This is a genomic window from Streptomyces sp. ATexAB-D23 (assembly GCF_000373645.1).
Taxonomy (GTDB): Bacteria; Actinomycetota; Actinomycetes; order Streptomycetales; family Streptomycetaceae; genus Streptomyces; species Streptomyces castrisilvae.
Map to the genome: position 1 here is coordinate 170,813 of NZ_KB892013.1, position 228,092 is coordinate 398,904.

The window sequence follows — 228,092 nt, forward strand, 5'->3', positions numbered from 1 at the left end:
GGGCGGTCGACCCCGCGCTGACCGAGCGGTACGCCGCCGGTCTCGCGGCCGGCACGGACCCGGCGAGCGGGGAGGCGTGGCCGCGCCTGACGGACTGCTCGCAGCAGATGGTGGAGGCCGCGTCGGTCGCGGTCGCCCTGCACGAGACCCGGCCGTGGATCTGGGACCGGCTCGACGCCCGGGTGCAGGAGCGCGTCGTCGACTGGCTCTCGGGCTTCGTCGGCGGCCGCACCTGGGACAACAACTGGCGCCTGTTCCAGGTGGTCTCGGAACAGTTCCTGGCGTCGGTCGGGGCCCCGTACAGCCGGTCCGACATCGAGAACGGACTCGACAGGATCGAGGACTGGTACGTCGGCGACGGCTGGTACACCGACGGCAGCGGCCGCAACTTCGACTACTACATCGGCTGGGCCATGCACCTGTACCCGCTGCTGTGGGCACGGATCGCGGGCCCCGGCGGCGACGGCGGCCGGTCCGCCGCCTACCGGCAGCGGCTCGGCCGGTTCCTGGAGGACTACCCGCACTTCTTCGGTGCCGACGGCTCCCCCGTCCATCAGGGCCGGTCCCTGTGCTACCGCTTCGCCGCGCTGGCCCCGGTCTGGATGGGTGCGCTCGCGGACTGCACCCCGCTCGCGCCGGGGCTGACCCGTCGCCTCGCCTCCGGGGCGCTGCGCCACTTCGTCGAGCGCGGGGTCCCCGACGAGCGGGGGCTGCTCACGCTCGGCTGGTACGACACCTTCCTCCCGGCCACCCAGCCCTACTCCGGTCCCGCGTCACCGTACTGGGCGAGCAAGGGGTTCCTCGGGCTGCTGCTCCCGGCCGACCACGAGGTGTGGACGGCGCGTGAACTCCCGCTGCCCGTCGAGGAGTCCGACACCTACACCGCACTGCCCGCCCCCGGCTGGCTGCTGCACGGAACCCGCCACGACGGGCTCGTCCGGCTGGTCAACCACGGCAGCGACCACAACCCGCCCGCCCCCGACGCCGAGGGGCCCGACGCCGACCCGGACCGGGGCGTCGGCGAGGACGACCCGCACTACGCGAAGCTGGCGTACTCGACGGCGACCGCCCCCGAGTCCGCCCCGCACGCCCACGCCCGCGACATCGACAACCACCTGGCGCTGCTCGCCCCCGACGGCACCCCTTCCCGGCGCCGCCGCATCCACCCGCTGCGCTGCGAGGACCGCGTCGCCGCCTCCTGGTCGGCGGCCCGGCTGCCGGGCGACGAGCACGCGTACCGGATCGAGACGACCAGTGTGCTGCACGGCCCGTGGGAGATCCGGGTCCACCGGGCCGAAGCCCCCGAGGGCGCGGTCGTCCGGGAGGGCGGTCACGCCGTGGCGCATCCGCGGAGCCCGTACGCCTCTTCGGGGCCCGACTGGGCGCTGGCCCGTACCGCGGAGGGGCTGACCAGTGCGGTGGTCGGGCTGTACGGCTGGGACGGCGGCGCTGACGGGGCCGCGGTGGCGCGCGACGTGGAGTCCAACGCGTACGGTCCCCACTCGGCGGTCCCGTATCTGCGCAGCGCCCCCCGCCCGGCCGGACGGAGCGTCCATGTCACGCTCGTGGTGCTCTCCCGCGACCACGTCCACCCGGAGGCGCTGCGCACGGCCGTACGGGTGCGGGTCGACGGGGACACGGTGTCGCTGGCCTTCCTGGACGGGCGCACGGTCGAGGTGTGAGCGGGAAGGGCGCGGGCGTCAGAGTCCGAAGGCGTTGTCCTCCCTCCGGTGGAGGTGGCAGACCAACTCCTGCGCCAGGGACTTGATGGTGTCGAGCCCGGCCCTTCCCCACGGGCGGGGCACGGTGTCCACCGCGCAGACGGCTCCCAGCGCGATCCCGGTGCGGTCGATCAGCGGCGCCCCCAGGTAGGAGCGGATGCCTATGTCGTCCACGACCGGGTTGCCGGCGAACCTGGGGTAGTCGCAGACGTCCTCCAGGACCAGCGCCTTGCGCCGGACGACCACGTGCGGGCAGTAGCCGTGATCGAGGGCCACATACCGGCCGTTGCGGCCGCTGCCCGCCGCCGTGGCGCCCAGGTCCGAGCCCTTGCGGGTGCCCGCCGGGGTGTGCAGCCCCGCGTAGAACTGGCGGTTTCCGTCGATGAAGTTGACCATCGAGAACGGCACGTCCGTCACTTCGGCCACCCGGTCGGCGAAGGCGTCGAAGTTGTCGAACGAGGCGTCGGCCCGTTCCCCGAGGCCGAGGCTGCGCAGCCGCTGGGTGCGGACGGGCGCCTCGCCGTCCACGGGGGTGAGCAGCAGCCGTCCGGCGGCGTGCGGGATCACGGACGGACCCCCAGGCCGGCGTGGCCGGGGAGCGGCGCGGCCTCGTCGGTGGCGTTGATGAGGTGCTGGACGAGGGTGACGAGCGTGCCGGTGCCGGAGCTGGCGACGCGGGCGTCGCACAGGACGACCGGCACCTGGGGCGCCAGGTCGAGCGCGGCCCGCACCTCGTCGGGGCCGTAGCGGTAGGCGCCGTCGAACTCGTTGACGGCGATGATGAATCCGATGCCGCGCCGTTCGAAGAAGTCGACGGCCGCGAAGCACTCCTCCAGCCTGCGGGTGTCCGCGATCACCACCGCTCCCAGCGCGCCCTGGGAGAGTTCGTCCCACATGAACCAGAAGCGTTCCTGGCCCGGTGTGCCGAACAGGTAGAGCACATGCTGTTCGTCCAGTGTGATGCGGCCGAAGTCCATCGCCACGGTGGTGGAGGTCTTGGACTCGACGCCTTCCAGGCTGTCGGTGGCCGCACTGGCCTGTGTCAGCAGCTCTTCGGTGCTCAGGGGCGCGATTTCGCTGACCGCTCCGACGAACGTCGTCTTGCCGACCCCGAATCCGCCCGCCACCAGGATCTTGAGCGCGACGGGGAAGCCCTCGGGGGCGGCGGGGGCTTCGGCGTACCCGGACGTCGCGGTGGAGTGCGCGTACCCGTTGCCGGACGCGTCGTCCGCGTAGCCGTAGCCGTAACCGGAGTGGTCCGGGTAGCCGTAGCCGTCAGAGCTGTCGTCGTAAGCCATCGAGCACTGCCTCCAGCAGATGTCGGTCGGTGGGGGTGTCATGGAAGGCGGGCGCGTGGGCGGTGACGGCGCCGCAGTCGACCAGGTCCGAGAGGAGCACCTTGGTCACGACGGCGGGCAGCCTCAGGTGTGCGGCGATCTCGGCCACCGATGTGGGTCCCTCGCACAGCCCGAGTGCCACCGAGTGCTCGGGGCCGAGGTGGGTCTGCGGAACGGTCCCGGTGGCCATCACCAGGGACAGCAGGTCGAGCACGGCTGTGGGACGGGTACGGCCGTTGCTCACCGTGTAGGGGCGGATGAGGCGGCCCGCCGCGTCGTCGAGCAGCGGCCCGTCCTGGGTGACCGCCATGCTCACAGCCCCGCGGCGCCCGGCATCCCGGCCGCCTGTCTGGCCGGTGTCGTGAGATAGGGCCGGACGCTCTTGACCAGCATGGCCATCTCGTAGCCGAGCACGGCGGCGTCGGCGTTGCGTCCGGCGAGCACGGCCAGACACGTCCCGGAGCCGGCGGTGGCCACGAACAGGAGCGTCGAGTCGAGCTCCACGACCACCTGGCGGACCTCTCCGTTGTCCCCGAACCTGGCTCCGGCGCTGCGGCCCAGCGAGTACAGGCCGGCCGCCAGCGCCGCCATGTGGTCGGCGCTGTCGGCGTCCATGCCGTGGAGGGATTTCACCAGCCCGTCGGCGGAGAGCAGGACCGCGCTGCTGGTGTACGGCACACGCTGTACCAGGCCGCTCAGCAACCAGTCGAGGTCCGAGACCTGACCGGACGGCATATCGGTCGCCATGGTGCATCTACTCCTTGGTGGGGTTCGCTGCGAGGGGGTCGTGGTCGCCTGGGTAGGCCCCGGCACCATGCGGGTGCGCGGACGCGGGCGCGCCCCGGACGGGGAGCGGCTGGAGCGGTGCCCCGACCTGCGCGGCCGTCGTGGTGCGGGTGGCACCGGCCGGCGTCTCCGGTGCGGGCTCCGGCTCGGCCTCGGACTCGGCGCGGGCCTCGGCGAGGTCGATGCCGCGCCGGAAGGCGGCCACGAGCCCGGGGTCGTGCAGGACGGGCTCGTCATCGGGCCGCGGGGCGGGGGCCTCCCTGAGCTGCGGGACCAGGTGCTCCTGGTTGGCGCGTTTGGGGAGCTGGGGCCGGTCCATGGTGTCGCGGACCGCCGCCGCCCCGGTCGGGGCCCGGTCGGCGGGGGCGGGCGTCGCCGCCCGTTCGGCGCGCAGGGGAAGCGGTGGGGCCTCGTCCTGGCGGCGCGTCTGCTGCGGGGGGCGGTCGAGCCGCAGCTGCCGGCTGGGGACGTACGGCCGGCGCTCCGGCTCGGGGGCGGGCGCCGGGGCCGGGTCGCGGGGCGCGACGGTGTCCTCCTGGGGCGGCGGGCGGTGTACCGGCCCGGGGGCCGGGACCGGCGCGTCGGCGGTGGGACCGGAGAAGTCGTCGTCGGCGCCGAGCAGGGTCTGCGGCAGCACGAGTACGGCCTGGGTGCCGCCGTAGATGTTGCTCTGGAGCCGTACGGCGATGCCGTGCCGCCGAGCCAGCGAGGCCACCACGAACAGCCCGATCCGGCCGTCCTGGAGCAGGCGGGCGACGTTGACCTGGTCGGGGTCGGTGAGCAGGGCGTTCATCCGCTTCTGCTCGTCCTCCGGCATGCCCAGTCCGCGGTCCTCCACCTCCAGGGCGAGCCCGGCGGTGACGTGCTGGGCCCGCAGCAGCACCTGGGTGTGCGGGGCGGAGAACACGGTGGCGTTCTCCACGAGTTCGGCCAGCAGGTGGATGACGTCGGCCACGGCGTGGCCCCGGAGGGTGCCGTAGATCGGGGGCACGAGCTTGACCCGCGGGTAGTGCTCGACCTCGGCGATGGCCGAGCGCAGCACCTCGGTCATGGTGACCGGGTTGCTCCACTGGCGGCGGGAGACGGCGCCGCCGAGCACGGCGAGGTTCTCGGCGTGCCGGCGGATGCGGGTGGCCAGGTGGTCGACGTGGAAGAGGCCCTTGAGCAGGTCCGGGTCCTCGACCTCGTGCTCCAGCTCGTCGAGCAGCTGGATCTCGCGGTGCACGAGCGACTGGAGGCGGCGGGCGAGGTTGACGAAGACCTCGACCTTCTGGTCCTCGCCGCTGTTCTCGGAGAGCTGTGCGGCGTGGACGACGGCGTCCACGGCGGCCTCCTGCTGGCGGCCGAGCTCCTGGGCGAGCAGTTCGAAGGGGTCGCTGCCGGGTACGGGGGGCTGCGGGGAGCGTCTGGCGGGGACGGGCTCGCCGTTGCGCAGCCGCTCCACCACACTTTGCAGCTCCGCCTGGCCCTGGGCGCTGGTCCGGCGCAGCGCGAGGCAGCGGCCGAGGACCGTGGTGGCGGCCCGGTTGGCGGCGAGGAAGGCGGCGAGGATCGAGGCGAGGGCGAGCGCGCCGGCGGAGCCCAGCGCGGTCCAGAGTTCGGTGGACGGCCGGGCGTGGCCCGCGCGGGCGGTGAAGATGACGGCCGCGGCGCCGGCGAGGGCGACGGCGAGGGCCGGCAGCACGGCGGTGCGCAGGAGTTGAGGGCGTATGCGCGCCTCGGGGGACGGCCGGGCGGCGCGCGGTCTGGCCGCGGCCGAGTGGGAACGGGCGCCCGGTCGGCCGTGCCGCCCGCCCTCTCGTCGATCCGGTCGCGCGTCGGGTGCGCGAAGTTGAGACATCAGCGTCCTCGGTACGTGGGGCCCCAGGAATCTGCATTCATGTGGTGGCACCTACGGTGGTCGGTCGTTCTCGGGGTCATCGGCCGGGCAGGCCCGGAGAATATGAGCCCACCGTTGATCACCGGGCACTCACGGTAGTCGTCAGGTGCGCGGGCGTGAGGGGCAGTTGGGGAACTTGCCCGCCATCCGTCCCGCTCTGGTATGAGCACTCGCACGAACGACCGATTCCTCCGGGGCCGATTCCGGGTCAACTGCCCGCGAAGGGGGGTGCCATGACGCGAGCGAGCCCCCTCGACGGCGGTCGAGGGGGCTTGCCTGCCGGGGTACGTACGCGCTACGCCTTGCGGAGCCTGCCGATGATTCCGTCGAGGTCGTGGGTGAACAGGGCGGGACGGACGAAGTGCCCGCCGGGTTCCTCGTGCCACTCGTGAGGGATCCCGGCCTGCCCGAGCAGTCCCCGGAACTCGCGCTGTCCGGCGAGCACCTGGTTCTCGTTGACCTGGTCGAACCAGTTGACCGGGTCGGGGCTGGTGCCGGCGACCAGGAAGACCCGCTTGTTGCGGTAGCTCTCGACGCGCTGGACCGGGTTGTCGGCGCTGACCCGGGCCTCGTCCCACAGCGGCATGCCGTAGACCGAGCCGCCGCCCAGCTCCACCGCGGCCGACGAGACGTTGGCCCAGTGCGTGACCAGACCGGCGTCGCGGCGCAGGCTGGCCGGACCGGAGTGCGCGCTCACGGAGGCGAAGTGCCCGTAGTACTTGGCCGCGTACTTCAGCGCGCCGAACCCGCCCATGGAGAAGCCGGAGACGGCCCGGCCGTCGTATTCGGCGTACGTACGGAAGTTGGCGTCGATCCACGGGAGCAGCTGGGCGATGTGGAAGGTCTCCCAGTTGCGCGGGCCGGTGTTGGAGCTGACCGGGTTGGAGTACCAGCCCGCGTGTCCGCCGTCGGGCATCACCACGATGAGCGGCTTGCCGGCCGTCCAGGCACGGATGCCCATGCGGTCGAAGGTGATGAAGTCCTGGTCGGTGCCGCCGCCGTGGAACAGGTAGAGCACCGGGTAGGTGCGGCCGCTCGTGTGGTAGCCGTCGGGGAGCAGGACGTTGACGCCCGGGTTCCAGCCGATCGCGTCCGTCGCGAAGCGGTAGTACCACATGCGCGGGTCGCTCTCGTTGCGGTCCACGATGCGCAGTCCGAATCCGTCGCCTGCCGCGCTGGCGGGCGAGGCCGACGCGAGCAGGCCGGCGGTCCCGAGGGCCATCGCCGCGGAGAGTCCTCCGGCGGCCCTGATGACGTTCCTGCGGCTGGGGCGGTGATCGCTCACCATGACCTCCTGGTGGCAAGGGTGCGCGGACGTGGCCGGGACGGGGCGGGGGCGGTCATGCCGAGTAGCCCTTCGGCGGGATCAGCGTGGCGAGCTGGTCGAAGGAGATCCAGTAGATCTGGTTGCCGCTGAAGGAGGCGGGGTCGGCGATGAGGACGGTGCGGTCGGCCTCGTCATAGCCGAAGACCGTGAAGTAGTGGTAGATCGTCTGGTTCGAGGGGTAGCCGGGCGGCTGGTTGCCGGGCGGCGCCACGATGTTGGTGACCAGCGGGTAGTTGCGGTCGATGTCGAAGACGATGTCGTACCAGAGCAGGTCCCGCTGGGCCTGGGTCGGCGGATCGTTCGGCATCTCCTTGGTCTCGTACCAGCCGCCGCCGAGGTTGGCGTTGAGCACCCCGGTGACCTGGGATATGTGGTCGGTGCCGTTCTCGGTGGTGCCGAGCTGCCAGGCGAGGTCGGCCTGGCTGGGCGGGGCGGTGCGGGCGGAGAGAGCGATGCGGGTGGCGGCCGGTCCGCACCAGTATCCGGTCTGCTGGACCTGGTAGTCGATCTCCAGCCAGTGCGCGCTCGCCGTGCTTCCGGCGTCGACGGTCAACCGGGTGCCCGGCTGGTTGTGTCCGCTGAGGACGGCGGTCCCGGCCGATGAGCCGTGGGCGAGCACGGCCGCGGGGGCGAGGTGCGGGGTGGGTGCGGACGCGAATGCGGTGCCGGGCTGGAGGAGGGCTCCGAGGGCGACCGCGGCAACGGCGGAGGACACGAGTCTCTTGCGCATGAAGGCTCCTGAGGGTGGGGGGCGGGCCTCGCGTGCAGCAACGGCCGGGGTACGCGCGGCCGTGTGCGACGGCCCTCAGGGTCGTCCCGGCCCGGCCACGGGCGCAAGCGCCGAAAGCTGGGGCTTACGCGTGCGGCTGACGCGCCGTCACTCTGGGCCGTACTCCTCGGCGGCCAGCAGGGCGCGTCCTTCGGCGGTGGCGACGTGGAAGGACCGTCCGGCGCGGCGCACGGTGGTGACCAGGCCCGCCGCCCGCAGCACGTTGATGTGCTGGCTGACGGCGGGGTGGGTCACATCGAGGAGCCGGGCCGCCTCCACGGTCGAACAGCCGGCGCGGGTGGCGCGCAGGATGCCCGCGCGGGTGTGCCCGAGGAGCGGTCCCAGCGGCCCGGAGCCGGCCGCCGGGCGGGCACCGGGGGCGGGCCCGGCCCAGTCGGCGCTGTGGTGGATGGGGTAGACCAGCACGGGCGGCAGGTCCCCGTCGGCCAGCGTGATGGGCGTGGGCCAGCAGAAGAACGACGGCTGGAGCACGAGGCCCCGCCCGCGCAGCCACAGATCCTGCTCAACGGGATACGCCGCTTCGAGCACCGGCGCGCGCCAGCGGAACTGCGGGCCGAGCCCGGCCAGCAGCCCTTCCGTGCCGCCGTCGAGGAGACCGCGCAGCCGCAGGGCACGGTCGGCGTCGATGTCCGCGTGCACGCGCCGCCAGTAGGGGGCCAGCGCCTCCCGCTGGTACGTGCGCAGGGCGACGCCCAGCTGGCGCAGGGCCTCCGCGTCGCCCCCGGCCAGCGCGCCGAGCCACCCGGGCAGTTGTACGGGGGTGGCGAGGCGTGCCAGTTCGGCCCTGAGCCGCCCGCGCGGGGTGCTCAGCAGGACGTCGACGGACGCCTGGAGGGTGCCCCGGTCACCGGAGGTGGGCGTGAGGAAGTCCGGTGAGTAGCCGCGCGGGGGCAGCAGCCGCGAGAGAAGGCGCGGGCTGCCGGAGAGCCGGGGCCGCACCCAGCGCCGCCAGTCGCCGAACTCCCTTTCCCCGTCGCGCCGTTGGAGGGTCTGGACGCTGTTGCTTATCTCCCAGAGGAAGTCCGGCCCGGGAGCCACACGGACCCGCGCGAGGTCGTCGGATGTGAAGTGCACCCGCAGCATCGCCGCTCCCTGAGGACGTGACCGTCTCGTCGGCGGAGCCCGTGCTCTCTCTTCCGTGCCCGGCGTACGCCCCGCCCGCCCGTCCGGGGCGTACGCCCGGCCCTCAGGTCTGGGGTGCCCGGTCGCGGTCCCGGTCGAAACCGAGGGCGGTGGTGTCCGGTGCGCCGGTGCCCTGTACGTGGACCGGGGGCCAGTTGCCCCAGCCGGGCGCGGGCTCGGCGGCCACCGCACGCCACCACGGCTCGACGGGCGGCGGATCGGCGGGCTCGAACGGCTGGCCGGGCCGCGGGGACGCCATCGTCACGCCGACGGACCGGGTGGCGCGCATGGACCATTCGGCGGGCTCGGCCCAGGGGTGCAGCGCGAGGTTGAACGTGCCCCAGTGGATCGGCAGCATGACCCCCGCCGCGGGATCGTCGCCCTGGAGGTCGAGGTGGGCGCGGACGCCCTCGTCGGGGCTCATGTGGATGTCCGGCCACGCGCCGGGCTCCGGAATGCCGTCCGTGCGGTCCTTGGACCAGAACTGGCTGTACGCGCCGATCTGGATCATGGTGGCGTCGAACGGCCCGTGCTCGGCCCCGATGGTCCTGAAGCCGGGGAAGTATCCGGTGTCACCGCTGTGGTAGATCCGGTGCTCGGGTCCCGCGACCACCCAGGACGCCCAGAGGGTGTGCTGCTGGTTGCGCAGTCCGCGCCCGCAGAAGTGGCGGGCGGGGGTGGCGGTGAGGTTGATCCCGGCGACTGTCGCGGTCTCGTTCCAGTCGAGCTCACGGAGCCGGTCGGGCGCGACGCCCCAGCTCTCCAGGTGGGCGCCGACCCCGAGCGGGACCGCGAAGACCGTGTCCGTGCGGGCCAGGGCGCGGATCGTCGGGAGGTCGAGGTGGTCGTAGTGGTCGTGCGAGATCACCACCACGTCGACCGGGCCGAGGGCCGCGAGCGGCAGCGGCGCCGGGTGCAGGCGCTTGGGCCCGGCGAACGCGAAGGGGGAACAACGCTCCCCCCAGACCGGGTCGAACAGGACGCGCCGCCCGTCGATCTCGGCGAGCACACTGGAATGCCCCATCCAGGTGATCCGGAGGCCTGAGACGGGGGGCTCGGCCAGGTCGGCCAGGGTCGTGGCATGGACGGGCACGGTCCCGGCGGGCGACCTGAGCACCCGCTCCTCCTTGCGGAAGTAGACCCTGGCGAAATCCAGCGCCGAGCCGGAGGGTCTGATACTCGCCCCGACCGGGTTCTTGAAGACGCCGTCGGCGAAGTTGGGGGAACGGCGGATGCGCTCCATGCGTGCGCCGTCCGGGTCTGCCCCGAAGGCAGCGGGGCGCATCGCACGCAGCCGGGTGCGGAGCGGAAGCCTGTTGTCAGCGCCGGTCACAAGATCTCCTGAGGGAGTCGGTGTCGTCTCATTATGGACAGGGGGCACGACAGTGCGAGAGCAGAACACCCAAGGGGATGGTGTTCCGCGCTTGCCGCCTTACCCACGTTGCTGTCCGTACACGTGCTCGACACGCAGTCGCAGGACGACGCGCCGGTCCCGGACCATGGCCGCGCGGTAGTCGTCCCAGTCGGGGTGCTCGCCCCGTACGTCCCGGTAGAGCCGGATCAGCTCCTCCACGACGGCGTCCCCGGGCTCGGCGGCCGGCCCGGACAGCTCGGCGGTGCCGTCCGCGACGGTCCAAGCCCAGCGGTCCTCCGTCGTGACGTGGTAGCTCGCCCGGGGGTCCCGGCGCAGGTTCCGGGTCTTCGCGCGGCCCTCGGTGACCGAGACCCGGACGATGTGCTCGTCGGGGTAGTAGAAGTGGTTGACATTGGACAGCTGGGGCCTGCCGTCCTTCTTGAGTGTGACCAGGACGCCGCTGTCGCTCTCGCCGAAGAGCCGGAGCAGCGCCTCCTGTCGTGCGTCGAATCCAGTCATGCCGGATCCAACGAGCGGGCCTCCCGCAGGATTCCGCATCCGGCACGCCGTCCCGCCCCTTCCCCTCCCCCGTCGCGGACACCGGCGCGTTCCGGCCGGCGGGCGGTGCGGCGGGCGGTGCGGCGGCGGACGCCGCGTTGACAGGGGTGACCCGGCATCCTGATACTGACCGACTGTTCAGTAATAGGGTCGGCCCGCCGACAGTGCCCGCCGACAGTGACCGAGGAGCACTCCCGATGATCACGCCCACGGTGTCCCCACCCGCCCCGCTCATCTCGCTGACCTGGACCGACCACGCCACCGGCCATCAGGGGCACCTCGTCGTCGACCGGCTGGTGCGCGGGGTCTCCAGCGGCGGGCTGCGGATGCGGCCGGGCTGCACGCTGGAAGAGGTGGCGGGGCTGGCCCGGGGCATGACGATGAAGGAAGCCCTGCACTTCGACGCGGACCAAACCGGGGCCCGCTACATCCCGCTGGGCGGTGCCAAGGGCGGCATCGACTGCGACCCCAGGGACCCGGCCGCCTACGGCGTCCTGGTCCGCTATCTGCGGGCGATGCGCCCGTACATCGAGAGCATCTGGACCACCGGCGAGGACCTGGGCCTCAGCCAGGACCTGGTGGACCGCGCGGCGGCGGAGGCGGGCCTCGTCTCCACCGTCCAGGCCGTCTATCCGCTGCTGGAGGACGAGGCCGGGGCCCGCCGCCGCCTGGCCGACGCCTTCGCCGTCGAGGTGGACGGCATCGGACTGGACGAACTGGCCGGCGGCTGCGGGGTCGCCGAGGCGGCGCTCGCCGCGCTGGACCGCGACGGTGTCGCGCACGGCGACGCCAGGGTGGCGCTCCAGGGCCTGGGGACGATGGGCGGGGCGAGCGCCCGGTTCCTGTCCCGGGCCGGGCTCAGGGTGGTCGCGGTCGCCGACATCAAGGGCACGATCGCGAACCCGGCCGGGCTCGACGTCGAGGCGCTGCTCGCCGCCCGGGACGCGCACGGCACGGTGGACCGGGGGGTACTGCGCCCCGGCGACCGCGAGCTGCCCGCCGATGCCTGGCTCGTCCAGGACGCGGAGGTGCTGGTGCCCGCCGCCGTCTCCTACGCCGTGGACGCCGCGAACCAGGCCGGGATCACGGCCCGCTGGGTGGTCGAGGCCGCCAATATGCCGGTGCTGCCCGAGGCCGAGGCGCTGCTCACCCGGCGCGGGATCACCGTGCTGCCCGACGTGGTCGCCAACTCCGGTACCAACGCCTGGTGGTGGTGGACCCTGTTCGGCGACATCGGCGCCGACGCGGACGAGGCGTTCGCCCACATCCGGCGCTCGATGCGGGCCCTGGTCGGCCTGGTCCTGGCCCGTGCGGAGGCGGACGGCTGCACGCCCAGGGCGGCGGCGCACGCGGTGGCCGCCGACCGGCTGCCGGTGATGGCCGAGCGCTTCGGCTGGTACCGCTGACCGCTCGGGCAGGCCCACGACCCGCCCCGTGTATCCGGCGCCCGGACGGGCATTGGTTAGGGTGACGCCGTGGCAAGAGTGCGGTTGGGTGTGGCGGAGCGGCGCGAGGAACTGCTGCGCGCTGCCGTCGAGCAGATCGAGGTGCGGGGCGTCGCCGCCGTGCGCATCGCCGATGTGGCGTCCGTGCTCGGCGTGAGCAACGCGCTTGTGCTCTATCACTTCTCCACCAAGGAGAAGCTGGTCGCGGCCGCCTTCGCGCATGCCGCCGAGATCGACCTCGCCCATCTGCGCAAGCTGTTGAGCCGCCGCACGACCGCCGTACGCAGGCTGCGCGCCGCCGTCCGCTGGTACGCGCCGACGGGCCAGGCCAAGGGCTGGCGGCTGTGGATCGAGGGCTGGGCGGCCTCCCTCCGCGATCCGGCGCTGCGCAATGTGGCCGGCGATCTCGACCAGCAGTGGAAGGCGGAGCTGGCCGAGGTCATCGAGGAGGGCGCGGCGGCGGGCGAGTTCCTCTGCGACGACCCGATGTCCGTGGCCTGGCGGCTCACCGCCCTGCTGGACGGGCTCGCGGTGCAGATGGCGTCGTACGCGGGTCCGCTGTCCCGGGCCACGATGCTGGAGTGGACCGAGCAGGCGCTCGCCCGTGAACTGGGCATCGATCACGATGCCCTGACCGCCTGACGGCCCACGCCCCTCGGTGGGGCACGGCCGGGCTCTCCCCTTTCCGGCGCGGTCAGGTCTGCCGCAGCGGAGCGTAGGTCTCACCGCTCAGTCCGAAGGTCCAGGCGACGCCCGCCCTGGCGGTCCTGGTCGTGGGCGGCACCCGCAGCCAGTACGTGCGGTGGGTGCCGTCCGGTTCGGGTGTCGAGTTGACCACCTCCACCATGACGACGTCCTCGTCACCGGCGAGCGCGATCCGCCAGAGGATGCCCGTCTCGTCCCGGTGGACCGGTTCGGCGCCCGACTCGGTGAGGTAGCGGTCGTAGCCGTAGTACTCCAGCATCACGCGGCGCAGCTCCGCGTTCTCCTCGGTGCGGATGCGCCGGGGCGTCAGCGCGGCCAGTTCGTCGAGGAAGGCCGGCGGGACCGGCATGCCGCGCCAGGCGTACAGGGCGAAGCCGTCGGGGTAGGAGAGCGCCGGTCCGTCGCCCCGGTCCAGCCGGCCCGCCTCGTCGCGTCGCAGCACCTGGGGGCGCTCGCTGATCACGGCGACACGCTCGTAGGGCCACCACCAGCCGGCGTTGCGGGCCACCGCCGCCAGCCCGTCGAGCCGGTCCCCCCGGCCGTCGAACGCGGCGAGCCAGGCCGCGTCATGCTGCCCGAGCACCGCGTCGAGCAGGAGGAGCCGCACCCGGGACTCCGCGTCCGGGTCCCCGCCGAGGTCGGCCACCACCCCCGCCCGTATCCGCTCGGCGAGCCCGGCCGTGGTCTCCCAGAGCTGGGCGCCGGTGGCGGACCAGAGGGCGGACCAGCCGGCCGGGCCCAGCGCGTCGTACACCCGGCGCCGCTCCTCCGCCCAGGGACGGGTCCTTACCTCGTCGCGGACGGAGCGGCCCGCGTCCGCCAGCCCCGCCACGGCCTCGACGGCCGCCCTGGGCGAATCGGCCCAGACGATTTCCTCCGGCCCGGCGAGGCCCGCCGCCCGGTAGGCGAGCCGCACCCCGTCCTCGGCCGCCGCCCGGTCCGCCGCACCGGTCGCCGCCGCCACGGCCCGCCAAGAGTCCACGTACTGCATCGGTTTCCCCGTCCCCTGTTCCGCTCTGTTCCCGGCCCGGTCCTCCCGGGGCCGGCCTTCGGGTCCTGCTGCCGTGCCCGTCCCGCCGTCGCTCAGTCCGCGACGATGCGGACCGCCCCCGGCGCGTACTCCCGCTGGCGCACCACGCGGAACCAGCCCTGGGGCAACGGGATCGTGGCGTGCTCCTCGTGCACCACGCGTCCGCCTTCGGGGAGGTGGAGCAGCATCGGGCCGAAGACCCCGCCCTCCCGGATCAGCCGTCCGGGGCCGGGCACGGCGTGCGCGTGTCCGGTCACCTCGCCGAGCGCGAGCACCAGACGGCCCCACGCGTCGCGCAGTTCGCCCGGCGCCTCCAGGAGGTGCGCGGGCACCGCCGACTCCTCCAGAGCCATGATCAGTACGTCGCCCTGCCGGTACACAGACCTCTCCCCTCCGCGGCGGCACCCGCTGTGCCGGCCACATCGAAAACGCTACGGCGGGGGTCTGACAATCGGCCGCCGAGCCGTCACGGGCGGGGCCGGTCGCCCTGCTGTCAGTGGGGCTTGATAGACCTTGCGGACATCACATCCGTCGCCGTCATCAGGAGCTCAGGGCCATGTCCGTGGACCACCTGCACGCGTTGCTGGGCCTTCCGGCCGTCGATTTCCAGTCCGGCTCGGACGGCGGCCCCCGGCCCGCGGCCGACGCCGCCGCCTGGCGGGTCTCGATCGACGCGTACGAGGACGAGGGGACGTGGGAGGAGGAGTTCGACGCCTTCCTGGCGGAGGTCGATCCGGCCGGCGTCCGCGCCCTGATCATCGGGCAGTGGGGCGAGTCGTACGAGGAGACGTCGTCGTACCCCATCGGTCTCGTCATCGCCGCGGCCGACCGGCTGACCTCTCTGGAGGCGGTGTTCGTCGGGGATCTGACGATGGAGGAGGCCGAGATCTCCTGGATCGAGCAGAGCGACGTCACGGAGCTGCTCGGCGCCTTCCCCGCGCTGGTGGAGCTGGGCGTGCGCGGCGGGTCCGAGCTGGTCTTCCCGGCCACGCGGCACGAGCGTCTGAAGGCGCTCACCATCGAGACGGGCGGACTGCCGCGCGAGGTGGTGCGCGGTGTCGTGGACAGCGAACTGCCGTCGCTGGAGCGGCTGGACCTGTGGCTCGGTGTCTCGGCCTACGGCGGCGACGCCCATGTGGCGGACCTGGCGCCGCTGCTGTCCGGTACGCGTTTCCCCGCCCTGCACCACCTCGGCCTGCGCAACAGCGAGATCCAGAACGAGATCGCCGCGGCCCTCGCCCCGGCCCCGCTCGTCGCCCGGCTGCGCACCCTGGACCTGTCCTGCGGCACGCTCGGCGACGAGGGCGCGGCCGCCCTTCTGGAGGGGCAGCCGCTGACCCACCTCGACGTCCTCGATCTGCACCACCACTTCCTCACCGAGCCGATGGAGCGGCGGGTCGCCCAGGCGCTGGAGCCGCACGGGGTGCGGGTGGACCTCTCGGAGCGCTGCGAGCCGTGGGACGGCCGGGGCGCCGCGGGCCGCTACGTCACGGTCGCGGAGTGATGACGCGATGACCGGGATCGATCACCCCTGCTCCTTCCACGGCCTGCCCGTGTTCACCCTTCCGGTACCGGGTGACGACGGCGGGCTGCCGGACACGCTGCCCGGGGCGGACTCCATGGCCTGGCGGCTGGACTGTGCCTGGGACGGGCCGGAGTTCCCCGTGCTCTGGCAGCACTTCCTGGACACGGTCGACCCGGCGGCGGTCCGGGCCCTGCTCATCGGGCCCTGGTGGTCGGAGGAATACAGCCCCCTGAGTCCCGTGGTGGAGCTGATCGCCGCGGACGCCGGCCGTTTCCCGGCGCTGCGCGGCCTGTTCCTCGCCGATGTCGTGGGCGAGGAGTGCGAGGTGTCCTGGCTCCAGATGTGTGACATCACCCCGGTGATCGAGGCGTTCCCCCGCCTGGAGGAGCTGGTGGTGCGCGGCGGTGGCAGTGGGCTGAACGAAGAGACCCTGGAGCTTCAGCCGGTGCGGCACGAGGCGCTGCGGTCCCTGCGCTTCGAGTCCGGCGGCCTGCCCGGCCAGGTCGTGCGCGCGGTCGGCTCCTGCGAACTGCCCGCGCTGGAACGGCTGGAGCTGTGGTTCGGCTCCCAGTGGTACGCGGGGGACGCCACGGTGGCGGATCTGGCCCCGCTGCTTACCGGCGGTGCCTTTCCGCGGCTTCGCCATCTCGGGTTGCAGAACAGCGAGATCCAGGACGAGATCGCCGCGGCGGTCGCCTCCGCTCCGGTCGTCGCGCAACTGGAGTTCCTGGCGCTCTCGATGGGCACCCTCAGCGACACGGGCGCCCTGGCCCTGCTCGACGGCCAGCCGCTCACCCATCTGTCCGGCCTCGACCTGCACCACCACTACCTCACCGACCCGGTGAGGGCGCGCTTCCAGGAGCTGTGCGACCGCGAGGGCGTCCACGTCGACCTCGCGGAGGCGGACTACTGGGACCCCGATGACGACGAGCCCCGCTATGTCGCGGTCAGCGAGTAGCGGGCCGCCGCGTCTCGCGGTCGTCGGCAATCCGGGCAGCCGTCGGGTGTCCCTCTTCCAGGACGCGGTGGCGGCCGCCGGCCTGCCCGCGGCGCGCACGGTCTCCTGGCTCGACGTGCTGGACGGCGGTGCGCGCTTCCTGCCCGGGGAGACCGTGCGGATCGAGTCGCCCGGCGAGGACGCGGAGGTGGACCGGCTGCTGCGGGACGCCGACGACCCGACGAGGGTGGAGGGTTCGGCGCTCTGGTACGCCAGGTTCACCGCCGCGGTACGTGAGGTGGCGCGGGCCGCTGCCGAGGCCGGGGCCGGGCTGCTGGACGGCCCGGCCGACATCGCGGTGCTGTTCGACAAGCGGCTGTGCCACGGCGTGCTGGACTCGGCGGGGGTGCCCGTCCCCGCGTCGCCGACGTCCGGCCGGGCCGCGCCCCCGGTGCGGGACTGGGACGACGTGCGTGCGCTGATGGCCGGGCACCGCATGCCGCGGGTGTTCGTGAAGCCGGCGCACGGGTCGTCCGCGTCCGGCGTGCTCGCGGTGGAGACGGCTGGCGGCGGCCGGGTCCGGGCGGCCACCTCCGTCGAGCGGGACCCCGCCGGCCGCCTCTACAACTCGCTGCGGGTGCGCCGGTGCACGACGGAGCGCGAGGTGGCGGCGATCGTCGACGCGCTGGCCCCGGACGGGCTGCACATCGAGCGCTGGCTGCCCAAGGCCGCGCAGGGCGGCCGGGTCGCGGATCTGCGGGTCGTCGTGGTCGACGGCCGGGCCACCCACGCCGTGGTGCGCACCAGCCACTCCCCCATGACCAATCTGCATCTCGGCGGCGCGCGCGGCGACCTGGACCAGGTGCGCGCGGCCGTCGGGGCGGCGGGGGCCGACTGGGGCAGGGCCCTGGCCGTCTGCGAACAGGCGGCCGGGCTCTTCCCGGACACGCTGTGCGTCGGCGTCGACCTGCTGCCCCTGACCGGCTGGCGGCGCTTCGCCGTCGGCGAGGTCAACGCCTTCGGCGACCTGCTGCCGCGGCTGACCGGCCTGCCCGGCAGCGGAGCCGAGGGCCTGGACACCTACGCGGCGCAGGTCGCCGCCGTACTGAACCGAGCAAGGAACACCCGTGCCACCCCTGCCCCCTGAGCCCTCCCCCGGCGTCGCGGACGCCCCGGACCCCGACATGAGCGAGGTCGTGGGCAGCCACGATCTGCTGCTCGTCACCCTGGACACCCTGCGGTACGACGTGGCGGCGGAGCTCGCCGCCGCCGGGCGCATCCCGCATCTGGCCCGCCACCTGCCGGGTGGTGCCTGGGAGGAGCGGCACGCCCCGGGCAGCTTCACCTACGCCTCCCATCAGGCGATCTTCGCCGGGTTCCTGCCCACCCCCGCCGCGCCGGGGCCGCATCCCAGGCTGTTCGCCGCCCGGTTCGCCGGCAGCGAGACGACGGCGGAGCGCACCTTCGTGTTCGACACCCCGGACCTGGTCTCGGGGCTGGCGAAGGAGGGGTACCGCACGGTGTGCGTCGGCGGTGTCGGATTCTTCAACCAGCGGGGGCCGCTCGGCTCGGTGCTGCCGGGGATGTTCCAGGAGGCGCACTGGGAGCCGGAGTTCGGCGTCGCCTCGCCCACCTCGTTCGAGGCGCAGGTGCGCAGGGCCGAGCAGGTGGTCGCCGCGCTGCCGCCCGGTCAGCGGCTCTTCCTGTTCGTCAACGTCTCCGCGCTGCACCAGCCGAACTGGTTCCACCGCGCCGGGGCGACCCCTGATGCCGGGGACAGCCGTGCCACGCACGCCGCGGCCCTGGAGTACGTCGACGCGCACATCGGCCGGCTCTTCGCCGCCGCGAGCAGCCGCCGCCGCGCCTTCGCCATCGTCTGCTCCGACCACGGCACGGCGTACGGCGACGACGGCTACACGGGTCACCGGCTCGGCCACGAGTCCGTCTGGACCGTTCCGTACGCCCATTTCTTCCTGGAACCGGGGACCGCACGATGACCACGCCACAGACCGTCCGCCCGTACCAGAGCTATGTGTACGCCTATCCGCACAAGACGGCGTACCGCCCACTCGCCCCGCTGCCCGGCGGCCGGCCGGCGCTGAGCGAGCTGTGGGCGGGGGAACGCAAGGACGCGCTCTCCCTCTATCTGCACATCCCGTTCTGCGAGGTCCGCTGCGGGTTCTGCAACCTCTTCACCCGGATCGGCGCGCCCGGCGAGCTGGCCTCGCGGTATCTCGACGCGCTGGACCGGCAGGCGGGCGCGGTGCGGGACGCGCTGGGCGGCGGGGAGCCGGTCCGGTTCGCCGCGGCGGCGTTCGGCGGCGGCACGCCCACCTTCCTGGAGGCCGGCGAGCTGGAGCGGCTGTGCGACATCGCCGAGAAGCGCATGGGCGCCGATCTGCGGTCCGTGCCGCTGTCCGTGGAGACGTCCCCGTCGACCGCCACCGCCGACCGGCTGGCCGTCCTCGCCGAGCGGGGCACGACCAGGATCAGCATCGGCGTGCAGAGCTTCGTGGAGGCCGAGGCCCGTGCGGCGGTGCGCCCGCAGCGCGCCGCCGATGTCGAGCGCGCCCTCGGCCTGATCCGGGACACCTCCATACCCCTCCTCAACATCGACCTGATCTACGGCATCGACGGCCAGACCGAGCGGAGCTGGCGCACCTCCCTGGACGCGGCGCTGCGCTGGCGGCCCGAGGAGCTGTATCTCTACCCGCTGTACGTGCGTCCGCTGACCCCACTGGACCGGCTCTCCGCCGGTGCGGCCGACCCTGCCTGGGACGAGCAGCGCCTGCGCCTCTACCGGGCCGGCCGGGACCATCTTCTCGCCCGGGGCTACGAGCAGGTGTCGATGCGGATGTTCCGTCGCGCCGACGCCCCGCGCACGGACGGCCCCGCCGACCACGCCTGCCAGACCGACGGCATGATCGGCCTGGGCTGCGGCGCCCGCTCGTACACCTCGCGGCTGCACTACTCCTTCGACTACGCGGTGCGAATGGGCGAGGTGCGCGGGATCATCGACGCCTACACGGCCACCGCAGACTTCTCGCGCGCCGAGGTCGGGCGGTACACCGACGGGGACGAGGCGCGCCGCCGCCATCTCCTCCAGTCGGTGCTCCAGGCCGATGGCATGCCCCTGTCCGGTTACCGCGAGCGGTTCGGCACCTCCCCGTACGAGGACTTCCCCGCGGAGCTGGCCCGGTTCGAGGCCCGGGGCTGGCTGGACGCGGCGGCGCCGGCCGAGGGGCTGCTGCGGTTGTCGTCCGAGGGGCTCGCGTACTCCGATGCGCTGGGCCCCGAGCTCTTCTCCCCCGCCGTGCGGGCCGCGATGGCCGCGTACGAGCTGAAGTGAGTCATCCGTGGACCTGACGATTCTCTACCGGGGCCCGCTCGCCTCGTGCGACTACGACTGCCCGTACTGCCCGTTCGCCAAGCGGCGCGACAGCCGGGAGCAGCTGCGGGCCGACCGGGCGGCGCTGGAACGGTTCACGGCGTGGGTGGCGGAGCAGACCGGTGACCGGATCTCGGTGCTGTTCACGCCGTGGGGCGAGGGGCTGGTGCGCTCCTGGTACCGCCGGGCGATCGTGGAGCTGGCCGGACTGCCGCAGGTGCGCCGGGTCGCGATCCAGACGAACCTCGGCGGGCGGACGCGGTGGCTGGCCGAGGCGCCGGCGGCGGCCCGCGAGCGGATCGCGCTGTGGTGCACGTACCACCCGGGGCAGACACCGTACGAGCGTTTCCTCGCGCGGTGCGCGGAGCTGCGGGTCCTCGGGGTGCGTCACAGCGTCGGGGTCGTGGGGCTGGAGGCCCATCTCGGTGAGGCGCGGCGGCTGCGCGCGGCCCTGGCGGACGAGGTCTATCTCTGGGTGAACGCCGCCGAGGGACACACGTACACGGATGAGGAGGCCGGCCGGTGGACGGCGATCGACCCGCTGTTCCCGTACAGCCGTCATCCGCACCGCTCGGCGGGGCTGCCCTGCCGGACCGGTGAGTCGGTGATCTCGGTGGACGGGGACGGGACGGTGCGCCGCTGCCACTTCGTCCGGGCCGAGCTGGGCAATCTGTACGACGGCAGCTACCGCCGGGCGCTGGGGCCGAGGGCCTGCCCGCTCGCCGTCTGCGACTGCCACATCGGCTATGTGCATCTGGAGACGCTGCCGCTGTACGACGTCTTCGCGGGCGGGGTGCTGGAGCGCGTGCCGGCCGCGCTGCCGCTGTCCCCGGCCGCCGCGGCGGGCGGCTGAGGACAGCGGACGGTGCGGTCAGAGCGGCAGCAGGTCCGGCCGCTTCGGCTCGACGTGGTCCCCGGAGGACTCGCCGCGCAGCCGTCGTCCTATCCACGGGACGAGGTATTCGCGCGCCCAGTGGATGTCGTCGCGCCGGACCTCCAGGGTGCCGCGCGGGGCCTGCGGCGGCCATTCCTGGTCCGGGTCGGCCGGCACGTCGAGTCCGAGGACCTGGGCGGCGCGCAGCGCGACCCGGGTGTGTCCCTCGGGCGACAGATGCAGCCGGTCGCCGTCCCAGGCCCGCCGGTCCTGCACGGAGCGCAGCGACCACAGGTCGAGCACCGGGCAGTCGTAGCGGTCGGCGATGGCCCGTACATGGGCGGTGTAGGTGGCGATCTTGCCGCGCAGATGGCGCAGCACGGGCACGCCACGGGTGTCGAAGCCGGTGGTGATCATGACGGTGCCGACCGAGCCGGTCAGGTCGGCGACCGCGCGCTCGAAGCGTTCGGCCACGTCGTCGGGGTCGGTGCCGGGCCGGATGATGTCGTTGCCGCCGGCGCAGAAGCTCACCAGATCGGGGGCGAGTTCCTTGGCGCGGGGCACCTGCTCCTCGACTATCTGGTCGAGGAGGCGTCCTCGTACGGCGAGATTGGCGTACCGGAAGTCCCCGTGCGCGGGAACGGGTGAGACCTCGGCGTCCGCCGTCGTGCCGGGTTCCGGGAGCCGGTCCGCGAGAAGGACCGCGAGCCGGTCGGCCCAGCCGACGAACGTTCCGTCCGGGCCGGGGTCGCCGACTCCCTCGGTGAAACTGTCGCCAATCGCCGCGTACGACCCGATGGCGCCCTGTCGGTTGATGACGCCCTGTTGGATGTTTCTCGAATCGTCTGCCACAAGCGCATATTTTGCACCCCTTAATGTGACCTACGCGACCGTAATAAGGGGTTGACGGGTGGTGAGATAAACCACCCGGTCAGGTTTCGGTAAAGGGGGAATAAGCAGAGGGGCGGTGCGCCGCCGCGCACCGCCCCTCTCTGCCTTGCCGCGGCCCGGTTCAGCGGGCCGGTACCGGCTGGATCAGACGTTGATCCCGTGCGACGCCAGGTAGGCGATCGGGTCGATGTCCGAGCCGTACGCCGGGCCGGTGCGGACCTCGAAGTGGAGGTGCGGGCCGGTGGCGTTGCCGGTGGAGCCGGAGAGGCCGATCTGCTGGCCCGCGGTCACGGTCTGGCCCGCCGAGACGGAGAGCGAGGACATGTGGCCGTACTGCGAGTAGTGGCCGTCGGCGTGCTTGATGACGACCTCGTTGCCGTAGGCGCCGCCCCAGCCGGCGGTGACGACGGTGCCGGAGGTGATGGCCTTCACACTGGTGCCGGTGGCGACGGGGAAGTCGATGCCGGTGTGGCTGCCGCTGGACCAGCTGGCGCCGGAGGCGCGGTAGGCGGTGGTGTGGTTGCCGGGGACCGGGTGGACGTAGCCGGAGGCGTTGTCCTGGGTGGCCGGGGCCTGGGTCTCCTGGGACGCGGAGGAGTCGGAGGTCGTGGCGGCCTTCGTCCCGGTCGTCTTGGCCTCGGCCTTCGGGGCGGTCTTCGTCTCCGTCTTGGCGGTGGCCTTCGACGGGGTGGCGGTCGCGGCCGACTTGGCGCCGAGCGTCAGCTTCATGCCCGGGAAGATCAGGCTCGGGTTCTCGCCGACGACCTCGCGGTTGTCCTGGTACAGCTTGTGCCAGCCGCCCTTGAGCTTGTGCTCGGCCGCGATCTTCGACAGGTAGTCGCCGGAGACGACGGAGTAGGTGGTGGTGCCGGCGCTCTTCGCGGACTTGGCCGGGGTGGTGTGCGCGGCGGCCGACTTCGAGGTGGCCGGGGCGGCCTGCTCCGCGGCGTTGGCACCGGTGGCGCCGAGCAGCGGAAGAGCGATGACGGCTCCGCCGGCGCTCGCGGCGACGACGCCACGGGCGATGGTGCTGGACTTGGGACGACGGTGCTTACCCGAAATGGGCATGAAGGGTTTCCTCTCCGGCGCCTGCGAGGTGAGCTGTCGGGTTCGGGCTGGAGATGCCCGGCCGCGGCTGGCGCGGCTTCACCCCTAGCCGGCCGGTTCTCCCGGTCGGCGGCTTACCTGGTTCCCCCGCTCCTGCCACACGGTGAGTGGGTGCGAATTCCGGACGGCGGCAGGATTGGGCGTTCCATCCGGATTGACATGGAACGTAAGCGAGCCGGGACGGCGGAAACAAGCCACGGGTTCCGCCCGGGATTCGGCACCGGAAATTCGGCGCGGAATTCCGGTCACACTCCGTGGATTACGGATCTTGGCTTTCCGCGCGGGATACGGACTACCCCACCGCACCGCCACCACACACCGTCACGGATATGATCCCGCTCACGAGCGGGTGATCATCTCCCGTGCAACCAGGGCATGTTCGGCAAAATGCCGCATTACGGACATGTCGCGGCCGTCACCCACGCCTCAGTCGCAGCACCCGCGCGTCCAGGTCCCCGCTCAGCCCGGTGCGCAAGCCGTGGTGCAGCAGCACCGAACCGTGGTGCGCGGCCCCCGTGTCCAGGCAGGTGTACGTGGCCTCCGGATCGAGACCGCGCAGCCGCAGGGCCGGCGGCTCCTCCCCGTACCGCTGGGCATGGAGCCACATCAGTACGACGGTGTCCGCGCCCCGCACGTACTGCACGGCGCCGAGTCCGCTGCCCGGCGCGCGCAGCCGGTACAGCTCCCCCAGCTGCACGACCGGGCGGATCTCCTTGTACAGCTCCACCCACCCGCGCGCCTCGTCCAGTTCGGCCCCGCTCCACTCGGTGAGGTCGCCGCCGATCCCCAGCACCCCTGCCATGGCGCTCACGAACCGGAAGCGCAGCGAGGAGAAGCGGCCGTTCAGCTGGAGGTTCGGGCTGTCCGTGACCCAGGCCGCCATCACCCGGGCGGGATGGATCTGCCCGAAGCCCTCCTGGATGGCGAGGCGGTCCAGCGGGTCGGTGTTGTCCGATGTCCAGACCTGGTCCGTACGGGAGAGGATGCCCAGGTCGACGCGGCCGCCCCCGCCCGAGCAGGACTCGAAGGCGACTGTGGGGTGGGCGGCGCGCAGCCGGTCGATCAGCGCGTACAGGCCGTCCACGTGCTCGGTCCAGAGCCGCTGCGGGTAGTCCGCGCCCGGCCAGCCCGCGTCCGAGAAGCAGCGGTTGAAGTCCCACTTCACGTAGTCGACCGGCGTCGTGGACAGCAGCGCGTCCAGCCGCTCCCACAGATACGCCCGCACATCCGGGCGGGCCAGGTTCAGGACCAGCTGATTGCGGAACTCCGTCCGCTCCCGCCCGGGGAAGTGCTGCACCCAGTCGGGGTGGGCACGGTAGAGGTCGCTGTCGGGATTGACCATCTCGGGCTCGACCCAGATCCCGAACCGCATGCCGAGCCCGTGCACATACCCGGCGAGCGGGCCGAGCCCGTCCGGGAAGCGCTCCGGGTTCGGCGTCCAGTCGCCGAGCCCGGCCCGGTCGCTCACCCGCTGCCCGAACCAGGCGTCGTCCACGACGAACAGCTCGACGCCCATCGCCGCGGCGCGCTCGGCGAGGGCCCGCTGCTGGTCCTCCGCGATGTCGAACCGGGTGGCCTCCCAGGAGTTGTAGAGGACCGGGCGCGGCTCGGCCGCGTCGGGGATCACATGGGCGAGCTGCCAGGCGTGCCAGGCGCGGCTGGCCCCGCCGAAGCCCGCCGCGCTCCACAGCCCGGCGAAGACGGGGCTGGTGTACGACTGACCCGGCGCGAGGCGCAACAGCCCGGAGTCGTCGTAGCCGGCGCCGCCGGTGATCTGTACGAGCCCGTCGGGCAGCCGCTGTACGGCGATGCGCCAGGACCCGGACCAGCCGAGGGCGCAGCCGTAGACCTCGCCGTCCTCCTCGGTGGCCGCGCCGTCCGCGTCCAGGGCGAGCCAGGGCAGGCCCTGGTGGCCGGTGTGGCCGCGCCGGCTGGACAGGAGGTGTTCCCCGTACGCCAGCTCCGTGCGCTCCAGCTGGGTCTCCGCCGCCCAGCGGCCGTGCAGCCGGCTGAGCCGCCAGCCGTCGCGGGCGGGTGGGGACCAGGCCGCCGCGTCGGCGCGGAGCAGTTCGACGGGCGGGCCGTCCGGTCCGGTGTGGGTGAGCGTGGTCCAGCGCTCGATGACGTCGGAGTCGTCGCGCATCCGGTAGTGCAGGGTGATCGCGAGGCGGTGCACCGGGTCGTCGAAGGAGATCCGCAGCTCGTCGCCGTCCACGGTGTCGCCCGTGAACGCCCACGCGGTCCCGCGCACCTCGTCGGTGCGCACCGAGAGTGCGGGGCGCACGAACCGCGGGCCGCCCTCCACCGGGTACTCCTCGCGGCCGTCCAGCGGGGACTCGAAGCCCCGGCCGGGCGGTGCGGGTGCGGCGGCCAGGGCTTCGGCGGCGGCCAGGGAGATCCGCGGGCCCCAGTGCAGGTGCAGCAGCTCGTGCCGGCCGGTGAGATGCAGGGCGTAGCTGCCGCTCGCCCCGGTCAGCAGCCAGGTCCGGCCCCGGTCGCCCGTCTCGATCATCGCGCCCCCGTCCACGTGCCACAGATTCACACAGTTCCGCACATCATCGACCGTGCGACGAGGGAGGGCAACGCCCCGCACACGGAAAATCGCGCCCCGTCCACCACCTGAGGGAGACACCGACCGAGATGATTGCCCCCGGAACCGATGTCGTATCGTCACGGGCGTGGGCCCGTCGGCGACAGGCGCCGGGGCAGAGCCTCCAGGAGTGACCGTGACGCAGCAGCTGCCGCAGACCCCGCCGACGGAGCCCGTGCTGGCCGGTGTCCGCAACTTCCGGGACGTGGGCGGGCTGCCCGCCTGTGACGGCCGCCGGGTGCGGTACGGAAGCCTCTACCGCAGCGGCCACCTGGCCCACGCCACGGCCGAGGACACGGCCTTCCTCACCGGACTCGGCCTGCACACCGTCTTCGACTTCCGCAACGCGGCGGACCACAAGCTGGACGGTCTCGACGTGGAGCTGCCGGGCGTGCGCAATGTGAGCATCCCGCTCAGCGACCCGGCGGACGGGGCCGAGTTCTGGCGGATGGTGCGCGACGGCGACATGGACGAGCTGCGCTCGATCCTGGCCGACGGGAAGGGGACCGGCCGCATGGTCGCCTCCTACCGCGCGATCATCCTGGACCGCACGGCCGAGCACAGCCGGGTCCTGCACGCGCTGGCCGAGGACAGCGTGCCGGCGCTGATGCACTGCGCGGCCGGCAAGGACCGGGCCGGGCTCTCCATCGCGGTGACGCTGCTGGCGGTGGGTGTCGGACGCGAGGCCATCGAGGCCGACTACCTGAAGTCGAACGACGCGCACCGCCGCTACCGGGTCCGGCGCAGCGACACCTCGCCCGCCGGGATGTCGCCGGAGGTGATGGAGCTGCTGAACCCGCTGTTCGGCGCGCACCCCGACTACCTCGCCTCGGCGTTCGCGACCATCGACGAGACGTGGGGCGGCACCGACCGCTACCTCTCCGACGGGCTGGGGCTCGCGCCCGCCACCCTTGAGCGGCTGCGCGAACGGCTCCTCGACGAGGGCTGAGCGCGCCGGGCGGGCCTACTGGTTGTGCATCCCGACCGCGAACAGCAGGTAGAGGAACCCGGCGATGACGTGCCCTGCCACCAGGTAGGCGAACAGCCGGATGACGAGCCCGCGGGGCATCTTCCTCTCGTGCGTGTCGGCACCCGCGCGTTTGGCCGGGGTGAGCGGGTCGTAGTTCTCGGAATCGGACATGGCCGGCCTCTCTGGCGGCCGGGGGTGCCGGCCGCGGGACGTCTAGCGACGGTGGACCGCACTGCCGAGACACAGCTCGGCGGCGGAGCTCTGGAGCAGGGTGTGGACGAAGAGCAGCTCCGAGCCGTCCGGCTCCGGGGCCACGATCCGGTGCGGGGTGAGCGAGTCGAAGTGCGCGCCGTCCCCGGGGGCCAGGTCGTGCACCGTGTCACCGAGGGTCACCCGCAGACGGCCCGCCAGGACGTACAGCCATTCCTCGCCGGGGTGGACGCGGACCAGGTCGCCCTGGGCGCCGTACGGGACGCGGACGCGGAGCGCCTGCATGGCCCGGCCGGAGCCGCCGGCCTGCTGGTACATCCAGCCGTCGGCCGCAGCGCCTTCGAAGGGGCGGCCGCGGACGATCGCGTCACGTTCCGGGGGCATCTCGCCGAGCAGCTCGGAGACCGTCGTACCGTAGATCCTGGCCAGTTGCAGCAGCATCGGCAGCGAGGGCTGGCGCCGGCCCGTTTCGAGCCGGGACAGGTGCGCGGGCGAGAGCCCCGCGCGCTGGGCCGCGGTCTCCAGGGTGAGGCCACGGCCGCGGCGCAGGTCGCGCAGGCGTGGGGCGACGCCGGGGAGCTCCTCGGCCACCTGGTCGTCCGGAGGGTTCATGCCTCCATTGGGCCAAAGTCTTTCCTCGGAGGCAAATTTCTTGCCTCCGAGGCAAGAACTCTCAGCGGTTGGCGACGGCCTGCTTGACCAGGGTCCGCCCGAAGTCCCACATCAGCCCGCCCCCGCTGTGCGCGTCGTCCATGACGGCTGTGAAGGCGCTCACGAACCGGTCCACGTCGGCGTCGTCGATCACCAGCGGCGGGATCAGCTTGATCACTTCGAGGTGGTCGCCGGACACCTGGGTGAGGATGCGGTGCTTCTGGAGCAGCGGCACGACCACCATCTGCGCGAAGAGGCCCTTGCGGGCTGCCTGGAGCATGGTCCAGCGGCTGCGCAGCTTCAGCGAGGTGGGTCGGCCGAACTCGATGCCGATCATCAGCCCACGCCCCCGCACCTCGTGCAGCAGCTCGTAGCGGCCGACGAGGGCGGACAGCCGCTCGCGCAGCAGGTCCCCGGTGCGGCGCGCGTGCGCCACGGTCTCCTCGTCCTCCATCACCGAGAGCACGGCGAGTCCCGCCGCCATGGCCTGGGCGTTGGAGCCGAAGCTCGCCGAGTGGACGAGGACCCGGTCCATGGAGGAGTAGACCCGCTTGAAGATCCAGTCCTTGCCGACCGTCGCCCCGACCGGGACGTAGCCGCCCGAGAGCGCCTTGGCGACGCAGACCAGATCGGGTTCGACGCCTTCCTCGTGCTGGTACGCGTAGAAGTCGCCGGTCCTGCCCAGACCCGTCTGCACCTCGTCGGCGATGAGGAGGGCCTTGTGCTTGTGCAGCAGCTCCTGCGCCTCGCGCAGGAACCCGGGCGGCGCCGCGTGCACGCCCTTGCCCTGGATCGGCTCGACCACGAGCGCGGCCACGTCACCCCGTTTGAGCTCGCGCCGCAGCGCGTCGAGGTCACCGAGCCCGATGGCGGTGTCGGGCAGCAGCGGGGCGAAGCCGTCGCGGAAGCCGCCCTCGCCGTTGACCGAGAGGGAGCCGGTCGTCAGCCCGTGGAAGGCGTGGTCGCAGTAGAGGATCCTCGGCCTGCCGGTGGCGTACCGGGCGAACTTGAGCGCCGTCTCGACGGCCTCCGTACCGCTGTTACCGAAGAACACCCGGTCCAGGTGCGGGCTGTGGCTCAGCAGCTTCTCGGCCAGCAGCCCCGGCAGCGGCTGGCAGTCGAAGCGGGTGAGGTCGGCGAGCGAGGCGTCCAGGACGTCGTGCACCGCCTTGCGCACGACGGGGTGGTGCCGGCCGAGGCCCATCACCCCGAAACCGGCGAGCATGTCCAGGTAGTCGTTGCCGTCCGCGTCCCAGAAGTGCGCGCCCTCGGCCCGTTCGTAGACCTTGTCGAAGCCGATGGTGTGCAGCATGCGCGGGAGCTGGTGGTTGAGGTGCTTGGTGTGCAGCTCGTAGCGTTCGGCGCCGCGCTCGGCGAGGAGCCGCGCCAGATCGAAGCCCTTGGGCTCGTCGTCCTTCATGCCCCGCTCTCCTTGTGCCCGTTGGCCGGGGCTCCGTGCCCCGTGCCGTCGGCCGCCTTGCGGGCGGCCGTCGCGGCGCTGATCCGGCCCGCAATCTCGACCGGTGTGAGTCCGATGTCGGCCAGTACCTCGGCCCGTTTGCCGTGCGCGAGGAACTGCTCGGGAATGCCGAAGGTCCGCAGCGGTACGTCGACGCCGGCGTCCCGCAGCGCCTGGCCGACCGCCCAGCCAACGCCCCCGGCCCGGCTGTTGTCCTCGACGACGGCGACGAGCCGGTGCTCGGAGGCGAGCGGCGCCAGCCGCTCGTCGACCGGTTTGACCCAGCGGGGGTCCACCACGGTGCAGCGGATGCCGGCGCCTTCGAGCAGTTCGGCGGTACGCAGGCAGACGGGCGCCATCACGCCGACGGCGACGAGCAGCACATCGGCGTCCTCGGCGCGCCGCAGCACATCCATGCCGCCGATCCGCCCGATCGCCGGGACCGGCTCGCCCACCGACTCCTTCGGGAAGCGGACCAGGGTCGGCGCGTCGTCCACCGCGACCGCCTCGCGCAGCTCCTCCCGCAGCCGCTCCGCGTCGCGCGGGGCCGCGATGCGCAACCCGGGCACGACCTGGAGCACGGACAGGTCCCACATGCCGTTGTGCGAGGCCCCGTCGGGTCCGGTGACCCCGGCCCGGTCCAGGACGAAGGTCACGCCGCACCTGTGCAGGGCGACGTCCATCAGCAGCTGGTCGAACGCCCGGTTGAGGAAGGTGGCGTAGACGGCGACGACCGGGTGGAGCCCGCCGGTGGCGAGCCCGGCGGCGCTGACCGCGGCGTGCTGCTCAGCGATACCCACGTCCCAGACCCGGTCGGGGAACGCCTCGGCGAACTTCGTCAGGCCGACGGGGTCCAGCATCGCGGCGGTGAGCGCCACGACGTCCGGCCGCTCCGCCCCGATCGCCGCGATCTCGTCACCGAACACGGAGGTCCAGGACGGACCGGCGGCGGGGGCCAGCGGAACGCAGGTCAGCGGGTCCATGGCGCCGACGGTGTGGAAGCGGTCGGCCTCGTCGCTCAGCGCGGGGGCGTAGCCGCGGCCCTTCTCGGTGATGCAGTGCACGAGCACCGGGCCGCGAAAGCGCCTTGCGTGCCGCAGTGCCGCCTCGACGGCCGCGGTGTCGTGCCCGTCGACCGGGCCGATGTACTTCAGCCCCAGGTCCTCGAACATGCCCTGCGGCGCGATGAAGTCCTTGAACCCCTTCTTCGCCCCGTGCAGCGACCCGTACAGCGGCTGTCCGATGACGGGGGTGCGTTCCAGCAGGTCCTTGCTCCAGGCGAGGAAGCGCTCGTAGCCGTCGGTGGTGCGCAGGGTCGCCAGGTGGCGGGCGAGGCCGCCGATGGTGGGCGCGTAGGAGCGCTCGTTGTCGTTGACGACGACGATCAGCGGGCGGTCCTTGGCGGCGGCGATGTTGTTCAGCGCCTCCCAGGCCATGCCTCCGGTGAGGGCTCCGTCACCGATGACCGCGACGACGTGGTCGTCCTTGCCGCGTACCTCGTTGGCCTTGGCGAGGCCGTCGGCCCAGCCGAGGACGGTGGAGGCGTGCGAGTTCTCGATGACGTCGTGCTCGGACTCCTCGCGGGACGGGTAGCCGGACAGGCCGCCCTTGCGGCGCAGCTTGGAGAAGTCCTGGCGCCCGGTGAGGAGTTTGTGCACGTAGCTCTGGTGGCCGGTGTCCCACAGGATGCGGTCCACGGGCGAGTCGAAGACCCGGTGCAGGGCGATGGTCAGCTCCACCACCCCGAGGTTGGGGCCCAGATGGCCCCCGGTCCTGGCGACGGCCTGCACCAGGAACGTACGGATGTCGTCGGCGAGTTCGCCGAGTTGTGACGCGTTCAGTGCCTTGAGATCCTGCGGCCCCCGGATGCTCTGCAGCAGCGTCATGCGGGCCCCCTCTCTGGTCCTGTTCCAGCTCAGATGACGGCCGGGACCCCCTGGAGGGGGCCCCGGCGCCGTCCATGCCGGCGGGCGCGGCACCGGCCGCGCCCGCCGGCCCGGTGACCGGCTCTCAGCTCACCGGGTCCCGACGACAGTCTCCCGCGCGGCGCGCAGGGACTCCTTCAGCGACCCCATGGTGGCGAGCACGGCTGTGGGCTCGTAGCCGCAGTGCGCCATGCAGTTGGCGCAGCGCGGGTCCTTGCCCCGGCCGTACTTCTCCCAGTCGGTCTCCTCGATGAGCTGGCGGTACGTCGGCACGTAGCCGTCGCTCATCAGGTAGCAGGGCCGCTGCCAGCCGAACAGCGAGTAGTTCGGGATGGCCCACGCCGTGCACGGGAAGTCCGCCTTGCCTTCCAGGAAGTCCAGGAAGAGCGGCGAGTGGTTCAGGCGCCACCGGCCGCGGTTGCCCCCGGCGAAGGACTTCTTGAACAGCTCACGAGTCTGCTCGACGCCCAGGAAGTGCTCCTGGTCGGGCGCCTTCTCGTACGCGTAGGCGGGCGAGATCATCATCTCGTCGACCTTGAGGTCGTCGTTGAGGTAGTTGAGGACCTCGATGATGGTCTGCGGGGTGTCGGTGTTGAAGAACGTGGAGTTGGTGGTGACCCGGAAGCCGCGCCGCTTGGCCTCCTTGATCGCCGCCACGGCCTCGTCGAACACCCCTTCCTTGGCGACCGACTCGTCGTGCCGCTCGCGCAGCCCGTCGATGTGCACGGCGAACGCGAAGTACGGCGACGGGGTGAACTTCTCGATCTTCTTGCGCAGCAGCATGGCGTTGGTGCAGAGGAAGACGTACTTCTTCTTCGCCACGAGCTGGCGGACGATTTCATCGATCTGCGGGTGCATCAGCGGTTCGCCGCCCGCGATGGAAACCATCGGGGCGCCGGATTCGAGCACCGCGCCGACGGCCTGGGCCACCGGCATGCGCTGCTTGAGGACTCCGGCCGGATGCTGAATCTTCCCGCAGCCCTCGCAGGCAAGGTTGCAGGCGAACAGTGGCTCGAGCTCGACAATCAGCGGGAACTTCTCCCGCCTGCGGAGCTTCTGTTCGGCAAGGTACGTCGCAACCTTGATGGTCTGACGAAGCGGCATGGCCATCTAGCTCACCTCCTGGGGAGCAGCAAAGATCGGTGCCATTCATAAAAAGCCGGTAGTACGGCACGGAGGACGCGGAAAGCCGATATTCCACCGCGGACCGTGCCGATGCGGACGAGCTCATGCTCCGGAGCGTCCACGACCACCCGTACGGCCGCAACCGGGCGGGGCCCGGACCGCAGGGCGGTGCGCAGAGTGGCGGCGGACTCCATGTCCACCGCGATCGCCCCGGTGGCCCGCAGTTCGGCCCGCTCATGTCCCCGGACGACATGATCGGAGCCGGTCAGCGGACCGGTGTGGACGGTGCGTCCCGGTACGGCCCTGGCCAGCGCTTCGGCCAGCAGGTCCGTGCCCGTGCAGCGGACGGGGTCCCCCGCCGCCCGGGTCTCCTCGGCCACCACCAGATCGCCCGGGTGCATCCCGGGCGCGAGGCCGGCGCAGAACCCCGAGGCGATGACCGCGGTGTCCGGCGCGCCGGCCCCGCTCCGGCCGAGCACGCGCGCCACGGCGGCTTCGGCCGCCTTGGGGCCCATGCCGGTACGGAGCACGGTGACCCGTTCCGGGGCCTTGCCCGCCCTCCCCCTGCCGGTGCGCAGGGCGAGCTGTTCGATGCCGAGCGCACAGGCGATCAGCAGCGGGGCGGCGGGGCCGGCCGGCCCCGGTCCATCGCCCATCAGGCCTCCTCGCGCGTCGCCGTGCGGTCGGCGAACGGTTCGCCGTGCACGTACCGCCCGAGGGCGGTGAGCGGGAAGACCTGCCGGTAGAGGTGGTAGTTGATGGAGAAGTCCCAGGGGAAGCCGGTGCCGGTGAAGTACGGCTCGTCCCACGAGCCGTCGGCCTGCTGGGTCTCGGTCAGCCAGGCGATGCCGCGTGTCACGGCGACGGTGTCCCGCCGGCCGGCGGAGAGCAGCGCGAGCAGCGCCCAGGCGGTCTGGGAGGCGGTGGAGGCTCCCTGGCCGATCCACTTCTCCTCGACGTAGGAGCGCAGGTCCTCGCCCCAGCCGCCGTCGTCGTTCTGGACGGATTCCAGCCAGTCGACCGCGCGCCGGATCGCGGGGTGCGTGGCCGGCAGTCCGGCGGCGATCAGGGCGGGGACCACCGACCCCGTTCCGTATACGTAGTTGACGCCCCAACGCCCGAACCAGCCGCCGCCCGCGTCCTGTTCGGCGAGCAGCCAGTCGATGCCGCGCCGGGTGACGGGGTGGCCGGCGTGGCCTTCGATGGCGAGCATCTCCACCACGTGCCCGGTGACGTCGGCGGACGGCGGGTCGATGACCTCGCCGAAGTCGCAGAAGGGCAACCGGTTGGGGAACGCGCTGGTGTTGTCCGCGTCGAATGCCCCCCAGGCCCCGTTGCGGGACTGCATGCCGACGTTCCAGCGCACGCCGCGCGCGATGGCGGCGTCCACCCGGGCCTGTTCGGGGTGGCGGACCCGGCGCAGGGCGAGGACCACCTCCGCGGTGTCGTCGATATCGGGGTAGTTGTCATTGTGGAATTCGAAGGCCCAGCCGCCCGGCTCCAGCCGGGGCCTGCGCACCGCCCAGTCGCCCGGCCGGTCGATCTCCTCGCCGAGCATCCAGTCCGCCGCCTTCACGAGCGCCGGGTGGTCGGGGGCGACCCCGGCGTCGGCGAGCGCGATGGTGGCCAGGCAGGTGTCCCAGACCGGCGACTGACAGGCCTCGATCATGCGGGCGCCGTCCTCGCGCCACACGGCGAAGCGGTCGAGCGATTCGAGCCCGGCCCGCATCACCGGGTGTTCGAGGTCGTAGCCGAGGAGGTGCAGGGCGATGACCGAGTAGACGGCGGGCGGCTGGATGCCGCCCCAGCAGCCGTCGTTCTCCTGGCGTTCGATGATCCAGCGGGCTGCGGCATTCATGGCGACGCGGCGCAGCCGGCGCGGCGCGAAGCGGTGGTAGACATGCAGCGCCTTGTCGAGACGCTGGAAAATTCCGTCCCAACTCGCCGCCGGGGCCGGGCGTTTGGGCGGGTTCGGATGCTCGGGGTCGGTGTGCAGCTCGTCCAGGGCGAACGGGGCCGGGCGTACCGGCCGCTTCGCCGAGACGACGGTCAGCGGCACAATGGTCTGGCGGGCCCAGCAGCCGAAGTCGTAGATATTGAGCGGGGCCCACTTGGGAAAGAACATCAGCTCGGGCGGCAGCTCCGGCAGGTCGTCCCACTTCCACCAGCCGAAGAGGGCCAGCCAGATCCGGGTGAAGACCCGGCTCGCCGCGATCCCGCCCTGCTCCCGGACCCAGCCGGCGGCCCGGAGCATATGGGGGTCCTCCGGCCGGTCGCCGGCCAGCCGCAGCGCCACGTACGCCTCGATGGTGGCGGAGAGGTCCCCGGGGCCGCCGTGGAAGGTGGCCCAGGTGCCGTCGCCGAGCTGCTCGCCCCGGATGTAGTGGCCGGCCGCCCGGACCGTGTCCGGGTCCTGGATGCCGAGGAACTGGCGGAGCAGAAGGTCCTCGGCGTCCATCGTGACGTTGGTGGCCAGGTCGCCCTTCCACCAGCCCTGCTCGTCCTGCCTGCCGAGGAGGTGCTCCACCGAGCGCTCCGCGGCCCGCCGCGCGGCGGCCAGTACGGCGTCCGCGGCGATGGTTGATTCGGTTGTCGGTCTACTGGCCGAGGCCGCTCGGGGATCCACAGCCCCGGTGCTTCCGTCGGTCGTCGCTGTCATGGCTTCCCCTCCGTGCAGTTTGTCCTCTGCTGTGCTGGGGTCTCCGTCGGCCGGCGTCCCGTGCGGGGCGCCGGCCGGCGACTGCGAGTCATATGGACCAGATGGTGATCATCTCTTTCGTACAACGACGAAGTCCGCGAGCGCGGTGAGCTGCGCCCGCACGGTTTCCGGCATGTCGACACCGTGCAGCACCTCGATGGCGACCGCATGCTGACGACGCGCCTCCTGGGCGGTCCACTCACGGCCGCCCGCCTCCTCGATGAGCGCCGCACGGGCGGCGAACTCCTCTTCGGAGAAGCTGTCGAAGTCACTGCTCTTGGCGTCCGCCGACAGCAGCTCGCCCAGTCGCTCGGAGGCCGGCCCGCCGGCGGCGAGCGCGGCGACGACCGGCAGCGACTTCTTGCGCTGGCGCAGATCGCTCCAGGTCTGCTTGCCCGTGGACTCGGGGTCGCCCCAGATACCGAGGAGGTCGTCGACGGCCTGGAAGGCGAGCCCGAGGTGGTGGCCGTACGCCTCCAGGACGTCGGCGGTACGGTCGTCGGCTCCGCCGAGCACCGCACCGATGGAGCAGGCGCAGGCGAGGAGGGCGCCGGTCTTGTTGCCCTCCATCTCCAGGCACTCCTCGACGGTGACGCGCTCGCGGTGCTCGTAGGAGATGTCCTGGGCCTGCCCGTCGATGAGCTTGCGGGTGGCCGAGGTCAGCCGCCGGGCCGCGCGGCCCGCCTCGGGCGTGCCGAGCTCCAGCAGGACCTCGTTGGCCAGGGCGAACAAGGCGTCACCGACCAGGATCGCCTGGGCGGGGCCGTGCACCTTCCACACGGTGTCGCGGTGGCGGCGCTGCTCGTCACCGTCCATCAGGTCGTCGTGCAGCAGCGAGAAGTTGTGCACGAGTTCGACGGCTACGGCGCCGGGGACTCCGGCCTCGGCCGCGGCACCGGCCGCCTCCGCGGACAGCAGGGCCAGCGCCGGGCGGACGGCCTTGCCGCCGTCACCGTCGGAGGGCCTGCCCTGGGCATCGATCCAGCCGAAGTGATAGGCGGCCACGGTGTCCATGGGCGGTGCGAGCCGGTCGACGGCGGCCCGGAGCACCGGCGTGGAAAGGGCCCGTCCGCGCTCCAGAAGCGCGGTGACGTCCGTGGTGTGGTCCGCCACGGTGTCGGAAGCCGGATTCGCCGGGGTCACTGACTCTCCTCTTGTTCCGGTGGTACTGCTCATGCCGCCTCCTGCAGCGGATGTTCATGGGAGCGGCCGAGTGCCAGGAGCGCGGCGTCCGCGGCGCTCGCGCCGCTGCGCACCGCGCCCTCCATCGTGGCGGGCCAGCCGGTGGCGGTCCAGGCGCCTGCCAGGAAGAGGCCGGGAGCGCGGGTGCGCGTCCCGGGCCGCAGCCGGCCGGTGCCGGGCGCGGGCGCGAAGGTCGCGGTGCGCTCGCGGGTGACGAAGAAGTCCCGGATTCCCGCGCCGCGGGCGGCCGGCAGGAGCCGTTCGAGCTCGGGCAGGTAGCGGGCGCGCAGTTCGGCGACGGGCAGGTCGATCTCGTCGTCGGCCGCGGACTGGGAGACCGCGAGGTACTGGCCGGGCCCGGTGAGGCCGGACGTGGCGGTGCGGTCGAAGACCCACTGGACCGGCGAGCCGAGCGCGGCGAAGAACGGCCGCTTGAGCACCTTGCGGTCGTAGACGACGTGGACGTTGAGGATCGGCGATGTGCCGATGTCCAGGAGCCGGTCCGGTGCGTCGAGCGCGCCCTCGGGGAGCAGACCGTGGGTCTCGCGCTGCGGTACGGCCAGCACGACGGTCTCGGCCTCGATCCGTTCGGCTCCGGTGTCGACCAGCCACCGTCCCTCGTCGGTACGGGTCAGGGCGCCGGCCTTGGTGCGCAGTTCGGTTCGTACGCCCGCGGAGTCCAGGGCCTTGCGGCTCATGGTGTCGTGGATGTCGCCGAGCGGTACGGCGGCCCAGCCGATGTCGGCGGCGCCCGGCTCGGAGAGCAGCCCGGTCTTGAAGACCTTCGCGGCCAGGGCGAGCGAGGAGTTGGGGGCGGTGGCGTTGAGGGTGGCGACGCCGACCAGGTCCCAGAGGGCCTCGATGGTGCGGGGCGACTGGCCGTGGCGGGCGAGCCAGCTGCCGAAGTCGACCTCGTCGAGCGCGGGGTCGTCCGGGTCGAGCCGGCCGAGCGCCAGCGCGGCCCGTGCGACGCCGGCCCGTTCGGCGAGCGACAGGTGCGGATACCCGGCGAGCCCGGCGGCGAGGTGCAGCGGGACGGGCAGCGCGTTGCGGCGCAGCCGTCCAAGGCGGGGCCCCGAGGCCCGGCCGACATCGAGAACCGGCACGTCCAAACGGTTTTGCAGGGGCGCCAGCTGTGCGCTGTCGATCCGGTCGAGGAACCAGCGATAGGCGGTGCAGCAGCGCAGGTAGACGTGCTGTCCGTTGTCGACCGTCAGTCCGCCGCGGCGGAAGGAGAAGGCGAGCCCGCCGAGCCGGGGGCGTCCTTCGAGCAGGGTCACGTCAAGCCCGGCGTCGGCCAGGCGGAGAGCCGCCGTGACACCGGCGATCCCGCCGCCGATCACGACCGCCCGGGACGAGCGCGGCGCGTCGTCACTCATGCGTCCCCCTCTCGCCAGATCTTTTTCCATGCGGTCCGTCCAGTCAGGGACGCAGTCGCCGGGCCGGGGGTTGCCCGCCGTCCGAACCGTTCATCCTTGATGCACATGGTGCGTGAGATGTACGTGAGGCGCATTCAGACACGCCCTCGGGCCGTGCGCCGGGAGATGTGGCGGGCGTCGAGTCCGGACAGGCCACGCACCGCCACGTACGCCTTCTCGTGGCCCGGCAGCGAGACCCGACCGCGCAGCACCGCCTCGGGGTCGCGCTCGATGCGGTCCAGGAGCCTGCGGTAGATGCCGGCCATCGCCGCCACGCACGCCCCGCTGCGCCGGTCGAGCATCGGCAGCAGCCGGTATCCCTCGGCGAACAGGGCGCGGGCGCGCCGGACCTCGAAGTGGATCAGGCCCGCGAAGTCGGAGCCGGGCGGCGGGGTGGCCCCGCGGAAGCCCTCGGAGCAGCCGAACTTGGCGAGGTCGTCGGCGGGCAGGTAGGTGCGTCCGTTGCCGGCGTCCTCGCGGACGTCGCGCAGGATGTTCGTCAGCTGGAGCGCGAGGCCCAGCGTGTCGGCGTACTCCGCGGCGCGCTCGGTGCCGGGTGCGCCCGGTTCCGTACCGAAGACGCCGAGGCTGAGGCGGCCGATGGCGCCCGCGACGCACCGGCAGTAGACCTTGAGGTCGTCCCAGGTCTCGTAGGTCGCGCCGCGCACGTCCATCAGCACGCCGTCGATGAGCTCGTCGAGCCCTTCGAGCGGCAGCGGGAACCTGCGGGCGGCGTCCGCGAGCGCGACGGCCACCGGGTCAGTGTCGTCCTCCTCGACCGCGCCGGAGCGGACGCGGTCCAGCAGGGTGCGGGTGCTCTCCAGGCGGACGCGCTTGGTCTCCGGCTCCAGTTCGCCGTCGCCGATGTCGTCGACACGGCGGGAGAAGGCGTACAGGGCCGACATGGCCTGCCGCTTCCCGGTGGGCAGCAGCCTGATGCCGTAGGCGAAGTTACGCGCCTGCTGTCCGGTGACCGCCTCGCAGTAACTGTATGCGGCCTGTACCGGTGCCGACATGTACGTCGTCTGTCCCTCCACGGTCCGGCTCACCCCTCTCTACGCGCTCTTCGCAAGACAACTCCCACTTCGCGCAGCAGGCTGGGCTTGGTGGGTCCGGGTGGTCCGGGCAGTACGTCGAATCCGGCGGCCGCGATCGCGGTGAGGGCGGCGCGTCCTCCTCCCACGAATCCGGCGAGAAGCAGCCTGAGCCTGCCGTGGACGCTACCCACGAGGGGGGTGCCTTCATTCAGCAGATCCCGGGCGCGTTCGGCTTCGTACGCGATCAGTGCGCGCACCGAGGCGTTCGCGGTGGGCGCCGCCAGGTCGGCCTCGCCGACGTGGAACCGGGCCATGTCCTCGGCGGGCAGGTAGACGCGGTCGCGGCCGAGGTCCTCGGCGACGTCCTGGAGGTGCTCGACGATCTGCAGTGCGGTGCACACGGCGTCGGAGCGGCGCAGCCGTTCGGGGCTCGCGGTCCCGGTGAGCTGGAGGACCAGGCGGCCCACGGGGTTGGCGGAGAGCTCGCAGTAGGCGAGCAGTTCCTCGTACGTCCCGTAGCGGCGGACCTTCTGGTCCTGCCGGTTGGCCTCGATGAGACCGAGGAAGGGTTCGGGGGTGAGGGCGCGGTCGCGGACGGTGGGGCGCAGCGCGCGCATCAGCGGGTGGTGCGGTGTCTCGCCGGTGGTGGCGAAGACGCGGCGCAGGTCGCTCTCCAGCGCGTCGAGCATCGCGAGCCGGTCGTCGGCCCGGACGGGGTCGAGCCCGAGGTGGGCCGCGTCGGCGCCGCCGGGGGCGAGGTCGCCGTCGCCGATGTCGTCCACGAGCCGGGCGAAGCCGTAGACGGCCATCAGGTCGTCGCGCCAGGCGCGCGGCAGGAAGAAGGGGGCGACCGGAAAGTTCTCGGCGGCGGCCTTGTCGAGAGTTCCGGATGCGGCGGTATCGAGCCGCGCCTGCCGGGTACGGGTCACTGCGGACCGCCCTGCGCGGGGACGGCGTGAGCACCTCGGAGCTGGAGATCTTCCGTCATAGCCGTCACATCTCCCGTTCTACACTGCTGACCCAAAACATCCCATTCCGGACACGCCGCCCGCCGTCCCGAGTGCGGAGGACGACTACGGGCCGTCCGCCCAGGCGGTATCGCCCCACTTGCGGCGAATCAGCACCGGTACAGCTTACGTTGTACAACGCTCATCCAAACGTCGGGGTACGGGCCGCACGCTGCGGGGTCCGTGGCCCGCGTCAACTCTGCTACCGCCGGAGGGCATTCACGTCATCCGGCGGTAGGAGATCACGCCGGGCCCCGTACGACGAGGCGTGGACGTCCGGGCTCCGGTCCACCATCCGGACACGGCGCGGCCCCCGCCGGAAGAGTCCGGCGGAGGCCGCCCGGTGCGTGACAAGGGGTGATACGTCCTACTTGCCGGTCTCCCGCTCGTAGGCCTTGAGGACCTCTTCGGTCGGGCCGTCCATGAGCAGCTCGCCCTTCTCCAGCCACAGCACCCGGTCGCAGGTGTCCCTGATCGACTTGTTGCTGTGACTCACCAGGAAGACGGTCCCGGCCTCCTTGCGCAGCTCCCTGATCCGCGCCTCGGAGCGGATCTGGAACTTGCGGTCGCCGGTCGCCAGGGCCTCGTCGATCATGAGGACGTCGTGGTTCTTGGCGGCCGCGATGGAGAAGCGGAGGCGGGCGGCCATGCCGGAGGAATAGGTGCGCATGGGCAGGGTGATGAAGTCGCCCTTCTCGTTGATGCCGGAGAAGTCGACGATCGACTGGTAGCGCTCGCGGATCTCCTCGCGGCTCATCCCCATCGCCAGGCCGCCCAGGACCACGTTGCGCTCGCCGGTCAGGTCGCTCATCAGCGCCGCGTTGACGCCGAGCAGCGAGGGCTGTCCGTCCGTGTAGACGCTGCCGCTCTCGGTCGGCAGGAGGCCGGCGATGGCCCGCAGCAGGGTCGACTTGCCGGAGCCGTTCGTCCCGATGAGGCCGATCGCCTCGCCCCGGTAGGCGGTGAAGGTGACGCCGCGCACGGCGTGGACCTTGCGCACCCCGCGCTGCTCCACGCCCTTGTCGCGGCGCAGAATCCGGCTCAGGGCCGCGGTGGCTCCGCCCTTGCCACCGCCGCCGCCGTTGACCCGGTACACGATGTGCACGTCGTCGGCGATCACGGTGGGGACGCGCCCCGCGGTGTTGTCGTCAGCCACGGCCGTACCGTTCCTCTGCCTTCCAGAAGTACACGAAGCCCACCAGGCCCACCACGATCGACCAGGCCAGGGCGACCGCCCAGACGTGCTCGGGCAGGTTCTCGGAGCCGTAACCGTCGATCAGCGCGAACCGGACCAGGTCCATGTAGATCGCCGCCGGGTTGTACTGGAGCACGTCGGTGATCCAGGCCGGCTTGTCCGCGAGCATCACCGGGATGGAGAACATGACCCCGGACGCGTACATCCAGGTACGCATGACGAACGGCATGAGCTGGGCCAGGTCGGGGGTCTTGGCTCCCATCCTCGCCATGGCGAGCGCCAGTCCGGTGTTGAAGAAGAACTGCATCACCAGGGCCGGAATCACCAGCAGCCACGACAGGCGCGGGTAGCTGCCGAATCCGACCGTGACCGCGAGCAGCACGATCATCGAGTACAGCAGTTGCTGGAGCTGCTGGAGCGAGAAGGAGATCGGCAGCGAGGCCCGCGGGAAGTGCAGTGCCCGGACCAGGCCGAGGTTCCCGGAGATGGAGCGGACGCCGGCCATCACGGAACTCTGGGTGAAGGTGAAGACGAACACCCCGGTCACCAGGAACGGGATGAAGACGTCCTGCGTGAAGCCCTTCTTCGTGCCCAGGATCAGCCCGAAGATGAGGAAGTAGACCGCGGCGTTCAGGAGCGGGGTCGCCACTTGCCACAGCTGCCCCAGCTTCGCCTGGCTGTACTGGGCGGTCAGCTTCGCCCGGGAGAACGCCAGGATGAAATGGCGCCTCCCGCGCAGCTGGCTCACGTACTCACGGAGTCCGGGCCGGGCACCGCTGACCGCCAGACCGTACTTCGCGGCCAGCTCGGCCGCGCTCAGGCCGTCGTCGGCCGATGGCGGGCTGCCCAGCGCAACCGCACCACCATGGGTTGTGTCACTCACCAGAAGAAACTCTCGTATTCAAAATGCGCAGCCAGTCGCGGGCGCGGCTCAGGGCGGACAGGTCCCGACAAGAAAAATACGCCTCATGCTCCCAGAGGCGAGCCTCTCAGATCACCGGAGGGCGGCCTAGCCTGGTCAGTCGCCACACCGTACGCCACTTCATCGGGCGGCGGGGTCCGCACGGGGTCGTCCAGCCCTCCCGGAAGCCGCCGAACCAGGCCTTCAGCGCCTCGCCGGACGGCCTGCGCAGCAGCGTCAGCAGCATCCACACGCCCAGGTACACCGGGACGAGGGGCGCGGGCAGATTGCGCCGGGCCAGCCAGACCCGGTTGCGGGCCACCATGCGGTGGTAGACGGCGTGCCGGGACGGGGCCGTGGCGGGGTGGTGCAGGACCATGTCCGCGCGGTAGTCGATGAGCCAGCCGGCGTCCAGCGCCCGCCAGGCGAGGTCGGTCTCCTCGTGCGCGTAGAAGAAGTCGCCGGGCAGCGGGCCGACCTCGGCGAGGACCCGGGTGCGCACCGCGTTGGCGCCGCCCAGGAACGTCGTCACCCGCGACGAGCGCATCGGATCGGCGGCGCGCAGCCGGGGCACGTGCCGGCGCTGGGTGACACCGGTCTCCGGGTCGGCGATCCGGAAGCTGATGATGCCGAGCCGGGGATCGTCCGCGAAGGCCTGCCGGCACAGCTCGGCGGTGTCGATGAGGGGCAGCAGCCCGTCGTCGTCCAGGAAGAGCAGGGCGTCCACGTCGGCGCCGGAGGGCCCGAAGGCCTCGATGCCGACGTTCCGGCCGCCCGGGATGCCGAGGTTCTCGGGCAGCTCGACGGTGCGCACGCCCGCGGGGACGTCGGGGACGGGTGAGCCGTTGCCGACGACGACCACCTCGATCCGGTCGCCCTTCTGGGCGGCGACCGAGTCGAGCAGGGCGCGCAGCTCGGCCGGGCGGTTGCCCATCGTGATGATGACCGCGCCGAGTTTCATGGGTGTGCTCACTTCAGCCTGCTCGATGCCATGACCGACACGAGGTGCAGCAGGGTCTGCAGCAGGGCGATGCCGGCCAGGACCGCGACCGCGAGACGGCTGAAGAAGAAGTCGTCCCGCACCTCGTCCAGAACGGCCGCGACCAGGATGACCAGCGATGCCTCGACGCACAGGATCAGCCGGTGGAACTTGAGCGCGCCGGCGGCCCGGCGGGCGAGCGCCATGCCGGAGGAGCGCGGCTCGGACGCGGACTCCTTGACGGGCGGCAGCCCGCCCTGGTGGCGGGCGACGCCGACCAGGTCCGTCTCGGCCTTGATCAGGATCGCGCCGAGCGCGGCGAGCGTACCGAGGAACGCCCAGAGCCAGTCGATGCGCCCGGTGCCCCACAGGTCGGCGGCGCGCAGCCCGAAGCCGACGAGCACGGCCGCGTCGCACAGGTAGGCGCCGACGCGGTCCAGGTAGACGCCGCCGAGCGAGAACTGCTTCTTCCAGCGCGCTATCTCGCCGTCGACGCAGTCGAGCAGCAGGTAGAGCTGGACCATGACGACACCGAGCACCGCGCCGGTGATGCCGGGCACGAGCAGGGCCGGCGCCGCGAGTACTCCGGCCACGGTCATCAGGTAGGTGAGCTGGTTGGGCGTCACCTTGGTGTTCACCAGGTACCGGTCCACGCGCAGCGAGATCTCGCGCATGTATATCCGGCCCGCCCAGTGTTCACCGCTGCGCCGGTCCTTGACGCCCGGGGGGTGAACGACCGGGCGGAGTTCAGCTACTGATGGTCTTGGCATAGTCGGCGTACGCGTCCCTGATCTGGTCGGTGGACAGGCTGAGGTGTTCCAGGACCGTGAAACGTCCCGGACGGGTCTGGGGGGCGTACTCGACGGCCTGGACGAACTCCTCGACGGTGAAGCCGATCTCCTCGGGCCGCACCGGCAGGCCGTGCCTGCGCAGCACCTCGGCGAAGAGGCCGGACTCCTGGTGGGCCCCGCGCAGGTGCATGGCGAAGGCGGCGCCGAGGCCCACCTGCTCGCCGTGGCTTGCGGCCCGCTTGGGGAAGAGCAGGTCGAAGGCGTGGCTGATCTCGTGGCAGGCGCCGGACGAGGGCCGGGTGTCGCCGCTGATCGAGATGGCGATGCCGGAGAGCACCAGCGACTCGGCGAGAACGGTGAGGAACTCGTCGTCCGCGACGGTGCCGGGGTGGCGCAGGACCGCCTCGCCGGCGGTACGGGCCATGGCGGCGGCGAGGCCGTCGATCTGCTCGCTGTTGACCTGGTGCGAGAGTTCCCAGTCGGCGATGGCGGAGATGTTGGAGATCGCGTCGCCGATGCCGGAGCGCACGAAGCGGTCCGGGGCGTCACGGATCACCGACAGGTCGATCACCATCGCGATGGGCATGGGCACGCCGTAGGAGCCCCGGCCGTTGTCGTTGTCCAGGGTGGCGACGGGTGAGCACAGGCCGTCGTGGGCGAGGTTGGTGGCGACCGAGACCAGCGGCAGGCCGACCCGGGCCGCGGCGTACTTCGCCACGTCGATGATCTTGCCGCCGCCGAGGCCGACCACGGCGTCGTAGCGCTTGCCCTTGATGTCGTCGGCCAGCTGGACCGCCGCGTCGATGCTGCCGCCCGCGACGCAGTACCAGTCGGCGCCCGGCAGGGCCGGTGCCAGCTTCTCGCGCAGGGCCTGGCCCGAGCCGCCGCTGATCGCGATGGCGAGCTTGCCGGACGCGGAGATCCGCTGGTCGGCGAGGAGGCCGGCCAGGTCGTGCATGGCGCCCCGGCTGATGTCGACGAAGACCGGGGAGGGGATGAGTCGTGTCAGTACCGGCACGCGATCTCCCGCCCCTTCGCGAGGTCGTCGTGGTTGTCGATCTCGACCCAGCTCACGTCACCGATGGGGGCGACGTCGACGGTGAAGCCGCGGTTGACGAGCTCCTGGTAGCCGTCCTCGTAGTAGAGGTCCGGGTCGCGCTCGAAGGTGGCCTTCAGCGCGTCGGCCAGTTCCTCGGCGGCCTCGGGCTCGATGAGGGTGAGGCCGATGTACTCGCCGGTCGCCTCGGCCGGGTCCATCAGCTTGGTGATCCGGCGGACGCCCTTGCCGTCCTCGACGACGACCTTCATCTCCTCGTCGGCGAGGTTCTTCACCGTGTCGAGGGCGAGGATGATCTTCTGGCCCTGGCCGCGCGCGTCCAGCAGGGTCCGCTCGACGGAGACCGGGTGCACGGTGTCGCCGTTGGCCAGGAGCACTCCGCGCTTCAGCACCTCACGGGCGCACCACAGGGAGTAGGCGTTGTTCCACTCCTCGGCCTTGTCGTTGTCGATGAGGATGAGCTTCAGGCCGTACGTCGCCTCCAGCTCCTCCTTGCGCGCGTAGACGGCCTCCTTGCGGTAGCCGACGACGACGGCGACCTCGGTGAGCCCGATCTCGGCGAAGTTGGCCAGCGTGAGGTCGAGGATCGTCTTGTCGCCGTCCACCGGCACGAGCGCCTTGGGCAGTGTGTCGGTGTAGGGGCGCAGGCGCCGTCCTGCGCCGGCTGCCAGTACGAGGCCGATCATGCGGGTTCTCCTTCGTCGTGAACGGCGGGGGCCCCGGAGGACACCCAGAAGCGGATGGACTCCACCAGCACGACCAGTGCCACGGCCACGGCGAGCACGGTGAGCGCCGTGGTGAAGCCGGATGCTCCGGTGAGTACGGCGGCGAACACGGCCACGACCAGGGTCCGGCCCTCGTGTCCGCCGATGGTGCGCACCAGCCACCGGGGCGGGGCACCGGTGCCGCCTCGGATGCGGTACACCGTGTCGTAGTGATGGTAGGCGACGGCCGAGACCAGCCCGAAGGCCGCGGGGAGCGCCCCGTCGATGTCGCTGCGCGCGGCCAGGGCGAGGATCGTGCAGTATTCGGCGGCACGGAAGACCGGCGGCACGAGCCAGTCGAGCGGGCCCTTGAGGGGCCGCGCCACGGCTATGCCGGAGCAGAGCGCGTAGAAGACGGCGGCGATGATCATCTGCCGGCTGCCGAAGGGCTGCAGGAGCGCGGCGGCGATCAGGGCGCAGGCTCCGACGACGGCCACCACCGGGGCGCCCCAGGAGCCCGGGATGCGGGGTCCGCGGGCGGCGACGAGTTCGGCGAGCGGGCCGGAGTCGGCGAGGTCCGCGAGGGCCTGGGCGGCGCGGTCGGTGCGGCGGGCCTTGCGGGTCAGGGAGCGCAGGAGGCGGCCGGCGGTGGTGTAGCAGGCCGCGAAGGCGCATCCGATCAGCAGGGCGTAGAAGACGATGCGCGGGGTGGTGAGCGCGGTGAGCACGGCGATCATCGCCCAGCGCTCACCGATCGGGAGCACGATCATCCGGCGCACCCAGACCGTCCAGCCGACGCTGTCCAGCTTGTCGGAGAGGGCGGCCGTGGGGCTGGAGTTCGCCACCGCGTCGTGGTTGGCCTCGTTGAACGAGAAATCGATGACATGGCGGCACGACTGGAGGACCATCGCGCCCAGTGCCAGCGCCCAGACGTCGTCGCCGCCGCGCGCCGCGCCGAGGGCGAGGCCCGCGTAGTAGGCGTACTCCTTGGCACGGTCGAAGGTGGCGTCCAGCCAGGCGCCCATCGTGGAGTACTGGAGCGAGTAGCGGGCGAGCTGCCCGTCGGTGCAGTCCAGGACGAACGAGAACAGGAGCAGGAGGCCCGCCGCGACATAGCCGCCGCGGGTGCCGGTGGCCGCGCAGCCGGCCGCGACGAGCGCCGTGAGCAGCGAGGCGGTGGTGACCTGGTTCGGGGTGAGGCCCCGGCGGGCGCACCAGCGGGCGATGTAGCGCGAGTACGGGCTGATGCAGTGGGTCGTGAAGAAGCCGTCGCGGGCCTTCACGGCGCTGCGCAGCCGGACCGCCTCGTCGTCCACGGCCTCGACGCCCGAGCGGGCGGCGGCGCGGGCGGCCTCGTCGGTGGGCACGGTGGCGACGAGGGAGCCCAGCTCGGGGCGCTGCACCTCGGTGCCCTCGGCCTCCATGGTGGCCGCGAGCCGGCCGGGGACGGTGCGGTCGGTGACCGTGGCGGTGCCGCCCGCGGGCACGCCGGCGCCGACCGCCTCGGTGGTGGTGCGCAGGGCGCTGACGAGGGCGGGGCGCGCTTCGGCCTGTGCGGTCAGGGCGCCGGGGACGGCCGCCGCGGGGAAGCGGGGGTCGGTGAGGGCGAGCCGCAGGGCGTGGCGGTGGCCGACGAAGCGGGGGTCGACGAGGGCGACCCGGTGTGCGGGCGGCACGGTGGACAGCAGCCCGGCGGCTTCGGTGACGTCGGTGGCTGCCCGGACGTCGAAGCCCAGCGACCGAAGATCGTCCTCCAGTGACGATCCGGGCAGCGGAGCACCTGTGAGAATGGCGGTCGACAGACGAACTCACTCCTTGGGTGCTGACACGGATCGGCACGCGACAGTGCGGCCTGATGCGGCCGGCGGCATGTCGGCAGAGGCTATCGGATGAACGGAAGCGGGAGTTCACTGCCCGTTTGTGCTCCGTTCCGGGTGGAGCCGGATCATGCGCGCCGCCCGGCGATCATCATCGTCGATGGCCGCCTCACCTGACAAAACACCGGCTGCGGCCGTCTGCGGGACCAGCCGTCGGGCGGGCTGCTCCACCCGGCTGACCTGCGGGCATTTGCGCAGGTCAGAGCCAATGACAACGGTGTTCAGTGCCGTGTTGCCCGATACCCCCCGCCCGTAGTTGACTGGGCAGCGCCCGGGGCGACCGCACCGGGTCCGCGAGACGACCGGGAGGCGTCCCCATGGGGGCTGGGCACGACCACGGGCATGTACACGGCGGTCCCGCGCCCACCGGCACCGCGGCCGCCGCGCACAAGGGGCGGCTGCGCATCGCGCTGTGCATCACCCTGGCCGTGACGGTCATGGAGGTCGTCGGTGGACTGCTGTCCGGCTCCCTCGCGCTGATCGCCGACGCGGCGCACATGGCGACCGACTCCCTGGGGCTCGGCCTGGCACTGCTGGCGATCCACTTCGCCAACCGGCCGGCCGGCCCGAACCGCACCTTCGGCTACGCACGGGCGGAGATCCTGGCCGCGCTCGCCAACTGCTGCCTGCTGCTCGGGGTGGGCGGCTATCTGCTCTTCGAGGCGGTGGAGCGCTTCGTCAGCCCGACCGAGACCCGGGGCGGACTGACCATCGCCTTCGCGCTGGTGGGCCTGGTCGCCAACGTGGTGTCGCTTTCGCTGCTGACGCGCGGGCAGAAGGACAGCCTCAATGTGCGCGGTGCCTACCTGGAGGTGCTGGCGGACACGCTCGGCTCGGTCACGGTGCTGGCGTCGGCGGGCATCGTGATGGCGACCGGCTGGCAGGCCGCGGACCCCATCGCCTCGCTGGTCATCGGCCTCATGATCGTCCCGCGTACGGTACGGCTCCTGCGCGAGACGCTGAACGTGCTCCTGGAGGCGGCCCCCCGGGGCGTCGACATGGGTGAGGTACGCGACCACATCACTGCGCTGCCCGGTGTCCTGGACGTCCACGACCTGCACGCATGGACGATCACCTCGGGGATGCCGGTGCTCTCCGCCCATGTGGTGGTGCACCAGGATCTGCTGGACTCGATGGGCCACGAGAAGCTGCTGCACGAGTTGCAGGGCTGCCTCGGGGACCACTTCGACGTCGAGCACTGCACCTTCCAACTGGAGCCGAGCGGCCACGCCGAGCACGAGGCGAAGCTCTGCCACTGACCCCTCGGCCGGGAAAACCCGGGGTGTAGGGTTTCGCAGAGGTGTACGAACCGGCGCACCGGCCGGTGCCCGCCCACCCCGAGGGTTTCTCACGTTGACCGACTTCTCCTGGCCCGCCCGTCCCGAGACGGCCGCCGACGCGGCCGCCGTGCGCGCGGTGAACGCGGCCGCCTTCCCGACCGAGGCGGAAGCCGCCCTGGTGGACGCTCTGCGCGTCGACACCTCGGCCTGGCTGCCCGGCCTCTCCTACGTCGCCGAGGCCCCCGACGGTTCCGTCGCCGCCTTCGCCCTGCTGACCCGCTGCCGGGTCGGGGGCGCGCCGGCCCTGGCCCTGGCCCCGGTCGCCACGGCTCCGGAGCACCAGCGCCGGGGCGCGGGCCTGGCCGTGGTGCGGGCCGTGCTCGACGCGGCCCGGCTGCGCGGGGAGCCGCTGGTCCTGGTGCTCGGCCACCCCGAGTACTATCCGCGGTTCGGTTTCGTCCCCGCCTCGCGCTACGGAATCCGGCCGTCCTTCGAGGTTCCGGACGAGGCGATGATGGCGCTGGTGCTCGATGATTCCGTGCCAGTCGCGCGGGGCACGATTGAGTATCCGGCAGCTTTCGGGGTCTGACGCCCCGCTGGGGGCGGGGCGGACATGCCAGGACCCGAAGTACGGACAAGCCGCTTTTGTACGGCAGACTTGAGCAGACTCGACGGGACCGGCGCTCGGGGCCGGGACCACAGCGAAGGATGGGTATGCCGACCACACCAGCGACCGCGGCGAACACCTCGTCGAACGGCACAGCAGAAGCGATCATGCTCGAACTGGTCGACGAGAACGGCACCACCATCGGCACGGCGGAGAAGCTCGCCGCCCACCAGGCGCCCGGACAGCTGCACCGCGCGTTCTCCGTGTTCCTCTTCGACGAGCAGGGCCGGCTGCTGCTCCAGCAGCGCGCCCTGGGCAAGTACCACTCCCCCGGCGTCTGGTCCAACACCTGCTGCGGCCACCCGTATCCGGGCGAGGCACCCTTCGCGGCCGCCGCCCGGCGCACGTACGAGGAGCTGGGCATCTCGCCGTCGCTGATGGCCGAGGCGGGCACCGTTCGTTACAACCACCCCGACCCCGCGTCGGGTCTGGTGGAGCAGGAGTTCAACCACCTCTTCGTGGGCCTGGCGCAGGAGCGGCTGCGGCCGGATCCGGAAGAGGTCGGCGAGACGGCCTTCGTGACGGCCGGAGAGCTGGCCGAACGGCATGCCCGGCAGCCGTTCTCCGCGTGGTTCATGACCGTGCTGGACGCCGCCCGTCCCGCGGTCCGTGAACTGACCGGGCCGGCCGCGGGCTGGTAGGGGCGTTCACCGGCGGGAGGGTCAGGGCACCGTGCCGAGCGGGAGGGCCGCCCAGATGACCTTTCCGCCGCCCGCGGTGTGCTCGACGTCGCAGCTCCCGCCGGCTTCCCTGGTGATCTCCCGGACCAGCAGCAGGCCGCGCCCACCGGTCTGCGCGTAGTCGGTCTCCAGCGCCGTGGGCCGGTAGGGGTGGTTGTCCTCGACGGACACTCTGACCCACTCCGCGCCCACGGCCACCTCCACGGCGAGTTCGGGCGAGAGCAGCGCGGCGTGCTTCACCGCGTTGGTGACCAGCTCGGAGACGATGAGCAGGAGCCCCTGGGTGATGTCGTCGTGGATGGGCACGTTCTGACGCTTCAGCAGGTCGCGCACGGCATGCCGGGCCCGGGGTACGGAGACGTCCGTGGCCGGGGCGGTGAACCGCCAGACCCCTTCGTACGGCACGGGCCGGGCGGGGATACTCCCGCGGCTCTCCATAGTCCGGTACCCGCTCTCCACTCGAAGTGACTGCACGTGGAGTACAGAGTGCGGGGCGTAGTTGCCTCGGTCCGTACTACTGAACAGAAGTCGACTTCTATCGACCGGACTTGACCGATCTCACGCGTGAACATCTGCTTTCCGCCCACTTCTGGCCGGATAGGCTCCGGCTCATGGACCGTACGGAACCCCGGCTGGAGCATGGCCTCGCGGACGGCGTGGCCACCGTCGTCATCAGCAACCCCGCCAAGCGCAACGCGATGACGGCCGACATGTGGCAGGAGCTGCCGGTGCTGCTGGACCGGCTGGCCGCCGACCCCTCGGTGGGCGCCCTGGTCCTGACGGGCGCCGGCGACACCTTCTGCGCGGGTGCGGACATCTCCTCGCTCCGGGACCCCTCGCGCGACCCGCAGGCACTGGCCGTCGCGGCCGAGGAGGCACTGGCGGCCTTCCCGCTGCCGACACTGGCGGCGGTGCGCGGCTACTGCGTCGGCGGCGGAAGCCAGCTCGCCGCCGCCTGCGATCTGCGCTTCGCGGCGGAAGGGGCCCTGTTCGGTGTCACGCCCGCGAAGCTCGGGATCGTCTACCCCGCGTCGTCCACCCGGCGTCTCGCCGCGCTGACGGGCCCCTCGACGGCCAAGCACCTGCTCTTCTCCGGGGAGCTGATCGATACGGAGCGGGCGCTGCGGACCGGGCTGGTGGACGAGGTGCTGCCGGCCGGCGAACTGGACGAGCGGGTCGGCGCCTACGTACGGACCCTGGTGTCCCGTTCCCGGCTGACGCAGGCGGCCGCCAAGGAGTTCGCGGCGGGGCGCGAGGACCGGGACGGCCACTGGGCGGGGCAGGCACGGCGCAGCGGCGACACCGCGGAGGGTGTCGCCGCCTTCCTGGAGCGCCGCACGCCCCGCTTCACCTGGCGGGCCGCGGCGCCTACTGAAGGATGAAGCGGCTCCGGCCGCGCCACTCCTCCACGAGCCCGGCCGGGGCCTTCTGGGGCGAGCCCGCGTCGTACGGCGGCTGCGGGTCGTACTCCGTCAGCAGCTGTACGGCCTGGGCGGTCCGGTCGCCGGCGATCCGGCCGAGCAGCGTGAGGCCCATGTCGATGCCGGACGAGACGCCGGCCGCGGTGACGTACTTGCCGTCGAGGACCACGCGTTCGCCGGTGGGCTCGGCGCCGTAGTCCTTCAGCGTGTCCAGGGCGAGCCAGTGCGATGTGGCGCGCCGCCCCTTGAGCAGCCCGGCGGCGGCCAGCAGCAGCGACCCGGTGCACACCGAGGTGGTCCAGGTGCTGGTCGCGTCCACCCGGCGCAGCCAGCCGAGCAGGTTCTCGTTCTCCATCTGGTGGTGCTGCCCCGGGCCGCCCGGGACGATCACCAGGTCGGGGGCGGGGACCTCGTCCAGCGCGCGGTGCGCGACCAGGTCGAGGCTGCCGCTGTCGTTGCGGACCGCGCCCGCCCGCTCGGCTACGAAGACGGTCTCGGCACCGGGGGTGCGGGAGAGGATCTCGTACGGTCCCACGGCGTCCAGTGCGGTGAAGCGGTCGAAGAGGAGGATGGCGATCTGCATGGGTTACTGCCCGTCTCTCGGCTCGGTCGGTTCTCCGGCGGCTCCGGCGGAGAACCGACGGTTTCTCGGTAACTCGGTCTGTCGTCGCTCGTTCAGGGGCGGCCGGGTCCGGCGGGGCGGTCCGCCGGCCGGGGGCCGAAGCGGCGGCGGTACTCGGCGGGGGCCGTGCCGAGGGCCTTGACGAAGGCCCTGCGCATCGCCTCCGGGGTGCCGTACCCGGAGCTCCTGGCGATGCCGGCGACGCCGTCGGTCGTGTCCTCCAGGAGCCTGCGGGCGTGTTCGAGGCGCACCTCGTCGACGTACCGGCCGGGGGTCGTCCCGGTCTCCGTGCGGAACGCGCGGGCGAAGTGGCGCGGCGAGAGGCGGGCGCGGGCTGCCAGGGCCTCGACGCCGAGGTCGGCGCCGGGGTGTTCGGTGATCCAGTGCTGGACCTCGCGCAGCGGTTCGCGGCGGGCCGTCTGGGCACTGAGCTGCGCGCTGAACTGCGACTGGCTGCCGGGCCTGCGCAGAAAGACGACGAGGTGCCGGGCGACCGTGAGGGCGACGTCGCGGCCGTGGTCCTCCTCGACCAGCGCGAGCGCGAGGTCGATTCCCGTGGTGACGCCCGCGGAGGTGGAGATCCGGCCGTCGCGCACGAAGATCGGCTCGGGGTCGACATCGACGGCCGGGTGGTCGCGGGCGAGGCGGTCGGTCACGTTCCAGTGCGTCGTCGCGCGGTGCCCGTCCAGCAGCCCGGCGTCCGCGAGCAGCAGCGCGCCGCTGCACACGGACACCAGCCGCTCCGGCAGCGGGCCGTGGTCGCGCAGCCAGTCCACGAGGGCGGGGTCAGGAGTGCGGGTGCCCCCGCCGCCGGGGACCAGGAGGGTGTGGGGCGCCGGGGCGTCGGCGAGGCCGCAGTCCGGGACGAGCGTGAGGCCGCAGGACGAGCGGACCGGGGCGCCGTCCAGCGAGGCGGCGCGCAGTTCGTACGAGACCTCCGGGAACCGGGAGGCGCCGGCGAAGACCTCCATGGGGCCGGTCACGTCGAGGCTCTGGATGTCGTCGAAGAGGACGACGAGCACGGATCGCTGCTTCATGTCCGCCATCCTGGGCGGCCCCGCCGATGGCCGCAATGACGGGCTTCCCACCTTTCCTGCCATGATCGGCTGCGGCGCAGCTCACGTCGTCCGGGGACTTCCTGCCCGTACCGACCAGTCGGTAACGTGCGGGGCATGAGTACTCTCCCGCCCCGTGCCGGACGGCGCTGTCACAACGCCCTCAACCCGCTGCACTCCTCGCTCTACTTCTCCCCCGACCTCGGCAAGGAGCTCGGCGGGGTCGGGATCGACGACCCCGCCGCCGCCTACTTCGCCACCCGCGCGGCCGCCATGGGCGCGGTCGGCGCGGACACGGTCACCGCGACGTTCTACAACTTCAACCACGCGCTGGTCTCCCAGCACGTGCCCGCCATCTGGGACATCGCCTCGCCCGCGAAGGTGCTCGACGCGCGGCTGCGCGCCGCGGACTCGACGCTGCGCCGGCTGCTCGGCGCGGAGGTCATCGCCTCCCCCGAGATGGCCGAGGCCGCGCGGCTCGCCCTGCGCGCCACCGAGGGCTGCACCCGGCACGCCCGGCCGCTGTACGCGGCGCACGCCGGACTCCCCGTCCCGGAGGAACCGCACCTGGCGTACTGGCACGCGGCGACGCTGCTGCGCGAGCACCGGGGCGACGCGCATCTCGCCGCGCTCCTCGCGGCGGATCTCGACCCCGTCGAGGCGCTGGTCAGCCACACCGCGACCGGGAAGGGCATGGCGATCCGCTGGATCCTCGCCACCCGGGGCTGGCGCCGCGCCGACTGGGAGGACGCCTCCGCCCGGCTGCGGGAGCGCGGGCTGCTCACGGCGGAGGGCGAGCTGACGGACGAGGGCACCGCACTGCGCAAGGAGCTGGAGGAGGCCACGGACCGGATGGACCTCGGCCCGTACGAGCACCTGGGCGGTCCCGGCGTGGCGCGGCTCACCGAACTGGGGCGCGGATTCCTCGCCACGGCGTGGGCTGCGGGCGCCTTCCCGTCCGACGCGACCGGCTGACACCACCGGCCGCCGGGGAAACCGGCGGCGGCTCGCTGGGGTGGCCGGGCGACACGGCGCCCGGCCACCCGGCACAATGCAGGCGTGTGACTCCGGGCAGGTCCGGGGCCCGAACAGCACAGCCAGCAGGAGAAGGCGAGTCGGTAGAACCGTGACGACGTCCATCGAAGGCAGGATCGCCGAGGAACTCGGCGTACGCGAGCGGCAGGTGAAGGCGGCCGTCGAGCTGCTCGACGGCGGGTCGACCGTGCCGTTCATCGCCCGCTACCGCAAGGAAGCGACCGAGATGCTCGACGACGCGCAGCTGCGCACGCTTGAGGAGCGGCTGCGGTATCTGCGCGAACTGGAGGACCGCCGGGCGGCGGTCCTCGAATCCGTACGGGAGCAGGGCAAGCTCGACGCCGCGCTGGAGGCGCGCATCCGGGCCGCCGACACCAAGGCGCGTCTTGAGGACATCTACCTGCCGTTCAAGCCGAAGCGGCGGACGAAGGCGCAGATCGCCCGGGAGGCCGGTCTCGAACCGCTCGCCTCGGGCCTGCTGGACGACCCCTCGGTGGACCCGCTCGCCGCGGCAGCGGCCTTCGTGGACGCGGACAAGGGCGTCGCGGACGCGGCGGCTGCCCTGGAGGGGGCCCGCGCCATCCTCACCGAGCGCTTCTCGGAGGACGCGGACCTGATCGGCGAGCTGCGCGAGCGCATGTGGTCGCGCGGGCGGCTGGTGGCCCGGGTGCGGGACGGCAAGGAGGAGGCGGGCGCCAAGTTCGCGGACTACTTCGACTTCGCCGAGCCGTTCACCGCGCTGCCCTCGCACCGGGTGCTGGCGATGCTCCGGGGCGAGAAGGAGGACGTGCTCGACCTGGTCCTGGAGCCCGAGGAGCCGTCCGATGCGCCCGGCCCGTCCGGTTACGAGAACATGGTGGCCCGGCGCTTCGGCGTCAACGACCGGGGGCGCCCCGGCGACAAGTGGCTCGCCGACACCGTCCGCTGGGCCTGGCGGACCCGCATCCTGGTGCACCTCGGCATCGACCTGCGGCTGCGGCTGCGCACGGCGGCGGAGGACGAGGCGGTACGCGTCTTCGCGTCGAACCTGCGCGATCTGCTGCTCGCCGCGCCGGCCGGGACCAGGGCCACGCTGGGGCTCGACCCCGGTTTCCGTACCGGGGTGAAGGTCGCCGTCGTGGACGCGACGGGCAAGGTCGTCGCGACCGATGTCATCCACCCGCACGTCCCGGCCAACAAGTGGGACCAGTCGCTGGCGACGCTGGAGCGGCTGGCGCGGGAGCACCACGTCGACCTGATCGCCATCGGCAACGGCACGGCGTCCCGCGAGACGGACAAGCTCGCCGGCGAGCTGTGCGAGAAACACCCGGAGCTGAAGCTCACCAAGGTGATGGTGTCGGAGGCGGGCGCCTCCGTGTACTCGGCCTCCGCCTTCGCCTCGCAGGAACTCCCCGACATGGACGTGTCGTTGCGCGGCGCCGTGTCGATCGCGCGCCGGCTCCAGGACCCGCTGGCCGAGCTGGTGAAGATCGACCCGAAGTCGATCGGCGTCGGGCAGTACCAGCACGACCTGTCCGAGGTGAAGCTCTCACGGTCGCTCGACGCGGTCGTCGAGGACTGTGTGAACGGGGTCGGCGTCGACGTCAACACCGCATCGGCGCCGCTGCTTTCGCGCGTGTCCGGCATCGGCGCCGGGCTCGCGGAGAACATCGTCGCGCACCGCGACACCAACGGCCCGTTCCGCTCCCGCAAGAGCCTCAAGGACGTGGCGCGGCTGGGCCCGAAGGCGTACGAGCAGTGCGCGGGCTTCCTGCGCATCCGGGGCGACGATCCGCTGGACGCCTCCAGCGTGCACCCCGAGGCGTACCCGGTGGTGCGGGCGATGGTGAAGCGGACGGGCGGTGACGTGGCCGCGCTGATCGGCAACACGGACGTGCTGCGGTCGCTGCGGGCGGACGACTTCGTCTCCGAGAAGTTCGGGCTGCCGACGGTCGGCGACATCCTGAAGGAGCTGGAGAAGCCGGGCCGCGACCCGCGTCCCGCCTTCAAGACGGCCACCTTCAAGGAGGGCGTCGAGAAGATCGGCGATCTGGTGGCCGGGATGGTGCTGGAGGGCGTCGTGACGAACGTCGCCGCGTTCGGCGCGTTCGTGGACGTCGGCGTGCATCAGGACGGGCTCGTGCATGTGTCCGCGATGTCCCGGACGTTCGTGAAGGACCCGCGCGATGTCGTGAAGCCGGGTGATGTGGTCCGGGTCAAGGTGATGGAGGTCGACATTCCGCGGAAGCGGATCTCGTTGACGCTGCGGTTGGACGACGAGGTGGGTGCGGGCTCGGGCGCCCGGGGCGGCGGTGCAAGTGCGGCCGGTGGCCGCGGTGCGGGTGCGGCCGGTGGCCGCGGTGTGTCCTCGGGGGGTGAGCCTGGCGGGCGGCCGCCACGGCCCCGGCAGGGAGGCGGTGGCGGTGGCGGTGGCCGTGGTGGCGGTTCGTCGTCGCGTGGTGCGGGGGGCGGGCGGCAGGCGCCTGCCGCGGCTCCGGCGAACGGGGCGATGGCGGACGCGTTGCGGAGGGCGGGGTTGTTGAAGGGGGACGGGGGGCGGTAGTCCGCCGGGGTGGGGTGGGGTGGGGTGGGTCGCCTGCGGCGGGCCCTGTCCCCTNCCCGCCCCTTCCCGTAACCGGGGCTCCGCCCCGGACCCCGCTCCTCAAACGCCGGAGGGGCTGGGGATTTCGGGGCTGAGGTCGGGGCCGTCCGCCACCACGTGGCCCCGGTGCAGCACCGTTCGGTCGTTGCCGCGGTCCATCACCGCCGACGTCACCGTCTCGCCCGCCACCAGCAGCAGGTCCGCCCTCGCGCCCGGCGTCAGACCGGGGCGGTCCGTGGTGGAGGTCAGGCGGGCGGGGCCGTTCCGGAGGATCGAGGCGCCGCCCATGGTGGCCACGGCCACGCAGTGTTCGATCAGCTCGTCGGCGCGGTAACCGTTGGTGAAGGCGAGCTGCCAGGTGCGGTCCAGCATGTCGCCGTTGCCGTACGGCGACCAGAAGTCCCGCTGGCCGTCCTCGCCGAGCCCCACCCGGACACCGGCCGCGGTCAGGCCCGTCAGGGGCAGCGCGTGGTGCCGGGCCGGGGCGACGGTCGCCATCGCGATGTCCAGCTCGGCGAACTCCTCGATCAGGCGGCGGGTGGTCGCCTCGTCCACGGAGCCCAGGTCGTAGGCGTGCGAGAGGGTCACCTGACCGGCCATGTCCAGGGCGCGCACCCGTTCCAGGATCAGGTCGACGCTGAACACCCCGAGCGCGCCCGGCTCGTGGAGGTGGATGTCGACCGGGGCCCGGTGGCGCTCGGCCAGGCCGAAGACGATGTCGAGGTGGCGTACGGGGTCGCGGTCCAGGGTGCACGGATCGATGCCGCCGACGACGGCAGCGCCCGAGGACAGCGCGCGGTCCATCAGCTCCGGTACGCCCTTCTCCCTGAGCAGGCCGGCCTGCGGGAAGGCCATGATCTCGACCTCGCACCGCCCGGCGTGCGCCTCCTTGGCCGCGAGGACGCCCTCGAAGCGCTCAAGACCGCAGTCCGCGTCGATCTGGGCGTAGCTGCGGACACGAGTGGTGCCGCACTCGATCATGCGGCCCAGGGTGTACGTGGCCCGCTCGGCCACGCTCCACTCGTCCTCGCGCCAGTGCGCGCGGTCGTTCAGCATCATCCCCCAGACGCCGGGGGCGCCCGTGTGCGGGCGGAAGGGCAGCCCCATGCGGGTGGAGTCCAGGTGGCAGTGGACGTCGGAGAAGGACGGCAGGACCAGCCGTCCCCGGCCGGCCACCGTGTCCCCGTGGTGGGTGCGGGCCGGGTCGTGCGGGGTGACCGCGGTGATCACCCCGTCCTCGATCGTGAGGTCGCTCGGCTCCCCGCCCCACGGGCGGACGTCTCTGATCAGCATGCGGCGCGTCTCCTCGGTGGTTCGTGTGGCGTGGTGTGGTGCGCAAGCGGCCGGCCGCCCGGCACGCTCGGTCTACTCGGCCGGAAGCACTCCGGCCAGGGTCGCCAGGGAGGGACCCCTGCCCCGTTCGATGTGTGCGTAGGAGAGGGCGGCGGCCAGTTCGGGCTTGCCCGCGTGGATCGCGGCGCAGATGTCCTGGTGTTCGGCGCACTGGACACGCGGGTCGCGGCCCCCGGTGAGGGTGAACAGCCACTGCACCAGGCCGAGCGAGGGCTGCAGCGCGTCCCGGAGCAGCCGGTTGCCGGTCATCGCGACGATCTCCGCGTGCAGGGCGGTGTTCGCGGCCGGGATCTCGTCGGCGTCACCGCGCCGGGTGGCGTCCTGTGCCGCCGCCATGAGGGTTCGCAGCCGGTCGCCGTCTCCCCCTGCGGCGCACGCCTCCGCCGCCCTGCGGGCGGCGAACACCTCAAGGCTGAGGCGGAGGTCGAAGAGTTCGGCGACGTCCCGCAGCGAGAGGTCCCGCACGGAGGCGCCCCGGCGCGGCGAGAGCACGACCAGGCCCTCGCCGGTCAGCCGGGTCAGGGCCTCGCGGACGGGGATGCGGGAGAAGCCCAGGCGCTCCGACAGCTCGCGCTCACGCAGCCGTGAGCCCGGCGGGTGGGCGCCGGACAGGATGCCCGCCCGGATCGCCCGCTCCGCGTGGTCGGCGTGGGAGGCCCCGGGGCCGGGCGCGTCGGTCATCGTGCGGTCTCCTTGATCGGGCCGGAGGTGGAGAAGGCCGGAACAAGGCGACGGTAGCACTTGGTATGCCAAGTGCTACCGCCCCGGGTGTTCGATCAGGGTTTACCGGAGCGAGTCGGGGGGCGGGCCGCTCTTTGGCATACCAACATGGGTCGGGGCTCTCAGGCCTCTGTCACCCTGCCGTCCTCGACCTCGATCCGGCGGGTCGTGCGGACCGCCTCCAGCATCCGGCGGTCGTGTGTGACCAGCAGCAGGGTTCCGGCGTAGGAGTCGAGCGCCGATTCCAGCTGCTCGATCGCCGGCAGGTCCAGGTGGTTCGTGGGCTCGTCCAGGACCAGGAGGTTGACGCCCCGGCCCTGGAGCAGTGCGAGCGCCGCCCGGGTGCGTTCGCCCGGGGAGAGGGTGGTGGCGGGGCGCATGACGTGGTCGGCGCGCAGGCCGAACTTGGCGAGGAGGGTGCGGACGTCGGCCGGTTCCGTCTCGGGGACCGCCGCGCAGAACGCCTCCAGGAGGGACTCCGAGCCGTGGAACAGCTTGCGCGCCTGGTCCACCTCGCCGACGACCACCCCGGACCCGAGGCTCGCGTGCCCGGAGTCCAGCGGGAGGCGGCCGAGCAGCGCGGCCAGCAGGGTCGACTTCCCGGAGCCGTTGGCGCCGGTGATGGCGACCCGGTCCGCCCAGTCGATCTGGAGCGAGGCCGGACCGAACACGAAGTCGCCGCGCACGGCCCGCGCCTCGCGCAGGGTGGCGACGACCGAGCCGGAGCGGGGCGCGGAGCCGATCTCCATGCGCAGCTCCCACTCCTTGCGCGGCTCGTCCACCACGTCGAGCCGCTCGATCATGCGCTGGGTCTGCCGGGCCTTCGCGGCCTGCTTCTCGCTCGACTCGCTGCGGAACTTGCGGCCGATCTTGTCGGAGTCGGTGGCCTTGCGGCGGGCGTTCTTGACGCCCTTGTCCATCCAGGAGCGCTGCATCAGTGCGCGGCCCTCCAGCGCCGAGCGCTTGTCGGAGTACTCCTCGTACTCCTCGCGCGCGTGCCGGCGGGCGCGTTCGCGTTCCTCCAGGTAGGCCGCGTAGCCACCGCCGTACAGGTTGATCTGCTGCTGGGCCAGGTCGAGTTCGAGGACCTTGGTCACCGTGCGCATGAGGAACTCGCGGTCGTGGCTGATGACGACGGTGCCGGAGCGCAGCCCCGAGACGTACTTCTCCAGGCGCTCCAGACCGTCCAGGTCCAGGTCGTTGGTGGGCTCGTCGAGCAGGAAGACGTCGTAGCGCGACAGGAGCAGCGAGGCGAGTCCGGCGCGGGCGGCCTGGCCGCCGGAGAGCGCGGTCATCGGCAGGTCGAGCCCGACGGTCAGGCCGAGTTCGGCCGCGGTCTCCTCAGCGCGCTCGTCCAGGTCCGCGCCGCCCAGTGCGAGCCAGCGCTCCAGCGACTCGGAGTACGCGTCGTCCGCGCCGGGGGCTCCGTCGACCAGGGCCTGCGTGGCGGTGTCCATGGCGGTCTGGGCCTCGGCGACGCCGGTACGGCGGGCCAGGAACTCCCGTACGGTCTCGCCGGGGCGCCGCTCGGGCTCCTGGGGCAGATGGCCGACGGTGGCGGTGGGCGGGGAGAGCCGGAGCTCGCCCTCCTCCGGCTGGTCGAGCCCGGCGAGCAGCCGCAACAGCGACGATTTTCCGGCACCGTTGGCTCCGACGAGACCGATCACGTCACCGGGGGCGACCACGAGGTCGAGCCCGGCGAACAGCGTGCGGTCGCCGTGTCCGGCGGCGAGGTCCTTGGCGACGAGAGTGGCAGTCATCAGGGTGCCGATCCTAATCGGCGCGACAGGGCCCCGGAGACGGCCGGGGCGGCCGGCGGGAGACTCCCGGGCAGCCCTTAGAGTGCGGCCGAGGACGCGCACCCGGAGGCGAAGGGCGGAGCAGCGGTGTCGGACGTGATCGTGGTGGGCGGCGGGGTCAGCGGGCTGACCACGGCGATGGTGCTGACCGGGCGAGGACACCGGGTGCGGGTATGGTCCCGGGAACCGGCCGGCGACACGACATCGGCGGTGGCGGGGGCCCTGTGGTGGCCCTACCGGATCGAGCCGCTGGACCGGGTCGGCGACTGGTCGCTGACCGGGCTGCGCTGGTACGAGGAGCTGGCCGCCCGCCCGGAGGAGACCGGTGTGCGGCTGGTCGACGGCCTGCACCGGGGCGAGCGCCTCGCCGCTCTCGGGCCGTGGGCCGGGGAGCTGAAGGGCGCTGCGGAGAGCCCCGAGGGGCTGCGCTGCCGGCTGCCGCTGATCGACATGCCGGCCCATCTGGAGTGGCTGGAGGGGCAGGTCCGGGCCGCCGGGGGGTCGGTCGAGCGGCGCACGGCGTCCTCGTTCGGCGAGGCGGCCGCCGAGGCGGGGACGGTGGTCAACTGCGCCGGGCTCGGCGCCCGCGAGCTGGTGCCCGACGCCGGGGTGCGGCCCGTGCGCGGGCAGTTGGTGCTGGTGGAGAACCCGGGCGTACGGGAGTGGTTCACCGAGGCCGGTCCGGCGTCGAGCGAGACCACCTACTTCTTCCCGCAGCCCGGCCGGCTGGTCCTCGGCGGCACGGCGGTGGCCGACGACTGGAGCACCGTGCCCGACCCCCGTACGGCCGAGGAGATCGTGGCCCGGTGCGCCCGGGTCCGGCCTGAGATCGCCGGGGCGCGGGTCATCGGGCACCGCGTGGGGCTGCGGCCGGCCCGGGACGCCGGGGTCCGTATCGAGGCCGAGACCCTGGCCGGGGGCGCGCGGCTGGTGCACAACTACGGCCACGGCGGCGCGGGGGTGACGGTGGCCCTGGGCTGCGCCCGGGAGGCGGCGCGGCTGGTGGACTGAGCGGCCGGCGGCGCGGCCCCGCGCGGCCCGCTTCCGCGCCCGCGCCGGGTCGCACGGGCAGCCGGCCGGTCAGGCGGGGCTGGAGCCGCCGGGCCGGTCGTGGCGTTCGGTGGTGATCTGGCTGCCGCCGGGGCCGATCCGGATCTCGAAGTCGCCGTCGTACTTGGCGTGCCCCTCGATGACCGCGGACTCGACGGCCTCCACGCCGAACTCGCGGCGGACGATCAGCGGGTCGTGGCGGAGGTCCCGCATGAGGGCGACGCACATGCCGATCATCACCAGGGTGAAGGGCGCCGCCACCAGGATGGTCAGGTTCTGGAGTCCCGCCAGCGCGTCGCCCTTGCCGTTCCCGATCAGCAGCATGATGGCGGCCACCGCGCCGGTGACGACACCCCAGAAGATGACGACCCACCGGGCGGGTTCGAGGATGCCCTTCTGGGAGAGGGTGCCCATCACGATCGACGCGGCGTCCGCGCCCGAGACGAAGAAGATGCCGACGAGGACCATCACCAGCACGCTCATCACACTGGCGAGGGGGAACTGCTGCAGTACGCCGAAGAGCTGGGCCTCCTGGGTGTCGGCCCCGCTCAGCTTGCCGGCCTCCTGGAGATTGATCGCGGTGCCGCCGAAGACGGCGAACCAGATCAGGCTCACCGTGCTGGGCACCAGGATGACGCCGCCGATGAACTGCCGGATGGTCCTGCCGCGGCTGATCCGCGCGATGAACATGCCGACGAAGGGCGTCCAGGAGATCCACCAGGCCCAGTAGAAGACGGTCCAGCTGCCGAGCCAGTCCGCGACCTTGCCCTCGCCGGTCGCCTCGGTGCGGCCGGCCAGTTGCGGCAGGTCACCGAAGTAGGCGGCGATCGAGGTGGGCAGCAGGTCGAGCACGATGATGGTGGGGCCCGCGATGAACACGAAGACGGCCAGGATCAGTGCGAGCACCATGTTGATGTTCGACAGCCACTGGATGCCCTTCTCCACGCCGGAGACCGCGGAGGCGATGAAGGCCATCGTCAGCACGGCGATGATCAGGACGAGAAGGCCGGTGCCGGTCTTCTCCATCCAGTTCAGCTCGTGGAATCCGCTCCCGATCTGGAGGGCCCCGAGTCCCAGTGAGGCGGCCGAGCCGAAGAGCGTCGCGAAGATGGCCAGGATGTCGATGAACCTGCCGAGACCGCCGTGGGCGTGGCGGGGGCCGATGAGCGGCTCGAAGACCGCGCTGATCGTCTGCCGCCTGCGGCGCCGGAAGGTGCTGTACGCGATGGCCAGGCCGACCACCGCGTAGATCGCCCACGGGTGGAGCGTCCAGTGGAACAGGGTGGTGGCCATCGCCGTCTGCATCGCGTCGGCGGCGTCGGCGGGGTGGGTGCCGGGGGGCGGGTCGGTGAAGTGGGCCAGCGGCTCGCTGACCCCGTAGAACATCAGACCGATGCCCATGCCGGCGCTGAACATCATGGCGACCCAGGAGACGGTCCGGAATTCCGGCTCCTCGCCCTCCTGGCCGAGGGTGATGTTGCCGTACCGGCTGACGGCCAGCCACAGGGCGAAGACCACGAATCCGGAGGCGGCCAGCATGAAGCCCCAACCACCGTTGTGGATGAGTCCGTTGAGGGCCTTGTCGGAGACATCCTCCAGCGAGTCGGTGCCGACGGCGCCCCAGACCACGAAGGCGAGAGTGAGGCAGGCGGTCACTCCGAACACCACCCGGTCGGTGACGGGGCGCCGGTTCTGGGTCGGGTCGCCCGGCAGATCCGCCGTCACCGGCCGATCCCCCCTGCCGCCCGTTCTCTGATCGTCCTGATCGTCCTGCGACACGAATGGCACCTTTCCACGGAAACAGACAATTCGCTCTCCGTAGGCAGTACCACATGAAATGCCCAACTTTCAGCATCAACAAGCTGTATCGGGTTGCCCTTTTGTGAGGTGATATGCCGCCCGCGCGTCCAGGAGGAGCGGGATCAGGCTCCGGGCGGGCTGCCGAAGGGGCACGTACACCCCGTCGCCGTCGGGCCGGGAGGTGACGCCGTGCAGGGTGAGTTCATCCCCGACCCGGGCGTACTGCTCACGGGTGAGCCGGTAACCGCAGGGCGGGTCGTCCGGCGTCCCGCCCGGCTCCGGGGCCTCCCCGACCGCCCCGCCGAGGTGAACGGGCCCGCGGTCGGAGAGTCCGGCCGCACGGGAGGCCGCGGTGGCGGCGACGATGCTCCCGCGCCGCTCGTCGGCGTAGCGCAAGAGCGCCTTGAGCACGGTGAGTTGCGAGGTCACGCGGCGGCGGTTGCCGAGGGCGGCATCGGCGCGCTCGGGCGCGCTGAGCGCGTCCGTACGGGATTCGGCCAGCAGTCCGACCGCGTGCTTGAGGCCGGTGATGTTGCGCAGGATGCGTTCCTGGCCGTCACCCCCGATCCGCTTGACCACCCTGCCGGTGTCGGGGTCCGTCCACTCGCCGTAGACACCGCTGCTGAATCCGGCGTCCAGCGCGGCGGGGCGCACCCACCGCTCGGCCAGGTCCCGCGCCTCGGTGTGCAGCCGGGCGGCGGTACCGGGGTTGCGCGGCCACAGGACGAACAGGTCCTTGTCGTAGTACGGCGCGGTCGCCCCGTACTCGTGCAGGTCCTCGATCACGTCGGGCTCGTGGTCGCGCAGTACGGCGGCGACGGCACGGGCCTCGGCGGTGCGCAGCGCGAGGTGGTCGCGGTTGATGTCCACGCCGTCCGCGTTGCCCCGGGTCCCGGCGGCCAGGCCGTCGGGGTTGGCGGTGGGCACGACGAGGATCTCGGTCCGGGCCAGAACGGCGCGGGTGCGCGCGTCGGTGGCGTACACGAGGTCGCGGACCGTGGTCAGGCAGGCCTCGCGTCCGGCGGGCTCGTCGCCGTGCTGGCCGCAGACCAGGAGGACGGTGAGCGCGTCCGGGTCGCGGCTGCCGACGCGGACCAGACGCAGCGGGCGCCCCTGCGCGGTGGTGCCGATCCGCCGCACGGCGACCCGGTCGCCGCGTCCGCCGAGGCCGGCGAGCAGGGCGGCCTCCTCGGCCTGCCCGGTCCAGCGGGCCCCGGCGGAGACCTCGAAGCCGGTACGGGGCGGGGCGGTGCGGGCGGCGTCCGACGGCACGGCGATCAGGGGGACGGCCAGGGCGGCGGACGCGGCCGCCAGTGCGAGATTGCGGACACGGCCGCGCCGGGGCGGCCGCCGTCCGCCGCCTGTCGGCGCGATCGGCATGGGCGGAAGATACTCCGGCCCGCGCTCACGGGACAGCCCTTAGGCTGGCGGGGTTCACGCCGGCCGGCCGGTCCCGGCTGCTTCCGGCCCCCTCCGCGCCCTTGAGGAGCGTCCCTTGCCCGGTCCGACCCCCGATGCCCCGCCTCCCGCGCGCCCCACACTGGAAGCGGTGGCGGCCCGCGCCGGAGTGTCCCGGGCGACGGCCTCCCGGGTGGTGAACGGCGGCGCGGGGGTCCGGCAGCCGCTCGTGGACCAGGTGCGCAAGGCGGTCGAGGAGCTGGGCTACATTCCGAACCATGCCGCCCGGACCCTGGTGACCCGGCGCAACGGCGCGGTGGCCGTCGTCATCGACGAACCCGAGGCCCGGATCTTCTCCGACCCGTTCTTCTCCCAGCACATCCGCGGCATCAGCCGTGAACTCAACGCCCACGACGCACAGTTGGTGCTCCTCCTGGTGGAGGGGCGGGGGGATTTCGAGCGGGTCAGCCGCTACCTGGCCGGCGGCCATGTCGACGGGGTGCTGGCTTTCTCCCTGCACACGGACGACGAACTCCCGGCTGTCATCCGCCGGTTCGGGGTCCCGGCCGTGTACGGGGGCAGACCGGGCCGGCCGGGTGCGGGGGCCGGACTCGCGGTGCCGTTCGTGGACTGCGACAACCGGGGCGGGGCCCGGGAGGCCGTACGCCATCTGGTGTCGCTCGGCCGCCGGCACATCGCGCACATCGCGGGCCCGCGCGACCAGACGTCGGCGCTCGACCGGATCGACGGCTACACCGACATCCTGCCCGACGCCGGCCCCGCGCTGGTCGCGGAGGGCGACTTCACGGTGGAGGGCGGCGCGCGGGCGATGGCCGAGCTGCTGGAGCGGCGGCCCGGTCTGGACGCCGTGTTCGCGGCCAACGACCTGATGGCATCGGGCGCGCTGCGGGTGCTGCGCGAGCGGGGCCGGCGCGTGCCCGAGGACGTGGCGCTGGTCGGCTTCGACGACATGGAGTCCGTCGCCGAGGCCACGGACCCGCCACTGACGACGGTCCGTCAGGATGTGGTGGGCATGGGGCGGTTGATGGTGCGGCTGCTGATGGAGCGGCTGAACGACAAGGGCGCGGGCCCGGAGTCGGTGATCACCCCGACGGAACTCGTCCACCGCGCCTCCGCCTGAGGTCCCGATTCTGCCCGGAACGCCCCGTCCGCGCGCTGCCCGGCAGGCCGCCCGCGCCCTGCGCGGCAGCCCCTCGGAAGTGCGCGCACGCGGTGTTGACGGAACCCGTGAAACAAGTCGATAGTATTTGTAACTTTGTCTCTCCGAATCCGATGGCTCGTCACACTCCTTGCCATTCAGGGGAGTTGCCTCGCATGCCCTCGACGGGGAGCCCGACACGGACAGGAGGGCGCACCATGGGCCGGTACAGCCGCCTGCGTGAGATCCGCCGGATGGATCCGACGCGGGATTACGCCGAGATCCTCCGGCTGATCTCTCAGTACGAGTTCCCCTGGGACTACCGCCAGGGCGTGAGCGTCGCGTTCCTGCGCGACTACGGCGTTCCCCGGATCTCCGTACTCCTGGACCGCACCCAGGAGTTCGAGCGCCACGGGCAGAAGCGGTACGACGACACGGTGCTGATCGCCTACGAGATGGCCGCCGACGGCTTCGACTCGGAGCGCGGGCGGGCCGCGGCCCGGCACCTCAACCGCATCCACGGCAAGTACCGCATCCCGAACGACGACTTCCGGTACGTCCTGGCGACGACGGTCGTGGGGCCGAAGCGCTGGATCGACCGGTACGGCTGGCGCCCGCTGTGCGCGCAGGAGGTGCAGGCGCTCGCGGAGACGGGGCGCAGGACCGGGGCGATGATGGGCATCGAGGACGTGCCCGACACCTACGAGGGGTTCGAGCGGCTCCTCGAAGCGTACGAGGAGCGCATGTTCGCGTACGACCCGGCGAACCGGCGGGTGGCCAGTGCCACGTTCCGGGTGATGGCGAGCTGGTATCCGCGCCCGCTGAGGCCGCTGATCGCGCGGTTCTCGCTGGCCCTGCTGGACGAGCCGCTGCTGAACGCGCTGGGGTTTGGGCCGCAGCCCCGCTGGGTGCGCTCCTCGGCGTCGGCGGCGCTGCGGCTGCGGGCGCGGTGCGTACGCAGGATGCCGGCCAGGCCGCGCCGCTTCCCCGCGCGGCCGCAGCCCCGTTCGTACCCCTTCGGCTGGCGGCTGGACGACCTCGGGCCGCACTGGGCCCGTAGCCGGCCCCTGGAACCGCTGCCGGACGAGGCGGCGTAGGGCGGGGCCTCAGGCGGCGAGCAGCGGGACCAGGCAGCGGCGGGCGAAGTCGCGTACCTGGGTGTCGTCGTCCAGTTCGAAGCAGCTGACGGGGTTGAGCAGGAAGGAGACCGTGATCCGCACCATCAGTTCGGCGACGGGGGTCGGGTCGCTCTCGGGCAGGCCCTCCAGGCGGCGGGCCTCGCGGAGCCGGCCCGCCAGGTAGCCGCGGATCGCGAGGAAGGCGGGCCCGCTCTCCACGGTCAGGAAGGGCAGCATGGTCTCCGGCTCCAGCCGCAGCAGCCCGCCGATGAGCGGGTGCTCCCGGATGTGCCGCAGCACCGCGGCGAAGCCCTCGACCAGCCGGTCCTCCGTCGTGGGCAGCTCCGCCACGGCCTCGTCGACCTCCATGACGAACCGGCGGTACTCGCGCAGCAGACACGCCGAGACGAGGCTGTCCTTGTTGCCGATCCGCCGGTACACGGTCACCCGTGAGACGCGGGCGCGTTTGGCGACGTCGTCCACGGTCGAGCGGCGCAGCCCGAAGGTCATGAACTGCTCACGCGCGGCGTCCAGGATCTGCTCGCCCAGCGCGTCGGAGGGCGCGGCCGCCCCGCCGAGCCCCGGGACCGCCGGCGTCTCCTCGGTGCCGCGTGCCGTCATGGGCCCTCCCCGTTCCGCCGGTCCGCCCCACGATAGGTGCCGGAACAGAGTGACACGCTCCGTATTCCTGTACCAGGCCGGGGCGGGACGGCCACCGGTTCCGGGTGGCCGCCCCGCCCCGGGGACGGACAGGCCCTAGTCGCAGGTCCCGGCGAACGTGCGGCGGGTCACCACATCGGTGGCCGCGGCGCTCGTGTCGAGCCAGGCGACGCGCTGGCCGTCACCGAGCGACGGGGCCAGCTGGGCACCGGAGGAGCAGGAGACCCGGCTGAACTCGTTGCGGCCGGCGAGCACGTCCTTGACGGTGGAGACCTGTACCTTGCCGGGGCCGCTCCAGGAGCCGAGCGCGCCCCAGAAGTCGAACGTGGAGTACGCGAAGTACTTCTCACTGACCGAGAACTGGGCGACGTACGTGCCCGTCGGGTAGGTCAGCTTCGCCGCCTGGGAGAGGTCGTTCAGCGGCGCCGAGACGAAGTTGGTGCTCGGGATCAGGAAGCCGCCGGTCTCACGCCAGAACACCCGGTCCGAGGTGAGCTGGATGTCGGAGACGTAGTCGAAGAGGAAGCCGACGATCCGCTTGGTCTGTGTGGTGCCCTTCGCGATGTCGTAGACGTACACATAGGTGCCGTCGCCGCCGGCCCAGGCGATCTTGCCGTGCTTCATCGTGAGCCGGGAGGCCTTGGTGCCGGCCTCCGGGGTCACGTTGACCGTCCTGCCGTTCGCCGTGCGGAGCATGACATCCTGCTCGCCGTCGGCGGTGGTGCTGATGTAGGCCAGTGCGCCGCGGTCGGTCACCGGCTCGGTCTCGTCCGCGTCCGGGCGGTCGACCAGCTTCTTGATCGCGCCCTGGCCCTTGTCACCGGCCCGGTAGATGCCGATGGAGCCGGCGGTGATGCGGGTGAAGACGATGCGGTCGTCGTCCAGCGACGGGTCCAGCAGGTAGGCGTCCTTCTGGGCCAGTTCGTGGGTCGGCTTCTTGTCGAAGCGGCCCACGGTGATCCCGAAGGCGGCGCTGCCCTGGTCCCAGGCGATGGCGTCGCCGTGGCTGATCGCGTAGACGTCGCCGTTGATCTGGGCGGCCTGTTCGTCGACCCCGCTGTAGACCTCGTAGGCGGGCAGGACGTCGGCACCGATGGTGGTTCCGTCGTGCGTGCCGCCCTTGTGCTCCCAGCCCTTCTCGATGCCGTGGGCGTCGAAGGCGTCGGCGATGGCGGCGAGGTCGCGCTTGGAGACGTGCAGGGACTTGGCGGCGAGGGTGACCGCGTTGCGCATGTCGGTGAAGCCGGACAGCGGGGTCAGGTAGTTCTGCGCGGACCGGTAGACGATCCGGTCGGCGAGTTGGGGGTCCATGTTCTTGCGCATGTCCCACAGCGCGCCGCCGACGATGGTGGAGTTGAAGTGCACCCCGCCGTTGTCGATGTCGAGCGGGATGGGCTCGTAGTCCTTCTGCGCGTCGCGTCCGTCGTTCAGGTCGCGCAGGGCGCAGTCCTCCAGCGGCTTGGTGCCGTTGCAGAGGTACTCACCGATGAGGCCGGACGTCGGGTCGCTCATCGCGATGCCCTTGTCCGCGGTCTCCATGGCGTTGCCGAAGTAGTCGGAGATCGCCTCGTTGAGGGCGCCGGACTGGTTGAGGTAGACGAGGCCCGCCGAGTGCTCGGTCACGCCGTGCGTCATCTCGTGGCCGACGACGTCCAGGCCGACGGAGAGCGGAACGCCGTCCATGTGGCCGTAGACCATCTTGGAGCCGTCCCAGAAGGCGTTGGCGTAGTCCCCGCCGTTCGCGGCGACGTTGACGACGGAGGTGATCGTGCCGCCCTTGCCGTCGACGCCGTCCCGGCCGATCTGCTCCTTGTAGTAGTCGTAGACCTTCACGGCGTTCAGGTGCGCGTCCACCGCGCCCGACGTGGTGTTCGCGCCGTCGAAGCGGGTGCTCGCCGAGGTGCCGAGCGGGATGTCGTCGGTGACCGGGCCGCCCGCGACGAGGGTGTACTCCTTGCGCTGCGCGTCGTACGTCCGGATCTGGCCGCCGGTGACCGGGTACATGGCCCGGGTCGAGTCGACGAGCGTGTACGAGCCGTCGGTCTCCTCGTTGATGCCGAGCGGTGCCTCGGTGCCGTCGACGCGGACACCGGTCCCCTGCGCGGGCGCGGCGTCGGCCGCGTCGATGTTGTTGTACGAGAGGGCGATGCCGCCGACCCGGGCGTCGACGTACACCTCCTGGCGCACCGGGCTGCCGTTCGCCAGGCCGCCGGTGACGGTGAAGTGCCAGGCCAGCCGGCCGCCGCGGGCGTCGGGCAGCACGGAGAGTCCGTGCGCCTGGGTCTTCGCGCCCTTCACCCCGGACAGCCCCTTGTCCAGGGTGAACATGCGCTGCTGCGCGGCGGCTTCGCTCACCTCGGGGGTGGTCGAGACCGTGAGGTCCGTGTAGAGGGTGCCGGTCGCGGAGGTGATCTGCTGGCCGCCGTCGGCCGCCCGCGTCTGCACCGCGTACTCGGCGCCGAAGACCGGGACCCCGTTGTGCCGCTGCTGGAAGCGCACCGAGGACTGGGTGCCTTCCTCGGTGGTCCGCACCGTCTTCAGATCGGAGACCGGGACCTGGTACGTGTCCTCGTGCGCCTTCAGATGGGCGCGGGCGGCCTCGGCCGGGGTGCCCCGGCGGGCGGACTTGTCCAGGCCCTGGGTCATCGCCGGGGCCACACTCACCGGGGCCGTCGCCTCCGGTGTCTCGGTGGCGTTGTCCGCCCAGGCCGGCGCGGCCAGGAGGGCCGCTCCGGTGGCGGCGGCGACCACCCCGGTCGCCAGTATTCGCAGCCCACTCGTTCGTCTCACAGGACCTCCCCATCGCACACCGTCGCCCGGGGCCGTCGGAGCGGCCCCGGGCGTTGACGTGCTGATCGTTCGTCATGGGGAGACGGGTGAACAGGGGATGACGCTGGCGCGAAAGCGCCGTGGCGTAATTGCGCCTCGAAAAGCGTTACGGTTCCACCGAGTTGTCCGGTCCGCCGGGCAGCCACCCGGCGCGTGCCGCGTGCCAGCCGAGCTGGAAACGGGTCGCCGCGCCCACCTCTTCCATCAGCGCGCGCAGTCTGCGCTGGACGGTGCGGTGTCCCATACCCAGCTGCCGGGCGATCGCGGCATCGGTCAGACCGACGTGGAGCAGGGCCACGATCTGCCGGTCGACCGGGTCGACCGTGTCCTCGGTGCTCTCCCGCTCACCGGCCAGGTTCAGCCGCCACCCCCTCTCGAAGTGCTGCTCGAAGAGCGAGACCATGGCGGTGAGCAGACCCGTGCGATGGACGACGAGCGCCACCGGCTCCGTCTCGCGCTCCGGGTCCAGGGGCAGCAGGGCGACGCGCCGGTCCACGATGGCGAGCTTGATCGGGAGCTTGTCGGTGACGGAGATGTGCTGGCCCTGGGCCACACAGTGGGCCAGCAGACTGGCGGTGTGCGGGTCCTCCAGCCACTCGCGTTCGACGACGCTGCGGACGTTCACGCCACGCTCGATCATCTCGGCGTCGACCTCTTCGTGGTTGTCCTCGAAGCTGAGCACCGCCGGCACGTGCCGGGCGGGCACCAGGGTGCACAGTTCGGTCCTGGCCTGCCGCTGCATGGTCAGCAGCCGTCGTCTGATCGCCGCGGGGCCGGAGAGCACCTCGACCGGTGCCCCGGCGCCGTACAGCTGGGCGGCGCGGTGCCGTTCGGCGAGGTCGCCCACCAGCGACTCCACCCGGTGCAGTGCGGAGCGCCGGGACTCCAGGAGCGGGCCGAGCGCGACGACGGGCGAGGCGGCCCGGTAGCGGACGGTCCCCTCGGCATCCGGCCGGTCGGCGCTGGCGAGACCGCGCTCGACGAGCGAGTCGAGGGCGGGCACGGCGGTGCCGTCCATCAGGTTCGCGAACGCGCCCCGCTCGCTCTCGGGGCGGTCCACGAGCAGCCGGTAGACCGCGTCCTCCACGGGATCCAGACCGAGCAGGGTCAGCAGCGACGCGTCCCCCTGGTCCCGCGGCCCGGCGCCCTTCGGCCGGCCGTCCGCGCCCGCCTTCGCGTCGCCACCCGTCACTGCCCCTCCCGCTTGCCTCGACGGCGGTCAGGCTATCCGGGCGGTGGAGCCGGTGACCGGCTGGGTTTCCCGGTACGCGACCGCAGGGGGCCCGGAGTGGATCCGAGGCCCCCTGTGGTACGAGGTGCGCGCCGCGCCGCGCTCGCGGCCCTGGTTCAGACCGCTTGGTTCTGGGGCTCGCGATCGGGGAGCGGCGCCGGCTCCACGAAGCTCGCCGGCGGCATCCGGAACATGAAGACCGCGGCGACCAGACTGACCAGGCTGATCAGGGCGACGTAGAACGTCACACCGAGCGACGAGCCGGTGGCGTCCTGGAGGGCGAGGGCGATCATGGGAGCCAGTCCGCCTCCGATGATCGCTCCGGTCTGCATGACGATCGAGGAGCCGGAGTAGCGGACGTGCACCGGGAAGGTGTCGGCGATGATCGCGCCCTGCACACTGTGCGTGATCGGCATGACGAGCCCCATCAGGAGGAACGCCACGAGGGTGACCGCCCGGGAGCCCGAGTCCATCAGCGGGAGGAAGGCGCAGCCCGCAACCAGGAGCGCGACCGAACCGGCGAGGAACATCCGGCGCCGGCCGAAGCGGTCGGCGACGGTTGTCCAGAACGGGATCAGACAGCACCACACGGCCGCCGCCGCGGTGACGCAGAGCACGAGGAACTGCCGGTCGAAGCCCACGGTCGAGGTGCCGTAGGAGAGGCTGAAGACCATGAACACGTACCCCACGGCACCGCTCGCCACCGCGGCGAAAAGGGTGGCGGTGAGCCGGGGGAAGCCGACCTTGAGGGACTCCGCCAGGGGACGGGCCACCACATGGTCGCGGGAGACGGCGGCTTCGAAGGACGGCGACTCGGCGACCCGGAGTCGCACGAAGAGTCCGACGACGACGAGCACGGCGCTGAGCAGGAACGGGATGCGCCAGCCCCAGGCGTTGAAGGCCGAGTCGGGCATCACGGCGCCGGTGGTGAGGATGACCACGTTCGCGAGCACCAGACCGGCCGGCGTGCCCATCTGCGGGAATCCCGCGAAGAGGTTCTTCCTGCCGTCCGGGGCGTGCTCCATGGAGAGCAGCGTGGCCCCGGCCATCTCGCCGCCGAGTGCGACGCCCTGCACGAAACGCAGCAGGACCAGCAGGATGGGTGCCCAGACCCCTATCACCGCGAAGTTGGGGACGAGTCCGATGAGTGTGGTGGCGATCCCCATCATCAGGAGGGAGACCACCAGGGTTCCCTTGCGGCCGACCCGGTCACCGAAGTGACCGAACACCAGGCCGCCCACGGGGCGTGCGGCGAACCCCACGGCGAAGGTGCTGAACGCGGCGAGTGTGCCGGCGGTGGGACTCAGCGAGGGAAAGAACTGCGAGTTGAAGATGAGGGCGGAGGTCGTTCCGTAGACGAAGAAGTCGTATCCCTCGAGTACGGTCCCGCTCAGGGTCGCGAGTGCGACCCTTCGGGTCGCCCTGGCGTCCTGGTTGCTGCTTCGGCTGCTCTGTCTGTTCTTCATACCGTGGCCCTGTCAGGTCGGCTGGAAGGGGATTGCGCGGGTGCTGGCGTCATGTGCGTCGGCTCATTCCTCGAAGGGGACCGGGTCCGGAAAGGACTGCCGCGAAGTGCCCCAGACCGGGGCGGTGATGAAACGGTCGAGCCGGCCGCGGGCGATCACCTGCCGGGCCTCCTCGCCCGCCGCGGCGATCACTTCGGCTTCGTCGACGCGGGTGGGATGCCGGTTGCGCATGAGCACCCGGCCGGCCACGACGACGTGGCTGACGTCCTGGCCACCGGCCTTGTAGACCAGTGCGTGCACCGGCATGTGCAGGGGCTGGAGGTGCGGTTGGCGGGTGTCGACCACGATGATGTCGGCCGCTTTGCCCTCCTCCAGTGAGCCGATCTCGTCGTCCCAGCCGATGGCGCGTGCCGCGTCGATGGTGACCATTTCCAGCAGCTTGCCCGGGGGCAGCAGGAAGGTGTCCCGCAGTTGCAGCTGGGAGAGCGTCTGGGCCTGGCGTACGGCGGTGAACAGGTCGAAGCTCGACATGGGGGCGCAGCCGTCGGTGGTGACGGCCACCGTGACTCCCGCGTCCAGCAGTTCGGGGACCGGGCAGCGTCCGCGCAGGGCTCCGACCACCACGCCGGGGCCGTGCGTCACGCTCGTGCCCGTTTCGGCCAGGATGGCCACTTCGCGGGCGCTGAGGCCGAAGCCGTGCTGGAAGTGGACGTCCGGGCCGAGCAGTGCGTGCGGGTCGAGCCGGTGGGCGAGTTCGACCATGCCGCCGAAGGCGTCCGTGTGGACGCGGGTGCCGTAGCGGGCCGCGAGGTCGCGTACGCGTTCGGACTGTTCCCGGTCCTGTGCGGTCAGGCGGGTGGCGCGGTCGGGGCTGGTCGGGCCGCTCGGGTCGAGGGAGGGGACCATGGTGTACGGGGTGACGGCCACCCGTATCCGGCCGTCGGCTCCGTTGTGCCAGGCGGCAACGGTCTCCTCCGCCCCGGCCATCATCCGGTCGAGGCCCACGCGTTCGCGGTGGTACGTGGCTCCGCCCGTCCAGTGGCCCACTTCGCGCGGCCAGGGCAGACCGCTCGGGCCGACGCCGAGCACCTGGCGGGTGCCCGTCTCGGCGTAGGCGCGGGCGTGGGCGTCGCCGAAGGCCGGCTGGTCGGAGCGGGGCTGGGAGCCGAGGACGCTCACCGCGCAGGTGACGCCGGACTTCAGCCGCTCCAGGGCGGCGAGGCGCCCGTCCGCGTACCAGTAGCCGGGCGTGACGTGCTCGAAGTAGGTGCGGGTCGCGATCCGCATCCACCAGGACAGGGAGTCGACGCCGATCGTCTTCAGCAGGGCGTGCCCGCCGTGGCCATGGGCGTCTATGAGCCCCGGCAGGACGACCTGGCCCGTGCAGTCGATCGTCTCGGGGGCCGTCCAGCCGGCCCGTATCTCCCGGGTGGGGCCGACGGCGGCGACGCGGCCCTCGGTGACGGCGACCGCGCCGTCGGTGAGCACCCGCCGCCGCGGGTCCATGGTGATCACACAGCCGCCGGTCAGGAGGAGATCGGCCGGGCGGCGGCCGCGGTCGCCGTCGGTGGTCATGGTGCGGCCCTCCTGATGCGGTAGGTCGGCGGGAAGAGTTCCCGCTCGGTGCGGCCGAGGTGGTCGCGCTCGGTGTAGCCGGCCCGGTAGCGGTCGAGGTACGCCTGGGCGCGTTCCCGGTCGTCGTGGCGTGCGCCGAGGAGGGCGCCCTCGTCCACGACGGTGCGCCCGTTGACGACGACGGTGCGTACGTCCCTGCCGTTGGCGGCGAGGACGAGGGTGCGGATCGGGTCGTCGACGGGGCCGGTCCTGGCGCCCGACAGGTCCACCACGGTGATGTCGGCGCGCGTGCCCTCGGCGAGGCGTCCGAGGTCGGGGCGGCCCAGCGCGTCGGCGCCCCCGACCGTCGCCGCGTGGTACAGGTCGCGGCAGGAGCCGGCGGAGCGCCGGCGTTCCACCGCCTTGGTCAGGACCATCCCGGTGTCCATCGCGCGGATCATGTCGGGCGGGGCGGTGTCGGTGCCCATCGCCATGCGGATGCCACGGGCGAGGTAGCGGTCGAAGGACTCCAGGACCACGGCGTAGCGTGCCACCGCCATGGGGCAGAAGATCACGGTGGTGCCGCTGTCGCTCAGGAGGCCGAGGTCGTCGCCGGGGACGGGAAGTTCGCTGTGTCCCGCGACCGCCCAGGCGTGGGGGATCAGGGTGCGTGGCCCCAGGAAGCCGATGTCGTGGAGGAGTTCGATGGGGCGGCGGCCGTGGGCCTCGCGCAGGAGACCGACCTCGAACATGGTCTGCCCGGCGTGCAGTCTGACCGGGCAGCGCAGCTCGTCGCCGAGGTCGCGGGTGCGGCGCAGGAGCGCGGGGGCGACCGTCTCGATCCGGGAGGGGGCGAGCATTCCGCGTACCAGGCCGTGACCGGAGCCGTCGAAGTCCGCCACGAACCGGGCGGCGCCGTCCAGTCCGGCTTCGCCGAGCCGTGGTTCGTGGTGCAGCAGGGTGCGGCCCCGGGCGTCGACCACGGGCACGGCCGAGCGGTAGCTCGGGCCGAGGTAGACGCGCAGCCCGAGTTCCACCGCGGCTTCGGCCGCGTCGGCCATCTCCTCGTAGGTCTCCGCCCATTCCTTGGATATCTCCGAGGCGATGGGCAGGGCGGTGGTGATGCCGTTCAGGAGCAGCTGCCCGAAGGCGTAACGGCGTTTGAACGCCTCCTCCTCGCGGCTGAAGACCTCGTGGCGTCGCTCCAGATAGCTCTGCGACCACCGCTGGCCGGTGGCGAGCGCGTCGTCCTGGTAGGTGTCGAAGACCGCGTGGTCGATGTCGCCGAGGGCGTTGAGGTCGACGAAGCCGGGGCCGACCAGGGCGAGCCCCTCGTCGCGCTCGACGTCGACGCGCCCTTCGAAGCCGTGGCCGACGTGGATGACCGTGTCGTCCTCGTAGACGACCGCGCCGTTCTCGTGGACGACGTGGTCTCTCCCGTCGTGGCCGACGACGAACCGGGCCGAGATACGGGTCCTCATCGGGCCGACCTGACGGACTCGCCATCGGCTTCGCCGCCGGGTTCGCCGCCGGGTTCGCCGTCGGTGGCGAGGATCTCGCGCAGATGGGCGGCGGTGCGTGAGATGAAGCGCAGCTGTTCGGGCCCGTCGCACGGGGCGCCGGTGAGGTGGTCGAACGTCGGCCTCTCCCCCGCCGCGGCCATGTCCTCGTAGGCGTGGGTGAGGCGGAAGGTCTCGGCGAGCTCGGTGGTGGTGAGGTCGGGGTGCGCGGCCAGCCAGGCGGGGTCGTACACGTGCATCGGCATGATCGTGCGGTCCCGGGAGTTCTCTATGGACAGCCTGAGGCCGGGCCGGTGCTCACCCAGGGCTCCGAGGATCGCCGGCCAGTCCATGACGCCCTCGCCGCAGGGTGCCAGCATGCGTCCGATCCCGTAGTCGGTGCGGAACAGCGCGACGTCCCGGACATGGCTCATCCGTACGTACGGGGCCACGCGGCGGGCGGCCGCGACGGGGTCCTCGCCGCGGGCGACGACGTTGGCGGAGTCGTAGGTGATCCCGATGGCGTCCGGGCCGACGGCCTCCACCAGGCGGACCACCTCGAAGGAGGTGATCTCCTCGTGGGTCTCGACGTTGAGGTGGCAGCCCAGGTCCAGGGCCGCGGGACGCAGGACGCGGAGGAACTTCTCGATGCCGGCGAGCTGATCGCTCCAGGACGCGTCGGTACGGAACCGGTCGAACACGTGGTAACCGGGCAGCCCCGGCTTGTAGTTGGCGGTGCCCACCCAGAGTTCACGGCAGTCGATCTCCGCACAGGCACGCATCATCCGGACCATGCCGGCGGTGTAGTCGCCGCCGCCCAGTTCCCGGACCTCGGGCGCCTCCGCGTTGGCGTACGGGTTGACCTTGGCCAGCCCCATCTCCAGGTAGAGGCCGAGTTCGTCCGCGCGCCGGCGCAGTTCCTTCAGGACGTGCCGGTCCAGCGTCGGGGTGACGTCGAGGACGGTCCTGAAGAAGACGCCGTCCATGCCGAGTTCGGCCGCCGCCCCAAGGTTCTCCACCGCTGAGCGCGTCGACGCCCCGGGAAGCTTGCGGCCGTCCACTCCAACCTTCATGCGTGTTTCTCCTTGCGCTGTTCCGTTGCGATTCATGACAGTCGTGATTCATGACAGCCGTGACTCATGACAGGGGGGGGCGGCCGGTGCCGGAAAGTGGCACTTCACGGTGACCGAGCCGTGGGGCGAGACGAAAGGGGTGGGGCCGGGGACGTCGCGGCGGCAGCTTTCCTGGCCGCGGCCCCGCGGGCAGTGCGGTTCGAAGAAGCAGCCACGCCCCGTCCCCGCACCGCGCGGGGGTGCGGCGGCTCCCGTGCGCAACGCCTCGGTGAGCCCGTGCCGTGGGCGGGCGCGGAGTTCGGCGGCGGGCCCTCGTTCGACGATCCGCCCGCCCGCGACGATCTGAAGCGTGTCGCAGAGCCGGGCGACCGCCGCGAACGGGCCGCCGACCACGATCAGCCCGGTGCCGTCCGCGTCGAGAGCCGGGGCCATGGCCCGCAGCCGGCCGGTGCGGGCCCCGGCCTCGTCGGCGGACAGGCCCGTCAGGTCGGCGACGAGAACCCGTGGCCCGGCCGGTGGACGCCCGGTGTGCGGGAGGGCGGGCGCCGCCGGGCCGAGCGGGGCGATGTTCCCCGCACTCCGGTGGGCCGGCTCCCCGGGCTCCGTCAGGCTGCGTACGGGCCCGCCCGCGAGCCGGGTCGTACCCGCGACTACCCGGTCACCGTGGGCCGGGCGGCCGGTCAGGGCACGGGCGAGCAGCGGGAGGGCCGACTCGGCCTCCCCCTGCACCGCGAGACGTTCGCCCCGGCGCAGGTCGAAATTCACGTCGTCGAGAACCGGGAACTCCGCGTCGCCGAGCGACACGGCCGCTCGCAGACCGCGCACCTGGAGCAGTACCTCACGGGCCGCGACTCTCGGGCCCGGGGAGGCGGGTATGTGGTGGGCCATCACGTCGTTCTCCCAGTCCGCCGGGGTGGTGCGGGCTCTCCCGGCCGTTCCTGCTGCGTTCGTTCCTGGTGAGTTTCGGCGCCGGAAGTCATGCGTGTCCAATACTTGTTACGACCCACGGCATAGCCGTACGGGCATGATGAGGACCGCCCCGCTCGGAGGGCTTCCCCTACCGCCCCTTGCCTGTTTCGTCTGCTGGACCTCTTGTTCCATAGCCGTCGAGGCATACCCTGAGGCGATGGATCCCGAGAGGCTGTTGGACGGCCGCCTGAAGTTGCGCCATCTGGTCCTCCTCACGACCATCGCCGAGCACGGCAGCGTGATGCGGGCCGCCGAGCACCTGCGGGTGACTCAGCCGGTCGTGACCCGTGGTCTGCGGGAGCTGGAAGCGATCCTCGGCGCCGAGGTCTTCGACCGCGGTCCGCGCGGGGTGACGCCCACCGTCTGCGGAGAGGCGTTCATCGAGCACGCGCAGGTGGTTCTGGCGCATATCCGCAAGGCGGGCCAGCACGTGGCCGAACTGACCAGCGGCCAGGTGGGCACGGTCACCGTGGGCACGCATCTGGCCGGGGCCGGCCTGCTGCTCCCCAAGGCCATCACCCGGCTCAAGCGGGAGCGGCCCAAGGTGACGGTCGTCGTGAAGGAGGCCCCGCCGGACGTGCTCCTCGCCGACCTCATGGCCGGCCAGGTCGACCTGACCGTGGGCCGGCTCAACGCGTCGGACCACGGTGGCCGCACCCGGCAGATCCAGCTGTACAGCGAGCCGGTGAAGCTGGTGACGCGGGCCGGCCACCCGGCGCAGGCGCTCGACGCGCCGCGGCTGGCGGACCTGATGCACTTCCCGTGGAGCCTGCCGGTGGCCAACACGTCCCTGCGCCGGGAGGTGGAGCGGGTCTTCTTCGAGGCGGAGCTGCCGCTGCCCGAGGACCGGGTGGAGTGCACGTCCATCCTGACGTTGCGCACACTGCTGGAGGAATCGGACACCGTGGCCACGCTGCCGGTGCTCATTCCCCAGCGTGACGACCGGCTCGCCGTCCTGCCCACCCCCCTGCCGTCGGTCTCCCGGCTCGTCGGTGTGACGCTGCCGCACGAGCGCGCCCACAGCCCCAGCACCCAGGCCCTGCTCCAGCATCTGCGGGATGTGGCGGCGGAGATCCGGGGCATGCTGAGGCCCGCGGCCGACGCCGGCTGACGCGCGTACGCCGGCCGGCTCCCGCGGGTCTCACCCGAGCGGAACCGCGGCCGTTGCCGGCCGTGGCGGCAGGCAGGCGGCCGTCCCGGTCACCGCCTACGACCGGGGCCGCGTCACTCCGCAGGCTCCAGGAGGCGGTCGAGCGTCCGGCGCCCCATGCGGCTCATGGCCGGGTTGCTCTCGGCGTAGTACCAGACAAGGCCCATCGCCTGCTGGAACGCCCAGGCCCTGCCGCGCTCCCACTCCACGTCGTCACAGCCCAGCGTTCCGCGGAGCACTTCCCGGGGACCTGACCGCAACAGGTGCCAGGCACCGACCAGATCCAGCGCGGGGTCGGCCGGGCCGAAGCCGCCGGTGTCGAGTACGCCGCCGAGCCGGTCTCCCGCGACCAGGACGTTGCCGGGGATCAGGTCACCGTGGCTCATCACGTCGCCGCCCGTGCGTGGCAACTCCCGGAAACGGCTCCACATCCGGCGCAGCCGGACCACGTCTAGGGCCTGTCCGGCGGATCTTCGTGGATCAGCCCGCGGCGTCTGGTGCATCCCCGAGTTCTCGGCTCCGCTCGAACAGGGGAGACCCCACTCCTCGGCGCGCGCCCGAATCGCCCTCGTACTGGACGTACTTGGGTGATTCGGGCGTGCGGCGAGAGTGCGTGCCAGGCGTCGCGGGCCCGCGAAGGTCCGCCGGACAGGCCCTAGCAGTCCCTCGCTCTCCTCGAAGCACTTCGCCATCCAGGCATCGTGGTGGGCGAGCACACCGCCACGGCCCTCGCCGCTGAACAGCCGCCCCCGCGTACCGGCGGCGCGCAGGGCGGCGATGAAGGCAGCGAGGTCCTCGGCGAACGCGTCGGACCCACTCGGGTCGGCGTCGAGGGCGACCGTTCCCGGCAGCCATGTCTGGAGGGACCACGGCATGGGGTAGCCGGCCCCGGGCCTTCCCAGGGCGACGGGTTCCGGGGCGGGGAACGGAGACACCCGGGCCAGCTCCGCACTCGCCCGGGTCTCCCGTTCCAGGACCGCCAGCGCCTCGGCGGGATCGGCCGGACGCAGCGGGAGGCGCGCGGAGAGGTCGTTCCCGACGCGGAAGATGGCGTTGACCGTCCCCGTCGACGGCAGGCGTCGCACGGCCAGGCGGCTCCACCGGGGGAACTGTTCCTGGATCAGGGCCGCAACGGTCTCGGGGGTCACGTCCAGTTGGTCATCGTGCATGGTCATTCTCCCGGCCCCGAGGGCAGCGCCGCGACAAGGACGAGGTCCCCTGGCTCCGGGGCACGAGGCGGCAGCGGTTGAGGCGGTTCGGTCGGGGTCACCGCGGCAGTATCCCGGCGTCCCGGGCGACGGGCCACGCATTTTCGATCACCCGCCCCGCGAGGGACGCGGCGTGTTCTCCGCCGGCGCGCCCGCCCGCCTCCGCGCGAGCGGGCCGGGGCCGTCAGCGCGGGACGGCGACGAGTGGCGCGGTCAGGGCGCCCGGGTCGCCGGTACGGGCGAAGGCGGCCCAGGCCGCGCGTACGCCCCGGCCGGCCGCGTCCACCTCCGCCCAGGGGAGGGTGCCCAGCATCGGCGCGTGCCGCCAGGCGCGCTCCGACCCGAGGAGCAGCGGGATCTCGACGCAGTGGGTGGCACCGTGGGGTGAGCCGGACGGCCGCCAGTCCAGCCGGTATCCGTGGACGCGGGCGCCGTGGTGTGCCAGCCGCTCGTGGAGGCCCCGCAGCGGCTCCTCGTACACGCGCCGGGTGCGTTCCGCGACGCTTCCGCTGTCGGACGGGCCCTCGGGGAAGGCGGACATGTCGTCGGCGTTCCATCCGTACAGGACGTCCGGGGCGTGGCCGGCGAAGGGCGCCGGGCCGGTTTCGGCGGGCAGGGGCGCGGTGCCGCTCACCGGGCCGAACGGCGGGGCCAGGAAGTCGCCGCTCCGGCGCTGGTGGTCGGCCGCGGTCCGTGCCTGGGCGGCGATCAGTTCGTCCGTCGACGCGGTGCGGGGGTCGCCGCCGAGGTGGGCGGCGAAGATCCTTCCGGTCTCGCGCGCCTCGGCCGGGGTGCGGGTGGCGATGGAGAGCGGCGGGCTCTGAAGGATCACCCGGCGGAACAGGGAGCGGGCTTCGGGCGTCCGCAGGAGCAGCAGCGCGGACAGGGCCCCCGCGGACTGGCCGAAGACGGTGACGTTGCCCGGGTCGCCGCCGTGGTCCGCGATGTGTGCCCGCACCCAGCGCAGCGCCTCCATCTGGTCGTACAGGCCGAGGTTGCCCTCGCTGACCCCGTCGTGGACGAGGTAGCCGAGCGCGCCGAGCCGGTAGCTCGCGCCGACCACGACGACGTCCTGCTCTGCGGCGAGGGCGCTGCCGTCGTACCAGTCGAGGATGCCCGAGCCGCTGTTGAAGCCGCCGCCGTGGAACCACACGAGGACCGGGCGGCCCGCCGCCGGAGCGGCGGGGGCGGTGACGGTGAGGTGGAGGCAGTCCTCGCTCCGCGGGTGCCGGCCGGGAGGCGGGCCCATCAGCGCTTCGAGGCGGGACGCCGGCTGGGGGCAGATCCCGTCGGACGGCGGGGCGGTGTCGCCGGCCGCCACGGGGCGGGGCCGGGCGAATCGTCCGGCCGTGGCGAACCGGATGGGGCCGCTGCGGACCGTCCGGGGAGTGTTCATGCTTCACCTGCCGGTTCGGGGACGAGCCGGGCCTGTTCGACGGGGCTCTCGGGAACCATACGGAACAGCGCCACCGCTCCGACGAGGCTGAGGGCGCACATGCCCACCAGATACCAGGTCACACCGGTCGAGGACCCGCCCGGTCCCAGGAGCGCGCTGGAGATCATGGGGGCCAGACCGCCACCGAGCACCGCGCCGACCTGGAGGACCAGAGAGGTGCCGGAATAGCGCACGCGCACCGGGAAGGTGTCGGCGATGATGGCGCCCTGGACGCAGTGGGTCACCGGGATGATCAGGCCCATGCCGGCGAGCGCGAGCAGCGCCGGTACGCGGCCTCCCGTGTCGAGCAGGGGGAAGAAGACCGCGCACCACAGCAGGATGGCGACCGATCCTCCGATGAAGAGCGTGCGGCGCCCCTTGCGGTCGGCGACCGCGGTCCACAGGGGTATCGAGACGAACCAGAGCACGGCGGCCGCGCTCACCCCGAGCACCAGGAACTGCTGGTCGAAGCCGAGGTGTTTGGTGCCGTAGGACAGCGTGAAGACCATGAAGACATAGGCGACCGCCGAGTTCGCCACCACGGCGAGCAGGGTGACGGCCAGCCGGGGCAGTCCGGTCTTCAGCGCCTCCGCCAGCGGGAAGCGGACCACCTCGTCCTCCTGCCGGGCCCGGTCGAAGGACGGCGATTCCGTGACGCGGAGCCGGACGACGAGTCCGACGCCCACCAGGACGAAACTCAGCAGGAACGGGATGCGCCACGCCCAGGCGGTGAACGTGGCGTGTCCGGCCAGCGAGTTGGTGGCCAGGAAGACCATGTTCGCCAGGACCAGTCCGGCCGGTGTTCCCATCTGCGGGAACCCCGCGTACAGGTTGCGCCGCCCCTCGGGGGCGTGCTCCATCGACATCAGGGTGGCTCCGGCGCCTTCGCCGCCGAGGCCGATGCCCTGGACGACGCGCAGGACGACCAGGAGGACGGGGGCCCACAGGCCGATGGAGTCGTAGCTCGGCACCGCGCCGATGAGGGTGGAGCCCAGCCCCATCATCACCAGAGAGACCACCAGCGTCGAGCGGCGTCCCAGCCGGTCACCGAAGTGCCCGAAGACCAGCCCGCCGAGCGGCCGGGCGACGAAGCCGACCGCGAGGGTGGAGAAGGCGGCCAGGGTGCCCGCCGCGGGGCTCAGGGAGGGGAAGAACTGCTTGTCGAAGATGAGGGCGGCGGCCGTGCCGTACAGAAAGAAGTCGTACCACTCCAATGTGGTTCCGAGAAGCGTGGCAAGCGCCGTTCTGCTCGCGCCCGTGGGACGGTCCGCGTCGCTCATGGATCACCTCGTCTGCTGGGGAAGCGGGGGAATCCCGCGCTTTCGGTGGATCCTGGGCCCCCCGGCAGGGGGGAACAAATGCCGTTTCGTCCCGGAGCTATAGCGGTGCGGGTATACCGGGCGACCGAACCCGTCGTGCCGGACCGGGCCGATGCCACTCGGGCGCGGTCGGATGGAAGCTGCCGGGACCGCCCTGACCTGCGTAAAGACCGGTGGGATGGGAAGGGGCCTGGTGAAGACATACCGAAGTCGGCATACCTGAAGCGCGAAACGTCATTTGTCGTCATGGCTGCGCGATCCCAGGGTGTAGACCATGACGGCACAGACTCCGCGGTGGATCCGCAACTTCGTCGATGGACACTTCATCGACCCCGACGACGGCGGCAAGAGTTTCGACGCCATAGACCCGGCCACCGGCCTCGCCCACTCCCGCGTCCACGAGGCCGACGCCCCGCTGGTCGACCGGGCCGTCACAGCGGCGCGCAAGGCGCTCGGCCCCTGGTCGGCGACCGCCGTGCGGGAGCGGACCGAGGTCCTGCGCCGGGCGGCCGACCTGATCGAGGCGCGGTTCGACGAGTTCGTGGCCGCCGAGGTGGCCGACACGGGCAAGCCCGTGGCGCTCGCCCGCGACCTGGACGTGGCCAGGGCCGTCGCCAACTTCCGTACGTTCGCCGACGTCGTCGCGGCCGCCGGCCAGGAGTCCTTCCTGACCGACCTGCCGGGCGGCCGGCACGCCCTCAACTACGCGGTGCGCAAGCCCCTCGGGGTGGTCGCGGTCATCGTCCCGTGGAACCTCCCGCTCCTGCTGCTCACCTGGAAGGTGGCCCCCGCCCTGGCCTGCGGCAACACCGTCGTGGTCAAGCCCAGCGAGGAGACGCCCGGTACCGCCGCCCTGCTCGCCGAGGTGCTCGCCGAAGCGGGGCTCCCGGCAGGCGCCTACAACGTCGTGCACGGCTTCGGCGGCGGCTCCGCCGGGGAGTACGTCACCACACACCCCGGCATCGACGGCGTCACCTTCACCGGCTCCACGGCGACCGGCGCCCACGTGATGAGGACCGTGGCACCGCGCGTGCGCCCCGTCTCCTTCGAGCTGGGCGGCAAGAACGCCGCACTCGTCTTCCCCGACGCCGACCTCGAAGAGACCCTGGACGGCCTGACCCGGTCGGTGTTCGCCAACACCGGCCAGGTGTGCCTGTGCACCGAGCGGGTCTACGTCCACCGGTCGGTCTTCGCCGACATCGCCGACGGTCTGGTCGAACGGGCCCGCTCCCTGCGCCTGGGCAGTCCGCTGGACCCGGCGACCACGACGGGGCCGCTCATCTCGCAGGCCCACCGGCAGAAGGTGCGCGGCTATCTGGACCTGGCCGGTGAGCTGGGCGCGAAGGTCCTCACCGGCGGCGGCACCCCCGCTCTCGGAACGGAGCTGGACGGCGGCTCATGGATCGAACCGACGCTGTGGACGGGCCTGACGAACGCCGACCGCCCGGTGCGCGAGGAGATATTCGGCCCGGTCGCCGCGCTGATCCCCTTCGACACGGAGGACGAGGCCGTCGCCCTGGCCAACGACACCGACTACGGTCTCGCCGCCTCCGTGTGGACCCGTGACCTTCGGCGCGGGCACCGCGTGGCGCAGGCCATGAACGTCGGCATGTCCTGGGTCAACACCTGGTTCCTGCGCGATCTGCGCTCGCCGTTCGGCGGTGTCGGCCTCTCCGGTCTGGGCCGTGAGGGAGGCGCGTCCTCCCTGCACTTCTACACCGAGCCGACCAACGTGTGCGTGCAGCTGTGACGGCCCCCCGCAGCCCCGGCGGCGGGGGCTCGCCGGCTTCCCCGACCATGACCGAGCAGGCCGCCCCCCTCCCGGGCGGCCGGAAGGACGTGACCATGGGCGACCACGCCCAGCACCGCGGCCGGGCCCCCGTGCCCGGCGCGCATCCGACCACGTGCGCGCCCGCCGCGCACCGCACCGAAGGAGGCATCCGATGATCCTGGAGGAAACGGTCCGGACGCTGGCTGAACGGCTCGACGCCGCCCAGAGCACCGTCACGGACATCCGCAGCCTCGCCGACACGCACACCCTGACCGTCGAGGACGCCTACGCCGTGCAGACCGCGCTCCTCGCCCTGCGTCAGGGGCGCGGCGAGCGCGTGACCGGCGTCAAGCTGGGGTTCACCAGCAAGGCCAAGATGGAGCAGATGGGGGTCTCGGAGATCATCGTCGGCCGGCTGACCGACGCCATGTGCGTGGCGGACGGCGGCACGGTCGAGCTGGCCCGGTTCATCCACCCGAAGGTGGAACCCGAGGTCGCCTTCCGGCTGGGCCGTGACGTGGACCTGGACGATCCGGACACCGACATCGTCTCCTGCGTGGACGCCGTCGCACCCGCCCTGGAGATCATCGACTCCCGCTACCGGGACTTCCGTTTCACCTACGAGGACGTCGTCGCGGACAACACGTCGGCCGCAGGCTACGTCATCGGCCCCTGGCTACCCGTCGGGGACGTGTCCGACCTGGCCGTGCGGCTGCACGGCCAGGGCCGCGAGGTGCGGGGTTCGACCTCGGCCGTACTCGGCGCTCCGGTCAACGCCCTGCACGCCCTGCTCGACATGGCCCGGCGGCGGCGCATCCCCCTGCGCGCCGGTCACGCCGTGCTCGCGGGCGCCGCCACCGAGGCGGTGCCCCTGGAAGCCGGAGTGATCACCTGCGAAGTCGACGGCCTCGGCCGGGTCGGCGTGAGGGGCGTCTGATGGAACAGGCACGAATCGTCCCGGGCAAGGCGCGACCGCGCGGCCGCTTCCCGCACTTCCGCCGCGCCGGAGACCTCGTCTTCGTCTCCGGCACCAGCTCCCGCCGGCCCGACAACTCCTTCGTCGGCGTGGCCACGGACGAGCTGGGCACCACCGACCTCGACATCCGTGCGCAGACCCGTGCCGTCATCGAGAACATCGGGGACATCCTCGCCGAGGCGGGTGGCACGCTCTCCGACGTCGTCCAGGTCACGGCCTATCTGGTCTCCATGAACGACTTCGGCGGCTACAACGAGGTCTACGGCCAGTACTTCGACGAGAACGGCCCGGCCAGGACCACCGTCGCCGTGCACCAGCTCCCCCATCCCCACCTGCTCATCGAGATCCAGGCCGTGGCGCATCTGCCGGCCGCCAACGCGAAGGAGACATCGTGACGGACATCCCCGAGGTCATCGACTTCCAGGGCTGGATCGACGCCCACGCGCATCTGCTGAAGCCCCCGGTGAACAACCGCACCATGTCGCTCGGCAACGACTTCATCGTGCAGATCGTCGGCGGCCCCAACCAGCGCACGGACTTCCACCTGGACCCGTACGAGGAGTGGTTCTACCAGGTCAAGGGGGACATGCACGTCAACCTCATGACCGACGACGGCCCGCGGACCGTGCACATCAAGGAAGGGCAGGCGTGGCTGCTGCCGGGCAACGTCCCGCACTCCCCGCAGCGCCCCGACCCCGACTCCATCGGTCTGGTGATCGAGCGGGTCCGTGAGGAAGGCACCCTGGAGAAGTTCCTGTGGTTCTGCCCCTCGTGTTCCGCGACCGTGCACGAGGTGGAGCTCCAGGTCCGCGACATCGTCGCCGATCTGCCCCCGGTCTTCGAGGAGTTCTACGGCGACGAGCGGGCCCGGGTCTGCTCCGCGTGCGGGACGCCGCACCCCGGGAAGGGCTGACCCGTGGCAGAGCTGATCGACGTCCACACCCATTACGTGCCGCGGGGCTGGCCCGACCTGTCGGCCCTCGGCGGGCCGGACGCGCCCTGGCTGCGGATCGAGTCCGAGTCCGAAGCCATGATCATGACCGGCTCCTCGGAGTTCCGCCGCATCCAGGCGGACTGCTGGGACGCCGAAACCCGGCTGCGGGACATGGACAAGGACGGTGTGCGCGCCCAGGTGGTCTCCCCCACCCCGGCCTTCTTCTCCTACGGGCGCAGCGGAGACGAGGCCGCGAAGATCGCGCGGATCTTCAACGACCTGGCCCTGGAGATCACCGCCCCGGCCCCGGACCGGCTGATCCCGTTCTGCCAGGTCCCCCTCCAGGACCCGGACGCCGCGTGCCGGGAGGTGGAGCGGGCCGTCGCCGCCGGACACCGGGGCGTGGAGATCGGCAACCACGTCGGTGACCGGGATCTGGACAGCGAGGGGGTCGTCACCTTCCTCCAGCACTGCGCGTCGCTCGATGTGCCGGTGTTCGTGCACCCCTGGGACATGGATTCCTCGCCCCGGCTCGACCGGTGGATGGCGCGGTGGCTGACGGCGATGCCGGCGGAGACCCATCTGTCGATCCTCGCGCTGATCCTGGGCGGCGCGTTCGACCGGATCGACGAGCGGCTGAAGATCTGCTTCGCACACGGCGGCGGTTCGTTCGCCTTCTGGCTGGGCCGGATGGAGAACGCCTGGCACGGGCGCAACGACATCATCGGCACCTCGCAGTACCCGCCCTCGCACTACCTGGGCCGGTTCTACGTGGACTCGGTGGTCTTCGACGACCGTGCGCTGCGGCTGCTGGTGGACACCGTCGGCGAGGACCGGGTCATGGTCGGCAGCGACTACCCGTATCCGCTGGGCGAGCGTCCGGCGGGCGCGGTGGTGCGCGAGAGCCGTTCGCTCACCGAAGCGGCCCGGCACAAGATCACCCGCGGGAACGCGGAACGCTACCTGGGGCTCTGACCCCGTTGCCCGTCCGGCCCCCGGTCCGCTTCTGGCGGGTCCGCCGGACAGGCCCTTGCCGTCAGCCCCGTGGCGGCCTCCTCCAGGCTCCGCGACAGCGCTTGCGCGGAGGGGCTGAGGGTGCGGTCCGCCGACAGGGTCAGTCCCACCCGGTGCCCGATCCGGTCCATCGGCACCGGGATCTCGGCCAGTCTGCCGTCGTCCCGGATCAGGGAGCTGGGCAGTACGGCCACCACGTCCGTCTCCAGCAGCAGCTGGCGCACGGTCAGGAAGGACGTGGCCTCCACCCGGTTCCGTGGCAGGCCGAGGCCGTGGAGTGCGAAGAGTTCCTCCACCTCGCGGCGGAGCACGGTCTGCCGGCCGGGCAGGATCCACGGAAAGTCGAGGGTGTCCGCCAGTTCGACGCCGGGTGACGCGGTCAGCGCGTGGCCGGCGCGGACGACGAGGCCGACGGACTCGTCGTAGAGCGGGCGCCGGACCAGGCCCTCACCGGAGGACGCGGTCAGCCGGCCCACGATGAGGTCGACCCGCCCGGCTTCGAGGTCCAGCAGCAGGTCCTCGGGGGATGCCTCGCGCACCACCACCGTGAGGAAGGGGTGGTCCCGCTTCAGCGCGGCCACGGCTCTCGGCAGCAGGATGTTGGAACCGGCCAGATGAGTGCCGACGACGACGGTCCCCCGGTCGGCCTCGGCCAGCTCCACGACGTGCCGGCCGGCCTGGGCGAGCTGGGCGAGGACGGCTCGCGCGTGCTGGGTGAACGCCTCGCCGAAAACGGTCGCGGTGACGCCGCGGGGGCCGCGCTCGAAGAGCGCGACCCCGAGGATGTCCTCCACCTCGTGCAGGCTGCGGGTGGCCGCCGGCTGGGTGGTGTGCAGCTCGGCTGCCGCCGCCACGACCGATCCCTGCCGGGAGAGCGCGTCCACCAGCAGCAGGTGCCGCATCTTGAGCCGGCCGTCGAGCAGGCGGGGAATGTCCACGGCACGACCCTAACGGAGCCGTCCCCGGCTCCTTCTTCGAAGCGAGGGCGGGCCCGGTCGTCCTTGTCCGGGACGACCGGGCCCGCCCCGCGCCTCACACGGAGGCGTCGGCCGTCAGGTCCAACGCGATGTCAGTGATCATGTCCTCCTGGCCGCCGACCATCTTGCGCCGGCCCACCTCCACGAGGATCTCGCGGGTGTCGAGCCCGTACCGCCGGGCGGCGGCCTCGGCGTGGCGCAGGAAGCTGGAGTAGACGCCCGCGTAGCCGAGTGTCAGGGTCTCGCGGTCGACGCGGACCTCACGGTCCTGGAGGGGGCGGACCACGTCGTCCGCGGCGTCCATCAGGGGGAACAGTTCGCAGCCGTGGTCCCAGCCCATGAGATCGGCGACCGCGACGAACGCTTCCAGCGGGCAGTTCCCCGCGCCCGCGCCCTGCCCCGCGAGGGAGGCGTCGACACGGGTGACCCCGTTCTCGACGGCCACGACGGAGTTGGCGACGCCCAGGCCGAGGTTGTGGTGGGCGTGGATGCCGAGGCCGGTGCCCGGGTCGAGGACGTCCCGGTAGGCGCGGACACGGTCGCGTACGCCGTCCATGGTGAGCCGCCCGCCCGAGTCCGTCACATAGACGCACTGGGCTCCGTAGGACTCCATCAGCTTGGCCTGGCGGGCCAGCTCCGCCGGTTCGGCCATGTGGGACATCATCAGGAACCCGGCCACGTCCATGCCCAGTTCGCGGGCGGCCGCGATGTGCTGGGCGGAGATGTCGGCCTCGGTGCAGTGGGTGGCGACCCGGACGGAGCGGATACCGAGCGCGTGGGCCTGCCTCAGGTCGTGCAGGGTGCCGATCCCGGGCAGCAGCAGGGTGGTGGGGACGGCGTGCCCGACGCTGTCGCAGACCGCCTCGATCCACTCCCAGTCGGTATGGGCTCCCACGCCGTAGGTGATGCTGGAGCCGGACAGGCCGTCGCCGTGCGCGATCTCGATCGCGGCGACCCCGGCGGCGTCGAGAGCGGCGGCGATGGTGCGGGCCTGGTCCACCGTGTACCGGTGGCGGACGGCGTGCATGCCGTCGCGCAGGGTCACGTCCTGTACGTAGAGAGAAGTCATCGCGATGCCACCTCCGCGGCACGGTGTGCGGCCATGCGTTCGGCGGTGCGCAGTGCGGCCGACGTCATGATGTCGAGGTTTCCGGCGTAGGCGGGCAGGTAGTGCGCGGCGCCCTCGACTTCGAGGAACACCGACACCTTCGCGGCGCCGCCGTGCCGGGAGCCGGGCGGGAGGAGCGAGCGCAGGGGGTCGTCGCCCGCGACCCGGTCGAACTGCACCTTCTGCTTGAGGCGGTAGCCCGGCACATAGGCCTGGACGCGGGCCACCATCTCCTCCACCGAGGCGGTCACCGCGGCGTCGTCGCAGTCGCCGACCAGGCAGTGCACCGTGTCCCGCATGATCAGCGGGGGTTCGGCCGGGTTCAGGACGATGATCGCCTTGCCGCGCGTGGCACCGCCCACCCGCTCGATGGCCGACGAGGTGGTCTCGGTGAACTCGTCGATGTTGGCGCGCGTCCCGGGGCCGGCGGAGCGCGAGGAGATCGAGGCCACGATCTCCCCGTAGTGCACCGGGGTGACGGAGGCCACCGCCGCGACGACCGGAATCGTGGCCTGGCCGCCGCAGGTCACCATGTTGACGTTGCCGGCGTCCAGGTGCGCGTCGCCGTTGACCGGCGGTACGACGTACGGGCCGACGGCGGCCGGGGTGAGGTCGACGACCGTACGTCCCAGCGCGCGCAGCACCTCGTCGTGCCGGCGGTGCGCGCCCGCCGACGTGGCGTCGAAGACGATCGACACGTCCGCGAACTCGTCCAGCCCCACCAGGCCGTCCACGCCTTCGTGGGTGGTGGACACCTTGAGCCGGCGGGCGCGGGCCAGGCCGTCGGACGCGGGGTCGATGCCCGCCATGGCGGCGATCTCCAGTGTCCCGGACAGCCGCAGCACCTTGATCATCAGGTCGGTGCCGATATTGCCCGACCCGATGACGGCGACCTTCGTGGTCATGCTCGCGCTCCTTGCGTGGTGGCGGACGCGAACGCGGTCGAGACCGTGCCCAGTCCTTCGATGTGTGCGGTGAACTCGTCGCCCCCGGCCGCCACCGCCATCGGTCCGAGCGCGCCCGTCAGGACGAGGTCCCCGGCCTTCAGCGGATCGCCCAGTCCGGCGAGGGTGGAGGCGAGCCAGAGGGCGGCGGTGAGCGGGCTGCCCAGGCAGTCGGCGCCGGTGCCCCGCGAGACGGTCTCACCGTTCTTCGTGAGGGTCATCCGCACGCCGCGCAGGTCGACCCGGTCCAGGGGCACAGGGGTGCCACCGAGCACGTACAGCCCGCAGGAGGCGTTGTCCGCGACGGTGTCGACGATGCCGATGTCCCAGGCGGCGATGCGGCTGTCGACGATTTCGAGTGCGGGCAGGGCGAAGGCCGTGGCGCGCAGCAGGTCGGCGACGGTCGGGTCGTGGTGCGGCAGGTCCGTGCCCAGGACGAGGGCGACCTCCGCCTCCACCTTGGGCTGGAGCAGCCGGCCGGGGGCGATCGGCTGCCCCTCGGGCACGGCCATGTCGGCGAACAGAGCGCCGAAGTCGGGCCGGCCGACTCCGAGCTGGCGCTGCACGGCGGGCGAGGTCAGGCCGATCTTGCGGCCCACCAGCCGCCGTCCGTCCGCGAGCGAGCGCTCGACATGCAGGCTCTGTACGGCGTAGGCGGCCTCGACGTCCCCCTCGGGCAACAGGGTGCGCACAGGGGGGCACGGCACGCCTGTCCGGGCGGCCTCGCGCAGGGCGGCCGCCGCCTCGTTGACGGCGTCGGCGAGCTTGAGGGCACTCACGGCCGGCTCCCGTCGGACGCGGCACTACGGTGTGGGACGAACATGCGGGTTACCTCCGGCAGCACGGCGGGTTGAGGCGGGGAGGCCGGGCGCTGTCGCGCGGCCGTCGATCCACGTCAGGTATAGGCGGACGGTCCGGGGTGCGGCAAAATATGTTCCATGACACGGAACAGTGCGCTGGGGAACATGCTCGACAAGGCGGCATCCATCCTGGACTGCTACCGCCCGGACGGTGGCGCGTTCCGTCTGACAGAAATCGCCGCGCGTACGGGGCTGACCAAGACCACCGCGTTCCGTCTCTGCGGCGACCTGGCGCGGCTGGGCCTGCTCGACCGCGAGGGTGACACCTATCTGCTCGGCGGCAAGCTGTTCGAACTGGGCTCGCTGGTGCCGCGCCGGCACGATCTGCGGGAGGCGGCCCTCCCCTTCCTCCAGGACCTCTTCGAGGCGACGCACGAGACCGTGCACCTCGGCGTGCGCGACGGCTTCGACGTGGTCTACCTGGAGCGCATCCACGGCCATCAGGCGCTGGCCCTGCCGTCGCGCATCGGAGGCAGGCTGCCGCTGACCTGTACCGGTGTCGGCAAGGCCCTGCTGGCGTTCTCCGACAGCACGCTCACGGAGGAGGTGCTGTCGCGGCCACTGCCCCGGCTGAGCCCCCACTCGATCACCGACCCGGCGCGGCTGCGCACCGCCATCGAACAGATCCAGGTGTCCGGGCTCGCCTACGAGGAACAGGAATCGGCCATGGGGGTGAGCTGCATCGCCTCCCCCGTCTTCGACGGCGCCACGGCGGTGGCGGCCCTGTCGGTGGCCGTCCCGCTCGCCCGCTTCCACCCCGCGCAGCTGGCGCCCGCGGTGCGCACGGCCGCCCTCGGACTGTCCCGCGTCATGCGAGGCGGCGACGCGGCACCACTTTCACATCGATGGTGAGACAGCAATACTGTTGCACCGAGTGGGGCCCGCGCCTGGCCACCCGCTCACGAGGCCGGACACGAGGAGCGGACATGGCGACCGAGGCCGAGGAGCCGAAGCTCACCGTCGACGAGCTGGCGGCTCGCGCCGGGGTGACCGTGCGTACGGTGCGGTTCTACAGCACCCGGGGGCTGCTGCCGCCCCCGGAGATCGGGCCCCGCCGGGTCGGGCACTACGGGCACGACCACCTCTCGCGGCTGGCGCTCATCGAGGAGCTTCAGCACCAGGGCATGACGCTCGCCGCGATCGAACGCTATCTGGAGCAGCTGCCGCCCGACCTGAGCGCCCACGACCTGGCCATCCACCGGGCCCTGGTGGCGTCCTGGGCGCCGGACTCGGCCGAGGACGCGTCGCGGGCGGAGCTGGAGCGCCGGGCGGGACGGCCGCTCGGCGACCAGGACCTCGACCGGCTGGCCGCGATGGGGGTGCTGGAGCGGTCCGCGCCACAGGACGGCGTCTACCGGCTGGACCCGGGGCTGCTGCGGCTGGGCGTCGAGCTGCTCGACGTGCCGATCGCGCACGAGACGATCCTCGCCGCCCGTACGGTCCTGATGGAGCACACCCGCTCGGCCGCGCAGGAGCTGACCCGGCTGTTCCGGGACGAGGTGTGGAACCCGTACCGGGAACGGGAGTCGGACCCCGAGCACGTCGAGGCGATGAAGTCGCTGTCCGCGCACATGCAGCCGATGGTGCTCCAGGCGTTGGTCACCGCCTTCCAGCGCTCCCTGAAGGAGGAGCTGCGGGCGGCGTTCACCGCGCGGTGAGCGCGCGAAGTGCCGTACCGCCCCGGGCGGGGGTGGTACGGCACTTCGCGCGTCGGCTCAGTCGTGGAAGGTCTCGCCCTTCTCCGCCTTCTCCACGAGCAGCGCGGGCGGCAGGAAGCGGTCGCCGTAGCGTTCGGCGAGTTCCCGGGCGCGGGCCACGAAGCCGGGCAGGCCGCCCTCGTACCCGTTGATGTACTGGAGGACGCCGCCGGTCCACGGCGGGAAGCCGATGCCCATGATGGAGCCGATGTTGGCGTCGGCGACGGTGATCAGGACGTTCTCCTCCAGGCAGCGGACGCTGTCCAGGGCCTCGGAGAAGAGCATCCGCTCCTGCATGTCGGTGAAGGAGATGTCCGTCTCCCCGGCGAAGTGCTCACGCAGTCCGGGCCACAGGCGGGTGCGCTTCCCGCTCTCGTCGTACTCGTAGAAGCCCGCGCCGCCGCTGCGGCCGGGGCGGCCGAACTCGTCGATCATCCGGTCGATCACCGCGTCCGCGGGGTGGCCGGGCCAGGTGCCGCCCGCCTCCTCGACGGCCTTGCGGGTCTCGTTGCGGATCTTGCGCGGCAGGGTGAGGGTCAGCTCGTCCATCAGCGAGAGCACCTTGGCCGGGTAGCCGGCCTGGGCGGCGGCCTGCTCGACGGAGGCGGGCTCGACGCCCTCGCCGACCATGGCGACGCCCTCGTTGATGAACTGGCCGATGACCCGTGAGGTGAAGAAGCCGCGCGAGTCGTTGACCACGATCGGCGTCTTCTTGATCCGGCGCACCAGGTCGAAGGCGCGGGCCAGCGCCTCGTCGCCGGTCTTCTCGCCCTTGATGATCTCGACCAGCGGCATCTTGTCGACGGGCGAGAAGAAGTGCAGCCCGATGAAGTCGGCGGGGCGCGACACACCCTCGGCGAGCACGGTGATCGGCAGGGTGGAGGTGTTGGAGCAGAGCAGAGCGTCGGGCTCGACGACGTCCTGGATCTCCTGGAACACCTTGTGCTTGAGCGCGGTGTCCTCGAAGACGGCCTCGATCACCGCGTCGCAGCCCGCGAGGTCGGCCACGTCACCGGTCGGGGTGATGCGGGCCAGCAGTTCGTCGCGCTTGGCCTCGGTCGTACGGCCCCGGGACAGCGCCTTGTCGAGCAGCTTCTCGCTGTACGCCTTGCCCTTGGCGGCGGCCTCGGTGGAGACGTCCTTGAGGACGACCTCGATGCCGGCCCTGGCGCAGGAGTAGGCGATGCCCGCGCCCATCATCCCGGCGCCGAGTACGGCGACCTTGCGGACCTGGCGCTCCTCGATGCCCTTGGGGCGGCTGGCACCGGAGTTGACGGCCTGGAGGTCGAAGAAGAACGCCTGGATCATGTTCTTGGAGACCTGGCCGGTGACCAGCTCGGTGAAGTACCTGGCCTCGATGGTCAGCGCGGTCTCGAAGTCGACCTGGGAGCCCTCGACGGCGGCGGCGAGGATGTTGCGCGGCGCGGGCATGGGGGCGCCGGCGAGCTGCTTCCTGAGGTTGGACGGGAAGGCCGGCAGGTTCGCGGCGAACTTGGGGTTCGACGGGGTGCCGCCGGGAATCTTGTACCCCTTGACGTCCCAGGGCTGCTGGGACTCGGGGTGCGCGTCGATGAAGGCGCGGGCCTTGTCGAGCATCTCCTCGGGGGTGGCGGCGACCTCGTGGACCAGGCCGTTGTCCAGGGCGCGCCGCGGGGTGTACTGGGTGCCCTGGAGGAGGACCTTGAGCAGCGCGTCGGCGATGCCCATGAGGCGTACGGTGCGGGTGACGCCGCCGCCCGCGGGCAGCAGGCCGAGGGTGACCTCGGGCAGGCCGATGCGGGAGCCGGGCGCGTCGAGGGCGACGCGGTGGTGGCAGGCGAGCGCGATCTCGTAACCGCCGCCGAGAGCCGCGCCGTTGATGGCGGCGACGACGGGCTTGCCCAGGGTCTCGATGCGGCGCAGCGAGTTCTTGATGGCGGTGCCGGTGTCGAACGCGAGCTGCGCGCTCGAAGGACCGATCTTGATCATGTCCTTGAGGTCGCCGCCCGCGAAGAAGGTCTTCTTGGCGGAGGTGTAGATGATCCCGCGGATGGAGTCCTTCTCGGCCTCGGCGCGGTCGGCGACGGCCGCGATGGAGTCCTTGAAGGCCTGGTTCATCGTGTTGGCGGACTGGTTGGGGTCGTCCAGTACCAGGGTGACGACGCCGGTCTCGTCCTGTTCCCAGCGGATGGTCGTGCTCTCGGTCATGGGTTCGTGTTCTCCGTAAGCAGGGGTGGCCGGGACGGTCAGAGACGCTCGATGACGGTGGCGATGCCCATGCCGCCGCCCACGCAGAGGGTGGCGAGGCCGTAGCGCTTGTCCTGGCGTTCCAGCTCGTCGATGAGGGTGCCGAGGATCATCGCCCCGGTGGCGCCGAGCGGGTGGCCGAGCGCGATGGCGCCGCCGTTGACGTTGATCTTGTCGAGGGAGAGCCCCATGTCCCGGGCGAAGCGCAGGACGACACCGGCGAAGGCCTCGTTGATCTCGACCAGGTCGATGTCCTCGATGGCCAGCCCGGCCTTGGCGAGCGCCTTGCGGGTGGCGGGGGCGGGGCCGGTGAGCATGATGGTGGGCTCGGAGCCGGAGACCGCGGCGGAGACGATGCGGGCGCGCGGGGTCAGGCCGTAGCGCTCGCCGATCTCCTTGGAGCCGATCGCGACGAGCGCGGCGCCGTCCACGATGCCGGAGGAGTTGCCCGCGTGGTGGACGTGGTCGATCTTCTCGACCCAGTGGTACTTCTGGAGCGCCACCGCGTCGAAGCCGCCCATTTCACCGATCGTCGCGAAGGAGGGCTTGAGTGCGGCGAGGGAGTCGGCGGTGGTGCCGGGCCGCATGTGCTCGTCGTGGTCGAGGACGACGAGGCCGTTGCGGTCCTTGACGGGGACGACGGAGCGCGCGAAGCGGTTGTCCTTCCACGCCTCGGCGGCCCGCTCCTGCGACAGGGCGGCGAACTCGTCGACGTCGCGGCGCGAGAAGCCCTCGATGGTGGCGATGAGGTCGGCGCCGACGCCCTGCGGGGCGAAGCCCGTCTCGTAGTTGGTCATCGGGTCCATCGCCCAGGCACCGCCGTCGGAGCCCATCGGCACCCGGGACATCGATTCGACGCCGCCCGCCAGGATCAGGTCCTCCCAGCCCGAACGGACCTTGGCGGCTGCCAGGTTGACGGCTTCCAGGCCCGAGGCGCAGAAGCGGTTCTCCTGGACGCCGGCGACGGTGTCGGGCAGACCGGCCGCGATGGCGGCGATCCGCGCGATGTCGGAGCCCTGGTCGCCGAGCGGGCTGACGACGCCGAGGACGATGTCGTCGACGGCCGCCGGGTCCAGGCCGGGGAAGCGGGCGCGGATCTCGTGGATGAGGCCGACGACGAGGTCGATCGGCTTGGTGCCGTGCAGGGCGCCGTTGGCCTTGCCCCGGCCGCGCGGGGTGCGGATCGCGTCGTAGACGAATGCTTCGGTACTCAAGACAGCTGCCTTTCGAGGGTGGTGGCGCGAGCGTGGTTCGGCGGGCGGGGGGTCAGGCGAGCAGCGAGCGGCCGATGATCTCCTTCATGATCTCGGTCGTGCCGCCGTAGATGGTCTGGATGCGGCCGTCGGTGAACGCCCTGGCCACCGGGTACTCGCTCATGTAGCCGTAGCCGCCGTGCAGTTGGAGGCAGCGGTCGGCGACGCGCTTTTGCAGTTCGGTCGCCCACCACTTCGCCATCGAGGCGTGTACGGCGTCGAGGGTGCCCTCGGAGTGGTCCACGATGCACCGGTCGAGGAAGGTCCGGGTGACCGCGCACTCGGTGGCCATCTCCGCGATCTCGAAGCGGATGTGCTGGAGCTTGGACAGCGGCCGCCCGAACGCCTCGCGCCCCTTGACGTACGCGGTGGTGATCTCCAGGAGGTGTTCGGCGGCGGCGATGCCGGCGACGGCTATGCCCATGCGCTCCTGGGCCAGGTTGGTCATCAGGTGGACGAAGGCGCCGTCGCGCTCGCCGAGGAGGTTCTCCTTGGGGACGCGCACGTCGTTGAAGAACAGCTCGGCGGTGTCCTGGGACTTCTGGCCGATCTTGTCGAGGTTGCGGCCCCGCTCGAAGCCCTCCGCGCCGCGCTCCACGACGATCAGCGAGAGGCCCTTGGCGCCGCCTTCCGGGGTGGTCCTGGCGACGACGACCACGAGGTCGGCGAGGATGCCGTTGGAGATGAAGGTCTTGGAGCCATTGAGCAGCCAGTGGTCGCCCTTGTCCTCGGCGGTGGTGCGGATGGCCTGGAGGTCGGAGCCGGCGCCGGGTTCGGTCATGGCGATGGCTGTGATGATCTCGCCGCTGCAGAAGCCCGGCAGCCAGCGCCGTTTCTGCTCGTCCGTGGCCAGGCCGGTGAGGTAGGGGCCGATGATGTCGTTGTGCAGCCCGAGTGCGAGGCCGGGGGCCCCGGCCCGGGTGAACTCCTCGGCGAGGACCGCGCTGTAGCGGAAGTCGGGGTTGCCGCCGCCCCCGTACTCCTCGGGCACGGCGAGGCCGAGCAGCCCCTGCCGTCCGGCGGCCCGCCACGCCTCGCGCGAGACGATGCCGTCCCTCTCCCACTGCTCGTAGTGCGGAAGGACCTCCTTGGCGAGGAAGGTGCGGACGGTCCCGCGGAACGCGTCGTGCTCTTCAGTGAAGATCTGCCGCTGCATCAGTCGGTGGTGTCCTTCCGGGTGGTCCGCAGACCGGGCACGTCCCAGTCGGCGGCGACGGCGTCGGTGTCCGCGCCCGGCAGGGCCGGGCCGCTGCGCACCGACGCGGGGGTGGCCGAGAAGCGGGGCGCGGGGGCGGGCTGGGTGAGGCCGCTGTGTTCGACGAAGGTGGCGCGGGCGGCGAGGTGCGGGTGGTGCGGTGCCTCGCGGAGCGAGAGGACGGGCGCCACACAGGCGTCCGACCCGTCGAAGACCTCGGTCCACTCGGCGCGGGTGCGGGTGCGGAACCGGTCGGCGACGGCGGCGCGCAGTTCGTCCCAGCGGGCGAGGTCGCCCCGGTCGGGGGCGGTGTCCGCGATGCCGAGGAGCCGGACGAAGTCGTCGTAGAACCGCTGCTCCAGCGGGCCGACCGCCATGTACTGGCCGTCGGCCGTCTCGTAGGAGCCGTAGAAGGGGCAGCCGCCGTCCAGCAGGTTGGAGCCGCGCCGGTCCTGCCAGCCGCCGGCCGCGAGCATGCCGTGGATCATCGTGGCGAGGTGGGCGGCGCCGTCCACGATCGCCGCGTCCACCACCTGTCCGGTGCCGCCGGGGGTACGGGCGTGCTGGAGGGCGGCGAGGATGCCGACGACGAGGTAGAGCGAGCCGCCCGCGTAGTCGCCGACCAGGTTGGCGGGGACGGTGGGCGGTTCACCGGGCCTGCCGATCATGGAGAGGGTGCCGGTGAGCGCGATGTACGAGATGTCGTGCCCGGCGCGCTCGGCCAGCGGGCCGTCCTGGCCCCAGCCGGTCATCCGCCCGTAGACGAGCTTCGGGTTGCGGGCCAGGCAGGCGTCGGGGCCGACGCCGAGACGTTCGGCGACGCCCGGCCGGTAGCCCTCGATGAGCACGTCGGCGCGCTCCACCAGCTCCAGGACCGTGGCCGGGCCGTCGGCGGCCTTCAGGTCGAGGAGCACGGAGCGCTTGTTGCGGTTGGTGAGGTCGCGGGCCGGATCGATGCCGAGTCCGGCGCCGCCCGGGCGGTCGACCCGCACCACGTCCGCGCCCAGATCGGCCAGGAGCATCGCGGCGAACGGGCCGGGGCCGATCCCGGCGAGCTCCACCACGCGAGTCCCGTCGAGGGGGCCGCGCGGCCCCTTCTCTGCTGTTGCCATCGAGCCCCCAGCGGTATGACACAACTGATGTAACATCGATGATGCTAAGAACGCACCGCGCTCCGCACAACCCCCTGGGCCGAGCAAGCGCTTAGTTCTTCTCGTGGGTACGCATGGATACTCCCCCATCTCCCCCTCCCGCCCGCAGACCGCCACGGCGACCGCGCTAACCTCTGCTCGCTCCGTCCGGCGCCGTCTTGCGTGGAGGCTTTCGTGAACAGACAGAACGGGGCCGCGCGCCCCTATGACGTGGTTCTCTTCGGTGCCACCGGCTTCGTGGGCGAGCTGACCGCCGGACATCTGGCCGCCCACGCGCCCGACCGCTGCCGCTGGGCGCTGGCCGGACGCGACCGCGCCAAGCTGGAGCGGCTGCGCACCCGGCTGGCCGCGCGCCATCCCCGCTGCGCGGACCTCCCGCTGCTGGAGGCGGACGCGGACGACGCCGGTTCGCTGCGCGCCCTGGCCGAGTCCGCGCACGTGGTGGCCACGACCGTCGGCCCGTACGTCTGGTACGGCGAGAAGCTGGTCGCGGCCTGCGCCGAGGCCGGTACGGACTACACGGACCTCACCGGCGAGGCGGAGTTCGTGGACCGGATGTACGTGGAGCACGACACCCGGGCGCGCGAGACGGGCGCCCGCATCGTGCACGCCTGCGGTTTTGACTCCGTACCGCACGACCTCGGCGTCTACTTCACGGTGGGCCGGCTCCCGGAGGGAGTGCCGCTGCGCGTCGACGGGTTCGTCCGCAGCAACGCAACCGTCTCCGGCGGTACGCTCGCCTCGGCGCTCACCGCGATGGGCCGGGGCCCGCAGATGCTGCGCGCCGCGAGAAAGCGCCGGCTGTACGAGCCACTCCCGGCCGGCCGCCGCGTCCACGCCCCGCTCGCCCGCCCCCGCTTCAGCCCGGAGACCGGCACCTGGGCGCTCCCGCTGCCGACGCTCGACGCGCAGGTCGTCGCCCGTTCGGCGCGTGCGCTGGAGCGGTACGGCCCCGACTTCCGCTACCGCCACTACGCCTCCGTCAAGCACCTTCCGGTGGCGCTCGGCGGGACGGCGGCGATCGGCGCGCTGCTGGGCGCCGCGCAGGTGCCGGCCGCGCGGGACTGGCTGATGGGGCGCCTGGAGCCGGGCGCGGGCCCGGACGAGGAGCGCAGGCGGCGCAGTTGGTTCACCGTCCGGTTCGTCGGGGAGGGCGGCGGACAGCGGGTGTTCACGGAGGTGTCCGGCGGCGATCCGGGCTACGGCGAGACGGCGAAGATGCTCGCGGAGTCGGCGCTGTGCCTGGCGCTGGACGAGCTGCCCGCCACCTCGGGGCAGGTGACGACCGCCGCCGCGATGGGCGACGCGCTGCTGGAGCGGCTGCGGACGGCCGGGCTGCGCTTCCGGGTGGCGGCGGAGCGCTGACGCGGGTGCGTCAGGCGGTCGCCTCGCGCAGGGCCCGGCGGCACAGCGCGTCGGCCCTGCGGGTGGTCTCCGGCTGGCGGAAGTCGCGGGCCAGCCGGAGGGTGTGGGCGACCGCGTTGTCCAGGCCGGTGCGGTGGCCGACGGAGACGTAGACCGGTTTGGTGCCGTCCTGCGTGCGCACCGCCCGGCCGACCTCCTCCCCCGCGTCCAGGAGCGGCGACTGGTCCCCGCGCCGGGGGCCGGGCGGTTCGCAGGTGAAGGTGAACGGGTTCTTGGCGACGCCGATGACCGGAAGCCCGGTGAGGACGCCGAGGTGGCTGGCGAGCCCGAAGCGGCGGGGGTGGGCCCTGCCGTAGCCGTCGCAGACGACGAGGCCCGGGTCGCCCGGCAGGGACTCCAGGGCGGCGAGCACGGTCGGGATCTCGCGGAAGGCCAGCAGCCCGGGGACGTACGGGAAGGTGACCCGGCCGACGGCGGTGGCCTCGGCCACCACCTCCAGCGTGGCGGCGTCGAGCACCACGGCCGCCGCCGCGACGACGTCGCGCTCGTCGTCGTAGGCGACATCGACCCCGGTCACCAGGCCCGTTCCCGGCGGCGGGCCCGGCTCGTCGAGGACCACCCGGGCGCGCAGGGCGTCCTGGACGGCACGGGCTTCGGCCGCGTCGGCGGGCATCTGAAGTGCTGTCATGATGCCCCCGACTCTAGAGTGCTTCCCTCCAGTAGCCTGAGATCATGTTCGTACTCGAGCTGTCCTACACCGCCCCGCTGGACCGCGTCGACGCGTTGCTGGACGCGCACGTCGCCTGGCTCGACGCGCAGTACGCGGCGGGGGTCTTCATCGCCTCCGGGCGCAAGAACCCCCGGGACGGCGGAGTGATCCTCGCGGTCGGCGACGACCGGGCGGCGATCGAACGGCTGGCGGCGAGCGACCCCTTCGCCGCCGAGGGCGTCTGCGCGTACCGGATCACCGAATTCATCGCCACGAAGACCTCGGACGCGCTCGCCCCGTACCGTCAGCGGCTCTGACGCTTTCGCGCCGGAACGGACTCGTCCCGGGTGCGCCGCCCGCGACGGGGCACGTGAACAGGCAGCGGTGTGCGGTGATGCAGCTCACGCCGCCTCCCGATGCACGGATCGGCGACTTCCGTCGTCTGTACGAGTGCCGGGAACCGTTCGTCCGGTCGCGAGAGGGAGCAAGTTCGTGTCCACGGTCATCGAACAGTCCGTACAGGCCCGCATGGTTGCGTCCGCGCCGCAGATGGAGACCCTGCCCGCCGTCCTGAGCTACGACCGGGCAGACCCCTTCGCCGTGCGCATGGCGTTCCCCGCGCCGGCGACGCTGGAGGGGACGGAGGTGTCCTGGGAGTTCTCCCGGGAACTGCTCGCCGCCGGAATGGAGGTTCCGTCCGGCCTCGGCGACGTGCGGATCAGGCCATTCGGCTACGACCGTACGGTGCTGGAGTTCCACGCCGCCGAGGGGATCGCCATGGTGCACGTGCGCACGGCGGATCTGCGCCGCTTCCTGCGGCGGGCGCAGCAGTTGGTGCCCTGCGGCCACGAGCGCCGGTTCCTGGACCTGGACCGGAATCTGACCGAACTGTTCGGCTCCCGCTGACCCCCGGCCCGCGCCGGCACACCCGCGCGGGCCGGTAAATCCGATTGCCCTCTCCCCTGGTCCCCCGTACCGTCTGCGGTGTCCTTGTTGTCGCCGAACGGAGTAGGACGTTGCTCGTCTGAGGTCTTGAGACACCGTGCCGCACGCCGTGTCAGGTTTTCGCCGTCCGCGTGCCCGAGTGTGACCTCAGCTCTCCGAGCCGTCCTCCGTGACCAGGGCCTTCCTTCCGTACTTCCGGAATTTCTCGTGGAACGCCCGTGGCCGGTGTCTCGCCCCGTTGCCCTGTCCGTTCCCCGCAACCGGGAGATGCTCATGTCTGCCCCCGCCACTCACATCAGCTGCTCGTCGCTCTCCTTCACCTGGCCCGACGGCAGCCGGGCCCTGGACGGCTTCCACCTCACCGTGCGCCCCGGCCGCACCGGGCTCATCGGCCTCAACGGGGCCGGCAAATCGACCCTGCTCCGGCTGATCGCCGGGGAACTGCGGCCCACCGGCGGCCAGGTGAAGGTGGTCGGCGAAGTGGGCTACCTGCCGCAGAACCTGGTCCTGGACACCGGGCTGCGGGTCGACGCCGCCCTCGGGATCGACAGGGTCCGCGCGGCGTTGCACGCCATCGAGGCCGGTGACGTGGGCGAGGAGCGGTTCGCCGCCGTCGGCGACGACTGGGACGTCGAGGAGCGGGCCCGCGCCGTGCTCGATGAGCTGGGCCTCGGACACATCGGGCTGGACCGCACGATCGGTGAGATGTCGGGCGGTGAGTGCGTGCTGCTGAGGCTGGCCGCGCTGCTGCTGGCCCGGCCCGATGTGCTGCTGCTGGACGAGCCGACCAACAACCTGGATCTGTACGCCCGTCAGCGGCTCTACGCGGCCGTCGACGGGTGGCACGGGGTGCTCGTCGTGGTCAGCCACGACCGGGAACTCCTGGAGCGCGTCGACCAGATCGCCGATCTGCGGGACTCCGCCGTCACCTGGTACGGCGGCAACCTCACCGCGTACGAGGCGGCGCTCGCGGTGGAGCAGGAGGCGGCCGAGCGCATGGTGCGGGTCGCGGAGGCCGATGTGCAGCGGCAGAAGCGTGAACTGGCCGAATCCCAGGTGAAATCGGCCCGGCGCAAGCGGTACGGGCAGAAGCTGTTCGAGCAGGGGAGCGTGCCGAAGATCGTCGCGAGCGCCCGCAAGCGCTCCGCCCAGGAGTCGGCGGGCAAGCAGCGTCTGATGCACGCGAGCCGGCTGGCCGACGCGAGGGAGCGCCTGGACGACGCCGTGGACGCGGTGCGCGACGACGACGAGATCCGGATCGAACTGCCGCAGACCAAGGTCCATCCGGGCCAGGGCGTGCTGGTCCTGCGCGATTTGGAACTGGCCCACGGGGCGCGGGTGCGGGGGGAGTACGAGATGCGCGGCCCCGAGCGCATCGCGCTGGTGGGGCGCAACGGAGCGGGCAAGACGACGCTGCTGCGTACGCTCGCCGGTGAGCTGGCGCCCGTATCCGGCGAGGCCGCCGTCGATGTCCCGCTGGGTTTCCTGCCGCAGCGGCTCGATGTGCTGGACGACGGGCTGAGCGTGGTGGAGAACGTGGCGCGGTTCGCGCCGGACGCCACGAACAACCGGATCAGGGCGCGGCTGGCGCACTTCCTGTTCAGGGGAGCGCGCGCGGACCGGGCCGCGGGGACCCTGTCGGGCGGGGAGCGGTTCCGGGCCGCCCTGGCCGCGCTGCTGCTGGCCGAGCCGGCGCCCCGGCTGCTGATGCTGGACGAGCCGACCAACAGCCTGGACCTGGCGAGCGTGCGGCGGCTGACGGAGGCCCTGGAGGCGTACGAGGGCGCACTCGTCGTGGCCAGCCACGACGTGCCGTTCCTGGAGTCGCTGGGAATCACGCGCTGGCTGCTGCTCGACGGGGAGCTGCGGGACACCACGGCGGAGGAGGTGCGTGCCGGGCTCTGAAGGGGCCCGCCGGGCGGCTGGGCGAGGGAAGGCGGTCGCTGAGGGGGCCCGGACTCGGCGAGCGGGGGCGGGTTCCGAAGGGCGGGGCTTGGCGGGGACCTTAACGTCGCTTTAACCTACGGTCTCGTAACCTACGAGTCCGTAGGTAATTCTCCCGTCCCCAGGAGCCCCCGTGACGATCACCTCTCCCCACCTCGGCAGTTCACAGACGTGGACCGATGCCCACCTGCTGTACGCCCTCGAAGAGGTGGTGGAGAAGGAGCTCAACCGGCACCTCAAGGTCGCCAAGGACTGGATGCCCCACGAGTACGTTCCGTTCTCCGACGGCCGGAACTTCCCCGGTGTCTTCGAGGACGGCGAGGCCTGGCGGGCCGACCAGTCCAAGGTCACCGACATCGGCAAGATCGCCCTGGTGGTGAACCTCCTCACCGAGGACAACCTCCCCAGCTACCACCACGAGATCGCCTCCCTCTTCGGCCGTGACGGAGCCTGGGGCAGCTGGGTGCACCGCTGGACGGCCGAGGAGGGCCGGCACGGCATCGTGATGCGCGATTACCTGCTCACCTCCCGCGCGGTCGACCCGGACAAGCTGGAGCAGTTCCGGATGGCGCACATGGCGGAGGGCTTCGAGTCCGACAACCGCCACTCGATGCTGCACTCGGTGGCCTACGTGGCCTTCCAGGAGCTGGCCACCCGGGTCTCGCACCGCAACACCGGACACCAGTCGGGCGACCCGGTCTGCGACCGCATGCTGGCCCGCATCGCGACCGACGAGAACCTGCACATGGTCTTCTACCGCAACCTCCTGGGCGCCGCCTTCGAGCTGGCCCCGGACCTGACGATGCAGTCCGTGCGCGACGTCGTCGTCAACTTCCGGATGCCCGGCCACGGCATGCCCGGCTTCGAGCGGGCCGCCGCGCAGATGGCGATCGGCGAGATCTACAACATGCGCATCCACCACGACGACGTGATCCAGCCGGTACTGCGCTACCTGAAGGTCCTCGACATCGACGGCCTGGGCCCGGAGGGTCTTCAGGCACAGGAGGAGCTCGGCCTGTACATGAACGGGCTGGACGGTGAGGCCGCGAAGTTCGACGAGAAGCTCGCCGCGCGCAAGGCCCGGATGGCGGCCCGCGCCCAGGGCTGACCGCGCAGGAGCCGCCGCCCCGGTCCCCGGCGGGGGCGGCGGGCTCACGGTCCTGCCAGGCCCTCCCCCGCCGAAGTGCTCCTCCGGCCGCTCACTCCCGGACCGTGACCTCCGCGTACGCCGCGTCGCGCACCTCCGCGTACGGCGTACAGGAGCGCGGGCAGCAGCCGGGCCGCGGTCGGGGCGGGGCAGCCCGGGAGCAGCACGGTGGCCTCGGCGTCGCCCCAGTCGGCGCGTATCCGGTCGATCAGCCGGGCGGCGAGTTCGGTGCGCCCGTCGGTGACGACGGCCCGGAGCAGGCGGCGGCGTACGGTGTGGGGCAGGTCGTCCAGGGCCTGTTCGTACGCCTCGTCCGGTACGCCGAGGCTGCGCGCGGCCCGCAGGGCGTGTCCCTGGACGAAGGGGTCCGGGTCGGCGATGCGGGCGCCGATCCACTCCCGGTCGGCGCCGACGGCCGCGGCGACGACGGCCGTCCCCCGCTCGTAGGGCCCGCCCCCGTCCAGCTCGTCCAGAACGGCACGCAAGGTGCCCGAAGCGGACAGAACGCGCGCGCGGGCGGCGAGTTCACGCATGCGCCGCGGGTACGGGAGGGGGTCGAGAGCCTTCAGCAGGGCATCGGTCATGGGCCAATTGTGCCGTGCGGGGGCGGGCCCCCTCAGGGGCGTGGGGGACCGTACGCTGTGCCGGTGAAACCTGTGACCCGCGTTGTTCTCATCGGTGTGCCGATAGCGATAGCCGTCTCCATCGTCTTCAACAGCGGCCAAGACGCCGCCCTGCCGAAGAACTCCCCCACCGCCGAGGCGTCGGCCACCGTCCCAGCGAACCCCGACCCGTTCGCGGCGGCGGACGAGGAGGAGCGGGGCGAGATGAACAAGAGGATCGAGGCGGCACCGGCCGGGCTCGCCACCCCGGCGATGCGGGAGATCGCGTGGAAGCTGCTGGCCAGCGCGGAGGGCTCCACGCTGGACTGGCGCACCCAGTACGCGACGATCGAGGACAGTGGCGACGGCACCGGCTACGCGGCGGGCATCGTGGGGTTCTGCTCGGGTACGCACGACATGCTGGCGTTCGTCGAGGCGTTCACCGAGGACCATCCGGACAACCCGCTGGCGCCGTTCCTCCCGGCGCTGCGCAAGGTCGACGGCACAGGTTCGCACGAGGGCCTGGACCCGGGGCTCACGGCCGCGTGGAAGAAGGCGGCCGAGGACCCGGCGTTCCGCGAGGCTCAGGACGAGGTCCGTGACAAGCAGTACTTCGAGCCGGCGGTGCGGCTGGCGAAGCTGGACGGGCTGGGGACGCTGGGCCAGTTCATCTACTTCGACGCCATGGTGCTCCAGGGGCCGGGCCACGAGGCCGACTCCTTCTACGGCATCCGGCAGGCGGCGCTGGCCGAGGCGGACACGGTCACCGAGGGCGGTGACGAGTCGGCCTATCTGGACATCTTCCTGGACACCGCGCGGGCCGTGATGAAGTCGAAGAAGACCCAGCACGACACCTCGCGCATCGACACGGCCCAGCGCGTCTTCCTGGAGGACGAGAACCTGGATCTGGAGCCGCCGCTGACCTGGAAGATGTACGGCGAGACGTTCCACATCGCGTCGTGACCCGCAGGGCCCGCGCTACCTGCGGGCGTCCTGCCTGACCGGCCCGGCTGCCCGGGTCGTTCCCGGCGCCGGGGCGGCCAGGATCGGCCGGGGCAGCCGACCGGAGGTGGCGTCGGCCGACGAAGGCGACGCCGCGGTCCGCCACGGGCGGGCCGGGTTCAGGCCTGCTCCCGGCCGACTCTGCGCAGCCGTTCCCGCTCCTTCTCGGAGAGGCCGCCCCATACGCCGAAGCGCTCGTCGTTGTCGAGGGCGTACTCCAGGCAGGCCTGCCGTCCTTCGCAGGCGTTGCACAGCTGCTTGGCCTCCCGGGTGGAGCTGCCCGGGGCGGGGAAGAAGAACTCGGGACCCGCCTGCGCGCACAGGGCTGTCTCCTGCCAGGCGAAGGCGGGGTCGGTCGCGGTGTTGATCGGCATGGGCACCACACTGCCCTGCCCCGATAAACGACTGATCAACGCCGCGTCAATCGACGCCACGCCGTGGTGGCCGGAACAGTCCCCGGCCCGTTCCACACCCTTGACACCGGCATACGCCGCCGGCCTCGGCGTACAGCGGCGGGGCTCCGCGTTCCCCTCCCGGCCGAGAACGGCTGAATTGAGCGCAGCGGCGACCGGCGGGTCCGGGATATGGGGCCCCACCCGGCTGGTCCGCCGGGTGTCGGTGGTGCGTGGGACGATGGGCTCGTCCGGGCCGTTGAGGGACCGGAGCCGAGGCAAGGGGCGCGGGGGACAGAGGGACGCAGATGACTGAGGCCGGGTCCGCGGAGGGCGGGGCACCGACCGGGCGGGCCGCCCGGGAGCTGCTCACGCGCGCCGACGGCCTGCTGGACGCGGCCCGTGGAGTGCTCGCGGACCACGCCCGTGCCGTCGCCGCAGTGCGCACCGCTCTGGACCCGCTGCTCGACGTCCTGGTCCGCTCCGGCCTCGCCTCCATCCCCGTCTCCCGCCTCAAGGACGTCACCGAGGGCCGGCTGCGCCTCGGCGCGGTCGAGCGGGCGGGCTTCACCACGGTCGGCCAGGTGTACGGGGCGAGCCGCCACGAGCTCCGCCAGATCCCCGGCGTCGGCGCGCAGACCGCCGACCAGGCCCTGGCCGCGGCGGGCCAGATCGCGCACGCGGTGCGGGACACCGTCGCGGTGCGGATAGACGTGGACGCCCCGGACGACGCCACGAGCGCCCTGGTCGGCGCGGTGTACCGGCTGGTGGAGGCGGGGCCGGACGTGCGGCGCGCGGTGGACGGGGCCCGCCGGCTCGCCGAGCGCCTGGAACCGTTGCTGACGGCTGCCGGACCGGCGCGGGGCCGGCTGCGGACGCTCTTCACGGGACGGCGGGCGCGGGCCGGGGTGCGGGAGGCCGTGGCCGGCGTCCGGGCGGCCGTCGCCGACGCGGTGGAGCGTGAACTGCCGTTGCTGTTCGGGCAGGTGTCGGCCGACCTGCTGCGGGAGCCGGACTCGCCGGTCGCCGCCTGGGTCGACTTCGAGCTGCGCCCGGCCGAGTACTACAGCCTGCTCGCCGAGATGTCGGGCACCGGCCCCGACCGGGACGCGGCCGAGGGCTTCCTGCCCTCGGACATCGCCGGCCGGGTGCGGGGGCTGCGGCTGGACGACACCCGGCTGCGGGTCTCGCTGCGCGGCTACCAGTCGTTCGGCGCGCGCTTCGCGCTCGCGCAGAAGCGGGTGATCCTCGGCGACGAGATGGGGCTCGGCAAGACCGTCCAGGCCATCGCGGCCCTCGCCCATCTCGCGGCGGGCGGGGAGACGCACTTTCTGGTGGTGTGCCCGGCGAGCGTCCTGATCAACTGGACCCGGGAGATCCGCGCCAGGTCGACGCTGCGCGCCCTGCCGGTGCACGGGCCGCAGCGGCGGGAGGCGTTCGCCGAGTGGCGTGAGGACGGCGGGGTCGCCCTGACCACCTTCGACGCCCTGCACACCCTGCCGGACGCGGAGGACAGCGGTGTCCGGCCCGGGATGCTCGTGGTCGACGAGGCCCACTACGTGAAGAATCCGGCCACCCGCCGCTCCCGAGCGGTGTCCGGCTGGTCGCGGCGGACCGAGCGGGTGCTGTTCCTGACCGGCACGCCGATGGAGAACCGGGTGGAGGAATTCCGTAATCTCGTCCGCCGGCTCCAGCCGGAGCTGGCCCCCGCCGTCAGCCCGCGGCACGGCGCCGCGGGCTCGCAGGCGTTCCGCCGGGCCGTCGCCCCCGCCTATCTGCGGCGCAACCAGCAGGACGTGCTCACCGAGCTGCCCGCCCTGGTGCAGGTGGACGAGTGGGAGGAGTTCAGCGAGGACGATCTGCGGGCCTACCGGGAGGCGGTGGCCGCCGGTCACTTCATGCGGATGCGCCGGGCGGCGTACGCGTGTCCGGAGAGCTCCGCCAAGCTGAACCGGCTGCGCGAACTGGTCGCGGAGGCGGCGGGCAACGGCGCGAAGGTCGTGGTGTTCTCCTACTTCCGCGAGGTGCTGGAAACCGTGCGCGAGGCTCTGGGGGACGGCGTGTTCGGCCCGCTGTCGGGGAGCGTGGCGGCGGCCCGGCGCCAGGAGCTGATCGACGGCTTCAGCGCCGCCCGCGGCCACGCGGTCCTGCTGAGCCAGATCCAGGCCGGCGGCATCGGGCTGAACATGCAGGCCGCTTCCGTCGTCATTCTCTGCGAACCGCAGATCAAGCCGACGACGGAACACCAGGCCGTGGCCCGCGCCCACCGGATGGGCCAGATACGGACGGTCCAGGTGCACCGGCTGCTCGCGGCGGACAGCGTCGACCAGCGGATGCTGGACATCCTGGCCCGCAAGGAGCGCCTGTTCGACGCGTACGCCCGGCGCAGCGATGTCGCGGAGACGACCCCGGACGCCGTGGACGTGTCGGACGGGACGCTGGCACGCCGCATCGTCGAGGAGGAGCAGCAGCGCCTGCGGACCGGGACGGACGAGCGGGCGCTGCCGGTCGACTGAGGCGCGTCCGTTATCCGCTGTGCCCGGGTACGGTCCCGTTCCGGTCGGCGATGAGCAGCATTCCGCCCATGCCCCGGTCGGCATGGCTCTGCACGTGGCAGTGGTACATCCAGGCGCCCGCGCCCACGTGTTCGCCCGCGATGACCTGGAAGCCGAAGGAGTCCGCCGGTCCGACGATCTTCGTGTCCACGATCCGGCTGGGGTCGCCGGGTCCGGTGAGCAGGCCCGTACGGTTGTCCGCCCAGCGATGACCGTGCACATGAAACGTGTGGTAGAAGTCGCCGTGCGTGATCATGACGACTTCGAGGCGGTCCCCGAGCGTGGCCTCGAAGTCGGGGCTCCTGCCGGCCGGGGTGTTGTTGATCGACATGTCGTTGAAGACGATCGTGATCGTGCGGTCCGGCAGGATGTCGCCCCGGCGCCGGACGACCAGCGGCCCGTACAGACCCTTGCGGATGCCGCCGGTTCCGTGGTCCGAGCCGACGGCGTGGTCGTGGTAGTGCCAGTAGCCGGCGCTGCCGGGCTGCCAGGTGCCGTCGCGGCGCGGGCCCGGGGTGTGCGTGCGCCAGGTGTAGGTGCGGGTGCCGCCCGGCTCGACGGTGCTGTGGTTCATCCGGGTGCCGTCGCTCGCGATGTCGTAGTCGACGCCGTGCGCGTGCAGGCCGGCCGGCACGTCCAGGGTGTTCACGAACTCGATGTGCAGGGTGTCGCCCTCGTTGAGCTCGATGAGCGGTCCCGGGACGGTTGCCGCGCCCTTCTCCAGCCCGTAGCCCAGCCGGCCGTCCGGCAGCTTCTCCACGTACATCCGGATGTGGCGGACCACTCCCCCGGCGGGCGCCCGTCTCAGCGGGTACGGGGTGGCGACGGCCTCGGAAGGGGGGAGGGACAACGATGTCACACCGGCCGCGGCCGCGACCCCGCCGCCCATCAGAATCCGCCGGCTGAAGCTTCTGCGGTCCATCTCGAACTCCCCACTGCTGGACGGGTGCTGCCGAGGGCTCGGCGACGGGCCGTGACGAACCCGGGGATCATTGTTTACCCACAGTAAGGAGAAATCGTGTTTCCGTGCCGCCACAGCCGTGGCGAGTCGCGGAGCGGGTGCCGGGGATCAGCCGGCCGCGGCCTCCGTCGCCGCGTGCTGGGGCATGTGGTCGCGGCCTCCGGGGTGGCGATGGCGCCACACCCAGAAGACCGTGCACGACACCAGCGACCAGACCGCGAGCACCAGGAAGGGGAAGATCCGCTGATGCCCCTGGTAGTACACGGCGGTGTGCTGGGCGTTGACGGACGCGCCCGGGGGCAGCCAGCGGCCGATGTGTCCGAGCAGCGAGGGCAGCAGCGGCCAGGAGACGGCTCCGCCGGAGGACGGGTTGCCCAGGAGCACCATCACGCCCCAGGTCGGGAGCATCGCCCAGCGGCCGATGAGGGTGTTGAACATGGTGAAGACCATGCCGGAGGTGAACATCGTGAACGCCAGGATCAGCCAGGACTCCACGAAGGGCAGGTCGACAGCCCCGAGCAGCCAGTCCACCACGGAGGCGATGGCGAAGGCGCCGAGCAGCGAGTAGGCGAGCGTGAACGCGATCCGCTCCAGCGGGATCAGGTCCCGGGCGTGCACGCTGAGCTGGATGGCACCGACGAAGCCGACGATCACGGCGGCGAGCGAGATGTAGAAGAGGGCGAGTCCGCGCGGGTCGCCCTTCTGGAGGGGTTTGACGTCCTGCACGGCGACCGGGATTTCGAGTGTGTCCCCCACCTTCACCGCGGACTCGGCCAGCAGCTGGGCGACGGCCGCCCCGGACGCCGCGGCCACGTCGAGCCGCACCCCTTGCTCGCCGGACCGCACGATCGCGAAGACCTCCTGCTCCTCCAGAGCTTCGCGCGCGGCGGCCGGGGTCGGGAAGACACGGATGACCAGGGAGGCGTCCAGGGCCTTGTCCATCGCGGCGACGAACTCCTTGCCGCGTGCGGTGTCGGGCCGGCTCACCACGGCGGTGGGGATGTGGTGCGGGGTCGGGTTGGCCATGGCGTACGTGTAGGAGCCGGCGAAGAGTCCGGCGGCGGCAGCGAGGATGAGCAGCAGGACCGTCGCCGGGAAGTACGGGGACTGTTTGAACCCGGCCCACTTCTGGCCCCGGGTCAGCGGCCGGCCGTGCGCCCCGTGCGGGGCGTCGGGCCCGGCGGCGGGCGCCGGCTCGCTCATGCGTCCGCGTCCTTGTCGCGGCGGGCGCGACTGGGCTGGACCCGTTTCGGTTCGCCGGGCATCTTCGGGTACTCGGGCGGGTAGGGCAGGTCGCCGGGGCCGCCGTCGCTCGCGTGCCGGTCGGCGAGTTCGAGCAGCGGGTCGAGCCGGAAGGCCTCCTGGTCCATGTCGGCGTGGACGTCGCCGTGTTCCGCGTACCGCACGGGCATGGTGCGGATGTCGAAGTCGCGGGGTTCGGCGTCGTCCAGCTCCTCCCAGCGCAGCGGTGCGGAGACCGGGGCGTGCGGGAAGGGGCGCACCGAGTAGGCGGAGGCGATGGTCCGGTCGCGGGCCGTCTGGTTGTAGTCGACGAAGATCCGCTCGCCCCGCTCCTCCTTCCACCAGGCGGTGGTCACCCGGTCCGGCATCCGGCTCTCCAGCTCCCGCCCGACGGCGATGGCCGCGCGCCGGACCTCGGTGAACGTCCAGCGCGGCTCGATGGGCACGAAGACGTGGATGCCACGGCCCCCGGACGTCTTGGGCCAGCCGCGCAGCCCGTGCTCGTCCAGGACGCCGCGCAGTTCGCGGGCGGCCAGGACCGCGTCGGCGTAGCCGGTGCCGGGCTGCGGGTCGAGGTCGATGCGCAGTTCGTCGGGGTGGTCGGTGTCGCCGCCCCGGACGGGCCAGGGGTGGAAGGTGAGTGTGCCGAGGTTGGCCGCCCAGATGACGGCGGCCACCTCGGTGGGGCACATCTCCCGGGCGGAGCGCCCGCTGGGGAAGGCGATCTCGGTGGTCGGGATCCAGTCGGGGAGGTTCTTGGGGGCGCGCTTCTGGTAGAAGAACTCGCCCTCGACGCCGTCCACGAACCGCTGGAGGGTGGTCGGCCGGTCGCGCAGGGCGCGCAGGATGCCGGGGCCCACGGCGAGGAAGTACTCGGCAACGTCCCTCTTCGTGTAGCCCTTCTCCGGGAAGTAGATCTTGTCCGGGTGGGAGAGCCGGACCGCCCGTCCGACTGCTTCCAGCTCCACCGCTGTGCCCGCTGCTGCCATGTCGGCCACCGTAGGCCGGGCACACATATGCCGCATATCGGGAGACTCCGCTCGCCGTACGGTTCACAATCGGTCCATGGACCTGCCGGTGATGCCGCCCGTGAAGCCGATGCTCGCCAAGTCGGTGAAGAAGATCCCGCCGGGCATGCAGTACGAGGCCAAGTGGGACGGCTTCCGGGCGATCGTGCACCGGGACGGCGACGAGGTGGTGATCGGCAGCAGGACCGGCAAGCCGCTGACCCGATACTTCCCCGAGGTGGTGGCCGCGGCCCTGGACAGTCTCCCGGAGCGGTGTGTGGTGGACGGTGAGATCGTCGTCGCGTACGACGGCCGGCTGGACTTCGACCGGCTCAGCGAGCGCATCCATCCCGCCGACTCCCGGGTGCGGCTGCTGGCCGAGCGCACCCCGGCCGCCCTGGTCGCCTTCGACCTCCTCGCGCTGGGCGGCGACTCGCTTCTGGACACCCCGCAGGCGGACCGGCGCGCGGTGCTGGAGGCCGCGCTCGCCGAGGCGTCGGCGCCGGTGTACCTGGCGCCCGCGACCACCGACCCGGCCGTCGCCGGGGAATGGTTCGACCGGTACGAGGGGGCGGGGCTCGACGGTGTCGTCGCCAAGCCCCTCGACGCGCCGTACCGGCCGGACACCCGGGCCATGTACAAGATCAAGCACGAGCGGACCGCCGACTGCGTGGTGGCCGGGTACCGCTTCCACAAGAGCGGCCCGGTCGTCGGCTCCCTGCTGCTCGGCCTCTACGACGCGGCGGGCGCGCTCCAGCACGTCGGGGTGTGCGCGGCCTTCCCGATGAAGCGGCGCGCCGAGCTGGTCACCGAGCTGGAGCCCCTGCTGACCGGGGTCGACGACCACCCGTGGCGTGCCTGGGCGCGGGCCGAGGCGCACGAGGGCGCCCGGCTGCCCGGCGCCCCGAGCCGCTGGTCGGGGAAGAAGGACATGTCCTGGGTGCCGTTGCGGCCGGAGCGGGTCTGCGAGGTGGCCTACGACCACATGGAGGGCGACCGGTTCCGGCACACGGCCCAGTGGCGCAGGTGGCGGCCGGACCGTACGCCGGAGAGCTGCACGTACGCGCAGTTGGAGGAGGTCGTGCGCTACGACCTGGCCGAGGTGCTGTCGGGCGGCGGCTGAGCCCCGGGGGCCGGGGCCCGGCCGCCGCCCGTTCTCAGTCCGCCGTGGGCGGCAGCGTCGGCGTGGTGCACGGCTCGTCGGATGCGGCGGGGCCGGACGAGGGTGATGCGGAGCTCTCCCCGGTGTCGCTCGGCTCCGGTGCCGGGGTGGTCGTCGTGCAGCCCGGGTCCGGCTTCGTCGTGCTCGGCTCCGGGTCGGGCGAGGTGCCCGGGTCGGGGCTGGTGCCGGGGTCCGGGGTGGTGCCGGGGTCCGGGGTGGTGCCGGGGTCCGTGGGGTCGGGCGAGGGGCCGGTGGTGTCGCCCGGGTCCGGGGAGCCCGATTCGCCCGGCGTGGGTCCGGTGCCCGGGTCCGGGTCCTGGGAGCCCGGCGCGGTCGGGCGCGTGCTGGGGCTGGGCTGCGGGCCGACCTCGATGCCGCCGCCGTCCTCGGAGCCGGGCCCGCCCACGGGGTGCTTGGGCTCCTCCGGGCCGCCCGCGCCGGGGCTCCCGGGGACGACGCCCTTGCCGTCGGAGACCGGGTGGGTGCCCTTGCGGTAGAACTCCAGCCAGGAGAGCACCGTGCGCAGATAGGTGTCCGAGTGGTTGTAGCTGAGGATCGCCCGGTCCAGGTCGGCGGGGACCGACAGGTCGCGCGGTCCGGCACAGAGGTAGGCGCCCGCGGCCAGCGCCGCGTCGTACACGTTGTTGGGGTCCCGGCGTCCGTCGCCGTTGCCGTCCCGGCCCCAGTGGGCCCAGGTCGAGGGGATGAACTGCATCGGGCCGACCGCCCGGTCGTAGGTCTTGTCGCCGTCGTAGGCCCCGCCGTCGGTGTCCGCGATGTGGGCGAACCCGGCGCCGTCGAGGACCGGGCCGAGGATCGGGGAGAGCGTCGTGCCGTGGGCGTCGACCCGGCCGCCGGCCGCGTGCCCGGACTCGACCTTGCCGATCGCCGCCAGTAACTGCCAGGGCAGCCGGCAGCCGGGGTCGCTGCGCCCGAGGGCGCTCTCGGCCTTGCGGTAGGCGGCCAGCACGGTGGCCGGGATGCCCGCCTCGGCCCACGACTGCTTGGCGGCCGGGGTCTGCTTCTCCCCCGCCCGGGGCGGCTTCGGGCTCTTCAGCGGCGGGAGTTCGGTGTGGTAGGAGTCGTCGTTGGGCACCTCGGACCAGATGACGTCCTGCGCCTCCTGGCGCTGCTCCGGGGTGTCCTTGTGGGCGGCGAGCTGGGGTGCCTGGGACGCGGTGAGCGCGGCCATCGCGGCGACGGCCGCCGCGGTGCCGCCGAATCCGCGGCGCATGGTGCCGTTGAACCTCATGCGTGCTCTCCTGTGTGGGTCACCGGGTGAACGTGTCGATCGAGGAGATCCGCCAGCTGTCGCCCTTGCGGACGGCGTCCACGGCGAACATGGCCGCGGCGTAGGTGGTCTCCTCGGACTTGCCGGTACGGGTGTTGCTCTGGTCGGCGAAGATCAGCAGCCGGGCCCGGTCGCCGTCCAGCATCTCCACGCCGCTGTCGGTGACGGTCGTGGTGAGGACGAGCTTCTGCTTCGGCGCCTGGGCCCTGACCTCGGCGAGCATGTCCTGGTGCTGCTGGACCGCCTTGCCGGTGAGGTACTTCGCCACGGCGCCGTCCGCCTTGGCCGGTGAGGCGTAGTCGTACGAGAAGACCGCGCCGACGGCCTCGGTGATCTGGCCCTTCACCTCGCTGGTGCGGCTGATGTCGGTGAGCGCGGTGTTCTGCCGGCTGGGGTCGTCGCGCAGGCTCGCCGCCGAGGTGAACGCCCAGGCGGCGAAGGCGCCGAGCAGCACGGTCAGGGCGCACAGGACTGCGGGCAGCCGGACGCGGATGCGGGGCAGGCGCCGGGCGGCTGGCTTCTTCCGGTCCGGGTCGCTCGCCGACTCCTCGTCCGGGTCGTCTCCGAAATCGCCCGCGGCGGCTTCGGGGAGACCGTCGGACGCGTCATCGGAGGCGTCATCGGGGGCGGTGTCCTTCGCGGGGGTGCCGGAAGGCCCGCCGGGGCCCGCGGGGGTGCGAGCGGGGGCGGTCGCGGTGCGCTCCGCGGCGGCGACGGTGGCCAGGCGGCGCCGGCGGTTGACGAGGTGACGGGTCGTCGACATGTCCGGGGGTTCCTCTCGGTGCGGGGCGGGGGGTGTCAGCCGGCGGTGTTGCCGACGGGCGCCTGGCCGAGGGCGCTGAGCTTCCACCCCTCGGAGGTGCGGGTGAGCTGCCCGAGCATCCGGCTCTCCTTCACCGCGGGCTTGCCCTTCGGCGCCGTCACGGTCACCCGCAGGGCCACCATGACCCCGGCCTTCCCGGCCCGGTCGTCGAGCTCGGTGACCGCGCCGGACAGCACCTTGGCGGTGCTGACGGTCTTCGCCTCCTGGATCTGCTTCACGAACCCGTCCCGCCCGTCCACGAGCTGCTGGTGCAGGTCCCCGGTGGTGGAGTCCTCCCAGCTGTCCAGCCCCTCGGCGAGCCGGGCGTGGTCGAGCGTGTTCATGTTCTGCACGGCCTGCTCACCCGCGGCCAGCACCGCGTCGCGGGTCTCGGCGTACGCGGCCGAGCTGTCGTGCGCCGCCTGGTAGCGGGAGACCCCGCCCCAGCCCGCGGCGCCGGCCGCCGCGACCGTCAGCACGATCGCCGCCGCCACCAGCGGGTTCCTCGTCATCCCTGCCCGTGCCATCGCTGCCTCTCCCCTGCCGGCCGGTCCGGCTGTGCTGTGCTGTGCCGTACGTGTTCGCTGGTGCGGTGCTATCGGGGAGTGATCTCCACGATCGTCCAGTGCCCTTCGCGCAGTTGGGCCGTGACGGACAGCTGCGCCGCCGCCTTACTGGCGGCCTTGCCCTCGCGCTCGTAGACCTGGTCGAGGAAGACCAGGAGGTGGGCGCTGTCGGGCGTCAGCCGGGTCACCCCGGCGCGTACGACATGGGTGGTGAGCGTGAGCTTCTGGTCGGCCGACTGCTTCTCGACCTGGCCGAAGAGCGCCGCGTACTGCTGAAGTGCCTTGCCCGCCAGGAGTTTCCGCGCGGACGCCTTGGTGGCAGCGGTGCCGTCGGGGCTGTAGGAGAACACCTTGCCGAGGGCGTTGGTGACCTCCCCGGCGACCTGGTTGGTCGCCGCGCTGTCGGTCAGCGCCAGGTTGGAGGTGGCCGGGGTGTCGCGCAGCTGACGGCCCGCCACGTACAGCGCGGCGCCGGCCGCGACCAGCACGACGGCCAGTACCCCGGCCACCACGCGCGGCCACCGCCGGCCCGGCCGGGCCCCATCGTCGGCGCCGGCCGCTCCGTCGTCGGCCACGCCGGCCGGTTCCTCGGGGTCCGCGGCCTCCTCGATGTCCGGGCCGCCGGTCACCACGTCGGTCGTACCGCCGCTGTTCATGCGCCGCTCCCTATGCCGAGCGCCGTGAGCGCCTTGATCTTCCAGCCGTCACCGGTCCGGGCGAGCGTGGCCTCGAAGCGTTTGCGTTCGGTGCCGGCCTTTCCGGTGCCCGGGGTGACCTCGACGTCCACGGTCGCGATCATCAGCGCGGTGCCGGTCCGCTCGTCCAGCTCGGTGAGCGCGGCGTCGGTGACCTTGCCGCGCGCGGTGGCGCCGGCCTTCTCCAGGTCGGCCGCGTCCTTCTTCCGGGTCCGCTCCAGCTGGTCGTGGAGCGGACCGGTGGAGGAATCCAGCCAGGCGGCGAGACCGGCCGCCACGCTCGCCGCGTCCTTGCCGTCCAGGGTGTTGAGCCGGGCCAGGTCCTGCCGGCCGTCCGCGAGCGCGGCGTCCCGGCTCTTGGCGTACGCCAGGTCGTCGTCGCCGCGCGCCCGCGCGTACGACCAGCCGCCCAGGCCGCAGACGAGCGCCGCGACCAGCAGCACGGCCCAGCCGCCGACGGTGCGGGTACGGGGGTTCACCGGCCGCCCTCCTGTCCGAGGCCCAGCAGACCGGCCATGCCCCGCACGGGGTTCGCCCCGGTGGTGGCGCCGAGCGCGCCGGGCAGCCGCTCCTGCGGGGTGTCACCGAGGTTCAGCGCGCCGGCCCTGGCCGGTTCGGGCACGGCACCGCCCTTGGGGGCGTTGGCACTGCCCCGGACGTCGATGCCGGTGCCGGGCGAGGCGGCGCAGCGGGCCTTGGTGTTGAGCGCGGGGGCGGTCGAGAGGTCGAGCCCGTTGCGGTAGGTCGTGCCCCCGTAGCCGGCGGTGCAGGGCAGCGGCTCGAAGAAGGTGATCGACATGCCGAACCTGGCGCCGTCCTCGTCCACCGCGCTGGCTCCGGCGGCCGCCACGGCGGGGAGTTTCACGAGGAGTTCCTCCAGTCCGCGCTGCCGGGTGACGGCGACCTCGGACGTGGTGAGGAGGTTGGCGACGACGACTCCGAAGCTGGGTTCGATGTCCCGCAGCAGCCCGCTGATCTGCCCGGTCGCGTCGGGGGCGGCGGCGATGAGCTTGCGCAGGTCGGTGTCGGAGCCCTTGAGCTGGGCGGCCAGTTCCTTGGCTCCGGAGGCGAACCCCTTGAGCGCCTCGCCCTGTTCGACCTGGGTGCGCAGCACGGTCTTGCCGTCCTCCATCAGCCGGGTGTTGACGGGCAGCGCCTCGTCGGCCGCGTCCACGAAGTCGCTGCTGGTGTCCAGCAGGACCTGGAGGTCGTCGCCGCGTCCGGAGAACGCGGTGCCGAATTCGTCCACGACCGTACGCAGCGACTCCAGGTCGACCGAGGAGGCGAGGTCGTTGACGCTGGTGAGGACGTTCGTCACGGGCGCCGGGACGGTGGTCTCGGCCTGGTCGATGACCGAGCCGTTCGCGAGGTAGGGGCCCTCGGTGCGGGAGGGCCGCAGGTCGACGTACTGCTCGCCGACCGCGGAGAGGTTGGCCACGACCGCCTTCAGGTCGTCGGGGATGCGGGGTGCGGACTTCTTGATCCGCAGTTCGGCCTCCACACCGTCGTCGGTGAGTTCGATGGGGCCGACCCGGCCCACCGACACCCCTCGGTAGGTGACGTTGGAGTGGGTGAAAAGGCCGCCTGTGCGCGGGAGTTGCATCTTGACGGTGTAGTAGTCGCGCATGCCGACGTAGTGGCCGAGGTCGGCGTAGCGCACACCGAGGTAGCCGAGCACCAGCACCGCGATGATCAGGAACGCGATGTTCTTCAGCCGGATGGCGAGGGTGATCATCGGTTGCTCCCCTTCTCTGCCGGAGAACCGCTCGTCGTGGGCGCCGAGGTCGCGGGGAGCGGCAGGGGGAGTCCGGCGCCGGAGACCGCGGGGGCCTTGGGCGGCGTCTGCGTCGCCGCGTCCGGGTCGTAGGCGGGAATGATCCGGGTGCCGGGCTCGGCCGTCATGTCCAGGTACACGTTGAGGTAGTCGCCCTTCACGCCGCGCAGCACCTCGTCCGTGAACGGGTAGGTCAGGAGCACCTGGAGGGAGTCGGGCAGGTCGTTGCCGGAGTCGGCCAGGGCCCTCAGGGTCGGGGCGATGGCCTTCAGGTCGGCGATGGTGTCCGCCTTGCTCCTGTCGATGGTGTCGACGGCGACGTCCGAGAGGGTGTCCAGGGAGCGGAGCATCGTCAGGAGCGACCCGCGCTGTTTCTCCAGGACCTTCATGCCGGGGCTGAGTTTGGTGAGGACCGTGCCCACCTGCTGCTTGCGGGTGGCGAGGGTGGTGGAGAGCCGGTTGACCCCGTCGAGCGCCGCCGTGATGTCGCCCCGGTGGTCGTCGAGGTTGGTGACGAGGGTGTCGACGCGGTGCAGCATGGACTTGACCTGGGGTTCCTGGCCGGCCAGCGCCTTGTTGAGCTCGGTGGTGATGGTCTTGAGCTGCTGGACGCCGCCGCCGTTGAGAAGCATGGACAGGGCGCCGAAGACCTCTTCGACCTCGGGGTTGCGGTTGGTACGGGTGAGCGGGATGCGGTCGCCGTCGGCGAGGGTGCCCCGGGCGGTGCCCTTGGCGGGCGGCCGGAGCTGGACGTACTTCTCGCCGAGCAGGCTGGACTGCTCCAGGTGGGCGTAGGCGTTGGCGGGCAGGTCGATCTTCCCGTTGACCTTCATGGTGACGCGGGCCTGCCAGCCGTCCGGGGCAAGCGAGATCTTGGTGACGCGGCCGACGGCGACGTCGTTGACCTTGACCGAGGACTGCGGGGCGAGGCTGAGCACGTCCCCGAAGTCCGCGGTGATCTCGTACGGGTGGTCGCCGAGGTCCGCTCCGCCGGGCAGCGGCACGTCTTCGATGCCGGAGAAGTGCGGGGCCCCGCATCCGGTGACGAAGAGGGTGCAGCACAGGCCGAACGCGACGAGTGCCGCCCCGCCCGTGGTCCCGAGGGCCGCGGGTCTGCGCGGTCTGCGGCTCATTGCTTCGCCCCCTTCTTGTCCTTGCTGTCCTTCGGGGTGCCGTAGACCGTGCCCACCGCCGGGAGCGGCAGGGCGGGCAGGGCCCGCTGCCGGTCGGCGTCCACCGGGGACAGGCCCTTCAGGGCGAGGGTGGACTCGGTCAGCGGGCCGCCCATGCTGAGTTCGTTGAGGTTGGTCCGGCCGTTGAGCGTGCGGTGCTCGGGGTCGTACGCGTTGAGGACGTTGCCCGCCGACAGGGGCAGGACGTCCATCGACTCGGCGAGCGAGGCACGCTGGTCGACGAGGGTCTGGGTGATCGGCACGAGGGCGTCCACGTTCTCCTTGAGGGCGCCCCGGTTGTCCTTGATGAACGTCTTGACCTGCCCGAGGGCGGTGCCGAGTTCCTTGAGGGCGGCGCCGAGGTTCTTCTTGTCGTCGGCGAGGAAGCCGGTCACGGAGTTCAGCTGGTCCTCGGCCGCCCGGACGTTGCCGTCGTTCTCCTTCAGCATGGTGGTGAAGGTCTGGAGGTAGGACAGCGTGTCGAAGAGGTTGCCGCTGGACTTGTCGAGCGTCTTCGTCGCCTTGCCGAACTGCTCGATGGAGTCGCCGATGTCCTTGCCGTTGCCCTTGAGGTTCTTCGCCCCGGTGTCCAGGAGCCCGGCGAAGGCTCCTTCGGCGTTCGCCCCGTCCGGGCCGAGCGCGGTGGACAGTTCGGTGATGGACGCGTAGAGCTGGTCCACCTCGACCGGGGTCGCGTTGTTCGCCGCGGGCAGTTCGGCGCCGTCCGCCAGGACCGCTCCCCCGGTGTAGGCGGGGGCGAGCTGGACGTACCGGTCGGCGACGAGGCTGGGGGCGACGACGACGGCGTGCGCGTCCTTCGGCACCTGGATGCCCTTGTCGACGCGCAGCACGACCTTCACGTCCTTGCCGCGCGGCTGGACCGATTCGACCCTGCCGACGCGTACGCCGAGGATGCGCAGGTCGGACCCGGCGTAGACGCCGGTGGCCCGGTCGAAGTAGGCGGTGACGGTGGTCGTTCCCTCCTCCTCCATGGCCATCACGCCGGAGGTGGCGGCGACGGCCACGACGACGAGGCCGGCGCCGATGCCGATGACGCGGGTGAGTCTCATCTCACTGCCCGCCTTCCTGCTTGGGAGGCATGCATCCGGTCGCCGGCGGGGTGTTCGCGGGCAGGTAGTTCTTCGGGACGACACCGCAGACGTAGTTGTCGAACCAGCGGCCGTTGCCGAGGGTGTTGCCGACGAGCCGGTTGTAGGAGCCGGCGAGCGAGAGCACCTGGTCGAGCTGTTTGCGGTTCTTCTGGAGCACCGCCGTGACCCGGCCGAGCGCCTTCAGGGTGGGCTTCAGCTGCTTGTTGTTGTCGGCGACGAGACCGGTGAGCTGGGTGCCCAGGTCGCGGGTGCCGGTGAGCAGCAGGTGGATGGAGTCGCGGCGGGCCTGGATCTCGCCGAGGAGCAGGTTGCCGTCCTCCAGGAGGGTTTCGAAGCCGCTCTTCTTGTTGGCGAGGGTCTTGGTGAGCTGCTTGCTGCCCTTGAGCAGGGTCGCCAGCTCGGCGTCGCGTTCGGAGACGGTCTTCGACAGGGCGGACAGTCCCTCGGCGGCGCTCTTCACGTCGGGCGGGGAGTCCTTGAAGGTGGCGGAGATCGTCTCGAAGCTCTTGGCCAGCTGTTCGGTGTCGATCTCCCCGATGGTCTCGCCCAGTCCGTTGAACGCCTGGGTGACGTCGTACGGGGAGGTGGTGCGCGAGGCGGTGATGCGCTCGTCCGGGTCCTGCGCCGAGTCGCCGAGCGGGTCGACGGCGAGGTACTTGTCGCCGAGGAGGGTCTTGATGGCGATCCCGACGGTGCTGGAGTCGCCGATCCAGGCGTCCTTGACCTTGAAGGTGACCTTGACCTTGGCCCCGTCGAGGGAGACCCCGGTGACCTTGCCGACCTTCACTCCGGCGATGCGTACCTCGTCGCCCTCGCTGAGCCCGGCGGACTCGGTGAAGTCGGCGCTGTAGGTGGTGCCGCCGCCGATGAAGGGGAGCGAGTCGGCGCGGTAGGCCCCGAACCCGATGAGGGCCAGCAGGAGCAGTCCCACGATGCCGACGGCGACGGGGTTGCGGTGGCGTATCGGTTTGATCCTCATGACAGGCACCTCGGCTGGGTGATCTCGATGCCGGTCGGCGGGGTGCTGCCGTCGCTGGTCGTGATCCCGCTGACCTTGGCCTCGCAGAGGTAGAGGTTGAGCCAGGAGCCGTACGAGGTGAGGCGGCCGATGGCCTCCATCTTGGCCGGGGTCTTCTCCAGGAAGTTGACGATCTTCGGGGAGTTGTCGGCCAGGTTCCCGGAGAGCCGGCCGAGTTCCTTGATGTCGGCCTTGAGGGGCGCCCGGCCGTCCTCGAAGAGGTCCGCGGTGACCGTGGTGAGCGCGCCCATCGCGGTGACGGCCTCACCGAGCGGCTTGCGGTCGCCCGCGAAGCCGGTGACGAGTTCCTGAAGGGTGTCGACGAGGTCGTTGAAGCCGGCCTCCCGGTCGTTGACGGTCTTCAGGACCGTGTTGAGGTTCTTGATCACCTCGCCGATCACCTTGTCCTTGGCGGCGACTGTGCCGGTCAGCGAGCCGACGTGCTGGAGGATGCTGTCGACGGTGCCGCCCTCGCCCTGGAGCACCTGGACGATGGAGCCCGCCAGCTGGTTGACGTCGGGCGGGGAGAGCCCTTCGAAGAGCGGCTGGAAGCCGTTGAAGAGCTGGGTCAGGTCGAGCGCCGGGGTGGTGCGCGAGAGCGGGATGGTGGAGCCCGGCGTGAAGCTCTCGCCGACGGGGCCCGCGCCCTGGTCCAGGTCGATGTAGCGCTGGCCGACCATGTTGAGGTACTTGATCGACGCGGTCACCGAGGCGGGCAGCTTGCGGCCCTTGCGGACGCTGAAGCCGACCTCGGCGACCCGCCGGTCGGCGACCTCGACGGACTCGACCTGGCCGACCTTGACGCCGGCGATCCGGACGCTGTCCCCGACGATGAGGCCGGTCGCGTCGGTGAACCGGGCGCGGTACGAACGGGTGTCGCCCACCCCGGTGTTGGCGATGGACAGGGCCAGGACCGTGGTGGCCAGACTGGTCACCACGATGAAGACGATCGATTTCGCGAGCGGTCCCGCGATGGAGCGGCGCTTCACTTGAGCTTCACCTCCACACCGCGGAAGGCCGGGCCGATGAGCACGCTGCTCCACTCGGGCAGGGCCTGCGGCCGGACATTCAGTGAGGGAGCGACCAGTTCGTTGACGAGCCGGCTCTCCTGCGGGGAGTTGGGCATGCCGAGCGAGGCGTCCGCGGCCGGGACCTCCACCGGGGTGGCGGTGTCCGCGTCCTTCGCGGTCCCGGTGTCCGGGGCGGTCCTGACGTCGGCGGTCGGCACGGTCTGGCCGACGTAGGGGATGGAGTAGCAGTGCGGTCCGCCGGTGGCGTTGTAGACCGGGGTGTCCTTGCCCGCCACGTACTTCCCCTTGGACGGCACGGTCTTGAGGGTGACGTGCAGTCCCGGCCGGTCGGTGCCCTTGCCGAGCGCCTTGTCCATGGCCGGGATGAAACCGGCGACGGTGCGCAGCGTGCAGGGGAACTCCGAGGAGTACTTGGCGAGGGTCTCCAGGGTCGGCCTGCCGGTGGCGGCGAGCCGGATGAGGTTGTCCTTGTTCCGCTGGAAGAAGGCGGTGAGGTCGCGGGCCGACGCGGTGGTGGAGCCGTACAGGTCGGCGAGGTCGGCCTGCTCCTCGGCGAGGGTGCCGCTGGTGGTGGTGAAGTCGGTGAGGGCGTCCAGGACGTCGGGGGCGGAGTCCGCGTAGAGCCGGCTGACCTTGACGAGTTCCTTGATGTCCTCGTTGAGCGTGGGGAGTTGGGGGTTGAACTTCTGGAGGTGGGCGTCGAGCTCGACAAGGGTGTCGCCGAGCTGTTCGCCGCGGCCCTGGAGCGCCTGGGAGACCGCGTTGAGGGTGGCGGAGAGCTTCTCCGGCTTCACCGCGGTCAGCAGGGGCAGGACGTTGTCGAGGACCTCTTCCAGCTCGATGGCGTTGCTGGAGCGGTCCTGCGGGATGACGTCGCCGGCGCTGAGGGTCTTCGCCGAGGGCACGGGGGGCGGTACGAGGGCGACGAACCGTTCGCCGAAGAGGGTGGTGGGCAGCATCTGGGCGGTGACGTCGGCCGGGATGCGGTCCAGCTTGTCCGGCTTGATCGCGAGGGTGAGCCGGGCGCCGTCGCCGTCGGCCGCGATGTCGCGGACCTGGCCGACGACGACCCCGCGCAGCTTCACGTCGGCGTTGTCGTGCATCTCGTTGCCCACGCTCGACGTGCGTACGGTGACGGTCGCGTCGTGGGTGAAGTCCTTCTCGTACACCGCGACCGACACCCAGATGAGGACGGCGGGCACGAGGAAGAAGGCGATGCCGGCGGTTCTGCGGCCGGTGGTCCTGGTGACACGGGAATTCATCAGCCGGCCACCTTCACGGTCGTCGTGGCGCCCCAGATGGCGAGCGAGAGGAAGAAGTCGGTGACGCTGATCAGCACGATCGCGTTGCGCACCGAGCGGCCGACGGCCACACCGACCCCGGCGGGGCCGCCGGTGGCGTGGAAGCCGTAGTAGCAGTGCGCGAGGATCACCATCACGCTGAAGATCAGCACTTTGAGCACCGACAGGAGCACGTCGGCCGGGGACAGGAAGAGATTGAAGTAGTGGTCGTAGGTGCCCGCCGACTGGCCGTTGAACAGGACGGTGACGTAGCGGGAGGCGACGTACGAGGAGAGCAGCCCGATCGCGTAGAGCGGGATGATCGCCGCCACCCCGGCGATGATGCGGGTGGTGACGAGGTAGGGCATGGAGCGCACGCCCATCGACTCCAGTCCGTCGACCTCCTCGTTGATCCGCATCGCACCGAGCTGTGCGGTGAAGCCGGCGCCGACGGTCGCGGAGAGGGCGAGACCGGCGACGAGCGGGGCGATCTCGCGGGTGTTGAAGTACGCGGAGATGAAGCCGGTGAAGGCCGCGGTGCCGATCTGGTTGAGGGCCGCGTATCCCTGGAGTCCGACGACCGTGCCGGTGGCCAGGGTCATCGCGATCATGACGCCGATGGTGCCGCCGACCACTCCGAGGCCGCCGCTGCCGAAGGCGACCTCGGCGAGCAGGCGCTGCACCTCCTTGAGGTAGCGGCGCAGGGTGCGGGGTATCCAGAGCAGGGCCCGTACGTAGAAGGTGAGCTGGTCGCCGGATCTGTCCAGCCAGCCGAGCATCGACATGGGTCAGCTCCCCTTCGCGGGGACGATCTGGAGGTAGATCGCCGTGAGGACCATGTTCACGAAGAACAGCAGCATGAAGGTGATGACGACGGACTGGTTGACCGCGTCGCCCACCCCCTTCGGGCCGCCGCGCGGGTTGAGGCCGCGGTAGGCGGCGACGATGCCGGCGATGAAGCCGAAGATCAGCGCCTTGATCTCGCTGACGTAGAGGTCGGGCAGCTGGGCGAGGGCGGAGAAGCTGGAGAGGTAGGCGCCCGGGGTGCCGTGCTGGAGGATCACGTTGAAGAAGTAGCCGCCCAGGGTGCCGACGACCGAGACGAGGCCGTTGAGCAGGACGGCGACGAGCATGGTGGCCAGGACGCGCGGGACGACGAGGCGCTGTACGGGCGAGACGCCCATGACCTCCATCGCGTCGAGCTCCTCGCGGATCTTGCGGGAGCCGAGGTCGGCGCAGATCGCGGAGCCCGCGGCCCCGGAGACCAGGAGGGCCACGATGATGGGGCTGGCCTGCTGGATGACGGCCAGGACGCTGGCGCCGCCGGTGAAGGACTGTGCGCCGAGCTGCTGGGTGAGCGAGCCGACCTGGAGGGCGATGACCGCGCCGAAGGGGATGGAGACGAGGGCGGCGGGCAGGATCGTGACGCTGGCGACGAACCAGAACTGCTCGATGAACTCCCGTACCTGGAAGGGCCGTCGGAAGGTCTCCCGGGCCACGGTCCCGGCCAGGGCGAACAGCCGGCCGGTCTCGCGCAGCGGGGCGGTGAGCCTGCTGGGGCGCGGGGCCCCGGGCGCCTTCTCCGGCTCCGGGACCCGGTCCACCGGCTCCTCGGGGGGCCGTACGGGCAGCGGGGCGGTCACAGGCGTCCACCGCCCGCGGCCGGGCTGTAGCTGTTGAGGATGGCGGTACGGGCCGCCTCCGGCAGCTGCCCCATCATCGACATGACCCGCTCCCGGCGGCGCAGGGCGCCCTGACGGACCGGCAGGCCGGGCGAGGGCTCCAGCTGCGGGACGACGGTGCGTGGGGCGTTGGCCGAGCTGATGCCCTGGCCGTAGCCCTTCAGCTCCTCGGCGGCGAGGGTCGCGGCGTCCTTCTCCTCGGACATGCCGATGGGCCCTTCGCAGCGGCCGGCGAGGAACTGGTTGACGACGGGCAGGTCGCTGGTCAGCAGCACCTCGCGCGGCCCGAAGGTGACGAGGTTGCGGCAGAACAGCATGCCCATGTTGTCCGGCACGGTGGAGGCGATGTCGAGGTTGTGGGTGACGATGAGCATCGTCGCGTCGATCTGGGCGTTCAGATCGACGAGGAGCTGGGAGATGTACGCGGTGCGGACCGGGTCGAGTCCGGAGTCGGGTTCGTCGCAGAGGATGATCTGCGGGTCCAGGACGAGGGCCCGTGCGAGGCCGGCCCGCTTGCGCATACCGCCGGATATCTCGCCGGGCAGCTTGTTCTCGGCGCCGAGGAGCCCCACCACGTCGATCCGCTCCATCACGATGCGGCGGATCTCGGATTCCTTCTTGCGGGTGTGCTCCCGGAGCGGGAAGGCGATGTTGTCGAAAAGCGACATCGACCCGAAAAGGGCCCCGTCCTGAAACATGAGACCGAAGAGCTTGCGGGTCTCCATGATGTCGCGCTCGGAACCGTTCACCATGTCGACGCCATTGACGAGAACGCGGCCGCGTTCAGGTTTGAGCAGGCCGATGATGGATTTCAGGAACACCGTTTTTCCCGTACCGGACGGGCCGAGCATGACACTGACCTCGCCTGCGGGAAGCGTGAGCGACACATCCTGCCAGATGTTCTGCTTGCCGAAAGACTTGGTGAGTCCCTCGACCACTACTTCGATTCCCATCCCACCTCCTGCATGCGCTCACGAAGTGACAGAAGTGCACCAAGGGGCGCACGTTAAGTTCACCTGCACCGCCAGGACAAGCCCTTGAACAGCCCATTCGCAAAGATCCGGCCCGTTTGTCATCGGATGACAAATCGCGGTCCCGATCTTGTGAACAACTGCGCACTCTCATCCGTCGTTGCAGGCCGGGACCCCGCAGCCCAGAGGGGTCTGCGCCGCGGGGTTCCGGAGGAGGAGCTCCGCCGGTGTGAAGATTCCTGGGGCCGATGCCCTCCTGGACCGGAGACCCGGGCACTGGGGATGCGCCCGGGTCGCCTCCCGACGGGTGAGCAATCCCCGGACGCGCCGGAGGAGTTGCTGACGGAGGCGACGCTACGGGTGAGTAACCTGCCCCGCAATACCAGGTCATCAAGTTTTCGCGCGAGAGCGCGAAGCCGTCCGCTCTTTCGCAACAGCTGAGCAGGAAGGCCGGAAAAACTGTCCGCGAGTGATAAGTTCCGCCTCCGGCCGACGCATGCCGCGCCGGCGCACGGAGCACCGAGAAGCGCTCGGGACCGGCTCGAATACACAAGTGGGAGGCCGAGTTCCGTATACAGTGCCGGCCGCCGGCCGTACACAGCTGGCGAGGACGTACGCACGATGTGACAAGAAGGCCGGATCCCGTACTCACCCGTGGCAGAGATGACCGTCCGGCTCACAGATTCTCATACGGCGGGATTGTGCCCCGGTGTTTCCCGCCAGTAACCTCACGGCTCGGTGAATGGGATTTCGCCTCGGCACGGCCCGCCGCGAACCCAGCGCCCGCATTCCTTCATTCCGCGATCAATTCCGCTGCGCACCGAGCATCTCCGGGTTCACCCGGCCGCCTCGACGGCGGCCGACTCCCATCGGAAAAAGGGGAAGACATGAGAACTGGCTCGAACCGGGTACGTGTGGGGCTGCTGGCCTCCTTCACCGCGTTGGCCGCCGTCGCGTCGATGGGTTCGGCCACGGCCGCCACGACACTGAACGGCAGCTGGGCGCCGTTCAGCCGCTGTCCGGTGGACGCCCCCGCCATGCTGGCCGCGGACGGAGCGTCGGACACCGCCATCTGCGTCTCGTCCCACTCGGCCAGCGGCTCCATCAAGCTGGGCAACACCGAGGTGCCGGTCGGCGCGAGCGACCTCCAGGTCGGCGTGGTCACCCACCCGGGCGGCCTGTCGACCGTGGTCTCACCGGCGGAGGGCGCGCTCGTCGCGGACTCCGCGAAGGTACCCGGCGGGCTGCTCGGCCTGATGTGCCCGAGCGACGTCCCCGTGATCACCGGCATCTGCAACACGCTCAGCGACGTCAGCCTGAACCGGGTGACGGCGACCATCGAATCGGTCAACTCCCCCACCGACTTCCAGCTCGTGGCGGGGACGACCACCGGCAAGCCGATCCTCACCCTGCCGGTCCGGATCCACCTGGAGAACCCGCTCCTCGGCGACAAGTGCTACATCGGCTCCTCCTCGGACCCGATCCTGCTCAAGCCGCAGAACCTGACCCAGCCGGCCATCAGCAGCGAGAAGTTCGCCGGCGACGGAACCCTGGACGCGGCCGGCCCGATGAACCGGCTCAACCTCCTGGGCGCCACCCAGACCGACACGACGTACTCGGTGCCCGGCACCAACGGCTGCGGCCTGCTCGGCGCGCTGAACTGGGCGGTCAACCTGAAGACGGGGCTGCCGTCGGCCTCGGGCAACAACAACGTCACGCTGGACGACGCCCAGACCTACGTGGCGACGATGAACAAGCCGCGTGACGCCGCGCCCGACGCGGGCAAGCTGCTGTCGCAGTACTGGCACTCGGCGGCGCGGTAACCGCTCTCGCGCCCGAAGCCCCGAAGGGGCCACTCTCCTCGCGGAGGTGGCCCCTTCGGTGTGTGCCGGGCCGGACTCACGGAATGCGGTCAGGACTTCGAGCCGGGCAGTTCGGGCAGCGGGGGCGGGCAGTACGAGCGGGTGGGATTGCTCGGTATGCAGGTCGGAGCCTGATTCATGAAGACCCTGTTCCCGGGGCCCGAGAGGGAAGCGGTGAAGAGCGGGTTCAGGTCCTCTCCCCCCGTGCCGCATCCGGTGAAGGGCGGGATGTCGACCTCACCCTCCAGTACGCCGCCCAGGCCCACGTTCGCGTATGCCGCGCCACCGTTCAGGACCACCTTGAACGGCTTCGACGTCTTGCAGCCGCTGCCCACGTCCAACGGGGTGCCGTTCACCTTGACGTCGTGGAGGCGCAGGGACTGCTGGAAGTACGCGGTGGAGAACGACACCCGGTTGGGGGCGACGCCGTAGCTGCCTGTCGAGATGGTGATGGGACCGTTCTCGAAGGAGACCTTCGCGGTCACCGGCTGGAATCCGAAGGTCAGGAAGGTGGATTCGGCATCCGGAAGGTCGAGGTTCGCGAGCGAGTCGATGCGGGTGTACGGCCCGCCCTGCGCATTCGTCGCCCGGGACGCCACACGCTTGGAGGCGAGGACGCTGATGAGTGCCGGGTTGTCGGGATCATTGATGATCATGGCCCCGTTCAGCTTGAGTACGTTGGCCAGCCCGAGCGCGTACGCGCAGCTGAAGGTCCCTCCCGTGGGGAGATCCGTGACAGTGACGGGATCGCCCGGCGGTGGCTGCGGAGCCTCACTCGCGTCCATCTCCCCCTCCGGCGGGTCGACGGGGCACAACTCGGGGTCCTCGTCCCCGGCGTCCGCCGGCTCCACCGCGATGCCCTGCCGCTCCGTCCTGCCGGAACCACCCGCCGGACCGGTGGACGTCTCGGGGGTCGCGGACGGTTCGGTGCCGGACCAGTCGGTCACATGCGTGGTCGCGAGATGCCCGCTCTCCCCCTCCTCCAGCCGGCACGTCAGCGTGGCGAGGGCCGGTTCGGTCCCCTCGGCCGCCGCGGTGGCGGACAACAGCTCGACCGAGAACTCCTCCACGGAGAAGTCGACATCGCCCGAGGACCCGAAGGTCACATAGGGGACCTCACCGGAGTGGACGAGCGCCACGTCGCCGTCGGCGGGAAGCGGAGTGCTCGCGGCGGTGAGTTCCCAGGGGGCCTCGGCCGACTCGCCGTTCTGAGCGACCTTGACCTTCAGCGATGCCCGGCTCACGACGGCCTCGGTGCCCTCCGGCAGCAACTCGGCGAGGTCGGCCCGCGAGAGCGTGAGGGTGAGCGCGACGGGCCCCGGCTGCACGGGCCGGTCGACCTCACCGGTCGCCGGGACGTCCACCGCGACCTCCACCGCGGCCGCCGCGCTGCCGTCGTCCTCGGTTCCGCAGGCGGCCGCGAGGCCGACGGGCCCGGGGCTCTCGTCGGCGACCGAGCCTCCCCCGGACAACAGCCCGGCGAGCAGGGCGAGTCCGGCGACGGAGGCGACCCGCACGGATCGCCCCGCACGGGTCACAGGTATCTGGGTGTGCATAGGGGGCCTGTCCTCCAGGGGTGCGATCGGTGGTTCGTACTGCGGTCGCGCCCGGCCGATGGCCGGCCGCGGACCGATGGCCTACCCGATGACGTGGTAGGTGGCGCTGAAGTGGACCACGTCGTTGTCGTTGACGAGACCGAGGCAGTCGGCGTCGGACGCGATCAGGTCGTCGTCGACGACGAGGTCGTCGGTGCTGTTGTCGAAGTATCCGTGGAGCGGGCCGTCGAAGTCGGCGCTACAGCCGAAGCCTTCCATGTGGACCGAGAAACCCTGGACGACGATGTCGTCCCAGTTCGGGTTCGAGGTGTTCGGTCCGATGCCGACCACCTGCCAGGGTGTCGCCGTGATCGTCAGGTCCACGGTCATGCCGGCGATCTGGCAGTCGGTGAAGGAGACGAGGTCGACATCGGCGGCCACGGGGCCGCTGGCGTAGAGCCAGCCCTGCGCGTCGGAGGAGTCGCACGTCATCGGCGCGAGCGCCTCCAGCGTCAGGGAGTCGGCATGGGCGGCGAAGGGCCCAGGCGGCGTCAGCGTCTCCACCCCGGCTGTCCCGGCCGAGGCGGACGACACCGCCGTGCCGAGGGCGGCGACCAGGGCGGCGGCCACGACGACGGATCTTCGCGTACGAGATTTCACGGACTCACATCCTCAGGGTCATTGCGCCGCGCCCGCGACGCCCACAACGAGAAGGCCGGGCCGGCCGCGGGGCATCCCCCGCGGCCGGCCCGTACCTGGGTACTCCCGGAGCCCTACGGCGTGGTGATCACCGGGGACGCGCCCGCCGACGTCACGTTCACGTGGTACGCGGCGTTGAAGGACGCCACGTCGTCGTCGTTGACGAGACCGAGGCAGTCGGCGTTGGACGCGACCAGCTCGGTGCCCGACCCGTCGATGACCAGGTCGCCGGCGACGTTGTCGTAGTAGCCGTACACCTTGCCGGTGAAGTCGGCGGAGCAGCCGAAGCCCTCGATGTGGGCGGAGATGCCGGTGACGTTGCCGTCGACCCGGTCGGCGTTCGAGGAGTTCACCCCGGTGACGTTGATCGTCCACGGCGTGGCGGTCATCGTGACGTCGAAGTCGAGACCGCCGACCGTGCAGTTGGTGAAGCTGATGTCGCCGATGGTGGCCATGTTGGCACCGGTGGCGCTGGTCGCGTTGATGGTGCCCGTGGTGACGTCGGAGGAGTCACACGCGAGACTGGCGAACGGGACGTCCAGCGTGGGGTTGTCCGCGTGAGCGGTGTACGCGCCGTTCGGGGTCGCCGACCACGTGGCGGTGGTGCCGGCGGAGGCCGTGGTCATCGCCATCCCGAGGGCGGCGCTGGCGGCGGTGACGACGATGGCGGCTCTACGTGCAAGGGTGTTCACGGATCCGGTTCCCTTCGAGGGTGTGTGACCGACACCGGGGGCCGCTTCCGGCCGGGTCAGCGGTACTCCCGGAGCGGGGGGTCACAGGACAGGAATGCGGCAGTCCGGCCTGACCGACTGCTCGACCTCTTGCGTTCGGCGATGACGCTACGGGTGAGTAATGTTGCTCCGCAACACGTCGGAACAAAGAATCTCCGTAATCCACCTTCTCTGTGGAGAATTTGCTGCGGCGCGAGTACGCCGCCCCGGTTTTTTATCGAGAAGTGAGCAATTACGCCGCCCCGCGGCTTCCCGAACTTGCTCACCGATTGAGGGCGGAGCCCCCGCACCGGGCAACGTCGCACGTCACAGCCCTGCGACACCGACCGACACGATACGGCCACGCATGCGGACCCACCCCGGCCGGCCCGGCCACGGCTTGTCTCCGCCTCCCACGCCGAATCCACCGCTCCGAATTCCTCGCGATTGGAGAACACGTCTCGTTTCGCTCGCGCGTTGACGGAACGGGGGCGAAAGCCGTATCAAAGAAACGAGGTAAACACACCCACCACCGCGTCCCGTCTCCGCTTCCGCGGCCCGGACCGCGCGGCGGCTTCACGGCGGCGGGCCCGGCCCGGCCGGTACATGGCCCCTACATTTCGTCTTGTCCTGCCTGTGTTCAGGGCCACAGCCTTGGACTATGTTCGGCAGCCGATGTCGGTACGCACCTGACGACGGATGGGAGCGCTCTCCCGTCCGTCCACCCCCCATCGGGCGCCGGAGAGCAAGGGGTCAAAAGGTATGCCGGGAGTTGCACAGCCCTCGGAGCTGGGAGAGCCACTGGGACCGCTGCCGCAGGAGTTCGCCGCGATCGTGCGGCCCGAACTCCCGAGCCTCATCAAGGAGATCGGCCTTGAGGTCACACGCGCCTACCCCGAGTACGCGCGGCTCCTGGACGGTCCCTACGGCCAGGGCATCCGGGTCGGCGTGGAACAGAGCATCTCCGTCTTCGTGGACCAGGTCGCCGAACCGGCCTCGCCCTCCGCGCTGCGCGACGAGATGTGCCGCAGGTTCGGCAGGTTCGAGGCGTACGAGGGGCGCGGGCTGGACCAGTTACAGGGGGCCTACCGGCTGGGCGCCCGGGTCGCGCTGCGCCGGGCGAAGAAGATCGGCAGGCGCTACAACCTCTCCCCCACCATGATGCTGACCTTCGCCGACGCCCTCTTCTCGTATGTCGACGAACTCGAATCCCTCTCGCGCGAGGGCTACTTGGAGGTCAGGTCGGCATCCGACGACCACACGGACACGCTGCGGCGCAGACTGCTGCATCTGATCCTCGCCGGCCGGCCGGTGCCCCGCGTCGCCATCGCCGAGCTCAGCGAGCAGACCGGCTGGACCCTGCCGGACGAGGTGACCCTCGTCGCGGTGCGCCCCGCCCCCGATCTCGACCGGCTCGGGATCGACCGGGACATACTTGTCGACTTCAGCGACCCGCAGCCGCACTTACTGATCCCGGGACCGTTCGACGACATGCGAAGACGCATGCTCGAACACGCGCTCCCGGGTGTTCACACGGCCATCGGCCTGACCGTCCCCGCGTCCCTGGCATCGGACTCGATCCGCTGGGCCCGGCGGGTGCTCGAACTCGTGGACGCCGGTGTCATCGACGACGCGCCGGCCATCCTCTGCGAGGACCATCTCATCACCCTGTGGCTGCTCTCCGACCCGGTCCTCCTCGACCAGCTCGCGCGCCGCGAACTCGCCCCGATGGCCAACATCAGCGCCAACCGGCGCGAACGGCTCATCGAAACACTGCGGATCTGGCTCGACACCCGCGGCACCGCCGCCCAGATGGGTGAGCTGCTCGACGTACACCCCCAGACCGTCCGATACCGGATGCGCAATCTGGAATCGATCTTCGGCGATCAACTCGTCGATCCGGAGGCCCGGTTCTCGACCGAGACCGTGCTGCGCGCCATGCAGCTGCGCGCCCGCAGCAACGAGACACCCATCTGAACAGCGCGACGCGGCCTCGATCGGACGAGCACCTCACGCGAAGTCAACCTACCTGCCGGTAAGGGGAAATAGCCGGTCATTCCCAAACGGTTGCCACACGGAGACGTTCTCAACAAGAAACGCGGAACTGCGTCCCGTTATATGGAGAGGAGCCGGCCGCCCACCAGGCGGCCCGGCACTCGACCTCCTGGCCACCATCGAGAGGGAACCCCCCATGACCGCCTCGCACTTGCTCGTCCCGGTCCCGATCCCGGACCGCATCGCCGCACTCATCGGCTCCTGCATTCCGGCGCACATCCTCCGGGCGGAGTTCGACGCCGCCTGCGCCGCGCGCGAGGTCCGCAGGTTCCGGGGTCCCCGGCTCGGCATCGAGGACCAGGCCGACCGCGAGCAGGCCCTCTCCGAGCTGGCCCGCGCCAACAAGGTCCTCGCCGCACACCACCCCCGCCTGGTGGTGGGCCCCGGCAGCCCCTGGTGACTCCGTAACCCCGTACCTCGCGCGACGCCCCGCCGGGCCTTGCGAAGGAACCGCCCGGCCCTTACCTTACTCAAAAGTAAGTTTACTCCAGAGTAAGGAACTGGCGTGGCCGACAACAGCACCGGCAGTGTCATCGACGAACTGTCAGCCCTCGACTTCGCGGCGGTCTCCCCGCCGGAGTTCGCGCGGATCGTGAAGGGCCTGTCCGCCAGGCAGCTCGGCGAGGCCATGCACGGCGAACTGCGCACCCGGGTGCTCGGCGAGGTCTTCGGCCGGATGAAGCAGCAGTTCCGCCCGGAGGCGGCCGGCCGGCTCACCGCGCTGATCCGCTGGAAGATCACCGGTGACACGGACGTGGTCTACGAGACCTCGATCGCGGAGGGCGCCTGCACCATCAGCGCGGGCCGCTCCGACGCCGAACCGCGTACGACGCTGGTCATGGCGGACGCGGAGTTCCTCAGGCTGGTCTCCGGCAACGCCAACCCCGTGACGATGTTCATGATGCGCAAGCTGAAGGTGGCCGGTGACGTCGGCCTGGCCTCGGGCCTGACCCGCTACTTCGACATCCCGAAGGCCTGAGCCGATGAGCTACTTCTCCCTCGCGCTCACCGAGGAACAGCAGGACCTGCGCAACTGGGTGCACGGCTTCGCCGCCCAGGTCGTACGCCCGGCGGCCGCCGAGTGGGACGCCCGCGAGGAGACGCCCTGGCCCGTCATCCAGGAGGCCGCCCGGATCGGCCTCTACGGATTCGAGTCGCTCGCCGACATGTACGGCGACCCGTCGGGGCTCTCCCTCCAGATAGCCAACGAGGAGCTGTTCTGGGGCGACGCCGGCATCGGCATGGCGTTGTTCGGTACCTCGCTCGCCGTCGCCGGGATCTTCGCCTCCGGCACTCCGGACCAGCTCGCCGAGTGGGTGCCCCAGTGCTACGGCGACGAGGACGACCCGAAGGTCGCGGCGTTCTGCGTCTCCGAGCCGCAGGCCGGCTCCGACGTCTCCGCGATGACCACGAAGGCCCGTTACGACGAGGCCAGGGACGAGTGGGTGCTCTCCGGCCAGAAGGCGTGGATCACCAACGGCGGGATCGCCGAGATCCATGTGGTCGTCGCCTCGGTCGACCCCTCGCTCGGCGCGCGCGGCCAGGCCGCGTTCATCGTGCCGCCCGCCACCAAGGGCCTGGAGGCGAGCCGCACCATCAAGAAGCTCGGCCTGCGCGCCTCGCACACGGCGGACGTCTTCCTCGACGACGTGCGGGTGCCGGGGCACTGCCTGCTCGGCGGAAAGGAGAAGCTGGACGCCCGCCTCGCCCGCGCCCGCGAGGGCGGCAACGCCAAGGGGCAGGCCGCGATGGCCACCTTCGAGGTCAGCCGCCCCACCGTCGGCGCCCAGGCGCTGGGCATCGCCCGCGCCGCGTACGAATACGCGCTGGAGTACGCCGGACAGCGCGAGGCGTTCGGCCGGACCATCATCGAGAACCAGTCGATCGCGTTCGCCCTGGCCGACCTGCGTACCGAGATCGAGGCCGTACGGCTGCTGATCTGGCAGGCCGCGTGGATGGCCCGCAACGACCGCACCTTCGACGCCGGCCAGGGCTCCATGTCCAAGCTGCGCGCCGGGGAGCTCGCGGTGGCCGCGACAGAAAAGGCCGTCCAGATCCTCGGTGGCGCCGGGTACAGCCGGGAGCATCCGGTCGAGCGGATGTACCGGGACGCCAAGATCTACACGATCTTCGAGGGGACCAGCGAGATCCAGCGCCTGGTCATCGCCCGCGCGATCTCGGGCCGCCACATCCGCTGAGCCGCGGGGCGGGGGCGACGGGCCGGCGCGGAACCGGGCAGACGAGGATGGGCGGGTCCGCCCGCCGCCGTCGCACCCAGGGGAACGCCATGCCCGCCGTCCCGCGCCCGTCCGTCCTCTTCGTCACCGACCTCGCCTACGAGGCGCGCGGCCGGCGCTACTGCGACGAGGACATCCACCTGACGTCACGGCTGCGCGAGGACTTCGACATCGCGCTCTGCCACCCGCGCGACGCCGCGGCCCTGCTCGACGGGTTCGACGCCGTCGTCGTACGCAACAGCGGCCCGGTGCTGCACTACCAGGAGGCGTACGACGCGTTCCGCGCGCGGGCCGGGGAGCTGGGCACCCGGGTCTACAACCCGCTGACCGGCCGCGGGGACATGGCGGGCAAGCAGTACCTCGTCGACCTCAGCCGTGCCGGATACCCGGTGATACCCACCGTGGACCGCGCGGCCGACGTGGGGCTGCTGCCCCGGGCCGAGGGCTATGTCATCAAGCCGAAGCTGGGCGCGGACTCGGCCGGGCTGCGCTTCGTGACGACTCCGGAGCCGGGGCCCGGGGCGGACGGCACCCAGCTGATCCAGCCCCGGATCGACTTCCGCTACGAGGTGTCCTTCTACTTCGTGGACCACGACTTCCAGTACGCGCTGCACGCCCCGCACCCGGAGCGGCGGTGGGTGCTGGAGCCGTACGCGGCGAGCGCGCGGGATCTGGCGTTCGCCCGGTCGTTCGTGGAGTGGAACACGCTCGACCACGGCATCCAGCGCGTCGACGCCTGCCGGACCGCGGACGGCGAGCTGCTGCTGGTCGAACTGGAGGACCTCAACCCGTATCTCTCGCTGGACCGGGTAACCGCCCCCGTACGCGAGGCTTTCGCCGCCCGGATGACGGCGTCGCTGCGGGATCTGCTGGGCTGACACGTCCGGGCGTTCCCCGCATGCGGGTGACACAGCGCGATGTGAGGGTGCAAAGGTGACCACTGCCAGCGAGACCGCCCCCGTCGCGCAGAGTGCCGCAGCTCCGCCCGTCCTTGATCCCCGCCGCCGCAACATCGTCTTCGCCACGATCGTGCTGGGCATCCTGCTGGCGGCCCTGGACCAGACGATCGTGGGCACGGCGCTGCCCACGATCGTCTCGGACCTCGGGGGCGCCGCCCATATGTCGTGGGTGGTCACCGCCTATCTCCTCGCGGAGACCGTGGCGACCGTACTGGTCGGCAAGTTCGGCGACCTGTTCGGGCGGAAGATCGTCTTCCAGCTGTCCGCGATCATCTTCATCACCGGCTCGTTCCTCTGCGGTCTCGCGACGAACATGACGCTGCTGATCGTGTGGCGCGGCCTCCAGGGCATCGGCGCCGGCGGTCTGATGGTCACCTCGATGGCGCTGATCGCCGATGTGATCCCGCTGCGCGACCGGGGCAAGTACCAGGGCGCGATCGGTGCCGTCTTCGGTGTGTCGACCGTGATCGGGCCGCTGCTCGGCGGGCTCTTCACCGACCATCTGACCTGGCGCTGGGCCTTCTACGTCAATGTGCCGATCGCGATCGTGGTGGTCATCGCGGCGGCCCGGACCATCCCGTCCGTCAAGGCGGCCGGGCGGCCGGTCATCGACTACCTGGGCATCGCGATGGTCACGATCGGGGCCAGCGCCCTGATCCTGGCCACGAGCTGGGGCGGCAACCAGTACGGCTGGGGGTCCTCGGTCATCATCGGCCTGTTCGTCCTCGGTCTGGTCGCGCTCGCTGTCTTCTGCCTCGTCGAGTTCCGGGCGAAGGAACCGATGCTGCCGATGCGGCTGTTCGGCAACCCGGTCTTCACGGTCTGCTCGATCCTCAGCTTCATCGTCGGGTTCGCGATGCTCGGCGCGATGATCTTCCTGCCGACGTATCTGCAGTACGTGGACGGCGATTCGGCGACCCTGTCGGGCGTCCGGACCCTGCCGATGGTCGTCGGTCTGCTCGCCGCCTCCATCTTCAGCGGCAACGTGGTCAGCAAGACCGGCCGCTACCGGATCTTCCCGGTCATCGGCTCCCTGGTCATGGCCGCGGGGCTGTTCCTGCTCTCCCGGATGGGGCCGGACAGCGGGGTCTGGCTGGAGTCGCTGTACATGGTGGTGCTCGGCATCGGCATCGGGCTCTCCATGCAGGTCCTGACGATCGCGGTGCAGAACACGGTCGACTACGCGGACCTGGGCACCGCCACCTCGGGCGTGACCTTCTTCCGTACGCTCGGCAGCTCCTTCGGCACCGCCGTCTTCGGGACGATCTACGCCAACGCGCTCGGCCCCCACCTGAAGGACGGCATCGCCGAGGCCGCGCGGGCCGGCGGCGACCCCGCCGTCCTGGCGAAGGCGTCCCAGAGCCCCGAAGGGCTGCACGCCCTGCCCGACGCCCAGTCGGCGCCGCTGGCCCAGGCGTACGCCGACACCCTGCACACGGTGTTCCTGTGGACGGTGCCCGTCGCGCTGCTCGGATTCGTCGTGGCGCTGTTCCTGAAGCAGGTGAAGCTGCGGGACACGGTACGGGCCGGCTCGACCGACATGGGTGAGGGCTTCGCCTCGCCGAACGCCCAGGACTCCGCCCGGCTCCTGGAGTTCTCGGTGGCGAAGGTCCTGCGGCGGGTGGCCCCGGAGACGGCGCGGCGCATCGTGGCCGAGTCGGACACCCGGCTCGACATGGCGGGGGCCTGGGCGGTGATGCAGGTCGAGCTGTTCACGCGGATGGTCGGGCACGCGGGACTCCGGCTGATCGCGGCACGGCACCGGATTCCGCCGGAGGTCCTGGTGCCGGTCTTCGACCGGATGATCGAGGAGGGCTTCCTCACCGGGGACGGCCGTCTCTTCACGCACACCGCGGCCGGCAGCCGCGAGGCCAGGACCATCACGGAAGCCTGGGCCCGCTGGCTGAACGGACAGCTGGGCGAGGACGGTGAGCGCCCGGACGACGCCCGGCTGCGCGCCGCGGTCGATGTGATCGCCAAGCGGCTGCTGGCGGAGGACCTGGCACAGGAGCTGTCGCCCGTCGCTCCGGCGGGCGCGCCCGTCTGAGCCCCGCCTCCGCGTCGGTCAGTCGGCGAAGACGGCGGACTCGTAGACCCAGGCGCCCCCGTACCGCACGAAGCGGCTCTTCTCGTGCAGTGAGCCGGGGTGGCCGCCCACCTCGTAGTGGGCCCGGAAGGTGACGGTGCCGGTGGTGTGGAAGGCGCTGCCCTCCGTCGTCCCCAGGACCTCCAGACCCTGCCAGCGCTGCCCGGGATCGAGGTCGAGGACGTCCGGCCGGTGGTCCGGGTGCCAGGTCCGCAGCAGATACCCGGCGTCCCGGACGACGAAGGCGGCGTACCGCGAGCGCATCAGCGCCTCGCATGTCGGCGCCGCGGCCCCCGCGTGCAGCCGGCCGCAGCACTCGGCGTAGCCGGCGGGCAGCCCGCAGGGGCACGGCGAAGCCGGGGTGACCTGGGGGGCGGGGGTGGAACGGGGGCCCGCGGCGGCCGGGCGCCGGGAGCGGGAGGTGCGTCGGGACATGGGTCCATTGTGACGTGCGGGAGGAACGGGCCCGCCGTGCGGGTCAGGTCAGCAGGAAGTCCGCCTGGCCGGCCTTGGCGCCCTGGATGAAGGCGGCGATCTCGTGGGGGGTGTAGATCAGGGCGGGGCCGTCGGGGTCCGCGGACTGGCGCATGGCGATTCTCCCGTCGGCCAGCTTCATGGCCTCGACGCAGTTGCCCCCGTTACCGCCGCTCCACGGCTTGTACCAGCCTTCGGAGCCGAGGTCAGCGGCAGGCATGCCGTTGTATATGGGTGTCATCACAGCTCCTTGCGGAAGTCCCGGAGGATTTCCTTCGTGCGTTGTGCAGTCGCGGCCTGGGCCGCCATGCGGTCCATGACTTCGAGGTAGGAAGCCACCTCCGGTCGCGCGTCGAAGTAGACGGCCCCGGTCAGGTACTCGCTGTAGACCATGTCGGGCAGCTCGGGGACGGCGAACCGGAAGAGCACGAAGGGCCCGTACGTCCCCGGGTGGTGCCCGGTGGAGAACTCCGCGATCTGGAGGGTCACGTTGGGCATCGCCGTGGCTTCCAGCAGCTTGTCCGCCTGGACACGCATGATCTCGACGCTGCCCACGGGGCGGCGCAGGACGGTCTCGTCCATCACCACCCACAGCCGCGGGGCGTCCGGCCGGGTCAGCAGGGACTGCCGCTCCATCCGCAGCGCCACATGGCGCTCGATGTCCTCGGGCCTGGTCTGGCCGACCGCCCCGGTGCGCATCACGGTGCGCGCGTAGTCCTCGGTCTGGAGCAGTCCGGGCACGAAATGCGGCTCGTACATGCGCAGCAGGCTCGCGGCGCCCTCCAGGCTGACGTACATGCTGAACCAGTCGGGCAGCACGTCGTGGAAGCGCTGCCACCAGCCCGGCCTGTTGGCCTCCTCCGCCAGCTCGACGAAGGCGTCCGCCTCCTCGTCCGAGATCCCGTAGGCCTTCAGCAGGACCTGCACATAGGGAATCTTGAGCGCGACCTCGGCGGTCTCCATCCTGCGTATCGTCGCCGGAGCGACGCGCAGCACCTTGGCGGCTTGGTCCCGGCTCATCCCGACGCGTTCCCGCAGGTCCTGCAGGCGCTTGCCGAGAACGACCTGGCCCACGGTCGGGGCGGACCGCGGTTCGCTCACTTCAGACCTCCCCATGCGCTGTATTCGTGCAGTGTGCCATGCGCGTCCCGTCAAGAACACAGCCACTCTGGAATTTTCAGAGTGCCTCTTGCCAAGTGTTCGCGACAGGGGGAGAGTTGGTACGCGAATCAGTTGACCAGTCATGCCCGCGACCTTCCTCGAAGATCGCGAAGCGTGACGCAGCCCCCACTGTGAGGATTCGGTCGTGGCACCTGGCAGTGCGCTCATCCCCAGGCTCATGGATCTCAGCCCGGGGACCGAAGCGCTCCGGTACTGCTTCGCGCTGCCCGCGCGCCCCGAATCGGTCGCCGGCGCCCGGCGCCTGACGAAGGCCCGGCTCGGCGAGTGGCGTACGGGCGAGGACACACGGGAGGCAGCGGTCCTGATCGTCTCGGAGCTGGTGACCAACGCGGTGGTGCACACCGCCAGCGCGCGGGTCGTGTGCGAGCTGCGGTACCTCCCGGCCGGTCTGCGCATATCCGTGCAGGACCAGGGACACCAGCCCTGCGGGCCGAGACTGGGCCGGGGCGCCGACGACGAGCACGGACGCGGCCTGCTGCTCGTGGACTCGCTGTCGAGCGCCTGGGGCGCGCACGACGCCGGGGACGGCTCGGGCCGCATCGTCTGGGCAGAACTGCCGCACGGCACGGAGCACTCATGCTGAAGAACGCCATGCACCACATCCTCGGACACCGCCGCTCCCGCGAGCCGGGCCTCTCCCCCGGCGCCGGCCGGGTCCAGCTGCCGCTGCCCGCGACCCTGTCGGCGAGCCTGGGCTGCGACGCGGTCGGGGTGCCGGCCCGCTACGGCTTCCGGCTGATGTCCCATCTGCCGCGCACCGGCTGCGTCTTCGCGGACGCCGAGCGCTGGTGGTGGATCGTGCCGGCCGGCTCCGACCTCGACCTGGACTGGCCCGAGCAGGCGGCGTACGCGCGCGGGACCTGTGTGCCCGCCGTGCGGCCCCGGCTGATCCACCAGCCCGACAGCCGTACGCCGTACACCCCGCCGATCCCGCTGTTCCTGATGGTCTGCCAGGTGACCGGGGTGACACCGTCATGGACGCAGCCGATCGGGCCACGGGCGGTCTCCGCACCCTGACCCGATCGCTGTCCTGCCTCCGGCCACCCCGAGGGGGCCGCACGGCCCCCGGCGGTCTCAGTCCGTTGCCGCGAAGGCGTCGACGCCCGTGAGACCGGCCGACAGCGCCCACAGGCGCGCGGCCTGGCCGGGGTCGGTCGCGGCTGTGTGCACTCCCCCTTCGCGGCCGTCTCCGGCCGGCTCGGCGATGTCGCAGTCCTCGCAGTACACGCCGCCCATGCCCGCCAGCAGGGGCGAGGTCGCCGCCCAGACCTGTGTCGCCGCGCCCTGTTGCGGCGTCTTGAAGGTGGGGTCGCTCGGATTGCCCTCCTCGTCGATCCAGCCGGCCTCGACCATCTCCGCCCTGGGGAGGTGGCGTTGCAGTGGGGTGAGGATGCTGCCCGGGTGCACCGCGAACGCCCTGACTCCGGCGTCGCGGCCGAGGGCGTCGAGGTGCACGGCGAACAGCACGTTCGCCGCTTTGGCCTGGCCGTACGCCTGCCACCGGTCGTAGCCGTGCTCGAAGTGCGGGTCGTCCCAACGCATGCCCATGCCGTGGGCGCCGGAGGACACGGCGACCACCCGCGCCCCGCCGGGGGCGAGCACCGGCCACAGTCGGTTGACCAGGGCGTAGTGGCCGAGGTGGTTGGTGGCGAACTGCGCCTCCCACCCCGGGCCGACCCGGGTCTCGGGGCAGGCCATGACGCCGGCGCTGTTGATCACCAGGTCGACGGTCCGGCCGGAGGCCAGGAACCGGTCGGCGAAGTCGCGGACGCTCGCCAGGTCGGAGAGGTCGAGGTCGTCGGTCTCGACGCCCGCCAGCCCCTTGACCGCGTCCCGGGCGGCCTCCGGGCGCCGGGCGGGAACGATGACGCGCGCTCCCGCGGCGGCCAGTGCGCGGGTCGTCTCCAGCCCGAGCCCCGAGTAGCCGCCCGTGACGATCGCGGTGCGGCCGGCCAGGTCGATCCCGCTCAGGACCTCGTCCGTGGTGCTGCGGGCGCCGAAACCCGATCCGATGCTGTGCTGCGGTGTGGTCATGCAGGGGGACGTTAAGTGCTGGAGCGCGCTCCAAGTCAAGCGCGGGAAGGGCCGGCCGGCGTCCCCCGGCGCAGATGGGCCAGCCCCGGGTGGGCGTGCGCGTAGCCGTCGACCAGCCGGCGGGCCACGGAGACCGAGTCGACCAGGGGGTGCAGGGCGAAGGCCCGTACGGCGTCCTCGCGCGAGCCGCTCGCCGCCGCGTCCAGGACCGCGCGCTCGACGGCCTTCACCGAGGTGACCAGGCCGGTCGCGTGGTACGGGAGCGGGTCGACGGAGACCGGGTGGGCGCCGTTGGCGTCGACCAGGCACGGCACCTCGATGACGGCGTCCGCGTCGAGCACCGAAAGCGTGGACCCGTTGCGGACGTTGAGAATGAGCGAGGTCTGCTCATTGCGTGCGACGGCCCGCATGAGGGCGAGCGCGACCTGTTCGTAGCCGCCGGAGTCCAGGTCGCTCTCGTCGCGCTCACCCGCGCCGGCCACCTCCCGGTTCTCGGACATGTACGTCGCTTCGCGCTCGGCGCGGGTGCGGTCCCACGTGGCCAGGGCGGGGGTCGCCGGGTCCTTCATCCGGCCGTAGAAGCCCTCCTGCTGCTCACGCAGGAAGGCCCCCCGGGTCTGCGCGGCCTCCTGGTAGGCGCGGACCGCCTCGCGGTTGAAGTAGTAGTAATGCAGGTATTCGTTGGGGACCGAGCCCAGCGAACGCAGCCAGTCGGCGCCGAAGAGGCGGCCTTCCTCGAAGGAGCCGAGCAGCCCGGGGTCGGCGAGCAGGCGCGGGAGTTCGTCGCGGCCCCCGACGTACAGCCCGCGCACCCAGCCGAGGTGGTTGAGGCCGACGTAGTCGATGCGGGCCAGGTCCGGGTCGGCGCCCAGCACCCGGGCGATGCGGCGGCCGAGGCCGACCGGAGAGTCGCAGATGCCGATGACGCGGTCACCGAGGTGGTGGGACATGGCCTCGGTGACCAGCCCCGCCGGGTTGGTGAAGTTGATGACCCAGGCGTGCGGGGCGAGCCGGGCGATGCGCCGGGCGAGGCCGACGGCGACCGGCACGGTGCGCAGGCCGTAGGCGATGCCGCCGGCGCCGACCGTCTCCTGGCCGAGGACGCCCTCGTCCAGCGCCACCCGTTCGTCGGCCGCCCGGCCCGCGAGGCCGCCGACCCGGATCGCCGAGAAGACGAAGTCGGCACCGCGCAGGGCCTCGTCCAGATCGGTCGTGGCGAGCACGGCGGGCGCGTCCGGGATGCCTTCGGCCTGTTCGGCGAGGACCCGGGCGACGGCGGTGAGCCGGTCGGCGTCCGTGTCGTAGAGGGTGACGGCCGATACGCGGCCCTCGGCGTGGTCGGCGAGCAGCGCCCCGTACACCAGTGGAACCCGGAATCCGCCGCCGCCCAGAATTGTCAGCTTCACGCTTCCGCATGGTACGTGGGGCGCCCTTTCACCGGGCGCCCCGTCGCCGCCGTGTCAGTCGCCGTTCCACCAGCGGGTCACGACGCGCCACAGCCGGGTGGACGCGCCGGGCTTGCGCTGGCCCGGGACGCGACCGTCCGCCGATCCGTCGGCCGTCGCGGTCGCCCCGGAGGGGGCGGAGGGCGACGGTGCCCGGGCCGGGTCCCCGGGGACGGTGGCGCGGACCGGGGTCGGGGCGGTGTGCCGTACGGCGGACCGCACCTCCCAGTCCTGGCGGGTGGCCGCGTTGGGCTTGCCCATCGACGGCGGCTCGCGGTCGTCCTGCGGGGAGCGCGGGGCGAACTCGGCGGGGAGTTCGGCCAGGTGGCGGCTGACCAGGTTGCCGACCCACCGCAGTTCGGCGTCCTCGACCGCGAGTTCGAGGTCGGGCAGGCGCATCAGCAGGGCGTCGACGCCGACGTCCGCGATGGCGCGCCCGATGTCCTGCCCCGGGCACTCGTGGGGCCCGCCGCTGAACGCGAGGTGCGCGCGGTTGCCCTCCATGTCGGCGTTGAGGTCGGGACGCACCACCGGGTCGGTGTTGGCCGCCGCGATACCGACGATCAGGGCGTCGCCGGCCTTGATGTGCTGTCCGCCCAGCTCCGTGTCGCCGACCGCCCAGCGGCCGAGGATCGCGGCGAACGGCGGCTCGTCCCACAGGGTCTGCTCGACCGCCTCGGGCACGGTCATGTGGCCGCCGCTGAGCCTGGCCCGGAAGCGCGGGTCGGTGAGGACCATGCGCAGCACGTTGGAGATCAGGTTGGTGGTCGTCTCGTAGGAGACGATGAGCATGAGCCGCAGGTGTTCGGCGACCTCCTTGTCGTTCATGGCGGCGGGGTGCTCGACCAGCCAGGTGGCGAAGTCGTCCGCGGGTTCCCGGCGGCGGCGTTCCACGAGACGGGTCAGCGCCTCCACCATGTAGGCGTTGCTCTGGACGGCCGTCCCGGTGCCCCGGATCATGTCGCGGGCGGCCTGCACCATCCGGTCGTTGTACTCCTCCGGCATGCCGAGGATGGCGCACATGACCATCATCGGCAGCCGTTCGGCGAACTCGGGGACCAGGTCGGTGCGGCCCTCGCGGCAGAAGCCGTTGACGAGCCGGTTGCTGTACCGGTTGACGTGGCGCCGGACCCCGCGCGTGTCGATGCGGGCCATGGAGTCGGTGAGGGCTCCGCGCTGCCGTTCGTGGGTGGCGCCGTCCGCGAAGGCACAGATCGGCTGCCAGGCGACCTGCGGGGCCAGCGGGTGGTCCGGCGCGATGGTGCCGTCCTGCAGGGCCCACCAGTGGCGCGAGTCGCGGGAGAACTGCGAGGGCGTACGGGTCATGTGCAGGTTCTCGCTGTGCCCGAGCACCAGCCAGGCGGGCACGTCGCCCTGCAGCAGCACCGGGGCCACCGTGCCGTGCTCGGCGCGCAGCTTCTCGTAGAGGCCCCGCGGGTCCTGTTCCGCCTCGGGGCCGTAGAGCCGGCGCAGGCCTCCGGGGCCGACGCCCAGGCCGTGGGCCGGGCATCCGGGGGGCGGGACCGGCCCGGTGTCCCGGCCGTGGTCGTAGGGAAAGGGGGTTGTCACGATCGCTCCAGGGGTCAGGCCGCAACGGGCCGGACGGATGGGGTGCGCGGTGGGGGCGCGCGAACGGGTGCGAGTGCGGATGGGGTGGTGCGCGGGTCAGCCGACCGGGAGGGCCAGGCTGTGCAGGTAGCGCATCAGCGTCATCAGCACATCGCGGCTCGAAACGCGCAGCCGGGCGTCGCAGTCGATCATCGGGACCTCTTCGGGCAGGTCCAGGGCGCTGCGCAGCGCCTCGACGGGGTGTTTCGGCGCGTCGGGGAAGGTGTTGATGGCGACGACGAACGGCACGCCGCGTTCCTCCAGGCGCCCGATGACGTCGAAGCTGACTTCGAGCCGGCGGGTGTCGATGAGGACGACGGCGCCGAGCGCGCCTTCGAACAGGCCGTTCCACAGGAACCAGAAGCGTTCCTGGCCGGGGGTTCCGAAGAGGTAGAGGATGAGCTCCTCGCTGATGCTGATCCGGCCGAAGTCCATGGCGACGGTGGTGGAGGTCTTGCTCTCCACCCCGGAGTTGTCGTCCACGCCGACGCCGGCCTGCGTCATCGTCTCTTCGGTGGTCAGGGGCCGGATCTCGCTGACCGAGCCCACCATGGTCGTCTTGCCGGCTCCGAACCCCCCGACGATCACGACCTTCACCGCGGCGGTCGCCGTGGTGGGCAGGACGTCCTCGCTGCGGGGGCCCGTGATCGTGTCAGAGTTTCTGAAGTCCATGCATCACCGCTTCGAGGAGGGACCTGTCCGGGAGGGTCGCGCGGACGATCGGGGCACGCGATTCGATCAGCCCGGTCGCGAGGAGTTCCGTGAGGAGCGAGGTCACCACGCTGAACGGCAGGCTGAGGTAGGCGGAGAGTTCCGCGACGGATAACGGGGCCCGGCAGAGCCGGAGGATCACTGCCTGCTCGGGCTGGACCATGGGGGACGGCTCGGCCTTCGAGACAATCATGGTGACCAGGTCGAGAGCTGCCCGCTCGCTGCCGTCGGGATCGCCGGTGATGACGTAGAGCCGTTCCGGATCGCTCGGCCCGGCTTCGGTCTTGCGGCGTTCTCGTCGGGGAACGTTCATACGGCCTGCCCGTCGTGGCGGGGCGGACTCGTGAGGTGGGCGCCGATCCGCACGACCATGTCACGCATCCGCGCCCCGACGAGTCCGGCGTCCACCGTCTCGCCCGCGAGCACCGCCAGATAGGCGCCGGTGCCCGCGGCCATCAGGTAGAAGAAGCCGCCGGTGACCTCGATGACGACGAGCCTCATCCGGCCGTCGCTGTACGGGATCTCGGAGGCGACGGCCGCCGCCAGGCTCTGCAGTCCGGCGCACGCCGCCGCGAGCCGGTCCGCGACGTCGGGGTCGCCGCCGTGCCGGGCGATGCGCAGCCCGTCGGCGGAGAGCACGACGATCTGGTGGATGTCCGGGACATCGTCGGCCAGCTCTTTGAGCATCCAGTCCATGTTGCCCCGCTGCTGGATCACTTCAGGTCTCCCTTGTCCCACGCGTCGTCAGAGTCATCGCCCGTCCTGGGGTCCTGGGGCACGCCGTTGGCGGCCTTGGTGAACGCCTCCAGCCAGATCCCGGGCGGCGGTTCCTTGCCGTTCTCCTGGCCGTTGCCGCTGCCGTCGCCGTAGCTGTGGCCGTGGCCATTGGTCCGGCCCGCGGTGGGGTCGGACGGCTGGGCTGGGAGGTTGTGCGAGCCCAGCGGTGCGCGGCCCCGGCTGCGGCGCTGCGGGAGCCCGCCCGCGGTCCACTCGGTCACGACGGGCGCTTCGTCCTCCATGGCGAGGGCCGGGACGACGGGGCTCGGGGCGGAGGACACGGGTCCGGTGGCGGGCCGGGCGGCCACGGGGCTCGGCTTGCGGCGGTTGCTGCGGGCCGGGACGACGTGCTTCATGTCGTCGAGGTCGATGTCGCTGGTGGGCCGCGAGGTGGCGCCGATCCCGTGGGCGATGCCGGGCGCGGGACCGGTGGTGATCATGGCGCGGGGCACGATGAGCACGGCCCGTACGCCGCCGTAGGCGGACTGCCGCAGCGAGACCTGGAGGTCGTACATCCGCGCGAGCCGGCCGACGACCGCCATCCCGAGGCGGGGGGACTCGCCGAGGTCGTTCATGCTGGAGCCCGCCTGGGCCCTGGCGAGCATGTTCTCGGCCCGTGCGCGGGCCTCCTCGCTGAGGCTGACGCCGCCGTCCTCGATCTCGATGGCGATGCCCGTCTGCACCTCGACCGCGGTGACGTGCACCCGGGTCTGCGGCGGCGAGTAGCGCGTGGCGTTGTCGAGGAGTTCGGCGCAGGCGTGGATGAGCGGTTCGACCGCGGTGCCGATGATGGCGACCTTGGCGATCGAGTGCAGATCGACGCGCGGGTACTCCAGGATGCGCGACATGGCGCCGCGCAACACGCTGAACAGCGGTACGGGCTTGGGCCACTGGCGGCTGGGCCGGGCTCCGCCGAGTACCGCGATGGAGTCGGCGAGGCGGCCGATCAGCGCGGTGCCGTGGTCGATGCGGAGCAGGTCGTCGAAGACGTCGGGGTTGCGCCCGTGGTGCTCCTCCATCTCCCGCAGTTCGCTGGCCTGGCGGTGGACGATCGCCTGGACGCGGCGGGCGACGTTGACGAAGGCGCGCTGGGCGGAGTCGCGGGTCGCCTCCTCGTTGTCGATGATGTCCAGCACGGTGTAGACGAGGGCGCGCTGGGCGTCGGGCAGATGGCGGTGGACCGGGTCGGCGTCCACGACGTCGCGCAGCACCTCGTCGGGCGAATTGCCCACCCGCAGACGGTGGATGGCGGCCGGCAGCAGTTCCCTGCTGATCCGCACGGTCTCGGTGTCGTGGTCGGCGATGCGTCGTTCCAGCGCGGCGACGCGCTGCTCGTACTCCGCGCGCCGGCGGCGGATCGTCCTGCCCCGGCGGGCGATCTCCACGGCGAGCGCGCCGACCACGACGGTGGCGAACGCTCCGCACCAGATGACTGGTATCCGCGCGGGCTCGGCAACCAGCGCCGCGGCGGCGGCAGTCGCGCCCGCCATCACGACGACGGGCAGCAACAGGGCGCGGGCGACGGGGGCTTCCCGTACGGCCGGCGGTGATTCAACACGGACCATCTGAACCTCTGGCGGTTGATTCGGCTTTATTCCGGAGATTCGGCACTTGCAGGGCAGTCGGGAGCAAGCGCTCGATTCATCTCAACTCGGCTTCACTGTGCGTGAGCTTAGTCAGATCGAATCAGTGCTTCCGCACATTCCTCCAACCCCCTGCGCGAGCGCTCCCGCGGTAATACACTCACGAGTTTTTGCACGCAGCGCCTTCACGCGTGTGCGGGGAGTGACGACGTGGAGGAATGAGGAAGAATCGCCCCACAGAGCGACAGATGGGCACATGTGATCGAAGGGGCCCGTACGAGTGATGACGGGCCGGGGCGCGCGCCGGGCGCGCGCCCTCGGAGGGTCAGGGGCGGGCGCCGCCGATACGGCCTTCCAGCTGGACCAGCAGCTCGCTGAGCTGTGCGCTCAGCCGGTCGCGGGACTCGGCGTCCAGGCCGGAGAGCACCGCGCGTTCGTACGCCAGCTGCCGGGGCAGCAGCCCGTCGACCAGGTCGCACCCCTCGTCGGTGAGGCGTACGTGGGCGACCCTGCGGTCCCGTTCGTCACCGCGACGGGCGATCAGGCCGCGCTCCTGGAGGCCGCGGAGCCGCTTGGTGACGGCGGCTCCGGAGGAGAAGGTCTCCCGGGCCAGCTCGCCGGGGGTCAGTTCGCGGCCGGTGCGGCGCACGGCGCCCAGCAGGTCGAACTCGGCGCGGGTCAGCCCGGCCGCCCGCAGCGGCGCGTCCTCGGCCTGCTGGAGCAGGGCGGAGCAGCGGTTGATGCGGCCGATGAGCTCCATCGGGCCGGTGTCCAGCTCCGGGTTGACGGCCCGCCACTGCCGTACCACCGAGGCGACGATGTCGTCGGTCACACCGCTCCGTTCTCCTGGGCGGGGGCGGTCGGCCCCTGCCGTTTCGCTGTCGCGGCGAGCGTACGGTGTCCGGCCTGCTCGGCGGCGAGCACCGCCTCCTGGGGCAGGGCGCGCTGCCACCATTCACCGGCCGCGGTGTCGTCGGCCTCGCGCAGCTCGACCAGGGAGCCGGTGAGCCTGCGGCGGGCGGCATCGAGCGCGGCGGGGGCGGGCTCGGGGGCCGCGAGGGTCCGCACGGCATGGGCGCGGGCCTGTTCGGCGGCGGCCAGCGCGCGTTCGACGCGGCCGGTGGCGCGGCGGTTGGTGACGACCACGGCGGCGAGGAAGCCGACGGACGCGCCGATCACGGTGTCCAGGACCCGGTCGCCGATCAGCTCGCCGGCCGGGTGGCTGCCGGCGTACTCCAGGACGAGCAGCGCCATCGGCGTGACGGCGACGGAGCCGAGCCAGTAGTTGCGGGTGATCAGGGCCTCGGCCGCGAAGCCGAAGAGGAGGCAGAAGCCGATGAGGGCCAGCGGGGTGCTCCGGGCGGCCGGGAGGACCGCGGCGAAGACCAGGACGCCGATGAGGTTGCCGAGGGTGCGCTGGAGCGCGCGGTTCCAGGAGAGCGTGACGTTGGCCTGGTAGAGGGAGGCGGCGGTGACGATCGCCCAGTAGGGGCGGCCGACGCCGACGGCCGAGCAGACGTAGCCGGCCAGGGCGCAGCCGACGAGGGTGCGGGCGGCGACCGGCAGCAGCGGGGAGCCGGGGGCGAGGCCCTTGAGCAGGGCGCGCGGCGAGCTGCCCCGGGCGGCGCGTTCGGCCTCGACGCCGAAGAGTTCGGCGTCGGTCCCGGGGGCCTCGGGCGGGGCGGGGACAGGGCCGCGGGCGCGGGTGCGCCGGGCCCACTCGCCCAGCCGGGCGGCGTCGGCCGCGTCCGGGGCGCCGGTCAGGACCGAGGTCTCGGCGTGGACGACGAGGCGCTCCAGGGCGCGGCGCGCGGGGGTGGGGCGGCCGGCGGCGATGAGGGTCTGCCAGGCGGCGTGGACGGCGGCGACCGCGGCGCGGCGGGTGGCGTGGCCGGGCGCTTCGGCGTGGGCTGCGGCGGCGTTCAGCGCGCGGGCCGTCGCACGGCGTTCGGGTCCGTCGCGGCGGATCAGGGCGGGGGCGACGACGGCGACGAGCCAGGAGACCGCGCCCGCGCCGAGCGTGAGGACGAGGTGGCCCGGGACCTGGCCGAGCGTCTGCGGGACGAACAGGGCGGCGGAGCTGACGAAGGTGAAGATCACCGGCCCCGGGGGCCCGACCCGGGAGGCGTCGCACAGGAGCTTCTGCCCGGCCGCCAGGAGCGCGCCGGCGGCGATCAGCACAGCGGTCGAGCCGGTCAGCGAGGCCAGGACGAGGGCGATACCCAGACCGGCGGTCATGCCGAGGACGACGGCGGCGACGGTGCCGGCGCGGCGCGCGTACGGGAGGTTGTGGCCGTACAGCGCGCAGAGCGAGCCGGCCATCGTGTACATCACCAGGTCGAGGCGGCCCAGGCAGAGCAGCACCAGGTTGGGTACGGCCGTGGCCACGACGACGCTGGTGGCCGGCTTGAACCACATGTCCGACGGCCGGACCAGACGCAGCGGGCCGGTCAGCGGGAGCCTGCGGACGGCCGGCTTGCGGAACCTGATGCTTGTATCACTCACTCATATACCTTAGCAGGTATTACACCAGTAAAACATATGGCCCGGAACGGCCCGGGAGCCGGCCCCGGACCGGGCCCGGACACACCACCGCCCGCGCCCCTCGCACGGTGATGCGCGAGGGGCGCGGGCGGTCGCGCAAGGACTGTGGAGCCTCAGCCCAGGCCGCGGGCGTCCTGCTTGAGGGCGGTGTCCACGGTCAGGGCCGTCGCCACCACCAGGCTCAGCAGCGGCTCGGGCAGCTGGTAGTGGATCTGGAGGACATAGTTGTCCGCCGTCGTGAACAGGGTCTTCGCGAGGCCTTCCCAGGTCTTGGTGATCCGGGCGATCTCCGCGTCGTTGTGGTCGACGATCGCGAAGTTCCAGGCGCGCCAGTTCTCGGCCTTGATCGCGCCGACCTGCTGCCCGTCGACCATGATCGCGAAGTTGATCTTGCCGATGGCGTTCTGCTGGACGATCTCGCCGACCGGCTGCCCGTCGGGGCGCTGCACGATGACCTTGGACTTGATGAACTTCGCCGGGCGGGTCAGCAGCAGCTGCGGCTGCCCGTAGGCGTCGCGGATCTCCAGCCGGTGGGTCAGGTACTGGTCGATGCTGGTGAGGAACCTCACCACCTTGCGCACGGCACCCTGGCCGACCTGGACGACCGACCCGATGGTGTTCCCGTGCTGGTCGAAGACGCTGTACTCGTTCGTCACCTCGATCAGCTTGGCCTTCTGGTTCACCACCAGGACCTGCTGATTGAAGAGCGAGCCCGCGCCGGGGGCGCCGCCCTGCTGCGGATGCTGCGCGCCCTGCTGCGCGGCGGCCGGGGGCTGCTGGGGGGCCACCTGCTGCTGGGGCGACTGCTGAGGGGGCACCGGAGCCTGAGCGGGGGCCTGGGGCTGTCCCTGGGCCTGGCCGCCACCACCCGCGGGGTTGGTGTGCTCGGTCCACTGGGAGCCGTCCCAGTAGCGCAGCAGCTGAGGGGCGCCGTGCGGATCGGGATACCAGCCCGCAGATACGTTCGAGTGCGTTGTCACCGGGGCACACTATCCCGGCACGCCGAAAGGGGAACCCCCCTGTCCATGGATCCACAGGTTCACCGGACCCCGGCCCGTACTGCTTGAATCTTCACGCGCCGCGTACGATGTGCCGCGTGAAGAGGCTGAGCGAAGGCGCGGACCGGCTGCGCGGCACCGGCGCGCCGATGGTGCTCGCCTGGGTGCTCATCCTGGTCGCCCTGGTCTCCTGCTGCTCGTCGCCATCGTCCGGGGAGCACGCCTCCTCCCACGAATTCGCCCCCGCGTCCGAGTTCGCTCCCCCGTCCGCGCTCGCCCCGTGGACGGACCTCACGGCGGTGCGCACCGTGGTGGCCGACGCACCCCGTCACCGGGGTACGGGCGACTCCTGCCACGGCACGTCGGAAGGCTCGGCGCCGGTCGTGCTGTCCGGCCAGCCGGCTCCGGCCGCGGTTCCGTCGGCCGCCGTCGCGGTCCTCCCGGCCCGCCCCCTCACCGGCGGCACCCGCATCCGGGGCCCCTCCAACGACGCCGTCGGCGACGTCGACCGGCTACGCCTCCAGGTTCAGCGGATCTAGGACGGCCGGGGATCTCCCCTGCCCGCGTGCGGACTCCCCCGTACGCCGTCCGTCCTGTCCCGATCCGATGAACCCGAGGACCCGTCATGGCTTCCGCCAACAAGCAGAACACCGCCTCCACCGCCCGCCGCGCCAAGCTGGAGGAGGCCCGCCGCCAGGAGCGGGCCCGCGAGCGCCGCTCCCGCATCATCACGCTCACCGTCGGCGTCCTCGTGGTCGCCGGTCTCGTCGCCGGGGGCGGCTATCTGATGAACGCCGCCGACGAGCAGGACAAGGCCGAGGCGGCCGCGAAGTCCTCGCCCGTCGACGGCGAGAAGAGCTGGGACGATCTCACGCAGAACCATGTGGAGAAGACGGTCGACTACCCGATGAACCCGCCGGTCGGCGGCGACCACAACCCGGTGTGGATGAACTGCGACGGTGACGTCTACACCGCGGCGATACCGAAGGAGAACGCCGTCCACTCGCTGGAGCACGGCGCGGTGTGGGTGACGTACACCAGCAAGGCGGCCCCCGCCGACGTGAAGAAGTTCACGGAACGGGTGTCGGGCACCCCGTACTCCCTGATGAGCCCGGTCGAGGACCAGGCTGCGCCGCTTATGCTCAGCGCCTGGGGCAAGCAGCTGACCGTGAAGAGCGCCACCGACGCCCGGGTCGCCCAGTTCTTCACCAAGTACGTGCAGGGCCCGCAGACCCCGGAGCCGGGCGCCGCCTGCACCGGAGGGATCGACAAGTGACATCCGATCCGCGCACGTCGCGGCCGCTGGTCCTGGCCGGCGGGGCCGTGCTGCTGCTGGCGCTCGCGCTGGTCGCGCTGACACTCGCACGGCCTTCGTCACCCGCCTCCCCGGCGGCTTCCGCGTCGGCGCCCGCCGACTCATCGGCCGATGTGGGGTTCGCGCGTGACATGGCGGTCCACCACCAGCAGGCCGTCGAGATGTCGTTCATCGTGCGGGACCGCACCTTGGACGAGGCGGTGCGCCGGCTCGCGTTCGACATCATCAACACCCAGGCCAACCAGCGCGGCATGATGCTGGGCTGGCTGGAGATGTGGGGGCGGGCGAAGAGCTCCCCGGGGCCGGCCATGGCCTGGATGGGGCACTCCTTCACTCCGCGCGGCGACGGCGCGCTGATGCCCGGCATGGCGACCGACGCCGAGCTGGACGCCCTGCGGGCCGCCAAGGGCAAGGACGCCGAGGTGCTCTTCCTGAAGCTGATGACCGCGCACCACGCGGCCGGTGCCGAGATGGCCGAGGCGGCCGCCTCGTCGGCCGGCACCGAGGAGATCAAGAACCTGGCATCGGGCATGGTCCTGGGCCAGCGGTCCGAGATCACGCTCATGGCCGACATGCTCAAGGAACGCGGCGCCTCCGCGTCCTGAGCGACGCGGCCGGGTCCCGCCCGCGGGCGGGACCCGGCACGTCCGGACCGGCCCGTACTGACGTACGGAATCGCATAGGCTCAGGACCGATATGAAGAGCAACCTCACACCGCTGGGGCCCAAGGCCGACAAGGACACCGTCCGGCGCAGCAACCTGAGCCTCGTGCTGCGGGCCGTCCGCGACGAGGGCGACGGGGAGGCGACCAGGGCCGGTGTCGCCGCGCGCGTGGGGCTGACCCGGGCCGCCGTGTCCTCGCTGGTCGAGCAGCTGCTGGAGAGCGGGTTCCTCACCGAGTCCGGCAAGACGTTCAGCGGCCAGGCCGGCCGCCCCGGCACCGCGCTCAAGACGGCCCGCACGGGCCCGTCCGGGCTCGGGGTCGAGGTCAACATCGACTACGTGTCCGTCTGCGTGGTCGACCTGGCGGGAACCGGGCGGGTCCGGCTCACCGAGCATCTCGACAACCGGGGCACCCCGCCCGCCGAGGTGCTGGCGCGGGCGGCCCGGATCGCCGCGCGCACCCTGGACTCGGCGCGCGAGCAGGAGCTGTTCCCGGTCGGCGTGGCCCTGGCGCTGCCCGGCCTGGTCTCGGGCGGCGCGGTGCGCCAGGCACCCAACCTGGGCTGGAACCAGGTGCCGGCCGAGGAGCTGTTCGCCGCCTCGCTGGCCGCCGAGCGCCCCGGCCGCCGCGAGCTGCCGGTCCGCTCGGAGAACGAGGCGAATCTCGCGGCCCTGGCCGAGCTGTGGTTCGGCGGCCTGGACCGCGTCCGCAGCTTCCTCTACCTGACCGGCGAGATCGGCGTGGGCGGTGCCCTGGTGATCGACGGCGAGCTGCTGCGCGGGGCGCACGGCTTCGCCGGGGAGATCGGCCATGTGGTGGTGGACGCGCGGGGCCCGCAGTGCCGCTGCGGTTCACGCGGCTGCCTGGAGCAGTACGCGGGGCAGGCGGCGCTGCTGCGGGCGGCCGGCATCGAGGGGGGCGGCGGCGGGCTCGCGGTCGCCGAGCTGGAGAAGCGGGTGCGGGCGGGCGACGAGCGGGCGGTCGGCGCGGTGGCGGAGGCCGGCCGGATGCTGGGGCGGGTGCTGTCGGGGGCGGTCAACCTGCTGGACCCGGACGCCGTGGTGCTCGGCGGGATCTACCGGAACCTGATGCCGTGGCTTTCGCCGCACGTCGACGAGGAGCTGACCGGCCGGGTCGTCTCCGGGCTGTGGTCCCCGGGCGGGGGCAGGCTGCGCGCCTCGTCCGTGGCGGGTGACGCGGCGCGGGGCGCGGCGGCGCTGGTGATGACGGACGTGCTGGCCGACCCGGTGGCGTACGCGGACCGGGCTCGGGCCTGAGGGGTACGCGAAGGAGGGGGCGGACGCGCGGCGCGTCCGCCCCCTCCCGGGTCCTGTCCGGCGGTGCGGTCAGCGGACGCCGAGCAGGTGGTCCATCGCCAGCTGGTCCAGGGCCTCGAACGCCATGCCGCGGTCTGCCGCCGCGTCCACGTCGAACTCCTCGAAGGCGGAGCGGTCGGCGAGCAGCCCGGCCACGCCGTCCTCGGCGGTGCGCCGGGCCAGCTCGTCCAGGCGGGAGGCGCGAAGGGCCTCCTGGACGGCCGGGTCGGCGCGGAAGGCGGCGGCGCGCTCCTTGAGGATGAGGTAGTTGCGCATGCAGCCCGCGGCCGAGGCCCAGACGCCGTCGTAGTCCTCGGTGCGCGGCGGCTTGAAGTCGAAGTGGCGGGGGCCGGTGTAGTCGGAGTTCTCCAGGAGGTCGACGAGCCAGAAGGCCTGGCGCAGGTCGCCGGCGCCGAAGCGGAGGTCCTGGTCGTACTTGATGCCGGACTGGCCGTTGAGGTCGATGTGGAAGAGCTTGCCCGCCCACAGGGCCTGGGCGATGCCGTGCGGGAAGTTCAGCCCGGCCATCTGCTCGTGGCCGACCTCGGGGTTGACGCCCACCATCTCGGGGCGCTCCAGGCGCTCGATGAAGGCGAGGGCGTGGCCGATGGTGGGGAGCAGGATGTCGCCGCGGGGCTCGTTCGGCTTGGGCTCGATGGCGAACTTGAGGTCGTAGCCCTGCTCGGTGACGTAGTCGCCCAGCAGGTCGAAGGCCTCCTTCATGCGGTCGAGGGCGGCGCGGATGTCCTTGGCCGCGCCCGACTCGGAGCCCTCACGGCCGCCCCAGGCGACGTAGGTGGTGGCGCCCAGCTCGACGGCCAGGTCGATGTTGCGGATCGTCTTGCGCAGCGCGTAGCGCCGGACGTCGCGGTCGTTGGCGGTGAAGGCGCCGTCCTTGAAGACGGGGTGGGTGAAGAGGTTCGTCGTCGCCATCGGGACGACGAGACCGGCGGCGTCCAGCGACTGGCGGAAGCGCTTGACGATGCCCTCGCGCTCGGAGTCCGTCGAGCCGAACGGGATCAGGTCGTCGTCGTGGAAGGTCACCCCGTGGGCCCCCAGCTCCGCGAGGCGCTTGACGGAGTCGACCGGGTCGATCGCGGTGCGCGTCGCGTCACCGAAGGGGTCCCGGCCCTGCCAGCCCACGGTCCACAGACCGAAGGTGAACTTGTCCTCGGGGGTCGGTGCGAAGCGATCCGTCATGGTGGTGCCGCCTTCGGGGCCGTGGGTCCGCAGCCGGTCGGGCGGCCGAACCTCAATTTGTTCACTGTCATGACTAATCATGCACGGACCGCCCGTGCGGCGTAAAGCCCCGGGGCACGAAGATCTCCGGGCACCCGCACCGGGAAAGCGGAACGCCCCCTGTTCCGGACGGGTTCGATCACGTAATTTGTTTTCCGCACGATCAAATCATCAGCGAATGAGGTCAGCCATGCCGCCGCATACCGTCGTCATCGGTGTGGACAGCTCCACCCAGTCCACCAAGGCGGCGTTCGTCGACACCGCCACCGGCCGGCTGCTCGCCGTCGGCCGCGCCCCGCACGTCGTCACCGGCGAGGGCGGTGCGCGCGAGAGCGACCCCGAGGTGTGGTGGCGGGCCCTGCGCGACGCGGTCGCCGCCGGGCTGGAGGAGTCCGGCGTCGCGGCGGCGGACATCGCGGGGATCGCGGTCGCCGGACAGCAGCACGGGCTGGTCGTCCTGGACGGCGAGGGCCGCCCGCTGCGCCCTGCCCTGCTGTGGAACGACACCCGGTCCGCCCCGCAGGCCGCGGCCCTCACCGCCGCGCTCGGCGGCCCCGGCGCCTGGACCGCGCGCACCGGGTCGGTCCCGGTGGCCGCGATGACCGCGTCGAAGTGGCAGTGGCTGCGGGAGAACGAGCCGGAGACCGCGGCGGCGACGGCCGCGGTCCGCCTCCCCCACGACTTCCTGACCGAGCGGCTCTCGGACCGGGCCGTCACCGACCCGGGCGACGCGTCGGGGACCTGCTGGTACTCCACCGCGACCGGCGCCTACGACCCCGAGCTGCTGGCGTTGCTCGGCCTCGACGCGGCGCTGCTGCCCGAGGTGGCGGCGAGCGGCGGGGAGCGGGCCGGTTCGCTGACGCAAGCGGCCGCCGACGCGCTGGGGCTGCCCGCCGGGATCGCCGTCGCGGCGGGCACCGGGGACAACATGAGCGCCGCCATCGGGCTCGGCCTCGGCGGCGCCGGGCTCCTGGACCACCCGGTCCTGAGCCTGGGCACGTCGGGCACGGTCTTCGCCGCCTCCCGGACCAGGCCGGCGTCGCCCGCGCTGTCGGGGTTCGCGGCGGCGGACGGCACGTATCTCCCGCTGGCCTGCACCCTCAACTGCACGCTGGCCGTGGACAAGGTCGCCGCCCTGCTCGGCCTGGACCGCGATGACGCGGTGCCCGGCGGCGAGGCCGTCCTCCTGCCCTATCTGGACGGCGAGCGCACCCCGGACCTGCCCACCGCCTCCGGTCTCCTGACGGGGCTCCGGCACGACACCACCCCGCAGCAGCTGCTCGGCGCCGCCTACGAGGGAGCGGTGGTCACCGTGCTGCGGGCCCTGGACGAGCTGCTGCGCGCCTGCGGTCTCGATCCGGCGGACCCCGAGGTGGCGGGCCGGCCGCTGCGGCTGATCGGCGGCGGGGCCCAGGGGCGCATGTGGGTGGAGACCGTACGGCGCCTGTCCGGGCGGCCGGTGACCGTGCCGGGGGCCGGCGAACTCGTCGCCCTCGGCGCGGCGGCGCTCGCCGCGTCGGCGGCCACGGGTGCGGACCCGGTCGCCGTCGCGGCCGGCTGGGACACCGGAGCGGACCTGCTCCTGGAGGCGGTGGAGCGGGATCTGACGGCCTGGGAGCGGGTCGGTTCCGTACTGGAGCGGGCGGCGGCACCCCTGCTGGGCGGGGACCGCACCGGCTGACCGGCGGTCAGGGGGCCGCCCCGCGACCGGCATCCGCCCGAGCGGCCCCCGGACAGCCGTCGTGGGGCCGACGCGGGGCCGACGCGGGCGGCCTCAACCAGCCGACGCGGGGCCGACGCGGGGCCGACGCGGGCGGCCTCAACCAGCCGATGCGGGGCCGACGCGGGGCCGACGCGGGCGGCCTCAACCAGCCGTTTTGGATAGCGAACTGATGTTCACTACTATCCGGCGATGATCATAAGAAGAAGGCTGACGGTCGGGGTGGGCATCCTGCTCGCCACCCTGACCGCCGGGCTCGGCTCGGCGCTGCCGGCGTCCGCCGATGAAACCCCCACCAAAGCCTCCCCCAAGGTCGAGCTGGTGCTCGACGTCAGCGGCTCCATGCGGACCCGGGACATCGACGGCCAGTCCCGGATGTCCGCGGCGAAGCAGGCGTTCAACGAGGTCCTGGACGCGGTGCCCGAGCAGGTGCAGCTCGGCATCCGCACCCTGGGCGCGGACTACCCGGGCGACGACCGGAAGGTGGGCTGCAAGGACACCAGGCAGCTCTATCCGGTCGGCCCGCTGGACCGCACCGAGGCGAAGACCGCCGTCGCCACGCTGGCCCCCACCGGCTGGACCCCGATCGGGCCCGCCCTGCTGGGCGCGGCCGACGATCTGGAGGGCGGCGACTCCACGCGCCGGATCGTCCTGATCAGTGACGGCGAGGACACCTGCGGCCCGCTCGACCCGTGCGAGGTCGCCCGTGACATCGCGGCGCGCGGCATCCACCTGGTCATCGACACCCTCGGCCTGGTGCCGAACGCGAAGATCCGCCAGCAGCTGACCTGCATCGCCGAGGCCACCGGCGGCACGTACACCGCTGTCCAGCACACGGATGAACTCTCCGGCCGCGTCAAGCAGTTGGTGGACCGGGCCGCCGAGCCCGTCGTCACCCCGGTCGCCACGAAGGGCGCCGACAGCTGCACGGACGCCCCCGAGCTCAAGCCGGGTCTCTACACCGACCGCGAGAAGTTCGCCGAGCACCGCTGGTACAAGGTCGACGTGCTCCCCGGCCAGGAACTGCGCGCCTCCGTCAGCGTCTTCGCCGACCGCGCCGTCAACAACGACTACGGGATGCTGCTGCGCGCGGTCACCGTGCACGGCCGCGAGATCGTGCGCGGCTCCGAGTCCGGCACCGGGCGCACCGACGCCATCTCGTCCGGGCTGCGCTACCCGAAGGCCGAGCTGGACGACGACGAGAAGACCGCGGAGACCGTCTGCCTCCAGGTCAGCAACTCGTTCTCGGCCCCGGCGTCGGTGAAGACCGCGCCCGGCATGCCCATCGAGCTGACCGTCGACCTGGTGGACGCCCCCGACGGGGCGTCCGACGTCGCGGCGTTCGGCCTGGGCCACGGCTGGTGGCTGCTGGGCGCGCTCGCCCTGACCGGGCTGATCGCGGGTCTGCTCATCGGCTGGATCTCGCGCTGGCGCGTCGCTGTCTGGAGGACCAACTGATGTCCCGTACGAGACGCGTGCTCGCGGGCGCGCTGCTGACCGGCCTGGCCCTGCTGACCGGAGCGGGGGCCGCCGCGGCCGACGACGCTACGGCGAGCCCGAGCCCGAGCGCGTCCGGTGACGGCTCCGGCCCCACCGAGGCGGGCACCGCCTTCCGCACCGCCACGGCCCTCCAGCAGGACGAGACCGCCACCGCCGGGGCCTCGACCGGCGACTACCTGTACTGGGTCTTCCCGGCCGACGCCGGGCAGCGCGCCACGGTCACGGCCAAGGTGAACCTGCCCGAGAGCACCACCCGGCACGGGGCGCAGACCTGGCAGGTCGATGTGTACGACGGGCTGCGCCGCCGCCAGGCCTGCATGTACGGCAAGCAGACCGGCAAGGCGGCGGCGGACGCCTCTTCGGTCGAGCTGACCTGTGTGCTGCGTACCGTCCGGGCCCTGGCCGAGCCGTGGGCCAACGACCCGCTGCCGGGCAGTTACTACGTGCGCCTCACGGTCGTCGACCTGGCCTCGGCCGACCTCGGTCTGCCGGTGCACACGGAGGTCCGGGTCACCTCCGAGGGCCAGGGCGGCTCCGCCGATGTCGACGGCACCCTGTCGAAGCCGCTGGTGCCCGGGGTGTCCTCGGCCGAGCAGGCCTCGGACGGCTCGGACGACTCCGCCGAGCCGGTCGCGCTCGCGGGTGAGCCCGAGGACGGCTGGTCGTCGGGCTGGTGGACCAGCCGCTGGCTGTGGACGGCGGGCGGCGGGATCCTCGCCGCGCTCACGGCCGTCTTCGGCTACTCCCTGACGCGCGGCAACGGCCGCCCGTCCCGGGTGCCGCCGGGCGTCTGACGGCAGGCCGTCCGCCGGTCCGGGCCGTGTGCCACGGACCCGGCCCGGCGGATGCCGGCGCGTCACCGCGCCGGCATCACATGACGGAGCCCGCCCAGGAGATGGGCGCGAAAGTCCGGGTCGGTGTACGCCTCGGCCGCGTGCCCGAGCGCCGTGTAGAAGACCCGCGCCCCGCCGTGCTCGCGGGTCCACACCAGCGGGTGGTCGCTCCCCTCACCGCCCTCGTAGGAGGCGGCGTCGGCGGAGGCGATGACCTGGACCCGGCCGCGCGGGCTGTCCCTGAACTCGTACCACTCATCGGTGAAGTCCCAGGTGGCGCCCAGGTGGGCGGTGGCCGGGTGGTCCCGGTCCTCGATGACGAGGGTGCCCGGCTGGAAGGCGGGGTGGTGGTCGAACCGGGCGCCCAGCAGCTCCCCGTAGAAGGGCCAGCCGTACTCCGTACAGGCCGCCGCGTGCACCCCCATGAAACCGCCGCCCGCCGCGCAGTACGCCCGGAGAGCGGCGCGCCCGGCGGGTGTCAGGACGTCCCCGCTCGTGGAGAGGAAGACCACCGCCGCGTACCCCCGCAGCCCCTCCTCGAACACCGCCGGGTCCTCGGTCGCGTCCACCGCGAATCCGTGCTCCGCGCCGAGGGCGCGGAACGCGGCGACGCCGTCGGGGATCGAGTCGTGGCGGTAGTCCGTGGTGCGGGTGAAGACGAGAACCCGGGACTGACTGGACGGCACTGGCATCGGTTGCTCCAGGGGTGTGGGGACGGGGCTGCCCATGATCCAGGACGGGCACTCCGGCCGGCGTCTCCCGCAGTCGGCGGGCCCCGGCCATCAACGCATCGTCGTCCATGGCCGGATACTCTCCCGAACGCCCCGCGCCCTGTACTGATTTACCCCGTGCCCTGTACTGATTTACGCGGCCGGGGCCCGGCCCCGGGGATCACGCGGCGCCGAACGGGCCGTCCGCCCCGAACACCAGTCGGGCGAACCGGTCGCCCATGCGCAGATGGGTGGTGGCGTCCGGGTGGAGCGCGTCGGGCAGCGGGAGTTCGTCCGCGTCCGCCTCGCCGTACAGCTCGCGGCCGTCGAGGTGGGCCAGGTGCGGGTCGTCGGCGGACCGCCGCTTCACCAGGGCGGCAAGTTCGTCACGGATGACGCCCGTCGTCAGCTTCCCCGCCGCCCGCTCCTCGGGGTCGCCGGCCGCCGCGAACCGGACCCTGCCCTCGCCGAGGCGGCTGAAGTCGGGGACGCTGGGGCCCGGCGTGTCCTCGTGGATGGGGCAGAGTATGGGCGAGATCACCAGGAGCGGGGTGTCCGGGTGGCCCTCGCGGAGGGTGTCGAGGAAGCCGTGCACCGCCGGGACGAAGGCGCGCAGCCGCATCACGTCCGCGTTGACGATGTTGATGCCGATCTTGACGCTGATCAGGTCCGCGGGGGTGTCGCGCATCGCGCGGGCGGTGAACGGGTCGAGCAGGGCGCTGCCGCCCAGGCCCAGGTTGACCAGCTCGACGCCGCCGAGCAGGGCCGCACGCGCGGGCCAGGTGGTCGTCGGGCTCCCGGCGTCCGAGCCGTGGCTGATCGAGCTGCCGTGGTGCAGCCACACCCTGCGGCCGGTGTCCGGGGCGGGTGCGACGGGCGCGTCGGTGCGCAGCGCGACAAGTTCGGTCCGCTCGTTGAACGGGAGCCAGAGCTCCACGTCCTTGTCCTGGCCGGGGAGCCCGTCGAACCGCACGGTCCCCACCGGTCCGGTGCGGAACTCCGTGGACCCGGTGGCCATGTCGACGTCGAGCACGTTGCCGCCGCTCGCCGAGGACCGGGCGGCGAGCTTCCCGTCCACCAGCAGGTCGTACACCCCGTCCGGCCTCGGCGGGACGCCCTGGTAGGCCGTCCGGGTGCGCCGCGCCTCCAGCTCGATGACGGTGGCCCGGGTCCGGAAGACCAGCCGTACGCCGGAGGGCTGGGCCTCGGCCAGGGCGATCTGGCCGTCCGGGGCCTGGGCGCGGGCCCGGCCGGGCAGGCGGTGCGGGAGCAGCCCGACGTCGGTGCGCTCCACGTCGAGCGCGCCGCGCAGGAGGGCGGTGGTGACGGGTGTGGTGACGGTAAGGGGTGCGGGGTCGGTGCTCATGTCTCCACCTGCTGTCGCTGAGGGCTGGGGGTCCGGGCGCGGGGGCGGCGGTCAGGGGGCGGGCCAGTTCCGCAGGAGGGCGTCGAGGGCGTCGATGACCCGGGACCAGGACTCCTGGGAGTCGGGAGCGCTGTGGCTGAAGCCTCCTTGGGCCTCCAGGCTGACGTAGCCGTGGAAGACGCTGCCCAGGAGCCGGACGGCGTGTGTCTGGTCCGGTTCGGTCAGGTCGTAGCCGCGCAGGATCGCCCGGGTCATCCGCGCGTGCCGGCCGCCGGCACTGGCCGCCGCCGCTTCGGGGTCGAGCTTCAGCTGGGCCGCCGCGTAACGGCCGGGATGCTCGCGGGCGTAGTCGCGGTACACGTCGGCGAAGGCGCTCAGGGCGTCCTTGCCTGCCCGGCCCGCCAGCGCGGCGGCGCCGCGGTCGGCCAGTTCCTCCAGCGCGAGGAGGGCGATCCTGGTCCTGAGGTCCTGGGAGTTCTTCAGGTGCGAGTAGAGGCTCGCGACCTTGACGTCGAACCGCCGGGCGAGCGCCGACACGGTGACCCGCTCGAAGCCGACCTCGTCGGCCAGCTCGGCTCCCGCCCTGGTCAAGCGGTCCGCGGTCAGACCCGCACGCGCCATGGTCGTCGCCCTCCTCATCCGGTGACGGCCATCATGCGCTTGCCTAAAGCCTTTAGGCAAATTCAGAATCACTCAAGGTACCCTCCGGCCGGACGGCACCCCGGCGCGTCGAGCCGCCACGACACGTTGCCGAACCGATATGTCGCATTTATGGGCGTGAGCCCGGCTTGCGGTCCAGACTGAAAGCCGGCCGAGCCAGTCGATCCAGGGGAGAAACCTCATGCGTCCGCGCTTCGCTCTCACCGCCGCCGTCACCGCTGCCGCCGCCGTCGCGCTGACCGCGCCCGGCGCGTCGGCCACGACCGCCGCCGGGCCGCGGCTCCGCCCGGCCGCCTGTCAGGAGAAGGCCCTCCGTATCTCCGCCGCGCCCGGCGGGCAGCAGAACACGGCACGGATCGCCGTGACCAACGAGGGTGACCGCGTGTGCGCCGTGGACCGCGTCCCGACCGTCACGTTCCGGGGCCTGGACGGATCGGCGCAGCCCGTACCCCCGGCCACGAGCGGCGTCCACCTCCTCGCGCCGGGCGAGCAGGGGTACGCGGCCGTGCGCACGGCCGCGCCGGGGACCACCGAGGGCCACGTCGTGCGTGGCCTGTCCGTCGCGGCGGACCCCGCGCACCACGGGGTCACGTTCGGGGCGGCGGCGGTGGGCATGGCGGACGGCATCCGGGTGTGGGAACCAGTGACCACGCTGTGGCACGGCTCGCCGGGAGCCGCCGACCGGGCCCTGGCCGCCGGCACGCGCTGAGGCGGGGCGGCGGGGCGACGACGGCCCGGCCCCCCCCCCGCCGCCCCGCCCGTGCTCAGGCGCCGAGCACCGTCACCGTGCCCGTGCCCTCCCCCGTCGCTCCGGTCGCCTCGGCGACCACGCGGTAGGGGCGGTCGATCCGGTCGGAGGTGACGGTCAGGGTGTCCCCGTCCCGCACCACCCGGAAGGCGGCGGCGCTCGCACCGGTCAGGTCCGGCACGGTGACCGACACGCCGTCGCCCCCGGGGCCGCCGCCGAAGACGCGCAGGGTGAGCCCGTCGAGCCAGTCGCCGTCGGGGCGCTGGTCGTCGTCGCCCCAGGGCAGGACCGCGCCGGGGCGCACGAGGACGGGCAGGCTGTCGAAGCCGTGCGTCTCCTGGCGCCAGACGGGACCGGTGATCGTCTCGCCGGTCAGCAGGTGGGTCCAGGTGCCCTCGGGAACGTAGTACTCGACCTGGCCGTCCTCCGTGAAGACCGGCGCGACCAGCAGGTCCGGGCCGAGCATGTACTGCCGGTCCAGTGTCCGGGCGGCCGGGTCACCGGGGAACTCCAGCAGCATCGGCCGCATCATCGGGACGCCGGTGCGATGGGCGGTGGCGGCGGCCTCGTACAGGTAGGGCATCAGCCGGTGCTTGAGCAGGGTGAACTTCCGGGCGACGTCCACCGCTTCCTCGCCGAACTCCCACGGCACCCGGTAGGAGACGTTGCCGTGCAGCCGGCTGTGCGAGGAGAGCAGGCCGAAGGCGAGCCAGCGCTTGAAGACCGCCGGGTCGGGGGTGCCCTCGAAGCCGCCGATGTCGTGGCTCCAGAAGCCGAACCCGGACAGGCTCAGCGAGAGGCCGCCGCGCAGTGATTCGGCCATCGCCGTGAACGAGGCGAAGCAGTCGCCGCCCCAGTGGACGGGGAACTGCTGGCCGCCGGCCGTCGCCGAGCGGGCGAAGAGGACCGCCTCGCCGTGGCCGCGCTCCTTCTCCAGGAGTTCGAAGACCGTCCTGTTGTAGATCTGCGCGTAGTAGTTGTGCATCCGCTCGGGGTCGGAGCCGTCGTGCCAGACGACGTCGGTGGGGATGCGCTCGCCGAAGTCGGTCTTGAAACAGTCGACGCCCTGGTCGAGCAGGACGCGGAGCTTGGCGGTGTACCACTCGCGCGCGGCCGGGCTGGTGAAGTCGACCAGGGCCATGCCGGGCTGCCACAGGTCCCACTGCCACACGTCGCCGTTGGGGCGGCGGACCAGGTGGCCGAGCTCGGCGCCCTCGGCGAACAGCGCGGACTTCTGGGCGATGTACGGGTTGATCCACATGCTGATCCGCAGCCCGCGTTCCTTCAGCCGGGTCAGCATGCCTTCCGGATCGGGGAAGACGTCCGGGTCCCACAGGAAGTCAGACCACTGGTACTCGCGCATCCAGAAGCAGTCGAAGTGGAAGACGGAGAGCGGGATGTCGCGTTCGGCCATGCCGTCCACGAACGAGGTGACGGTCTCCTCGTCGTAGGAGGTGCAGAAGGACGTCGTCAGCCACAGGCCGAAGGACCAGGCCGGCGGCAGGGCCGGGCGGCCGGTGAGCGCGGTGTAGCGGGCCAGCACCTCCTTGGGGGTCGGCCCGGCGACGATGTAGAACTCCAGCGACTGGTCCTCGACGCTGAACTGCACCTGCCCGACCGACTCCGAGCCGACCTCGAAGGAGACCTTGCCGGGGTGGTTGACGAAGACGCCGTAGCCGCGCGAGGAGAGGTAGAACGGGATGTTCTTGTAGGCGAGTTCGCTGCTGGTGCCGCCGTCGGCCTGCCAGATGTCCACGCTCTGGCCGTTCTTGACGTACGGGGTGAAGCGCTCGCCCAGCCCGTAGATGTTCTCCCCGACCGCCAGGGCGAGCTGGGTGAGCATGTGGTGGGCGCCGTCCGGGGTGGTGGCGAAGGCGGTGCCCTTGGTGTCGACCCCCGTCAGGCGGCGGCCGTCGGCGTCGAGGAAGGTCAGACCCCAGGGGCCCTCGCCGTCCATGCGCAACGTCAGCGGACCGCTGGTGAGTTCGGTGACCGCCCCGTCCTGCCGGGTGCGGGCGCCGGAGGCCGCCGGGTCGAGCCCGGGGAAGGCGAAGTCGGGGCCCCGGTGGGCCCTGCCCGCGTGGTGCGTGGTGCGGACGCCGATGATCCCCTCGGCCGGGGAGAAGCAGTCGACGGTGATGAGCGGGGTGTTGAGGGTGTCACCGCGGGCGTCGACCCGTTTCACCGCCGCGTACGCGGTGAACTGGTCGGCGCCGACGCGCAGATCACGGATCTCGGTCGCGTAGGAGGCGCGTACGCCCTCACGCATGAGCCAGAAGCCATCGGTGAACTTCATACGGACTCCTTGCCGGGGGCAACGGGAGAGGGAGGAGCAGAGGGACGGGCCGGGGCGCGGTTCACTCGCCGCGCCCGGTGAAGGCGAGCCGGGCCAGCCGTACGGTGCCGCGCAGGGCGATCCGCAGGTCGCCGACACCGGAGGCGTCCAGTCCGGCCCGGAAGGTGCGGTAGTCGTACGGCCCTTCGGTGGCCGGGACGGGGACGGTGACCGTGCTGCCGCCGGCGGTGATCAGGACGGCCCCCTCCCCCGAGGCGAGGACCTCGACGCCGTTCAGCCCATCGGCGAAGTCGCAGCGCCGGTAGAGGAGTTCGTTCGCGTCGGCGGTGGCGGTGACCGCGTCGCCGTCCTTCTTCGCCCGGTCCACGATCTCGGTGGCCAGCTGTTCGTCGTAGTCGGCCGCCTCCAGACCGCGGGCCAGGAGCGGGCGCGGCCCGGCCGGATCGCCGTCGACGGTGAGGACCGTGACGAGCCGGATGTCCGCGCTGGAGGCGCCCGCCTGGATCTCGTACGCGCCGGGCTCGACGGTCCAGCGGCCGTGCGCCACGTCCCAGTGGCCGAGTTCCCCGACCGGCACGGTGAAGGCGACGCGCTCGGCGGCGCCGGGGGCCAGGTGGAGCCTGCGGTGGCCGGCCAGCTGGCGCAGCGGCCGGACGACGGACGGGGCGATGGCCCGTACGTACAGCTGGGCGACCTCGTCGGAGGCGACGGTGCCCGTGTTGGTGACGGTCAGCGAGACGTGCAGCAGGTCGCCCTCGCGTTCGGCGGTCAGGCCGCTGTAGGTGAACTCGGCGTACGTGAGGCCGTGGCCGAACGCGTAGAGCGGGGCGCCCTCGTAGTAGAGGTAGGTCTGCCGTGAGCCGATGATGTCGTAGTCGAGCAGGCCGGGCAGTTCCGCGTCGGAGGTGTACCAGGTCTGCGGGAGCCGGCCGGCCGGGGAGACGTCGCCCGCCAGGACCCGGGCGAGCGCGGTGCCCGCGGCCTGCCCGCCGTGCGCGGTCCACAGCAGCACGGGCAGCGCGGCGGCCGCGTCGGTGAGGGCGTACGGGTAGGGCGAGGTGACCGCCAGGACCGTGCGCGGGTTGGCGGCGTGCGCGGCGCGCCAGAGGCGTTCCTGCTGGGCGGGCAGGGCGAGGGTGGTGCGGTCCTCGGTCTCGCGGCCGTTGATGTGCGGGTCGTTGCCGGCCACCACGATCACGGTGTCGGCCGCGGCGGCGGCGCGGGCGACGGCGTCCTCGCCGCGCTCGGTCACCTCGGTCTCGAAGACGGTCCCGGTGCCGCCGGAAACTTCTTCGCCCGGGGCGGCAACCTTTACGCCGTCGGCGGCGACAGAGACATACCCACCCGTTCCGATGTGCAGAAGGCGGTGACCGCCGGCATGGCCTTCCACCTCTTCCCAGCGGAAGGTCTCCTGGACGACCCAGCCGCCGGGCTCGTCGGCGGAGGCGCGTACAAAGCCGTCCTCGGCGACGGACAGATAGCGTCCGGCCGGTTCCCGCAGGGTGATCACACCGTTGCCCCAGTCCACGAGCGCCAGCTCGGACGGGGTGTCGCCGCAGGTCAGCGGGGACAGGTCGGTGCGGCCGGCGAGCAGTGCGGGGTCGAGGGCGCCCTCGGCGCCGCGCGCCGCGTCCTGGCCGCCGCGCGCCGGGGGCACCTGGAGCCAGCCGTCCGCGCACTTGATCCGGACCAGGTCGGCGCCCTCGGCGTGGACGACGCGGTCGGCGCCGAAGCGCGCCCGCAGCCCGTCGAGCGGGGTCGAGCGGTGGATGAGGGTGCCGCTGTACCAGTCGAGCTTGCAGTCGTCGGCGAGGAGCCCGACGACGGCGACGGTCTTCCCGGCGGCGGGGTCGAGCGGCAGCAGCCCGTCGTTCTTGAGGAGGACGACGGCCTGCTCGGCGGCCTCCAGGGCGAGGGCCCGGTGCTCCTCGGTGTCGAAGGCGGAGGTGTCCGCGTAGGGGTCGAGCGCGGGGTCGAACTCGCCGAGCGCGAAGCGCATGTGGAGCAGGCGCCGGACGGCGGTGTCGATGTCGTGCTCGTCCAGCAGTCCGCGTTCCAGCGCGCCCCTGACGCGGCCGGTCATGACGGCGGAGTCCTGGCCGTGGTCGGTGAAGCTGTCGACGCCCGCGCGCAGGGAGGCGGCCGTCGCCTCCTCGTGGGTGTCGAAGTAGTGCTCGCTGTCGACGAGGTTGGTCGGCGCGCCGGCGTCGGAGCAGACGACCAGGGGCTGGTCCGTCCAGGTGCGCAGCTGGCTCGCGAGGAGCGGCGAGACGTGGTTGGGGCGCCCGTTGACCAGGTTGTACGCGGGCATCACCCCGGCCACCGCGCCCGCCCGGACGGCGTCCCGGAAGGCCTTGAGGTCGTATTCGCGCAGGACCCGGGGGCCGACCGAGGAGGACGAGGTGTCGCGGTCGGTCTCGTTGTTGTGGGCGAGCCAGTGCTTGAGGACCGGGGCGGTCCGCCAGTAGTGCGGGTGGTCGCCGCGCAGGCCCCGGGTGTAGGCGACCGCGATGGCGGAGGTGAGACCGGCGTCCTCGGAGTACCCCTCCTCGCCGCGCCCCCACAGCGGATGGCGCAGCAGGTTCACGGTGGGGGCCCAGACGTTGAGCCCGACCCGGTCGTCCTGGGCGCGCTTGGCGCGGACCTCGTCGCCCACGGCTTCGCCGACCCGGCGCACCAGTTCGTCGTTCCAGGTGGCACCGAGCCCCACGGCCTGCGGGAAGACCGTGGCCGTGCCCATCCAGGCGACGCCGTGCAGGGCCTCCTGGCCGGTGCGGAAGGCGCCGAGCCCGAGCCGGTCCACCGCCGGCGCGAACTGGTGCAGCATCGCGATGCGCTCGTCGAGGGTGAGCCGCTGGAGCAGATCCTCGACGCGCTCGGCGAAGGGCAGCTGCGGGTCGCGGAAGGGCTGCGGTTGTTCCGTCACGTGCGGGTCCTTCTTCAAAGGTGGGAGGTATGGCGGTGTCGGCGCCTCGTGCGAGCCCTCGTGGAGCCTCGGACGATCTTTCGAAGCGCTTCGATGCTCAACGGCCGACCCCGTACGTGTCAAGGGTCCGGCACCTGGCCGCGCGCCCGGCGCGACGCGGGGGCATCAGGAAACGGTTCGGAAACGGGTCGGAGGAATCTGGAAACGAAGCCTTGTGCCACACAGACCCTTCACTTAACCTCGCTGCAACATCGAAGCGCTTCGACGGAGCTTCGATGGGGCGCCCGGCGCCCTTGAATTCCCGGGGACGGCGACACGCTCTGCCGCCTCCTTGTTGAACCGCTTCACCTGGGGCCGGTGACACCGGCTCAGCCAGCAACGCTCCACCTCAGACACAGGAACCGAACGGCGGTCGCCCCGCCGCGTGTCGTCCTGGTGCGCCTCGAAGGGTTGACGCAATGACGCCGAATTCCTCCCCCTCCTCCACGGCCCCGAGCCGGAGAAGCTTCCTCGCCACGGGCGCGGTGGCCGCCGTCGCCGTGGCCGGCGGGGTGCCGCTGCTCGCCGCGTGCGGCGGCTCCGGCTCCGGTGCCGGGAGCAAGGAGGGCACGACCACGGGCAAGGCCCTGAAGAAGGTCGTGCCGAGCTACGCCCCGCTGAACCTCGTCGAGCCCGACGTCCCCGGTGTCAACGGTTCGAGCCCCGGCTTCACCAAGCTGCCGGACCCGCTGGTGGTCTCGGTCAAGTCGGTCCCGGGCAAGGGTTCGGAGTTCCGGGTCATGACCCCGCTGTGGGGCACGGTCCCGAAGAAGAACAACCCGTACTACACGGCCGTGAACAAGGCGGTCGGCGCGACGCTCAACTTCGACCCGCAGGACGGCAACACCTACCAGGACAAGATCGGCGCGGTCCTCGCCGGCTCGGACATCCCGGACGTCATGACCATCCCCGGCTGGAACATGCAGGGACAGATCCGCAACGCGATCACCGCCAAGTTCGCGGACCTCTCCCCGTACCTGGCGGGCGACGCCGTCAAGAAGTACCCGAACCTGGCGAACATCCCGACCGGCGCCTGGCAGTACTCCGTCTTCGGCGGCAAGCTGCGCGGGCTGCCCATGCCGACGCCGGTCATCGGCAACGCGATCTTCTACCGCAAGGACCTCATCGGCTCCGGTGCCGTCCCGGCGAGCGCGGACGACCTGCTGGCCTTCGGCAAGGAGTACACCGCCCCCAAGAAGAAGGTCTGGGCCTTCGACGACCTGTGGACCTGCATCCAGAAGATCTTCGGCCTGCTGCCCGACGCGCCGCACTACTGGCAGCTGGAGAACGGCAAGCTGGTCCACAAGATCGAGACGAAGGAGTACCGCGAGGCGCTCGCCTTCGCCCGCAAGCTCCACGACGGCGGTTACGTCCACCCGGACGCCGAGGCCAACAAGGACGCCGACGCCAAGATCCGCTTCACCAGCGGCCACGTCGTCATGTACAACGACGGCACCGGCGGCTGGAAGGGCATGGTCACCGAACAGGCCGCCGCCAACCCGAAGTTCGACATGCAGGCGCTCGACTTCTTCAGCCAGGACGGCGGCAAGCCGGTGCTGTGGCAGGACGACCCGGCGGGCATCTTCACCTTCCTCAGCAAGAAGCTGTCCAAGGCGAGGATCGAGGAGTTCCTCGCGATCGCCGACTACGCGGCCGCGCCGTACGGCACCGAGGAGTTCATGCTCACCAACTACGGCGTGAAGGGCACCCACTACACGATCAAGGACGGGTCCCCGACCTACACCCCGCAGGGTGTCGAGGAGGCCCAGCCCTCCACCTTCCTGTTCGTCGCCTCGCCGCCCACCTCCATCGCCTACCCCGACCAGCCGCAGCTGGCCAAGGACTACGCCGGCTGGATGGCGCGCCAGGCCCCGCACGTCAAGAAGCCCCTCTTCTTCGGCATGCAGGTCGTCGAACCGCAGCGCTACGCCTCGCTGTACACACCGTTCGACGACCTCCAGAAGGACATCCGCCGCGGCCGCAAGAAGGTCAGCGACGTGGACGAAGCGGTGAACACCTGGAAGAAGAGCGGCGGCGACAAGCTCCGCGACTGGTACCAGGACATTCTCGACAAGAACGGCTCCGGCAACTGACGCGTACGACGCGCACCGATCGCACGTACGAGGACGAAGGGGCCGCCGGGCGCACGATGCCCGGCGGCCGGGGTCAGGAGCACGACATGGGGAGCACAGGGTGAAGTCACGGGCCACGGTCGCGGCCGCCCCGGACCGCACCGCCGACGGGGCGAGCGCCCCGGCCGGCGGGAGCGGCGCCGGGGACGGTGCCGGCAGGGACACCAGCGGCGTTCGAAGGGGCAGGGCCCGCTCGGACGGTGTCCGCGGATCCCGTACGGACAAGGGCGGCGGACGGGCGGACTCCGGTCCGCGGGCGGGCGGCATCACCTGGCGTCAGCGGCTGCGGCGCGACCGCACCCTGATCCTGATGACGATGCCGGCCATCGCGCTGCTGCTGATCTTCAACTACATCCCGCTGCTCGGGAACATCGTGGCCTTCCAGGACTACGACGTGTACGACCTGGGCATCACCGGCAGCCCCTTCGTCGGGTTCGACAACTTCACCCGGATCTTCGAGGACTACCGCTTCTGGGAAGTCCTCATCAACACGCTGGTCATCTTCGTCACCCAGCTCGTCCTGTTCTTCCCCATCCCCATCGCCATCGCCCTGCTGCTCAACACGATCATGAGCACCCGGGTCCGGGCGTGGGTGCAGGCGATCGTCTACCTGCCGCACTTCTTCTCCTGGGTGCTCGTCGTCACCGTGTTCCAGCAGATGTTCGGCGGCGCCGGTCTGGTCGCCCAGTGGCTGCGCGAACACGGTCACGAGGGCTTCGACCTGATGACCAACCCGGGCTTCTTCAAATTCCTGGTCAGCGCCCAGGCCGTGTGGAAGGACGCCGGCTGGGGTGTCATCGTCTTCCTGGCCGCGCTCGCCGCCGTCAACACCGACCTGTACGAGGCCGCGGCGGTCGACGGGGCCGGCCGCTGGCGCCGCATGTGGCATGTCACCCTGCCCGCGCTGCGCCCGGTCATCGCCCTGCTGCTCGTCCTGCGGGTGGGCAGCGCGCTCAACCTCGACTTCGAGCAGATCCTGCTCCAGCGCGACCAGGTGGGCGCGGGCGCCTCGGAAATCCTGGACACCTACATCTGGTGGACGGGCATCAAGACCGGCGACTTCGGCTACGCGGCCGCCGCCGGCATCTTCAAGGGACTGTTCAGCGTCGCCATGGTGCTGGGTGCCAACAAGGTCGCCCACATGCTGGGCGAGCAGGGGGTGTACTCCAAGAAATGACAACTCTCCTGGACCACGAGAAGGACCCGGCGGCCCCCGCACCCCCTGCGGAGACTCCGCTCCAGCGCGCCCTGCGCATCGAACCCCGCCCGGTGTGGGAGGAGGAGCCGACCAAGACGGGACTCGCCTTCAAGGGCTTCGGCCTCGTCGCGATCTGCGCGGTCATCATCATCCCGATCTGGGTGGTGCTGGTCACCAGCCTCTCCGACACCAAGACCATCAACGACGCGGGCGGCCTGGTCGTCTGGCCCAAGCACATCACCTTCGTCGCGTACAAGGAGCTGCTGAGCGGGGGCGCGGTGACCCGCGCGGCCGCCGTGAGCGTGGGCCTCACCGTCGTCGGTACGGCCGTCAGCATGATCGTCTCGGTCCTGTGCGCGTACGGGCTGAGCCGCCGCGACTCCTACGCGCACCGTCCGCTGCTGATGACGCTGATGGCGACGATGTTCTTCGGCGCCGGCCTCATCCCGACGTATCTGCTGGTCACCGGCATCGGTCTGAGCGACAGCTACTGGTCGATGATCCTGCCCAGCGCGATCAGCGTCTTCAACGTGCTGGTCCTGCGCGGCTTCTTCATGGACACCGCGCCCGAACTCATCGACGCGGCCCGCATCGACGGCGCCGGTGAGTGGCGCATCCTGCTCCAGATCATCATGCCGCTGTCGCGTGCGGTGATCGCCGTGATCTCGCTCTTCTACGCGGTCGGCTACTGGAGCCAGTGGTTCAACGCGATGCTCTACATCCAGGACAGCGACAAGTACCCGCTCCAGATGATCCTGCGCCAGCTGGTCCTTCAGCACCAGGTGCCGCCCGGCGCCATGGGCGCGGCCGTCAGCAGCGGCCAGATCAACAGCCTCGCCGTGCAGATGGCCGTCATGATCCTCGCCCTGATCCCGGTCGCGGTGCTGTCGCCCTTCGTCCAGAAGCACTTCCAGAAGGGCATGCTGACCGGCGCCGTGAAGGGCTGACTCCGCGCCGTTTCCCCCTCCCCCTCCCGTCCGGAAGGTGTTCGCCATGCGCGCTTCGTCCGCGCCCACGCCCCGCCGCAGAACCCGGGGCGCGACGTCCGTCCCGCGCGCGGGCGGACTCCCCCTGGGTGCTCCGCGGTCCAAGGTGGCGACGGCGCCCGGCCGCAGCGGCGACCTGTGGCTGTCGGCGAAGGACAACGGGGTGGCGGTGCTCCGCTCCGACGACGCGGGCCCCACCCGGGCGCGCGTCAACGACGACTCCCACCAGTGGGGCTGGACCGGCGAAGTGATCACCGGCGATCCCCGCGTCCACGGCCGCGTCCACCTGGGCACCAACGGCCGCGGCATCCAGTACGCACAACCCCAGTGAGGAACGACGCCATGCCGTCCCTGCGCGACGCGGCCCGTGGCCGCATCCTCTTCGGAGGCGACTACAACCCCGAGCAGTGGCCCGAGGAGGTGTGGGAGGACGACGTCCGGCTGATGAAGGAGGCCGGCGTCAACTCCGTCACGCTCGGTGTCTTCTCCTGGGCGAAGATCGAACCCCGTCCCGGCGCCCGTGAGTTCGGGTGGCTGGACCGGCTGATGGACCTCATGCACACACACGGCATCGGCGTCGTGCTCGCCACCCCGACCGCGTCCCCGCCGCCCTGGATGGGGGCGCGGCACCCGGAGACCCTGCCCCGGGCGGAGGACGGGTCCATCGTCTGGTACGGCTCGCGCCAGCAGTTCTGCGCCAGCTCCCCGGTCTACCGGCGCTACGCCGCCGCGCTCACCGAGGACCTCGCCGCGCGGTACGCGGAGCACCCCGCGCTCACCGTGTGGCACATCAACAACGAGTACTGCACGCACTGCTGGTGCGACGAGACGGCGGTCCACTTCCGCCGCTGGCTGTGCGCCCGTTACGGGACGCTCGACGCGCTCAACGAGGCGTGGGGCACGGCGTTCTGGAGCCAGCACTACGACTCCTGGTCGGAGATCCTGCCGCCGCGCAAGGCGCAGTACATGAAGAACCCGACGCAGGTGCTGGACTTCAAGCGGTTCACGTCCGACGCGCTGATGGAGTGCTTCGCCGCCGAGCGGGACATCGTCGCCCGGCACACCCCGCACATCCCCGTGACGACGAACTTCATGCCGCTGTGGTCGGGGCAGGACGCCTGGGCCTGGGCCGCCGAGGAGGACATCGTCTCGGTCGACATCTACCCGGACCCCCGGGACCCATGGGGCGGCCAGTACAACGCGATGCTCGCCGACATGACGCGTTCCCAGGCGGCCGGCCCGTGGATGCTGATGGAGCAGGCGGCGGGCGCGGTCAACTGGCGGGGCGTCAACCACCCCAAGCCCGAGGGGCTGAACCGGCTCTGGTCGCTCCAGTCGGTGGCGCGCGGCGCCGACGCCGTGTGCTACTTCCAGTGGCGCCAGTCCCGGCAGGGCTCGGAGAAGTTCCACTCGGGGATGCTCGGGCACGCGGGTGAGCACGGCCGCGCCTTCCGCGAGACCAGGCGGCTGGGCGCCGAACTCGCCGCGATCGGCCCGGCGGTGGCCGGCACCCCCGTGGCAGCCGATGTCGCGGTCCTGCACGACTGGGACGCGTGGTGGGCGGGTGCGCAGGAGGGCAGCCCTTCCGCGCTGCTGGACTACACCGAGGTGGTGCGGCGCTGGCACCGGGCGCTGTGGGAGAACGGGACCGCGGCCGAGTTCGCCCGCCCCGACGCCGATCTCAGCCGCTTCAAGGCCGTCGTCGTCCCGCACCTCTACCTGCTCGGCGACGCGGCGATCGACAACCTCGTGGCGTACGTGCGCGGCGGCGGCCGGCTGGTGTGCGGCTTCTTCACCGGGATCGCCGACGTGGACGACCGGATCAGGCCGGGCGGGATGGACGTTCGGCTGCGCGAGCTGTTCGGCATCCGCACCCTGCACGAGTGGTGGCCGCTGGAGGCGGACACGGCCGTGAAGTGCGACGGCTTCCGGGGCACCGTGTGGTCGGAGGAGCTGGAGGCGGCCGAGGGCACGGAGGTGGTGGCCTCCTACCGCGAGGGCGAGCTGTCCGGGCTGCCCGCGGTGCTGCGCAGGGGCGGCGCGACGTATGTGTCGACCCTGCCGGAGCCCCCGGCGCTGCGGGCGCTCGTGGGCGACGTGGTCCGTGCGGCGGGTGTGCGGCCGGTCCTGTCCGGGCTGCCGGAGAGCGTGGAGGCGGTCCGCCGCGGCGAACTGCTCTTCCTGCTCCACCACGGCCGCGAAATGGTCACCGTGACGGTCCCCGGCGCGTACGAGGACCTGTTGACCGGGCGCGTGGTGACGGACCGGGTCGCGCTCGGCCGCTACGGCGTCGCCGTGCTGCGGAGCACCGCACCATGACCGCACGCGCGCACATCGACTCCACCTGGGAACCGTGCCCCGCCGCCCGCTGGGAGGACGCCTTCCTCGCCGGCAACGGCCGGCACGGGGCCATGGTGTACGGGGACCCGGCCGACGACCGGGTCGTCGTCAACCACCACACCCTGGTCCGGCCCAACGGCAGCGAGCACCTCCGCCCGCCCGAACTCGCGGACCGGCTGGACCGGTTGCAGAGCGCCCTGCTCGCCGGGGACACCACGGCGGCGGAACGCTTCGGCGACGGCCGCCCGCTGGTGTGGGTGCAGCCCTTCCACCCCGCCTTCCAGACCCGTATCCGCCCCACGCCCGACGACGCCCCCGCGACGGTCCCGGCCGCGGACTACCGGCGCTCGGTCGACTTCGCCACCGGGGAGATCACGGCCGTCCGCGAGGCGCGGCGCAGCCGGGTCTTCGTCTCGCGCGCCGACGACGTGATCGTCCAGTACGTCACAGGACCGGGGCTCGCGGTGGACCTGACCCTGGACCACGCCCTGCCGGGTGCCCCGCCGCGCCTGGCCGTGGGGCGCAGCACCGTGCTGACCCCGGACGGTGCCCGGCTGTCGCTGCGGGCCGGCTATCCGGACAGTGAACTCGCGTACACCGGGGTGACGGTGGTGCGGGCGGAGGGCGGCCGGGTGTCCGTGGCGGGCGAGGGCGTCCGGGTCGAGGGCGCCAGGAGCCTGCTGCTGCTCACCCGGGTGCGCCGGCACACGGGCCATCTGGACCTGGCGGCGGAGTGCGCCGCGCTGCCCCGGGACGATTACGCGACGCTGTTCGCCCGGCACTGTGCGCTGCACCGCCCGGCCTTCGAGCGGGCGGCCCTCACGCTGGACGCCGATCCGGACGAACGGCTGCTTCCCGGGAGCGAGTTGATCCGGCGGCCGGACAGCCCCGCGCTCCTTGAGCGGCTGTTCGCAGCGGGGCGCTACCACCTGCTGTCCGCGTCCGGGGCGCTGCCGCCCCGGCTGACCGGGCTGTGGACGGGTGACTGGGACACCGCCTGGTCGGGGGCGTTCACCACCAACGCCAACCTCAACCTCCAGATCGCCTCGGCCGCGGCCGCCGCGCTGCCGGAGGTGTCCGAGGCCCATGGAGCGCTGGTGTACGGGCAGCTCGCCGACTGGCGGGACAACGCGCGGGCGATCTTCGGTGCGCGCGGCATCGTCGCCCCGTCGCACACCGACGGCGAGTCCGGCCACACCCGGCACTACCAGCGCGCGTACCCGCTGCATCTGTGGACGGCGGGTGCGGACTGGCTGCTGGAACCGCTGGTCGAGCACGCCGAGACGACCGGGGTGACGGACCCCCGGCTGACGGCCGCACTGGACGAGGCCGCCCTGTTCTACGAGGACTTCCTGACCCGCACCGGTCCCGACGGTTCGGTGGCCGTGGTCCCCTCGTACTCGCCGGAGAACCGTCCGGCGAACGCGAGCTGGGGGACGGTCAACGCGACGATGGACCTCGCGGCGGCCCGCCACGCCCTGACCGTCCCGGCCGGCCGCTCCCCCGCCCATCCGGCCTCCGCGCGGCGGCGGGCGCTGGCGGAACGGCTCCCCGGCTACCGGGTCAACGAGGACGGCGCGCTCGCCGAGTGGGCGTGGCCGGGGCTGGCGGAGACGTACGACCACCGCCACCTCAGCCACCTCTACCCGGTGTGGCCGCTGGACGCGGTCAATCCGTACGACACCCCGGAGCTGGCGGCCGCCGCGCACCGGGCGCTGGAGCTGCGCGGCGCCGAGAACGACTCCGCGCACGGCCATCTGCACCACGCGCTGATCGCCGCGCGCCTGCGGGACGGGGCGCGGGCCTCGGCCTCCGTGCGGTCGGTCCTGGCGGGCGACTTCTTCCACGACTCGTTGATGAGCGCCCACTACCCGTCCCGCGACGTCTACAACGCGGACGCGGCCCACGCCCTGCCCGCCGCGGTCATCGAGTCGCTCGTCCAGTCGACGCCGGACCGGCTGGTCCTGCTGCCCGCGCCCCTCGCGGGCTGTCCGGGCGGTGAACTGCGCGGTGTGCGTACGCGGTTCGGCGCCGGGCTCGATCTGCGCTGGTCGGCGGACGGCACCGCGACCGCCGTCCTGCACCCCACACGTGACGCCCGTGCCGATCTCCGTACGGGCGACGGCCACACCTTCACCGATGCCTTCGCCGGCTCCCCCTCCACTCTTCTGGAGCTGACGGCCGGCGTGGACCGCGTCCTCGAACTGGAGCCGCGGTAGCACTTCCCCCCACCCCCACCATGGAAGGACAACCATGGCACGACGCACCCGCACACTCAGCAGGTTCGCACTGGCGCCGGCCGCGGCGCTGGCGGCGCTCATCGGCTTCGCCGCCGCCCCCGCCCAGGCCGCGGCCTGGTCCTCGTCGGACCAGTGGGGCACGTACAACACCTCGGACGGCTACACCCTCTACAACAACATCTGGGGTTCGGGCGCGGGCTCCCAGAGCATCTGGGCCAACTCCTCGTCGGACTGGGGCGTCTGGGCGGACCACCCGGACACCGGCGGGATCAAGTCGTATCCCAACGCCAAGAAGGTGGTGGACAAGCCCCTCACCTCGCTGTCGTCGCTCACCAGTACGTACAACGTCACCGTCCCGTCGTCCGGTGCCTACAACACCTCGTACGACATCTGGGACAGCGACTACGACTACGAGGTGATGCTGTGGGTCAACCACACCGGCGCCGTGGGCCCGCTCGGCAGCTCACAGGGCACCGTGACGCTCGGTGGTCACACCTGGACCGTCTACAAGGGTGACAACGGCTCCAACGAGGTGTTCTCTTTCCTGCGCACGTCGGACTCCGCCTCGGGCACGGTGGACATCCTGCCGATCCTGAAGTGGATCAAGGACACCAAGGGCTGGTGGGGCGACGAGACCATCGGCGACGTCCAGTTCGGCTACGAGATCACCTCGTCGGCGGGCGGGCTGGACTTCCGGACCAACTCGTTCGGTGTGTCGTTCAGCTGAGCCGTACGCACAAGAGAGCCGGCCCCCGCGCGGGGGCCGGCTCGCGCGCGTGTCGTCCGAGGGCTCAGACCGGGGCGGGTCCGGTGCTCTCCCGTACCGTCAGCTCGGGCGCCAGCAGCTCGACTTCGTCGGTGCCCCGGCCGGAGAGCTTGGCGACGACCTGCTCGACCGAGCGGCGCCCCATCTCCTGTGCGGGTATGGCCACCGAGGTGAGCCGCACCGACGCCTGGGAGGCGACCTGCTCGGGGCAGATCGCGACCACCGACACGTCCTCGGGCACCGCCCGGCCCTGCTGCCGCAACAGGTTGAGCAGCGGCTCGACCGCCGACTCGTTCTGCACGATGAAACCGGTGGTGCCGGGGCGCTCGTCGAATATCCGCGACAGCGTCTGCGCCATCGCCGCGTACCCGCCCTCGCACGGCCGGTGCAGCACGCGCACCCCGGTCTCCTGCGCCTTGGCCCGTACGCCGTCGACGGTCCGCTCGGCGAACCCGGTGTGCCGCTCGTACACCGCGGCGGCCTCACCGATCACGGCGATCTCACGGTGTCCCAGGCCGGCCAGGTGTTCCACGCAGAGCGCGCCGGTCGCCTCGAAGTCGAGGTCCACGCAGGTCAGTCCGTCGGTGTCGGCGGGCAGCCCGATGAGCACGGCGGCCCGGTCGGTCTCGCGCAGCAGGGGCAGCCGCTCGTCGTGCAGTTCGACGTCCATGAGGATCATCGCGTCGGCGAGCGAGCTGCCGGCGATCCGCCGCACGGCGGCGGGGCCCTCCTCTCCGGTGAGCAGCAGGACGTCGTAGCCGTGGGTGCGGGCGGTGGTGGCGACCGCGATGGCGATCTCCATCATCACGGGCACGTACATGTCGGTGCGCAGCGGCACCATGAGCGCGATGATGTTCGAACGGCTGCTGGCCAGGGCCCTGGCCCCGGCGTTGGGGTGGTAGCCGAGCTGCTGGATGCTCTGTTCGACGCGCTCGCGGGTGGCCACCGAGATGGAGCGCTTGCCGCTGAGGACGTAGCTCACCGTGCTCGCCGAGACTCCGGCGTGCTGCGCGACCTCGGCCAGGGTGACCATTCAGCTCTCCATCACGGACGTCGTCGGGCCCGGCATGCGAACCGGTCTGCTCCGGCACTTTCGGTCAGATGCGGCGAAGCGCTTCGACTCCGCCCTCTCCACCTGCGACATGGAGAGACAGCGCGAGCCTAGACCCGCTGGGTTCACATGTCCAGACCAGTATCGAAGCGCTTCGACTCCGGGTTTCGCCGCCATCCAGACCCGGGAGCGGCCGTGGCGGCGGCCGCTTCGGCCACCGCCACGATATGCCTGCCCGCCGGTCCCGCGTCACATCGGCTCAGGTGCCGAGCAGGACCGGGAAGGACTCCATGTCGTTCTGCGTCATCACCGGGAGGTTGCGCAGCTCCGAGTCCGGTACGGCGAGCCGCAGGCGCGGGAAGCGGGCGAAGAGCGCCGGCAGGGCGATGCCCGCCTCGACCCGGGACAGCGCGGCGCCGGGGCAGATGTGCGGCCCGTGCCCGAAGGTCATGTGCCGGATGGGGGTGGCGCGCGTGATGTCGAAGGCGTCGGCGTCGGGTCCGTGCTGCTCGGGGTCACGGCCGATCACCCGGTAGGAGATGACCACGCCCTCGCCCTTGGCGATGACGTCGTCGCCCACTTGGATGTCCTCGGTGGCGAACCGCATGAGCAGGTGGGTGGTGGGGGTGTCGAACCGCAGGGTCTCCTCGATCACGGTCTCCCAGGGGATCTCTCCGTCGAGGACCATCCGCAGCTGCCCGGGGTGGGCCAGCAGGGCGCGTACGGCGTTGAGGATGAGCCCGATCGTGGTCTCGTGCCCGGCGGCGACCATCGCCTTGAGGTTGCCGATCACCTCCTCCTCGGTCAGCGGCTCGCCGCCCTCCTCGGCGAGGATGAGCCCGGAGGTCAGGTCGTCGGTCGGCCGCGCGGTCTTCTCGCGTACGAGCCCGGCGTAGAAGTCGTCCAGGTCGGCGAGGAGGGCGAGGCGCTCGTCCTGCGGGGTGAGCATCGAGAAGAAGGCCTTGTACTGACGGGTCAGCATGGCGTTCTCCGCCGGGTCGACCCCCATCAGCATGCCGACGACCCGCATCGGCAGCGGCTGGGCGAACACCGCCTTGAGGTCGACGACGGCTCCGTCCCGGCCACCCTCCTCCAGCGCGTCCAGCAGCTCCGCGGTGAACTTCTCGATGTCCGGCCGGATCGCCTCCAGCCGGCGGGGCGTGAGCGCCTGGGAGGTCTTTGTCCGCAGCCGGCGGTGTTCGGCGCCGTCGACCGTGAACATGGACCGCCCGGCGTCGATCATCCCGATGAGCGGCCACTCGCGTGTGACCGCGCCGCTCTGCCACAGCCCCCAGGCGCCGATGTCCTTCACCAGGCGCGGGTCGACCAGGAGCTGCCGGGCGTCCGCGTGCCGGGTGAGGGTCCAGGCGGGCACGCCCAGGAGCTCGATCCGCGCCAGCCGTCCGGCGTCGCGCAGCCGCGCCGTCTCCCCGTCCAGGTCCCGGACCATGGGGTCGATCACGACGGTCCCACCGTGCTGGGCCGCTGCCTGGGTGGCGTGGGGGCAGTTCACGAGAAGTCTCCTGTCGTACGTACGGGGGTGAACCGGACGGGGAGCGAGGTGTTGCCGCGCAGGAAGGCGGAGGGCCGTCGCACGAGGTCCTCGACGGGGACGTCGAGCCGGAGATCGGGCAGCCGGTCGAGCAGCACCTCGATGCCGGTCCTGGCGATGATCTCGGCGATCTCCTGGGCGGGGAACGGGCACCGGTACTCGCCGTGGCTGAAGGCCAGGTGCGCGCCGTTGCCGCCCTGGGCGGACGAACCGCCGGCGGACAGGCCCGAGCGGATCAACGGGTCGGTGTTGGCGGCCCCGAGGCCGAGCAGCAGCATGTCCCCGCGCCCGATCCGCTGTCCGCCGAGCTGGGTTTCGCGTGCGGCCCAGCGCCCGGCGAGGATCTGGGTGGGGGTGTCCTCCCACAGCACCTCGTTCATGGCCTCGCCGATGCTGCGCCGGCCGTGGACCATGGAGTCGGCGAACTCGTCCTCGGTGAGCATCAGCCGCAGGGAGTTGCTGATCCAGTCCGCGGTGGGCAGATGACCGGCGGCCGTGACGGCCATCAGGTCGAGCGTGTACTCCTCGTCGGTGAACTTCTCGGGGAAGGCCAGCATGCGTGAGGTGACGTCGTCCCCCGGCTCGGCCCGCTTGGCGGCGACCAGCCGCGCCATGTACTCCCCGAACCGCAGATGCGCGCTCTGCGCCTCCGGCCCGCCGTCCGCCAGGTCCTTCAGCACCTGGGCGATGCCGATGCCCTCGTCGTCGGGGAAGCCGACCAGACGGGCGAGGACGAGCACGGGGAGGGGTTCGCAGAAGTCGGCGACGAGGTCGGCGGTGCCCCGGCTGCACACGTCGTCGACCAGCCGGTCGGCCAGCTCCTCGCAGTGGCTGCGGATCCGGAACGGGTCGGCGCCTTCGAGTGCGGGCCCGACCATGCGGACGTGGCGCCGGTGCTCCTCCCCCGCGCTGAAGTAGATGGACGGCAGGGGCCGTCCCACCATCGGCAGCAGGGGCCAGTCCTCGGGGATGTGCGGCCACTGGTTCCAGAGGCCGACATCCCGCGGGAACAACTCCCCGTCGCTGGTGACGCGGTGGAGCTCGCGGTACCCGACGACCAGCCAGGCGGGGAAGCCGCCGGGCAGTTCGACGGGGACGACGGGCCCGTGGTCGCGCCGCATGGCGCGGTAGACCACCTGGGGTTCCGTCTGGAATCCAGGACCCCAGAGCGGGACGGCACCGGCGTGGGCCGGGCAGCCGGACGGGGGTGGCGGAGCGGCGACTGCGGGCTCCGCCGGAGAGGGGTGTGTCATGAATCCTGACTCCTGGGGCGACAACTGCACGCGTCAAGATCACGCGGTCAACACCCGTTCACTATAAGGAGTTTGCGTGACGCAGGAACTACAAACTGCGAGCAATTCCGAACCCCGGGCGATCAAAAAGGGTGACAACCATGCACCTTTGACGCGCATCGCTCCGAGCCGCGCGGACCGCGCACCCCGCGTGACCCCCGGCCGGACCTCCCGGGCCGCTGCCGGGGCCGAACACCGGCCCCGGCAGCGCCCGTTCGCCCCGGCCGGGGGTCACGCCGCGTACGGGTGGGCCGGGTAGGTCAGATAGCCCGCGTCGCCGCCCTGGTAGTACGTGGCCTCGTCGACGGGTGCGATCGGCAGTCCGGCGCGCAGGCGCTCGACGAGGTCGGGGTTGGAGATGAAGGCCCGGCCGAAGCTGATGAGGTCGGCGCCCAGCCCGAGCCAGTGGTCGGCGTCGTCCCGGCCGGTCTGCTTGGGCCCCATCGGGACCACGGGGTTGACGACGAGCGTGCCCGGCCAGGCCCGGCGCAGGGTGAGGAGCACGTCCTCGTCCGCGGTGGCCTCAAGGTGCACGTAGGCCAGACCGAGCGGGGCCAGTTCGGCCAGCAGCGCGGCGTACAGCTCGCGGACCTCGCTCTCCCGGACCCCCCAGAACTCGCCGCCCGGGGAGAGCCGGATGCCGGTCCTGGCCCCGCCGACGGCGTCGACGGTGGCGGTCACGGCCTCGACGGCGAAGCGGATCCGGTTGGCGACCGGGCCGCCGTAGCGGTCCGTGCGCAGGTTGGCGTTGGACGAGAGGAACTGCGAGATCAGGTAGCCGTTGGCGCCGTGCAGTTCCACGCCGTCGAAGCCCGCCTCGACGGCGCGCCGGGCGGCGCGGGCGTACGACCGGGCGTGCTCGGGCACTTCAGCCGTGTCCAGGGCGCGCGGTGTCGGGGCCGGCTGCGGCCCCGACGGGGTGAACACGTCCCCGGTGGCGGCCACCGCCGACGGCCCCACCGGCCGCATGCCGGTGGTGTCGGGATGCGAGACCCGGCCACCGTGCATGATCTGGGCGAAGATCCGTCCGCCGTTGGTGTGCACCGCCGAGGTCACCGGCCGCCACGCGGCGACCTGCTCGTCGGTGTGCAGCCCCGGCGTACCCGGGTTGGACTGCCCGATCGCGCTGGGCTGCACACCCTCGCTGACGATCAGTCCGGCGGTGGCCCGCTGGGCGTAGTAGGCCGCCATCGAGGGCGTCGCCAGTCCGCCGGCGGCGGCCCTGACCCGCGTCATGGGGGCCATGACGACTCGGTTGGGCAGGGTCAGGCCACCGAGCGGGTAGCTGCTGAAGAGGGTCGTCACGTCAGAACTCCTTCACGTCCGCGGCGCCCGGAGCCGGGCACAGCAGCTACGCTAAAACCTGACACTGACGTCAGAGGCAAGTGTTTGTGACGCAGGACACAGGCCCGGCTCGGACACGGGCCACGGGACAGCGCGGAACACGGCCGGGAGGCTTCATGCGGATCGGGCAGCTCGCGTCACGGACCGGAGTCAGCGTCCGGTCCGTGCGCTACTACGAGGAGCAGGGGCTGCTCACGGGCGCCCGCAGCCCCGGCGGCCAGCGGATCTATACGGACGCCGATGTGGAGCGGGTCGTGTTCATCCAGCGGATGTACGGCGCGGGCCTGTCCAGCCGCACCATCGCCGAGGTGCTGCCCTGTGTGGACGCGCCGAGCGAGGCGAACTCGGACTCCGCGCTGGAGCGGCTGGCACTGGAACGCGACCGGCTCGACGCCCACATCGCCGAGCTCCTGCGGACGAGGGACGCCCTCGATGTGCTGATGGCCACGGCTCGGGCCCACCGGGACCAGCTGGGGACGGCCCCGCTCAGCCGGTGACAAGTCCGGGGTCGCTCGTGCCGGGTTCGCCCGTCTCGACATGGCCGGCGAAACGGCGGAGGAACGTGGTGTCGCCGTCGTCGGCCACGGTGATGTCGTACCAGTGGCCGCTTCCCCGCAGATCGAGGGTGCGGGTCACGGTCTCGCCCGCGGCCACGGTGACGGTCCGCACCGCTCCCCCGTAGGCCGCCGCGCTGCGGACGGTCAGCCGGGCGTTCCCGGGGCCGGCGTGGGCGAAGGTGAGTTCCAGCTGTCCGCCGGCCGCCACATGACGCGCCGTCACCTCGGGCCCGGCCGTCTTCCCCGGGCCCCGGAACGAGCGCAGGAATCCGTTCGGGCCGTGGACGGTGAGGTCGGTCAGCCCGTCGGAGTAGGCGGTGTTCCAGGTGTCCGCGAGCGTGTCACCCGCCCCGGTGGTGTAGGTCCAGGGCCCGTCGGTGCGGTTGGCGGACGTCACGAGGAACTGCGCGCCGGCCGCCGGACCGGCGCCGAAGGTGAGCCGGTATGTGCCCGCGGCCGGATCGGCGGCCCCGTCGACCAGCGGCGCGTAGGGCAGCGGGCGGGTGGGGCGCGTGCCGCGTTCCTGGCCCGGCACCGCCCCGGTGGCGGGCGGCACGGGTACGTAGTCGGGGTGCCGGTCGCCGTCCGGGGGCTCGTACCCGGCCGTGGAGGGCAGGTCGGGCGCCGAGGTGTCCGTACGCCGGAAGTCGAACGCGGAGGTCAGGTCGCCGCAGACGGCCCGCCGCCAGGGCGAGATATGGGGCTCGTGGACGCCGAAGCGCCGCTCCATGAACCGGATGACGGACGTGTGGTCGAAGACCTCGGAGCAGGCGTAGCCGCCGGTGCTCCAGGGCGAGACGACGGTCATGGGGACGCGCTGGCCGAGCCCGTACGGTCCGGCGGCGTAACGCGCGTCGCCGGGGAAGTAGTCGGCCGAGGTGTCGACGGTGGACAGTCCCTGCGCGGGGCCGGACGGGACGAAGGGCGGCACGACGTGGTCGAAGAAGCCGTCGTTCTCGTCATAGGTGAGGAAGAGGGCGGTACGTCCCCAGACCTCGGGGTCGGCGGTCAGCACGTCCAGCACCTGGGCGATGTACCAGGCTCCGTAGTTCGCGGGCCAGTTGGGGTGTTCGCTGAAGGCCTCGGGGGACACGATCCAGGACACCGAGGGCAGCGTCCCGGCCCGGATGTCGGCCCTGAGGTCGTCGAGCAGCCCGCCGCCGCCCTTGATGTCACTGCCGGTGCGCGCCTTGTCGTACAGGGGGTCGCCGGGCCGGGCGTCGCGGTAACTGTTGAAGTAGAGAAGCGAGTTGTCGCCGTAGGTGCCCCGGTAGGCGTCGTTGATCCAGCCCCAGGAGCCGGCGGCGTCGAGCCCGTCACCGATGTCCTGGTAGACCTTCCACGACACCCCGGCCTGCTCCAGCCGCTCGGGGTAGGTCGTCCAGCCGTACCCCGCCTCGTCGTTGCCCAGCTCGGGCCCCCCGCCGGTCCCGTCGTTGCCGGTGCAGCCGCTCCACAGGTAGTAGCGGTTGGGGTCGGTCGACCCGATGAACGAGCAGTGGTAGGCGTCGCAGACGGTGAACGCGTCGGCGAGCGCGTAGTGGAAGGGGATGTCCTCCCGCGTGAGGTGGGCCATCGTCGTCGCCGTCTTGGCGGGCACCCACTGGTCGTAGGCCCCCTTGTTGAACGCCCGGTGGCCGCCCGCCCAGTCGTGGTTCAGGTCCTGGAGGAACTGCATCCCGAGTTCATCGGCCGGCGGCCGGAACGGCAGCACCTCTCGCCCGGCCGCGTCCGCCTGGTGCCAGACCGGCTTCCCGCCGGGCAGCGTGACGGGCCGCGGGTCGCCGTACCCCCGTATGCCCTTCATCGTCCCGAAGTAGTGGTCGAAGGAACGATTCTCCTGCATCAGGACGACGATGTGCTCGACATCCTCGATGGTGCCCGTACGCCCCCGCGCCGGGAGGGACGCGGCGCGGGCGATGCTGCCCGACAGCGCACTGAGGGCGACGGAGCTCCCGGCGAGCTTCAGGAGCCGGCGGCGGTCGATGTCTGCCATGGGTGGGGGCCTTTGCGGGTGGGGGGATGGGCAAGGGGCGAACCTACCCGCCGCGCCGGTGTTCATTCCCCGGCCGGCCGCCTCGGCCCACTGCCCGGATCCGGCAGGCTCACGGCCACGTCGTTGCCGACTCGCCCTCTTGATGGCGGGGCCCGGCACCGCGAGGCTGTGCGGGCAGTAAGCACCGCCGAGAGGGCGCGAGGGCCTGTCTTCGAACTGCCGTCGTCGCCCGGCAGACGCAGCTCGAAGACAGGTCCTGGGGACGGCAGTTCGAAGACAGGTCCTGGGGGGCCGCAGGTGAGACACGTACCGTTCTTCCGCTGGGTCCTGACGCTCGGCGTGCTGCTCATCGCCTGCTCGGCGGCCGTCTACGCGGCCGTGCCGGAGATGCCGGAACTCCGCCAGATCGATCTGACCGTGCTGCGGGAGGAGCCGGACGGGGCGTGCACCGTCCGGTGGACGGACCCCTTCGACCACAGCGAGCACGAGGCGGCCCACCAGTGCGACGCCCGACGGGCCGACAGCCTCAAGGCGCCGTACTACGACCCGGAGACCGGGCACGGATGGGAGAGCGGCTTCGTGGTCGCCGAGGGCTCGGCCAGGGGCCGGCTGTACACGCTGGGCCAGGACGACGAGACCATCGACGACCGGATCGATCTGTCCGACACGCTGCTGATCACCGGTCTGCTGCTGACCACCGCCGGCCTCGTCGGCGGGAACATCCGCGCGGCGGCCCGGCTGAGCGGTGTCCGGCCGGACGTCGTCCGCCGTGCCTGGCAACTGGCCTACGGCGCCGCCGCGGTGGAGGAGGACCACACCCGCGCCGTCGAAGCGGTCCGTGCGGCATGGGCCCCGCTCCAGCGGGAGCGCGTACAGGAGGAGATGGGCCGCATCCCCGTGAAGTCGCTGCGCAACGACGCCAAGCAGGGCTTCCGGACGGAGGAGTGGGAGAAGGCCGGTATCCACACCGCGCGCGACGTGCTCGACGCGGGCGTCTGGAAGCTGGGACAGCTGCCGGACGTCGGCCGGCGCACGGCGGAGCAGGCGGTCGCCGCGGCACGGCACCTGGCCGACGGGGCGGGCCAGGACGTACTGGTGCGCCTCTCGGCCGAAGACCGGTCCGACCCCCGGACCACCTCGCTGGTCACCGCCCTGCGCGTCCTGGTGGAGGCCGGCCCCCGGGGAAAGGAGGCCGCGGAAACCGCCCGCGAGCTGGCCGAGCGCCTGGAACCCCTGCTGGCGGACGCCGACGCCGCCTCGACCCGATCCGGCATGTTCCGGGCCGGTCCGGAGCGCCGCGGCCGGGCCCGAGCCGCCGTGGCCGGACTCCGCCGCATCCTGGCGGAGGCGGAGCAGGACGCCCTCGTCCCGCGGTTCGGACAGACCTCCGTCGACCTGCTGCGTGGACCTGACAACGAACTGGACGCGCTCGCCGCGTGGACGGACTTCGAGCGCCGTCCGGGGGACTACTACCGGGTGCTCGCGGAGGTCACGGCAGCCGGCTCCGGATGGCGGGCCCCCTCCCCCGGCGGCGGGCTGAGCGTGGAGGTGTAGGTACCGCCCTGCGGCAGGCCGGCGGCGGCCATGCGGTCGTACTCGGCCAGGATCAGGTCCTTCGTGCGGTACGTGCCGTACCGGGCCTCGTCCCTGCGCCGGACGACGGGGAAGGTGTCCAGGATGTGGCCGACGTCGTCGCGGGCGATCTCGTAGAGGTGGAAGAGGAGCGCGTCGAGTTCGGCGCGGATGTGGCGCCGGCGGGCCTCGTCCCAGCGGAAGGGTGCGCCGGTCTCGCCCAGGTCGGTGGCGAAGGGCCTCATGTCGTGTGCCGTGTAGGTGAGTTCGAGGACGCGCCGGGTCAGGAAGTCCGAGAAGCGGCGGACGGTTTCGGGCGGCAGTACGGGGAGCTGGCGGATGTAGAAGAAGTTGAGGTTGAGTCCGGCGACCTTCTGGCGGGTGACGAAGTCGTAGACGAAGGAGTTGAAGTGCGCCGCGAGGGCGGCGCTGTCCCGCGAGTTCCTGGTGCACAGCAGGAAGACGGAGTCGCCGATCGCCGAGGGCGGGAGGATCGCGGAGATCATGGTCCGCTGGTTGGTGGGGCTGCTGATGCGCAGGAAGGCGAGCCAGCCGGGCGGAGCGTCCCGCGGTGTCCCGGCGCTGTCCACCCAGCTGCCCGGCACGGCGAGACGGGATGCCGAGGCCCGGTCGGCGGCGCTCAGATAGGACGGCTGGTTCTGACGCTTCACGGCGGTCGCGCTCTTGACGACGTCGGCGGCGCGATGGTTGTAGGCGTCGACCATCTTCGCCTCGTACAGCGGGAGCATGGACCGGTCGGCCCGCAGGAAGCGGTTGCCGCAGGGGTGCCAGCCGCCGGCCGTCAACTCCTCCCGGGTGCGGAAGAGATGGGAGTCGTTGGACATGTGGAACATCGTCCTGAACGTCACGCCCCACGGGTTACCGTCCGGATCGCCCTCCTTGATCAGGACGGGGACCCGGCCGTAGATGCCGAGGGTGATCTCGGCGTCGCGGCGGGAGCGGAAGACGGGGCAGGTGCCCGTGTTGGGGTTGAGGAGCGTGATCTCCTCGGGCGTGAGGGTGAACACCTTGCGTTCGTCGCGGAGTTCGGCCGGGTCGTGCAGGAAGAACGCGAACCTGGCGGCGGGTTCGCGCAGCGCCCGGCCGGTCACGGACAGGATGCTGAACTTGAACGAGCGGTGGACGTCGGGGAAGACGGGTGCGGCGTTCTCGAAGTCGTACAGGGCGGCGATCGACCCCTCGGTCACCAGGTCCCGGAAGAAGAACTGGGTCGTCGCGTCGGTCGCGATGCCCGTCGGCACGATGACACCCATGCGGCCGCGCGGTCCGGTCAGCGCCCGGCCCGTCTCGGCGAAGACGGCGTACGTGTTGATGTCGCCGCGCCCGGTCAGCGGATGGCGTCCGGCGCCGCGCAGGAAGTGGCTCTCGCCCTCCGCCCTGCGTTTGGCCACCTCGAACTCCGCGTGGAGGCCGGTGCCGTCCCCGTCCTCCTTCAGCGCGGCGATCAGGCGCTTGCGGGTGGCGGCGGTCTTCGCGGCGGCGATCTCCGCGTCACGCCTGGCGAAGAACTCCTGTTCCTGGAGCTTGATGCGCTCCCACGGCGGGTTGCCCAGGACGCAGGCGAATCCGCCGGCCCACCCCGTGGCCGCGTCGACGCCCTCGCCGGACCCTGGGACGGTGAAGACCTCGGGGAACTCCAGGTGCCAGTGGAAGAACCGGTGCCGGCGCCGCAGGCGCACGATCTCCTCGTGGGTGGCCCGGGACACCGCGTCCGATGCCGCGTCCCGGAGGCTGCGGAAGACCCCCTCGGTGACCGCCGGCGGGGCGCCGTCCGCCTTGCGCGCCATGAACGCGGCGCACCAGGCGTCGGCGACGTGCCGCGCGCGCACGTACCGCGCGGACCCGGCGAGGTCGCGGTAGGCGGCTTCCTGCCCGCGCACCTCGGCGAGGGTGTCCGAGGGGGCGTCGGCGATGGAGCGCAGGCCGGTGGCCAGCGCGGTGTTGGCGGCCCCCGCGGCGGTGTCCTCGTCGAACGGGCCGCTGTCACCCCGCCGCTCGGCCCGGTTCCGCCTCGCCAGCGCCCTGGCGTACTCCTTGTCGTCGCCGGCGAGCGGCCTGAACGCCGCGTCCGGGATACCGCCCCGCAGCAGGGCCGGGGTCGCCCCGATCAGCGCGTTGCCGTGCTTGACGTGCGCGTCCAGGAACCCCAGCGGCCTGCCCGGCTCCAGGGCCTCCAGCCACAACGACACCTTGGCCAGCTCGACAGCCATCGGGTTGAGGTCCACGCCGTAGACGCAGTGGGCGACGACTTCGTTGAGGGCGTGCCGGAGCGCGCCCGGTGTGGGTTCCGGGGTGTCCTCCCGGACCGCGGCGACGCGTTTGGCGATCCGCCGGGCCGCCGCGACGAGGAAGTGGCCGGAACCGCAGGCCGGGTCGCAGACCGTGAGGGCGAGCAGCTCGCGGACGACGGTGCCGGGCGCTCCGGTGGCGCCCGCCGCCGCCCGCTCGCCGCGGTCGACGGCGGCGTCCAGGACCGGGTCGAGCGCGGAGTCGAGGAGGCATTCGACGAGCGAGGAGGGGGTGTAGTAGGAGCCGGTCGTCTTACGGGTGTTGCCGGGCAGCTCGACCAGTTCGAAGGCGCGGCCGGCCGGGGCGAGCCGGGGGACGAGTTCGAGCAGGGACTCGTAGACGGAGCCCAGTTCCTCGGCACCCAGGTGGCGGTAGTCGACCGTACGCGGACGGCCCGAGCCCGGGTCCCGGACCTGGGAGAGGTGGCGCACGGCCGTCAGCAGGTGCTCGTCGGAGAGGGACAGTCCGCGCAGCGGGGCGTCGGTCTCCGTCGCGTCGAAGATGCCGCCGAGGCCGGGCAGGCCCAGTTCGGGGCGGCCGTTCTCGTCGCCGAGGGCGTCCAGGACGACGCGCAGCGACTCGTACAGGCCGCCGTCCCCGGTGCCGCCGGGCTCGCGGGCGTGGGCGCGCAGCCGGGCGGAGGAGAAGTACGCCTCGTAGCGGGATCGGGCCGGGGCGCCCGCCGCCGGGGACAGCAGGGCGTCGCGGTCCTCGGCGACGAACACGAAGAGCAGGCGGTAGACGAGGCGCAGGAGGGCGTTGTGCAGGGCGTCGGCGTCGGTGCTCGCGCGCAGGGCCGCGTTGGCGGGGTGGCGCAGGAAGCCGGTGCCCAGGGTGGTGAGGGCAGCCCGGACGCCCTTGCAGAGCTGATCCAGGGTCCGGGTGCCGGAGGCGATGGCCTCGGTGCGCCACGTCTCCAGCAGGCAGGTGGACGGCGCGGCTCCCGGCTCCACCGCGAAGCGGGAGGCGTGCAACAGCCGGTACAGCAGGGCGAAGTCGCTGAACAGCTCCCCGTCGAAGATCGCCTCCAGGTCGAATTCGAGGTGGGCCGCGGTGGCCCGGGGGCCGGAGGACCGGAGCAGGCGCACCCGGCGGCCGTTGGTGAGGACACCCCAGAGGTGGGCCTCTGTGCGGTTGAGACATTCCTGGAGCAGGGAGTGGGGCGGGGCCTGCCCGGCGCGGCGCGTGTCGAGACCGTGGTCCCAGGCCGTCTGGTGGATCACGACGTGGTGCCAGCGGTGCGAGACGGGAAAGGTCTTCGCCGGGCCGGAGTCGGACGCGATGCCCGCCGGGCCGATGGCCGTGAGCGGGCCGTAGCCGAGTGCGTGCCAGAGCGCGGCCGGCCAGTCGCCGCTCGCGCGGCCGGCCGGTGGAGGCGAGGCGGCGGCCCCGGGGGCCTGCGGCAGACGCGCGCGCAGTTCGCGCCAGAGGGGCTTCAGGTGCTCCCAGCTCCGTCCGGCCTCCTCCCGCACCGCGCGTGGGGTGGCCGGACCGTGGTCCTCGGGCCGGCAGCCGGTGACGTCCTCGCCCTCGGCGATCCGGACCAGCAGGTCGCCCGGCAGGAGCGCACCGGCTGTCCTGACGGCGGCGAAGACCTGGTTCGAGGGGATGGCGGACATCGGACGGACTCTACGTGGTCGCCGCGCGGGTCGCCGCCTCGGACGGGTGGCCCGCCCATCGCCCCGGCCGGCCGCGCCGGTGTTTGGCCATCCTGGCCACCGTTCCAGGTGATCACGGTGGCCGTCCGCCACCGGTACGGGCCGCGCGCCCGTCGAGGGGGGAGTCACGTGCGGGGTGGCGCGGGCCGGGGGTCCAGGAGGCTCCTCCCTCTACGATCGAGCGTGTGTGCGCAAATGTGATCGTCGCCGAAGACGACGAGAATCAGGCCGAACTCCTCCGCCGCTACCTCGAACGGGAGGGCCACCGCGTGACCGTCGCGCCCGACGGACTCGCGGCTCTCGACGCGGTCCGGCACGGGGAACCCGACCTGCTGCTGCTCGACGTGATGATGCCCCGGGCCGACGGCCTCGACGTCGTACGGGTACTGCGCGCCGAGCAGCGGGAGTTGCCGGTCCTGATGCTCACGGCCCGCACCACGGAGGACGATCTGCTGCTCGGCCTCGACCTGGGCGCCGACGACTACGTGACCAAGCCGTACAGCCCGCGTGAGCTGATGGCCCGGGTGCGTACGCTGCTGCGCCGCAACCGGCGGGGAGCGGGCGGCGAACCCGGCGACGCGGGCGTGCTGACGGTGGGGGCGCTGGTGGTCGACCCGGCCCGGCACGTGGTGTCGGTCCAGGGGCGGGCCGTGGAGTGCACCCCTGGCGAGTTCCGGATTCTCTCCGCGCTCGCGGCCGAGCCGGACCGGGTGTTCTCCCGGCAGCAACTCCTCGCCGAACTCCACGGATTCGACCGCTACATCAGCGACCGCACGGTGGACGTGCACGTGATGAACCTGCGCAAGAAGATCGAACCGGCCCCGCGCAGACCGGTGCGGCTGCTCACCGTCTTCGGTGTCGGCTACAAGCTGACGGACCCGGCGAAGGCGGCGACCCGTGCGGCGTCCTCGTAGCGCGCGGCGCCCCGGGTCGGCCGCCCCCCGGGCGCAGGTCCCGTTGCGCAAGAGCCTGTTCGCCCGGCTGCTGGCGGTCTCGGCGCTGGTCGCCGCCTGTTCGGTGGCGGCGACCGCCTGGCTCGCCGTGCAGACGACGTCCGGCGCGATCCGCCAGGAGCAGGGCCAGAACCTCACCGCCGACGCCCGGATCTACCAGCGCCTGCTCGGCTACGCGGCGGCCCACCCCACCTGGGACGGTGTGGAGGAGACCGTGCGGGAGCTGGCCGAGCAGTCCGGCCGGCGGATCGCGCTGACGACGCAGGGGCGCGCCCCGCTCGCCGACTCGGCGGCGCCCGAGCCCGCGACCGCGCTTCCGGCGCAGGCGTCGGCCGTCGTGGACCCTCTGGCGGTGGACACGGCGCTGTCGGCGGAGAGCGCCGGCGGGTCCGGGACCACCACCGACCGGGTCGACCCGCGGGCGGTCGGGCCCTTCCGGCTGCCGGCGTCGGAGCGTACCCGGCTGCGGAAGGCCGCCGACCGGAGCGTGGCCTGCCTCAGCGGCTTCGGGATCGCCTCGGACGTGGTCGCCGGCGCGAGCGGGCGGCCTCTGATCCAGGTGGTCGGCGGCAACGACCCGGAGCGCCTCCGAGGCACCCGCTGCGCCGTCGACGCGCTGGACACCCCGACCGCCACCGAGGAGAAGGCGCTGAAGGCGCTGAACCAGCTGGCCGACGCCTGTCTGAAGCGCCAGGGCCGCGAGGGCGTCCAGCTGAAGCTGGGTTTGTCGTGGGGTCAGGCGGCCGATCCGGTGCCCGCGGAGGCGGTGCCGATGCCCGCGGAGGGGTACCCCTCCCTGCCGCCGACCGCCGAGCCGAGCGTCGCACCGAGTTCCGCGCCCGAGCCCGGGGTCCGTGAGGAGCGGACCGCGATGCCGGGCGTCACGCCGAGCCCCGGCTACCAGCAGACGGCCGGCAACAGCGAGGACGACCGGGCCATCGCCTCGTGCGTGGGCACCGCCCGCCGTGAACAGCTCAGCTCGTACGTCGCCTCGCCCGCGCTGCTGTTCATCGGCGACACGGGCGGCGCCACCGTGCCCGGCTTCGACCTCTCCCCGGCGAACACCGCCCGGATCGCGGGCGCAGCGGCCCTCGTGCTGGCCCTCACCGTCGGCGCCTCCGTGCTCGTCGGAGCCCGGCTCGTACGCCCCCTGCGCGCCCTGACCGGTGCCGCCCAGCGCATGCGGGACGGGGAGGACACCGCGCCCGTCGTGGTCGCCGCCGACAACGAGATCGGGCGGCTCGCCGCCGCCTTCAACGACATGTCCGCCCACCGTGCCCGGCTCGAAGCCCAGCGCAAGGCCATGGTCAGCGATGTCGCCCACGAGCTGCGCACCCCGCTCAGCAACATCCGGGGGTGGCTGGAGGCGGCGCAGGACGGGGTCGCCGAGCCCGACCCGGCGTTCATCGCCTTCCTGCACGACGAGGCGGTGCAGCTCCAGCACATCATCGACGACCTCCAGGACCTGGCGCAGGCCGACGCCGACGCGCTGCGGCTGCATCCCGAGCCCGTGCGGATCGAGGAGCTGCTCGGCCAGGTCGCCGCCGCGCACCAGGCCCGTGCCGACACGGCGGGCGTCGTGCTGAGCGTCCAGGCCCCGCCGCCCGGCCGCCCGCCGCCCGCTCTGACGGCCGACCCGGTCCGGCTGCGCCAGGCCGTCGGCAACCTCGTGTCGAACGCGGTCCGGCACACTCCGGCGGGCGGGGAGGTCACGCTGCGGCCGTACGGCTCCGACGAGGGGGACGCGGTGCTGGTGGACGTGGCCGACACCGGCAGCGGCATTCGGGCCGACGACCTGGCGCATGTCTTCGACCGGTTCTGGCGCGGCGAGAAGTCCCGCAACCGCCGCACGGGCGGCAGCGGGCTGGGTCTGGCGATCGTGCGCAAGCTCGTGGAGGCGCACGGCGGGACGGCCACCGCGGCGAGCGTCCCGGGGCAGGGGTCGGTGTTCACGCTCCGGCTTCCCGCGGACGGCAACTCCCCGGCGGGGCAAGGGTCCGGCGACCCTGATGCGATGACCACAACGATCTGACAGCTTCCTCACATGTGGGCGCGAGCCTGTCCGTACGCCTCGCGCCGCGGTGCGCACCCGCACCGCGGCCGCTCCTGAGGCCGATCCGGAATGGAGCTTCGCCCATGCCCCTGCGCACGTCCCTGCGTACCGCCCTCCTCGCCGCCGTCGTGGCCGGCGCGGTGTGCGTACCGGCCACGTCGGCCTTCGCCGACTCCGCCACCCCCTCGCCCGCGCGGACCCAGTCCCCGGCGGAGCCGTCCGCCGAGCCGTCCGTCGAGCCCTCGGCCGAGCCGACCGAAGCGCCTTCGCCCATGCCCTCCGAGGCGCCGCGCGGCGGTGTCGCGGCCGGTGAGCAGCCGGCCGGCACCTCGGGCGGCCACACCGGCGCCATGACGGGCTCCGCCGCCGCGGCCGCGCTGCTCGTCGCGGGCGCCGGCACGGTCGTCCTGCGCCGCCGCACCGCCCGCCGCGACGGCTGACCCGTCCCGCAGCCGATGAGCAGGCAGTGGCGCCGCCCTTCCCCGGGCGGCGCCACTGCCGTACGTACGACCCCTGGAGCCCGTTCCGATGCCCCGTAACCGCCCCGTTCGCCGCACCGCCCTGCCGGTGTCCGCCTGTCTCGCCCTCACCGCGCTCGTCGCCCTGACCGGCTGCTCGTCCACCGTCCTGTCTCGGGAGCCCGCAGCCAAGTCCCCGGCGGCGGCCGCGAAAGCACCGGCCTCCCCGGCCCCGGCCACCGCCACCGCCCGGCCGCCCGTCCACGTCTCCATACCGTCCCTCGGCGTGGACAGCGAGGTGATGCGCCTCGGCCTCAACCCCGACCGCACGGTGGAGGTGCCGCCGGCCGACAAGGGCATGACGGTCGGCTGGTACACCGGGAGCGCCGCACCCGGCGAGCCCGGCGCCGCCGTGCTCATCGGCCACAACGACACCCGGTACGGGCGGGCCGTCTTCCACGATCTGAAGAAGATCGCGAAGGGCGCGGACATCGTGGTCCGGGACGGCCGGGGCACCGACATCCACTTCGAGGTCACGGGCCGTGAGACGGCGAGCAAGAACGCCTTCCCGACCTCCCGGGTCTACGGGCACACCACGGACCGCGCCCTGCGGCTGGTCACCTGCGACGGCGCGTTCGACGCCGACGGGCACCCCGTGGACAACCTCATCGTGTACGCGACGAGGAAGTGACGGGCGGGGAGCGGCGTCCGGCACCTACAGGTGCTGGCCGCGCTCCTTCGCGAGGCGCTGGCGGCGGGCCTCGTACAGGACGATCGACGCGGCGTTGGAGGCGTTGAGGGAGCTGGCCGAACCGGTCATCGGGATGCTGATCACGTGGTCGCACCGCTCGCGCCAGGCCGCGCTGAGGCCCGCCGTCTCGTTGCCGATGACCAGCAGGACGGGACGGGTCAGGTCGAACTCCGCGGCGTCGCACTCCCCGTGCTCGTCGGTGCCGACGACGACCACCGGCCGGCCCCGCTCGCGTTCCCCGTCCAGCCACTGCGCGACCTCGCGGTGCGAGGGGGTGCGGACCACGGGCAGTGCGAAGAACGAGCCCGTGGTCGCACGGACCGCCTTCGGGTCGTACGGGTCCGCCGCGTGGCCCGTCACGACGAGTCCGCGCGCGCCGAAGGCGTCGGCGGAACGCACGATGCTCCCGATGTTCCCCGGCTGCGTCGGGCGGTCGAAGACCAGGCCGAGGAAGTCCTCGTCGACCGTGATCCGGGACAGGTCGTCCGGTGCCATCTCGACCACGGCCAGGACCTCGGGGGCGCCCTCGGTCTTTTCGCTGAGCTCGGACAGCAGTTCCGGGGCCATGGCGATGCGTTCGGTGCTCACGCCGCGCATCAGCTCCTCGGCCCAGCGGGAGAGGGGACGGCTCGCGTCGTACAGCAGGGAGCGGATCGTCCACCCGTGCTCCACGGCCATGGTCACCGGCCGGACGCCCTGGACGAGGAACTCGCGGGCGCGCCCGCGTTTGGTCCGGTTGGTGAGCAGCGTCTGGAACTGCTGAAAGCGGGCGTTGCGGGTCGAGATCCGCTGCACAGCCACCGGGGGTCCTTTCAGAGGTGATCGCGGCGCCGGCGACGGCGATCGGCCGCCCCCGGAAACCAGAAATTCCCACGGTTCGTGAAGAACCGTGGGAACTGGATGAGTGTCCGAGGGGGGACTTGAACCCCCACGCCCGATAAAGGGCACTAGCACCTCAAGCTAGCGCGTCTGCCATTCCGCCACCCGGACCAGGTGATCCGCCGCGGTCTCCCGTGGCGACAAAGAAAACAATACCAGGGGTTCGGGGCGCCTCTCACCTGCGTATCCGGTGGCCATCCGGCCGCCCCCGCCCTGGTCAGCGCGGTGCGGGGGCGCCGGGGACGCCTTTCGCGGCGGGCACCGGCCGCTCGCGCACCCAGCGTCGCGGGCCACGCACGGTACGTGGCGCCGGAGGGTCGGCGGCGGGGTCCACCGGCCGGTGGGCGGGGCGGGTTACTTTCGCCTGCATGAGTGATCGCCGCTCCCGTCCGCCCCGCGCGCTGTCACCGCTGCGTGAGCACCTGCGCGACACGTTCTGGTTCGCCCCGGCGCTGACGCTGGTCTGCGCGTGCGTGCTCTGGTTCGCCGCGGCGGCGCTGGACGAGGAGATCGTCTCGTACCTGCGTGACGAGCGGGCGTACGACGAGCTCCAGGACCTGATCTCCGTCGCCGAGGACACCAAGCAGATCGTCGTCACGGTCAGCTCGGCGATGATGACCTTCATCGGTGTGGTGTTCAGCATCTCGCTGGTCGCCGTGCAGATGGCGAGCGGGCAGCTCACGCCCCGGGTGGTGCGGATCTTCGTGCGGAGCCGGATCAGCAAGCTCACGCTGTCGGTCTTCCTCGCGACGTTCGTGTTCTCGCTGCTGGTCCTCAGCTCCTACGAGAGCGAGACCGATCCGCGCCGGGTCACGTCCCTGCCGTTCGTGCAGAGCGTGCTGACCGCGGTCCTCGTCGCGCTCAGCCTGCTCCTGTTCATCGTGTACGTGAGTTCCACGCTGCGTCTGATGCAGATCGGGCCCGTCCTCGACCGCATCACCAAGGACACCTTCCGGGTCCTGGGCCGGATGCCCGCAGGCCGGCCCGGCGGCGGTGCGCTTCCCGACGAGACCGCGCGGATCGCACACACCGGACGGGCCGGGGTGCTGCGGGATGTCCATGTGGCGCGACTGGTGCGGGCCGCCCGGCGCCGGGGTGTCGTGCTGCGGCTGATCCCCCGGCTCGGGGACTTCGTGGTGCCGGGCACGCCGGTGCTCGCGGTGCACGGCGGGGCGGCGCCCGCCCGGTACGCGCTGCGGTACACGGTGTCCGTGGGTGTCGAGCGCACGCTCCATCAGGACCTGGCGTTCGGGCTGCGCCAGTTGTCGGACATCGCGCTGCGGGCGCTGTCCTCGGCGGTGAACGACCCGACGACCGCCGTGCAGAGCCTGGACCGGATCGTGCAGGTGCTCGCGGCCACCGTGCGGCTGCCGCTGGGCACGGTGCATCACCGGGACCGCGCGGGGGCGGTGCGGCTCGTGCAGGACGTGCCGGGGTGGGAGGACCTGGTGGACCTGGCCTTCGAGGAGGTACGCCGGTGTGCGACGGACGCCCCGCAGGTGACGCGGCGGCTGCTGGCGGGGATCGACGACCTGATGCTGCTGGCCGCGCCGGACCGGCAGGGCCCGCTGGTCCGGCACCGCGCCCTGCTGGTGCAGGCGGTGGAGCGCGCGGTGCCGGACGCATCCGAGCGGGAGTTCGCCCTGTTCCCCGACCGGCAGGGCATCGGCTGAGCGGGCGCCTGCGGCCGGTTCAGCCGTTGCCGCCGAACGCCGCGTCGAAGGACGCGCCCGGCGGGTCGAAGTCGAACCGCTTCAGGGACGCCAGCGCCTCCGGGGCCCCGGCCAGCCGGTCCATGCCGGCGTCCTCCCACTCCACCGAGACCGGGCCCTCGTAGCCGATGGACCGCAGCATCCGGAACACGTCCTCCCAGGGCACGTCCCCGTGTCCGGCCGAGACGAAGTCCCAGCCGCGTCGCGGATCGCCCCACGGCAGGTGGGAGCCGAGCCTGCCGTTGCGTCCGTCGAGCCGCTTGCGGGCCTCCTTGCAGTCCACGTGGTAGATCCGGTCCCGGAAGTCGTACAGGAAGCCGACCGGGTCCAGGTCCTGCCAGACGAAGTGGCTCGGGTCGAAGTTCAGCCCGAAGGCCGGCCGGTGGTCCACCGCCTCCAGGGCGCGCTTCGTGGTCCAGTAGTCGTACGCGATCTCGCTGGGGTGCACCTCGTGGGCGAAGCGCACGCCCTCCGCGTCGAAGACGTCGAGGACCGGGTTCCAGCGTGCGGCGAAGTCCTCGTAACCCCGCTCGATCATGTGCGGCGGGACCGGCGGGAACATCGCGACCAGGTGCCAGATCGAGGAGCCGGTGAAGCCGATGACGGTGTCGACACCGAAGGCGGCGGCCGCCCGCGCGGTGTCGGCCATCTCCCGCGCGGCGCGGCGGCGCACCCCTTCCGCCTCGCCGTCGTCCCAGATGCGGGCGGGCAGGATGCCCTGATGGCGTTCGTCGATGGGGTGGTCGCAGACGGCTTGGCCGACGAGGTGGTTGGAGATGGCCCAGCACTTGAGCCCGTACTTTTCGAGCAGTTGGTGGCGGCCCTCCACGTAGCCGGGTTCGGTGAGGGCTCTGTCGACCTCGAAGTGGTCGCCCCAGCAGGCGAGTTCGAGTCCGTCGTAGCCGAAGTCCCGGGCGTGCCGGCAGACCTCCTCCAGGGGGAGGTCGGCCCACTGGCCGGTGAACAGGGTGAAGGGGCGGGGCATGCGGACGGCCTCCTAGAGGGGTACGGGGGTGAGGACGGAGTTCTTCGCGGCGCTCTCCTCGACCGCGGCCAGCACCCGTTGCACCTGGAGGCCGTCGGCGAACGACGGCACGGGCGGCGCTCCTTCGGCGATGGTGCGGATGACGTCGCGGGCCTGGTGGACGAAGGTGTGCTCGTAGCCGAGGGTGTGGCCCGGCGGCCACCAGGCCTCCAGGTAGGGGTGGTCGGGCTCGGTGACGAGGACCCGCCGGAAGCCTGCCGTGGTGGCGGGCTCGGTGTGGTCGTGGAAGGACAGTTCGTTGAGCCGTTCCAGGTCGAAGGCGAGCGAGCCGCGCTCCCCGTTGATCTCCAGCCGCAGGGCGTTCTTGCGGCCGGCCGCCATCCGGGTCACCTCGAAGGAGGCGAGGGCTCCGGAGGCGAGCCGTCCGGTGAACACGGCGGCGTCGTCCACCGTCACCGCGCCCGTTCCCCCCGCCGCACCCCCGCCGCCGAGGCCCCCGGACGGCCCGGCGGGCAGGGGGCGTTCGCGTACGAAGGTCTCGCTCACCGCCGACACCGCCACCAGTGGCTCCCCCGCCAGGAACTGCGCGAGGTCCACGACGTGGGCCCCGAGGTCGCCGAGCGCGCCTGAACCGGCGCGCTCCTTCTTCAGCCGCCAGGTGAGCGGCGACGCGGGGTCGGTCAGCCAGTCCTGGAGGTAGGCGGCGCGGATGTGCCGCAGGGTGCCGATGCGGCCGTCGGCGATGAGGCGGCGGGCGTGGGCGAGGGCGGGCACCCTGCGGTAGTTGAAGCCGACCATCGCCGTGCGGCCCAGCGCGGCGGCGCGCCCGGCCGCCGCCGTCATGGCCAGCGCCTCGTCGACCGTGTTGGCGAGCGGCTTCTCGCACAGCACGTGCTTGCCGGCCTCCAGAGCGGCGACGGCGATCTCCGCGTGGCTGTCGCCGGGGGTGCAGATGTCGACGAGCTGCACGTCGTCGCGGGCGATCAGGGCGCGCCAGTCGGTCTCCGAGGCGGCCCAGCCGTGCCGGCCGGCGGCGGCTTCGACGGCCGTGCGGTCCCGGCCGCAGATCGCGGCGAGGACCGGCCGCATCGGCAGGTCGAAGACGTGGCCCGCGGTGCGCCACCCCTGGGAGTGGGCGGCGCCCATGAACGCGTACCCGACCATGCCGATGCCGAGCGGTGGCGCGGCCGTCTCCTGCTGCGTCTGATCCCTACGGGCCATCCGGGGCTTCCTCCTCGTCGGTGGTTCGGCGAATACGGGCGCGGGACGGCTCAGTTGAAGCCCGTCGGCAGGTACTGGTCGACGTTGTCCTTGGTGACGACGGCGGAGTACAGGGTGAGGCTGGTCGGGATCTCCAGCTCGGCGAGGCCGGCCACCCCCTTGCCCTGGCCGAGGGCGCGGGCCAGGTCGATGGCCGACGCCGCCATGGTCGGCGGGTAGAGGACGGTGGCCTTCAGCACGGTGTTGTCGGCCTTGATGGCGTCCATGGCGGACTTGGCGCCCGCGCCGCCGACCATCAGGAACTCGTCGCGGCCGGCCTGCTGGATGGCGCGGAGCGCGCCCACGCCCTGGTCGTCGTCGTGGTTCCACAGGGCGTCGAACTTCTTCTGCGCCTGGAGCAGCTGGGCCATCTTGGCCTGCCCCGACTCGACCGTGAAGTCGGCTGCCTGACGGGCCACCAGCTTGATGTTGGGGTAGTTCTTCAGGGCGTCGGCGAAGCCCTCGCTGCGCTGCTTGGTGAGCTCCAGGTTGTCGATCCCGGCCAGCTCCACGACCTTGGCGTTCGGCTTGTCCTTGAGCTGTTCGCCGATGTACGTACCGGCGTTGAGGCCCATACCGTAGTTGTCGCCGCCGACCCAGCAGCGGTAGGCCTGCGGGGAGGCGAAGATCCGGTCCAGGTTGATGACGGGTATGCCCGCCCGCATGGCCTCCAGGCCCACCTGGGTGAGCGCCTTGCCGTCGGCCGGGAGGACGACGAGGACATCGACCTTCTTGTTGATGAGGGTCTTGACCTGGCCGATCTGGGCGGCGGTGTCGTTGGAGCCCTCGGTGGTCTCCAGGGTCACTTCGGAGTACTTCTTCGCCCGGGACCTGGCGTTCTCGTTGATGGCGTTGAGCCAGCCGTGGTCGGCCTGCGGTCCGGCGAAGCCGATGGTGACGGGTTTGCCCGGCCGGTCGTCGGCGGCGGGCGCGCCGCTGGTCGCGGCGGTGTTCTTCTCCTTGGGCTCGTTGCTGGTGCAGGCGGTCAGGAAGGCGCCCGCGGAGACCGCTGCGGTGCCGAAAAGCAGTCCTCTGCGGCTGGTTCGTGGCATGGCTGTGGAACCCTTCATCCGGTGGGTGAGCGGTGGTGGGGCGTGGGTCGGGGGCGCGGCCCGGTCAGGTCTCCGCGCGCGGCGAGGTGCGGCCCTGGACGAGGACGGCGGCGACGATGATCGCGCCCTTGGCGATCTGCTGCACATCGCTCTGCAGGTTGTTGAGCGCGAAGATGTTGGTGATGGTGGTGAAGACGAGGACGCCGAGGACGGAGCCGACGATGGTGCCCTTGCCGCCGCTGAGCAGGGTGCCGCCGATGATCGCGGCGGCGATGGCGTCGAGTTCGTACAGGTTGCCGTTGGTGTTCTGGCCGGAGCCGGAGAGGACGATCAGCATGAAGGCGGCGATGCCGCAGCACAGCCCGGACAGCAGGTAGAGGTAGAGCCGCTGCCTGCGGACGTCGATGCCCGCGAGCCGGGCGGCCTCGGCGTTGCCGCCGACGGCGACGGTGCGGCGGCCGAAGGTCGTGCGGTTCAGCAGCAGCCAGCCGGCGACGGTGACCGCGGCGAAGATCAGGACCAGCGGTGGGATGCCGAGGACGTAGGAGCGGGGCAGTCCCAGGTCGAGGACCGAGGTGACGGTGACGATCTGGGTCTTCCCGTCGGTGATCATGAGGGCCACACCGCGCGCGGAGGCGAGCATCGCCAGCGTCGCGATGAACGGCACCACCCGCCCGTAGGCGATGAGCACCCCGTTGACGAGACCGACGCCGAGGCCGACGAGTACGGCGGTGAACAGGATGCCGGCGAACCCGTACTCCTGGGTGGCGAGGGTCGTCGCCCAGACGGAGGCGAGCGCGACCATGGCGCCGACCGAGAGGTCGATGCCGCCCGAGGTGATGACGAAGGTCATGCCGACGGTGACGACACCGATCACGGACGCCTGGGTCAGGACGAGCTGGAGGTTCCCGGTGTCCAGGAAGGCTTCGGGTTCGGTGATCCCGCCGACGGCCACGAGCACGGCGAGGATGCCCAGCAGGGACAGGGTGTGGAGGTCCACGCGCAGCCCGAGGGGGCGCGGGGGGCCGGTTTTCTTCAGGGTCACGGGGGCGGGGGCCCGGTCGGGTCCGCTCTGCCGCGCCGAGGGGGCTGGGTGGGTCATGCCGTCGGGCTCCCTTCCATCACGAGATCGAGTACGCGGTGCTCGTCGAGTTCGGTGGCGTCCGCGGTGTGCACGACGTGCCCCTCGCGCAGGACGAGGACCCGGTCGGCCAGGCCCAGCACTTCGGGGACCTCACTGGAGACGAGCAGGACGGCGAGCCCCTCGTCGGCCAGCCGGCGGATCACGGCGTAGAGCTCGGCACGGGCGCCGACGTCCACACCACGGGTCGGTTCGTCCAGCAGCAGGACCCGGCAGCCGCGCAGCAGCCAGCGGGCCAGGACCGCCTTCTGCTGGTTGCCGCCGGAGAGGGTGCGCACGGGTGTGTCCGGGTTGTCGGGGTGCAGCGAGAGGGCGCGGGTGGCGTCCCGGGCCGCCTTCCGCTCCGCCCTGCGGTCGAGCCAGCCTGCCCTGGAGTAGCGGGACATGGTGGACAGCGAGACGTTGCGGGTGACGGATTCGAGCATCAGCAGGGCCTGCGCCTTGCGTTCCTCGGGGGCGAGGCCGATGCCGGCGGCGACGGCGGCGCGTACGCTTCCGGGCCGCAGCGCCCTGCCCGCGACGGTGACCCGGCCGGCGGTGGGCCTGCGGGCTCCGTAGACGGTCTCCAGGATCTCCGAGCGCCCGGAGCCGACGAGTCCGGCGAGACCGACGATCTCGCCGGGCCGCACCTCCAGGTCCACCGGGGCGAACTCCCCTTCCCTGGCGAGGGATTCGATGGTGAGGACGGGGTCGGCGGTCCGCCCGGACCGGGGCGCGGGCCGGGGCGGGAAGACGTACTCGACCTTGCGGCCGGTCATCATCGCCACGATGTCGTGCGTGGGGGTGGAGGCGGCGGGGAGCCCGGAGGCGACGGCCCGGCCGTCCTTGAGCACGGTCACCCGGTCGCCGATGCGGCGGATCTCCTCCAGCCGGTGCGAGATGTAGACGACGGCGACGTCCTCGGCGGTCAGCGCGGCGATGACCCGGAAGAGGTTGCCGACCTCGTCGGGGTCGAGCGCGGCGGACGGCTCGTCCATCACGATGAGGCGCACGTCGTGGGAGAGCGCCCGTGCCATGGAGACGATCTGCTGCTGGGCCGCGGAGAGTTCACCCACCGGGCGGGCGGGGTCGATCTCCGGGTGCCCGAGCCGCGCCAGCAGGGCTGCGGCCTCGGTACGGCCCCGGCGGGTGCGGACGACGAAGCCGGCGCTGGTGGGCTCGTGGCCCAGGAAGACGTTCTCGGCGACCGACAGGCCCCGGACCAGGTCGAGTTCCTGATAGATGGTGGCGATGCCGAGCCGCATCGCGGCCAGCGGCGACTTGAGCTCGGCCGGTGCGCCGCGCCAGGTGATCGCGCCCCCGTCGGGCTGGTGGGCCCCGGCGAGCACCTTGATGAGGGTGGACTTGCCGGCACCGTTCTGGCCGAGGAGGCAGTGCACCTCACCGGCCTCGACCTCCAGGTCCACACCGTCGAGGGCGCGGACACCGGGGAAGGACTTGGTGATGCCGGACATGGTGAGCAGGGGTGGGTGCGGAGCCATGACGAATCCCCTCGGCGGATGGGGTCTTTCACGGTCGGACGGGCGGGAGGGTCACACGGGTGAGAAGAGGTGGTCGCTGATGAGCCTGGCCGCGCCGGTGACTCCGGCGACGGGTCCCAGCTCGCCCAGGACGATCGGAAGGTTGCCGGTGGCCAGCGGCAGCGAGCGCCGGTAGACCTGGGCCCTGACGCCGGCCAGCAGCGTGTGGCCGAGACCGGTCACGCCGCCGCCGATCACCACCAGGGCGGGGTTGAAGAAGCTGACGAGTCCCGCGATGACCTGCCCGACCCGGTTGCCGCCTTCGCGGATCAGGCCGAGCGAGGTGGCGTCGCCCATGGCTGCCGCGGCGGCGACATCGGCCGCGGTGAGCGTCCCGGACGCCGCCAGCCGGGCCGCGAGCTCCGCGGACTGGCCGGCGCGCGCCGCGGTCTCGGCGTCGCGGGCCAGGGCGGCGCCGCTGAAGTGCGCCTCCAGGCAGCCCCGGTTGCCGCAGGCACAGAGGCGGCCCTCGGGCTCCACCTGGATGTGGCCGATGTCGCCGGCGCTGCCGGTGGCGCCGCGGTGGACGGCGCCGCCGACGACGATGCCGCAGCCGATGCCCGTACCGAGCTTGACGCAGAGGAAGTCGCTCACGGAACGGGCCACGCCCGCGTGCTGCTCCCCCATCGCCATCAGGTTCACGTCGTTGTCGACCATGACCGGGCAGCCCAGCTCCTGGCTGAGCGCCTCGCGTACCGGGAAGCCGTCCCAGCCGGGCATGATCGGCGGTGCGACGGGGACGCCCTCGGGGAAGCGGACCGGGCCGGGGACGCCGATCCCGGCGCCGTCGAAGCCTTCGGCGAGGCCGGAGTCCCGGAGCTTCCCCGCCATGGACAGCACCTGCTCGAAGACGGCGACGGGCCCTTCGCGTACGTCCATGGGGTGGTTGAGGTGGCCCAGCACCTCCAGCTCCGCGTTGGTGACCGCCACGTCGATGGAGGTGGCGCCGATGTCGACGCCGAGGAAGCGCAGCGCCGGGGCGAGCCGGATGTTGTGGGAGCGGCGCCCGCCCCGGGAGGCGGCGAGTCCGTCGGCCACCACGAGGCCGGTCTCCAGCAGCCGGTCCACCTCGACGGCGAGCTTGGAGCGGGAGAGGTCGACCTGATCCCCCAGCTGTGCCCGGGAGTTGGGCCCTCCGTCACGCAACAGCCGGAGCAGGCGCGCCTGATGGGCGTTCGCGGGTCGTGCCGTCATACGTCTCACGCGCCCCTCCCCGCCTCATCGGCCTGTCCGTCGGGCTTGGCACGGGAACGTAGCAGCGGTTGTCCGGGACGGGAAGAAGTCGCGCGGAAATCCGCCGAACTTTTCCCACTCCAAGGACAAAGCCCGGCGCGGCGCCGGTCGCGGCGGGCTCAGGGGCAGCGGATCACCTGTCCCGCGTAGCTGAGGTTGCCGCCGAAGCCGAAGAGCAGCGCGGGGGCGCCGCTGGGGACCTCGCCCCGCTCGACCAGCTTGGACAGGGCCATGGGGATGGAGGCGGCGGAGGTGTTGCCGGAGTCCACCACATCGCGCGCGATGACGGCGTTGACCGCGCCGATCTTCCTGGCGACCGGCTCGATGATCCGCAGGTTGGCCTGGTGCAGGACCACGACGGCGAGGTCCTCGGGGGTGAGGCCCGCCTTCTCGCACACCTTGCGGGCGATGGGCGGCAGCTGGGTGGTGGCCCAGCGGTAGACCGACTGGCCCTCCTGCGCGAAGCGGGGCGGCGTCCCCTCGATCCGTACCGCGTCCCCCATGGCGGGGACCGAGCCCCACAGCACCGGTCCGATGCCGGGCAGCGCCGCGTCCTCGGTGTCGGCGACCACGACGGCCGCGCCCGCGCCGTCCCCCATCAGTACGCAGCTGGAACGATCCGTCCAGTCGACGATGTCGCCCATCTTGTCGGCGCCGATCACCAGCGCGCGGGTGGCGGCGCCGGCCCGCAGGGCGTGGTCGGCGGTGGCGAGGGCGTGGGTGAAGCCGGAACAGACCACGTTGATGTCCATGACCGCGGGCGAGGCCATGCCGAGGCGGGCGGCCACCCGGGCCGACATGCTCGGCGAGCGGTCGATGGCGGTGGAGGTGGCCACCAGCACCAGGTCGATGTCGGCCGGCTGGAGGCCCGCCCCGGCGAGGGCCTTGGCCGCGGCGTGCGCGGCGAGCTCGTCGACCGGCTCGTCGGGGCGTCCGATATGACGGGTCCGGATGCCGACGCGGCTGGTGATCCACTCGTCACTGGTGTCGACCATGGCCGCCAGGTCCTCGTTGGTGAGTACCTTGGCGGGCTGGTAGTGGCCGAGCGCCACGACACGTGAGCCGGTCATAAACGGGGTCCCCTCGCTACATCGGGCAGGAACCAACCAGTCTTGGTCGCTACCGCCCGGTACGGGGGCAGGTGATCCCACAGGAATACCGGCTCAGGCTTGGAGGCTTGGCAACAGCACGCCGCAGCCTTTGATTGCGTCATCCGGTTGCGGCGCCGCTTCCGATGTGCAGGACAATGTGTCTGCCGGGGCCCTCGGCCGCAGGTCGGGCAGGTGGCGTCCCGGCAGCCTACGCCCAGGGCCGCTCGCCGGCCCTCCCCCGTACAGAAATCAGGTCCAACGGTCATGGGACGGGTCACCGAGCGCCGCCGCACCATCCGCATCCGGGACGGGGCCGTCTCCCGCCGCCCCGACACCCTCGTCGCCGAGGAGCCGCTGGAGATCCGGCTGAACGGCAGGCCGCTCGCCATCACGATGCGCACCCCGGGCGACGACTTCGCGCTCGCGGCGGGTTTCCTGGTGAGCGAGGGGGTGATCGGTGACACCCGCGACGTGCAGTCGATCGTGTACTGCGCCGGCGCGACGGCCGACGGTGTGAACACCTACAACGTGGTGGACGTGAAACTCGCACCCGGTGTCGAGGTCCCCGACATCACACTGGAGCGCAACGTCTACACGACGTCGTCCTGCGGGCTGTGCGGCAAGGCGAGCCTGGACGCGGTCCGCACCACGACCCGCCACCCGATCGCCGACACACCCCCGCTGCGGGTGGCCCCCGCGCTGCTGGCGCGGCTCCCCGACCGGCTGCGGGCCGCCCAGCGGGTCTTCGACCGGACCGGGGGTCTGCACGCGGCGGCGCTGTTCACCGAGACGGGCGAGCCGGCCGACGTCCGCGAGGACGTCGGCCGGCACAACGCGGTCGACAAACTGGTCGGCCGCGCGCTGACCGACGGCCGGCTGCCGCTGTCCCGGTCGATCCTGCTGGTCTCGGGACGCGCCTCGTTCGAACTGGCGCAGAAGGCGGTGATGGCGGGCATTCCGATGCTGGCGGCCATCTCGGCGCCCTCGTCCCTCGCCGTGGACCTGGCGGCCGAGACCGGCCTCACCCTGGTCGGCTTCCTGCGCGGGCCCTCGATGAACGTGTACGCCGGGGAGCACCGCATCGTGCTGGACGCCGGGTGACGACGTGTCCGGCGGGTCGGTGACGGGGCCGCAGGGCAACCTCCGGTAGGTGCCGGCCGTCTCGTACTGCATGCGAATCACTTTCCTCATCCACAATGCGTACGGGATCGGAGGGACCATCACCACGACGTTCAACTTGGCCCGAGCACTGGCCGATCGGCACGATGTGGAGATCATCTCCGCGCTCCGGAACCGGGAACGGCCGAGCATCACGCTCGATCCGCGCGTGCGGCTGCGGCCCCTGGTGGATCTGCGGCACGAGAAGGACGATCCGCGGCATCTGAGACCGGCGAAGGTCTTTCCCTCGTCCGAGTACCGCTACGGGGAGTACAGCGCGCTCACCGATGAGCGCATCGGGGCAGCGCTGGCGTCCCTCGACACCGATGTCGTCGTGGGGACCCGCCCAGGTCTCAACGTCCATCTGGCGCTCCAGGCTCCCGCGCGGACGGTGCGCGTCGGCCAGGAGCACCTCACGCTCGACCACCACTCGCCGCGGCTGCGCCACGCGCTCCGCAGGGCCTATCCGCGACTGGACGCGATCACCCCCGTGACGGAGGCCGACACCGCCGTCTACCGGCGCAAGATGCGACTGCCGGGTGTACGTCTGCAAGCGCTGCCCAACAGTGTCCCCGCCCCGGGCCTCGCGCCGGCCGACGGCCGTGGGCGCATCGTGGTCGCCGCCGGCCGGCTGGCGCCGATGAAGCGGTTCGACCTGCTGATCGAGGCCTTCGCCGCGGTCGCCGCCGCGTACCCCGACTGGACGTTGCGCGTTTACGGCAGGGGTGAGGAGCGGGAGCGGCTGCGGGCGCTCATCGACCGGCTGGGGCTGTACAACAACGTCTTCCTGATGGGCGCGGTGACCCCCATGGAGTCCGAGTGGGTGAAGGGATCGGTCGGGGCGGTGACGTCCGACTACGAGCCCTTCGGCATGACCATCGTCGAGGCGATGCGCTGCGGGCTGCCGGTCGTGAGCACCGACTGCGCGTACGGCCCCGGCGAGATCATCACCCATGGCGAGGACGGCCGCCTGGTTCCCGTCGGCGACCGGGAGGCGCTGGCAGGCGCCCTGCTGGAGCTCGTGGGCGATGACGAACTGCGCCGGCGCATGGGGCGGAGCGCACTGGAGAACTCCCGGCGCTACGGCCCCGCCCCCGTCGTGGCCCAGGCCGAGCGGCTGTTCGAGGAACTGCTGGCGGCCCGGAAGGACGGCCGGGCGGTGACCGGGAGGGACCGCGCACCGGCGAGCAGCGGCTACGCGGCCAGGGACGCCGTGCTCATCGCGGCAAGCAGTGTCGTGAGGGCCGCACGGAAGGCGCGACGATGAGTGCCAGGGACGGCGAAGACGTGAACGCGCTGCTGGAGAAACCACGGGGAGCGGTGACGGTGCGGGAGGACGGGCGTCTGCTCGTAAGCGTCCGCCTGCCCCTGCCCGAGCCGGCGCAGCCGCGGCTGCTGCTCCGGCTGCGCCCGAAGAAGGGGGAGCCGGAGGAGACCGGCCGGGACCTCGCGCTGGAGCCGGCGGGGCAGGACCAGTGGCAGGCCGTCCTGGAGGCGGCCCCGGCCCTGGAGGAAGGCCGCTGGGACGCCTACGTGGTGGGGGCGCCGGGCGGGGATCGCGTGCCGCTGCTGCCCGGCCCGCGCGATGTGCGCTCGCTGGTGTCCGGCGGGGACGACGTGCCGGTCATGCCGTTGGCCGTGCGGATTCCGTACGCCACCAAGGACGGACGGCTCGCCGTACGGGCCTGGCGGCGCGCCGCGCACGCGGAGGCCGGCCGGATCGTCGTCGCGGGTGACTCGATGACCGTGACCGCGCGGCTGTTCGGCGCCCGCCTCGGTGAAGGCGCGGTGGTGTCACTGAAGCGGCGCGGGCAGCGTTCCGCGGCGACGGAGATCGCGCTCCGGGCCGACGGGGACCGGGACTTCTCGTTCACCGTCGGCTACCAGGACCTCCTGGCGGCGGCCGGGGAGGCAGCGGCGGTCTGGGACGTGTACGTCCGGCCGGCCTCCGGCGCGTCGCGGATCCGGGTCGCCCGCCTGCTGGACGACATCGCGGACCGCAAACAGGTCTTCGTCTACCCGTCCACCCCGCTCGGCACGGTATCGGCGCGCCCGTACTACACCCTGGACAACGACCTGTCCGTGGAGCTCGCACCGCGGCGCCCAAGCTGAACGTCGCACGGGCGGCGGCTCGGCGGCGGCATCATCGCCGCACGCCCGGTTGCCGCCCGCGCCCGCCGGACAGGCCCCGGCCCACCGCGACGGCGCCGGGCGCCGTGCCCTCCGGGCCGCCGTCCCCCGGGTCGCGGGCGCGCCGCTTGGCGATCACCGCGCAGACCATGAGCTGCATCTGGTGGAAGAGCATCAGCGGCAGTACGGCGAAGCTCGCCTGGGCACCGAACAGGACGCCGGCCATGGGCAGCCCCGAGGCCAGGCTCTTCTTGGAGCCGGCGAACTGGATCGCGATGCGGTCCTCCCGGCCGAAGCCGAGCCGCTTCGCCCCGTACCAGGTCACCGCGAGCATGGCCGCGAGCAGGACCGCCTCGGCGGCGAGGAGCGCGGCGAACCTGGCGGGGGTGACCTGGTGCCAGATGCCGGCGACCATGCCCTCGCTGAAGGCCGTGTAGACGACGAGCAGGATCGAGCCCCGGTCGACCAGGCCGAGGATCCGGCGGTGCCGGGCGAGGAAGCCACCGATCCGGCGGCGCAGCAGCTGCCCCGCGACGAAGGGCAGCAGCAGCTGGACGCCGATCCGCAGCAGGGCGTCGGCGGAGAAGCCGCCGCCGCTGTTTCCGAGCAGTGCGGCGGCGAGCAGCGGGGTGAGGAAGATGCCGGCGATCGAGGAGAAGGAGCCCGCGCAGATCGCGGCGGGCACGTTGCCACGGGCGATCGAGGTGAAGGCGATCGACGACTGGATGGTCGAGGGGACGAGGCACAGGAAGAGGAAGCCGCTCTGCAACTGCGGCGACAGCACGTACGGCACCAGTCCCCCGCTCGCCAGACCCAGCAGGGGGAAGACGACGAAGGTGGCGGCCAGGACCGCGAGGTGGAGCCGCCAGTGCCGCAGGCCCTCCAGCGCGTCGGCGGTCGACAGGCGCGCCCCGTACAGGAAGAAGAGGAACGCGACGGCTCCGGTGGAGGCGCCGCCCGCCACCTCGGCGGCACGGCCCGACGCGGGCAGCAGCGTCGCGAGGACGACGGTGCCGATCAGGGCCAGTACGTACGGGTCGATCGGCAGCCAGGACGGCGGCTGCGGGAGGCGGCGGCTCATGTGCTCCACGTGTCTTTTCGGTCGGGCCGGGCCCTGAACATCCTGCTCCGGTACGCGCCGATCGGGAATCCCGTACACCGCTCTCACTGCCATCACGGATCGCGATAGCGTGGCCGCCATGTACGACCCCGTGCAGTTGCGCACCTTCCTCGCCGTCGCCCAGACCCTCGGCTTCACCGCCGCCGCCCGCCGGCTCGGGGTGCGGCAGTCCACGGTGAGCCAGCATGTGCGGCGGCTTGAGGACGCGACCGGGCGGCAGCTGTTCACCCGGGACACGCACCGCGTCGACCTCACGGCGGACGGCGAGGCGATGCTCGGCTTCGCCCGGACGATCCTGGAGGCGCACGAGCGGGCTTCGGCGTTCTTCGCCGGCACCCGGCTGCGCGGGCGGCTGCGGTTCGGCGCGTCGGAGGACTTCGTGCAGACCCGGCTGCCGGAGATCCTCCAGACGTTCCGCCGCGACCACCCGGAGGTGGAGCTCGAACTGACCGTCGAGCTGTCGGGGACCCTGCACCGGCAGCTGGAGGCGGGCCGGCTCGATCTGGTGCTGGCCAAGCGGCGGGCCGGGGACACGCACGGCGAGCTGGTCCGGCGGGACACCCTGGTCTGGATCGGTACGCCGGGGCTGCGGATCGACCCGGACCGGCCGGTGCCGCTGGTGGTCTTCCCGCCGCCGGGCATCACCCGGGCACGGGCCCTGGAGGTGCTGGAGGAGCAGGGCCGCTCCTGGCGGGTGGCCTGCACGAGCGGCAGCCTCAGCGGTCTGATCGCCGCCGCGCAGGCGGGGCTCGGGGTGATGGTCCACACCCGCGGACTGGTGCCGCCCGCGCTGGTGCCGGTCTCGGCCAGGGCGGGGCTGCCCGAGCTGGGCGGTGTGGACTTCGTCCTGCTGCACGGCCGGCGGCGGGGCGGTGCGCAGCAGGCGGCGGACGCGCTGGCGGCGGCGATCCTGGCGGGCGGTGACCGGCTGATCCGGCCGCCCGGCGGGGCCGGTGCGGGACCGGGGCGGGAGCAGGCATGACGGGGCACGGGGAGGGGGAGAATGCACGGGACGCGGCGACCGGCGCCGGGCGGACCGATCCCACCGGACCGGTCGTACGGGGGCGATCCGCCCGTACCCGCCCACACCGGCAGTGATCGCGGCGTACAGATTCGGTGGAGATTCCCGCGCGAGCCACTTACCCCGTGGTCCCAAGCACGTCCGAGCCTTGCCCATCTGGCCGGATTTCGGCCCCTGACCAGTGCAGATGACACGTTGTACGGACAGCTCCGGGCCCTCCCGCCGCGGCCGGTGGTGGGGTAGCGTCACGGCGCTGTGCGGAGCGCCACAAGGAGCAGGTCATTGCGCGAATTCACTGTCCCACCCATGGCGGCCGCGCCCCACGTGGGCGGCCTCGCCGATGTCGTGTTCGACCATGCCGACGAGGACCCGCACCGGGTCGCACTCGGCCGAAAAGATTCGGACGGACGCTGGCAGGACGTCACGTCGGCCGCGTTCCGCGACGAGGTGCTGGCTCTGGCCAAGGGGCTGATCGCCCACGGGGTGCGGTTCGGCGACCGGGTGGCCCTGATGTCGCGTACGCGCTACGAGTGGACCCTCTTCGACTTCGCCCTGTGGGCGGTCGGCGCGCAGTCGGTGCCGGTCTATCCGACGTCCTCCGCCGAGCAGGTGCTGTGGATGCTGCACGACGCCGAGGTGTCGGCGGTGATGGTGGAGCACGAGGACCACGCGATGACGGTGGCGTCGGTCATCGACCGGCTGCCGCAGCTGAAGCGGCTGTGGCAGCTGGACGCCGGCGCGGTGGAGGAACTGGTCGAGTCGGGCGCGCACGTCGAGGACGAGGTGGTCCACCGGCACCGGCGCGCGGTGACGCCCGAGTCGGTGGCGACCATCATCTACACCTCCGGGACGACGGGCCGCCCCAAGGGGTGCGTGCTCACACACGCCAACTTCATGTTCGAGACGCAGACGATGGCCTCGCGCTGGGAGTCGGTCTTCCACTCCAGACCGGGTGACGAGGCGGCGACACTGCTCTTCCTGCCGCTGTCGCACGTCTTCGGACGGATGGTGGAGGTCACCGCGGTCCGCGGCCGGGTGAAGCTCGGCCACCAGCCGGAGCTGTCGGCGAAGGCCCTGATGCCGGACCTGGTCTCGTTCCGTCCCACCTTCATCCTGGCGGTCCCGTACATCTTCGAGAAGGTCTTCACCGGGGCACGGCGCAAGGCCGAGGCGGAGGGCCGGACGGGTCCGTTCGACAAGGCCGTCGACATCGCGGTGAAGTACGCGGAGGCGATGGAGGCGCGGGCGTTCGGCACCGGGCCCGGCCCCTCCGCCGCGCTGCGGATGCAGCATCAGTTCTTCGACAAGGTCGTGTACAAGAAGGTCCGCGACGCGATGGGCGGCCGGATTCGGCACGCCATGTCGGGCGGTTCCGGCATGGAGCGGCGGCTCGGTCTCTTCTTCGCGGGCGCCGGGGTGACGGTGTACGAGGGGTACGGGCTGACCGAGTCGACCGCGGCGGCCACCGCGAACCCGCCGGAGCGCACCCGGTACGGCACGGTCGGGCAGCCGATCCCCGGCACGACGGTGCACATCGCGGAGGACGGCGAGGTGTGGCTGTACGGGGCCCATGTGTTCGGCGGCTATCTCGGCGACCCGAAGGCCACCGACGCGGTGGTCCACGACGGGTGGCTGGCCACCGGGGACCTGGGCGCGCTGGACGAGGACGGCTATCTGACGATCACCGGGCGGAAGAAGGAGATCCTGGTGACCTCCGGCGGCAAGAGCGTCTCGCCGGCCGCCCTGGAGGAGCGGGTGCGGGCGCATCCGCTGGTGGCGCAGTGCATCGTCGTCGGCAACGACCGGCCGTACATCGCGGCGCTGGTCACCGTCGACCAGGAAGCCGTGGAGCACTGGCTGACGATGCAGGGGCGGCAGTCGCTGACCCCCGCCGAACTGGTGCGTGACCCGGATGTGGAGATGGAGGTGCGGCGGGCGGTGGTGGCGGCCAACACGGCGGTCTCGCAGGCGGAGTCCATCCGCACCTTCCGCATCCTGGCGCACCCCTTCAGCGAGGAGCACGGGCTGCTCACCCCGTCGCTGAAGCTGAAGCGCGGGGCGATCGAGGCGGCGTACGAGACCGAGGTGGCCGCGCTGTACCGCTGAGGTGCGAAAACGTCACCCTCCGGCGGGAATGCGCGGGCACCCGCGATCGTTGTCGTGGGGAGTCCCACCCCACAACGTTAGGATCGACTGCTCGTGAGCCAGGTCCCCTCCCTCACTCTCAACAACGGCGTCGAAATGCCCCAACTCGGTTTCGGCGTCTGGCAGGTGCCGGACGACGAGGCCACGAAGGCGGTCACCACCGCCATCGAGTCCGGTTACCGCAGCATCGACACCGCCGCGATCTACCAGAACGAGACGGGCACCGGAAAGGCCATCGCCGCCTCCGGCGTCGCGCGCGACGAGCTCTTCGTGACCACGAAGGTGTGGAACACCGAACAGGGATACGACTCGACGCTGCGCGCCTTCGACGCCTCGCTCGACAAGCTGGGCCTCGACCACGTCGACCTGTATCTGATCCACTGGCCGGTACCGGCCAAGGACGCGTACATCGACACCTACCGGGCGCTGGAGAAGATCTACGCGGACGGCCGCGCGAAGGCCATCGGCGTGTCGAACTTCCTGCCGGAGCACCTGGAGCGGCTGCTCGGCGAGACCTCGGTGGTGCCGGTGCTCAACCAGATCGAGCTGCACCCCCAGCTCCAGCAGGCCGAGTCGCGTGCGCTGCACGCCGAGCACGGCATCGCGACCGAGGCCTGGTCGCCGCTGGGTTCGGGCAAGGGCCTGCTGGAGGTGCCCACCGTCCTCGCGGTCGCCCGCAAGCACGGCCGTACGCCCGCGCAGGCCGTCATCCGCTGGCACCTTCAGACGGGCAACGTGGTGATCCCGAAGTCCGTGACGCCGTCGCGGATCGCGGAGAACATCGACGTGTTCGACTTCGAGCTGGACGCCGACGACCTGGCCGCGTTCGCGGCGCTGGACGAGGGCAAGCGGCTCGGCCCGAACCCGGGCGAGTTCAACGCGGGGGCCTGAGCCCTCAAGCGCTACGGGACCGCCGCGTCCGGCTCGTGAGCCGGGGCGGCGGTCCCGCCGTGTCCGGGGCCGGGCTCAGGCGCGGCGGCCCAGGTGCAGGGTGCGGGCCAGGAGCAGGAAGGTGTCGGGGCGCCGGTGCAGTCCGGCCGGGTCCTCGGGGTCCAGGAGCCGGTCGAGCACGGCGTTGTCCTCGTCGGTGAGGTGGTCGCCCAGCCCGGCGCGGCGGCGGGTGAAGTCGGCGATGACCTGTTCGCGCGCCGCGTCACCGAGGGGTGCGGGCAGATCGAGCAGGAAGCTGCGGGTGCCCTGCGGGGTGAGCCCCGCCGCGCCGAACAGGGCCGCCCAGTCCTCCGCCTCCCGCCGGGCGTCGGGCAGTTCGGCGCGCATCTCCTCGAAGAGTTCCGCCTCCGCCGCCTCCATCCGGGCTTCGATCCCCGGCCTGCCGAAACCGAGGTCGCGCGGGAGCTGCCGGGCCTGGAGCCCGCCCTCGACGAGGGCGACGGTGCCGCCGGGGCGCAGCAGCGCGGCGAACCCGGCGAGGACGGCGCGCTGGTCGCCCATGTGGTGCAGTGTGTTGCCGGCCCAGATCAGGTCGGCCTCGCCCAGGTCCGGGAGGCCGGCGGGGAGGGTGGCGTGCAGGGTGGTGACGCGGTCGGCGAGCCCGAGCCGCCGCGCGCGGGCGCGGGTGCGCTCCAGCAGGGCGGGGGTGCCGTCGACGGCGACGACCTCCGCCTCGGGGAAGACCTCGGCGAGCAGGCAGGAGATCACTCCGGGCCCGCTGCCGATGTCCAGGAGGCGGCGGACCTTCGGCGCGGTGGGCAGCGAGGCGATCCAGCGGGCCGCCTCGGTGTACTGCTCGCCGCTGATCTCGGCGTTCCGCTCCAGGAGCGGGGCCATGACGTCCCAGTCGGGTTCGGCCCCGCCGCGTCCGTGGCCGTGCCCGGCGGTGCCTTCGTGGTGGAGGCCCTGGTGGCCGTCGTGGTGATGTCCGTGCCCGGTGTGGTCGCTCATGGGACCAGCCTCACCGCGCCCGGCTCGGCGCGCAATCTTCATTGCCGTTCCGGCAAGGCCCGGCCCCTGCGGTACTCCTGCGGGCTGACGCCCCGTACCCGCTTGAAGGCGGTGCTGAACGCGAACGCCTGGCTGTAGCCCACCTTGCGGGCCACGGCCTCGACCGTGGCATCCGTCTCGCGCAGGAGATCCGCCGCGACGGCGAGGCGGCGGCCGGTGAGGTAGGCCATCGGGGGCTCCCCCACCAGTTCGGTGAAGCGCCGGGCGAGGGCGGCCCGCGATACGCCGGTCCTGGCGGCCAGCCCGGCCACGGTCCAGGGGTGTGCGGGCTCGTCGCGCAGCAGCCTCAGCGCCCGGCCGACGACCGGGTCGGCCATGGCCAGGTACCAGGTGGGCGGTTCGGCCCCGGGCCGGGAGAACCAGGTGCGCAGCGCGTCGATGAGGAGCAGGTCGAGCAGCCGGTCGAGCATCGTGCTCTGCCCCGGTTCGTCGCGCGCGATCTCGTTGTCCAGCAGGGTCAGCAGCGGTCCTGTGCGGCCGCCCGGCGGCAGGACGAGCAGCGGGGGCAGTGCGTCGAGCAGCCGCCCGCTGATCTCGCCGTCGAGCAGATACGTACCGACGAGGACGACCGCCGAACCGTCGCGGGCGTTGCCCCAGGTGCGCACGCCCAGCTCCATGGACTGGGACAGCGGCTCGCCGAGCAGCGTCGCGCAGGTGCCGCCGGGGCCGATCCGCGCCCTCGGTTCGGTGCCGGGCCGGTCGGCGACGGTGTACGGGGCGGGACCCCGGGCCACGGCCAGGTCACCGGGGCGCAGCAGGACGGATTCCGCCTCGCCCTCGGGCATGATCCACGCCTCGCCGCTGGTCACGGACATCAGGCAGAGCGGGGCACGGTCCTCGATCCGGACGGACCAGGGCGGCTCCATCACCATCCGCAGCAGGAGGGCCCCACGGGCCCGTGGCCCGTCCAGCAGTTCGGCCAGTGCGTCCATGGGCAGCAGCGTAGACGCAGGCGTAGGCGGCCGAGAGCCTCGGGGATGGAGGGTGCCCGCCGGCCCGGGGAACCTGGGGTCATGGCTGATGAGACGCGGAAGCGGACACAGGAAACCGCAGGCCCCGCAGCGGTGTTGGTGACGAGCGGGACGGGCAGGACAGGTCGTCGGGTGGTGGAGCGGCTGACCGCGCGGGGCGTGCCGGTCAGGGTCGGCTCGCGCCGGGGCGAGGTGCCGTTCGACTGGGCGGACGAGTCGGGGTGGGAGGCCGCGCTGAACGGCATGGAAGCGGCGTACGTGGCGTACGCCCCCGATCTGGGGGCGCCCGGGGCGCCGGGGGCGATGACCGCCTTCGGCGAGATGGCACGGCGGTGCGGGGTGCGCCGCCTGGTGCTGCTGTCGGGGCGGGGCGAGCCGCAGGCGGAGGCCGCCGAGGAGGCGCTGCGGGCGGCTGCCGGGGACGCCGAACTCACGGTGCTGCGCTCGGCGTTCTTCACCCAGAACTTCAGCGAGGGAGCCCTGCTCGGCCCGGTGCGCGCGGGTGTGCTGGCGTTTCCGGCGGGCGACACCGCGGAGCCGTTCGTGGACGCGGACGACCTGGCCGATGTGGTGGTCCGCGTGCTGTGCGGGGAGGGCGGCGCGGGCCGGGTCCACGAGTTGACCGGCCCCCGCGCGCTGACCTTCACCGAGGTGGCCGCCGAACTCACCGCGGCGACGGGCCGTGAGGTCCGCTATGCGGCGCTGACGGGCCCGGAGTACCGGGAGATGCTGGTGGGGTACGGCGTGCCGGAGGCGGAGGCGGCCTTCCTGGCCGAGCTGTTCACGACGCTGCTCGACGGACACAACGCGGCGGTCACGGACGGGGTGAAGCGGGTGCTGGGCCGCGACCCGAAACCGTTCGCGGCGTTCGCCGCGGAGGCGGCCCGGGACAGCGCCTGGGACGCGTAGGCGGCACGCCTCCGGTGGGCCGGGCCGTGCGGGCGGGGGCCGGGCGCGGGGCTCAGCGGCCCGGCCGGCGGCGGAAGGCCAGCAGCCGGTACTCGGGGTCGGCTCGCCGCCGCTCCGGGTCGGGCAGGGCGGTCAGGGCGCGAGCGAGGTCTTCGGCGGCAGCTCCGGGCAGGGCCAGGCGTGAGGCGTAGTAGCCCCGGAGAGCGGCGCCGGCCGCGCTCAGCGGGCTCCGGCCCTGCCCGTGGCCGCGGAAGAAGGCGTCCCCCAGCACATCGAGGCCGGCCTCGGCGGCGTACGCGACGACCAGGTCCGTACGGTCGGACGGGCTGGGTGCCAGGTACGGGGCGAACGCCTCGTCGATGTCGCTGCCCACGTCGTGCGAGGCGTCCTTGTCGACGGTGGTGACGAACACGCCACCCGGCCGCAGCACCCGCGCGACCTCGGCCACCACCGCCCGCGCCATGCCGTCCTCGCGCAGCAGGTGCAGCAGCCAGACGGCGGTGACCGCGTCGACCGCCGCGCCGGGCAGCGGGAGGCGGCGGGCGTCGGCGAGCACGACGGCGCCGACGCGGTCCCGGGCGACGCGGGCCATGCCGTGCGCGGCGTCGGAGCCGATCACCCGGAGACCGGGGCGGCCGTCCGCGATCAGGCCGGTGACCAGGCCCGTGCCGCAGCCGACGTCCAGCAGGGAGCCGGCCGCGGGCGGCACCAGGCCGAGCACGGCGGCGGCCGCCGCCTCGGCCCGGGGCAGACCGCCACGGGTCGCGTCGTAGCGGGCGGCCTCTTCGTCGTAGTCCAGCACCCGGCCGACTCTAGGCCATGACCGCGAACACACGTTCCCGGTCGAGGAGTCCGAACCGGCGACCCGTTGTGGCGGGGCGCCGGGGCCGTCACCGCAGTGGCGGGGTGTTACCGCGCGCCGTGCCCGGGGGCCACGGCCGTCACCCTGGCGGCCAGGCCGAGGTCCTTCTCGGTGACCTTGCCGCCCGCGTCGTGGGAGTTCACGGAGAGGGCGACCGTGTCGTAGCCGAGTGTCAGGTCGCTGTGGTGGTTCAACTCGTCCTGGATCGCCGCGACCTGGACGGTGAACGCGGCGGCGGCGAAGTGGGAGGGCAGCCGGTAGGTGCGGGCGATCCGGTCGCCTTCCAGCGTCCAGCCGGTCAGCTCGCGCAGCCGGTCCTCGATCTCGTTCTGCGGCAGCGGTGCGGCGGGCATACGGCGGCTCCCTCACGGGTGGTCGGTACCGGTCGGCGGTGCCGGTGACGTTACGGTCTTCGTATGACAACTGTCGCGCCCGACACGGGGGTAGGGCCGCTGCTGCGCAACTGGCGGGAGCGGCGACGGATCAGCCAGCTGGAGCTGGCACTGCGGGCCGGCTCCTCGGCCCGGCACATCTCGTTCGTCGAGACCGGCCGTTCGCGCCCCAGCGAGGACATGGTCCTGCGGCTGGCCGAACACCTGGACGTGCCGGTCCGGGAGCGCAACGCCCTGCTGGTGGTGGCCGGTTACGCCCCCCGCTACGCGGAGACCGCGCTCGACGACCCGGCGATGGGGGCACTGCGCGACGGGCTGGACCGGCTGCTGCGGGGCTATGAGCCGTATCCGGCGTTCGTCGTGGACGGGATGTACACGGTGGTGGCGGCCAATCGGGGGATGACCCGGCTGCTGGAGGGGGTGCCGGAGCATCTGCTCGCCCCGCCGCTGAACGCGATGCGCCTGACCCTGCACCCGCAGGGCCTCGCCCCGCGCATCCGCAACCTCCGGGAGTGGCGGGCCGATCTGCTGGCCCAGATGGAGCGGCAGATCGCCCTGGTCCGTTCGGCCGGGCTGCGCGAGCTGTACGAGGAGGTCGCGGGCTACCCGGTGGCGGCGGCCCCGGGCGGGGAGGGGGACTGGGAGCCGCCCTCGTCGTCGGTGCCGTTCGCGCTGCCCCTGGTCATCGAGCACGACGGGCGGGTGCTGTCCTTCGTCGCGTCGATCGCCACGTTCAACACACCGATGGACGTGACGGTGGCGGAGCTGGCCATCGAGACGCTGCTGCCCGCGGACGAGGAGACGGCCGCCCATCTGCGGTCCCTCGCGCCCTGAGGGCCGCTCCCCGCGCCGGACCGGCCGGCGCGGGGGCGGCAAGCCCGGTGGCTACACCCGTGCGCCGTTGTCCTGCGGGTCCCGGTTGCCTGCCCCCTTCCTGGCGCGCGGGGCACGGGTGCGGGCGGGCGGCGGGACCTTGCTGGTGCGTTCCAGCAGGAGCGCGGCCGGTACGGCGGTCATGACCGAGGAGTACGTACCGACGACGATGCCGATCAGCAGGGCGAGCGCGAAGTCCTCCAGGGAGTCGCCGCCGAGCACGACCAGCGCGACGAGGATGAACAGAGCGCCCATCCCGGTGTTCACCGTCCGGGGCACGGTCTGGAGGACCGCCTGGTTCGCCACGGACGCGAGGGGCCGCTTGCGGGCCTTCGCCCACAGTTCCCTGACCCGGTCGAAGACCACCACCGAGTCGTTGACGGAGTACCCGATGACGGTGAGGAGCGACGCCAGGAAGATGCCGTCCACGGTCCGTCCCAGCCAGGCGAACGCCCCGACCAGGATGATCACGTCGTGGATCAGCGCCCCGACCGAGGCCACGGCGAACGTCCAGCGGAACCGGATCGCCAGATAGGCCAGCTGGACGAGTACGGCGATGGCGAGGGCGATCAGCGCGTTGCGCCGCAGTTCGTCGCCGAGGCTGGGGCCGATGAGCTCGTCGCGGACCTTGGTGGTGTCACCGCCCTCGGCGGCCAGGGCGGACCGCAGTTCGTGTTCGCCGTTGTTGTCGAGGTCCCCGGTCCGTACCGAGATGTCGCCGGCACCGGCCGTGGTGACCTCCGCGTCGCCGAACCCGGCTCCCGCCAGGGCGCTGCGCGCGGTCTCCACGTCCACGGGGCGGCTGGTCGAGTACTCGATGAGCCGGCCGCCGGTGAACTCGACGCCGAAGTTGACCCCGCGCACCACGATGCCCGCCACGGCCACCGCGATCAGGACCGCGGAGATCATCAGCCAGCGGCGCGGGTGGCGCATCAGCTGCGGGTCGCGCCTGGCGAGCCAGGTCCGTACCCGGCCCGGGATCGCGATGCCGTTGACGCCCCGGTAGTCGCCCACGAACCGCGAGCGGGCCGCCGTCTCGGTGAGCGCGCGGGCGATGACGAGCGCGGAGAACATCGACGCGAGGACACCGATACCGAGCGTGACACCGAAGCCCTTGACGGGCCCCGAGCCGAGGAAGAACAGCAGCCCGGCCGCGATGAGCGTTGTCACGTTGGAGTCCGCGACGGCGCTCCACGCGCCCTTGAATCCGGCGGTGAGCGAGGAGCGCAGGGGCCGGCCGGGCCGTAGGGCGTGCTCCTCCCTGGCCCGTTCGAAGACGAGCACGTTGGCATCGACGGCCATGCCGATGGCCAGCACGAAACCGGCGAGTCCCGGCAGGGTGAGGGTGACGCCGAGCCCGACCAGCGCGGCGTACGAGATGACGCCGTAGGCGGCCAGGGCAACGGCGGCCAGCGCGCCGAACAGGCGGTAGACGACGGTGATGAACAGGGCCGTGGCGGCGGCGCCGATGAGGGCGGCGCGGAAGCTGGCGTCGATGGCGTCGGCGCCGAGCGTCGGCCCGACCGTCCGCTGCTCGACGATCTCCACGGGCACGGGCAGGGAGCCGCCCTCGATCAGGAGGGCCAGCTCACGGGCCTCGTCCGCGCTGAAGGAACCGGTGATCTGGGTGGAGCCGGAGGGCAGACCCGTTCCGCAGGAGACCGACGGGGAGACCTGGGGCGAGGAAATCACCTGCTGGTCGAGGACGATGGCGACCCGGCGCCGCTCGTCCTGGGCCGGGTGGCAGGCGGCTTCGCCGGTCAGCCGGGTCCAGTCCCGTCCGGCGTCCTTGTGGAAGTCGAGCGAGACGGTCCAGCCCGCGCCCGTCTGGCCGTCGAACTCGGCGGACGCCTTCTTGACGCCGGCGCCGGAGAGCGCGACGGGACCGAGGGCCAGTTCGCGGCCCTGCTCGTCGGGAAGCGTCAGCCCCTCTTCGCCCTTGCCCTTGCCCTTGTCCTTGTCCTCGGCGCTGTTCGCCGCCCCGGGGCCCTGCACGGCGTGGAAGGTCAGCTGGGCGGTCTTGCCGATGACCTCGGTGGCCTTGCGGGGGTCCTGGACGTCCGGGAGTTCGACGATGATCCGGTCCTCGCCGGACCGGGTCAGGGTCGGTTCCGTGACGCCGAGCGAGTCGATGCGCCGGCGCAGCACCTCCAGAGTGCGGTCGGTGCTCTCGCGGTCGGCCTTCGCGGTGTCGGAGTCCTTGGCCTGGAGCACCATGCGGGTGCCGCCCTGGAGATCGAGGCCGAGTCTGGGTGACATGGTCAGCGTGATGATCACGGAGACGAGCAGTACGGCCGCGGCCAGTACCGCCCGCACCATGGTGGCGCGCGTCATTGCGGGTTTCCTCCGAGGGGACGCCGGGCCGCCCCCGCACCCGTCAGGAGGGTGAGGAGGGCACGGCGGTGATGGGGGGCGGGACCTGCGACAGGTCCCTTGACCGGTGCGGACCGGTCCCCGGAGGTCCGCGCACCCCGGGAAGCGCGACGCGCGGGCGCCCGGTGCCGGCCTGCGGAAGGGCGCCCACGGACCGCAGGACGCGGGGCGGGAGCGGGATGCCGGGCGGGGCGGGGAGCAGCGCGCCGGGGCCCGGCGGCTGGTGCGGCGTACGGGGGTGCTCGGCGGCGGTCCACTGCTCGGTACGCAGCCCCCGGTCGGCCACGGCCGGCACGGGAGCGGTCGCCTGCGCGGGGGCCGTGGCCCGTACGGGGACGACGGCGGAGGTGCGTGGGGCGGCCGACGCCGGCGCGGCGGCCGGCGCGGGCGCCGGGGTGCGTGCCGCGGTGCGTACGGGGAGGCCGGGGGCCGCCGCCGGGGCGGACCCGCCGAGCGCCGCCGTCGCGCGTACGGGCGCGGCCCCCGCGGCGAGGGGTGCGCCGCCCGTGACCGTGAGCACCGCGAGGAGCAGCGCCACCAGGAACCGTCGCGCCGCCGAAGCGGCCGGGGCGGTGGGCCGGTTCCCGGGGTGCGCGTTCCCCGGGGGCGGCCCCGGGAGGGGGGTCACCCGGATCGGCCGGGCAGGGCCGGTGCGGCGGCGTGGCGGCGGAGCACCGAGCTGAGGACCAGTCCGGCGCCACGCACGACCGTGGTCGCCGGGTCGTCGGCGAGCCGGACCGGGACGCCGAGGCGGACCGCTATCCCGCTGGTGACGTCCGGGCGCAGCGCCCCGCCCCCCGCGAGCAGCGGGCCCCGGCGCAGGGCCCCGAGCAGCGCGCCGTGCCGGTCCTGCCGCCACATCGCCATGACCATGTCCAGCACGGCGCGCACGACGGCGGCGGGCGCCTCACCGGGTCCCAGGTCGCTGAGCCCGGTCTCGGCCTGACGCGCGTCGCGCACCAGACCGCCGACGAGCAGGGTCGCCTCGGTCAGCTCGGCGCCGATGTCCACGACGAGGAGCGGGCCGCTGTCCTGCGGTCCGGCGTACGCGGCGGCCGCCCTGGCGCTGTCCAGGACGATGACGTCCGAGGGGCCGAGCGCGCGGAGCATCTCCCGGGCGGCGGTGCGGTGGCCGGGGCCGGCGAGCACGGGGTGGCTGAGGACGATCACCGTGTCGTCGCGGTCGTGCCCGAGGGTCCGGTCGGCGATGCGGGCCAGCATGCGGCCGCACGACTCCGGGTCCACGATCCGCCCGCGCCGGACGGGCCGGCCGTGGCCGTACTCACCGCCGTCGCCGCTCACGGTGTCCGCGACGACGCCCTGTCCGGGAATCCAGGCGCGGGTGCGGGAGCTGCCGAGATCGAGCGCGAGGCCCCGGGTGGCGCCCCGGTGGTGCCGGTGAACGGAGCGGTCGTGCCGCCGTCCGTCGCGCAGAGAACGCATCGCCCCTCACCCCCGGCCCGCCGCCGCGGCCGTTCGCACACCCAGTGACCCGCTGATCGCGAGGCATGGCCGAGCCCTCACTATGCAATAGGGAGGCAAAGAAAGCCACTCCCAAGCAAAATCGAAGGAGGCGCCGACGGCGGTTCAGGCCCGGCGGCAGCGGACCGCCACGCGAACGGGTCCCCCGCGCCAAGCCGCCTTCGCTCGGGGGACCCCTCGGCCCGCAGTCCGCGTCACCCCTTGCTCGACCCGAGGGAGAGCCCCGCTATGAACTGCTTCTGGAGCAGGAGGTACACCACCAGGGTGGGGATCGCGGCGATCAGGGCACCGGCCGCGATCAGGTTCTGGTTGGTCACGAACTGCCCTTGCAGGTTGGCCAGCGCCGAGGTCACCGGCCGCTTGTCGCCGGACGACATGAGCGTGATGGCCCAGAAGAAGTCGTTGTAGATCCAGGTCGTCAGCAGGGTGGCCAGGGCGGCGAGGGCCGGGCGGCACAGCGGAACCGTGAGGGACCAGAAGCGGGTCCACATGCCCGCCCCGTCCACCAGTGCCGCTTCGTACATCTCGGCGGGGATCGACTTCATGTAGTTGCTCAGCACGAAGACGCAGAAGCCCAGCTGGAAGGCCACGTTGATGACGACCAGCCCGAAGATCGAGTTGTACATGAGGCCGCTGTCGGCGAGAAAGGACGGCAGCGGGATCTTCAGGTACATCCGGAACAGCGGGGTGATGATCACCTGCTGGGGCAGCAGGTTCCCGGCGGTGAACAGGATGAGCAGGGCCACGTTGACCTTGATGTTCACCCGGGTGAGGACGAAGGCGGCGCCGGAGGCCAGTGCGAGCGCGATGACGACCGCCGGCACGGTGATCAGGATCGAGTTCCAGAAGAACCCGCCCATGTTCGACTGGGACCAGGCGTCGGTGAAGTTGCTCAGTGTCAGGTCGTGCGGCAGTGAGGCGTAGCCGTACTTGCGGGTGTCCGAGTACGGGCGGACCGCGACGTAGAGCGCGAACAGGAGCGGCAGCAGCCACAGCACCGAGGCGGCGATGAGGAAGACCTGCGAGAGGACCTGGCCCCGTGGGCGCGGTGCGCGCCTGCCGCCCGTCGGCGCCGTGCTCGGCAGGGTCGGGGAGCTCACTGTTTTTCCTCCCGGCGGAAGGTCTGGTGGAGGAAGACGCTGATCGGCACGAGCGAGATCAGCAGGAGTACGACTCCGAGCGCGGACCCGAAGCCGACCCGCTGGGTCTCGCCGACGATGTTGGAGGTCACCAGGACCGACAGCAGCTCCAGGCCGTTGATGCCCTTGTTGGTGATGTAGACGAGGTCGAAGGCGCGGAGCGACTCGATGACGGTGATGACCATGATGACGATGTTGATCGGCCTCATCACGGGGAAGATCACCCGCCAGAACGTCTGCCGGCCGTTGGCACCGTCGATCAGGGCGGCCTCCCGCAGCGTCGGGTCGACGGCCTTGAGACCCGCCAGGTACAGGATCATCACGTATCCGGCCTGCCGCCAGGTGGCCTCCAGCAGGACGGCCCACAGGTTCAGGTCCGGATCGCCGAGCCAGTCGATGGCGTCGCTGCCCCCGTCGCGGCCGATGACGGTGTTGATCAGGCCGTAGTCCTGGGAGTACACGAACTCCCAGATGATGCCGATCAGGGCCAGCGAGAGCATGACGGGCAGGAACAACGCGCTCTGGTACATGCGGCTGCCCCGGATGTTCCGGTCCAGGAGGACCGCGAACAGCATGCCGAGCGGGGTGGCGATCGCGACGAAGACGCCGAGCCAGATGAAGTTGTGCTGCACCGCCGGCCAGAACTGGGGGTAGTTCGTGGCGGCCTGGTGGTAGTTCTGGACGCCGTTCACACAGCCGTTGTTGAGGATCGACGGCAGGGCGGGGTCACAGGCCTTGGCGTGCAGGCCCCCGACGCCGTTCCAGCGGGTGAACGACAGCAGGACGGTGGTGAGCGCCGGGATCCATATGAAGGCCAGGCTGAGCAGCAGCGGTATGCCGAGCAGCACGGCGACGACGACACGGTCGACGGTGCTCATGTGTCGTATGCGCCGTCTCCGGCGGCCGGCACCGGCCGGGTCTCCGGCCGGCGGGGCCACCCGGCGCGTCCGGGTGAGGGAACTCATCAGGTGTAGATCGCCCTCGCCTGGTTCTCCGCGCTCTTCTGCAGCGCCGCTATCCCGCTGGTGGCGGGGTCGTCGATGAACTTCTGGATGACGGAGATCATCGCGGTGGCCATGGCCGGGTCCGCGTCCCGGTCCATGAACTGCGCGACGGCCTTGCACTTGCCGATCTCGGCGGCCGACTTCTTCTGAATGGCGTTGTACGTCGGCACGTTCACGCCCTGGGCCAGGCCGACGTCCCACTGGTCGGTCTTGAGGTACTCCGCCTCGGCCTCACCCGTGCCGATGTACTCCAGGACGGCCTTCGCCCCGGAGGAGTTCTTCGCCTTCTTGCTCAGCATGAAGCCGTCGGTGGGGGCGTCCATGAAGTCCTGGCCCCACTTCGGGTTGATCGCGGGGAAGGGGAAGAAGTCCAGGTCGTCCAGATCCGCCTTGTCGCTGACGAACTGGGCGGCCACCTGATT

200 protein-coding genes, 1 tRNA gene, 1 pseudogene and 1 riboswitch (2 of these 203 running past the window's edge) are annotated in these 228,092 nt (G+C 72.1%); of the genes and pseudogenes, 74 read left to right on the forward strand and 128 right to left on the reverse strand.

Annotation, left to right across the window (positions count from 1 at the left end):
* Positions 1-1,682, forward strand: partial view of a DUF2264 domain-containing protein gene (locus B082_RS0113870; RefSeq protein WP_018552403.1) — the 3' portion only. It extends 250 nt beyond the left edge of the window; only the last 1,682 of its 1,932 coding nucleotides appear in the window; its start codon lies beyond the left edge, outside the window; its stop codon occupies positions 1,680-1,682.
* An 18-nt stretch (positions 1,683-1,700) separates the two neighbouring features.
* Here B082_RS0113870 and B082_RS0113875 read toward each other — a convergent pair whose 3' ends face one another.
* The 10 genes from B082_RS0113875 to B082_RS0113920 all read right to left on the reverse strand — a co-directional run bounded on the left by B082_RS0113875 (position 1,701) and on the right by B082_RS0113920 (position 10,835).
* Positions 1,701-2,288, reverse strand: a complete 588-nt coding sequence (locus B082_RS0113875; RefSeq protein WP_018552404.1) for a GAF domain-containing protein — start codon at positions 2,286-2,288, stop codon at positions 1,701-1,703.
* The gene (locus B082_RS0113880; protein WP_018552405.1) at positions 2,285-3,019 is read right to left on the reverse strand and encodes a GTP-binding protein; all 735 of its coding nucleotides are present in this window, start codon (positions 3,017-3,019) and stop codon (positions 2,285-2,287) included. The genes B082_RS0113875 and B082_RS0113880 overlap by 4 nt, the downstream gene beginning before the upstream one ends.
* A complete protein-coding gene (locus tag B082_RS0113885) occupies positions 2,997-3,368 on the reverse strand; it encodes a DUF742 domain-containing protein (protein ID WP_026249772.1) in 372 nt (123 codons plus the stop codon). Before B082_RS0113885 ends, B082_RS0113880 begins: the two co-directional genes overlap by 23 nt.
* A gap of 2 nt (positions 3,369-3,370) precedes the next feature.
* A complete protein-coding gene (locus B082_RS0113890; RefSeq protein WP_018552407.1) occupies positions 3,371-3,805 on the reverse strand; it encodes a roadblock/LC7 domain-containing protein in 435 nt (144 codons plus the stop codon).
* A gap of 7 nt (positions 3,806-3,812) precedes the next feature.
* Positions 3,813-5,684: an ATP-binding protein gene (locus B082_RS0113895; protein WP_199783797.1), complete on the reverse strand. Its 1,872-nt coding sequence runs from the start codon at positions 5,682-5,684 to the stop codon at positions 3,813-3,815.
* Between the two features lie 334 nt (positions 5,685-6,018).
* Positions 6,019-7,011, reverse strand: coding sequence for an alpha/beta hydrolase (locus tag B082_RS0113900; protein ID WP_018552409.1), 993 nt, complete (start codon positions 7,009-7,011; stop codon positions 6,019-6,021).
* 52 nt (positions 7,012-7,063) lie between these two features.
* A complete protein-coding gene (locus B082_RS0113905; protein WP_018552410.1) occupies positions 7,064-7,780 on the reverse strand; it encodes a C39 family peptidase in 717 nt (238 codons plus the stop codon).
* A gap of 147 nt (positions 7,781-7,927) precedes the next feature.
* Entirely contained in the window at positions 7,928-8,923 is a 996-nt protein-coding gene (locus B082_RS0113910) for an ArsR/SmtB family transcription factor (protein WP_018552411.1), read from the reverse strand.
* 103 nt (positions 8,924-9,026) lie between these two features.
* The gene (locus B082_RS0113915; RefSeq protein ID WP_018552412.1) at positions 9,027-10,295 is read right to left on the reverse strand and encodes an MBL fold metallo-hydrolase; all 1,269 of its coding nucleotides are present in this window, start codon (positions 10,293-10,295) and stop codon (positions 9,027-9,029) included.
* 99 nt (positions 10,296-10,394) lie between these two features.
* Positions 10,395-10,835 carry a PPOX class F420-dependent oxidoreductase gene (locus B082_RS0113920; protein WP_018552413.1) on the reverse strand — a complete coding sequence of 147 codons (441 nt, stop codon included), beginning with the start codon at positions 10,833-10,835 and terminating at the stop codon, positions 10,395-10,397.
* A 236-nt stretch (positions 10,836-11,071) separates the two neighbouring features.
* Here B082_RS0113920 and B082_RS0113925 point away from each other — a divergent pair, with 236 nt between their 5' ends.
* Positions 11,072-12,280, forward strand: a complete 1,209-nt coding sequence (locus tag B082_RS0113925) for a Glu/Leu/Phe/Val dehydrogenase dimerization domain-containing protein (RefSeq protein ID WP_018552414.1) — start codon at positions 11,072-11,074, stop codon at positions 12,278-12,280.
* A gap of 90 nt (positions 12,281-12,370) precedes the next feature.
* Entirely contained in the window at positions 12,371-12,961 is a 591-nt protein-coding gene (locus B082_RS0113930; RefSeq protein ID WP_018552415.1) for a TetR/AcrR family transcriptional regulator, read from the forward strand.
* Between the two features lie 52 nt (positions 12,962-13,013).
* Here the strand turns inward: B082_RS0113930 and B082_RS0113935 are convergent, their stop codons facing one another.
* Complete coding sequence (locus B082_RS0113935) at positions 13,014-14,015, reverse strand: DUF6745 domain-containing protein (protein WP_018552416.1); 1,002 nt, start codon at positions 14,013-14,015, stop codon at positions 13,014-13,016.
* A 92-nt stretch (positions 14,016-14,107) separates the two neighbouring features.
* Positions 14,108-14,434, reverse strand: a complete 327-nt coding sequence (locus B082_RS0113940) for a hypothetical protein (RefSeq protein WP_018552417.1) — start codon at positions 14,432-14,434, stop codon at positions 14,108-14,110.
* A 176-nt stretch (positions 14,435-14,610) separates the two neighbouring features.
* Between B082_RS0113940 and B082_RS0113945 the strand changes: the two genes are divergently transcribed.
* The 6 genes from B082_RS0113945 to B082_RS0113970 are packed head-to-tail and all read left to right on the forward strand — an operon-like array spanning position 14,611 to position 20,757.
* Positions 14,611-15,558, forward strand: coding sequence for an STM4015 family protein (locus B082_RS0113945; protein WP_018552418.1), 948 nt, complete (start codon positions 14,611-14,613; stop codon positions 15,556-15,558).
* A 7-nt stretch (positions 15,559-15,565) separates the two neighbouring features.
* On the forward strand, positions 15,566-16,537 hold the full coding sequence (locus B082_RS0113950; RefSeq protein ID WP_018552419.1) for an STM4015 family protein: 972 nt from the start codon (positions 15,566-15,568) through the stop codon (positions 16,535-16,537).
* A complete protein-coding gene (locus B082_RS0113955; RefSeq protein WP_026249774.1) occupies positions 16,518-17,663 on the forward strand; it encodes an STM4014 family protein in 1,146 nt (381 codons plus the stop codon). The genes B082_RS0113950 and B082_RS0113955 overlap by 20 nt, the downstream gene beginning before the upstream one ends.
* Before the next feature lie 37 nt (positions 17,664-17,700).
* The gene (locus B082_RS0113960) at positions 17,701-18,513 is read left to right on the forward strand and encodes an STM4013/SEN3800 family hydrolase (protein ID WP_026249775.1); all 813 of its coding nucleotides are present in this window, start codon (positions 17,701-17,703) and stop codon (positions 18,511-18,513) included.
* Positions 18,510-19,865 carry an STM4012 family radical SAM protein gene (locus tag B082_RS0113965; protein WP_018552422.1) on the forward strand — a complete coding sequence of 452 codons (1,356 nt, stop codon included), beginning with the start codon at positions 18,510-18,512 and terminating at the stop codon, positions 19,863-19,865. Before B082_RS0113960 ends, B082_RS0113965 begins: the two co-directional genes overlap by 4 nt.
* Positions 19,866-19,872: 7 nt before the next feature.
* The gene (locus B082_RS0113970) at positions 19,873-20,757 is read left to right on the forward strand and encodes an STM4011 family radical SAM protein (protein ID WP_018552423.1); all 885 of its coding nucleotides are present in this window, start codon (positions 19,873-19,875) and stop codon (positions 20,755-20,757) included.
* Between the two features lie 18 nt (positions 20,758-20,775).
* Here the strand turns inward: B082_RS0113970 and B082_RS0113975 are convergent, their stop codons facing one another.
* The 3 genes from B082_RS0113975 to B082_RS0113985 form a co-directional block, all read right to left on the reverse strand.
* Positions 20,776-21,630 carry an SGNH/GDSL hydrolase family protein gene (locus B082_RS0113975; protein ID WP_018552424.1) on the reverse strand — a complete coding sequence of 285 codons (855 nt, stop codon included), beginning with the start codon at positions 21,628-21,630 and terminating at the stop codon, positions 20,776-20,778.
* A gap of 183 nt (positions 21,631-21,813) precedes the next feature.
* Complete coding sequence (locus B082_RS0113980; RefSeq protein ID WP_018552425.1) at positions 21,814-22,737, reverse strand: M23 family metallopeptidase; 924 nt, start codon at positions 22,735-22,737, stop codon at positions 21,814-21,816.
* 5 nt (positions 22,738-22,742) lie between these two features.
* Positions 22,743-22,900: riboswitch (cyclic di-AMP (ydaO/yuaA leader) on the reverse strand.
* Between the two features lie 291 nt (positions 22,901-23,191).
* Complete coding sequence (locus B082_RS0113985; RefSeq protein WP_026249776.1) at positions 23,192-25,288, reverse strand: alpha-galactosidase; 2,097 nt, start codon at positions 25,286-25,288, stop codon at positions 23,192-23,194.
* A gap of 214 nt (positions 25,289-25,502) precedes the next feature.
* On the opposite strand from B082_RS0113985, the gene B082_RS0113990 reads away from it, so the two are divergent.
* Positions 25,503-26,315, forward strand: a complete 813-nt coding sequence (locus B082_RS0113990; RefSeq protein WP_018552427.1) for a tyrosine-protein phosphatase — start codon at positions 25,503-25,505, stop codon at positions 26,313-26,315.
* Between the two features lie 15 nt (positions 26,316-26,330).
* On the opposite strand, the gene B082_RS39480 is transcribed toward B082_RS0113990, so the two are convergent.
* From B082_RS39480 to B082_RS0114080, 18 genes are all read right to left on the reverse strand, one after another.
* On the reverse strand, positions 26,331-26,507 hold the full coding sequence (locus B082_RS39480) for a DUF6126 family protein (protein ID WP_018552428.1): 177 nt from the start codon (positions 26,505-26,507) through the stop codon (positions 26,331-26,333).
* Between the two features lie 42 nt (positions 26,508-26,549).
* Positions 26,550-27,158, reverse strand: coding sequence for a helix-turn-helix domain-containing protein (locus tag B082_RS0114000; RefSeq protein ID WP_018552429.1), 609 nt, complete (start codon positions 27,156-27,158; stop codon positions 26,550-26,552).
* 61 nt (positions 27,159-27,219) lie between these two features.
* Positions 27,220-28,617 carry an aspartate aminotransferase family protein gene (locus B082_RS0114005; RefSeq protein ID WP_018552430.1) on the reverse strand — a complete coding sequence of 466 codons (1,398 nt, stop codon included), beginning with the start codon at positions 28,615-28,617 and terminating at the stop codon, positions 27,220-27,222.
* On the reverse strand, positions 28,614-30,542 hold the full coding sequence (gene dxs, locus B082_RS0114010; RefSeq protein ID WP_018552431.1) for a 1-deoxy-D-xylulose-5-phosphate synthase: 1,929 nt from the start codon (positions 30,540-30,542) through the stop codon (positions 28,614-28,616). The genes B082_RS0114005 and dxs overlap by 4 nt, the downstream gene beginning before the upstream one ends.
* Positions 30,543-30,671: 129 nt before the next feature.
* Positions 30,672-31,691 (reverse strand): adenosyl-hopene transferase HpnH, encoded by a 1,020-nt coding sequence (gene hpnH / locus B082_RS0114015; protein ID WP_018552432.1) that lies wholly within the window; start codon positions 31,689-31,691, stop codon positions 30,672-30,674.
* A gap of 5 nt (positions 31,692-31,696) precedes the next feature.
* Positions 31,697-32,362, reverse strand: a complete 666-nt coding sequence (locus B082_RS0114020) for a hypothetical protein (RefSeq protein ID WP_018552433.1) — start codon at positions 32,360-32,362, stop codon at positions 31,697-31,699.
* A complete protein-coding gene (shc, locus tag B082_RS0114025) occupies positions 32,362-34,365 on the reverse strand; it encodes a squalene--hopene cyclase (protein WP_026249777.1) in 2,004 nt (667 codons plus the stop codon). Before shc ends, B082_RS0114020 begins: the two co-directional genes overlap by 1 nt.
* 108 nt (positions 34,366-34,473) lie before the next feature.
* The gene (locus B082_RS0114030) at positions 34,474-35,580 is read right to left on the reverse strand and encodes a polyprenyl synthetase family protein (RefSeq protein ID WP_199783798.1); all 1,107 of its coding nucleotides are present in this window, start codon (positions 35,578-35,580) and stop codon (positions 34,474-34,476) included.
* Entirely contained in the window at positions 35,577-36,965 is a 1,389-nt protein-coding gene (gene hpnE, locus B082_RS0114035; protein WP_018552436.1) for a hydroxysqualene dehydroxylase HpnE, read from the reverse strand. The genes B082_RS0114030 and hpnE overlap by 4 nt, the downstream gene beginning before the upstream one ends.
* A gap of 134 nt (positions 36,966-37,099) precedes the next feature.
* Entirely contained in the window at positions 37,100-38,020 is a 921-nt protein-coding gene (gene hpnD / locus B082_RS0114040) for a presqualene diphosphate synthase HpnD (RefSeq protein WP_199783799.1), read from the reverse strand.
* Positions 38,021-38,049: 29 nt separating this feature from the next.
* Positions 38,050-38,970, reverse strand: a complete 921-nt coding sequence (hpnC, locus tag B082_RS0114045; RefSeq protein ID WP_018552438.1) for a squalene synthase HpnC — start codon at positions 38,968-38,970, stop codon at positions 38,050-38,052.
* 445 nt (positions 38,971-39,415) lie between these two features.
* Positions 39,416-40,204, reverse strand: a complete 789-nt coding sequence (locus B082_RS0114050; RefSeq protein WP_018552439.1) for an ABC transporter ATP-binding protein — start codon at positions 40,202-40,204, stop codon at positions 39,416-39,418.
* Positions 40,197-41,126 (reverse strand): ABC transporter permease, encoded by a 930-nt coding sequence (locus B082_RS0114055; RefSeq protein WP_018552440.1) that lies wholly within the window; start codon positions 41,124-41,126, stop codon positions 40,197-40,199. The genes B082_RS0114050 and B082_RS0114055 overlap by 8 nt, the downstream gene beginning before the upstream one ends.
* A gap of 106 nt (positions 41,127-41,232) precedes the next feature.
* Positions 41,233-42,105, reverse strand: a complete 873-nt coding sequence (locus B082_RS0114060) for a glycosyltransferase family 2 protein (protein ID WP_018552441.1) — start codon at positions 42,103-42,105, stop codon at positions 41,233-41,235.
* Positions 42,106-42,113: 8 nt separating this feature from the next.
* Positions 42,114-42,893 carry a CDP-alcohol phosphatidyltransferase family protein gene (locus tag B082_RS0114065; protein ID WP_026249778.1) on the reverse strand — a complete coding sequence of 260 codons (780 nt, stop codon included), beginning with the start codon at positions 42,891-42,893 and terminating at the stop codon, positions 42,114-42,116.
* Positions 42,871-43,932 carry an iron-containing alcohol dehydrogenase family protein gene (locus tag B082_RS0114070; protein WP_018552443.1) on the reverse strand — a complete coding sequence of 354 codons (1,062 nt, stop codon included), beginning with the start codon at positions 43,930-43,932 and terminating at the stop codon, positions 42,871-42,873. Before B082_RS0114070 ends, B082_RS0114065 begins: the two co-directional genes overlap by 23 nt.
* Positions 43,920-44,657 carry a sugar phosphate nucleotidyltransferase gene (locus B082_RS0114075; protein WP_018552444.1) on the reverse strand — a complete coding sequence of 246 codons (738 nt, stop codon included), beginning with the start codon at positions 44,655-44,657 and terminating at the stop codon, positions 43,920-43,922. Before B082_RS0114075 ends, B082_RS0114070 begins: the two co-directional genes overlap by 13 nt.
* Positions 44,654-46,432: a DUF5941 domain-containing protein gene (locus B082_RS0114080; protein WP_420707681.1), complete on the reverse strand. Its 1,779-nt coding sequence runs from the start codon at positions 46,430-46,432 to the stop codon at positions 44,654-44,656. The genes B082_RS0114075 and B082_RS0114080 overlap by 4 nt, the downstream gene beginning before the upstream one ends.
* A gap of 437 nt (positions 46,433-46,869) precedes the next feature.
* Here B082_RS0114080 and B082_RS0114085 point away from each other — a divergent pair, with 437 nt between their 5' ends.
* The 3 genes and pseudogenes from B082_RS0114085 (at position 46,870) to idi (ending at position 49,140) form a co-directional block, all read left to right on the forward strand.
* Complete coding sequence (locus B082_RS0114085; RefSeq protein WP_018552446.1) at positions 46,870-47,811, forward strand: cation diffusion facilitator family transporter; 942 nt, start codon at positions 46,870-46,872, stop codon at positions 47,809-47,811.
* Positions 47,812-47,920: 109 nt separating this feature from the next.
* Positions 47,921-48,421 (forward strand): annotated as a pseudogene (locus B082_RS0114090) (GNAT family N-acetyltransferase); the annotation flags it as partial.
* 125 nt (positions 48,422-48,546) lie between these two features.
* Positions 48,547-49,140, forward strand: coding sequence for an isopentenyl-diphosphate Delta-isomerase (gene idi / locus B082_RS0114095; RefSeq protein ID WP_018552448.1), 594 nt, complete (start codon positions 48,547-48,549; stop codon positions 49,138-49,140).
* 21 nt (positions 49,141-49,161) lie between these two features.
* Here idi and B082_RS0114100 read toward each other — a convergent pair whose 3' ends face one another.
* Complete coding sequence (locus B082_RS0114100) at positions 49,162-49,617, reverse strand: ATP-binding protein (protein WP_026249780.1); 456 nt, start codon at positions 49,615-49,617, stop codon at positions 49,162-49,164.
* A gap of 173 nt (positions 49,618-49,790) precedes the next feature.
* Between B082_RS0114100 and B082_RS0114105 the strand changes: the two genes are divergently transcribed.
* A complete protein-coding gene (locus tag B082_RS0114105) occupies positions 49,791-50,561 on the forward strand; it encodes an enoyl-CoA hydratase/isomerase family protein (protein WP_018552450.1) in 771 nt (256 codons plus the stop codon).
* Here B082_RS0114105 and B082_RS0114110 read toward each other — a convergent pair.
* Positions 50,548-51,183 carry a DJ-1/PfpI family protein gene (locus B082_RS0114110; RefSeq protein ID WP_018552451.1) on the reverse strand — a complete coding sequence of 212 codons (636 nt, stop codon included), beginning with the start codon at positions 51,181-51,183 and terminating at the stop codon, positions 50,548-50,550. The genes B082_RS0114105 and B082_RS0114110 overlap by 14 nt on opposite strands.
* Before the next feature lie 92 nt (positions 51,184-51,275).
* Positions 51,276-52,259 (reverse strand): GlxA family transcriptional regulator, encoded by a 984-nt coding sequence (locus tag B082_RS0114115; protein WP_018552452.1) that lies wholly within the window; start codon positions 52,257-52,259, stop codon positions 51,276-51,278.
* Positions 52,260-52,394: 135 nt separating this feature from the next.
* On the opposite strand from B082_RS0114115, the gene B082_RS0114120 reads away from it, so the two are divergent.
* Positions 52,395-53,252, forward strand: a complete 858-nt coding sequence (locus B082_RS0114120; protein WP_018552453.1) for an SCO6745 family protein — start codon at positions 52,395-52,397, stop codon at positions 53,250-53,252.
* Positions 53,253-53,403: 151 nt separating this feature from the next.
* Positions 53,404-55,854 (forward strand): Tex family protein, encoded by a 2,451-nt coding sequence (locus B082_RS0114125; RefSeq protein WP_018552454.1) that lies wholly within the window; start codon positions 53,404-53,406, stop codon positions 55,852-55,854.
* A 99-nt stretch (positions 55,855-55,953) separates the two neighbouring features.
* Here B082_RS0114125 and B082_RS0114130 read toward each other — a convergent pair whose 3' ends face one another.
* The 3 genes from B082_RS0114130 to B082_RS0114140 all read right to left on the reverse strand — a co-directional run bounded on the left by B082_RS0114130 (position 55,954) and on the right by B082_RS0114140 (position 59,726).
* The gene (locus B082_RS0114130) at positions 55,954-57,186 is read right to left on the reverse strand and encodes an amidohydrolase family protein (protein WP_018552455.1); all 1,233 of its coding nucleotides are present in this window, start codon (positions 57,184-57,186) and stop codon (positions 55,954-55,956) included.
* 72 nt (positions 57,187-57,258) lie between these two features.
* Entirely contained in the window at positions 57,259-57,927 is a 669-nt protein-coding gene (locus B082_RS0114135; protein WP_018552456.1) for a GntR family transcriptional regulator, read from the reverse strand.
* 161 nt (positions 57,928-58,088) lie between these two features.
* Positions 58,089-59,726 (reverse strand): ABC-F family ATP-binding cassette domain-containing protein, encoded by a 1,638-nt coding sequence (locus B082_RS0114140; RefSeq protein WP_018552457.1) that lies wholly within the window; start codon positions 59,724-59,726, stop codon positions 58,089-58,091.
* Between the two features lie 126 nt (positions 59,727-59,852).
* Between B082_RS0114140 and B082_RS0114145 the strand changes: the two genes are divergently transcribed.
* Positions 59,853-60,776, forward strand: coding sequence for an FAD-dependent oxidoreductase (locus B082_RS0114145; protein ID WP_018552458.1), 924 nt, complete (start codon positions 59,853-59,855; stop codon positions 60,774-60,776).
* A gap of 69 nt (positions 60,777-60,845) precedes the next feature.
* Here the strand turns inward: B082_RS0114145 and B082_RS0114150 are convergent, their stop codons facing one another.
* The gene (locus B082_RS0114150) at positions 60,846-62,540 is read right to left on the reverse strand and encodes a BCCT family transporter (protein ID WP_018552459.1); all 1,695 of its coding nucleotides are present in this window, start codon (positions 62,538-62,540) and stop codon (positions 60,846-60,848) included.
* 129 nt (positions 62,541-62,669) lie between these two features.
* Positions 62,670-63,995, reverse strand: coding sequence for a M14 family metallopeptidase (locus B082_RS0114155; protein WP_018552460.1), 1,326 nt, complete (start codon positions 63,993-63,995; stop codon positions 62,670-62,672).
* A 115-nt stretch (positions 63,996-64,110) separates the two neighbouring features.
* Between B082_RS0114155 and B082_RS0114160 the strand changes: the two genes are divergently transcribed.
* Both B082_RS0114160 and B082_RS0114165 read left to right on the forward strand, forming a co-directional pair.
* Entirely contained in the window at positions 64,111-65,154 is a 1,044-nt protein-coding gene (locus tag B082_RS0114160) for a LacI family DNA-binding transcriptional regulator (RefSeq protein ID WP_026249782.1), read from the forward strand.
* A gap of 236 nt (positions 65,155-65,390) precedes the next feature.
* Entirely contained in the window at positions 65,391-66,269 is an 879-nt protein-coding gene (locus B082_RS0114165) for an oxygenase MpaB family protein (protein WP_018552462.1), read from the forward strand.
* A gap of 9 nt (positions 66,270-66,278) precedes the next feature.
* Here the strand turns inward: B082_RS0114165 and B082_RS0114170 are convergent, their stop codons facing one another.
* The 8 genes from B082_RS0114170 to B082_RS0114205 form a co-directional block, all read right to left on the reverse strand.
* Positions 66,279-66,911, reverse strand: a complete 633-nt coding sequence (locus B082_RS0114170; RefSeq protein WP_018552463.1) for a TetR/AcrR family transcriptional regulator — start codon at positions 66,909-66,911, stop codon at positions 66,279-66,281.
* A gap of 135 nt (positions 66,912-67,046) precedes the next feature.
* Complete coding sequence (locus tag B082_RS36105; protein WP_158688871.1) at positions 67,047-69,740, reverse strand: M4 family metallopeptidase; 2,694 nt, start codon at positions 69,738-69,740, stop codon at positions 67,047-67,049.
* A 145-nt stretch (positions 69,741-69,885) separates the two neighbouring features.
* On the reverse strand, positions 69,886-70,971 hold the full coding sequence (locus B082_RS36110) for a helix-turn-helix domain-containing protein (RefSeq protein ID WP_018552465.1): 1,086 nt from the start codon (positions 70,969-70,971) through the stop codon (positions 69,886-69,888).
* A 155-nt stretch (positions 70,972-71,126) separates the two neighbouring features.
* The gene (locus B082_RS0114185; protein ID WP_018552466.1) at positions 71,127-72,476 is read right to left on the reverse strand and encodes an MFS transporter; all 1,350 of its coding nucleotides are present in this window, start codon (positions 72,474-72,476) and stop codon (positions 71,127-71,129) included.
* Positions 72,477-72,539: 63 nt separating this feature from the next.
* Complete coding sequence (locus B082_RS0114190; RefSeq protein ID WP_018552467.1) at positions 72,540-74,051, reverse strand: amidohydrolase family protein; 1,512 nt, start codon at positions 74,049-74,051, stop codon at positions 72,540-72,542.
* A complete protein-coding gene (locus B082_RS0114195) occupies positions 74,048-75,511 on the reverse strand; it encodes a chlorohydrolase family protein (protein WP_018552468.1) in 1,464 nt (487 codons plus the stop codon). Before B082_RS0114195 ends, B082_RS0114190 begins: the two co-directional genes overlap by 4 nt.
* On the reverse strand, positions 75,508-76,602 hold the full coding sequence (locus tag B082_RS36115; protein ID WP_202454289.1) for a sugar phosphate isomerase/epimerase family protein: 1,095 nt from the start codon (positions 76,600-76,602) through the stop codon (positions 75,508-75,510). Before B082_RS36115 ends, B082_RS0114195 begins: the two co-directional genes overlap by 4 nt.
* 48 nt (positions 76,603-76,650) lie before the next feature.
* Positions 76,651-77,490, reverse strand: a complete 840-nt coding sequence (locus B082_RS0114205) for a hypothetical protein (RefSeq protein WP_018552470.1) — start codon at positions 77,488-77,490, stop codon at positions 76,651-76,653.
* Between the two features lie 238 nt (positions 77,491-77,728).
* On the opposite strand from B082_RS0114205, the gene B082_RS0114210 reads away from it, so the two are divergent.
* Entirely contained in the window at positions 77,729-78,682 is a 954-nt protein-coding gene (locus tag B082_RS0114210; protein WP_018552471.1) for a LysR substrate-binding domain-containing protein, read from the forward strand.
* 113 nt (positions 78,683-78,795) lie between these two features.
* Here the strand turns inward: B082_RS0114210 and B082_RS0114215 are convergent, their stop codons facing one another.
* The 3 genes from B082_RS0114215 to B082_RS0114225 form a co-directional block, all read right to left on the reverse strand.
* A complete protein-coding gene (locus tag B082_RS0114215) occupies positions 78,796-79,896 on the reverse strand; it encodes a phosphotransferase (protein ID WP_018552472.1) in 1,101 nt (366 codons plus the stop codon).
* Between the two features lie 217 nt (positions 79,897-80,113).
* A complete protein-coding gene (locus tag B082_RS0114220) occupies positions 80,114-81,325 on the reverse strand; it encodes a carboxylesterase family protein (RefSeq protein WP_018552473.1) in 1,212 nt (403 codons plus the stop codon).
* The gene (locus B082_RS0114225) at positions 81,322-82,644 is read right to left on the reverse strand and encodes an MFS transporter (protein ID WP_078622571.1); all 1,323 of its coding nucleotides are present in this window, start codon (positions 82,642-82,644) and stop codon (positions 81,322-81,324) included. The genes B082_RS0114220 and B082_RS0114225 overlap by 4 nt, the downstream gene beginning before the upstream one ends.
* 313 nt (positions 82,645-82,957) lie before the next feature.
* Here B082_RS0114225 and B082_RS0114230 point away from each other — a divergent pair, with 313 nt between their 5' ends.
* From B082_RS0114230 to B082_RS0114255, 5 genes are all read left to right on the forward strand, one after another.
* Entirely contained in the window at positions 82,958-84,433 is a 1,476-nt protein-coding gene (locus B082_RS0114230; protein ID WP_018552475.1) for a 2-hydroxymuconic semialdehyde dehydrogenase, read from the forward strand.
* Positions 84,434-84,626: 193 nt separating this feature from the next.
* Complete coding sequence (locus B082_RS0114240; protein WP_018552477.1) at positions 84,627-85,391, forward strand: 2-keto-4-pentenoate hydratase; 765 nt, start codon at positions 84,627-84,629, stop codon at positions 85,389-85,391.
* Positions 85,391-85,825, forward strand: a complete 435-nt coding sequence (locus tag B082_RS0114245) for a RidA family protein (RefSeq protein WP_018552478.1) — start codon at positions 85,391-85,393, stop codon at positions 85,823-85,825. Before B082_RS0114240 ends, B082_RS0114245 begins: the two co-directional genes overlap by 1 nt.
* Positions 85,822-86,343 carry a 3-hydroxyanthranilate 3,4-dioxygenase gene (locus B082_RS0114250; RefSeq protein ID WP_018552479.1) on the forward strand — a complete coding sequence of 174 codons (522 nt, stop codon included), beginning with the start codon at positions 85,822-85,824 and terminating at the stop codon, positions 86,341-86,343. The genes B082_RS0114245 and B082_RS0114250 overlap by 4 nt, the downstream gene beginning before the upstream one ends.
* A gap of 3 nt (positions 86,344-86,346) precedes the next feature.
* Complete coding sequence (locus B082_RS0114255) at positions 86,347-87,339, forward strand: amidohydrolase family protein (RefSeq protein ID WP_018552480.1); 993 nt, start codon at positions 86,347-86,349, stop codon at positions 87,337-87,339.
* Here B082_RS0114255 and B082_RS0114260 read toward each other — a convergent pair.
* The 4 genes from B082_RS0114260 to mhpD form a co-directional block, all read right to left on the reverse strand.
* Positions 87,324-88,316 (reverse strand): LysR substrate-binding domain-containing protein, encoded by a 993-nt coding sequence (locus B082_RS0114260; protein WP_018552481.1) that lies wholly within the window; start codon positions 88,314-88,316, stop codon positions 87,324-87,326. The genes B082_RS0114255 and B082_RS0114260 overlap by 16 nt on opposite strands.
* 94 nt (positions 88,317-88,410) lie before the next feature.
* Complete coding sequence (gene dmpG, locus B082_RS0114265) at positions 88,411-89,424, reverse strand: 4-hydroxy-2-oxovalerate aldolase (protein WP_018552482.1); 1,014 nt, start codon at positions 89,422-89,424, stop codon at positions 88,411-88,413.
* On the reverse strand, positions 89,421-90,368 hold the full coding sequence (locus tag B082_RS0114270) for an acetaldehyde dehydrogenase (acetylating) (protein WP_018552483.1): 948 nt from the start codon (positions 90,366-90,368) through the stop codon (positions 89,421-89,423). The genes dmpG and B082_RS0114270 overlap by 4 nt, the downstream gene beginning before the upstream one ends.
* Positions 90,365-91,186 carry a 2-keto-4-pentenoate hydratase gene (gene mhpD / locus B082_RS0114275; RefSeq protein WP_018552484.1) on the reverse strand — a complete coding sequence of 274 codons (822 nt, stop codon included), beginning with the start codon at positions 91,184-91,186 and terminating at the stop codon, positions 90,365-90,367. The genes B082_RS0114270 and mhpD overlap by 4 nt, the downstream gene beginning before the upstream one ends.
* Positions 91,187-91,372: 186 nt before the next feature.
* On the opposite strand from mhpD, the gene B082_RS0114280 reads away from it, so the two are divergent.
* Together B082_RS0114280 and B082_RS0114285 are read left to right on the forward strand one after the other, a co-directional pair.
* Positions 91,373-92,119: an IclR family transcriptional regulator gene (locus B082_RS0114280; RefSeq protein WP_018552485.1), complete on the forward strand. Its 747-nt coding sequence runs from the start codon at positions 91,373-91,375 to the stop codon at positions 92,117-92,119.
* Positions 92,120-92,193: 74 nt separating this feature from the next.
* On the forward strand, positions 92,194-92,925 hold the full coding sequence (locus B082_RS0114285; protein WP_018552486.1) for a MerR family transcriptional regulator: 732 nt from the start codon (positions 92,194-92,196) through the stop codon (positions 92,923-92,925).
* Between the two features lie 57 nt (positions 92,926-92,982).
* On the opposite strand, the gene B082_RS0114290 is transcribed toward B082_RS0114285, so the two are convergent.
* The 4 genes from B082_RS0114290 to B082_RS0114305 are packed head-to-tail and all read right to left on the reverse strand — an operon-like array spanning position 92,983 to position 98,750.
* On the reverse strand, positions 92,983-95,151 hold the full coding sequence (locus tag B082_RS0114290; protein ID WP_018552487.1) for a 3-hydroxyacyl-CoA dehydrogenase NAD-binding domain-containing protein: 2,169 nt from the start codon (positions 95,149-95,151) through the stop codon (positions 92,983-92,985).
* A gap of 38 nt (positions 95,152-95,189) precedes the next feature.
* Complete coding sequence (locus B082_RS0114295) at positions 95,190-96,404, reverse strand: acetyl-CoA C-acetyltransferase (protein WP_018552488.1); 1,215 nt, start codon at positions 96,402-96,404, stop codon at positions 95,190-95,192.
* A gap of 52 nt (positions 96,405-96,456) precedes the next feature.
* Entirely contained in the window at positions 96,457-97,599 is a 1,143-nt protein-coding gene (locus B082_RS0114300; protein WP_018552489.1) for an acyl-CoA dehydrogenase family protein, read from the reverse strand.
* Positions 97,599-98,750: a CaiB/BaiF CoA transferase family protein gene (locus tag B082_RS0114305; protein WP_078622572.1), complete on the reverse strand. Its 1,152-nt coding sequence runs from the start codon at positions 98,748-98,750 to the stop codon at positions 97,599-97,601. The genes B082_RS0114300 and B082_RS0114305 overlap by 1 nt, the downstream gene beginning before the upstream one ends.
* 213 nt (positions 98,751-98,963) lie before the next feature.
* On the opposite strand from B082_RS0114305, the gene B082_RS0114310 reads away from it, so the two are divergent.
* Positions 98,964-100,154: a saccharopine dehydrogenase family protein gene (locus tag B082_RS0114310; protein ID WP_018552491.1), complete on the forward strand. Its 1,191-nt coding sequence runs from the start codon at positions 98,964-98,966 to the stop codon at positions 100,152-100,154.
* A 10-nt stretch (positions 100,155-100,164) separates the two neighbouring features.
* Here B082_RS0114310 and B082_RS0114315 read toward each other — a convergent pair whose 3' ends face one another.
* Positions 100,165-100,842: an endonuclease V gene (locus tag B082_RS0114315; protein WP_026249783.1), complete on the reverse strand. Its 678-nt coding sequence runs from the start codon at positions 100,840-100,842 to the stop codon at positions 100,165-100,167.
* A 44-nt stretch (positions 100,843-100,886) separates the two neighbouring features.
* On the opposite strand from B082_RS0114315, the gene B082_RS0114320 reads away from it, so the two are divergent.
* The 4 genes from B082_RS0114320 (at position 100,887) to B082_RS0114335 (ending at position 104,860) form a co-directional block, all read left to right on the forward strand.
* The gene (locus B082_RS0114320) at positions 100,887-101,180 is read left to right on the forward strand and encodes a YciI family protein (RefSeq protein WP_018552493.1); all 294 of its coding nucleotides are present in this window, start codon (positions 100,887-100,889) and stop codon (positions 101,178-101,180) included.
* A 175-nt stretch (positions 101,181-101,355) separates the two neighbouring features.
* Positions 101,356-101,769, forward strand: coding sequence for an SsgA family sporulation/cell division regulator (locus B082_RS0114325; RefSeq protein WP_018552494.1), 414 nt, complete (start codon positions 101,356-101,358; stop codon positions 101,767-101,769).
* Between the two features lie 312 nt (positions 101,770-102,081).
* Complete coding sequence (locus tag B082_RS0114330) at positions 102,082-103,713, forward strand: ABC-F family ATP-binding cassette domain-containing protein (protein WP_018552495.1); 1,632 nt, start codon at positions 102,082-102,084, stop codon at positions 103,711-103,713.
* A 172-nt stretch (positions 103,714-103,885) separates the two neighbouring features.
* A complete protein-coding gene (locus B082_RS0114335; protein WP_018552496.1) occupies positions 103,886-104,860 on the forward strand; it encodes an acyl-ACP desaturase in 975 nt (324 codons plus the stop codon).
* A 44-nt stretch (positions 104,861-104,904) separates the two neighbouring features.
* Here the strand turns inward: B082_RS0114335 and B082_RS37965 are convergent, their stop codons facing one another.
* Entirely contained in the window at positions 104,905-105,483 is a 579-nt protein-coding gene (locus tag B082_RS37965; RefSeq protein ID WP_018552497.1) for a hypothetical protein, read from the reverse strand.
* Between the two features lie 72 nt (positions 105,484-105,555).
* On the opposite strand from B082_RS37965, the gene B082_RS0114345 reads away from it, so the two are divergent.
* Complete coding sequence (locus tag B082_RS0114345) at positions 105,556-106,464, forward strand: chitosanase (RefSeq protein WP_018552498.1); 909 nt, start codon at positions 105,556-105,558, stop codon at positions 106,462-106,464.
* Between the two features lie 158 nt (positions 106,465-106,622).
* Here B082_RS0114345 and B082_RS0114350 read toward each other — a convergent pair whose 3' ends face one another.
* Positions 106,623-106,877, reverse strand: coding sequence for a WhiB family transcriptional regulator (locus B082_RS0114350; RefSeq protein WP_018552499.1), 255 nt, complete (start codon positions 106,875-106,877; stop codon positions 106,623-106,625).
* Positions 106,878-107,203: 326 nt separating this feature from the next.
* Here B082_RS0114350 and B082_RS0114355 point away from each other — a divergent pair, with 326 nt between their 5' ends.
* A complete protein-coding gene (locus B082_RS0114355) occupies positions 107,204-109,411 on the forward strand; it encodes a DEAD/DEAH box helicase (protein WP_018552500.1) in 2,208 nt (735 codons plus the stop codon).
* A gap of 10 nt (positions 109,412-109,421) precedes the next feature.
* On the opposite strand, the gene B082_RS0114360 is transcribed toward B082_RS0114355, so the two are convergent.
* The 3 genes from B082_RS0114360 to ligD form a co-directional block, all read right to left on the reverse strand.
* Positions 109,422-110,372, reverse strand: a complete 951-nt coding sequence (locus tag B082_RS0114360) for a multicopper oxidase domain-containing protein (RefSeq protein ID WP_018552501.1) — start codon at positions 110,370-110,372, stop codon at positions 109,422-109,424.
* 147 nt (positions 110,373-110,519) lie between these two features.
* The gene (locus B082_RS0114365; RefSeq protein WP_018552502.1) at positions 110,520-111,614 is read right to left on the reverse strand and encodes a membrane protein; all 1,095 of its coding nucleotides are present in this window, start codon (positions 111,612-111,614) and stop codon (positions 110,520-110,522) included.
* On the reverse strand, positions 111,611-112,621 hold the full coding sequence (gene ligD / locus B082_RS0114370) for a non-homologous end-joining DNA ligase (RefSeq protein WP_018552503.1): 1,011 nt from the start codon (positions 112,619-112,621) through the stop codon (positions 111,611-111,613). Before ligD ends, B082_RS0114365 begins: the two co-directional genes overlap by 4 nt.
* 97 nt (positions 112,622-112,718) lie before the next feature.
* Between ligD and B082_RS0114375 the strand changes: the two genes are divergently transcribed.
* Complete coding sequence (locus B082_RS0114375; protein ID WP_018552504.1) at positions 112,719-113,783, forward strand: ATP-dependent DNA ligase; 1,065 nt, start codon at positions 112,719-112,721, stop codon at positions 113,781-113,783.
* Positions 113,784-113,817: 34 nt separating this feature from the next.
* Here the strand turns inward: B082_RS0114375 and B082_RS0114380 are convergent, their stop codons facing one another.
* The 14 genes from B082_RS0114380 to B082_RS0114445 form a co-directional block, all read right to left on the reverse strand.
* The gene (locus B082_RS0114380; protein ID WP_018552505.1) at positions 113,818-115,074 is read right to left on the reverse strand and encodes a lytic transglycosylase domain-containing protein; all 1,257 of its coding nucleotides are present in this window, start codon (positions 115,072-115,074) and stop codon (positions 113,818-113,820) included.
* Positions 115,075-115,093: 19 nt separating this feature from the next.
* Positions 115,094-115,876 carry a hypothetical protein gene (locus tag B082_RS0114385; protein WP_018552506.1) on the reverse strand — a complete coding sequence of 261 codons (783 nt, stop codon included), beginning with the start codon at positions 115,874-115,876 and terminating at the stop codon, positions 115,094-115,096.
* A gap of 35 nt (positions 115,877-115,911) precedes the next feature.
* The gene (locus B082_RS0114390) at positions 115,912-116,442 is read right to left on the reverse strand and encodes a nuclear transport factor 2 family protein (protein ID WP_037710115.1); all 531 of its coding nucleotides are present in this window, start codon (positions 116,440-116,442) and stop codon (positions 115,912-115,914) included.
* 68 nt (positions 116,443-116,510) lie between these two features.
* The gene (locus B082_RS0114395; protein WP_018552508.1) at positions 116,511-117,137 is read right to left on the reverse strand and encodes a hypothetical protein; all 627 of its coding nucleotides are present in this window, start codon (positions 117,135-117,137) and stop codon (positions 116,511-116,513) included.
* A complete protein-coding gene (locus B082_RS0114400; RefSeq protein WP_018552509.1) occupies positions 117,134-117,655 on the reverse strand; it encodes a hypothetical protein in 522 nt (173 codons plus the stop codon). Before B082_RS0114400 ends, B082_RS0114395 begins: the two co-directional genes overlap by 4 nt.
* Positions 117,652-118,911 carry an MCE family protein gene (locus B082_RS0114405; RefSeq protein WP_018552510.1) on the reverse strand — a complete coding sequence of 420 codons (1,260 nt, stop codon included), beginning with the start codon at positions 118,909-118,911 and terminating at the stop codon, positions 117,652-117,654. The genes B082_RS0114400 and B082_RS0114405 overlap by 4 nt, the downstream gene beginning before the upstream one ends.
* Complete coding sequence (locus B082_RS0114410; protein WP_018552511.1) at positions 118,908-120,083, reverse strand: MCE family protein; 1,176 nt, start codon at positions 120,081-120,083, stop codon at positions 118,908-118,910. Before B082_RS0114410 ends, B082_RS0114405 begins: the two co-directional genes overlap by 4 nt.
* Entirely contained in the window at positions 120,080-121,192 is a 1,113-nt protein-coding gene (locus B082_RS0114415) for an MCE family protein (RefSeq protein WP_018552512.1), read from the reverse strand. Before B082_RS0114415 ends, B082_RS0114410 begins: the two co-directional genes overlap by 4 nt.
* 1 nt (position 121,193) lies before the next feature.
* Entirely contained in the window at positions 121,194-122,213 is a 1,020-nt protein-coding gene (locus tag B082_RS0114420) for an MCE family protein (protein ID WP_018552513.1), read from the reverse strand.
* Positions 122,210-123,241 (reverse strand): MCE family protein, encoded by a 1,032-nt coding sequence (locus B082_RS0114425; protein ID WP_018552514.1) that lies wholly within the window; start codon positions 123,239-123,241, stop codon positions 122,210-122,212. Before B082_RS0114425 ends, B082_RS0114420 begins: the two co-directional genes overlap by 4 nt.
* Positions 123,238-124,545, reverse strand: a complete 1,308-nt coding sequence (locus tag B082_RS0114430; RefSeq protein WP_018552515.1) for an MCE family protein — start codon at positions 124,543-124,545, stop codon at positions 123,238-123,240. Before B082_RS0114430 ends, B082_RS0114425 begins: the two co-directional genes overlap by 4 nt.
* Positions 124,545-125,348 (reverse strand): MlaE family ABC transporter permease, encoded by an 804-nt coding sequence (locus tag B082_RS0114435; RefSeq protein WP_018552516.1) that lies wholly within the window; start codon positions 125,346-125,348, stop codon positions 124,545-124,547. The genes B082_RS0114430 and B082_RS0114435 overlap by 1 nt, the downstream gene beginning before the upstream one ends.
* A 3-nt stretch (positions 125,349-125,351) precedes the next feature.
* On the reverse strand, positions 125,352-126,206 hold the full coding sequence (locus B082_RS0114440) for an MlaE family ABC transporter permease (RefSeq protein WP_018552517.1): 855 nt from the start codon (positions 126,204-126,206) through the stop codon (positions 125,352-125,354).
* Positions 126,203-127,198 carry an ABC transporter ATP-binding protein gene (locus tag B082_RS0114445; protein WP_018552518.1) on the reverse strand — a complete coding sequence of 332 codons (996 nt, stop codon included), beginning with the start codon at positions 127,196-127,198 and terminating at the stop codon, positions 126,203-126,205. The genes B082_RS0114440 and B082_RS0114445 overlap by 4 nt, the downstream gene beginning before the upstream one ends.
* Before the next feature lie 905 nt (positions 127,199-128,103).
* On the opposite strand from B082_RS0114445, the gene B082_RS0114450 reads away from it, so the two are divergent.
* Positions 128,104-129,039, forward strand: a complete 936-nt coding sequence (locus B082_RS0114450; protein ID WP_026249784.1) for a hypothetical protein — start codon at positions 128,104-128,106, stop codon at positions 129,037-129,039.
* An 89-nt stretch (positions 129,040-129,128) separates the two neighbouring features.
* Here the strand turns inward: B082_RS0114450 and B082_RS0114455 are convergent, their stop codons facing one another.
* The 3 genes from B082_RS0114455 to B082_RS39865 form a co-directional block, all read right to left on the reverse strand.
* Complete coding sequence (locus tag B082_RS0114455) at positions 129,129-130,634, reverse strand: DUF6801 domain-containing protein (protein ID WP_018552520.1); 1,506 nt, start codon at positions 130,632-130,634, stop codon at positions 129,129-129,131.
* A gap of 81 nt (positions 130,635-130,715) precedes the next feature.
* The gene (locus B082_RS39860; protein WP_234018156.1) at positions 130,716-131,273 is read right to left on the reverse strand and encodes a hypothetical protein; all 558 of its coding nucleotides are present in this window, start codon (positions 131,271-131,273) and stop codon (positions 130,716-130,718) included.
* A 113-nt stretch (positions 131,274-131,386) separates the two neighbouring features.
* Positions 131,387-132,004 carry a hypothetical protein gene (locus B082_RS39865; protein ID WP_018552522.1) on the reverse strand — a complete coding sequence of 206 codons (618 nt, stop codon included), beginning with the start codon at positions 132,002-132,004 and terminating at the stop codon, positions 131,387-131,389.
* A gap of 780 nt (positions 132,005-132,784) precedes the next feature.
* On the opposite strand from B082_RS39865, the gene B082_RS0114475 reads away from it, so the two are divergent.
* The 6 genes from B082_RS0114475 to B082_RS0114500 all read left to right on the forward strand — a co-directional run bounded on the left by B082_RS0114475 (position 132,785) and on the right by B082_RS0114500 (position 139,320).
* A complete protein-coding gene (locus tag B082_RS0114475) occupies positions 132,785-133,999 on the forward strand; it encodes a helix-turn-helix domain-containing protein (protein ID WP_018552523.1) in 1,215 nt (404 codons plus the stop codon).
* A 214-nt stretch (positions 134,000-134,213) separates the two neighbouring features.
* Positions 134,214-134,477 carry a hypothetical protein gene (locus tag B082_RS0114480; protein ID WP_018552524.1) on the forward strand — a complete coding sequence of 88 codons (264 nt, stop codon included), beginning with the start codon at positions 134,214-134,216 and terminating at the stop codon, positions 134,475-134,477.
* Positions 134,478-134,582: 105 nt separating this feature from the next.
* On the forward strand, positions 134,583-135,056 hold the full coding sequence (locus tag B082_RS0114485; protein ID WP_018552525.1) for an SCP2 sterol-binding domain-containing protein: 474 nt from the start codon (positions 134,583-134,585) through the stop codon (positions 135,054-135,056).
* 4 nt (positions 135,057-135,060) lie between these two features.
* A complete protein-coding gene (locus B082_RS0114490) occupies positions 135,061-136,275 on the forward strand; it encodes an acyl-CoA dehydrogenase family protein (RefSeq protein ID WP_018552526.1) in 1,215 nt (404 codons plus the stop codon).
* Between the two features lie 89 nt (positions 136,276-136,364).
* Positions 136,365-137,192, forward strand: coding sequence for a hypothetical protein (locus B082_RS0114495; protein WP_018552527.1), 828 nt, complete (start codon positions 136,365-136,367; stop codon positions 137,190-137,192).
* 55 nt (positions 137,193-137,247) lie between these two features.
* A complete protein-coding gene (locus tag B082_RS0114500) occupies positions 137,248-139,320 on the forward strand; it encodes an MDR family MFS transporter (RefSeq protein WP_018552528.1) in 2,073 nt (690 codons plus the stop codon).
* A gap of 18 nt (positions 139,321-139,338) precedes the next feature.
* Here the strand turns inward: B082_RS0114500 and B082_RS0114505 are convergent, their stop codons facing one another.
* The 3 genes from B082_RS0114505 to B082_RS0114515 are packed head-to-tail and all read right to left on the reverse strand — an operon-like array spanning position 139,339 to position 140,934.
* Positions 139,339-139,794, reverse strand: a complete 456-nt coding sequence (locus tag B082_RS0114505) for a YchJ family protein (RefSeq protein ID WP_018552529.1) — start codon at positions 139,792-139,794, stop codon at positions 139,339-139,341.
* Positions 139,795-139,837: 43 nt separating this feature from the next.
* Positions 139,838-140,074, reverse strand: a complete 237-nt coding sequence (locus B082_RS0114510) for a DUF397 domain-containing protein (protein WP_018552530.1) — start codon at positions 140,072-140,074, stop codon at positions 139,838-139,840.
* Positions 140,074-140,934: a helix-turn-helix domain-containing protein gene (locus B082_RS0114515; RefSeq protein ID WP_018552531.1), complete on the reverse strand. Its 861-nt coding sequence runs from the start codon at positions 140,932-140,934 to the stop codon at positions 140,074-140,076. Before B082_RS0114515 ends, B082_RS0114510 begins: the two co-directional genes overlap by 1 nt.
* A gap of 205 nt (positions 140,935-141,139) precedes the next feature.
* Between B082_RS0114515 and B082_RS0114520 the strand changes: the two genes are divergently transcribed.
* Together B082_RS0114520 and B082_RS0114525 are read left to right on the forward strand one after the other, a co-directional pair.
* Complete coding sequence (locus B082_RS0114520; protein WP_018552532.1) at positions 141,140-141,598, forward strand: ATP-binding protein; 459 nt, start codon at positions 141,140-141,142, stop codon at positions 141,596-141,598.
* Entirely contained in the window at positions 141,592-142,032 is a 441-nt protein-coding gene (locus B082_RS0114525; protein ID WP_018552533.1) for a hypothetical protein, read from the forward strand. The genes B082_RS0114520 and B082_RS0114525 overlap by 7 nt, the downstream gene beginning before the upstream one ends.
* 57 nt (positions 142,033-142,089) lie before the next feature.
* Here the strand turns inward: B082_RS0114525 and B082_RS0114530 are convergent, their stop codons facing one another.
* From B082_RS0114530 to B082_RS0114575, 10 genes are all read right to left on the reverse strand, one after another.
* Positions 142,090-143,049: an SDR family NAD(P)-dependent oxidoreductase gene (locus B082_RS0114530; RefSeq protein ID WP_018552534.1), complete on the reverse strand. Its 960-nt coding sequence runs from the start codon at positions 143,047-143,049 to the stop codon at positions 142,090-142,092.
* A 35-nt stretch (positions 143,050-143,084) separates the two neighbouring features.
* Positions 143,085-144,455, reverse strand: coding sequence for a 6-phospho-beta-glucosidase (locus tag B082_RS0114535; RefSeq protein ID WP_037710119.1), 1,371 nt, complete (start codon positions 144,453-144,455; stop codon positions 143,085-143,087).
* A 54-nt stretch (positions 144,456-144,509) separates the two neighbouring features.
* Positions 144,510-146,063, reverse strand: coding sequence for a cytochrome P450 (locus B082_RS0114540; RefSeq protein WP_018552536.1), 1,554 nt, complete (start codon positions 146,061-146,063; stop codon positions 144,510-144,512).
* Between the two features lie 96 nt (positions 146,064-146,159).
* Complete coding sequence (locus B082_RS0114545; RefSeq protein WP_018552537.1) at positions 146,160-146,774, reverse strand: GTP-binding protein; 615 nt, start codon at positions 146,772-146,774, stop codon at positions 146,160-146,162.
* Positions 146,755-147,126: a DUF742 domain-containing protein gene (locus B082_RS0114550; RefSeq protein ID WP_018552538.1), complete on the reverse strand. Its 372-nt coding sequence runs from the start codon at positions 147,124-147,126 to the stop codon at positions 146,755-146,757. Before B082_RS0114550 ends, B082_RS0114545 begins: the two co-directional genes overlap by 20 nt.
* The gene (locus B082_RS0114555; RefSeq protein WP_018552539.1) at positions 147,123-147,530 is read right to left on the reverse strand and encodes a roadblock/LC7 domain-containing protein; all 408 of its coding nucleotides are present in this window, start codon (positions 147,528-147,530) and stop codon (positions 147,123-147,125) included. The genes B082_RS0114550 and B082_RS0114555 overlap by 4 nt, the downstream gene beginning before the upstream one ends.
* Positions 147,527-149,155, reverse strand: coding sequence for a sensor histidine kinase (locus B082_RS0114560; RefSeq protein ID WP_018552540.1), 1,629 nt, complete (start codon positions 149,153-149,155; stop codon positions 147,527-147,529). The genes B082_RS0114555 and B082_RS0114560 overlap by 4 nt, the downstream gene beginning before the upstream one ends.
* Positions 149,156-149,498: 343 nt before the next feature.
* Positions 149,499-150,005, reverse strand: coding sequence for a MarR family winged helix-turn-helix transcriptional regulator (locus B082_RS0114565; RefSeq protein ID WP_018552541.1), 507 nt, complete (start codon positions 150,003-150,005; stop codon positions 149,499-149,501).
* A complete protein-coding gene (locus tag B082_RS0114570; protein ID WP_018552542.1) occupies positions 150,002-151,678 on the reverse strand; it encodes an FUSC family protein in 1,677 nt (558 codons plus the stop codon). The genes B082_RS0114565 and B082_RS0114570 overlap by 4 nt, the downstream gene beginning before the upstream one ends.
* Before the next feature lie 152 nt (positions 151,679-151,830).
* Positions 151,831-152,697 carry a phospholipid scramblase-related protein gene (locus tag B082_RS0114575; protein ID WP_026249787.1) on the reverse strand — a complete coding sequence of 289 codons (867 nt, stop codon included), beginning with the start codon at positions 152,695-152,697 and terminating at the stop codon, positions 151,831-151,833.
* Between the two features lie 107 nt (positions 152,698-152,804).
* Here B082_RS0114575 and B082_RS0114580 point away from each other — a divergent pair, with 107 nt between their 5' ends.
* The 4 genes from B082_RS0114580 (at position 152,805) to B082_RS0114595 (ending at position 155,971) form a co-directional block, all read left to right on the forward strand.
* A complete protein-coding gene (locus B082_RS0114580; protein WP_037710122.1) occupies positions 152,805-153,254 on the forward strand; it encodes a hypothetical protein in 450 nt (149 codons plus the stop codon).
* 86 nt (positions 153,255-153,340) lie between these two features.
* A complete protein-coding gene (locus B082_RS0114585; protein WP_018552545.1) occupies positions 153,341-153,991 on the forward strand; it encodes a DUF3105 domain-containing protein in 651 nt (216 codons plus the stop codon).
* Positions 153,988-154,635, forward strand: coding sequence for a DUF305 domain-containing protein (locus tag B082_RS0114590; RefSeq protein WP_018552546.1), 648 nt, complete (start codon positions 153,988-153,990; stop codon positions 154,633-154,635). The genes B082_RS0114585 and B082_RS0114590 overlap by 4 nt, the downstream gene beginning before the upstream one ends.
* Positions 154,636-154,726: 91 nt before the next feature.
* Entirely contained in the window at positions 154,727-155,971 is a 1,245-nt protein-coding gene (locus B082_RS0114595; RefSeq protein WP_018552547.1) for an ROK family protein, read from the forward strand.
* 69 nt (positions 155,972-156,040) lie between these two features.
* Here B082_RS0114595 and xylA read toward each other — a convergent pair whose 3' ends face one another.
* Entirely contained in the window at positions 156,041-157,210 is a 1,170-nt protein-coding gene (gene xylA / locus B082_RS0114600; RefSeq protein ID WP_018552548.1) for a xylose isomerase, read from the reverse strand.
* Between the two features lie 229 nt (positions 157,211-157,439).
* On the opposite strand from xylA, the gene xylB reads away from it, so the two are divergent.
* From xylB to B082_RS0114615, 3 genes are all read left to right on the forward strand, one after another.
* Positions 157,440-158,930, forward strand: a complete 1,491-nt coding sequence (xylB, locus tag B082_RS0114605) for a xylulokinase (protein ID WP_018552549.1) — start codon at positions 157,440-157,442, stop codon at positions 158,928-158,930.
* 231 nt (positions 158,931-159,161) lie between these two features.
* Positions 159,162-160,427 carry a VWA domain-containing protein gene (locus tag B082_RS0114610; RefSeq protein WP_158688872.1) on the forward strand — a complete coding sequence of 422 codons (1,266 nt, stop codon included), beginning with the start codon at positions 159,162-159,164 and terminating at the stop codon, positions 160,425-160,427.
* On the forward strand, positions 160,427-161,263 hold the full coding sequence (locus B082_RS0114615; protein ID WP_018552551.1) for a hypothetical protein: 837 nt from the start codon (positions 160,427-160,429) through the stop codon (positions 161,261-161,263). The genes B082_RS0114610 and B082_RS0114615 overlap by 1 nt, the downstream gene beginning before the upstream one ends.
* A 62-nt stretch (positions 161,264-161,325) precedes the next feature.
* On the opposite strand, the gene B082_RS0114620 is transcribed toward B082_RS0114615, so the two are convergent.
* From B082_RS0114620 to B082_RS0114630, 3 genes are all read right to left on the reverse strand, one after another.
* Positions 161,326-161,994, reverse strand: coding sequence for a ThuA domain-containing protein (locus B082_RS0114620; protein WP_026249788.1), 669 nt, complete (start codon positions 161,992-161,994; stop codon positions 161,326-161,328).
* Between the two features lie 199 nt (positions 161,995-162,193).
* On the reverse strand, positions 162,194-163,378 hold the full coding sequence (locus tag B082_RS0114625) for an SGNH/GDSL hydrolase family protein (RefSeq protein ID WP_018552553.1): 1,185 nt from the start codon (positions 163,376-163,378) through the stop codon (positions 162,194-162,196).
* Between the two features lie 51 nt (positions 163,379-163,429).
* A complete protein-coding gene (locus B082_RS0114630) occupies positions 163,430-163,999 on the reverse strand; it encodes a TetR/AcrR family transcriptional regulator (protein ID WP_018552554.1) in 570 nt (189 codons plus the stop codon).
* A 220-nt stretch (positions 164,000-164,219) separates the two neighbouring features.
* On the opposite strand from B082_RS0114630, the gene B082_RS0114635 reads away from it, so the two are divergent.
* Positions 164,220-164,747: a DUF4232 domain-containing protein gene (locus B082_RS0114635; protein WP_018552555.1), complete on the forward strand. Its 528-nt coding sequence runs from the start codon at positions 164,220-164,222 to the stop codon at positions 164,745-164,747.
* Positions 164,748-164,802: 55 nt separating this feature from the next.
* Here the strand turns inward: B082_RS0114635 and yicI are convergent, their stop codons facing one another.
* Both yicI and B082_RS0114645 read right to left on the reverse strand, forming a co-directional pair.
* Positions 164,803-167,082 carry an alpha-xylosidase gene (gene yicI, locus B082_RS0114640; RefSeq protein ID WP_018552556.1) on the reverse strand — a complete coding sequence of 760 codons (2,280 nt, stop codon included), beginning with the start codon at positions 167,080-167,082 and terminating at the stop codon, positions 164,803-164,805.
* Positions 167,083-167,143: 61 nt separating this feature from the next.
* On the reverse strand, positions 167,144-170,008 hold the full coding sequence (locus tag B082_RS0114645) for a glycoside hydrolase family 3 C-terminal domain-containing protein (RefSeq protein ID WP_018552557.1): 2,865 nt from the start codon (positions 170,006-170,008) through the stop codon (positions 167,144-167,146).
* 524 nt (positions 170,009-170,532) lie between these two features.
* On the opposite strand from B082_RS0114645, the gene B082_RS0114650 reads away from it, so the two are divergent.
* The 7 genes from B082_RS0114650 to B082_RS0114680 all read left to right on the forward strand — a co-directional run bounded on the left by B082_RS0114650 (position 170,533) and on the right by B082_RS0114680 (position 179,670).
* Positions 170,533-172,140 carry an extracellular solute-binding protein gene (locus B082_RS0114650; protein ID WP_018552558.1) on the forward strand — a complete coding sequence of 536 codons (1,608 nt, stop codon included), beginning with the start codon at positions 170,533-170,535 and terminating at the stop codon, positions 172,138-172,140.
* A 100-nt stretch (positions 172,141-172,240) separates the two neighbouring features.
* Positions 172,241-173,356: an ABC transporter permease gene (locus B082_RS0114655; RefSeq protein WP_018552559.1), complete on the forward strand. Its 1,116-nt coding sequence runs from the start codon at positions 172,241-172,243 to the stop codon at positions 173,354-173,356.
* Positions 173,353-174,324 carry a carbohydrate ABC transporter permease gene (locus B082_RS0114660; protein ID WP_018552560.1) on the forward strand — a complete coding sequence of 324 codons (972 nt, stop codon included), beginning with the start codon at positions 173,353-173,355 and terminating at the stop codon, positions 174,322-174,324. Before B082_RS0114655 ends, B082_RS0114660 begins: the two co-directional genes overlap by 4 nt.
* 46 nt (positions 174,325-174,370) lie before the next feature.
* Positions 174,371-174,694: a hypothetical protein gene (locus B082_RS0114665; RefSeq protein ID WP_420707680.1), complete on the forward strand. Its 324-nt coding sequence runs from the start codon at positions 174,371-174,373 to the stop codon at positions 174,692-174,694.
* An 11-nt stretch (positions 174,695-174,705) separates the two neighbouring features.
* Positions 174,706-176,682, forward strand: coding sequence for a beta-galactosidase (locus tag B082_RS0114670; RefSeq protein ID WP_018552562.1), 1,977 nt, complete (start codon positions 174,706-174,708; stop codon positions 176,680-176,682).
* Positions 176,679-178,922: a glycosyl hydrolase family 95 catalytic domain-containing protein gene (locus B082_RS0114675; RefSeq protein ID WP_018552563.1), complete on the forward strand. Its 2,244-nt coding sequence runs from the start codon at positions 176,679-176,681 to the stop codon at positions 178,920-178,922. The genes B082_RS0114670 and B082_RS0114675 overlap by 4 nt, the downstream gene beginning before the upstream one ends.
* A 34-nt stretch (positions 178,923-178,956) precedes the next feature.
* Entirely contained in the window at positions 178,957-179,670 is a 714-nt protein-coding gene (locus B082_RS0114680) for a GH12 family glycosyl hydrolase domain-containing protein (RefSeq protein ID WP_018552564.1), read from the forward strand.
* Between the two features lie 64 nt (positions 179,671-179,734).
* On the opposite strand, the gene B082_RS0114685 is transcribed toward B082_RS0114680, so the two are convergent.
* The 4 genes from B082_RS0114685 to B082_RS0114700 form a co-directional block, all read right to left on the reverse strand.
* Complete coding sequence (locus B082_RS0114685) at positions 179,735-180,742, reverse strand: LacI family DNA-binding transcriptional regulator (RefSeq protein WP_018552565.1); 1,008 nt, start codon at positions 180,740-180,742, stop codon at positions 179,735-179,737.
* A gap of 277 nt (positions 180,743-181,019) precedes the next feature.
* Entirely contained in the window at positions 181,020-182,273 is a 1,254-nt protein-coding gene (locus tag B082_RS0114690) for a cytochrome P450 family protein (RefSeq protein ID WP_018552566.1), read from the reverse strand.
* Positions 182,270-183,565: a cytochrome P450 gene (locus tag B082_RS0114695; protein WP_026249789.1), complete on the reverse strand. Its 1,296-nt coding sequence runs from the start codon at positions 183,563-183,565 to the stop codon at positions 182,270-182,272. The genes B082_RS0114690 and B082_RS0114695 overlap by 4 nt, the downstream gene beginning before the upstream one ends.
* A 270-nt stretch (positions 183,566-183,835) precedes the next feature.
* Positions 183,836-184,909: an alkene reductase gene (locus tag B082_RS0114700; protein ID WP_018552568.1), complete on the reverse strand. Its 1,074-nt coding sequence runs from the start codon at positions 184,907-184,909 to the stop codon at positions 183,836-183,838.
* Between the two features lie 155 nt (positions 184,910-185,064).
* Here B082_RS0114700 and B082_RS0114705 point away from each other — a divergent pair, with 155 nt between their 5' ends.
* The gene (locus B082_RS0114705) at positions 185,065-185,445 is read left to right on the forward strand and encodes a MerR family transcriptional regulator (RefSeq protein ID WP_018552569.1); all 381 of its coding nucleotides are present in this window, start codon (positions 185,065-185,067) and stop codon (positions 185,443-185,445) included.
* Here B082_RS0114705 and B082_RS0114710 read toward each other — a convergent pair.
* Complete coding sequence (locus B082_RS0114710) at positions 185,435-187,501, reverse strand: phosphocholine-specific phospholipase C (RefSeq protein WP_018552570.1); 2,067 nt, start codon at positions 187,499-187,501, stop codon at positions 185,435-185,437. The two genes, B082_RS0114705 and B082_RS0114710, sit on opposite strands and share 11 nt — an antisense overlap.
* A gap of 297 nt (positions 187,502-187,798) precedes the next feature.
* Here B082_RS0114710 and B082_RS0114715 point away from each other — a divergent pair, with 297 nt between their 5' ends.
* Entirely contained in the window at positions 187,799-189,055 is a 1,257-nt protein-coding gene (locus tag B082_RS0114715) for a hypothetical protein (protein WP_018552571.1), read from the forward strand.
* Here B082_RS0114715 and B082_RS0114720 read toward each other — a convergent pair.
* Complete coding sequence (locus tag B082_RS0114720; RefSeq protein ID WP_018552572.1) at positions 188,971-193,002, reverse strand: Eco57I restriction-modification methylase domain-containing protein; 4,032 nt, start codon at positions 193,000-193,002, stop codon at positions 188,971-188,973. The two genes, B082_RS0114715 and B082_RS0114720, sit on opposite strands and share 85 nt — an antisense overlap.
* Before the next feature lie 224 nt (positions 193,003-193,226).
* On the opposite strand from B082_RS0114720, the gene B082_RS0114725 reads away from it, so the two are divergent.
* The 4 genes from B082_RS0114725 (at position 193,227) to B082_RS0114740 (ending at position 197,196) form a co-directional block, all read left to right on the forward strand.
* On the forward strand, positions 193,227-193,955 hold the full coding sequence (locus B082_RS0114725; RefSeq protein ID WP_026249790.1) for a response regulator transcription factor: 729 nt from the start codon (positions 193,227-193,229) through the stop codon (positions 193,953-193,955).
* On the forward strand, positions 193,939-196,026 hold the full coding sequence (locus B082_RS0114730) for a sensor histidine kinase (protein ID WP_026249791.1): 2,088 nt from the start codon (positions 193,939-193,941) through the stop codon (positions 196,024-196,026). Before B082_RS0114725 ends, B082_RS0114730 begins: the two co-directional genes overlap by 17 nt.
* Before the next feature lie 104 nt (positions 196,027-196,130).
* Positions 196,131-196,487, forward strand: a complete 357-nt coding sequence (locus B082_RS0114735) for a hypothetical protein (RefSeq protein ID WP_018552575.1) — start codon at positions 196,131-196,133, stop codon at positions 196,485-196,487.
* Positions 196,488-196,575: 88 nt separating this feature from the next.
* Positions 196,576-197,196, forward strand: coding sequence for a class F sortase (locus B082_RS0114740; RefSeq protein WP_018552576.1), 621 nt, complete (start codon positions 196,576-196,578; stop codon positions 197,194-197,196).
* 24 nt (positions 197,197-197,220) lie between these two features.
* Here the strand turns inward: B082_RS0114740 and B082_RS0114745 are convergent, their stop codons facing one another.
* Positions 197,221-198,051, reverse strand: coding sequence for an RNA methyltransferase (locus tag B082_RS0114745; RefSeq protein ID WP_018552577.1), 831 nt, complete (start codon positions 198,049-198,051; stop codon positions 197,221-197,223).
* Positions 198,052-198,161: 110 nt separating this feature from the next.
* Positions 198,162-198,246, reverse strand: a tRNA-Leu gene (locus tag B082_RS0114750).
* Positions 198,247-198,503: 257 nt separating this feature from the next.
* Here B082_RS0114750 and B082_RS0114755 point away from each other — a divergent pair.
* Positions 198,504-199,808 (forward strand): DUF2254 domain-containing protein, encoded by a 1,305-nt coding sequence (locus B082_RS0114755; RefSeq protein WP_018552578.1) that lies wholly within the window; start codon positions 198,504-198,506, stop codon positions 199,806-199,808.
* Between the two features lie 19 nt (positions 199,809-199,827).
* On the opposite strand, the gene B082_RS0114760 is transcribed toward B082_RS0114755, so the two are convergent.
* The 7 genes from B082_RS0114760 to B082_RS0114790 form a co-directional block, all read right to left on the reverse strand.
* Positions 199,828-200,832, reverse strand: a complete 1,005-nt coding sequence (locus tag B082_RS0114760; RefSeq protein WP_018552579.1) for a sugar phosphate isomerase/epimerase family protein — start codon at positions 200,830-200,832, stop codon at positions 199,828-199,830.
* A gap of 12 nt (positions 200,833-200,844) precedes the next feature.
* The gene (locus B082_RS0114765; RefSeq protein ID WP_018552580.1) at positions 200,845-202,053 is read right to left on the reverse strand and encodes a Gfo/Idh/MocA family protein; all 1,209 of its coding nucleotides are present in this window, start codon (positions 202,051-202,053) and stop codon (positions 200,845-200,847) included.
* Positions 202,054-202,103: 50 nt separating this feature from the next.
* Positions 202,104-203,144 (reverse strand): substrate-binding domain-containing protein, encoded by a 1,041-nt coding sequence (locus B082_RS0114770; RefSeq protein WP_018552581.1) that lies wholly within the window; start codon positions 203,142-203,144, stop codon positions 202,104-202,106.
* 64 nt (positions 203,145-203,208) lie between these two features.
* Complete coding sequence (locus tag B082_RS0114775; RefSeq protein ID WP_018552582.1) at positions 203,209-204,246, reverse strand: ABC transporter permease; 1,038 nt, start codon at positions 204,244-204,246, stop codon at positions 203,209-203,211.
* Positions 204,243-205,766, reverse strand: a complete 1,524-nt coding sequence (locus B082_RS0114780; protein WP_018552583.1) for a sugar ABC transporter ATP-binding protein — start codon at positions 205,764-205,766, stop codon at positions 204,243-204,245. Before B082_RS0114780 ends, B082_RS0114775 begins: the two co-directional genes overlap by 4 nt.
* 51 nt (positions 205,767-205,817) lie before the next feature.
* Positions 205,818-206,999 carry an ROK family transcriptional regulator gene (locus B082_RS0114785; RefSeq protein WP_018552584.1) on the reverse strand — a complete coding sequence of 394 codons (1,182 nt, stop codon included), beginning with the start codon at positions 206,997-206,999 and terminating at the stop codon, positions 205,818-205,820.
* 158 nt (positions 207,000-207,157) lie between these two features.
* Complete coding sequence (locus tag B082_RS0114790; RefSeq protein ID WP_018552585.1) at positions 207,158-208,108, reverse strand: beta-ketoacyl-ACP synthase III; 951 nt, start codon at positions 208,106-208,108, stop codon at positions 207,158-207,160.
* Positions 208,109-208,393: 285 nt separating this feature from the next.
* Here B082_RS0114790 and fdhD point away from each other — a divergent pair, with 285 nt between their 5' ends.
* The 3 genes from fdhD (at position 208,394) to B082_RS0114805 (ending at position 211,399) form a co-directional block, all read left to right on the forward strand.
* Complete coding sequence (fdhD, locus tag B082_RS0114795) at positions 208,394-209,230, forward strand: formate dehydrogenase accessory sulfurtransferase FdhD (protein WP_018552586.1); 837 nt, start codon at positions 208,394-208,396, stop codon at positions 209,228-209,230.
* Between the two features lie 70 nt (positions 209,231-209,300).
* Complete coding sequence (locus tag B082_RS0114800; protein ID WP_026249792.1) at positions 209,301-210,554, forward strand: glycosyltransferase family 4 protein; 1,254 nt, start codon at positions 209,301-209,303, stop codon at positions 210,552-210,554.
* Entirely contained in the window at positions 210,551-211,399 is an 849-nt protein-coding gene (locus B082_RS0114805; protein ID WP_018552588.1) for a hypothetical protein, read from the forward strand. Before B082_RS0114800 ends, B082_RS0114805 begins: the two co-directional genes overlap by 4 nt.
* A gap of 31 nt (positions 211,400-211,430) precedes the next feature.
* Here B082_RS0114805 and B082_RS0114810 read toward each other — a convergent pair whose 3' ends face one another.
* The gene (locus B082_RS0114810) at positions 211,431-212,498 is read right to left on the reverse strand and encodes a bile acid:sodium symporter family protein (protein ID WP_202454293.1); all 1,068 of its coding nucleotides are present in this window, start codon (positions 212,496-212,498) and stop codon (positions 211,431-211,433) included.
* Between the two features lie 118 nt (positions 212,499-212,616).
* On the opposite strand from B082_RS0114810, the gene B082_RS36130 reads away from it, so the two are divergent.
* The 3 genes from B082_RS36130 to B082_RS0114825 all read left to right on the forward strand — a co-directional run bounded on the left by B082_RS36130 (position 212,617) and on the right by B082_RS0114825 (position 216,594).
* A complete protein-coding gene (locus B082_RS36130) occupies positions 212,617-213,519 on the forward strand; it encodes a LysR family transcriptional regulator (protein ID WP_037710188.1) in 903 nt (300 codons plus the stop codon).
* A 345-nt stretch (positions 213,520-213,864) separates the two neighbouring features.
* Positions 213,865-215,664 carry an AMP-dependent synthetase/ligase gene (locus tag B082_RS0114820; RefSeq protein ID WP_018552591.1) on the forward strand — a complete coding sequence of 600 codons (1,800 nt, stop codon included), beginning with the start codon at positions 213,865-213,867 and terminating at the stop codon, positions 215,662-215,664.
* 93 nt (positions 215,665-215,757) lie between these two features.
* Complete coding sequence (locus B082_RS0114825; RefSeq protein ID WP_018552592.1) at positions 215,758-216,594, forward strand: aldo/keto reductase; 837 nt, start codon at positions 215,758-215,760, stop codon at positions 216,592-216,594.
* Positions 216,595-216,669: 75 nt separating this feature from the next.
* On the opposite strand, the gene B082_RS0114830 is transcribed toward B082_RS0114825, so the two are convergent.
* Both B082_RS0114830 and B082_RS0114835 read right to left on the reverse strand, forming a co-directional pair.
* Positions 216,670-217,605, reverse strand: a complete 936-nt coding sequence (locus B082_RS0114830) for a class I SAM-dependent methyltransferase (protein WP_018552593.1) — start codon at positions 217,603-217,605, stop codon at positions 216,670-216,672.
* A gap of 38 nt (positions 217,606-217,643) precedes the next feature.
* Positions 217,644-218,597, reverse strand: a complete 954-nt coding sequence (locus B082_RS0114835; RefSeq protein ID WP_018552594.1) for an AraC family transcriptional regulator — start codon at positions 218,595-218,597, stop codon at positions 217,644-217,646.
* Between the two features lie 81 nt (positions 218,598-218,678).
* Between B082_RS0114835 and B082_RS0114840 the strand changes: the two genes are divergently transcribed.
* Positions 218,679-219,545: an NmrA family transcriptional regulator gene (locus B082_RS0114840; protein ID WP_026249793.1), complete on the forward strand. Its 867-nt coding sequence runs from the start codon at positions 218,679-218,681 to the stop codon at positions 219,543-219,545.
* 52 nt (positions 219,546-219,597) lie between these two features.
* Here B082_RS0114840 and B082_RS0114845 read toward each other — a convergent pair whose 3' ends face one another.
* Positions 219,598-220,347, reverse strand: a complete 750-nt coding sequence (locus B082_RS0114845; RefSeq protein WP_018552596.1) for a class I SAM-dependent methyltransferase — start codon at positions 220,345-220,347, stop codon at positions 219,598-219,600.
* Between the two features lie 107 nt (positions 220,348-220,454).
* Positions 220,455-220,760, reverse strand: coding sequence for a 4a-hydroxytetrahydrobiopterin dehydratase (locus tag B082_RS0114850; protein WP_018552597.1), 306 nt, complete (start codon positions 220,758-220,760; stop codon positions 220,455-220,457).
* A 63-nt stretch (positions 220,761-220,823) separates the two neighbouring features.
* Here B082_RS0114850 and B082_RS0114855 point away from each other — a divergent pair, with 63 nt between their 5' ends.
* Positions 220,824-221,633 carry a helix-turn-helix domain-containing protein gene (locus tag B082_RS0114855; protein ID WP_018552598.1) on the forward strand — a complete coding sequence of 270 codons (810 nt, stop codon included), beginning with the start codon at positions 220,824-220,826 and terminating at the stop codon, positions 221,631-221,633.
* A gap of 51 nt (positions 221,634-221,684) precedes the next feature.
* Here B082_RS0114855 and secD read toward each other — a convergent pair whose 3' ends face one another.
* From secD to B082_RS0114885, 6 genes are all read right to left on the reverse strand, one after another.
* Positions 221,685-224,006 carry a protein translocase subunit SecD gene (gene secD, locus B082_RS0114860; protein ID WP_018552599.1) on the reverse strand — a complete coding sequence of 774 codons (2,322 nt, stop codon included), beginning with the start codon at positions 224,004-224,006 and terminating at the stop codon, positions 221,685-221,687.
* 43 nt (positions 224,007-224,049) lie between these two features.
* Positions 224,050-224,673, reverse strand: a complete 624-nt coding sequence (locus B082_RS0114865; protein WP_158688873.1) for a hypothetical protein — start codon at positions 224,671-224,673, stop codon at positions 224,050-224,052.
* On the reverse strand, positions 224,670-225,488 hold the full coding sequence (locus B082_RS0114870; protein ID WP_018552600.1) for a rod shape-determining protein: 819 nt from the start codon (positions 225,486-225,488) through the stop codon (positions 224,670-224,672). Before B082_RS0114870 ends, B082_RS0114865 begins: the two co-directional genes overlap by 4 nt.
* 233 nt (positions 225,489-225,721) lie before the next feature.
* Complete coding sequence (locus tag B082_RS0114875) at positions 225,722-226,627, reverse strand: carbohydrate ABC transporter permease (RefSeq protein WP_018552601.1); 906 nt, start codon at positions 226,625-226,627, stop codon at positions 225,722-225,724.
* Positions 226,624-227,631: a carbohydrate ABC transporter permease gene (locus tag B082_RS0114880; RefSeq protein ID WP_026249796.1), complete on the reverse strand. Its 1,008-nt coding sequence runs from the start codon at positions 227,629-227,631 to the stop codon at positions 226,624-226,626. The genes B082_RS0114875 and B082_RS0114880 overlap by 4 nt, the downstream gene beginning before the upstream one ends.
* Positions 227,631-228,092 carry the end of an ABC transporter substrate-binding protein gene (locus B082_RS0114885; RefSeq protein WP_078622573.1) on the reverse strand. The gene runs 876 nt beyond the window's last position, so 462 of the gene's 1,338 nt are visible here — the last part of the coding sequence; its start codon lies beyond the right edge, outside the window — the gene reads right to left on this strand; it ends in the stop codon at positions 227,631-227,633. The genes B082_RS0114880 and B082_RS0114885 overlap by 1 nt, the downstream gene beginning before the upstream one ends.

Bases quoted from the DNA above. Each gene is read 5' to 3' on its own strand.
- B082_RS0114585 (WP_018552545.1), top strand. From the start codon at position 153,341: ATGGCTTCCGCCAACAAGCAGAACACCGCCTCCACCGCCCGCCGCGCC.
- B082_RS0114780 (WP_018552583.1), bottom strand. From the start codon at position 205,766: ATGGCTCCGCACCCACCCCTGCTCACCATGTCCGGCATCACCAAGTCC.
- B082_RS37965 (WP_018552497.1), bottom strand. From the start codon at position 105,483: ATGACCGATGCCCTGCTGAAGGCTCTCGACCCCCTCCCGTACCCGCGG.
- B082_RS0114060 (WP_018552441.1), bottom strand. From the start codon at position 42,105: ATGAAACTCGGCGCGGTCATCATCACGATGGGCAACCGCCCGGCCGAG.
- B082_RS0114305 (WP_078622572.1), bottom strand. From the start codon at position 98,750: ATGGCAACAGCAGAGAAGGGGCCGCGCGGCCCCCTCGACGGGACTCGC.
- hpnE (WP_018552436.1), bottom strand. From the start codon at position 36,965: ATGAGTGACGACGCGCCGCGCTCGTCCCGGGCGGTCGTGATCGGCGGC.
- B082_RS0114665 (WP_420707680.1), top strand. From the start codon at position 174,371: ATGCGCGCTTCGTCCGCGCCCACGCCCCGCCGCAGAACCCGGGGCGCG.
- B082_RS0114785 (WP_018552584.1), bottom strand. From the start codon at position 206,999: ATGACGGCACGACCCGCGAACGCCCATCAGGCGCGCCTGCTCCGGCTG.
- B082_RS0114740 (WP_018552576.1), top strand. From the start codon at position 196,576: ATGCCCCGTAACCGCCCCGTTCGCCGCACCGCCCTGCCGGTGTCCGCC.
- idi (WP_018552448.1), top strand. From the start codon at position 48,547: ATGCCGACCACACCAGCGACCGCGGCGAACACCTCGTCGAACGGCACA.
- B082_RS0114595 (WP_018552547.1), top strand. From the start codon at position 154,727: ATGAAGAGCAACCTCACACCGCTGGGGCCCAAGGCCGACAAGGACACC.
- B082_RS0113920 (WP_018552413.1), bottom strand. From the start codon at position 10,835: ATGACTGGATTCGACGCACGACAGGAGGCGCTGCTCCGGCTCTTCGGC.
- B082_RS0114065 (WP_026249778.1), bottom strand. From the start codon at position 42,893: ATGCCAAGACCATCAGTAGCTGAACTCCGCCCGGTCGTTCACCCCCCG.
- B082_RS0114220 (WP_018552473.1), bottom strand. From the start codon at position 81,325: ATGAACACTCCCCGGACGGTCCGCAGCGGCCCCATCCGGTTCGCCACG.
- B082_RS0113950 (WP_018552419.1), top strand. From the start codon at position 15,566: ATGACCGGGATCGATCACCCCTGCTCCTTCCACGGCCTGCCCGTGTTC.
- B082_RS0114115 (WP_018552452.1), bottom strand. From the start codon at position 52,259: ATGAAGCAGCGATCCGTGCTCGTCGTCCTCTTCGACGACATCCAGAGC.
- B082_RS0114375 (WP_018552504.1), top strand. From the start codon at position 112,719: ATGGACCTGCCGGTGATGCCGCCCGTGAAGCCGATGCTCGCCAAGTCG.
- B082_RS0114710 (WP_018552570.1), bottom strand. From the start codon at position 187,501: ATGGCAGACATCGACCGCCGCCGGCTCCTGAAGCTCGCCGGGAGCTCC.
- B082_RS0114445 (WP_018552518.1), bottom strand. From the start codon at position 127,198: ATGGGAATCGAAGTAGTGGTCGAGGGACTCACCAAGTCTTTCGGCAAG.
- B082_RS0114560 (WP_018552540.1), bottom strand. From the start codon at position 149,155: ATGGTCCGTGTTGAATCACCGCCGGCCGTACGGGAAGCCCCCGTCGCC.
- B082_RS0113890 (WP_018552407.1), bottom strand. From the start codon at position 3,805: ATGGCGACCGATATGCCGTCCGGTCAGGTCTCGGACCTCGACTGGTTG.
- B082_RS0114140 (WP_018552457.1), bottom strand. From the start codon at position 59,726: ATGACTGCCACTCTCGTCGCCAAGGACCTCGCCGCCGGACACGGCGAC.
- B082_RS0113945 (WP_018552418.1), top strand. From the start codon at position 14,611: ATGTCCGTGGACCACCTGCACGCGTTGCTGGGCCTTCCGGCCGTCGAT.
- B082_RS0114210 (WP_018552471.1), top strand. From the start codon at position 77,729: ATGGATCCCGAGAGGCTGTTGGACGGCCGCCTGAAGTTGCGCCATCTG.
- B082_RS0114705 (WP_018552569.1), top strand. From the start codon at position 185,065: ATGCGGATCGGGCAGCTCGCGTCACGGACCGGAGTCAGCGTCCGGTCC.
- B082_RS0113925 (WP_018552414.1), top strand. From the start codon at position 11,072: ATGATCACGCCCACGGTGTCCCCACCCGCCCCGCTCATCTCGCTGACC.
- B082_RS0114855 (WP_018552598.1), top strand. From the start codon at position 220,824: ATGACAACTGTCGCGCCCGACACGGGGGTAGGGCCGCTGCTGCGCAAC.
- B082_RS0113910 (WP_018552411.1), bottom strand. From the start codon at position 8,923: ATGCTGCGGGTGCACTTCACATCCGACGACCTCGCGCGGGTCCGTGTG.
- B082_RS0114075 (WP_018552444.1), bottom strand. From the start codon at position 44,657: ATGATCGGCCTCGTACTGGCAGCCGGCGCAGGACGGCGCCTGCGCCCC.
- B082_RS0114225 (WP_078622571.1), bottom strand. From the start codon at position 82,644: ATGAGCGACGCGGACCGTCCCACGGGCGCGAGCAGAACGGCGCTTGCC.
- B082_RS0114455 (WP_018552520.1), bottom strand. From the start codon at position 130,634: ATGCACACCCAGATACCTGTGACCCGTGCGGGGCGATCCGTGCGGGTC.
- B082_RS0114435 (WP_018552516.1), bottom strand. From the start codon at position 125,348: ATGTCGATGCTCGGCTGGCTGGACAGATCCGGCGACCAGCTCACCTTC.
- B082_RS0114410 (WP_018552511.1), bottom strand. From the start codon at position 120,083: ATGAGCCGCAGACCGCGCAGACCCGCGGCCCTCGGGACCACGGGCGGG.
- B082_RS0114760 (WP_018552579.1), bottom strand. From the start codon at position 200,832: ATGCCCCGCCCCTTCACCCTGTTCACCGGCCAGTGGGCCGACCTCCCC.
- dmpG (WP_018552482.1), bottom strand. From the start codon at position 89,424: ATGACTTCTCTCTACGTACAGGACGTGACCCTGCGCGACGGCATGCAC.
- B082_RS0114720 (WP_018552572.1), bottom strand. From the start codon at position 193,002: ATGTCCGCCATCCCCTCGAACCAGGTCTTCGCCGCCGTCAGGACAGCC.
- B082_RS0114135 (WP_018552456.1), bottom strand. From the start codon at position 57,927: ATGACCGACGCGCCCGGCCCCGGGGCCTCCCACGCCGACCACGCGGAG.
- B082_RS0114205 (WP_018552470.1), bottom strand. From the start codon at position 77,490: ATGGCCCACCACATACCCGCCTCCCCGGGCCCGAGAGTCGCGGCCCGT.
- B082_RS0114695 (WP_026249789.1), bottom strand. From the start codon at position 183,565: ATGACACACCCCTCTCCGGCGGAGCCCGCAGTCGCCGCTCCGCCACCC.
- B082_RS0114320 (WP_018552493.1), top strand. From the start codon at position 100,887: ATGTTCGTACTCGAGCTGTCCTACACCGCCCCGCTGGACCGCGTCGAC.
- B082_RS0113960 (WP_026249775.1), top strand. From the start codon at position 17,701: ATGAGCGAGGTCGTGGGCAGCCACGATCTGCTGCTCGTCACCCTGGAC.
- B082_RS0113965 (WP_018552422.1), top strand. From the start codon at position 18,510: ATGACCACGCCACAGACCGTCCGCCCGTACCAGAGCTATGTGTACGCC.
- B082_RS0114105 (WP_018552450.1), top strand. From the start codon at position 49,791: ATGGACCGTACGGAACCCCGGCTGGAGCATGGCCTCGCGGACGGCGTG.
- B082_RS0114765 (WP_018552580.1), bottom strand. From the start codon at position 202,053: ATGGCCCGTAGGGATCAGACGCAGCAGGAGACGGCCGCGCCACCGCTC.
- B082_RS0114165 (WP_018552462.1), top strand. From the start codon at position 65,391: ATGGGCCGGTACAGCCGCCTGCGTGAGATCCGCCGGATGGATCCGACG.
- B082_RS0114385 (WP_018552506.1), bottom strand. From the start codon at position 115,876: ATGTCGACGACCCGTCACCTCGTCAACCGCCGGCGCCGCCTGGCCACC.
- B082_RS0114450 (WP_026249784.1), top strand. From the start codon at position 128,104: ATGAGAACTGGCTCGAACCGGGTACGTGTGGGGCTGCTGGCCTCCTTC.
- B082_RS0114840 (WP_026249793.1), top strand. From the start codon at position 218,679: ATGGCTGATGAGACGCGGAAGCGGACACAGGAAACCGCAGGCCCCGCA.
- B082_RS0114300 (WP_018552489.1), bottom strand. From the start codon at position 97,599: ATGCAGCGGCAGATCTTCACTGAAGAGCACGACGCGTTCCGCGGGACC.
- B082_RS0114380 (WP_018552505.1), bottom strand. From the start codon at position 115,074: ATGAGGTTCAACGGCACCATGCGCCGCGGATTCGGCGGCACCGCGGCG.
- B082_RS39480 (WP_018552428.1), bottom strand. From the start codon at position 26,507: ATGTCCGATTCCGAGAACTACGACCCGCTCACCCCGGCCAAACGCGCG.
- B082_RS0114625 (WP_018552553.1), bottom strand. From the start codon at position 163,378: ATGAGCACCGACCCCGCACCCCTTACCGTCACCACACCCGTCACCACC.
- B082_RS0114630 (WP_018552554.1), bottom strand. From the start codon at position 163,999: ATGGCGCGTGCGGGTCTGACCGCGGACCGCTTGACCAGGGCGGGAGCC.
- B082_RS0113985 (WP_026249776.1), bottom strand. From the start codon at position 25,288: ATGATCGAGACGGGCGACCGGGGCCGGACCTGGCTGCTGACCGGGGCG.
- B082_RS0114800 (WP_026249792.1), top strand. From the start codon at position 209,301: ATGCGAATCACTTTCCTCATCCACAATGCGTACGGGATCGGAGGGACC.
- B082_RS0114530 (WP_018552534.1), bottom strand. From the start codon at position 143,049: ATGACCACACCGCAGCACAGCATCGGATCGGGTTTCGGCGCCCGCAGC.
- B082_RS0114420 (WP_018552513.1), bottom strand. From the start codon at position 122,213: ATGAGGATCAAACCGATACGCCACCGCAACCCCGTCGCCGTCGGCATC.
- B082_RS0114155 (WP_018552460.1), bottom strand. From the start codon at position 63,995: ATGCCGATCGCGCCGACAGGCGGCGGACGGCGGCCGCCCCGGCGCGGC.
- B082_RS0114505 (WP_018552529.1), bottom strand. From the start codon at position 139,794: ATGTCCCGACGCACCTCCCGCTCCCGGCGCCCGGCCGCCGCGGGCCCC.
- B082_RS0113935 (WP_018552416.1), bottom strand. From the start codon at position 14,015: ATGCAGTACGTGGACTCTTGGCGGGCCGTGGCGGCGGCGACCGGTGCG.
- B082_RS0114660 (WP_018552560.1), top strand. From the start codon at position 173,353: ATGACAACTCTCCTGGACCACGAGAAGGACCCGGCGGCCCCCGCACCC.
- xylA (WP_018552548.1), bottom strand. From the start codon at position 157,210: ATGACGGATCGCTTCGCACCGACCCCCGAGGACAAGTTCACCTTCGGT.
- B082_RS0114870 (WP_018552600.1), bottom strand. From the start codon at position 225,488: ATGCGTTCTCTGCGCGACGGACGGCGGCACGACCGCTCCGTTCACCGG.
- B082_RS0114495 (WP_018552527.1), top strand. From the start codon at position 136,365: ATGCCCGCCGTCCCGCGCCCGTCCGTCCTCTTCGTCACCGACCTCGCC.
- B082_RS0114315 (WP_026249783.1), bottom strand. From the start codon at position 100,842: ATGACAGCACTTCAGATGCCCGCCGACGCGGCCGAAGCCCGTGCCGTC.
- B082_RS0114020 (WP_018552433.1), bottom strand. From the start codon at position 32,362: ATGGGCGATGGACCGGGGCCGGCCGGCCCCGCCGCCCCGCTGCTGATC.
- secD (WP_018552599.1), bottom strand. From the start codon at position 224,006: ATGACGCGCGCCACCATGGTGCGGGCGGTACTGGCCGCGGCCGTACTG.
- B082_RS0114550 (WP_018552538.1), bottom strand. From the start codon at position 147,126: ATGAACGTTCCCCGACGAGAACGCCGCAAGACCGAAGCCGGGCCGAGC.
- B082_RS0114790 (WP_018552585.1), bottom strand. From the start codon at position 208,108: ATGACCGGCTCACGTGTCGTGGCGCTCGGCCACTACCAGCCCGCCAAG.
- B082_RS0114190 (WP_018552467.1), bottom strand. From the start codon at position 74,051: ATGACCACCGACGGCGACCGCGGCCGCCGCCCGGCCGATCTCCTCCTG.
- hpnD (WP_199783799.1), bottom strand. From the start codon at position 38,020: ATGTCGGCACCGGTACAGGCCGCATACAGTTACTGCGAGGCGGTCACC.
- B082_RS0114430 (WP_018552515.1), bottom strand. From the start codon at position 124,545: ATGAATTCCCGTGTCACCAGGACCACCGGCCGCAGAACCGCCGGCATC.
- B082_RS0114615 (WP_018552551.1), top strand. From the start codon at position 160,427: ATGTCCCGTACGAGACGCGTGCTCGCGGGCGCGCTGCTGACCGGCCTG.
- B082_RS0114360 (WP_018552501.1), bottom strand. From the start codon at position 110,372: ATGGACCGCAGAAGCTTCAGCCGGCGGATTCTGATGGGCGGCGGGGTC.
- B082_RS0114355 (WP_018552500.1), top strand. From the start codon at position 107,204: ATGACTGAGGCCGGGTCCGCGGAGGGCGGGGCACCGACCGGGCGGGCC.
- yicI (WP_018552556.1), bottom strand. From the start codon at position 167,082: ATGAAGTTCACCGATGGCTTCTGGCTCATGCGTGAGGGCGTACGCGCC.
- B082_RS0114620 (WP_026249788.1), bottom strand. From the start codon at position 161,994: ATGCCAGTGCCGTCCAGTCAGTCCCGGGTTCTCGTCTTCACCCGCACC.
- B082_RS0113900 (WP_018552409.1), bottom strand. From the start codon at position 7,011: ATGGTGAGCGATCACCGCCCCAGCCGCAGGAACGTCATCAGGGCCGCC.
- B082_RS0113880 (WP_018552405.1), bottom strand. From the start codon at position 3,019: ATGGCTTACGACGACAGCTCTGACGGCTACGGCTACCCGGACCACTCC.
- B082_RS0114475 (WP_018552523.1), top strand. From the start codon at position 132,785: ATGCCGGGAGTTGCACAGCCCTCGGAGCTGGGAGAGCCACTGGGACCG.
- B082_RS0114350 (WP_018552499.1), bottom strand. From the start codon at position 106,877: ATGCCGATCAACACCGCGACCGACCCCGCCTTCGCCTGGCAGGAGACA.
- B082_RS0114285 (WP_018552486.1), top strand. From the start codon at position 92,194: ATGGCGACCGAGGCCGAGGAGCCGAAGCTCACCGTCGACGAGCTGGCG.
- B082_RS0114170 (WP_018552463.1), bottom strand. From the start codon at position 66,911: ATGACGGCACGCGGCACCGAGGAGACGCCGGCGGTCCCGGGGCTCGGC.
- B082_RS0114880 (WP_026249796.1), bottom strand. From the start codon at position 227,631: ATGAGTTCCCTCACCCGGACGCGCCGGGTGGCCCCGCCGGCCGGAGAC.
- dxs (WP_018552431.1), bottom strand. From the start codon at position 30,542: ATGACGCTGCTGCAGAGCATCCGGGGGCCGCAGGATCTCAAGGCACTG.
- fdhD (WP_018552586.1), top strand. From the start codon at position 208,394: ATGGGACGGGTCACCGAGCGCCGCCGCACCATCCGCATCCGGGACGGG.
- B082_RS0114110 (WP_018552451.1), bottom strand. From the start codon at position 51,183: ATGCAGATCGCCATCCTCCTCTTCGACCGCTTCACCGCACTGGACGCC.
- B082_RS0114545 (WP_018552537.1), bottom strand. From the start codon at position 146,774: ATGGACTTCAGAAACTCTGACACGATCACGGGCCCCCGCAGCGAGGAC.
- B082_RS0114480 (WP_018552524.1), top strand. From the start codon at position 134,214: ATGACCGCCTCGCACTTGCTCGTCCCGGTCCCGATCCCGGACCGCATC.
- B082_RS0114120 (WP_018552453.1), top strand. From the start codon at position 52,395: ATGAGTACTCTCCCGCCCCGTGCCGGACGGCGCTGTCACAACGCCCTC.
- B082_RS0114820 (WP_018552591.1), top strand. From the start codon at position 213,865: ATGGCGGCCGCGCCCCACGTGGGCGGCCTCGCCGATGTCGTGTTCGAC.
- B082_RS0114675 (WP_018552563.1), top strand. From the start codon at position 176,679: ATGACCGCACGCGCGCACATCGACTCCACCTGGGAACCGTGCCCCGCC.
- B082_RS0114245 (WP_018552478.1), top strand. From the start codon at position 85,391: ATGGAACAGGCACGAATCGTCCCGGGCAAGGCGCGACCGCGCGGCCGC.
- B082_RS0113955 (WP_026249774.1), top strand. From the start codon at position 16,518: ATGTCGCGGTCAGCGAGTAGCGGGCCGCCGCGTCTCGCGGTCGTCGGC.
- B082_RS0114775 (WP_018552582.1), bottom strand. From the start codon at position 204,246: ATGACCCACCCAGCCCCCTCGGCGCGGCAGAGCGGACCCGACCGGGCC.
- B082_RS0114100 (WP_026249780.1), bottom strand. From the start codon at position 49,617: ATGGAGAGCCGCGGGAGTATCCCCGCCCGGCCCGTGCCGTACGAAGGG.
- B082_RS0114835 (WP_018552594.1), bottom strand. From the start codon at position 218,597: ATGGACGCACTGGCCGAACTGCTGGACGGGCCACGGGCCCGTGGGGCC.
- B082_RS0114240 (WP_018552477.1), top strand. From the start codon at position 84,627: ATGATCCTGGAGGAAACGGTCCGGACGCTGGCTGAACGGCTCGACGCC.
- B082_RS0114290 (WP_018552487.1), bottom strand. From the start codon at position 95,151: ATGACCGAGAGCACGACCATCCGCTGGGAACAGGACGAGACCGGCGTC.
- B082_RS0114805 (WP_018552588.1), top strand. From the start codon at position 210,551: ATGAGTGCCAGGGACGGCGAAGACGTGAACGCGCTGCTGGAGAAACCA.
- B082_RS0114810 (WP_202454293.1), bottom strand. From the start codon at position 212,498: ATGAGCCGCCGCCTCCCGCAGCCGCCGTCCTGGCTGCCGATCGACCCG.
- B082_RS0114680 (WP_018552564.1), top strand. From the start codon at position 178,957: ATGGCACGACGCACCCGCACACTCAGCAGGTTCGCACTGGCGCCGGCC.
- xylB (WP_018552549.1), top strand. From the start codon at position 157,440: ATGCCGCCGCATACCGTCGTCATCGGTGTGGACAGCTCCACCCAGTCC.
- B082_RS0114390 (WP_037710115.1), bottom strand. From the start codon at position 116,442: ATGGCACGGGCAGGGATGACGAGGAACCCGCTGGTGGCGGCGGCGATC.
- B082_RS0113885 (WP_026249772.1), bottom strand. From the start codon at position 3,368: ATGGCGGTCACCCAGGACGGGCCGCTGCTCGACGACGCGGCGGGCCGC.
- B082_RS0114395 (WP_018552508.1), bottom strand. From the start codon at position 117,137: ATGAACAGCGGCGGTACGACCGACGTGGTGACCGGCGGCCCGGACATC.
- B082_RS0114000 (WP_018552429.1), bottom strand. From the start codon at position 27,158: ATGAACCCTCCGGACGACCAGGTGGCCGAGGAGCTCCCCGGCGTCGCC.
- B082_RS0114405 (WP_018552510.1), bottom strand. From the start codon at position 118,911: ATGATCACCCTCGCCATCCGGCTGAAGAACATCGCGTTCCTGATCATC.
- B082_RS0114735 (WP_018552575.1), top strand. From the start codon at position 196,131: ATGCCCCTGCGCACGTCCCTGCGTACCGCCCTCCTCGCCGCCGTCGTG.
- B082_RS0114005 (WP_018552430.1), bottom strand. From the start codon at position 28,617: ATGAAGGACGACGAGCCCAAGGGCTTCGATCTGGCGCGGCTCCTCGCC.
- B082_RS0114280 (WP_018552485.1), top strand. From the start codon at position 91,373: ATGCTCGACAAGGCGGCATCCATCCTGGACTGCTACCGCCCGGACGGT.
- B082_RS0114270 (WP_018552483.1), bottom strand. From the start codon at position 90,368: ATGACCACGAAGGTCGCCGTCATCGGGTCGGGCAATATCGGCACCGAC.
- B082_RS0114580 (WP_037710122.1), top strand. From the start codon at position 152,805: ATGTGCCGCGTGAAGAGGCTGAGCGAAGGCGCGGACCGGCTGCGCGGC.
- B082_RS0114635 (WP_018552555.1), top strand. From the start codon at position 164,220: ATGCGTCCGCGCTTCGCTCTCACCGCCGCCGTCACCGCTGCCGCCGCC.
- B082_RS0113895 (WP_199783797.1), bottom strand. From the start codon at position 5,684: ATGTCTCAACTTCGCGCACCCGACGCGCGACCGGATCGACGAGAGGGC.
- B082_RS0114215 (WP_018552472.1), bottom strand. From the start codon at position 79,896: ATGACCATGCACGATGACCAACTGGACGTGACCCCCGAGACCGTTGCG.
- B082_RS0114610 (WP_158688872.1), top strand. From the start codon at position 159,162: ATGATCATAAGAAGAAGGCTGACGGTCGGGGTGGGCATCCTGCTCGCC.
- shc (WP_026249777.1), bottom strand. From the start codon at position 34,365: ATGACAGCGACGACCGACGGAAGCACCGGGGCTGTGGATCCCCGAGCG.
- B082_RS0114830 (WP_018552593.1), bottom strand. From the start codon at position 217,605: ATGAGCGACCACACCGGGCACGGACATCACCACGACGGCCACCAGGGC.
- B082_RS36115 (WP_202454289.1), bottom strand. From the start codon at position 76,602: ATGAAGGTTGGAGTGGACGGCCGCAAGCTTCCCGGGGCGTCGACGCGC.
- B082_RS0114195 (WP_018552468.1), bottom strand. From the start codon at position 75,511: ATGAGGACCCGTATCTCGGCCCGGTTCGTCGTCGGCCACGACGGGAGA.
- B082_RS0114525 (WP_018552533.1), top strand. From the start codon at position 141,592: ATGCTGAAGAACGCCATGCACCACATCCTCGGACACCGCCGCTCCCGC.
- B082_RS0114670 (WP_018552562.1), top strand. From the start codon at position 174,706: ATGCCGTCCCTGCGCGACGCGGCCCGTGGCCGCATCCTCTTCGGAGGC.
- B082_RS0114365 (WP_018552502.1), bottom strand. From the start codon at position 111,614: ATGAGCGAGCCGGCGCCCGCCGCCGGGCCCGACGCCCCGCACGGGGCG.
- B082_RS0114185 (WP_018552466.1), bottom strand. From the start codon at position 72,476: ATGAAGAACAGACAGAGCAGCCGAAGCAGCAACCAGGACGCCAGGGCG.
- B082_RS0114085 (WP_018552446.1), top strand. From the start codon at position 46,870: ATGGGGGCTGGGCACGACCACGGGCATGTACACGGCGGTCCCGCGCCC.
- B082_RS0114510 (WP_018552530.1), bottom strand. From the start codon at position 140,074: ATGACACCCATATACAACGGCATGCCTGCCGCTGACCTCGGCTCCGAA.
- B082_RS0114755 (WP_018552578.1), top strand. From the start codon at position 198,504: ATGAGTGATCGCCGCTCCCGTCCGCCCCGCGCGCTGTCACCGCTGCGT.
- B082_RS0113905 (WP_018552410.1), bottom strand. From the start codon at position 7,780: ATGCGCAAGAGACTCGTGTCCTCCGCCGTTGCCGCGGTCGCCCTCGGA.
- B082_RS0114230 (WP_018552475.1), top strand. From the start codon at position 82,958: ATGACGGCACAGACTCCGCGGTGGATCCGCAACTTCGTCGATGGACAC.
- B082_RS0113980 (WP_018552425.1), bottom strand. From the start codon at position 22,737: ATGCCCATTTCGGGTAAGCACCGTCGTCCCAAGTCCAGCACCATCGCC.
- hpnH (WP_018552432.1), bottom strand. From the start codon at position 31,691: ATGGCCATGCCGCTTCGTCAGACCATCAAGGTTGCGACGTACCTTGCC.
- B082_RS0114490 (WP_018552526.1), top strand. From the start codon at position 135,061: ATGAGCTACTTCTCCCTCGCGCTCACCGAGGAACAGCAGGACCTGCGC.
- B082_RS0114030 (WP_199783798.1), bottom strand. From the start codon at position 35,580: ATGAGCAGTACCACCGGAACAAGAGGAGAGTCAGTGACCCCGGCGAAT.
- B082_RS0114685 (WP_018552565.1), bottom strand. From the start codon at position 180,742: ATGGTCACCCTGGCCGAGGTCGCGCAGCACGCCGGAGTCTCGGCGAGC.
- B082_RS0114330 (WP_018552495.1), top strand. From the start codon at position 102,082: ATGTCTGCCCCCGCCACTCACATCAGCTGCTCGTCGCTCTCCTTCACC.
- B082_RS0114130 (WP_018552455.1), bottom strand. From the start codon at position 57,186: ATGCTGATCAGAGACGTCCGCCCGTGGGGCGGGGAGCCGAGCGACCTC.
- B082_RS0114850 (WP_018552597.1), bottom strand. From the start codon at position 220,760: ATGCCCGCCGCACCGCTGCCGCAGAACGAGATCGAGGACCGGCTGCGC.
- B082_RS0114770 (WP_018552581.1), bottom strand. From the start codon at position 203,144: ATGCCACGAACCAGCCGCAGAGGACTGCTTTTCGGCACCGCAGCGGTC.
- B082_RS36130 (WP_037710188.1), top strand. From the start codon at position 212,617: ATGTACGACCCCGTGCAGTTGCGCACCTTCCTCGCCGTCGCCCAGACC.
- B082_RS0114415 (WP_018552512.1), bottom strand. From the start codon at position 121,192: ATGAGACTCACCCGCGTCATCGGCATCGGCGCCGGCCTCGTCGTCGTG.